At 68.8% G+C, this 222,827-nt stretch carries 217 protein-coding genes, 5 tRNA genes, 6 pseudogenes and 2 riboswitches (1 of these 230 running past the window's edge); of the genes and pseudogenes, 118 read left to right on the top strand and 110 right to left on the bottom strand.

The window, feature by feature from the left end; genetic code table 11:
* The 3 genes from JOF29_RS24885 to JOF29_RS24895 all read left to right on the top strand — a co-directional run.
* Nucleotides 1-1,480 carry the 3' portion of a protease-associated domain-containing protein gene (locus JOF29_RS24885; RefSeq protein ID WP_209696875.1) on the top strand. 218 nt of this gene lie to the left of the window's left edge, so the window shows 1,480 of its 1,698 coding nt (coding positions 219-1,698); its start codon lies off the left edge, out of view; its stop codon occupies nt 1,478-1,480.
* 124 nt (nt 1,481-1,604) lie between these two features.
* Nucleotides 1,605-1,811 carry a hypothetical protein gene (locus tag JOF29_RS24890; RefSeq protein ID WP_209696876.1) on the top strand — a complete coding sequence of 69 codons (207 nt, stop codon included), beginning with the start codon at nt 1,605-1,607 and terminating at the stop codon, nt 1,809-1,811.
* 1 nt (nt 1,812) lies between these two features.
* Complete coding sequence (locus JOF29_RS24895; RefSeq protein WP_209696877.1) at nt 1,813-2,361, top strand: dihydrofolate reductase family protein; 549 nt, start codon at nt 1,813-1,815, stop codon at nt 2,359-2,361.
* On the opposite strand, the gene JOF29_RS24900 is transcribed toward JOF29_RS24895, so the two are convergent.
* A complete protein-coding gene (locus JOF29_RS24900; RefSeq protein WP_209696878.1) occupies nt 2,358-3,371 on the bottom strand; it encodes a GTP pyrophosphokinase in 1,014 nt (337 codons plus the stop codon). The two genes, JOF29_RS24895 and JOF29_RS24900, sit on opposite strands and share 4 nt — an antisense overlap.
* Before the next feature lie 150 nt (nt 3,372-3,521).
* Here JOF29_RS24900 and JOF29_RS24905 point away from each other — a divergent pair, with 150 nt between their 5' ends.
* Nucleotides 3,522-4,715 carry an ATP-binding protein gene (locus JOF29_RS24905; protein ID WP_209696879.1) on the top strand — a complete coding sequence of 398 codons (1,194 nt, stop codon included), beginning with the start codon at nt 3,522-3,524 and terminating at the stop codon, nt 4,713-4,715.
* Between the two features lie 109 nt (nt 4,716-4,824).
* On the opposite strand, the gene JOF29_RS24910 is transcribed toward JOF29_RS24905, so the two are convergent.
* Together JOF29_RS24910 and JOF29_RS24915 are read right to left on the bottom strand one after the other, a co-directional pair.
* Nucleotides 4,825-5,682, bottom strand: coding sequence for a DUF3037 domain-containing protein (locus JOF29_RS24910; protein ID WP_209696880.1), 858 nt, complete (start codon nt 5,680-5,682; stop codon nt 4,825-4,827).
* An 11-nt stretch (nt 5,683-5,693) separates the two neighbouring features.
* On the bottom strand, nt 5,694-6,572 hold the full coding sequence (locus tag JOF29_RS24915; protein WP_307863659.1) for a HipA family kinase: 879 nt from the start codon (nt 6,570-6,572) through the stop codon (nt 5,694-5,696).
* A 153-nt stretch (nt 6,573-6,725) separates the two neighbouring features.
* On the opposite strand from JOF29_RS24915, the gene JOF29_RS24920 reads away from it, so the two are divergent.
* The 4 genes from JOF29_RS24920 to JOF29_RS24935 all read left to right on the top strand — a co-directional run bounded on the left by JOF29_RS24920 (nt 6,726) and on the right by JOF29_RS24935 (nt 10,530).
* Nucleotides 6,726-7,577: a DUF3152 domain-containing protein gene (locus JOF29_RS24920; protein ID WP_307863660.1), complete on the top strand. Its 852-nt coding sequence runs from the start codon at nt 6,726-6,728 to the stop codon at nt 7,575-7,577.
* A gap of 34 nt (nt 7,578-7,611) precedes the next feature.
* Nucleotides 7,612-8,418 (top strand): chromosomal replication initiator protein DnaA, encoded by an 807-nt coding sequence (locus tag JOF29_RS24925; RefSeq protein ID WP_209696882.1) that lies wholly within the window; start codon nt 7,612-7,614, stop codon nt 8,416-8,418.
* Nucleotides 8,415-9,071: an alpha/beta fold hydrolase gene (locus JOF29_RS24930; RefSeq protein WP_209696883.1), complete on the top strand. Its 657-nt coding sequence runs from the start codon at nt 8,415-8,417 to the stop codon at nt 9,069-9,071. The genes JOF29_RS24925 and JOF29_RS24930 overlap by 4 nt, the downstream gene beginning before the upstream one ends.
* Nucleotides 9,072-9,092: 21 nt before the next feature.
* A riboswitch (TPP riboswitch) is annotated at nt 9,093-9,209 on the top strand.
* Complete coding sequence (locus JOF29_RS24935; protein ID WP_209696884.1) at nt 9,205-10,530, top strand: purine-cytosine permease family protein; 1,326 nt, start codon at nt 9,205-9,207, stop codon at nt 10,528-10,530. (Overlaps the previous riboswitch by 5 nt.)
* Here JOF29_RS24935 and JOF29_RS24940 read toward each other — a convergent pair.
* Nucleotides 10,527-11,231 (bottom strand): flavodoxin family protein, encoded by a 705-nt coding sequence (locus tag JOF29_RS24940; RefSeq protein WP_209696885.1) that lies wholly within the window; start codon nt 11,229-11,231, stop codon nt 10,527-10,529. The genes JOF29_RS24935 and JOF29_RS24940 overlap by 4 nt on opposite strands.
* Before the next feature lie 99 nt (nt 11,232-11,330).
* On the opposite strand from JOF29_RS24940, the gene JOF29_RS24945 reads away from it, so the two are divergent.
* Nucleotides 11,331-12,014 (top strand): class I SAM-dependent methyltransferase, encoded by a 684-nt coding sequence (locus JOF29_RS24945; protein WP_209696886.1) that lies wholly within the window; start codon nt 11,331-11,333, stop codon nt 12,012-12,014.
* Nucleotides 12,015-12,102: 88 nt separating this feature from the next.
* Here JOF29_RS24945 and JOF29_RS45525 read toward each other — a convergent pair whose 3' ends face one another.
* The 3 genes and pseudogenes from JOF29_RS45525 to JOF29_RS24955 form a co-directional block, all read right to left on the bottom strand.
* Nucleotides 12,103-12,216 (bottom strand): MGMT family protein, encoded by a 114-nt coding sequence (locus JOF29_RS45525; protein ID WP_307863661.1) that lies wholly within the window; start codon nt 12,214-12,216, stop codon nt 12,103-12,105.
* Between the two features lie 211 nt (nt 12,217-12,427).
* Nucleotides 12,428-12,670 (bottom strand): annotated as a pseudogene (locus JOF29_RS46055) (methylated-DNA--[protein]-cysteine S-methyltransferase); the annotation flags it as partial.
* Nucleotides 12,663-13,145, bottom strand: coding sequence for an RNA polymerase sigma factor (locus tag JOF29_RS24955; protein WP_209696887.1), 483 nt, complete (start codon nt 13,143-13,145; stop codon nt 12,663-12,665). The gene JOF29_RS24955 and the pseudogene JOF29_RS46055, both read right to left, overlap by 8 nt.
* A gap of 93 nt (nt 13,146-13,238) precedes the next feature.
* On the opposite strand from JOF29_RS24955, the gene JOF29_RS46060 reads away from it, so the two are divergent.
* From JOF29_RS46060 to JOF29_RS24980, 6 genes are all read left to right on the top strand, one after another.
* Nucleotides 13,239-13,310: a putative leader peptide gene (locus tag JOF29_RS46060; protein WP_350281628.1), complete on the top strand. Its 72-nt coding sequence runs from the start codon at nt 13,239-13,241 to the stop codon at nt 13,308-13,310.
* A 67-nt stretch (nt 13,311-13,377) separates the two neighbouring features.
* A complete protein-coding gene (locus JOF29_RS24960) occupies nt 13,378-13,935 on the top strand; it encodes a flavin reductase family protein (protein ID WP_209696888.1) in 558 nt (185 codons plus the stop codon).
* On the top strand, nt 13,925-14,971 hold the full coding sequence (locus JOF29_RS24965; protein ID WP_209696889.1) for an ABC transporter substrate-binding protein: 1,047 nt from the start codon (nt 13,925-13,927) through the stop codon (nt 14,969-14,971). The genes JOF29_RS24960 and JOF29_RS24965 overlap by 11 nt, the downstream gene beginning before the upstream one ends.
* On the top strand, nt 14,968-15,804 hold the full coding sequence (locus JOF29_RS24970; RefSeq protein WP_209696890.1) for an ABC transporter permease: 837 nt from the start codon (nt 14,968-14,970) through the stop codon (nt 15,802-15,804). Before JOF29_RS24965 ends, JOF29_RS24970 begins: the two co-directional genes overlap by 4 nt.
* Nucleotides 15,780-16,490 (top strand): ABC transporter ATP-binding protein, encoded by a 711-nt coding sequence (locus JOF29_RS24975; RefSeq protein ID WP_209696891.1) that lies wholly within the window; start codon nt 15,780-15,782, stop codon nt 16,488-16,490. Before JOF29_RS24970 ends, JOF29_RS24975 begins: the two co-directional genes overlap by 25 nt.
* A complete protein-coding gene (locus JOF29_RS24980) occupies nt 16,487-17,824 on the top strand; it encodes an LLM class flavin-dependent oxidoreductase (RefSeq protein WP_209696892.1) in 1,338 nt (445 codons plus the stop codon). The genes JOF29_RS24975 and JOF29_RS24980 overlap by 4 nt, the downstream gene beginning before the upstream one ends.
* Nucleotides 17,825-17,870: 46 nt before the next feature.
* Here JOF29_RS24980 and JOF29_RS24985 read toward each other — a convergent pair whose 3' ends face one another.
* The gene (locus JOF29_RS24985) at nt 17,871-18,389 is read right to left on the bottom strand and encodes a zinc-binding dehydrogenase (RefSeq protein WP_307863663.1); all 519 of its coding nucleotides are present in this window, start codon (nt 18,387-18,389) and stop codon (nt 17,871-17,873) included.
* Nucleotides 18,390-18,422: 33 nt separating this feature from the next.
* Between JOF29_RS24985 and JOF29_RS24990 the strand changes: the two genes are divergently transcribed.
* From JOF29_RS24990 to JOF29_RS25000, 3 genes are all read left to right on the top strand, one after another.
* Complete coding sequence (locus tag JOF29_RS24990) at nt 18,423-19,202, top strand: glycerophosphodiester phosphodiesterase (RefSeq protein ID WP_209696893.1); 780 nt, start codon at nt 18,423-18,425, stop codon at nt 19,200-19,202.
* A gap of 242 nt (nt 19,203-19,444) precedes the next feature.
* Nucleotides 19,445-19,861 carry an ATP-binding protein gene (locus tag JOF29_RS24995; RefSeq protein ID WP_209696894.1) on the top strand — a complete coding sequence of 139 codons (417 nt, stop codon included), beginning with the start codon at nt 19,445-19,447 and terminating at the stop codon, nt 19,859-19,861.
* Nucleotides 19,862-19,934: 73 nt separating this feature from the next.
* Nucleotides 19,935-20,906, top strand: a complete 972-nt coding sequence (locus JOF29_RS25000) for a DUF5926 family protein (RefSeq protein WP_209696895.1) — start codon at nt 19,935-19,937, stop codon at nt 20,904-20,906.
* Nucleotides 20,907-21,150: 244 nt separating this feature from the next.
* Here the strand turns inward: JOF29_RS25000 and JOF29_RS25005 are convergent, their stop codons facing one another.
* Together JOF29_RS25005 and JOF29_RS25010 are read right to left on the bottom strand one after the other, a co-directional pair.
* Nucleotides 21,151-22,350 (bottom strand): arginine deiminase, encoded by a 1,200-nt coding sequence (locus tag JOF29_RS25005; protein WP_209696896.1) that lies wholly within the window; start codon nt 22,348-22,350, stop codon nt 21,151-21,153.
* 74 nt (nt 22,351-22,424) lie between these two features.
* Nucleotides 22,425-23,015 (bottom strand): dihydrofolate reductase family protein, encoded by a 591-nt coding sequence (locus tag JOF29_RS25010; protein ID WP_209696897.1) that lies wholly within the window; start codon nt 23,013-23,015, stop codon nt 22,425-22,427.
* Between the two features lie 185 nt (nt 23,016-23,200).
* On the opposite strand from JOF29_RS25010, the gene JOF29_RS25015 reads away from it, so the two are divergent.
* Nucleotides 23,201-24,019, top strand: a complete 819-nt coding sequence (locus JOF29_RS25015) for a glycosyltransferase (RefSeq protein WP_307863664.1) — start codon at nt 23,201-23,203, stop codon at nt 24,017-24,019.
* Entirely contained in the window at nt 24,016-25,563 is a 1,548-nt protein-coding gene (gene mptB / locus JOF29_RS25020) for a polyprenol phosphomannose-dependent alpha 1,6 mannosyltransferase MptB (protein ID WP_209696898.1), read from the top strand. Before JOF29_RS25015 ends, mptB begins: the two co-directional genes overlap by 4 nt.
* Here mptB and larC read toward each other — a convergent pair.
* Both larC and larB read right to left on the bottom strand, forming a co-directional pair.
* Complete coding sequence (larC, locus tag JOF29_RS25025; RefSeq protein ID WP_209696899.1) at nt 25,560-26,858, bottom strand: nickel pincer cofactor biosynthesis protein LarC; 1,299 nt, start codon at nt 26,856-26,858, stop codon at nt 25,560-25,562. The two genes, mptB and larC, sit on opposite strands and share 4 nt — an antisense overlap.
* Nucleotides 26,858-27,574, bottom strand: coding sequence for a nickel pincer cofactor biosynthesis protein LarB (gene larB / locus JOF29_RS25030; protein ID WP_209696900.1), 717 nt, complete (start codon nt 27,572-27,574; stop codon nt 26,858-26,860). Before larB ends, larC begins: the two co-directional genes overlap by 1 nt.
* Before the next feature lie 113 nt (nt 27,575-27,687).
* On the opposite strand from larB, the gene JOF29_RS25035 reads away from it, so the two are divergent.
* Nucleotides 27,688-28,173, top strand: a complete 486-nt coding sequence (locus JOF29_RS25035) for a DUF4446 family protein (RefSeq protein ID WP_209696901.1) — start codon at nt 27,688-27,690, stop codon at nt 28,171-28,173.
* Between the two features lie 6 nt (nt 28,174-28,179).
* On the opposite strand, the gene JOF29_RS25040 is transcribed toward JOF29_RS25035, so the two are convergent.
* Nucleotides 28,180-29,778, bottom strand: coding sequence for a bifunctional phosphatase PAP2/diacylglycerol kinase family protein (locus JOF29_RS25040; RefSeq protein WP_209696902.1), 1,599 nt, complete (start codon nt 29,776-29,778; stop codon nt 28,180-28,182).
* 94 nt (nt 29,779-29,872) lie between these two features.
* On the opposite strand from JOF29_RS25040, the gene serS reads away from it, so the two are divergent.
* Nucleotides 29,873-31,147: a serine--tRNA ligase gene (gene serS, locus JOF29_RS25045; RefSeq protein WP_209696903.1), complete on the top strand. Its 1,275-nt coding sequence runs from the start codon at nt 29,873-29,875 to the stop codon at nt 31,145-31,147.
* Nucleotides 31,144-31,932, top strand: coding sequence for an HAD family hydrolase (locus JOF29_RS25050; RefSeq protein WP_209696904.1), 789 nt, complete (start codon nt 31,144-31,146; stop codon nt 31,930-31,932). Before serS ends, JOF29_RS25050 begins: the two co-directional genes overlap by 4 nt.
* Before the next feature lie 194 nt (nt 31,933-32,126).
* On the opposite strand, the gene JOF29_RS25055 is transcribed toward JOF29_RS25050, so the two are convergent.
* Entirely contained in the window at nt 32,127-32,630 is a 504-nt protein-coding gene (locus JOF29_RS25055; RefSeq protein WP_245359436.1) for a WhiB family transcriptional regulator, read from the bottom strand.
* Between the two features lie 622 nt (nt 32,631-33,252).
* On the opposite strand from JOF29_RS25055, the gene JOF29_RS25060 reads away from it, so the two are divergent.
* Nucleotides 33,253-34,062 (top strand): HAD family hydrolase, encoded by an 810-nt coding sequence (locus JOF29_RS25060; RefSeq protein ID WP_307863665.1) that lies wholly within the window; start codon nt 33,253-33,255, stop codon nt 34,060-34,062.
* Nucleotides 34,063-34,067: 5 nt separating this feature from the next.
* On the opposite strand, the gene JOF29_RS25065 is transcribed toward JOF29_RS25060, so the two are convergent.
* The 5 genes and pseudogenes from JOF29_RS25065 to JOF29_RS25080 form a co-directional block, all read right to left on the bottom strand.
* Nucleotides 34,068-34,670 (bottom strand): bacterial proteasome activator family protein, encoded by a 603-nt coding sequence (locus JOF29_RS25065; RefSeq protein ID WP_209696906.1) that lies wholly within the window; start codon nt 34,668-34,670, stop codon nt 34,068-34,070.
* A 20-nt stretch (nt 34,671-34,690) separates the two neighbouring features.
* Nucleotides 34,691-35,221, bottom strand: coding sequence for a CGNR zinc finger domain-containing protein (locus JOF29_RS25070; RefSeq protein WP_209696907.1), 531 nt, complete (start codon nt 35,219-35,221; stop codon nt 34,691-34,693).
* Between the two features lie 245 nt (nt 35,222-35,466).
* Nucleotides 35,467-35,847, bottom strand: a complete 381-nt coding sequence (locus JOF29_RS25075) for a hypothetical protein (protein ID WP_245359438.1) — start codon at nt 35,845-35,847, stop codon at nt 35,467-35,469.
* A 76-nt stretch (nt 35,848-35,923) separates the two neighbouring features.
* Nucleotides 35,924-36,040, bottom strand: a pseudogene (locus JOF29_RS43530) (PadR family transcriptional regulator); the annotation flags it as partial.
* 34 nt (nt 36,041-36,074) lie between these two features.
* The gene (locus JOF29_RS25080; RefSeq protein WP_209696908.1) at nt 36,075-36,647 is read right to left on the bottom strand and encodes a TetR/AcrR family transcriptional regulator; all 573 of its coding nucleotides are present in this window, start codon (nt 36,645-36,647) and stop codon (nt 36,075-36,077) included.
* A gap of 73 nt (nt 36,648-36,720) precedes the next feature.
* Between JOF29_RS25080 and JOF29_RS25085 the strand changes: the two genes are divergently transcribed.
* Nucleotides 36,721-37,137 carry a VOC family protein gene (locus JOF29_RS25085; RefSeq protein WP_209696909.1) on the top strand — a complete coding sequence of 139 codons (417 nt, stop codon included), beginning with the start codon at nt 36,721-36,723 and terminating at the stop codon, nt 37,135-37,137.
* On the opposite strand, the gene JOF29_RS25090 is transcribed toward JOF29_RS25085, so the two are convergent.
* From JOF29_RS25090 to JOF29_RS25105, 4 genes are all read right to left on the bottom strand, one after another.
* Complete coding sequence (locus JOF29_RS25090; RefSeq protein WP_209696910.1) at nt 37,127-38,104, bottom strand: NAD(P)H-quinone oxidoreductase; 978 nt, start codon at nt 38,102-38,104, stop codon at nt 37,127-37,129. The genes JOF29_RS25085 and JOF29_RS25090 overlap by 11 nt on opposite strands.
* A gap of 16 nt (nt 38,105-38,120) precedes the next feature.
* A complete protein-coding gene (locus tag JOF29_RS25095; RefSeq protein WP_209696911.1) occupies nt 38,121-38,981 on the bottom strand; it encodes a phosphotransferase family protein in 861 nt (286 codons plus the stop codon).
* A gap of 33 nt (nt 38,982-39,014) precedes the next feature.
* Nucleotides 39,015-39,554 (bottom strand): molybdenum cofactor guanylyltransferase, encoded by a 540-nt coding sequence (gene mobA / locus JOF29_RS25100; RefSeq protein ID WP_209696912.1) that lies wholly within the window; start codon nt 39,552-39,554, stop codon nt 39,015-39,017.
* A 62-nt stretch (nt 39,555-39,616) separates the two neighbouring features.
* Complete coding sequence (locus JOF29_RS25105) at nt 39,617-40,042, bottom strand: MerR family transcriptional regulator (protein ID WP_209696913.1); 426 nt, start codon at nt 40,040-40,042, stop codon at nt 39,617-39,619.
* Nucleotides 40,043-40,081: 39 nt separating this feature from the next.
* On the opposite strand from JOF29_RS25105, the gene JOF29_RS25110 reads away from it, so the two are divergent.
* The 4 genes from JOF29_RS25110 to JOF29_RS43535 all read left to right on the top strand — a co-directional run bounded on the left by JOF29_RS25110 (nt 40,082) and on the right by JOF29_RS43535 (nt 42,944).
* On the top strand, nt 40,082-40,873 hold the full coding sequence (locus tag JOF29_RS25110) for a carbon-nitrogen hydrolase family protein (protein ID WP_209696914.1): 792 nt from the start codon (nt 40,082-40,084) through the stop codon (nt 40,871-40,873).
* A gap of 55 nt (nt 40,874-40,928) precedes the next feature.
* The gene (gene cobC / locus JOF29_RS25115; RefSeq protein WP_307863668.1) at nt 40,929-41,957 is read left to right on the top strand and encodes an Rv2231c family histidinol phosphate aminotransferase CobC; all 1,029 of its coding nucleotides are present in this window, start codon (nt 40,929-40,931) and stop codon (nt 41,955-41,957) included.
* A 121-nt stretch (nt 41,958-42,078) separates the two neighbouring features.
* The gene (locus JOF29_RS25120; RefSeq protein ID WP_209696915.1) at nt 42,079-42,807 is read left to right on the top strand and encodes a hypothetical protein; all 729 of its coding nucleotides are present in this window, start codon (nt 42,079-42,081) and stop codon (nt 42,805-42,807) included.
* The gene (locus JOF29_RS43535) at nt 42,804-42,944 is read left to right on the top strand and encodes a hypothetical protein (protein WP_245359440.1); all 141 of its coding nucleotides are present in this window, start codon (nt 42,804-42,806) and stop codon (nt 42,942-42,944) included. The genes JOF29_RS25120 and JOF29_RS43535 overlap by 4 nt, the downstream gene beginning before the upstream one ends.
* Here JOF29_RS43535 and JOF29_RS45530 read toward each other — a convergent pair.
* Nucleotides 42,941-43,063, bottom strand: a complete 123-nt coding sequence (locus JOF29_RS45530) for a hypothetical protein (RefSeq protein WP_307863669.1) — start codon at nt 43,061-43,063, stop codon at nt 42,941-42,943. The genes JOF29_RS43535 and JOF29_RS45530 overlap by 4 nt on opposite strands.
* A gap of 3 nt (nt 43,064-43,066) precedes the next feature.
* On the opposite strand from JOF29_RS45530, the gene JOF29_RS43540 reads away from it, so the two are divergent.
* Nucleotides 43,067-43,207, top strand: coding sequence for a hypothetical protein (locus tag JOF29_RS43540; protein WP_307863670.1), 141 nt, complete (start codon nt 43,067-43,069; stop codon nt 43,205-43,207).
* 48 nt (nt 43,208-43,255) lie between these two features.
* Here JOF29_RS43540 and JOF29_RS25130 read toward each other — a convergent pair whose 3' ends face one another.
* The 4 genes from JOF29_RS25130 to JOF29_RS25145 form a co-directional block, all read right to left on the bottom strand.
* Nucleotides 43,256-43,504, bottom strand: a complete 249-nt coding sequence (locus JOF29_RS25130; RefSeq protein ID WP_209696916.1) for a hypothetical protein — start codon at nt 43,502-43,504, stop codon at nt 43,256-43,258.
* A gap of 19 nt (nt 43,505-43,523) precedes the next feature.
* A complete protein-coding gene (locus tag JOF29_RS25135; protein ID WP_209696917.1) occupies nt 43,524-44,123 on the bottom strand; it encodes a gamma carbonic anhydrase family protein in 600 nt (199 codons plus the stop codon).
* 231 nt (nt 44,124-44,354) lie between these two features.
* Nucleotides 44,355-45,572, bottom strand: coding sequence for an MFS transporter (locus JOF29_RS25140; RefSeq protein ID WP_209696918.1), 1,218 nt, complete (start codon nt 45,570-45,572; stop codon nt 44,355-44,357).
* Nucleotides 45,573-45,647: 75 nt separating this feature from the next.
* Nucleotides 45,648-46,886 (bottom strand): MFS transporter, encoded by a 1,239-nt coding sequence (locus JOF29_RS25145; protein WP_209696919.1) that lies wholly within the window; start codon nt 46,884-46,886, stop codon nt 45,648-45,650.
* Between the two features lie 252 nt (nt 46,887-47,138).
* On the opposite strand from JOF29_RS25145, the gene JOF29_RS25150 reads away from it, so the two are divergent.
* Nucleotides 47,139-47,227, top strand: a tRNA-Ser gene (locus JOF29_RS25150).
* 463 nt (nt 47,228-47,690) lie between these two features.
* A complete protein-coding gene (locus JOF29_RS25155; RefSeq protein ID WP_209696920.1) occupies nt 47,691-48,782 on the top strand; it encodes a DUF3644 domain-containing protein in 1,092 nt (363 codons plus the stop codon).
* A gap of 91 nt (nt 48,783-48,873) precedes the next feature.
* On the opposite strand, the gene JOF29_RS25160 is transcribed toward JOF29_RS25155, so the two are convergent.
* Nucleotides 48,874-49,065, bottom strand: coding sequence for a hypothetical protein (locus JOF29_RS25160; protein ID WP_209696921.1), 192 nt, complete (start codon nt 49,063-49,065; stop codon nt 48,874-48,876).
* A complete protein-coding gene (locus tag JOF29_RS25165) occupies nt 49,065-49,238 on the bottom strand; it encodes a hypothetical protein (protein WP_209696922.1) in 174 nt (57 codons plus the stop codon). The genes JOF29_RS25160 and JOF29_RS25165 overlap by 1 nt, the downstream gene beginning before the upstream one ends.
* Nucleotides 49,239-49,318: 80 nt before the next feature.
* Between JOF29_RS25165 and JOF29_RS25170 the strand changes: the two genes are divergently transcribed.
* Nucleotides 49,319-50,497, top strand: a complete 1,179-nt coding sequence (locus JOF29_RS25170; protein ID WP_307863672.1) for a helix-turn-helix domain-containing protein — start codon at nt 49,319-49,321, stop codon at nt 50,495-50,497.
* Nucleotides 50,498-50,797: 300 nt separating this feature from the next.
* Here JOF29_RS25170 and JOF29_RS25175 read toward each other — a convergent pair whose 3' ends face one another.
* Nucleotides 50,798-51,208: a hypothetical protein gene (locus tag JOF29_RS25175; protein WP_209696923.1), complete on the bottom strand. Its 411-nt coding sequence runs from the start codon at nt 51,206-51,208 to the stop codon at nt 50,798-50,800.
* Nucleotides 51,209-51,471: 263 nt separating this feature from the next.
* On the opposite strand from JOF29_RS25175, the gene JOF29_RS25180 reads away from it, so the two are divergent.
* Nucleotides 51,472-51,555, top strand: a tRNA-Ser gene (locus JOF29_RS25180).
* A gap of 4 nt (nt 51,556-51,559) precedes the next feature.
* Here the strand turns inward: JOF29_RS25180 and JOF29_RS25185 are convergent.
* The gene (locus JOF29_RS25185; RefSeq protein WP_209696924.1) at nt 51,560-52,288 is read right to left on the bottom strand and encodes a DinB family protein; all 729 of its coding nucleotides are present in this window, start codon (nt 52,286-52,288) and stop codon (nt 51,560-51,562) included.
* A 103-nt stretch (nt 52,289-52,391) separates the two neighbouring features.
* Here JOF29_RS25185 and JOF29_RS25190 point away from each other — a divergent pair.
* From JOF29_RS25190 to JOF29_RS25195, 3 genes and pseudogenes are all read left to right on the top strand, one after another.
* Nucleotides 52,392-52,823, top strand: a pseudogene (locus JOF29_RS25190) (acyltransferase domain-containing protein); the annotation flags it as partial.
* Nucleotides 52,824-52,849: 26 nt separating this feature from the next.
* Nucleotides 52,850-53,197, top strand: a complete 348-nt coding sequence (locus JOF29_RS46065) for a hypothetical protein (protein WP_372446352.1) — start codon at nt 52,850-52,852, stop codon at nt 53,195-53,197.
* Nucleotides 53,188-53,949: an alpha/beta fold hydrolase gene (locus JOF29_RS25195; RefSeq protein ID WP_209696926.1), complete on the top strand. Its 762-nt coding sequence runs from the start codon at nt 53,188-53,190 to the stop codon at nt 53,947-53,949. The genes JOF29_RS46065 and JOF29_RS25195 overlap by 10 nt, the downstream gene beginning before the upstream one ends.
* Here JOF29_RS25195 and trpD read toward each other — a convergent pair.
* Entirely contained in the window at nt 53,946-54,992 is a 1,047-nt protein-coding gene (gene trpD, locus JOF29_RS25200; RefSeq protein ID WP_209696927.1) for an anthranilate phosphoribosyltransferase, read from the bottom strand. The two genes, JOF29_RS25195 and trpD, sit on opposite strands and share 4 nt — an antisense overlap.
* 204 nt (nt 54,993-55,196) lie before the next feature.
* Between trpD and JOF29_RS25205 the strand changes: the two genes are divergently transcribed.
* Nucleotides 55,197-56,075 carry a sigma-70 family RNA polymerase sigma factor gene (locus tag JOF29_RS25205; RefSeq protein ID WP_209696928.1) on the top strand — a complete coding sequence of 293 codons (879 nt, stop codon included), beginning with the start codon at nt 55,197-55,199 and terminating at the stop codon, nt 56,073-56,075.
* On the opposite strand, the gene JOF29_RS25210 is transcribed toward JOF29_RS25205, so the two are convergent.
* Complete coding sequence (locus JOF29_RS25210) at nt 56,056-56,799, bottom strand: phosphotransferase family protein (RefSeq protein ID WP_209696929.1); 744 nt, start codon at nt 56,797-56,799, stop codon at nt 56,056-56,058. The genes JOF29_RS25205 and JOF29_RS25210 overlap by 20 nt on opposite strands.
* An 89-nt stretch (nt 56,800-56,888) precedes the next feature.
* Here JOF29_RS25210 and JOF29_RS25215 point away from each other — a divergent pair, with 89 nt between their 5' ends.
* Nucleotides 56,889-58,157, top strand: coding sequence for an FAD-binding oxidoreductase (locus JOF29_RS25215; RefSeq protein ID WP_209696930.1), 1,269 nt, complete (start codon nt 56,889-56,891; stop codon nt 58,155-58,157).
* 4 nt (nt 58,158-58,161) lie between these two features.
* Here the strand turns inward: JOF29_RS25215 and JOF29_RS25220 are convergent, their stop codons facing one another.
* Nucleotides 58,162-59,064, bottom strand: a complete 903-nt coding sequence (locus JOF29_RS25220) for a VldE C-terminal domain-containing protein (RefSeq protein WP_307863674.1) — start codon at nt 59,062-59,064, stop codon at nt 58,162-58,164.
* A 271-nt stretch (nt 59,065-59,335) separates the two neighbouring features.
* Between JOF29_RS25220 and JOF29_RS25225 the strand changes: the two genes are divergently transcribed.
* The gene (locus JOF29_RS25225; protein WP_209696932.1) at nt 59,336-59,557 is read left to right on the top strand and encodes a Clp protease/crotonase-like domain-containing protein; all 222 of its coding nucleotides are present in this window, start codon (nt 59,336-59,338) and stop codon (nt 59,555-59,557) included.
* Here the strand turns inward: JOF29_RS25225 and JOF29_RS25230 are convergent.
* The 3 genes from JOF29_RS25230 to JOF29_RS25240 all read right to left on the bottom strand — a co-directional run bounded on the left by JOF29_RS25230 (nt 59,528) and on the right by JOF29_RS25240 (nt 61,554).
* The gene (locus tag JOF29_RS25230; protein WP_209696933.1) at nt 59,528-59,887 is read right to left on the bottom strand and encodes a YciI family protein; all 360 of its coding nucleotides are present in this window, start codon (nt 59,885-59,887) and stop codon (nt 59,528-59,530) included. The genes JOF29_RS25225 and JOF29_RS25230 overlap by 30 nt on opposite strands.
* A gap of 69 nt (nt 59,888-59,956) precedes the next feature.
* A complete protein-coding gene (locus JOF29_RS25235; protein WP_209696934.1) occupies nt 59,957-60,112 on the bottom strand; it encodes a DUF6131 family protein in 156 nt (51 codons plus the stop codon).
* Nucleotides 60,094-61,554, bottom strand: coding sequence for an MFS transporter (locus tag JOF29_RS25240; protein ID WP_209696935.1), 1,461 nt, complete (start codon nt 61,552-61,554; stop codon nt 60,094-60,096). The genes JOF29_RS25235 and JOF29_RS25240 overlap by 19 nt, the downstream gene beginning before the upstream one ends.
* A gap of 180 nt (nt 61,555-61,734) precedes the next feature.
* Here JOF29_RS25240 and JOF29_RS25245 point away from each other — a divergent pair, with 180 nt between their 5' ends.
* Genes JOF29_RS25245 through JOF29_RS25255 form a run of 3 tightly spaced genes read left to right on the top strand, consistent with a single transcriptional unit; the run spans nt 61,735 to nt 63,956 of the window.
* Nucleotides 61,735-62,088 carry a YciI family protein gene (locus JOF29_RS25245; RefSeq protein ID WP_245360319.1) on the top strand — a complete coding sequence of 118 codons (354 nt, stop codon included), beginning with the start codon at nt 61,735-61,737 and terminating at the stop codon, nt 62,086-62,088.
* Nucleotides 62,085-63,311, top strand: coding sequence for an RNA polymerase sigma factor (locus tag JOF29_RS25250; protein ID WP_209696937.1), 1,227 nt, complete (start codon nt 62,085-62,087; stop codon nt 63,309-63,311). Before JOF29_RS25245 ends, JOF29_RS25250 begins: the two co-directional genes overlap by 4 nt.
* Before the next feature lie 12 nt (nt 63,312-63,323).
* Nucleotides 63,324-63,956, top strand: a complete 633-nt coding sequence (locus JOF29_RS25255; RefSeq protein ID WP_209696938.1) for a hypothetical protein — start codon at nt 63,324-63,326, stop codon at nt 63,954-63,956.
* Here the strand turns inward: JOF29_RS25255 and JOF29_RS25260 are convergent.
* The 6 genes from JOF29_RS25260 to JOF29_RS25285 all read right to left on the bottom strand — a co-directional run bounded on the left by JOF29_RS25260 (nt 63,937) and on the right by JOF29_RS25285 (nt 70,715).
* On the bottom strand, nt 63,937-64,467 hold the full coding sequence (locus JOF29_RS25260) for a GNAT family N-acetyltransferase (RefSeq protein WP_209696939.1): 531 nt from the start codon (nt 64,465-64,467) through the stop codon (nt 63,937-63,939). The genes JOF29_RS25255 and JOF29_RS25260 overlap by 20 nt on opposite strands.
* Before the next feature lie 124 nt (nt 64,468-64,591).
* Nucleotides 64,592-66,601 carry an HNH endonuclease signature motif containing protein gene (locus JOF29_RS25265; RefSeq protein WP_209696940.1) on the bottom strand — a complete coding sequence of 670 codons (2,010 nt, stop codon included), beginning with the start codon at nt 66,599-66,601 and terminating at the stop codon, nt 64,592-64,594.
* Between the two features lie 136 nt (nt 66,602-66,737).
* Nucleotides 66,738-67,289, bottom strand: coding sequence for a DUF4240 domain-containing protein (locus JOF29_RS25270; RefSeq protein WP_209696941.1), 552 nt, complete (start codon nt 67,287-67,289; stop codon nt 66,738-66,740).
* Between the two features lie 54 nt (nt 67,290-67,343).
* On the bottom strand, nt 67,344-68,819 hold the full coding sequence (locus JOF29_RS25275; protein WP_209696942.1) for a hypothetical protein: 1,476 nt from the start codon (nt 68,817-68,819) through the stop codon (nt 67,344-67,346).
* Nucleotides 68,820-68,946: 127 nt separating this feature from the next.
* The gene (locus tag JOF29_RS25280) at nt 68,947-69,891 is read right to left on the bottom strand and encodes an aldo/keto reductase (protein ID WP_209696943.1); all 945 of its coding nucleotides are present in this window, start codon (nt 69,889-69,891) and stop codon (nt 68,947-68,949) included.
* A 29-nt stretch (nt 69,892-69,920) separates the two neighbouring features.
* A complete protein-coding gene (locus JOF29_RS25285) occupies nt 69,921-70,715 on the bottom strand; it encodes an alpha/beta fold hydrolase (protein WP_209696944.1) in 795 nt (264 codons plus the stop codon).
* A 77-nt stretch (nt 70,716-70,792) separates the two neighbouring features.
* On the opposite strand from JOF29_RS25285, the gene JOF29_RS25290 reads away from it, so the two are divergent.
* Nucleotides 70,793-71,440, top strand: a complete 648-nt coding sequence (locus JOF29_RS25290; RefSeq protein WP_209696945.1) for a TetR/AcrR family transcriptional regulator — start codon at nt 70,793-70,795, stop codon at nt 71,438-71,440.
* On the opposite strand, the gene JOF29_RS25295 is transcribed toward JOF29_RS25290, so the two are convergent.
* A complete protein-coding gene (locus JOF29_RS25295; protein ID WP_307863675.1) occupies nt 71,420-72,490 on the bottom strand; it encodes a LacI family DNA-binding transcriptional regulator in 1,071 nt (356 codons plus the stop codon). The genes JOF29_RS25290 and JOF29_RS25295 overlap by 21 nt on opposite strands.
* 202 nt (nt 72,491-72,692) lie before the next feature.
* Here JOF29_RS25295 and JOF29_RS25300 point away from each other — a divergent pair, with 202 nt between their 5' ends.
* The 7 genes from JOF29_RS25300 (at nt 72,693) to JOF29_RS25330 (ending at nt 79,838) form a co-directional block, all read left to right on the top strand.
* A complete protein-coding gene (locus JOF29_RS25300) occupies nt 72,693-73,025 on the top strand; it encodes an L-rhamnose mutarotase (protein ID WP_209696946.1) in 333 nt (110 codons plus the stop codon).
* Nucleotides 73,022-74,185: an L-rhamnose isomerase gene (gene rhaI / locus JOF29_RS25305; RefSeq protein WP_209696947.1), complete on the top strand. Its 1,164-nt coding sequence runs from the start codon at nt 73,022-73,024 to the stop codon at nt 74,183-74,185. The genes JOF29_RS25300 and rhaI overlap by 4 nt, the downstream gene beginning before the upstream one ends.
* The gene (locus JOF29_RS25310; protein WP_209696948.1) at nt 74,186-76,228 is read left to right on the top strand and encodes a bifunctional aldolase/short-chain dehydrogenase; all 2,043 of its coding nucleotides are present in this window, start codon (nt 74,186-74,188) and stop codon (nt 76,226-76,228) included.
* A 10-nt stretch (nt 76,229-76,238) separates the two neighbouring features.
* Nucleotides 76,239-77,663, top strand: coding sequence for an L-fucose/L-arabinose isomerase family protein (locus tag JOF29_RS25315; RefSeq protein WP_209696949.1), 1,425 nt, complete (start codon nt 76,239-76,241; stop codon nt 77,661-77,663).
* On the top strand, nt 77,660-79,084 hold the full coding sequence (locus JOF29_RS25320) for a rhamnulokinase (RefSeq protein ID WP_307863676.1): 1,425 nt from the start codon (nt 77,660-77,662) through the stop codon (nt 79,082-79,084). The genes JOF29_RS25315 and JOF29_RS25320 overlap by 4 nt, the downstream gene beginning before the upstream one ends.
* A gap of 5 nt (nt 79,085-79,089) precedes the next feature.
* Nucleotides 79,090-79,332 (top strand): helix-turn-helix domain-containing protein, encoded by a 243-nt coding sequence (locus tag JOF29_RS25325; RefSeq protein ID WP_209696950.1) that lies wholly within the window; start codon nt 79,090-79,092, stop codon nt 79,330-79,332.
* Nucleotides 79,333-79,394: 62 nt separating this feature from the next.
* Nucleotides 79,395-79,838 carry a hypothetical protein gene (locus JOF29_RS25330; RefSeq protein ID WP_209696951.1) on the top strand — a complete coding sequence of 148 codons (444 nt, stop codon included), beginning with the start codon at nt 79,395-79,397 and terminating at the stop codon, nt 79,836-79,838.
* Here the strand turns inward: JOF29_RS25330 and ilvA are convergent.
* Complete coding sequence (ilvA, locus tag JOF29_RS25335) at nt 79,835-81,106, bottom strand: threonine ammonia-lyase IlvA (protein WP_209696952.1); 1,272 nt, start codon at nt 81,104-81,106, stop codon at nt 79,835-79,837. The genes JOF29_RS25330 and ilvA overlap by 4 nt on opposite strands.
* Nucleotides 81,107-81,338: 232 nt before the next feature.
* Between ilvA and JOF29_RS25340 the strand changes: the two genes are divergently transcribed.
* Entirely contained in the window at nt 81,339-82,220 is an 882-nt protein-coding gene (locus JOF29_RS25340; protein WP_209696953.1) for a hypothetical protein, read from the top strand.
* 212 nt (nt 82,221-82,432) lie between these two features.
* Here the strand turns inward: JOF29_RS25340 and JOF29_RS25345 are convergent, their stop codons facing one another.
* Nucleotides 82,433-83,647 (bottom strand): IS4 family transposase, encoded by a 1,215-nt coding sequence (locus JOF29_RS25345; RefSeq protein ID WP_209696954.1) that lies wholly within the window; start codon nt 83,645-83,647, stop codon nt 82,433-82,435.
* Between the two features lie 202 nt (nt 83,648-83,849).
* On the opposite strand from JOF29_RS25345, the gene JOF29_RS25350 reads away from it, so the two are divergent.
* The gene (locus JOF29_RS25350) at nt 83,850-84,431 is read left to right on the top strand and encodes a class I SAM-dependent methyltransferase (RefSeq protein WP_209696955.1); all 582 of its coding nucleotides are present in this window, start codon (nt 83,850-83,852) and stop codon (nt 84,429-84,431) included.
* A 75-nt stretch (nt 84,432-84,506) separates the two neighbouring features.
* On the opposite strand, the gene JOF29_RS25355 is transcribed toward JOF29_RS25350, so the two are convergent.
* From JOF29_RS25355 to JOF29_RS25370, 4 genes are all read right to left on the bottom strand, one after another.
* Nucleotides 84,507-85,844, bottom strand: coding sequence for an acetylxylan esterase (locus tag JOF29_RS25355; RefSeq protein WP_209696956.1), 1,338 nt, complete (start codon nt 85,842-85,844; stop codon nt 84,507-84,509).
* Nucleotides 85,845-85,848: 4 nt separating this feature from the next.
* Nucleotides 85,849-86,307, bottom strand: a complete 459-nt coding sequence (locus tag JOF29_RS25360; protein ID WP_209696957.1) for a hypothetical protein — start codon at nt 86,305-86,307, stop codon at nt 85,849-85,851.
* A gap of 34 nt (nt 86,308-86,341) precedes the next feature.
* Nucleotides 86,342-87,313: a hypothetical protein gene (locus JOF29_RS25365; RefSeq protein WP_209696958.1), complete on the bottom strand. Its 972-nt coding sequence runs from the start codon at nt 87,311-87,313 to the stop codon at nt 86,342-86,344.
* A 75-nt stretch (nt 87,314-87,388) separates the two neighbouring features.
* Entirely contained in the window at nt 87,389-88,816 is a 1,428-nt protein-coding gene (locus JOF29_RS25370; protein ID WP_307863678.1) for an LCP family protein, read from the bottom strand.
* A 425-nt stretch (nt 88,817-89,241) separates the two neighbouring features.
* On the opposite strand from JOF29_RS25370, the gene JOF29_RS25375 reads away from it, so the two are divergent.
* Nucleotides 89,242-89,331 (top strand) — tRNA-Ser (locus tag JOF29_RS25375).
* A 126-nt stretch (nt 89,332-89,457) separates the two neighbouring features.
* Here JOF29_RS25375 and JOF29_RS25380 read toward each other — a convergent pair.
* Nucleotides 89,458-90,321, bottom strand: coding sequence for an LLM class flavin-dependent oxidoreductase (locus tag JOF29_RS25380; protein ID WP_209696960.1), 864 nt, complete (start codon nt 90,319-90,321; stop codon nt 89,458-89,460).
* Between the two features lie 11 nt (nt 90,322-90,332).
* Nucleotides 90,333-90,746: a PPOX class F420-dependent oxidoreductase gene (locus JOF29_RS25385; RefSeq protein WP_209696961.1), complete on the bottom strand. Its 414-nt coding sequence runs from the start codon at nt 90,744-90,746 to the stop codon at nt 90,333-90,335.
* Between the two features lie 29 nt (nt 90,747-90,775).
* Here JOF29_RS25385 and JOF29_RS25390 point away from each other — a divergent pair, with 29 nt between their 5' ends.
* Entirely contained in the window at nt 90,776-91,414 is a 639-nt protein-coding gene (locus JOF29_RS25390; protein ID WP_245359442.1) for a phosphoribosyltransferase, read from the top strand.
* Between the two features lie 61 nt (nt 91,415-91,475).
* Here JOF29_RS25390 and JOF29_RS25395 read toward each other — a convergent pair whose 3' ends face one another.
* From JOF29_RS25395 to JOF29_RS43545, 4 genes are all read right to left on the bottom strand, one after another.
* Nucleotides 91,476-93,398, bottom strand: a complete 1,923-nt coding sequence (locus JOF29_RS25395) for a phosphoenolpyruvate carboxykinase (GTP) (protein WP_209696963.1) — start codon at nt 93,396-93,398, stop codon at nt 91,476-91,478.
* A gap of 327 nt (nt 93,399-93,725) precedes the next feature.
* A complete protein-coding gene (locus JOF29_RS25400; protein WP_209696964.1) occupies nt 93,726-94,958 on the bottom strand; it encodes a hypothetical protein in 1,233 nt (410 codons plus the stop codon).
* Nucleotides 94,955-95,545 (bottom strand): hypothetical protein, encoded by a 591-nt coding sequence (locus JOF29_RS25405; protein WP_245359444.1) that lies wholly within the window; start codon nt 95,543-95,545, stop codon nt 94,955-94,957. Before JOF29_RS25405 ends, JOF29_RS25400 begins: the two co-directional genes overlap by 4 nt.
* A gap of 545 nt (nt 95,546-96,090) precedes the next feature.
* Entirely contained in the window at nt 96,091-96,438 is a 348-nt protein-coding gene (locus JOF29_RS43545) for a hypothetical protein (RefSeq protein ID WP_245359446.1), read from the bottom strand.
* A 121-nt stretch (nt 96,439-96,559) separates the two neighbouring features.
* Between JOF29_RS43545 and JOF29_RS25415 the strand changes: the two genes are divergently transcribed.
* Nucleotides 96,560-96,632: transfer RNA gene (locus tag JOF29_RS25415), tRNA-Arg, on the top strand.
* 242 nt (nt 96,633-96,874) lie between these two features.
* Here the strand turns inward: JOF29_RS25415 and JOF29_RS46070 are convergent.
* From JOF29_RS46070 to JOF29_RS25450, 6 genes and pseudogenes are all read right to left on the bottom strand, one after another.
* Nucleotides 96,875-97,054 (bottom strand): annotated as a pseudogene (locus JOF29_RS46070) (tyrosine-type recombinase/integrase); the annotation flags it as partial.
* The gene (locus tag JOF29_RS25425) at nt 96,991-98,127 is read right to left on the bottom strand and encodes a site-specific integrase (protein WP_209696966.1); all 1,137 of its coding nucleotides are present in this window, start codon (nt 98,125-98,127) and stop codon (nt 96,991-96,993) included. The pseudogene JOF29_RS46070 and the gene JOF29_RS25425, both read right to left, overlap by 64 nt.
* Nucleotides 98,127-98,312, bottom strand: a complete 186-nt coding sequence (locus JOF29_RS25430; protein ID WP_209696967.1) for a helix-turn-helix domain-containing protein — start codon at nt 98,310-98,312, stop codon at nt 98,127-98,129. The genes JOF29_RS25425 and JOF29_RS25430 overlap by 1 nt, the downstream gene beginning before the upstream one ends.
* Before the next feature lie 18 nt (nt 98,313-98,330).
* Nucleotides 98,331-99,914: pseudogene (locus tag JOF29_RS45535) on the bottom strand (replication initiator).
* 58 nt (nt 99,915-99,972) lie between these two features.
* A complete protein-coding gene (locus tag JOF29_RS25445) occupies nt 99,973-100,371 on the bottom strand; it encodes a WhiB family transcriptional regulator (protein WP_307863680.1) in 399 nt (132 codons plus the stop codon).
* Nucleotides 100,368-100,979 (bottom strand): hypothetical protein, encoded by a 612-nt coding sequence (locus tag JOF29_RS25450; RefSeq protein ID WP_209696970.1) that lies wholly within the window; start codon nt 100,977-100,979, stop codon nt 100,368-100,370. Before JOF29_RS25450 ends, JOF29_RS25445 begins: the two co-directional genes overlap by 4 nt.
* Before the next feature lie 184 nt (nt 100,980-101,163).
* On the opposite strand from JOF29_RS25450, the gene JOF29_RS25455 reads away from it, so the two are divergent.
* From JOF29_RS25455 to cutA, 3 genes are all read left to right on the top strand, one after another.
* On the top strand, nt 101,164-101,505 hold the full coding sequence (locus JOF29_RS25455) for a GNAT family N-acetyltransferase (protein ID WP_245359448.1): 342 nt from the start codon (nt 101,164-101,166) through the stop codon (nt 101,503-101,505).
* Nucleotides 101,506-101,731: 226 nt separating this feature from the next.
* Complete coding sequence (locus JOF29_RS25460) at nt 101,732-103,843, top strand: hypothetical protein (protein ID WP_209696971.1); 2,112 nt, start codon at nt 101,732-101,734, stop codon at nt 103,841-103,843.
* A 96-nt stretch (nt 103,844-103,939) separates the two neighbouring features.
* Entirely contained in the window at nt 103,940-104,260 is a 321-nt protein-coding gene (gene cutA / locus JOF29_RS25465) for a divalent-cation tolerance protein CutA (protein WP_209696972.1), read from the top strand.
* Here cutA and JOF29_RS25470 read toward each other — a convergent pair.
* Nucleotides 104,257-105,045: an NsdA family TPR-like regulatory protein gene (locus JOF29_RS25470; RefSeq protein ID WP_209696973.1), complete on the bottom strand. Its 789-nt coding sequence runs from the start codon at nt 105,043-105,045 to the stop codon at nt 104,257-104,259. The two genes, cutA and JOF29_RS25470, sit on opposite strands and share 4 nt — an antisense overlap.
* Before the next feature lie 1,438 nt (nt 105,046-106,483).
* Here JOF29_RS25470 and JOF29_RS25475 point away from each other — a divergent pair.
* The gene (locus JOF29_RS25475; protein ID WP_209696974.1) at nt 106,484-107,122 is read left to right on the top strand and encodes a hypothetical protein; all 639 of its coding nucleotides are present in this window, start codon (nt 106,484-106,486) and stop codon (nt 107,120-107,122) included.
* 337 nt (nt 107,123-107,459) lie between these two features.
* Here JOF29_RS25475 and JOF29_RS25480 read toward each other — a convergent pair whose 3' ends face one another.
* From JOF29_RS25480 to JOF29_RS25490, 3 genes are all read right to left on the bottom strand, one after another.
* Complete coding sequence (locus tag JOF29_RS25480) at nt 107,460-108,086, bottom strand: hypothetical protein (RefSeq protein ID WP_209696975.1); 627 nt, start codon at nt 108,084-108,086, stop codon at nt 107,460-107,462.
* 1,451 nt (nt 108,087-109,537) lie between these two features.
* Nucleotides 109,538-110,347, bottom strand: coding sequence for a hypothetical protein (locus JOF29_RS25485; protein WP_209696976.1), 810 nt, complete (start codon nt 110,345-110,347; stop codon nt 109,538-109,540).
* Between the two features lie 460 nt (nt 110,348-110,807).
* Nucleotides 110,808-111,242, bottom strand: a complete 435-nt coding sequence (locus tag JOF29_RS25490; RefSeq protein WP_209696977.1) for a VOC family protein — start codon at nt 111,240-111,242, stop codon at nt 110,808-110,810.
* 82 nt (nt 111,243-111,324) lie between these two features.
* On the opposite strand from JOF29_RS25490, the gene JOF29_RS25495 reads away from it, so the two are divergent.
* The 3 genes from JOF29_RS25495 (at nt 111,325) to JOF29_RS25505 (ending at nt 114,056) form a co-directional block, all read left to right on the top strand.
* On the top strand, nt 111,325-112,098 hold the full coding sequence (locus tag JOF29_RS25495; protein WP_209696978.1) for a phosphotransferase enzyme family protein: 774 nt from the start codon (nt 111,325-111,327) through the stop codon (nt 112,096-112,098).
* A gap of 84 nt (nt 112,099-112,182) precedes the next feature.
* Entirely contained in the window at nt 112,183-112,779 is a 597-nt protein-coding gene (locus JOF29_RS25500) for a class I SAM-dependent methyltransferase (protein ID WP_245359451.1), read from the top strand.
* 44 nt (nt 112,780-112,823) lie between these two features.
* Nucleotides 112,824-114,056: a DUF6652 family protein gene (locus JOF29_RS25505; RefSeq protein WP_209696980.1), complete on the top strand. Its 1,233-nt coding sequence runs from the start codon at nt 112,824-112,826 to the stop codon at nt 114,054-114,056.
* A gap of 8 nt (nt 114,057-114,064) precedes the next feature.
* Here JOF29_RS25505 and JOF29_RS25510 read toward each other — a convergent pair whose 3' ends face one another.
* Genes JOF29_RS25510 through JOF29_RS25520 form a run of 3 tightly spaced genes read right to left on the bottom strand, consistent with a single transcriptional unit; the run spans nt 114,065 to nt 115,622 of the window.
* Nucleotides 114,065-114,721, bottom strand: a complete 657-nt coding sequence (locus JOF29_RS25510) for a nucleotidyltransferase domain-containing protein (protein WP_209696981.1) — start codon at nt 114,719-114,721, stop codon at nt 114,065-114,067.
* Nucleotides 114,718-115,278 carry a histidine phosphatase family protein gene (locus JOF29_RS25515; RefSeq protein WP_209696982.1) on the bottom strand — a complete coding sequence of 187 codons (561 nt, stop codon included), beginning with the start codon at nt 115,276-115,278 and terminating at the stop codon, nt 114,718-114,720. Before JOF29_RS25515 ends, JOF29_RS25510 begins: the two co-directional genes overlap by 4 nt.
* Nucleotides 115,278-115,622 (bottom strand): ClpX C4-type zinc finger protein, encoded by a 345-nt coding sequence (locus JOF29_RS25520; protein ID WP_209696983.1) that lies wholly within the window; start codon nt 115,620-115,622, stop codon nt 115,278-115,280. The genes JOF29_RS25515 and JOF29_RS25520 overlap by 1 nt, the downstream gene beginning before the upstream one ends.
* 200 nt (nt 115,623-115,822) lie before the next feature.
* Here JOF29_RS25520 and JOF29_RS25525 point away from each other — a divergent pair, with 200 nt between their 5' ends.
* The 3 genes from JOF29_RS25525 to JOF29_RS25535 all read left to right on the top strand — a co-directional run bounded on the left by JOF29_RS25525 (nt 115,823) and on the right by JOF29_RS25535 (nt 117,252).
* Nucleotides 115,823-116,245, top strand: coding sequence for a hypothetical protein (locus JOF29_RS25525; RefSeq protein WP_209696984.1), 423 nt, complete (start codon nt 115,823-115,825; stop codon nt 116,243-116,245).
* A complete protein-coding gene (locus tag JOF29_RS25530) occupies nt 116,245-116,754 on the top strand; it encodes an AAA family ATPase (protein WP_209696985.1) in 510 nt (169 codons plus the stop codon). The genes JOF29_RS25525 and JOF29_RS25530 overlap by 1 nt, the downstream gene beginning before the upstream one ends.
* Nucleotides 116,755-116,877: 123 nt before the next feature.
* Nucleotides 116,878-117,252 carry a hypothetical protein gene (locus JOF29_RS25535; protein ID WP_209696986.1) on the top strand — a complete coding sequence of 125 codons (375 nt, stop codon included), beginning with the start codon at nt 116,878-116,880 and terminating at the stop codon, nt 117,250-117,252.
* Nucleotides 117,253-117,348: 96 nt separating this feature from the next.
* Here the strand turns inward: JOF29_RS25535 and JOF29_RS25540 are convergent, their stop codons facing one another.
* The gene (locus JOF29_RS25540; RefSeq protein WP_209696987.1) at nt 117,349-118,062 is read right to left on the bottom strand and encodes a phosphotransferase; all 714 of its coding nucleotides are present in this window, start codon (nt 118,060-118,062) and stop codon (nt 117,349-117,351) included.
* A 20-nt stretch (nt 118,063-118,082) separates the two neighbouring features.
* On the opposite strand from JOF29_RS25540, the gene JOF29_RS25545 reads away from it, so the two are divergent.
* The gene (locus JOF29_RS25545; protein WP_209696988.1) at nt 118,083-118,925 is read left to right on the top strand and encodes a DUF72 domain-containing protein; all 843 of its coding nucleotides are present in this window, start codon (nt 118,083-118,085) and stop codon (nt 118,923-118,925) included.
* Between the two features lie 118 nt (nt 118,926-119,043).
* Here JOF29_RS25545 and JOF29_RS25550 read toward each other — a convergent pair whose 3' ends face one another.
* The 3 genes from JOF29_RS25550 to JOF29_RS25560 all read right to left on the bottom strand — a co-directional run bounded on the left by JOF29_RS25550 (nt 119,044) and on the right by JOF29_RS25560 (nt 121,040).
* Nucleotides 119,044-119,535: a methylated-DNA--[protein]-cysteine S-methyltransferase gene (locus tag JOF29_RS25550; protein WP_209696989.1), complete on the bottom strand. Its 492-nt coding sequence runs from the start codon at nt 119,533-119,535 to the stop codon at nt 119,044-119,046.
* 36 nt (nt 119,536-119,571) lie between these two features.
* Nucleotides 119,572-120,405, bottom strand: coding sequence for a carbon-nitrogen hydrolase family protein (locus tag JOF29_RS25555; protein ID WP_209696990.1), 834 nt, complete (start codon nt 120,403-120,405; stop codon nt 119,572-119,574).
* A 311-nt stretch (nt 120,406-120,716) separates the two neighbouring features.
* Entirely contained in the window at nt 120,717-121,040 is a 324-nt protein-coding gene (locus tag JOF29_RS25560; protein ID WP_209696991.1) for a hypothetical protein, read from the bottom strand.
* A 90-nt stretch (nt 121,041-121,130) separates the two neighbouring features.
* On the opposite strand from JOF29_RS25560, the gene fgd reads away from it, so the two are divergent.
* Nucleotides 121,131-122,135, top strand: coding sequence for a glucose-6-phosphate dehydrogenase (coenzyme-F420) (fgd, locus tag JOF29_RS25565; RefSeq protein ID WP_209696992.1), 1,005 nt, complete (start codon nt 121,131-121,133; stop codon nt 122,133-122,135).
* Nucleotides 122,136-122,145: 10 nt separating this feature from the next.
* Nucleotides 122,146-122,727 (top strand): GNAT family N-acetyltransferase, encoded by a 582-nt coding sequence (locus JOF29_RS25570; RefSeq protein WP_209696993.1) that lies wholly within the window; start codon nt 122,146-122,148, stop codon nt 122,725-122,727.
* Between the two features lie 30 nt (nt 122,728-122,757).
* Here JOF29_RS25570 and JOF29_RS25575 read toward each other — a convergent pair whose 3' ends face one another.
* Nucleotides 122,758-123,519, bottom strand: a complete 762-nt coding sequence (locus tag JOF29_RS25575) for an IclR family transcriptional regulator (RefSeq protein WP_209696994.1) — start codon at nt 123,517-123,519, stop codon at nt 122,758-122,760.
* A gap of 113 nt (nt 123,520-123,632) precedes the next feature.
* Here JOF29_RS25575 and JOF29_RS25580 point away from each other — a divergent pair, with 113 nt between their 5' ends.
* The 8 genes from JOF29_RS25580 (at nt 123,633) to JOF29_RS25615 (ending at nt 129,517) form a co-directional block, all read left to right on the top strand.
* The gene (locus tag JOF29_RS25580; RefSeq protein ID WP_307863684.1) at nt 123,633-124,787 is read left to right on the top strand and encodes a DUF6986 family protein; all 1,155 of its coding nucleotides are present in this window, start codon (nt 123,633-123,635) and stop codon (nt 124,785-124,787) included.
* Nucleotides 124,788-124,796: 9 nt separating this feature from the next.
* The gene (locus JOF29_RS25585) at nt 124,797-125,036 is read left to right on the top strand and encodes a thiamine-binding protein (protein WP_209696995.1); all 240 of its coding nucleotides are present in this window, start codon (nt 124,797-124,799) and stop codon (nt 125,034-125,036) included.
* On the top strand, nt 125,029-125,451 hold the full coding sequence (locus JOF29_RS25590) for a helix-turn-helix domain-containing protein (RefSeq protein ID WP_209696996.1): 423 nt from the start codon (nt 125,029-125,031) through the stop codon (nt 125,449-125,451). Before JOF29_RS25585 ends, JOF29_RS25590 begins: the two co-directional genes overlap by 8 nt.
* Nucleotides 125,452-125,539: 88 nt before the next feature.
* Nucleotides 125,540-126,031, top strand: coding sequence for a 2-oxo-4-hydroxy-4-carboxy-5-ureidoimidazoline decarboxylase (uraD, locus tag JOF29_RS25595; protein WP_209696997.1), 492 nt, complete (start codon nt 125,540-125,542; stop codon nt 126,029-126,031).
* Nucleotides 126,028-126,342, top strand: a complete 315-nt coding sequence (gene uraH, locus JOF29_RS25600; RefSeq protein WP_209696998.1) for a hydroxyisourate hydrolase — start codon at nt 126,028-126,030, stop codon at nt 126,340-126,342. Before uraD (JOF29_RS25595) ends, uraH begins: the two co-directional genes overlap by 4 nt.
* A 5-nt stretch (nt 126,343-126,347) precedes the next feature.
* On the top strand, nt 126,348-127,253 hold the full coding sequence (gene pucL / locus JOF29_RS25605; RefSeq protein WP_209696999.1) for a factor-independent urate hydroxylase: 906 nt from the start codon (nt 126,348-126,350) through the stop codon (nt 127,251-127,253).
* The gene (locus JOF29_RS25610) at nt 127,253-128,590 is read left to right on the top strand and encodes an 8-oxoguanine deaminase (RefSeq protein WP_209697000.1); all 1,338 of its coding nucleotides are present in this window, start codon (nt 127,253-127,255) and stop codon (nt 128,588-128,590) included. Before pucL ends, JOF29_RS25610 begins: the two co-directional genes overlap by 1 nt.
* 108 nt (nt 128,591-128,698) lie before the next feature.
* Complete coding sequence (locus JOF29_RS25615) at nt 128,699-129,517, top strand: type IV toxin-antitoxin system AbiEi family antitoxin domain-containing protein (protein ID WP_209697001.1); 819 nt, start codon at nt 128,699-128,701, stop codon at nt 129,515-129,517.
* On the opposite strand, the gene guaD is transcribed toward JOF29_RS25615, so the two are convergent.
* The 6 genes from guaD to JOF29_RS25645 form a co-directional block, all read right to left on the bottom strand.
* On the bottom strand, nt 129,518-130,795 hold the full coding sequence (gene guaD, locus JOF29_RS25620; protein ID WP_209697002.1) for a guanine deaminase: 1,278 nt from the start codon (nt 130,793-130,795) through the stop codon (nt 129,518-129,520).
* The gene (gene xdhC, locus JOF29_RS25625; protein WP_209697003.1) at nt 130,792-131,745 is read right to left on the bottom strand and encodes a xanthine dehydrogenase accessory protein XdhC; all 954 of its coding nucleotides are present in this window, start codon (nt 131,743-131,745) and stop codon (nt 130,792-130,794) included. Before xdhC ends, guaD begins: the two co-directional genes overlap by 4 nt.
* Nucleotides 131,733-134,060: a xanthine dehydrogenase molybdopterin binding subunit gene (xdhB, locus tag JOF29_RS25630; RefSeq protein WP_209697004.1), complete on the bottom strand. Its 2,328-nt coding sequence runs from the start codon at nt 134,058-134,060 to the stop codon at nt 131,733-131,735. The genes xdhC and xdhB overlap by 13 nt, the downstream gene beginning before the upstream one ends.
* Nucleotides 134,057-135,493, bottom strand: coding sequence for a xanthine dehydrogenase small subunit (locus tag JOF29_RS25635; protein ID WP_209697005.1), 1,437 nt, complete (start codon nt 135,491-135,493; stop codon nt 134,057-134,059). Before JOF29_RS25635 ends, xdhB begins: the two co-directional genes overlap by 4 nt.
* Nucleotides 135,490-137,403: a 2-oxo-4-hydroxy-4-carboxy-5-ureidoimidazoline decarboxylase gene (gene uraD, locus JOF29_RS25640; protein WP_209697006.1), complete on the bottom strand. Its 1,914-nt coding sequence runs from the start codon at nt 137,401-137,403 to the stop codon at nt 135,490-135,492. The genes JOF29_RS25635 and uraD (JOF29_RS25640) overlap by 4 nt, the downstream gene beginning before the upstream one ends.
* A gap of 142 nt (nt 137,404-137,545) precedes the next feature.
* Complete coding sequence (locus JOF29_RS25645) at nt 137,546-139,081, bottom strand: PucR family transcriptional regulator (protein WP_209697007.1); 1,536 nt, start codon at nt 139,079-139,081, stop codon at nt 137,546-137,548.
* A 141-nt stretch (nt 139,082-139,222) separates the two neighbouring features.
* Between JOF29_RS25645 and JOF29_RS25650 the strand changes: the two genes are divergently transcribed.
* From JOF29_RS25650 to JOF29_RS25675, 6 genes are read left to right on the top strand one after another with little or no spacing between them, the layout of a single operon-like run.
* Complete coding sequence (locus JOF29_RS25650) at nt 139,223-140,035, top strand: hydroxypyruvate isomerase family protein (RefSeq protein ID WP_209697008.1); 813 nt, start codon at nt 139,223-139,225, stop codon at nt 140,033-140,035.
* An 18-nt stretch (nt 140,036-140,053) separates the two neighbouring features.
* A complete protein-coding gene (locus JOF29_RS25655) occupies nt 140,054-140,938 on the top strand; it encodes a 2-hydroxy-3-oxopropionate reductase (protein ID WP_209697009.1) in 885 nt (294 codons plus the stop codon).
* A complete protein-coding gene (gene gcl / locus JOF29_RS25660; RefSeq protein ID WP_245359453.1) occupies nt 140,938-142,707 on the top strand; it encodes a glyoxylate carboligase in 1,770 nt (589 codons plus the stop codon). Before JOF29_RS25655 ends, gcl begins: the two co-directional genes overlap by 1 nt.
* A complete protein-coding gene (locus JOF29_RS25665) occupies nt 142,707-144,074 on the top strand; it encodes a glycerate kinase (protein ID WP_209697010.1) in 1,368 nt (455 codons plus the stop codon). Before gcl ends, JOF29_RS25665 begins: the two co-directional genes overlap by 1 nt.
* Nucleotides 144,071-145,411, top strand: coding sequence for an allantoinase AllB (gene allB / locus JOF29_RS25670; RefSeq protein ID WP_209697011.1), 1,341 nt, complete (start codon nt 144,071-144,073; stop codon nt 145,409-145,411). Before JOF29_RS25665 ends, allB begins: the two co-directional genes overlap by 4 nt.
* Complete coding sequence (locus tag JOF29_RS25675) at nt 145,408-146,223, top strand: bifunctional allantoicase/(S)-ureidoglycine aminohydrolase (protein WP_209697012.1); 816 nt, start codon at nt 145,408-145,410, stop codon at nt 146,221-146,223. The genes allB and JOF29_RS25675 overlap by 4 nt, the downstream gene beginning before the upstream one ends.
* Nucleotides 146,224-146,306: 83 nt before the next feature.
* On the opposite strand, the gene JOF29_RS25680 is transcribed toward JOF29_RS25675, so the two are convergent.
* The gene (locus JOF29_RS25680) at nt 146,307-146,846 is read right to left on the bottom strand and encodes a GNAT family N-acetyltransferase (protein ID WP_209697013.1); all 540 of its coding nucleotides are present in this window, start codon (nt 146,844-146,846) and stop codon (nt 146,307-146,309) included.
* A 78-nt stretch (nt 146,847-146,924) separates the two neighbouring features.
* On the opposite strand from JOF29_RS25680, the gene JOF29_RS25685 reads away from it, so the two are divergent.
* A complete protein-coding gene (locus tag JOF29_RS25685) occupies nt 146,925-147,692 on the top strand; it encodes an SDR family NAD(P)-dependent oxidoreductase (RefSeq protein WP_209697014.1) in 768 nt (255 codons plus the stop codon).
* 312 nt (nt 147,693-148,004) lie between these two features.
* A complete protein-coding gene (locus JOF29_RS25690; protein WP_209697015.1) occupies nt 148,005-149,699 on the top strand; it encodes an ABC transporter ATP-binding protein in 1,695 nt (564 codons plus the stop codon).
* Here the strand turns inward: JOF29_RS25690 and JOF29_RS25695 are convergent.
* Together JOF29_RS25695 and JOF29_RS25700 are read right to left on the bottom strand one after the other, a co-directional pair.
* Nucleotides 149,626-150,402: an ABC transporter permease gene (locus JOF29_RS25695; RefSeq protein WP_209699998.1), complete on the bottom strand. Its 777-nt coding sequence runs from the start codon at nt 150,400-150,402 to the stop codon at nt 149,626-149,628. The two genes, JOF29_RS25690 and JOF29_RS25695, sit on opposite strands and share 74 nt — an antisense overlap.
* Nucleotides 150,402-151,349, bottom strand: coding sequence for an ATP-binding cassette domain-containing protein (locus tag JOF29_RS25700; protein ID WP_307863686.1), 948 nt, complete (start codon nt 151,347-151,349; stop codon nt 150,402-150,404). Before JOF29_RS25700 ends, JOF29_RS25695 begins: the two co-directional genes overlap by 1 nt.
* A gap of 107 nt (nt 151,350-151,456) precedes the next feature.
* Here JOF29_RS25700 and JOF29_RS25705 point away from each other — a divergent pair, with 107 nt between their 5' ends.
* Nucleotides 151,457-152,224, top strand: coding sequence for a TetR/AcrR family transcriptional regulator (locus tag JOF29_RS25705; RefSeq protein ID WP_209697017.1), 768 nt, complete (start codon nt 151,457-151,459; stop codon nt 152,222-152,224).
* A 91-nt stretch (nt 152,225-152,315) separates the two neighbouring features.
* Here the strand turns inward: JOF29_RS25705 and JOF29_RS25710 are convergent, their stop codons facing one another.
* From JOF29_RS25710 to JOF29_RS25730, 5 genes are all read right to left on the bottom strand, one after another.
* Nucleotides 152,316-152,918 carry an FMN reductase gene (locus tag JOF29_RS25710; protein ID WP_209697018.1) on the bottom strand — a complete coding sequence of 201 codons (603 nt, stop codon included), beginning with the start codon at nt 152,916-152,918 and terminating at the stop codon, nt 152,316-152,318.
* Nucleotides 152,915-154,027: an LLM class flavin-dependent oxidoreductase gene (locus JOF29_RS25715; RefSeq protein ID WP_209697019.1), complete on the bottom strand. Its 1,113-nt coding sequence runs from the start codon at nt 154,025-154,027 to the stop codon at nt 152,915-152,917. The genes JOF29_RS25710 and JOF29_RS25715 overlap by 4 nt, the downstream gene beginning before the upstream one ends.
* Nucleotides 154,028-154,199: 172 nt before the next feature.
* Nucleotides 154,200-154,544, bottom strand: coding sequence for a tetratricopeptide repeat protein (locus tag JOF29_RS25720; RefSeq protein WP_209697020.1), 345 nt, complete (start codon nt 154,542-154,544; stop codon nt 154,200-154,202).
* Between the two features lie 39 nt (nt 154,545-154,583).
* Nucleotides 154,584-155,459: an aldo/keto reductase gene (locus tag JOF29_RS25725; RefSeq protein WP_209697021.1), complete on the bottom strand. Its 876-nt coding sequence runs from the start codon at nt 155,457-155,459 to the stop codon at nt 154,584-154,586.
* Nucleotides 155,460-155,534: 75 nt separating this feature from the next.
* Complete coding sequence (locus JOF29_RS25730) at nt 155,535-156,374, bottom strand: helix-turn-helix transcriptional regulator (RefSeq protein ID WP_209697022.1); 840 nt, start codon at nt 156,372-156,374, stop codon at nt 155,535-155,537.
* Between the two features lie 86 nt (nt 156,375-156,460).
* On the opposite strand from JOF29_RS25730, the gene JOF29_RS25735 reads away from it, so the two are divergent.
* Together JOF29_RS25735 and JOF29_RS25740 are read left to right on the top strand one after the other, a co-directional pair.
* A complete protein-coding gene (locus JOF29_RS25735) occupies nt 156,461-157,207 on the top strand; it encodes an SDR family NAD(P)-dependent oxidoreductase (protein WP_209697023.1) in 747 nt (248 codons plus the stop codon).
* Nucleotides 157,208-157,383: 176 nt separating this feature from the next.
* Complete coding sequence (locus tag JOF29_RS25740; RefSeq protein ID WP_209697024.1) at nt 157,384-157,866, top strand: GNAT family N-acetyltransferase; 483 nt, start codon at nt 157,384-157,386, stop codon at nt 157,864-157,866.
* Here the strand turns inward: JOF29_RS25740 and JOF29_RS25745 are convergent.
* The 7 genes from JOF29_RS25745 to JOF29_RS25775 all read right to left on the bottom strand — a co-directional run bounded on the left by JOF29_RS25745 (nt 157,847) and on the right by JOF29_RS25775 (nt 166,449).
* Entirely contained in the window at nt 157,847-158,920 is a 1,074-nt protein-coding gene (locus JOF29_RS25745) for a hypothetical protein (protein ID WP_209697025.1), read from the bottom strand. The two genes, JOF29_RS25740 and JOF29_RS25745, sit on opposite strands and share 20 nt — an antisense overlap.
* Before the next feature lie 291 nt (nt 158,921-159,211).
* The gene (locus tag JOF29_RS25750) at nt 159,212-160,651 is read right to left on the bottom strand and encodes a diguanylate cyclase domain-containing protein (protein WP_209697026.1); all 1,440 of its coding nucleotides are present in this window, start codon (nt 160,649-160,651) and stop codon (nt 159,212-159,214) included.
* 83 nt (nt 160,652-160,734) lie between these two features.
* Nucleotides 160,735-161,490, bottom strand: a complete 756-nt coding sequence (locus JOF29_RS25755; protein ID WP_209697027.1) for a sugar phosphate isomerase/epimerase family protein — start codon at nt 161,488-161,490, stop codon at nt 160,735-160,737.
* 14 nt (nt 161,491-161,504) lie between these two features.
* Nucleotides 161,505-162,320, bottom strand: a complete 816-nt coding sequence (locus JOF29_RS25760; protein ID WP_209697028.1) for a sugar phosphate isomerase/epimerase family protein — start codon at nt 162,318-162,320, stop codon at nt 161,505-161,507.
* Nucleotides 162,317-163,564, bottom strand: coding sequence for a dihydrodipicolinate synthase family protein (locus tag JOF29_RS25765; RefSeq protein WP_209697029.1), 1,248 nt, complete (start codon nt 163,562-163,564; stop codon nt 162,317-162,319). Before JOF29_RS25765 ends, JOF29_RS25760 begins: the two co-directional genes overlap by 4 nt.
* A complete protein-coding gene (locus tag JOF29_RS25770; protein ID WP_209697030.1) occupies nt 163,564-164,724 on the bottom strand; it encodes a Gfo/Idh/MocA family protein in 1,161 nt (386 codons plus the stop codon). The genes JOF29_RS25765 and JOF29_RS25770 overlap by 1 nt, the downstream gene beginning before the upstream one ends.
* A gap of 255 nt (nt 164,725-164,979) precedes the next feature.
* Nucleotides 164,980-166,449, bottom strand: a complete 1,470-nt coding sequence (locus JOF29_RS25775) for an FGGY family carbohydrate kinase (RefSeq protein ID WP_209697031.1) — start codon at nt 166,447-166,449, stop codon at nt 164,980-164,982.
* Nucleotides 166,450-166,556: 107 nt separating this feature from the next.
* Here JOF29_RS25775 and JOF29_RS25780 point away from each other — a divergent pair, with 107 nt between their 5' ends.
* From JOF29_RS25780 to JOF29_RS25810, 7 genes are read left to right on the top strand one after another with little or no spacing between them, the layout of a single operon-like run.
* Entirely contained in the window at nt 166,557-167,450 is an 894-nt protein-coding gene (locus JOF29_RS25780) for a nucleoside hydrolase (RefSeq protein ID WP_209697032.1), read from the top strand.
* Nucleotides 167,447-168,736 carry an ABC transporter substrate-binding protein gene (locus JOF29_RS25785; RefSeq protein WP_209697033.1) on the top strand — a complete coding sequence of 430 codons (1,290 nt, stop codon included), beginning with the start codon at nt 167,447-167,449 and terminating at the stop codon, nt 168,734-168,736. Before JOF29_RS25780 ends, JOF29_RS25785 begins: the two co-directional genes overlap by 4 nt.
* A 4-nt stretch (nt 168,737-168,740) precedes the next feature.
* The gene (locus JOF29_RS25790; RefSeq protein ID WP_209697034.1) at nt 168,741-169,631 is read left to right on the top strand and encodes a carbohydrate ABC transporter permease; all 891 of its coding nucleotides are present in this window, start codon (nt 168,741-168,743) and stop codon (nt 169,629-169,631) included.
* The gene (locus tag JOF29_RS25795) at nt 169,628-170,518 is read left to right on the top strand and encodes a carbohydrate ABC transporter permease (RefSeq protein ID WP_209697035.1); all 891 of its coding nucleotides are present in this window, start codon (nt 169,628-169,630) and stop codon (nt 170,516-170,518) included. The genes JOF29_RS25790 and JOF29_RS25795 overlap by 4 nt, the downstream gene beginning before the upstream one ends.
* 18 nt (nt 170,519-170,536) lie before the next feature.
* Complete coding sequence (locus tag JOF29_RS25800) at nt 170,537-171,532, top strand: sugar phosphate isomerase/epimerase family protein (protein WP_209697036.1); 996 nt, start codon at nt 170,537-170,539, stop codon at nt 171,530-171,532.
* Complete coding sequence (locus JOF29_RS25805) at nt 171,529-172,428, top strand: transketolase (RefSeq protein WP_209697037.1); 900 nt, start codon at nt 171,529-171,531, stop codon at nt 172,426-172,428. Before JOF29_RS25800 ends, JOF29_RS25805 begins: the two co-directional genes overlap by 4 nt.
* Nucleotides 172,425-173,384 (top strand): transketolase family protein, encoded by a 960-nt coding sequence (locus JOF29_RS25810; protein ID WP_209697038.1) that lies wholly within the window; start codon nt 172,425-172,427, stop codon nt 173,382-173,384. The genes JOF29_RS25805 and JOF29_RS25810 overlap by 4 nt, the downstream gene beginning before the upstream one ends.
* Before the next feature lie 58 nt (nt 173,385-173,442).
* Here JOF29_RS25810 and ribB read toward each other — a convergent pair whose 3' ends face one another.
* Nucleotides 173,443-174,060 carry a 3,4-dihydroxy-2-butanone-4-phosphate synthase gene (gene ribB, locus JOF29_RS25815; RefSeq protein ID WP_209697039.1) on the bottom strand — a complete coding sequence of 206 codons (618 nt, stop codon included), beginning with the start codon at nt 174,058-174,060 and terminating at the stop codon, nt 173,443-173,445.
* Between the two features lie 84 nt (nt 174,061-174,144).
* A riboswitch (FMN riboswitch) is annotated at nt 174,145-174,278 on the bottom strand.
* Between the two features lie 47 nt (nt 174,279-174,325).
* Here ribB and JOF29_RS25820 point away from each other — a divergent pair.
* Genes JOF29_RS25820 through JOF29_RS25830 form a run of 3 tightly spaced genes read left to right on the top strand, consistent with a single transcriptional unit; the run spans nt 174,326 to nt 178,196 of the window.
* On the top strand, nt 174,326-175,855 hold the full coding sequence (locus JOF29_RS25820) for a glycoside hydrolase family 140 protein (protein ID WP_209697040.1): 1,530 nt from the start codon (nt 174,326-174,328) through the stop codon (nt 175,853-175,855).
* 30 nt (nt 175,856-175,885) lie between these two features.
* Nucleotides 175,886-176,863: a sugar-binding transcriptional regulator gene (locus tag JOF29_RS25825; protein ID WP_209697041.1), complete on the top strand. Its 978-nt coding sequence runs from the start codon at nt 175,886-175,888 to the stop codon at nt 176,861-176,863.
* Nucleotides 176,853-178,196 (top strand): threonine/serine exporter family protein, encoded by a 1,344-nt coding sequence (locus JOF29_RS25830; RefSeq protein ID WP_209697042.1) that lies wholly within the window; start codon nt 176,853-176,855, stop codon nt 178,194-178,196. The genes JOF29_RS25825 and JOF29_RS25830 overlap by 11 nt, the downstream gene beginning before the upstream one ends.
* On the opposite strand, the gene JOF29_RS25835 is transcribed toward JOF29_RS25830, so the two are convergent.
* On the bottom strand, nt 178,193-179,338 hold the full coding sequence (locus tag JOF29_RS25835) for a sialidase family protein (protein ID WP_209697043.1): 1,146 nt from the start codon (nt 179,336-179,338) through the stop codon (nt 178,193-178,195). The two genes, JOF29_RS25830 and JOF29_RS25835, sit on opposite strands and share 4 nt — an antisense overlap.
* On the bottom strand, nt 179,335-180,861 hold the full coding sequence (locus JOF29_RS25840) for a DUF5005 domain-containing protein (protein ID WP_209697044.1): 1,527 nt from the start codon (nt 180,859-180,861) through the stop codon (nt 179,335-179,337). The genes JOF29_RS25835 and JOF29_RS25840 overlap by 4 nt, the downstream gene beginning before the upstream one ends.
* A gap of 256 nt (nt 180,862-181,117) precedes the next feature.
* Here JOF29_RS25840 and JOF29_RS25845 point away from each other — a divergent pair, with 256 nt between their 5' ends.
* From JOF29_RS25845 to JOF29_RS25855, 3 genes are read left to right on the top strand one after another with little or no spacing between them, the layout of a single operon-like run.
* The gene (locus tag JOF29_RS25845) at nt 181,118-181,516 is read left to right on the top strand and encodes a cyclic nucleotide-binding domain-containing protein (protein WP_209697045.1); all 399 of its coding nucleotides are present in this window, start codon (nt 181,118-181,120) and stop codon (nt 181,514-181,516) included.
* Nucleotides 181,506-182,486: an adenylate/guanylate cyclase domain-containing protein gene (locus tag JOF29_RS25850; RefSeq protein WP_307863688.1), complete on the top strand. Its 981-nt coding sequence runs from the start codon at nt 181,506-181,508 to the stop codon at nt 182,484-182,486. The genes JOF29_RS25845 and JOF29_RS25850 overlap by 11 nt, the downstream gene beginning before the upstream one ends.
* A 15-nt stretch (nt 182,487-182,501) precedes the next feature.
* Nucleotides 182,502-183,224, top strand: a complete 723-nt coding sequence (locus JOF29_RS25855; protein ID WP_209697047.1) for a GNAT family N-acetyltransferase — start codon at nt 182,502-182,504, stop codon at nt 183,222-183,224.
* On the opposite strand, the gene JOF29_RS25860 is transcribed toward JOF29_RS25855, so the two are convergent.
* Nucleotides 183,214-184,452: an HAAS signaling domain-containing protein gene (locus JOF29_RS25860; protein ID WP_209697048.1), complete on the bottom strand. Its 1,239-nt coding sequence runs from the start codon at nt 184,450-184,452 to the stop codon at nt 183,214-183,216. The two genes, JOF29_RS25855 and JOF29_RS25860, sit on opposite strands and share 11 nt — an antisense overlap.
* Complete coding sequence (locus JOF29_RS25865; protein ID WP_209697049.1) at nt 184,449-184,778, bottom strand: PadR family transcriptional regulator; 330 nt, start codon at nt 184,776-184,778, stop codon at nt 184,449-184,451. The genes JOF29_RS25860 and JOF29_RS25865 overlap by 4 nt, the downstream gene beginning before the upstream one ends.
* A 113-nt stretch (nt 184,779-184,891) precedes the next feature.
* Between JOF29_RS25865 and JOF29_RS25870 the strand changes: the two genes are divergently transcribed.
* Nucleotides 184,892-185,818 (top strand): helix-turn-helix domain-containing protein, encoded by a 927-nt coding sequence (locus JOF29_RS25870; RefSeq protein ID WP_209697050.1) that lies wholly within the window; start codon nt 184,892-184,894, stop codon nt 185,816-185,818.
* 104 nt (nt 185,819-185,922) lie between these two features.
* Here the strand turns inward: JOF29_RS25870 and JOF29_RS25875 are convergent, their stop codons facing one another.
* Together JOF29_RS25875 and JOF29_RS25880 are read right to left on the bottom strand one after the other, a co-directional pair.
* The gene (locus JOF29_RS25875) at nt 185,923-186,792 is read right to left on the bottom strand and encodes a hypothetical protein (RefSeq protein ID WP_209697051.1); all 870 of its coding nucleotides are present in this window, start codon (nt 186,790-186,792) and stop codon (nt 185,923-185,925) included.
* A gap of 158 nt (nt 186,793-186,950) precedes the next feature.
* Nucleotides 186,951-188,882 carry a Xaa-Pro dipeptidyl-peptidase gene (locus tag JOF29_RS25880; RefSeq protein WP_209697052.1) on the bottom strand — a complete coding sequence of 644 codons (1,932 nt, stop codon included), beginning with the start codon at nt 188,880-188,882 and terminating at the stop codon, nt 186,951-186,953.
* Between the two features lie 153 nt (nt 188,883-189,035).
* Between JOF29_RS25880 and JOF29_RS25885 the strand changes: the two genes are divergently transcribed.
* Nucleotides 189,036-190,055 carry a LacI family DNA-binding transcriptional regulator gene (locus JOF29_RS25885; protein WP_209697053.1) on the top strand — a complete coding sequence of 340 codons (1,020 nt, stop codon included), beginning with the start codon at nt 189,036-189,038 and terminating at the stop codon, nt 190,053-190,055.
* Nucleotides 190,052-190,955: pseudogene (locus JOF29_RS25890) on the top strand (1,4-dihydroxy-2-naphthoyl-CoA synthase). The gene JOF29_RS25885 and the pseudogene JOF29_RS25890 overlap by 4 nt, the downstream one beginning before the upstream one ends.
* On the opposite strand, the gene JOF29_RS45540 reads toward JOF29_RS25890, so the two are convergent.
* Nucleotides 190,952-191,899 carry a ricin-type beta-trefoil lectin domain protein gene (locus JOF29_RS45540; RefSeq protein WP_209697054.1) on the bottom strand — a complete coding sequence of 316 codons (948 nt, stop codon included), beginning with the start codon at nt 191,897-191,899 and terminating at the stop codon, nt 190,952-190,954. The pseudogene JOF29_RS25890 and the gene JOF29_RS45540 sit on opposite strands and share 4 nt — an antisense overlap.
* 225 nt (nt 191,900-192,124) lie before the next feature.
* On the opposite strand from JOF29_RS45540, the gene JOF29_RS25900 reads away from it, so the two are divergent.
* Genes JOF29_RS25900 through JOF29_RS25910 form a run of 3 tightly spaced genes read left to right on the top strand, consistent with a single transcriptional unit; the run spans nt 192,125 to nt 198,161 of the window.
* Entirely contained in the window at nt 192,125-192,658 is a 534-nt protein-coding gene (locus JOF29_RS25900; RefSeq protein WP_209697055.1) for a sigma-70 family RNA polymerase sigma factor, read from the top strand.
* Entirely contained in the window at nt 192,655-193,692 is a 1,038-nt protein-coding gene (locus tag JOF29_RS25905; protein ID WP_209697056.1) for a hypothetical protein, read from the top strand. The genes JOF29_RS25900 and JOF29_RS25905 overlap by 4 nt, the downstream gene beginning before the upstream one ends.
* The gene (locus JOF29_RS25910; RefSeq protein ID WP_209697057.1) at nt 193,683-198,161 is read left to right on the top strand and encodes an FtsK/SpoIIIE domain-containing protein; all 4,479 of its coding nucleotides are present in this window, start codon (nt 193,683-193,685) and stop codon (nt 198,159-198,161) included. The genes JOF29_RS25905 and JOF29_RS25910 overlap by 10 nt, the downstream gene beginning before the upstream one ends.
* 60 nt (nt 198,162-198,221) lie before the next feature.
* Here JOF29_RS25910 and JOF29_RS25915 read toward each other — a convergent pair whose 3' ends face one another.
* Both JOF29_RS25915 and JOF29_RS25920 read right to left on the bottom strand, forming a co-directional pair.
* A complete protein-coding gene (locus JOF29_RS25915; RefSeq protein ID WP_209697058.1) occupies nt 198,222-198,542 on the bottom strand; it encodes a hypothetical protein in 321 nt (106 codons plus the stop codon).
* A gap of 34 nt (nt 198,543-198,576) precedes the next feature.
* Entirely contained in the window at nt 198,577-199,401 is an 825-nt protein-coding gene (locus JOF29_RS25920) for a hypothetical protein (protein WP_209697059.1), read from the bottom strand.
* A gap of 134 nt (nt 199,402-199,535) precedes the next feature.
* Between JOF29_RS25920 and JOF29_RS25925 the strand changes: the two genes are divergently transcribed.
* A complete protein-coding gene (locus JOF29_RS25925) occupies nt 199,536-208,571 on the top strand; it encodes an actin cross-linking domain-containing toxin (protein ID WP_209697060.1) in 9,036 nt (3,011 codons plus the stop codon).
* Nucleotides 208,568-211,066: a right-handed parallel beta-helix repeat-containing protein gene (locus JOF29_RS25930; protein ID WP_209697061.1), complete on the top strand. Its 2,499-nt coding sequence runs from the start codon at nt 208,568-208,570 to the stop codon at nt 211,064-211,066. The genes JOF29_RS25925 and JOF29_RS25930 overlap by 4 nt, the downstream gene beginning before the upstream one ends.
* 1 nt (nt 211,067) lies before the next feature.
* Here the strand turns inward: JOF29_RS25930 and upp are convergent, their stop codons facing one another.
* A complete protein-coding gene (gene upp / locus JOF29_RS25935; RefSeq protein ID WP_209697062.1) occupies nt 211,068-211,709 on the bottom strand; it encodes a uracil phosphoribosyltransferase in 642 nt (213 codons plus the stop codon).
* A 225-nt stretch (nt 211,710-211,934) separates the two neighbouring features.
* On the opposite strand from upp, the gene JOF29_RS25940 reads away from it, so the two are divergent.
* From JOF29_RS25940 to JOF29_RS25965, 6 genes are all read left to right on the top strand, one after another.
* The gene (locus tag JOF29_RS25940; RefSeq protein WP_209697063.1) at nt 211,935-212,096 is read left to right on the top strand and encodes a hypothetical protein; all 162 of its coding nucleotides are present in this window, start codon (nt 211,935-211,937) and stop codon (nt 212,094-212,096) included.
* A 139-nt stretch (nt 212,097-212,235) separates the two neighbouring features.
* Entirely contained in the window at nt 212,236-212,718 is a 483-nt protein-coding gene (locus JOF29_RS25945) for a tRNA adenosine deaminase-associated protein (protein WP_209697064.1), read from the top strand.
* 31 nt (nt 212,719-212,749) lie between these two features.
* Nucleotides 212,750-213,178, top strand: coding sequence for a nucleoside deaminase (locus JOF29_RS25950; RefSeq protein WP_209699999.1), 429 nt, complete (start codon nt 212,750-212,752; stop codon nt 213,176-213,178).
* 13 nt (nt 213,179-213,191) lie between these two features.
* A tRNA-Ser gene (locus JOF29_RS25955) sits at nt 213,192-213,282 on the top strand.
* A 110-nt stretch (nt 213,283-213,392) separates the two neighbouring features.
* A complete protein-coding gene (locus JOF29_RS25960; protein ID WP_209697065.1) occupies nt 213,393-214,904 on the top strand; it encodes a potassium/proton antiporter in 1,512 nt (503 codons plus the stop codon).
* Between the two features lie 95 nt (nt 214,905-214,999).
* Nucleotides 215,000-216,214, top strand: a complete 1,215-nt coding sequence (locus JOF29_RS25965; protein ID WP_209696954.1) for an IS4 family transposase — start codon at nt 215,000-215,002, stop codon at nt 216,212-216,214.
* Nucleotides 216,215-216,426: 212 nt separating this feature from the next.
* Here JOF29_RS25965 and JOF29_RS25970 read toward each other — a convergent pair whose 3' ends face one another.
* Nucleotides 216,427-216,990, bottom strand: a complete 564-nt coding sequence (locus JOF29_RS25970) for a LytR C-terminal domain-containing protein (protein ID WP_209697066.1) — start codon at nt 216,988-216,990, stop codon at nt 216,427-216,429.
* Between the two features lie 32 nt (nt 216,991-217,022).
* Complete coding sequence (locus JOF29_RS25975; protein WP_209697067.1) at nt 217,023-217,316, bottom strand: type II toxin-antitoxin system VapB family antitoxin; 294 nt, start codon at nt 217,314-217,316, stop codon at nt 217,023-217,025.
* A gap of 180 nt (nt 217,317-217,496) precedes the next feature.
* Here JOF29_RS25975 and JOF29_RS25980 point away from each other — a divergent pair, with 180 nt between their 5' ends.
* The 3 genes from JOF29_RS25980 to JOF29_RS25990 all read left to right on the top strand — a co-directional run bounded on the left by JOF29_RS25980 (nt 217,497) and on the right by JOF29_RS25990 (nt 221,064).
* A complete protein-coding gene (locus tag JOF29_RS25980; protein ID WP_209697068.1) occupies nt 217,497-219,035 on the top strand; it encodes a helicase HerA-like domain-containing protein in 1,539 nt (512 codons plus the stop codon).
* Nucleotides 219,036-219,186: 151 nt separating this feature from the next.
* On the top strand, nt 219,187-220,518 hold the full coding sequence (locus JOF29_RS25985) for a GGDEF domain-containing protein (protein WP_209697069.1): 1,332 nt from the start codon (nt 219,187-219,189) through the stop codon (nt 220,516-220,518).
* A gap of 21 nt (nt 220,519-220,539) precedes the next feature.
* Nucleotides 220,540-221,064 (top strand): SigE family RNA polymerase sigma factor, encoded by a 525-nt coding sequence (locus tag JOF29_RS25990; RefSeq protein ID WP_209697070.1) that lies wholly within the window; start codon nt 220,540-220,542, stop codon nt 221,062-221,064.
* 455 nt (nt 221,065-221,519) lie between these two features.
* Here JOF29_RS25990 and JOF29_RS25995 read toward each other — a convergent pair whose 3' ends face one another.
* Nucleotides 221,520-222,047 carry a hypothetical protein gene (locus JOF29_RS25995; RefSeq protein WP_209697071.1) on the bottom strand — a complete coding sequence of 176 codons (528 nt, stop codon included), beginning with the start codon at nt 222,045-222,047 and terminating at the stop codon, nt 221,520-221,522.
* Nucleotides 222,048-222,827 lie beyond the last annotated feature (780 nt).

Consider the following 222,827-nt stretch of genomic DNA (forward strand, 5'->3'; position numbering starts at 1 on the left):
GTTCAACGCGGCCGGTCCGCACCTCGACGGAACCTGGAAGAAGCTGCCGCTGGTCGACGTCGGGTGGTCGGTGGAGCCGGAGGAACTGGCCAAGGTCCGCGGCAAGCTCGTCCTGATGTCCTTCACCTGGGGGCACGGCGGCACCGAGTGCGTGCTGTCGGGCGACGATGTCGCGAAACTGAAGGCGGCCGGGGCGATCGGCGTACTCCAGGAGTCCGGCTCGTGCGAGCTCTACCCGGGCCGGCTCGAAACCGATGCCCTGCCGGTCGCGGGTGTCGACAGCACCGAAGGAGCCAAGCTGCGGGCCCTCCTGGCGAAGGGCCGTGTCACCGTCACGCTGGTCGGTGTGCCGGACTCGCCGGTGGTTCGCCACGTGTCCGAGACGCTGGACAACTACCCGCAGTCGCTGGCGCTCCGGGTACACGACCGCGACATGGCCCGGATCCGTACCAGTTACACCCCGGAGTGGCAGCTCGGTGTGTACGGCGGCAAGGAGGACGTCGGCCAGCGCCGGGCCGCGGACGCGGCGCACACCTTGTTCACTTGGCCGAACTACCTGAACAAGTACCCGCAGACCAGGGAGGAGCTGTTCGGTCCGATCACACCGGGTGCGCAGTGGATCCGGTCCGCGGGCGTCGACGCGAACCTGATCTCGGTCGAGGAACGCCGGACCATCCTGCGGCCCGGCCGGATGCCGGACGAGCGATGGCTCGGTGCCCCGCGCAGTATCGGCCCGTCCGATGTCCCGCCGTCCGCGACGAACCTCACCCACATGGGATTCTGCAGTGCGTGCCGGGACGGCGACCGGCTGGTCGTCGTGCCGCAGTACGCGAATCCGGACCCGCTCGTGGTGCCGTCGTTCGGCGTGATCGGGGCACAGGCCAAGCTGTACGCCGGCGATCGGGAGATCCCCGGCACGACGTACCACGGTGCCTTCCCGGCATTCACACTGCCCGCCGCCGAGGGACGGTACAAGCTGATCCTCGACACCGATCTGACGTCGGCGGCGATGGCCGGCTACGACCTCTACAAGTACAGCGCAAAGGTGCACTCGGAGTGGACCTTCGGGTCGCAGCACGTCGGTACGCCGGACACCGGCAACACGACCTGCTACCAGGCCTGGGCGGAACCGGCCGCGAAGCTGGCCTGTGCACCGCAGCAACTCCTCTACCTGCGGTACTCGGCGCCGACGGACTCGACGAACAAGGTCGGGCACGGTGTGGTTCCGCTGCAGCTCAAGCCGTACTACGAACGCACCGCGAAGCCGCAGACCGCGACGTTCAAGTCGGTCAAGGTCAGCGCGAGCTATGACGGTGGCAAGAGCTGGCGGCCGGTCGCGGGCGTGAGCTTCGGCAGTGCGTACCAGGGTCTGCTGCTTCCGCCGCGTGGAACGAAGACCGTCTCGCTCCGGGTGGACGCGGTCGACCAGAACGGAAACACGGTGTCGCAGACCATCGTCGACGCCTTCGGCGTTCGCTGAGACCTCCTGCCGGCGTCTTGCCACGTTGCAGCCTCGACGAGGGCAGGGGCGGCTGATGGGAGATCGGTGGAGGCGTTGAGTCGCGGGCGGCGGCTGCTGGTGCTCGCCGTCCTCCGGGTGGCTGGTGGGCCACCGCGGTCCGCGCGTACCGCTGGTGGTCGCCGGGACCATGCTGACCGTCTCGGGGCTGATCTTGTCCCAACTGAGCACAACCACGGCCACACTGCACCTGCTTGCGGCCTACCTCGCGTCCCTGGGCGTCGCTGTCGCCGGCACCGTCCTGACCGCGGACGCGCTTGTCAAAGATCCCGGTGCGGCTCCGACCAGGTGACATGACAGAGAACAAGATCGTGGTGTCGGTGCAGGCGTCGCTGGACGGCCGAGTGGCTGCGGAAGGCGGCGCGCTCGACTGGCTGCAGGTGAAGGACGAGCTACACGCGCACTTCGTCGACGTCCATCGGACCGCGGGGATGTTCGTGTACGGGCGGAACACGTACGACGGCATGGCGGCGTACTGGCCGACCGCCGAAGGCGCCCCGTTCCTGGTGGAGTACGGCAAGGTCTGGACGGCAATGCCGAAGCTGGTGTTCTCCCGGACGCTGGAGTCGGCGGGCTGGAACACGACCGTGGTCCGCGACCTCGCCGTGTTGGAGGAGTACCGCAGGACCGCTGACGGCGACCTCTACGTGATCGGCAGCCCGCAGCTCATGACCGCGCTGGCCGAGCGGGACCTGGTGGACGCGTACCAGATCTACGTGCACCCGGTGGCGCTAGGACACGGACCGTCGATCCTCGAGGGCTTGCCGGCACGGCAGGGCCTGACGCTGACGGGTGCGCGGACCTTCGACGGGAACGTGGTCAAGCTGGAGTACACCCGCTAGCTCTCGATCAGCCCGGCGCGGGTCAGGGCTTTGAGGCGGCCGCGGAGGATCTTCTGGCGGCGCTCTTCCTCCGGGAACAGGTCCAGGTAGGCGGGACCCTTGGCGGCGAGGAGGTCGTCGTCGAGGCGGCGTACGGTGCCGGCTGGGGCGCGGTGGGTCATGGCTGCCTGTACGGCCGCGCTGTCGATGCCTCCGAGCAGATCCGTGAGTTGCTCTTCGGTCGTGACACCCAGGCGGTGCAGGACGCCGAGGATCCAGGAGTAGTGCGTGGTCTTCGCGTGCGGCGCGTCCGGGTAGCGGCGGTTCAGGTACGTCGTAAGCGTGGCGGTCGTGAGGTCGACCGGGGCCTTGTCCGACGCGGTCGCGGCCAGCTCGCGGTACAGCCGGTCGATCTCGGTGAACTCGTTGTCGGCCAGCTCCATCAGCGCCGCCGCCAGCAGGAACCTCCGGTCGAACTCGGGCTTGCGCTCCGGCGGGATGTCCAGCTTGTACCGGATGTCGTGCTCGAACTCGGCCCACGCGTGCTGAACCGCCGTACGCACCTGGATCTCCATCACCAGGTTCTTCAGTACGGCGTACTCCGGCAGTTCGCGGCGGTGCTCGTTCAGCCGGACCAGGTAGTGCTTGCTGGCGTACCCGAAGACGCCCTGCGCCCGGGTGTGCGCGCCCATGTCGGTGTGCTCGACGATCTCGAACTCTTCCTCGATCACCTCGCAGACCCGGTCCACCGCCTCCACCAGGAACGTGATCACCCGAGCCGCGACCAGGTCGGTGATCTGGTTCAGCGGGTCGTCGTACTTCGGCCGGCCGGGATCGTCCGGACGCGGCTTCGACGCCTTCACGAGGAACGACTCCGGGTCCTTCGCCCGGGCCGTCGCGCTCAGGTAGTTGATGCCTTCCTCTTCGCCGATCAGCTCGTTGATCAGCGCCTCGAGCTTGCGCGCACCGCCGACGTACTGCTGATGTACCCGCTCGTACAACGCCCCTGCCTGCGGAGCCCACTCCACCATGGCCGGAACCCTAGTGGTCCCAGCGAGAATCGTGGTGTCTATCGGAATCTAGTCATTTCACTAGAAAGTCGTAGACAGTCCGAGCGACACGCTCTGGTCGTTGATCGGTCAATCTACGGAAATCGCTAGACGGCCTCATACAGTGAAAGCATGGATCCGATCCGGAATCCCTATGCGCCCGGCGCCGGTCAGCGGCCGCCTGAGCTGGCCGGACGCGACACCGAGGTGCGGCAGTTCGAGGTGGTGCTCGAACGGGTCGCCGCAGGCAGGCCGGAGCGGAGCCTGGTGCTCAGCGGACTCCGGGGCGTGGGCAAGACGGTGCTGCTCAACACGCTCCGTTCGCAGGCGATCAAGCGCGCCTGGGGTACCGGGAAGATCGAGGCCCGCCCGGACCAGAGCATCCGGCTGCCGATCGCGCAGGCGCTGCACACCGCGATGCGCGAGCTCGGCCACCGGCACCGCGACGACGAGAAGGTCGACCAGTTCAGCGCCGTACTGAAGGCCTTTGCCCTGCGTACGGCGGCCAACGACCGGAAGGGGATCCGCTGGCACCCGCCGGTCGACGTGGCCGCGGCGAAGGGCCGGGCGGACTCCGGTGACCTGGAGATGGACCTGATCGAGCTGTTCACCGACGCCGCGGACCTGGCCGGCGACCTGACCGTCGGGGTCGGGTTGTTCATCGACGAGATGCAGGACATCAGCACCGACGACCTGTCCGCGCTGTGCGCCGCCTGCCACGAGATCTCGCAGCAGAGCGCCGCGCTGGTCGTCGTCGGCGCCGGCCTCCCGCACCTGCCCGCCGTACTGTCCGCCAGCAAGTCGTACTCCGAGCGCCTCTTCCGCTACATCCGCGTCGACCGCCTGGCCCGGGACGCGTGCGACCGCGCGCTGATGCTCCCGGCGGAGAGCGAGGGCGTGCAGTACGACGAGGAGGCCCTCGACGAGCTGTACGCGCAGACCGACGGTTACCCGTACTTCGTCCAGGCGTTCGCGCACTCCACCTGGGACCACGCCCCGACCTCCCCGATCACGATCAAGGACGTCGCCGTCGCCGCCCCCGAGGCCTCGGCCGAGCTGACCGTCGGCTTCTTCGGCTCCCGCTACGAACGCGCCACCCCCGCCGAACGCGAGTACATGCGCGCCATGGCCGAGCTGGGCATCGGCGTCGACGACGGCTCGGTCCCCACCTCCGAGGTCGCCTCCACCCTCAACCGCAAACCCCAGTCCCTCTCCCCGGCCCGCGACGGCCTGATCAAGAAAGGCCTCGTCTTCTCCGCCGAACGCGGCACCGTCGCCTTCACCGTCCCCCACTTCGGAAAATTCCTCCGCACCCGAACGGCTTAAGAACTGTGGTGGTGCGGGAGGCGGAGCACCCAGCGCCAGTTCGACCGTTGGGCTTGTGCCCGTGGCTCGGACGACTGCGGTGAGGGGAGCCGGTGGGCGACGAAGCCGCCTACGTTGCTTGCAGCAGGCGCTCGGCCTCGTCGACGATGGCTTCCGAGTCCGACGACGAAATGACCTGGACGCCGAGACGTCGCCAGCCATCCTTCGCGACCTCGAACTGCTCCTCCCCTGCGGATGTGTCCGGAGGAGTGAACACCGCGTTGATTTCGACAGACTTCGGAATCTGCACTCCGGACTGGCCGCGTCTTGCTACGAGACGGCCGCCGTCTGCCCGGAGCAGCCCCAGGAGGTAGTTCCAAGCCTGGATGTTTGTCTGCAGACGCCGCGTGTCCTTCACGTCGAATGCCCAGACCTGCGACATCTGATGGACATGCCGGTTCGTCACCGCGAAATCTATGCTTGTGTCCTGTGATCCGACGGCAGCGATCCCGGACTTGGCGAGGTGTTGCACAAGCTCGGGGCGCACTTCGAATGCGTGCCGCAACCTGTTCACGACCTTGACTCGAGAGCGGTGACCCACCTCGGTGTCGGTGTCGACGATCATCAGATCGTAGGCGAGGTTCGCCGCCTCTTCGGCCGAGTTCGCCAGGACCGGTCGGGCCTCTGAAAGCTGAACAATGTTGTTCATCCGGACGCGAAGGTCCTCGACATCCCCCTTGCGCAATGGCATGAGGTCAGAAGGCACCAAAGACTCGACCGCCGAGAGACGAACGCTGATGGCCTCTTCGATCCGCCTCATGAACGCGTGGGTCATGGCCGCAGATCCACCCAGTCGGGAAGCGCGCCCGAGATTACCGACCCGGCGAAATGACCAGTCTTCGTTCCGTCCGGCGATGACGGCGATATTGACGAACTCGCCGCGAATCGCGTCGGGCACGTAACGTATGACCCAGTAGTCGTAGCGCACGTGGCCCCCTTTCACGGGCGATCTCCAACTGCATCCCGAAGCCTCTGAGCTACCAGGGCCCGGCGTCCATGAACGAACTTGGCTAGTGTATGCAGTGCCTCGTCCGCAACTCCCCACTCTAGCGGCACTTGGCCCATGACCTCACCCAGGTTGGCGCACGACAGACCTTCCACGAGGTTCGCCGCCGTTCGGAGCGCCTCAGTGTTGAGTGCTGCAGCGTCGATGTTCTGCGGCCACGGCCACGGTTGGTCGGCGCGCCCCGCCAAGTGACTCGGCGTCCAGTCGCCTTCCAGGCTGTCGAACCACAGGCCATGGTCAATCGACCAGACCTGGTCATGCTCGGCCAGGTGGTAGAGGAGTTGCAAGTCGCTGCCGAGGCACAGATCCCAGAGCGCGAGGTAGAAGGCGAAGCGGGTCGCATTGCCATCTCGGCCAACCCGTGTGATCTCCGTGTGCTCCTCAACATCAGGGAGTAGCTCTGACCCGAAGTAGACGCCAGCCGGTAGCCGTGAACCATCTACGTGCTGGTCGCAGACCAGCGCCTCGTCGACCTCGACTAGTGCGGTTGGCCGCACAGGTGCGGCGATACGCGTTCCGAGTCGCCCGACGACCAACTCGTGCACCAATGACAGGTTCCCGTGCGGATTGCCAGGCCACTTCGTCCAATAGCGCCGGCCTCGAGTGGTGACCGCAAGAACCGGTTTCGCCCCAGTCGATGCTGTCGCGAGAATGAGCTGTGCCGATTCTTGGGCTGGACCACGGGTAGAACCCCTTGAGTGCGCGCGTAAACGCCTCGCCGGACCACGCGCCCTTGTCGGTCGCCACGCATGCTCCCTGTTCGACGTCGCTTTAGGGGGTCGGACCCGCTCCGGAATGGCCGGCCGGATCAACGTGGAGCGTAGACCTCTGTCTGACAGATACGAAGTTCATTCGGCGTTCGATGTGGCAGAGCGACTTCAGCCCTGCCAAGCACTACGTGCAGCGCTCAGCCCTTCACCTGGCCGCACTTTTGGAACGACGGATTTGCTGGGTAGGGTCTTGGCGTGACCACCCGGCGGCGCGGCCAGCAGGCGGATATGTCTCCGGGGCGTGGGGGCCGGCACAGTCGACGGAAGTCGCACAAGGGGCAGTGGCTGGTGGTCACGGCGCTTGCGGTGGTGGCGACGGTGGTCGTGGCGAATCCGGAGGTGGCTCACCGCAACAGCCTTGCGGCGCAGGCGGTTGCGGGAGTCAACGAGGTCGCCGAGGAAGCCCCGGCGGTCTCGGTCACTCCCGAACCGGTCCCCACGCCGACGCAGAAGTTCACCACGCCGTCGCGGCCGGCGCCGACGTTGACGCGTAAGCCGAAGAGCTCGAAGCCGAACGTGTCCGTGTCGAGCGGGAAGCTCGCCGTGGTGCCCGGGATCAGCAAGGCGAACGGTGTGCGGGACAAGCTCACGTATCGCGTAGAGATCGAGCAGGGCGTCACGGTCAACGGCGCCGCGGTGGCCACTGCGATCCACCAGACGCTGACGGATCCGCGTGGCTGGCAGGCGCTGCACCCGGTGAGCTTCGAGCGCACCGACAAGCCGGACGCCGACCTGCGCATCATCCTCGCGACGCCGTCGCTGACCGACAAGCTGTGCCTCCCACTCGACACCGGCGGCGAGGTCTCCTGCCGGGTCGAGGACCGCGTCGTACTGAACGCGAAGCGGTGGATCTATGCGATCCCGGCGTACGACGGCAACGTCGAGGTGTACCGCAGCTACCTGGTGAACCACGAGGTTGGCCACGCACTCGGCCACGGGCACTCGACGTGCACCACCCCGAAGACCCCCGCACCGGTGATGATGCAGCAGACCAAGGGCCTGGCCGGCTGCCTGCCGAACGCCTGGCCGACGGTCAAGGCGACCTGAGAGACTGGGTACGACGGACGGGAGGGAGCAGCCGATGTCGTCACAGGACTTCCCGACGTACGGCCGGGACAACGAGCCCGACAAGCAGCAGCCGCCCGGTGAGGACCACCACTACGCTCCGCCCACGCCGTACGGCGGCGGCTCGTACGGACCTGGTCATCCGGTGCCGGAGGAGCAGTTCCCTTATGCGCCGCCTCAGCCGTACGGGACACAGCCACCGCCCGAGACCAACCCGTCGTACGTCCAGCCCCCGGCCTACCGCCCCGGCGCACCGTACGGCCCTCCGGCCGACCCGCAGCCGCACGAGCTCCCGACGTACGGGCGGGCCCAGGCACGCGATCCACGGGTCTCCCGCGTGCTCGGGCTGGCGGCGTTCATCGCCACGATCTACGGCCTGCTCGTCCTGACCGTCCAACGGGTAGCGCTCCGCGAGATTTCGCAGGCGCCGGGCTCTCCGCTCAACCACCCGCTCCGCACCGACGTACTGGACGCGATCGGCCAACTGCTGCTCGTGGTCGTCGGAGCCGCCGCACTCGTGATGTGGGTCCGCGACCTCCTGGCCCGCCGGAAGGCCGGCACCAGCCCGAAGCCGCCTGAGCTGGTCGGCCTGCTGCTCGTGGCGGTGTCCGCGATCCCGATCCTGGTCTGGCTGGTCATCGTGCTGTCCACCGGCCTCGGGGGCAACGACGGTGCGGTCCACCGGCTGCCCACGGCGTACGGCTGGGGTGGGTTCGGTCTGCTGTTCCTGGCTGCCGGACTCTTCCTCGGGTACCGCGAGCTGCGCCCCGACGTACCGAACCCGGTCGTCAAGGCGCCTCCGGCCAAGGCTCCCTGGGAATGAGCGCACCAGTCGTCCTCGTACCCGGTCTGGGCCTCGGCCCCGAGTCGTACGCACGGACAGTCGAACACCTGACCGCGCAGTACCACGTGGTCAGTCTTCCCGGGTACGGCGAACCCGCGGGTGCCCGTGAGGACCTGCACCCGCGTGCGCTCGCGGTCGCGCTGGCGGACAAGATCCGCGCGCGGGCGGTCCTCGTAGGCCACTCGGCCAGCTGCCAGATCGTCGTCGAGACCGCGGTCCGCTACCCGGAGCTCGTCCACGCTCTCGTCCTCGTCGCGCCGACCGGCGACGTGCGGATGTCGAGCTGGGTCGACCGGGCCGTCCGGCTCGTCGGATCGGCCATCCCGGACGCACCGAAGCTGGTTCGGATCAGCCCGCAGTACGCCCGGACGACGCTGCCGTCGATCGCCCGGGCCGGCGAGGCGTCGCGGCACCACGATCTGGCAGCGGTCATGTCCCAGGTCCGGGCGCCCGTGGTCCTCGTCCGCGGCAGGTACGACCTGGTGTGTACGACGGAGTGGGTCGAACGGCTCGCCGAGCTCAGCCACGGCGAGGCCCGCACGCTGGACACCGGCTCCCACATGCCGGTCGTGACCAACGGCCCGGAGCTCGCCGCTCTCATAGAACGAGCAGCCGCCCTTCCCGAAACCTAGTGTCGAGTTAGACTCAGCAGCACAAACCTATGCGGGAGCTCGCACCGAGAAGCGCGGGCTGAGAGGGCGACAGCTGGGTCGCCGACCGCCTGAACCTGACCGGGTAATGCCGGCGTAGGGAGTGGGGTCACTTATGACCGATACAACTGTTCGTCCTGCGGATCGGGTCGAGGCGCCGCTCGTCCTGACCACCGACACTCCGCGAACGCTCGGGTTCTTCCCGCAGTTCACGCTCTGGGCAAACCTCGGCATCTCCCTGTTCGGACCGGTGACCGGTGCGCTGGTGGCGGCGTACACCGGGTCACTGGCCCAGGGGCTGCTCGCGATCGTCGTGGGCTGTGGGCTCGGCGCGCTCGTGCTCGGGGGCTCGGCCGTGTTCGGCTCGCACACCGGTGCACCCGCGATGGTGGCGCTGCGGGGAATCTTCGGGCGGCGCGGGTCGGTGGCGCCGACGGTGCTGAACATCGCGCAGAACATCGGCTGGGCGACGATGGAGATCATCGTGATCTCGCAGGCCGCGGTCGCGGTGACGGGTCCGAGCTGGCGCTGGCTGTTCGTCCTGCTGGCCGGTCTGATCGCCACGTCGATGGCGGTTCGTCCGCTCGGCAGTGTGAAGCTGCTCCGGAAGTTCATGGTCTGGCTGGTGCTGATCGCCTCGGCGTACCTCTTCGTCCAGGTGCTCACCAAGCCGGTGCACGCGCTGCCGCAGGACAACGTCTACGGCTTCTGGCCCGCGGTCGACCTGGCCGCCGCCGGCGTGGTGTCGTTCGCCCCGCTAGCCGCTGACTACACCCGGCACTCGCGCACGAACAAGGCGGCCTTCAGCAGCTCCGCCCTCGGCTACGGTCTGGCGGCGATCATCTACTACGCGCTGGGCGTGTTCGCGGTGGCGACGCTGCAGACGAACACCGACGACGTGATCACCGCGCTCGTGACCCTCCCGGCCGGCGCGATCGCACTGTTCGTCCTGCTGGTGGACGAGGTGGACGAGGCGTACGCGAACGTCTACTCGACGACGATGTCGTTGCACAACCTGATCGGCCACATCGACCGCCGGTGGATCTCGGTCGCCATCGGAGTCGTTGCCACCGGCATCGCGATGTTCATCAACCTGGGCAACTACACGCAGTTCCTGTACCTGATCGGCTCGGTCTTCATCCCGCTGTTCGCGGTCGCGATCGCGGACTTCTTCCTGGTCAGCAGGATGCGGTGGGACGTGTCGAGTACGGCGAGGTTCCGCTGGCAGCCGGCCGTCGCCTGGCTGATCGGCTTCGTCGCGTACCAGCTGGTGAACCCGGGCACGGTGGCCGGCTGGTCGCCGTTCTGGACACGCGTCCAGCAGGCCGTCTTCAACCACCACCCGGTCCCCGGCTGGCTCGGCGCGACGTACACCTCGATCCTGGTCTCGATGGCCGCCGCGGTGCTCCTCGGCCGGATCGCCCGCCGGCCGGCCGCCTAGCGGTACTCGGGGTTTTCGAAGTCGAAGCGGCAGCCGGCGTCCCACTCGGAGCGCTGGTTGCCGTGCGCCGGGATCCCGCCGGCGTCCTTGAGGATCCTTGCCAGGTGCAACAAGTTCCAGGTCATGAAGGTGGTGTTCCGGTTGGTGAAGTCGTTGTCCGGACCGCCGGATCCTTCGTCCAGGTACGACGGCCCCGGACCGGCCTCGCCGATCCATCCGGCGTCGGCCTGCGGCGGCACCGTGTATCCGAGGTGCTGCAGCGAGTAGAGGATGTTCATCGCGCAGTGCTTCACGCCGTCCTCGTTCCCGGTGATCAGGCAGCCGCCGACGCGACCGTAGTACGCGTACTGGCCGTGGTCGTTGAGGATCGACGAGTTGCCGTACAGGCGCTCGATCACCTGCTTGGTGACCGAGCTGTTGTCACCCAGCCAGATCGGCCCGGCGATCACCAGGATGTCGGCGGCCATCACCTTCGCCTGGATCGACGGCCAGGCGTCCGTCGCCCACCCGTGCTCGGTCATGTCCGGCCAGACCCCGGTGGCGATGTCGTGGTCCACGGCACGGATCACCTCGGTCGCGACGCCCTGCTTGTCCAGGATCCGCCTGCTGACCTCCAGCAGGCCCTCGGTGTTGCTGCGTTCCGGTGACCGTTTCAGCGTGCAGTTGATGAAGAGCGCACTCAAATCGTCGTAGTTCGTCACGGTCCTCAGTGTGCGTCCCGACCGGGTGGACAGCTATTACGGGACGCTTTCCACACCCGCGACTGGCACTGAACCGTGTGGACCGAGATACTGACGCCCATGCTGAACTCCGCATTGCGCAGCCGGGCCGAGTACGCGGAACTAGGGGCCGACGGGCTGGCCGCGCGTACGACGCCCGAGCGGGACGCGGCGATCGTCAAGGCGGTCGAGGAACTGCTGGTCGGCCGGGAAACCGTGCTGGACCTGTGCTGCGGGTACGGCCGGATCGCGCTGCCGCTGCGGCGCGCCGGCAAGGTCGTCCGCGCGCTGGACATCTCGCCGAACCTGGTCGATGCCGGTCGCGCGCAGGCTGTCGGCGAGGAGCTCGCGATCGACTGGGCGATCGGTTCGATGACCGACCTGCCGTACCGGTGGGACTCGTTCGACGCGGTGATCTGCCTGTGGACGGCGTTCCACGAGTTGTTCGCCGAGGACGAGCAGATCTCCACCATCTGCGAGATCTCCCGGGTGCTGAAGCCGGGCGGGGTCGCGGTCATCGAAGGTCCGGTGTGGGGACCTGCGACCGCGGGTGAGATCGCGAACGGGATGCGCCAGGGGCCCGAGCACCGGATCGTCACCACCGAGCACGACGACGACCGCAGCAGCGTGCACTTCATCCACGACGAGATCAGCTACGGCCGCCTCTGCGCGGCCGCCGGTATCGACGACTACAAGGTCTACAAGCGCGACTGGGGCGGTCGCCGGCGACTCATTCTGGAGATTCACGCACCAGCAGCTAATTGACGTGTCAAAGAAGCAGATCCCCACTCCACACTGGGGATCTGCTCCTTGTCCAGCGAGTCTAAATCCATTCCGGACAACTCCGGAAATGTCAGCTTTTTGCTTCCAGATTCAGCAGGAACCGTTTCGCGTCAAGGCCGCCCGCGTAGCCGGTGAGTGCGCCGTTCGCGCCGATCACCCGATGACACGGCAGGACGACGCACACCGGGTTCGCGCCCAGCGCCGTACCGACCGCGCGGGGCCGCCTTCGGCTTGTCGATGCCGACGGCAACAGCGCCGTACGTCGTGGTCCGCCCGTAGCTGGTGTGCTCCGGAAGGTCCTCCAGTACCAGCCGCTGGAACGGCGACGCGAGCACCAGATCGACGTCCAGGTCGAACGTGTGCCGCCGCCCGTCGAGGTACTCGTCGAGCTGCCGCCGTACGTCGTCCAGCGGTCGCGGCTGCCGCAGTACCCGCGGGGACACCGACCGGGCGAGCCGGGCGGTGATCGTCTCCTCGTCGCCGAACGAGCTCGCGACGACCTTCCCGTACGCGACCGCGAGCAGCATCGTGCCGATCGGCGTGTCGTGCAGCGTGTAGGCGACGTCGGCGTCCGGGAAGACGGGTGGTTTCGGGTCGGGGGTGTTCAGCCGGGTGAGCCGGCTCTCGAGATCAGTCATCGTGTACTCCGAGTTTCGTGCGCAAGGTCGCCAGCGCGTCGCTGACCAGTCGGCGCGACGCGGCGGGCGTGGTGTCCAGAGCGGCGGCCACACCGTGGTGGTCCAGGTCGCCGACGTACTTCAGCGTGATCGCGAAGCGTTGCCGCTCCGGCAGTTGGTTCACCGCCCGCCAGAGGTCCGGGTCCGGCCACGCGGCGGCCTCCGGGCCGTCGACCGCGACCGGCGGCGCCTCCTCCAGCGGGCGCTGCGGTGTCCGCGCCCGGTGTACGTCGGTCGCGCACCGGGCGGTGATGGTGAGCAGCCAGCTGCGCAGGTTCTTCGCCGACTTCAGCGTCGGGTACGCCGCGTACGCCTTCTCCCAGGCGCGCTGCGCGACGTCGTCGCCGTCCTGACCGGCCATCGCCCGCGCCAGCCGGGCGACGTCCCGCCAGTGCTCGTCGACCAGCGCCTGGAACGGCGGCAACCCCGTAGTCATCACGCCAGTAGAACGCACGCACGGTCCGGCGTGTGAGTCCGGATCACGAGATTGTCTAGTTGACCAGTAGACAATGATGCGAAGATAGCTGACATGACGACGACCCACCTCACCCGCCGTCGCGTCATCGACCTGCTGCGGACGGCAAGCGCCACCTGTCGCTGACGCGCCATCCCGTCATTCCCGGCGAGCTCCGCCATACCTCCTGTATCGCCCTTCCCGAGGGAGAGACATGTCTGTGCCTGAACCGCACGCTGCCTTGCACCGTCCTGCCCTGTCCGTCGTGCCCGACCGCGCCGAGGAACGGATCGTGGACGCCGACGTCTACAAGTCCGTCTTCCGCCGGCACGCCGCCGGCGTCGTGGTGATCACCGCGGACGCCGGCCACGGACCGGTCGGCTTCACCGCCACGTCGCTGGTGTCCGTGAGCCTGCTGCCGCCGCTGGTCTCGTTCGCGATCGCCTCCAGCGCGTCCAGCTGGCCGACCGTGAGTACGGCGACCAGCCTGGTGATCAACTTCCTGTCCGCCGACCAGCACGCGATCGCGGGCCGGTTCGCGACCAGCGGGATCGACCGGTTCGCCGAGCCGACCCGCTGGTCCCGGCTGGCCACCGGCGAACCCGCCCTCGACGACGCCCCGAGCCTCCTGCGCGCGCAGGTCGAGCACTGTTTCGCGGTCGGCGACCACTACCTGGTCGTCGCCCGCCTCGCCACCCACACCGAACGCCGTGAGCACGAGTCGCTGCTCTACCACGACGGCAACTACGCGAAAGCCCACCATGTCCAGTAAACGCCTCCTGACCATTCTCGCCCTCCTCGCCGTCGCGGTCACCGGCTGCAGCGCGAAGGCCGACGCCGGCGGCGCCGCGAAGCTGTCGCTCGACGCCGCGCTCCCGACCACGATCCCGGACGGCACCAAGATCGTCGTCGGCGATCCCGCCACCGAGGTCGCGCTGAAGTTGTCCGGCCAGTACGACAAGGTGTCCAAGTACGTGCAGTTCGCGAACCTCAGCGGCGGTCCGCAGACCACCGAGGCGTTCCGGGCACACGCGCTCGACCTCGGGTCGGTCGCCGAGATCCCGTCGATCAACGCGACCTGGACCGGTCTGCACGTGAAGATCGTCGCCTCCAAGTTCCGGCTGGACCCGATCGCCCACCCGATCTACAAGCTCGGCATCGCGCCGGGGGTGTCGGTGAAGACGCTCGGCGACCTGCGCGGGAAGAAGATCGCGTACAGCCCGGGGCAGGCGCAGGGCGCACTGATCCTGAAGGTGCTGAAGAAGGCCGGGCTGACCAAGGAGGACGTGAAGCTGGTCGAGCTGCCCAGCACGGGTGACGTCTACGTGCAGGCACTCGCCGGCAAGCAGGTCGATGTCGCCCCGATCGGCGGCGTCCAGATCAAGCGGTACCTGGCGAAGTACGGCAAGGACGGTGGCGCCGTGATCGACCACGGTCTGCGGGACGACGCCGGTCACCTCTACGGCCCGGTCGAGTCGCTCGAGGATCCCGGGAAGGCGGCCGCGATCCGCGCGTACGTCGCTGCCTGGGGCGTCGCGCAGGACTGGATCGACAAGCACCCCAAGGAGTGGATCGAGGGGTACTACGTGAAGGACCAGGGGCTCAGCGCGGCGGACGGCCAGTGGCTGGTCGACAACGCCGGGCACCCGGACATCCCGGCCGACTGGAGCGCCGCGATCCAGCGCCAGCAGCAGACCATCGAACTGCTCGCCAAGGAGACCGGCAACCCGGTGATCCAGGCGAAGGACCTGTTCGACCTGCGGTTCCAGACCGTCGCTGCCGACGCGATCAAGGCAGGTGCCAAATGAGCGCGACCACCCTGCCCGGGCTCCGTACCCGGGCCGCCGCGAGCCCCGTCGTACGGCGCCGTCGGCTCGGACCGGGTAGGCCGATCAGGTTCGGCGCCGCGATCGGTCCGGTACTCCTGCTGGTGATCTGGAGCGTCGGGTCCGCCGCTGGTTGGATCGACCAACGGATCCTGTCCGCGCCGTGGACCGTGGTGAGCACGGCCGGCGAACTGATCTCCGACGGCCGCCTGCAGTCGAACCTGTGGACGTCCGCCCAGCGGGCCCTGCTCGGACTCGCGCTCGGCATCGTGCTGGGCGTCGTACTGGCGCTGATCTCCGGCCTGTCCCGGATCGGCGAGGCGGTGCTCGACGGCCCGATCCAGATCAAGCGGGCGATCCCGTCGCTGGCGTTGCTGCCGCTGCTGATCCTCTGGCTCGGGATCGGCGAGTCGATGAAGGTCGTCACCATCCTGCTCGGGGTGTTCGTGCCGATCTACCTCCACACCCACAACGGCCTCCGCACGATCGACAGCCGGTACGTCGAACTCGCGCAGACCGTCGGGCTCTCGCAGTGGCAGTTCATCCGCCGCGTCGTACTCCCGGGTGCGCTGCCCGGCTTCCTGCTCGGACTGCGGTTCGCGGTCACCGGCGCCTGGCTGTCGCTCGTCGTCGTCGAGCAGATCAACTCCACCAGCGGTATCGGCTACATGATGGAGCTGGCCCGCACGTACGGGCAGACCGACATCATCATCGTCGGCCTGGTCGTGTACGGCGTCCTGGGTCTGCTCTCCGACGGGGTCGTCCGCCTGATCCAGAGGAGGGCCCTGTCATGGCGACGCACACTGGCCTCCTGACCGTCCAGGTCCGTGATCTCGTCCGCCGGTACGACGAGCGCGCGGTACTGGACGGGCTGGACCTTGACATCGAGCCCGGCGAGTTCGTGGCGCTGCTGGGGAAGAGCGGGTCCGGGAAGAGCACGCTGTTGCGGGCGCTGGCCGGGCTCGACTACGACGTCGACGGATCCGGTGAGCTCGTCGTCCCTGCCAACGTGTCGGTGGTCTTCCAGGACTCGCGGTTGTTGCCGTGGGCAAGAGTTCTCGACAACGTCGTACTCGGACTGGGCGGGGCCGAGGAGCGCGGTCGCCGGAGCCTGGACGAGGTCGGGCTCGCCGGTCGCGAGAAGGCCTGGCCGAACGAGTTGTCCGGTGGTGAGCAGCAGCGGGTCGCGCTGGCCCGGTCGCTGGTCCGCGAGCCCCAGCTCTTGCTCGCCGACGAGCCGTTCGGGGCGCTGGACGCGTTGACCCGGTTGAAGATGCACGCGCTGCTGCGGAAGCTGTGCGCCGCGCACCAACCCGCAGTGCTGCTGGTGACGCACGACGTCGACGAGGCGATCGTGCTGGCCGACCGGGTGATCGTGCTCGACGCCGGCCGGATCGTCGCCGAGGAGACGATCACGCTGACCGGGTCGCGGAGCGCGGCGGATCCGGAATTCGCCGCGGTCCGCTCGCGGCTTCTCGACGCTTTGGGGGTCTCGGTATGAGCAAGCAGTTGCACCTGAACGCGTTCCTGATGAGCACCGGGCACCACGAGGCGTCCTGGCGGCTGCCGGAGAGCGACCCGTTCGCGAACACGTCGGTCGAGCACTACCAGAAGCTGGCGCAGCTCGCCGAGCGCGGTCTCTTCGACTCGATCTTCTTCGCGGACTCGCCGGTGCTGTTCGGGGACGTGGGTCGGCGGCCGGCCGGGTCGCTGGAGCCGACCGTGCTGCTGACCGCGATCGCGGCCGTGACATCGCGGATCGGGCTGATCGCGACCGCGTCCACGACGTACAACGAGCCGTACAACCTGGCCCGGCGGTTCGCCAGCGTCGACCACGTGAGCGGCGGGCGGGCCGGGTGGAACGTCGTCACCACGGCCGGTCCCGAGGCGGCGCTGAACTTCAACCTCAGCGATCAGCCGTCGCACGCGGAGCGGTACGAGCGGGCCGCCGAGTTCCTGGAGGTCGCGTACCAGCTGTGGGACTCGTGGCAGGACGACGCGGCGGTCGCGGACAAGTCCGAGGGCGTCTGGGCCGTGCAGGAGCGCGTCGTACCGATCGACCACAGCGGACGGCACTTCCAGGTCCGCGGGCCGCTCAACCTGCCGCGGTCGCCGCAAGGGCATCCGTTGATCGTGCAGGCCGGGTCGTCGGAGGACGGCAAGGGGCTGGCCGCGCGGTACGCCGAGGCGGTGTTCACCGCGCAGCAGACGCTGGAGGACGCGCAGGACTTCTACCAGGACCTCAAGGGGCGGGCGGTCGCGCTCGGGCGGGACCCGTCGACGATCAAGATCCTGCCCGGGATCGTGCCGGTGATCGGGTCCACGGTCGAGGAGGCGCAGCGGCTGGAGCACCAGCTGGACTCGCTGATCCGGCCCGAGTACGCCCGGCTGCAACTGGCGCGGACGCTCCGGGTCTCGCCGGAGGACCTGCCGCTCGACCAGCAGCTGCCCGCCGACCTCCCGGACGAGGACGAGATCGAGGGCGCGAAGAGCCGGTACACGCTGATCGTCACGCTCGCCCGCCGCGAGAACCTGACGGTCCGCGAGCTGATCGGCCGGCTCGGCGGCGGGCGTGGGCACCGGACGTTCACCGGTACGCCGGAGCAGGTCGCGGACGCGATCCAGCACTGGTTCGAGGCGGGCGCGGCGGACGGGTTCAACGTGATGCCGCCGGTGCTCCCGTCCGGGCTCACGACGTTTGTCGACGAGGTGATCCCGATCCTGCAGGCGCGCGGCCTGTTCCGCACGTCGTACACCGGCACGACCTTGCGCGACCACTACGGCCTCCCACGCCCCGCGGGCCGCACGCCGTCGCTGCAGGAGGCGACCGCCTGATCCGCTGGTGCTGGGCCCGTCAGGTGGCCGGCCCAGCATCAGCCCATCACTCCACCTGTACGACCAGCTTTCCGACGGCCTTGCCGTCCTGCATGATGCGGTGCGCCTCGCCGATCTCGTCCATCGTGAAGACACGGTCGATCCGGATCGGGAGCTTGCCGGCCGCGACCAGGTCGACGTACCGCTGGAACGTCTCGGCGGGCAGGTCCGAACTCTCGCCGCCGTACGCGGTCAGCCGGACGCCGTTCGGAAGGTAGTCCATCGGGTAGAAGTCGGGGATCGTCCAGGTATCGCTGAGCATTCCGGTGAAACACACAGTCCCGCGGACGGCCGTCGCTTTGAGGGTGTCCGGGAGAACATTCGTGCCGACCAGTTCAAGTGCCGTGTGCACCCCGTCCGGGAGAATGGCCCGGACCTTTTCCGCGACGTTGCCGTCGTCAACGATCGGGTGATCGACGCCGACGACGACCACCTGCTGCCCCGGTGCGAACTCGCCGCCGGGTGCCAGGTCGACGGTGCCGGCCGCCTCGATCCCGGAGATCAGCGGGAACCAGGCATTGGTCACCCATGATGGCCGACCCTGTGAAAGAGTTTCTCCATGCGGAAGAACCCGCGCGTTGTCGCCCACCGCGGAGCCAGTGCGGTTGACCCGGAACACACGCTCGCGGCGTACCGCAGGGCCATCGAGGTCGGCGCGGACGGCCTCGAGTGTGACGTCCGGCTGACCGCGGACGGGCACCTGGTCTGCGTCCACGACCGGCGGATCGAACGTACGTCGAACGGCACCGGCGTGGTGTCCAGGATGAGCCTCGCGGAGCTGGAGCGGTACGACTGGGGCTCCTGGAAGAACGGGGACGACCGGCAGCCGGTCCTCACCCTCGAGACGCTGCTCGCGACCGTCCGGGACGCCGGGCGGCCGGTCGAGCTCGCGGTCGAGACCAAGCACCCGACCCGGTACGCCGGCCTCGTCGAACGCCGCCTGGTCGAGGCCCTGGACCGCTTCGGCTGGGCGCACCAGCGGCTCGGAACGGAGTCGCCGGTCCGGGTGATGAGCTTCTCCTGGCTCTCGCTCCGCCGGATGCGCGCCCTGGCCCCCGGCCTGCGCACCGTCCTGCTGATGGACCGGATCCCGCTGCGCTTCCGCGACGGCACCCTCCCGGCCGGCGTTTCGTACGCCGGACCGAGCCTGGCGATCGTCACCGCGAACCCGGAGTACGTCGACCGCGCGCACAAACACGGGCATCAGGTGCACGTCTGGACCGTGAACGCCGAGAACGACGTCCGGCAGTGCCGCGACATCGGCGTCGACGCGGTGATCAGCGACCGCCCGGACATGGCGCTGCGAGTACTGGGGGAAGAAGTAGGACGTCGCCCCTGACCTGCGGGTTTGTGACACGCCGGGACGGAATTGTGTGGCTTGCGTCACGCCGGTCTGGATACGTAGCGGGGTGAATGCGGGCGGTTATTGCAACGTTCAATTCCGTCGATTTCGTTACGGTTTCCGGGGGTTTAGGCGGGACTCCGCAGAGGGCTATGTAACGGAATACCTGCGGGTGTTTTCGGGGCCGGGTTCGTGGGCAGAACTCCCAGTGGCTGAACCGATCATCGAGGAGACCCTGCTTGTCCTCTGCGACCCTGCCCGCCGACGTCAGCGTCGTGGACGTCGTACTGCCGCACGAAGTGTCCGCGGTAGCGGACGCCCGGCGCCGTCTTGGCGCCTACCTGAAGCGCTACCGGGTCGCCCGCACCGCCTCCGACGACGCCCAGCTCGTTCTCTCCGAGCTGCTCTCGAACGCGATCCGGTACGCCCCGCCACTGCCCACCGGCGACGTCCGCGCCGCCTGGTGGATCGACGCGGCCGGCATCCACGTGGAGGTCACCGACGGCCGCGGTGACACCGAGCCGCAGCGCATCACCGACCCGCACCCCGAATCCATCGGCGGCCGCGGCCTGGCGATCGTCGACGTACTGACCACCGGCTGGGACGTCCGGACCGCCGCCACCCACCGCACCGTGCACGCCACCATCCCCAACTGACCGGCCCGGCGCCCAGTGCCGGGCGTTCGGTCGGTTGGCTCTGGGGTGGTGTGGGCTGTAAGACTGCGGGGTTATGGGAAAGAAGTCGCGGCAGCGCGCGCAGAACACGACTCCGACCGTCACGCTCGACCCGGCCGACCTGGTGGACGTCGGCCCGCGGGAACCGTGCCCGTGCGGCTCGGGTAAGCGGTTCAAGCAGTGCCACGGCAAGGACCGCGCACAGGCGGCGGACGCGTTCGTGGTCCGGCCGTTCGAGGGGCTGCCGTCGGAGTGTGACCTGATCGCGTTCCGCGAGATCGTCCCGTCCGGCAGCGTGCAGGTCGAGCTGGCCGGCGACAACGCCGGCAAGGTGGTGAACCTGGTGACGCTGCTCCCGATGGCGATGCCGGGTCTGGTCCGCGACGACGAGACGATCTGGATCGGCCTGCAGACGCACGCCTCCTCCGGAGACCCGAGCCGCGACCTCGGGCACGCGATCACCGCCGCACTCCGCACCGAGCCGGGCAACCCGATCCAGCTCGGCGACCTGATGAAGGACGGCCCGCGGCTGCAGGACCTGATCGACACCGGCAAGCCGCTCGACATCAAGGTCCACGAAGGCTTCGACTACTGGGTCGGCGAGAACGTCGAGGACCCGACCGGCGAGGTCGCAGCCGGCCTCGAGCGCGCGAACGCCGCCGCTGCTCCGACGGTACGGCTGGAGTCGGTCGAGGCGGCGTACTGGACCCAGATCGGCGACCGCATCTACCTCCGCTGGGTCATGCCGCACACCGAGGACACCCTCCTCGACGCCCTGGCCCGCCTGCATGCCGCGGGCTCCTCGGCGCTGGTCGACGGCAGCCGCCTGATCGGCTCCTTCCGCGCGCTCGGCGTACTGGCCCCGGTCTGGGAGCTGCCGGCCGGCACCGGAGCCGCCGACGTGGAGAAGCCCGCCGCGGACTTCGCCACCGCCCTGGAGAAGGCACTGGCGACCGAGGCCCCGCTGACCACCGAAGAGCGGGCCGCCAAGGCCGGTCTGGCGAGCCGCCAACTGACCATCCGCTGACCCGCCCCGGGAAGCGAGAACGCCCACCTCAGCTGGTGCTGAGGTGGGCGTTCTGCTGTCTTGCAATGGTCTAGGCCATGATCGTTCAAATTGGCCCAGAAACGTGGACGGCCCAAGTCCTGCTGACGGGGGAGCAACAGGGCCTGGGCCTAGGCATGAAGATTACCCAGGATGCCCGCCCGCCACAAGCCCCGATTTCACTCCGCGTGTCGCAGGCCTCACGCCAGCCCGCAGCCGGGTCGGGTCAGGCGGTGAGTGGGGCGCGGAGTACCGGGCAGGACATGCAGCGGGGGCCGCCGCGGCCGGAGCCCAGTTCGGAGCCGGAGATGCGGAGGACCTCGATGCCGGACTCTTCGAGGCGGGCGTTCGTCTCGACGGTGCGTTCGTACGCGATGCAGACCCGCGGGGCGACCGCGAGGGTGTTGTTCCCGTCGTCCCACTGTTCGCGTTCGGCGGTGACGGGGTCCAGGCCGGTGTCGATGCGGCGCAGGGTGTCGATGCCGAGCGCCTTCGCGGCGGCGACCAGGAACGGTTCGGGGGTGGCGATGTGGAGCTGCTCGCCGTCGGTGGTGACCGCGAGCGCGCGCATCTCCTCCGCCATGTTCGGGTACATCAGCACGGCGTCGGTGTCGACCATCGTGCAGACGGTGTCGAGGTGCATCGTCGCCCGCTGCTGCGCGATCGGTACGGCGAGCACGGTGTGCGCCAGGTCCTTCGCGAACACCCGCCGCGCCAGCCGCTCCACGCCGGCCGGCGTCGTCCGCTCCCCGACCCCGACGGCGAGTACGCCGGGGCCGAGCGCGAGGACGTCTCCGCCCTCGAGGTGCTCCAACTGGTGGTCGTACACCTTGTCGGCGCCCGCGAACCGCGGGTGGAACGTGTAGATCAGCTCGGTCAGCTGGGTCTCGCGGATCCGGGCCGGCATCGCCAGCGAGGTGACCGCGACCGAGTCCCGGATCCAGACGCTCGAGTCGCGGGTGAAGAGCAGGTTCGGCAGCGGGTCGATGAGGAAGTCCTCGTGCGCCAGGAGCGACGTGACCAACCCGCCCGCATGCACCTCGTCGTTGCGTACGCCGGCCATCAGCGCCTCGGCCAGCGCGGCCGGATCGAGGTCGCCGAGGGACGCCCGCAGGTAGTCGCGGAGCGTGTCGCCGAGCCGCAGGTCCTCGGTCGCGCCCACGACCGCCTGGGCGCGGGCTTCAGGGTCGTCGAGGGACTCCGTGAGCAGCTCGCCGAGGTACAGCACCTCGACGTCGCGGTCGCGGAGGGCCTGGGCGAAGGCGTCGTGCTCGTCCTGCGCCCGGCCGACCCACGGGATGCCGTCGAACAGCAGCTTGTCGTTGTTCCGCGGCGTGAGGCGCCGCAGCTCGTTGCCGGGCCGGTGCAGCATCACCGTTCGCAGCCGGCCGACCTCACTGTCGACGCCGTACGTCCTGTCAGCCATCCGTCCGCCCTTCGGTCGCGGTCTACCGACCACGCTACGACCATCCCGCTAATCTGTCTGATTGTCCGACAATATCAGTCACGTACGCGGTCGTAGAACAGGCAGAGGGCGCCCGACTCGGTGGGGGTCGAGGCGGCCAGCTTCCAGGACGTGGCCGGGAGGCCGTCCTCGAACAGGCGGGCGCCGCCGCCGACCAGCTCGGGGGCGAGGGTGATGCTGAGGCGGTCGATCTCGTCGGCGGCGAGCAGCGCGCGGATCACGCTGGAGCTGGCCAGCACGATGATGTCGCCGCCGTCCTGGGCGCGGAGTCGCTTGACCACGTCCGCCGGTTCGCCGTCCGCGATCCGGGAGTTCTGCCACGGGGCCTCGGTCAGGGTTGTGGAGAAGACGACCTTCTCGGTCTCGTTCAGCCAGCGGGAGAACGTGCGGTCCTGCGGAGCGGCGTTCTCGTCGTCGGCGACCGACGGCCAGAAGCTGCCGAAGCCCTCGTAGTTCTTCCGGCCGAGCAGGGCGGTGGTGGCCGGTCCGGTAACCCGGAGCATGTGCTCGCGGGCGCCCTCGGTGATCGCGTGCGGCACGATCCAGCTCATGTCGTAGTCGCCGCCGGCACCGTTGGTGCGGCCGTCGAGCGAGAGTGAGAAGTTGGCAACCACGGTGCGGGTCATGTCGGTACCTCTTCCGGTTCGGTTCTGCTGATGTCTCACATCCTGCTGCCGTCGCCCCGGCGGAACATCTGCCAGCTGGCCGATATCGCCCGCGCGCCCGGCCGATCGTTCGAAAGAACGAGATCTCCACAGGTGGCCGATACTGAGGAGATCGATCGCCTGCCGAGGAACTAGGCTGCGGTGCTGTGCCCGGTGATGCTGTGCTCGAAAAGCCCGACGAAACGCCCGACGACAAGGAACCGTTCGAGCGTGCTGTCGCCTGCGTGATTCCGGCGAAGGACGAGGCCGGCCGGATCGCGGCGACCGTCGACGCGGTGCACAAGATCATCGGCGTCGACCTGGTCGTGGTCGTCGACGACGGCTCCACGGACCGGACGGCCGAGGTGGCCGAGCAGGCCGGCGCCGTCGTCGTACGGCACGAGCGGAACCGTGGGAAGGCCGCGGCGATGGAGACCGGCGCGGCGGCTGTCGCCGAGCGCGACGGGGCCCGCCCGCGGCACCTGCTGTTCCTGGACGCCGACCTGACCGAGACCGCGGCCGCGGCCGGACCGTTGATCGAGCCGGTGCAGACGGGCCGTGCGGACATGACCATCGGGACGCTGCCGGCACAGGTCCGTGCCGACGGGTCCAAGGCCGGCGGACACGGGTTCGTCGTCCGCCTCGCGCGGGCCGGGATCCGGGAGGCGACGGGCTGGGCGCCCGAGCAGCCGTTGTCCGGGCAGCGCTGTCTGACCCGCGCAGCGTTCGACTCCGCCGTACCGCTGGCCGCCGGGTTCGGGGTCGAGACCGCGCTGACGATCGATCTCGGGCGGAAGGGCTTCCGGATCGTGGAGGTGCCGATCGAGGTCCGGCACCGCGCGACCGGGACCGATCTGCGCGGGCAGCTGCACCGCGCGAAGCAGTACCTGCACGTCCGGCGTGCGCTCGCCGCTCGCAGTGCGCTGCCCGCGGACGGTGGTGGACCGTCGCTGCGCAGCCTGTTCCCGCGGAAGTCCGCGCAATGAGCACCGACCTCGAGCTCGGACAGAAGTACGGCCGCCGCGCTGTCGCCCTCTACCTCGCGTGTACGGCGCTGATCGTCGCGGTCGGACTGCTCGGTCCGTCCGTCGTGGTGCTGACGCTGACCAACCGGCACCCGTGGCTCCCGTCGTACTGGTTCGACGCCAAGCCGAACGACTGGCTCGTGTCGGTGATGATCTACGTCGCGATCCTGCTCGGCGGGTACGGCGTCTACCTTGCCACCAAGGCGCTACGGCACGGCTGGGCGCCGCGCGTCGACCGGTTGATTGCCTTGGGCATCGGTACGACGGCGGCCGTCACACTGGTCCCGCCGATGGCGTCCGGTGACGTGCTGATCTACGCGGCGTACGGGCGGATCATGGCGCTCGGCGGCGATCCGTACACGGCCTCCCCCGCGGACACCATCCGGCTCGGGTACGACCCGGTGATCACCGCGACCGAGCGGCCGTGGCAGGGCGCGCGCAGCGTGTACGGGCCGATCGCGACCTGGATACAGTGGCTGTCCTCGCTGATCGGCGGCGACTCCGCGCAGCTCACCGTGTGGATGCTGCAGGTGTCGGTCGCGATCAGCCTGGTCGTCACCGGTCTGCTGCTGGTCAAGCTGGTCGGCAAGGACCTGCCGGCCAAACGACGCGTGATCATGCTCAGCCTGGCGAACCCGCTGCTCCTGTGGGCGGTGCTGGCCGGCGCGCACAACGACTCGATCGCGGTGATGTTCGCGGTGGTCGCGCTGGTGCTGTTCCGCCGGCACGTGTTCCTGGCCGGCCTGATGCTCGGCGTCGCGGGCTGTACCAAGCTGTCGATCGGCCTGGTCGGCATCGCGATGCTCTGGGCGCTGCGGGCCGACCGGCGCAAGTGCCTGTACTTCTGCGGCGGCGGCGCGATCGCCATGGGCGGGCTGTACGCGATCGTCGGCCTGCAGGCGTTCCAGCAGGCGCGGTCGCAGACGTCGTTCATCTCCACCGGTACGCCGCACAAGGTGCTGCTGAGCCTCTTCGGCCTGTTCCTGCCGAACGGTCTGGTCCGGACGGTCATCGCGATCCTGGCCTGGGTCGGGCTGGTCGTGGTCGCGATCCTGCTGTCGCAGGTCTTCCCGAAGTCGTTGGTGCCGCAAACACATCCCGACGACCCGACCCCGGCCGCGATCCGGTACACCGCGATCTACGCGATCCCCTGGTCGCTGACCGCGATGTACTCGCTGCCCTGGTACGACGTGATCGCCTGGGCCGCACTGGCCGCGGTCGCCGCGTCGAAGGTCGACGGGTTGATGGTCGTCCGGACGACGATGCTCGCGATCGCGTACGTGCCCGGCCGGGACCCGCACGCCAGGCAGGTCGCCGCCAGCCTGTCGGACTCGCTGGAGTTCTTCAGCTCGCGGCTCCGCGACACCCTCTGCCCCGCGATCGAGCTGGCCGTGCTGATCGGCCTGATCCTCTGGGCCCGCCGCAACGGCGCCCAGTGGTGGCCGTACGACTGGCCCCGCCGCAAACAGAAACCCGTGCCGCAGAAAACCGCCGAGGTCAGTTAGCTCCAGAGGGACTCGGCGGCGGCGATGGCGCGGGCCAGGACCAGTTTCACCGGCTGGTTCAGTTCGGTGGCGGCCGCGACGACGTCGTCGTACTCGGGCTGCACGTTGACCACCTGGCCGTCGTACCGGGCGATCTTCACGCTGATCGGGTGGCCGTCGAGCTTGATCGTGCTGAACTCGCGGTCGGCGGCGTGCTTGCGGATCGGATACTCGCGGAGGCCGATCGCGGAGGTCTCGGTGAGGACGACCCGGCGTACGGCGTCGGCGTTCGTGCTGGTGACGAGGACCGAGAGGGTGTGCGCGGGGCGGCCCTTCTTCATCAGGATCGGGGTCAGCCACGCGTCGGCGGCGCCCGCGGTGAGCAGCTTCGCGAGGACCTGCGGCCACAGGCGGGGGTCGAGGTCGTCGACGTTCGTCTCGTAGACGAGCTCGGTCGCCGGGCGGTCGGTGGAGTCGCCGATGATCACCCGCAGGATGTTCGGTACCTCGACCGGGTCGCGCCCGCCGGCGCCGACGCCGGTCGCGGTGACGCGCATCGGCGGCATCGGCCCGTACTCGTCGGCCAGGGTGGCGAGGAGTGCGGCGCCGGTCGGGGTGGTCATCTCGTACGGCGCGGTGCCGCCGAGGACCGGGGCGCCCGCCTCGGAAACGAGGTGCAGTACGGCGGGGCCCGGGATCGGGATGCCGCCGTGCTGACCGCGGACCTGCTTGCCGCTGCCGAGCGCGATCGGCGACACCACGACTCGATCCAGCCCGAGGCTCACGGCGGCAGCCGCGACACCCACGATGTCCGCGATCGCATCCAGCGCGCCGACCTCGTGGAAGTGCACGGTGTCCGGCTCCACCCCGTGCGCCGCCGCCTCCGCCCGAGCCAGCCGCCCGAACGTATCCAGCGCCCGAGCCCGCACAGATTCGTCGAGCGCAGCCCGCTCCAACAACCGCCGCACATCCGCCCAAGCCCGAGTCGGCCCGGAGTGCGGGTGGTGAGAGGACGTGCCGCCCTCGTGACCACCATCCTCGCCATGCCCGTGTCCGTGCCCGTGCCCGTGCCCGTGCCCATGACCGTGGCCTGCGTCTGGGATGTTCTCCGGGTGCGGCGTGCCGTTCACCTCGACCGTGGCTTTGGTGGCGGCGATCTGGTGGCGCGAGGTGCCTGCGACCGTCACCGACAACGAGGGGTCGACGGCGGCGACCGCCGCGTTCACGGACGCCAGGTCGGCCCCGGCCGAGATCAGAGCGCCGAGGAGCATGTCGCCGGAAGCGCCGGCGGAGCAGTCGAGCCAGGCGGTGCGCATCAGGCCTCCTTGGTTTCGCGGGGGCTGGACTGCCGGGCGACCCGAGCGGCGAACACGCCGGCCCCGAACCCGTTGTCGATGTTCACGACGGTCACGCCGGGCGCGCACGAGTTCAGCATCCCGAGGAGCGCCGCGAGCCCGCCGAACGAAGCGCCGTACCCGACCGACGTCGGCACCGCCACCAGCGGTACGCCGACCAGCCCGCCGACGACGCTCGGCAGCGCGCCCTCCATCCCGGCGACCACGATCAGGCAGTCCGCCTCCGCGAGCCGCTCGCGGACCCCGAGGATCCGGTGCAGCCCGGCCACGCCGACGTCCGTGATCACGTCCACCCCGGCCCCGAACACCCGGGCCGTCGTCGCCGCCTCGGCCGCGACCGGCGCATCCGACGTACCGGCCGCCACGACCGCCACCGTCCCGTGGGACGCCGGCGGCTCGCCGAGGATCGCCGTACGCCCGACCGGGTCGACCACCGCCTCCGGCAGCGCGGCCGTCACCGCCGCCTGCGCCTCGTCCGTCAACCGGGTCGCCAGGACGGCGTGACCGGGGTGGGTGGCGTGCAGGGTACGGAGCAGTTCCACGACCTGAGACGGCGTCTTGCCCGCGCCGTACACCACCTCGGCGTCGCCGGTGCGCTCCAGCCGGTCGGTGTCGAGCCGGGCGTACCCGAGGTCGTGAACGCCCGGTTGTGGGCCCTGATCAGGCAAATGTGTCACGCCGCGAATCTACGTTGCCGCGGCCCGACGTACCGCATCCGTCCCGAACCACGCACGCTGTGCGATCACCTGAACACTCAGGCAGCACATGCGATGCCTTAGGCTCTAGTCCCGTGTCTTCGACGTTAGCCGGTGCCTTCGGGGTCGCCGCCCTCTTTGTGGCGGTGCTTGCCCTGGTTTTCGCGATCCAGGCTCTCCGGGCCCGGACGGGCCCGGCTGCGCAGACAACATCCGGTACGCCGCCCGAACCGGAGCCGCAGCCCGCGCAGCCGGAGGCCAGACCCGGCACCGTGAAGTCGGAGCTCCGCAGGCTCGGCAAGGACCTCGAAGTCACCCGTGGCGAGCTGAAGGAGACCCTGCAGCATCTGGTCGTCGTGCGGTACGACGCGTTCGGCGACACCGGCGGCAAGCTCTCCTGGTCGATGGCACTGCTCGACGACCACGGCGACGGCGTCGTCCTCACGTCGATCAACAGCCGCGCCGACGCCCGCACGTACGCGAAGGAGATCAAGGCCTTCGCCAGCGAGTCGAAGCTCTCCCCCGAAGAGGAAGAAGCCATCGACACCCTCCGCAAGGAAGCCGGCCCAACGGTCGACTGACAGGACCTACCGCCGCTTGGGGACGCGGGCGGTCAGCGCGCCCGGTTCGATCTCGGTGACCAGGTAGCGGCCGGGACCGATCGGGTCGCCGTCGAGCTGGCGCTGGACGTCGACGGCGGCGTGGATCTCGACCTTGCGGCCGGTGAAGCGCTCGAGGTACCTGTCGGTGCGCTTGGTGCGGGTCATCATCCCCCACAGGACGATCGGCCACTGGGTCACCCGCCGCGGCGCGATCACCACGACGTCGAGCAGGCCGTCGTCGGGGCGGGCGTCGGGCAGCAGCGGGATGTTCGCCTGCAGCATGCCGACGTTCCCGACCACCACGGTGCGGACCCGGCGCTCGATCGGCTCGGCGTCGTCGATGGTGATCTGCACCCGCACCGACGGGTGGTTCACGTTCTTCGCGGCCGACACCAGGTACGCCGTCCACCCGATCTGCTTCTTCAGGTGCGGCGGCGCGTCGGACATGATCGCGGCGTCCAGCCCGAGCCCGGCCATCACCGCGAACCGGTCGTTGTCCAGCTCGTCGCCGTGCACCGCGACCAGGTCGATCCGGCGGTCGCGGCCCTCGAGGATCCGCTCCAGCGCGTCGTCCAGGTCGAGCGGAATGTGCAGGTTGCGGGCCAGCAGGTTCCCGGTACCGGCCGGGATCACGCCGACCGGGATCCCGGTGTGCGCGAGCGCCGAGCAGACCACCCGGACGGTACCGTCGCCGCCGGCCACCAGCACCAGGTCCGACTGGTTCTCGATCGCCTGCTTCGCCATCGCGTTGCCGGCGTCGTCCTCGCGGGTCTCCAGCCACAGCGGGTCGTCGTACCCGCGGACCTCGAGCGCCCGCGTCACCTTCCGGCGGAACGCGACGCCGTCGCCGACCTTGATCGGGTTCACGATGACGGCCGCCCGCGGCGGGGCCGTCGTACCGTCGCCCTCCGACGCCGTATGCCGCCTGCGCCGCCGCCGCAGCCCGGGCCGGAGACCGAAGCCGATCGACGTCGCGGTCAGGAGCGCCAGCCCGAGCGCCCAGCCGCCGAGCACGTCGGACACGTAGTGCACGTCCAGCGCGATCCGGTCCGCGGACACGATCCACACCACCGCGATCACCGGCAGCAGCACCAGCAGCCGGAACCGCCGCCGCCAGCCGCGCACCGACGGCAGCACGACGCCGAGCGCCCCGGCCATCACGAACGCGGCCGTCGCATGACCGGAGACGTACGAGAACCCGGTCGTCTCGACCAGCATCCCGGCCGGCCGCTCGCGCGCGAAGACCGCCTTCACGACCTGGACGAGTACCAGCTCCGCGACCGCGGACGTGAGCAGCCAGATCGTCAGCAGCCGCGCCCGCCGGCGCCACAGGTACGCCGCGACGATCGCGATCACCGCCCGGGTCGTCCACGGCACAGCCACCGCGCCGATGAACTGCCAGACGTCGACCAGCCCCTCGTGCGCGGCGCCGTACGCGGAGGCGCGCGCCGCGACCGACTGGTCCCACCGGGCGAGCGGAGGCCAGTGCCCGAACACGAGCACCGTGAGCACCGTGAACGGCACCACACCCAGCGCCACCGTGAGCACACGGCCGGCCGCAGTACTGGGTGGGTGGTGGTTCATGGCCTGCTCAGATCCCCCCTCGGTGGTGACTGTTGCCAGCCCATCATCCCGAATAGACTTCGCCGCTTCAGACACGCCCCGATACCCTCAGGGTGTGATTGACGCGAAACTGCTCCGTGAGACCCCTGATGTCGTGCGCGCCGCCCTGACCAAGCGCGGCGAGAGTACGGACGTGGTCGACCAGATTCTGGTCGCCGACAGTGCGCGTCGATCGTCCATCTCCGCCTTCGAGGCGCTCCGGGCCGAGCAGAAGGCGCTCGGAAAGCAGGTCGCCCAGGCCAAGGGTGACGAGCGGGCCGCGCTGCTGGAGCGCACCAAGACGCTGGCCGCCGAGGTGAAGGCCAACGAGGCCGCCGCGAACGAGGCCGGCAGCCGCTACGACGCGCTGGCCGCCGCGCTGCCGAACCTGGTCTCCGACGAGGCCCCGGTGGGCGGCGAGGACGACTTCGTCGTGGTGGAGGAGGTCGGCAAGCCGCGCGACTTCGCCGCCGAGGGGTTCGAGCCCCGCGACCACCTCGCGCTGGGCGAGCTGCTCGGCGCGATCGACATGGAGCGCGGCGCGAAGATCAGCGGCTCGCGGTTCTACTTCCTCAAGGGCGCCGGGATGCTGCTGCAGCTCGGCATGCTGCAACTGGCCGTCCAGCAGGCGGTGGAGAACGGCTTCACCCCGATGATCACGCCGACGCTGGTCAAGCCCGAGGTGATGGGCGGCACCGGGTACCTGACGGCGCACGACGACGTCTACCGGCTCGAGGACCCCGAGCTGTACCTGACCGGTACGTCGGAGGTCGCGCTGGCCGGGTACCACATGGACGAGATCCTCGACCTGACCAACGGCCCGATCCGGTACGCCGGCTGGTCGTCCTGCTACCGGAAGGAAGCCGGGTCGCACGGGAAGGACACCCGCGGGATCATCCGCGTCCACCAGTTCGACAAGGTCGAGATGTTCTCCTACTGCAGGCTCGAGGACGCCGCCGCCGAGCACCTGCGGCTGCTGGCCTGGGAGAAGGAGATGCTCGACAAGATGGAGCTGAGCTACCGGGTGATCGACACCGCCACGGGTGACCTCGGCGTCTCGGCGTACCGGAAGTTCGACTGCGAGGCGTGGGTGCCGACGCAGGGCCGGTACCGCGAGCTGACCTCGACGTCGAACTGCACGGACTTCCAGGCCCGCCGGCTGAACATCCGGCACCGGGACGCCGACGGGAAGACGCAGCCGGTCGCGACGCTGAACGGCACGCTGGCCACCACCCGCTGGATCGTCGCGATCCTGGAGACGCACCAGCTGGCCGACGGCTCGGTCCGGGTCCCGACCGCACTGCAGCCGTACGTCGGCGGTCGTGAGGTTCTCGAGCCGGTCGCTCGATGACGGGACAGCCGACAGTAGTTGCCCTGGACATCGACGGCACGCTGATCGACCACGACGACGCGATGTCGCCCGCGGTCCTCGACGCGGTTCGGCGGGCCGCCGCGCAGGTGCCCGTCGTACTGGCCACCGGTCGCGCCTGGTCGACGACCAAGCCGATCGCCGAGCGGCTGGGGCTGCCGGCCGGCGGATTCGTTGTCTGTAGCAACGGTGCGCGGACGCTGCGGTACCCGGACGGTGCGGTCGTCGACGAGCGGACCTTCGACCCGTCGACGGTGATCGCGTCGGTGCGCAGGTACGCGCCGAACGCGCGGATGGCGGTCGAGGACAGCGACGGCAGCTATCTGGTCACCGAGCCGTTCCCGGACGGTGATCTCGGTGTGGGTGCGCGGTTCCGGGTGGTGGGTGACGACGAGCTCGCACCGCAACCCGTGACCAGGCTGATCATCCGCGACCCGGAGCAGTCCGAGAGCGACTTCGTCCAGCTGGCGGAACGGCTCGGCCTGCACGGGGTCAGCTACTTCGTCGGCTGGACCGCATGGCTCGACATCGCACCGGAGGGTGTGGACAAGTCGACGGGCCTCAAGGTCGCGCTCGCGCAGCTCGACCTGGATCCGTCCGGCCTGCTGGCGATCGGCGACGGCCGCAACGACATCGAGATGCTGACGTACGCCGCTGTCGGCGTCGCGATGGGATCCGCGCCCGAAGAGGTCAAGCTGGCCGCCGACGAGGTCACCAAGTCGGTCCAGGACGACGGCGTCGCCGCCGTACTCAACCGCTGGTTCTGAGTCAAGCACTTTCGGTCACAACCGAATTCCTTGACAGTTGACAAGAAAAGGCCCGGAAATCCTGCGTGTGCAGGATTTCCGGGCCTTTCCACGCCTCAACTTCATTCTTCTCTCTTCTTTCGTCTTGTCTTCGAACCCAGGACGAAAGAAGAAGGAAGCGGTTACCGATAGTCCGCTGGCGGGCCGAGTATCGGTCAGGCGACTCGCGTGCTACCCCGGCGCGGCTGGTGCTGCTCGACGACGGTGTCGAACGCGTCCAGCACCGCGGTGACCTGCGGCCGGGGCCGCGGGGTCTTGGCCGCCGGGCTCTGACCGCGGCGGGCGCGCCGCAGGTGCCGCTTCACCGTCGACAGCGAGCATCCGAGCCGCATCGCCAGCGACTCCAGGCTGTCGTTGGGGTACTGGGTGCGCAGCCGCAGGACTTCTTCGTGGCTCACCGGCCGGCGCGTCCCCCGCGCGCCGGCAAGCTGGTCGAAGTCATCGGCCTGCACCTCGACGTTGAGCAGGTTCCGGATCGAACGCCGTTGTGCGGCAGTGGTTCCGGCGACGAAACCGCTCACGTCGTGCTCCGCGACCGCGCTGTACAGGCAGTCGGTGAAGAGCGGGCAGGAGGCGCACAGCGCCTTCGCTTCGCGGACGAGTTGGTCGTACCGCTCGCGGGTACGGCGGGTTGCGGATGCAGGTGGCGGCTCTTCCATCAGACGGTGCTGAAAGACATCGGTCCGGGCGATACAGCCGGTCGTTGCCCCTTCCCTGTTGGAAGATGTGTCGACAGCCGCTCGAGAGCTACTGCCCCCCGGCCCCGCTAGGTTGGCGCTGTTGACGGTCATCAAGGCTCCCCAAGTATCAAGACCCGAGTGAACGAACGGTGAACGACGTTCGCTCGCACGGCTCCACTAGCCGGTGGACCCGCACTTTGTTGCCGGCCCACCCTGTCGTCCCGGGCGTGGGACGCACCGATCCATAACTCTTGACGTCACTGCCGCGGTTTTGGTTGCAGCCAATTCCGCAACAGTTCTTCGACGCTTGTGTGTACTTCCGGAGGTGGGGCGGCATCAGTCGCGCTGATCCAGAACACGCATACGACGCGGCCGAACAGCCCCCGGTTCCCCACCAGACCTCCGCATGAAATCACGCGCCAACCGTGCGATGCAGGGGAACTTGCTGCCTTTGCAGCATCCTGCCGTAACGGTCTGATGACGTTGTCAAAAGCTCAATCAGAAAAGTCAAAAAGGCCTCAATCCGGGCTCCAACCGCTTGCGCCCGGCCTACTCGGAAGGGTAGTGCGGGATCGGGTCGCGCGACGTTACGGTTGGGCCTGTGACGGCTTCGCAGTACCCCCGCCTGATAGCCACCGATCTCGACGGAACGCTCGTTCGCAGTGACGGAACGGTGTCCGAGCGCACCCGCGCCGCAGTGCTCGCGGCCCAGACCGCCGGAAGTGTTTTCGTGATGGTCACCGCCCGGCCACCCCGGTGGCTGCACGACCTCTCGTACCTGGTCGGCGAGCACGGTGTCGCGATTGTTGCCAACGGCGCCATTCTGTACGACGTCCTGCACCGCAAGGCGATCCGGACCCGGTTGATCGACCCGGCCGTCGGGCTCGAGGTCGCGCAGGCAATCCGGGCCGCGATTCCCGGCGTACAGTTCGCCATCGAGCGACCGAACCGCTACGGACAGGAACCGGTCTACCTGAATCGCTGGCCGAAACCCGACGACACGTTGGTCGCGAGCGTCGAGGAACTGCTTGCGGAGCCGGCCGCAAAACTGTTGGTGCGGCATCCGGGTCTGCCTTCCGACGACCTGCTCGCACTGGTGAATCCGTTGGTCGGCCAACGAGTGACCGCCAGCCACAGCGGAGGTCACGGTTTGGTGGAGATTTCCGCCACCGGCGTCTCGAAGGCCGCGATGCTCGCCGATTTCGCCGCCACGCAAGGGATCTCGGCTGCTGAGACGATCGCCTTCGGCGACTCGGTCAACGATCTGCCGATGCTCGCCTGGGCCGGTACCTCGTACGGCGTCGCGAACGCGCACCCCGAAGTACTCGCGGTCGTCGACCGCACTGCCCCGTCGAACGACGAGGACGGCGTCGCCGCCGTCCTCGAAGAGTTCTTCCAGCCTTTGAAATAAGGGGGCTACAGGTACATCCCGCCGCTGCCCGGGCCGTCGGAGTTGCCGGCCTGCGGTGCATCGGGGAACTGTCCGTCGGGGGGCAGCTGTTGCCCGCCGGGGAGCGCCCGGCGCATCTGTTCCAGCTGCTGCCGCGCGGCCATCTGCTGCGCGAACAACGCCGTCTGGATGCCGTGGAACAGGCCCTCGAGCCAGCCCACCAGCTGCGCCTGCGCGATCCGCAGCTCGGCGTCGGTGGGGGTGCTGTCGTCGGTGAAGTCGAGGCTGAGCCGCTCCAGCTCCTCGACCAGTTCCGGCGCGAGACCGCTCTCCAGCTCCTTGATCGACGCCTTGTGGATCGACCGCAGCCGCGCCCGGGAGGCCTCGTCGAGCGGTGCCGACTTCACCTCTTCCAGCAGCTGCCGGATCATGTTGGCGACCCGCATCACCTTGGCCGGCTGCTCCACCAGCTCGGTCACCGAACGCGGCTCGTCGTCGTGCTCGTCGTGGTCGGAGCGCGGCGGTCCCTCGACGGCCATGCCGTCCGGCCCGACGATCAGCACCTTGCCGTCTTCGGTCCGCGCCCCGGCCATCGGAATTCCCTGGCCTTCGCTGCTGCTCTCGCTCATCTCCCCATCCTAGGTCGAGCTCAACTTGTCCGGGCGCGGTGCCTGCGTACGGCGTCGCGGTTGGCGCAGGCGGGACTGCAGTAGCGCTGGCGGCCGGTACGGGACAGGTCGGCGTACACGTTGCCGCAGCCGGCTGTTGCGCAACGGCCGAGCCGGGTGATGCCCCGTCCTGCCAGGTGCAGCGCCGTACCGGTGCTGATCAGTGTCGCGACCAGCCGTCCGACCGGGACATGGTCCGGCCGGTAGTGCACGTGCCAGCCGTCGCCGGCGTGGTTGGTGAGCCGTGGATGCTCGGTGTACTTCGCGAGCATCGCGTTCATCAGGTCGACGCGAGTCTGCTCGTCGGCGGCGTCCACGACCTGCAGCCATTCGTCGAGCGCCGTACGGACGGCGGCCAGATCCGCGGCGGTCACCTGCCGATCGCGCACCAGGCGGCTCTCGACCCCGCTCTCCTCGCAGCGCTCGGCCAGCTCCTTCGGCGTGTTCGCCGGCCGGGTGACGAGGTTCACCGCCAGCAGCACGGCGTCGGCGCCGTAAGGGTTGAGATGCATAATGCCATTACATCACGATGGTTCCATGACAGATACTCACCGGCATCGCTGGAGCGTGGCCTCCAGCCATCAGGTCAGCGAAGGGCTGGTGGTGTACCAGCGGTGTGCCTGTGGCCAATGGCGCATCACGAGCACACCGCCCTACCCCGTCGCCTACCCCGAGGTCGCGCTAGTCGATACGGCTGACCATCGGTAGCCGGGACCGCGTGAGCAGCCGGCGCAGGTTAGACCGCGCATGTCGAGAATCACGAGCGGGTCTCCTGCTCCTCCGGTACGGCGTACGTCTGCGGCACGGCCCGTGGTGTGCCGCGGTGGCGTAAGAGCATCGCCTCGCAGTGGTCGAGCCAGCGGATCTCGGCCTCGGCGCCGAAGATCATCGACTCGATCACGAGCTGCCAGGAGATCTCCGCCTCGGTGCTGTTCCGCTTGAGCCGGGTCAGCTCCTGCAGGGACTGCATCGTCGACATCCGCTGGTGCTGGACCACGGCGCTGACGTCCACGCCCGGGACCGCGAGGGCGAGCGCGAGCTTGATCGCCAGCTCGTCGCGCGGCCGCGACTCCCGGGCCACCGGCGTCGCGAACCACTTCGCCAGCTCGGTCCGGCCGGCGTCGGTGATCTCGTACATCGACCGTCCGTCGCCCTCGCTGGAGGCGGCCCCGGACCAGTCCGTCGCGCTCGAGGCGGGTGAGCGTGGTGTAGACCTGCCCGATGTTCAGCGGCCAGGTCGCCCCGGTGGCGGCTTCGAACTCGCCGCGGAGCTGATAGCCGTACTTCGGCTCGTCCTGGAGCAGTGCCAGCAATCCATGCTTGATCGACATAGATACCGAGTATGCATACCGGGTATGCGAGTCGTCAATCCTTTCGGTTCAGGCGGCGCACCAGGCGCTCGGTGATCGCGGTCACGTCGTACGGGCGGCCGGTGCCCGGGGTCAGCTGGTCGAGCATCAGGCCGTCGATCGCGAAATGCAGCAGCCGGATCTCCTCGGCGCCGCCCGGCAGGCCGGCGTGCGCGTTGAACGCGACGTCCGCGTCGAAGCCCTGCCGGAGCGTGCGGGACAGGATCTCGCGAAGGCCGGGACGGCGGGCCGCTTCGAGGCGGAGCTCGAACAGGGCGAGCGTGAGCTCGGGGCGCGCGAGCAGGCGCTCGACGATGTAGTGCACGTAGTCGATCGCGAGGTCCATCCCCGGCTCGCGGTTCGCCAGCGGCTCGAGGATGGCCTCGTCGGGAGCCAGGCGTTCGAAGATCCGCTCGCCGAGGGCGCCGAGCAGTGCGTCGCGGGACTTGAAGTAGTTGGACGCCGTACCGGCAGGGAGCCCGGCGGCGGCGTCGACGGCGCGATGGGTGAGGCCACGCGCGCCCTCGGCGGCGAGCACGTCCAGGCCGGCGTCGGCGAGTTGGGTACGGCGTTCCGGGTTCCGGGGCATGTTGACAGAGTAGCAGGAGTTCCACTACAACTGTCGTACACAACAACGACAGCTGTAGTACTTAGGAGAACGTATGCAACCCGCAGCATTCGGCGCGACTGTGGTCACCGACCGGCCCGCGGACGTCGCCGCCTTCTACACGCAGTACCTCGACCTGCAGGTCGGGATCGATCTCGGCTGGTTCGTCACGGTGCGCCGCGGGACGGCGGACTGGGAGCTCGCGATCGTGGAGCGCGGGCACCCCACGATCCCGGCGGCCGTGTCGGCCCTGACCGAGACCACGAACGTCTTCGGCTTCGTCGTCGACGACGCCGACAAGGTCGCCAACGCCCTCCGCGAAGGCGGCGTACACCTGGAAGGCGAACCCGTGACGGAGCCCTTCGGCCAACGCCACTTCTTCGTCCGCGACCCGGCCGGCACCTGGATCGACGTCATCCAACTCGTAGCACCCGACCCGGAGTGGGTCGCAGCCAACCTGCCTACAGAGTGAGGAGGACCTTGCCGAGCTGGGTGGACTGTTCGAGGGTCTCGTGCGCCTTCGCGACCTCGGCGAGCGGGAACGTGGAGTGCACGATCGGGCGGACCTTCTGCGCCGCGATCAGCGGCCAGACGTGGCCGACGACCTCGGCGATGATCCGGCCCTTGTCCTCGACCGACCGGAATCGCAGGCCGGTCGCGATCACCGACCCGCGGCGGCTCATCAGCCGGCCGAGGTCCAGCTCGCCGGTGGCGCCGCCCTGCATCCCGATCACCACCAGCCGCCCGTCGTACGCGAGCGTCTTGACGTTGTCGGCCAGGTACTTCGCGCCCATGATGTCGAGGATCACGTCGGCGCCTGCGCCCTTGGTGGCCTCGTTGACCACGGACGCCCACTCGGCTTCCTTGTAATTGATCGCGACGTCCGCACCGAGCCGGGTGCAGAACTCCATCTTCTCCTTGTTGCCGACCGTGGTCAGCACCCGCGCACCGTGCGCGACGCCGAGCTGGATCGCCATCGTCCCGATCCCCGACGAGCCGCCGTGCACGAGCAGCGTCTCGCCGGCCTTCAGGTGCGCGGTCATGAAGACGTTGGACCAGACGGTCGCCACGACCTCGGGCAGCGCGGCGGCGCTGACCAGGTCGAGACCGTCCGGCACCGGCATCACCTGCGGTGCGGGAACGACGACCTTCTCGGCGTACCCGCCGCCGGCCAGCAGTGCGCAGCACTCGTCACCGACCGACCAGCCCTCGACTTCGGCGCCGACCGCGGCGATCCGGCCGGACACCTCGAGGCCGATCGTGCCGGGGGCGCCGGGCGGCGGTGGGTAGAAGCCCTGGCGCTGCAGCAGGTCGGCGCGGTTCACGCCGGCGGCCACGACGTCGATGACGACCTCGTCGACCGCCGGTTCCGGGTCCGGGATCTCGCCGATCCCGAGCACGTCGATTCCGCCGGCTCCATCACACACGACAGCTCGCATGCAGCCCAACCTACCCTCAGGTCGCGACCAGCCTCTCCAGGTCCTGCGCGATGCTGTCGAGGTAAGTGGTCTCGCCTATCGACTTGAACCAGTCCCATAGTTCGAGCGAGTGGTAGAGCCGGTAGAGGTCGATCCGGTCCTGCGCTACGGCGCCGTACCCGTCGTACAGACCGGCGAGTTTGTCGGCGTTGCCGTGTGCGGAGTACTGGATCGTCTTCGCGAGGTCGACGAGCGGGTCGGCGGCGATCGCGTTCTCCACGTCGATGAAGCCGGTGATCCGCCAGGTCGCCGGGTCCACGAGGATGTTGCCTTCGTGGAAGTCGTTGTGGCAGAGGACAGCTGCCTTGTTGTCCGCGAGCAGGCGCTGGTGGTCCTCGACGTGCTGCGCGATCTTCGCGTGCAGCTGCGGAGTGCCGCCAAGTTCCTCGAATTCCTTCAGCTTCTTCGTGAACTGCCGGCGCATGTACTGGTCGTTGTCCGGCAGCGGGTCGAGGATCCGGTCGGTCAGGTAGCCGTACTCCGGTTGCCCGACGCGATGGATCTTATGGAGCAGTTCGCCCAGCTGTGCGTACGTCGTACGCCAGTCGACTGGTTCTGTTTGCGAGAGCGGTACACCGTCGAGTTTGCTGAGGATCGTGACGCCGTCGCCGACGTGCAGCACCCTCGGGACCTGCCCGCCGACCTCGGGCTCGAGCATGCCGTAGACGTGGACTTCCTTGGCTTGCTTCCAGCGCCATTCCGGCGCGTAGACCTTCACGATGACGGGGGCGTCCGCGGTCTGCACCTCGTACACAGTGCTCAGTTGGCCGCCGGTGCGTTCGGTTGTGGCACCGGCCTTGACGTGGAGTGCGTCCTCGACCAGTTGCGCGACATCCATGGAGTTGAACCTATGGGCCCCGTCCAGCGGTTTTCAGTCGTCCAGGTCGGCCCAGGTGTCGACGTCGTCGCCGGCACGCGCCGGCTCGGTCCAGGCGAGGTCGAGGGTGGCGAGAGTACGCCGTACCGACTTGTCCCGGGGGTCGCCTACCTGTGCGATCGCGGCGGCCAATGCGGTACGGCGGTACGCCGTGGCGAGCTGCTGCTCCTGACCGGAGGTGTCACGCAGCCCGAACCCGTCGTGCTCCCCCAGCCCGTCGACGAGCCTCTTGACGTCGTCCGCCGTGATCCACGGCAGATCACAACTCACCACCACAACAACCGGCGCCACGCCGTACGCCAACCCAGCAGCCAACCCAGCCACTGGCCCACCAGCCGGCGGCTCCTCCACAGTCCAGCCGACCTCCCGGCAGGCGCTACGCACCGGCCCCACCACCACGGTCGACGCAGCCGCTTCCGTGGCCCTCAACACCCGATCCAGCAACGACACCCCGTCCAGCACGAGCAGCGCCTTGTCCACACCCCCGAACCGCGTAGACCCACCCCCCGCCAGCACCACCGCATCAAACTCCACCCCCGCAGTCTCCCACCCGTACCGCAAGGAGCAGGGGCCCACGCAGGCCCCGCTCCTTGTGCTCAGTCGTGGGGGAGCAGTGACTGACGCGCCTTGTGCATGCGTTCGCGCTCCTCGGGCGTCAGCGCCCTCATCGCCTGCTGTCGTCTCGCGTCCCTCGCCTCGCGCTCTTCGGGCGTGAGGCTCTCCGTCAGCCGCCGGCGGGTCTCCGCCATCGCCTGGAATTCCTCGTGGGTCAGTGTGCGGTTCATAGCTGTCGTCACCTCGATGAGTGTTTGAGCGGACGGGTCATGGGCCCGTTCGAGCCCGTCCAGCACCTCGAACAACTTGTCCCGGACCTGCCCTGCGGCCGCGAGCTGCTCCTCGACCACCCCGAGCTGTGTACGGATCAGCGCTCGCGGATCCGTCAGCTCGCCGTCGAGCACCTGCCCGACCTCCGCCAGCGACAACCCGAACCTACGCAGCGCGACGGTAGGTCCTGACGTCACGTGAGGTTCAAGCCGCGCGTCGTGCGGCACCATGGAGAGATGAGGATCGCCGTGGTGCAGACCGCCAGCAGCTACGACAAGGCCGCCAACCGGGACCTGGTCACCCGTCTGGTCGCGGAGGCCGCCCAGGGCCGACCGGACCTCGTCGTACTGCCGGAAGCGATGATGTCGGACTTCGCCGTCGAAGGAGAGTCGGTAGCGGGCGCGGCCGAGTCCCTGGACGGAGAGTTCGTCGCAACGCTCCGAAAGGCCGCCGTCGAGCACAACGTGGCCGTCGTCGCGGGCATGTTCGAGCTCAGCTGCGACCAGCACCGTCCGTACAACACCCTGCTCGCGGTGGGCGCCGACGGCGTACTACTGGGCGCTTACCGCAAGATCCACCTGTACGACGCCTTCGGGTACAAGGAGTCCGACCAGCTCACCGCAGGCGACGTAGCGCCGGTAGTGGTCCAGGTCGCCGACCACCAGCTAGGCCTCATGACCTGCTACGACCTACGGTTCCCAGAACTGTCCCGTGCGCTCGTAGACGCCGGTGCCGAGGTCCTGGTCGTTCCGGCCGCGTGGGTCCGTGGACCGCTCAAAGAACACCACTGGACCACCCTGCTCACAGCACGGGCTGTCGAGAACACCTGCTACGTCGCAGCGGCCGCACAGAACGGCAAGAAGTACTGCGGCCTCAGCCAGGTCGTAGACCCACAGGGCATCGCCCTGGCGTCAGTAGGCGAGTCGGACGGACACGCGTACGCCGAGATCACCGCCGAGCGCCTGGCCGACGTACGCAAGCGCAACCCGTCCCTGCAGAACCGCCGCTACTCCGTCACGCCTCGTTGACCAGTGCGCGGACCGCCTGGTCCGGAAAACCCGCTGACGCGTTAACCTCCTGAGCGTGCTGGATGGGTTTGATCTGGAACATCACGGCGATCTCGAGGTCGGCGAGGGGCTCGTCGACCTCGCCGTCAACGTCCGCGCGGGCACTCCGCCGCCCTGGCTGCTGGCCGCGATCACCACGAGCCTGACCGACCTGGCGGCGTACCCACGACCGACCGCCGCGGTCAATGCGGTCGCCGGGCGGCACGAGGTGGCGCCTGATCGGGTCCTGCTGACCGCAGGTGCGGCGGAGGCGTTCGTGCTGATCGCGCGGGCGTTCCGGCCGCGGCATCCGGTGGTCGTTCATCCGCAGTTCACCGAGCCGGAGACGGCGCTGCGGTCGTCCGGGCACCTGGTCGATCGGGTGATCCTGCGGCCGGAGGACGGGTTCGTGCTGGACCCGTCCGCCGTACCGCGCGACGCCGATCTGGTTGTCATCGGCAACCCGACCAACCCGACCTCGGTACTGCATCGCGCCGACGACCTGCGCGAGCTCGCGCGGCCCGACCGGATCCTGGTCGTCGACGAGGCGTTCATGGACGCCGTACCCGGTGAGCCCGAGTCGCTCGCCGGCGCGTCGATCCCGGGGCTGGTGGTGGTCCGGAGCCTGACGAAGACGTGGGGGCTGGCCGGGCTGCGGATCGGATACGTCCTCGCGCATTCGAGCCTGATCGAACAGCTGGCCGCCGTACAGCCGCACTGGCCGGTGTCCACTCCTGCACTTGCGGCGGCGATTGCCTGCAGCAACGAGCGTTCCGTTGCCGAGGCAGCGCAGGCGGCGGTCGACATCGAGCGGCAACGTGTCCATTTGGTTGACAGTCTCGGTACGGTTCCGGGCGTTTCGATGTACGGCGTACCGCGGGCGCCGTTCGTGCTGGTGCACGTGCCGGGTGCTGCGGAAGTGCGGGAATCCCTTCGTGCACAGGGTTTTGCGGTCCGGCGTGGCGACACCTTTCCGGGGTTGGGGCCGGACTGGTTGCGGATCGCGGTCCGACCGGAAGATGTCACCGACGGATTTGTGAAGGTTCTGTCGGATCTGGTGCGGTGAATCGAGTTGGCGCTGTAACGCGGCGGGGGGTTTAGCTGACGTCCACTTTGCGCACAAGATGGCCAGGTGCCCGTTCGTATCTCTGGGCAACTTTCTGGCCGTTCGCGAAGGGAGCAGCACAATGGGTCTCAACGACGACGAGATGAACACCTCCTCCGGAGGCGACAACCAGGGCGGATACGGAGGCCCGGGCGGCGGCTCGAACGACGGCGAGCGCTCGGAAGGCGGGTACGGCCAGGGCTCCTCCGGTGAGTCCGCCTCGCCCGGCGGCGGCTACGGCGGCTCGTCCGAGGGCGACTCCGGCTCCCGCGGCGACCGCGATGACTCGGGCTCGGGTGGCGGCGGTTACGGCGGCGGTGGTGACTCCGGCTCCCGCGACGGCGGAGGTGACTCGGGCTCCGGTGGCGAGTCGGGCTCCGGCGGTGGTGGGGGTTACGGCGGTGGCGGTGACTCCGGCTCCCGCGACGGCGGAGGTGACTCGGGCTCCGGCGGCGACCGCGGCGAGTCGGGCTCGGGTGGCGGTGGCTACGGCGGCGGTGGTGACTCCGGCGGTGGTGGTGACCGCGGTGACTCCGGCTCCGGCGGTGGTGGTGGTTACGGCGGTGGCGGTGACTCCGGCTCCCGCGACGGCGGAGGTGACTCGGGCTCCGGCGGCGACCGCGGCGAGTCGGGCTCCGGTGGAGGAGACGGCGGCGGCTACGGATCTGGCGGTGACAACGAGTCGACCGGCGGCGGCTACGGCGAACGGTCTGGCGAACGGTCTGGCGGCGGTTCGGGGTCTGGTGGCCCGGACAACGGCGCCGATGGTGGCGCAGACGGCGGCGACGGCGGGAACTCCGGAAGCTGGTGAGTACGGTGCCGGAGGCCGGGCCGTTGCGAGCTGAGCGCCCGGCACTCCGGCCCTGTGTAGCAGGCGACCTCGACGAGTTCGCCAACTCCTTCAGCACCGCGCCGCAGGCGATGTCGTTGGACGTGTACTGGGGCTAGCGGGCGCTACGTTCCCACGGTCCGACCTCCCCGCGCCGTACGACGCCCTGTTCAGCCTCGACGCGCTGGACGAACATCCCGCGGAGTCGCAGGGCTTCTCCGCGCACTACGACGTACATGACGTGTTCGTACTGCAGGTCGCGGGCGAGAAGCACTTGACCGTGCACGAGCCCGTGTACGTCGACCCACTCAGCAACCAGCCGTGGACCGACCAAACACGTGCTGTCCAGACCTCGTCCCACCAGCGCGTGCCGTCGAACTGACGACTCAGTACGACCAGGGGTGTCGTCGTACCCGATCTCCTCCGTCGATCAGGTGCGTTCGTCCCGCCCGTAAAGGCCGCGCAGCACTTCGCCCGCGCCGCCGGTCATTCGCTTGCCATCGGCAACTTCCTCCCACAGACCGTCGAGCAGCAGCTCTCCGTGCACCGCTGGCGGATCCTCCTCGCATCCGCCAACGGCCGGATCGCCGTAGACGTCTCGGCCCAGCTCGACACGGTCGACGCCCGTCTGACCTGCGCAGGTTCCTCTCCTGCTCAGCTCCGCCGGCTCGGCCTGCACAGCTTGACCGCCACCTGATTCAGTCCCGATCCAGCACGCGATCCGTGACGTGCACGCCGTAGTACTCCGACTGACGCGCCATGACCTCGCGCATCGACGTACCGCGTAGCACGCCGTACACCGTGCCGGGGAAGTCCAGTTCGCGTTGGACCTGCCACAGCTCCTCATGCCGTTCTGGGGAGAAGAGCTGCGCCGGATCGCCGGCCGCGATCCATCCGATCGGGAGGACCGCGCCTGCTGCCAGTCGCGAGTTCACGTGCAGCACGCTGTTGATCCGGAGCTCCGCGCCTGCGCCGGCGACGGAACCAGGGAACAACGCAGCGCCCGTGGCGATGAAGACTTCGTCCTCGACCGTGGCGCCGTTCACGTGTGCATGGGGACCTACCAGGACCGCGTCGCCGATCACTGCGGGATGGTCCGCCCGGCCGCGCACCAGGGCGTTCTCCATCACCACACTGTTCTCGCCGAGCCGGATCTCGCCGTTCTCCGCCGTCAGCACCGCACCGTGCAGGACCCTGCTGCCCTCGCCGAGGACGACGGCGCCGCAGAGCACGGCCGATGGAGCGACGTACGCGGATGCTGGCACGACCGGTCGACGGCCGCGGTGTTCCATCAACATCTGTCGGTGTCCTCTCGTAACCTGAACCTCCTCAACGTGTACCCGAATGGTGTGCGGACTCTCCACTGCCCGGGTCCTCACAACCCGGGCGGCGGTGTCCTCCGGCCGTCCACATCGAGGTGGGAGGCTCGGTCCGTCGGACGATCCGGGGTGGAGAACCGCGAACTGAGTCAATATTAGAACAGATGTTCGATCAGATGCAACGCATCCTGACAGGTCAGGAAACGCTGTTCAGATCCGCCCGGCACTGAGCCGCGGAGCGACCCGCGCGAGCACGTAGATCGTCAGGCTCGCCACCAGCGCCAGGCCCGCGAGCGCGACCCACGGCAGCTCGTGATGCACCTCGAAGAGCTGCGCGAAGAAGCCCGGCGCCAGCACGCTCGAGAACGTGAACGAGTACTGCCAGTACGACAGGTACTTGCCCCGTCCGACCTCCGGCGAGATGGCAGCGGACAGCGCGTTGTTGGTCGCCGCATGCAGTACGTCGGCGAACGCGTAGCAGGCCGTGGCCAGCACCAGCGCCGGTACGACCCACCCGCCGGGGATGTGTACCTGCAGCGCCATCAGCACGGCCCAGGCGGCGTACGTGATCCCAGCAACCACCATGACGTTCGTACGGCGCCGCCGCTCGGTGTGGCGTACTACGAGCGTCTGGCCGGTCGCCAGCACGACAGAAGTAGCAGCGATCAGTACGCCGACCAGCCACTTCGGCACCGTGAGCGCTTCGGTGACGTACACCGGCATGCCGACGCCGAGCATCATTGTGCAGAGCGCCAGCAACGTGTTGGCGCCGATCAGCACCAGGAACGTCCGGTCCTTCCGCAAGAGCGGTGCGGGGCCGCTGTCCCGCGCGGTGCGCTCGTGGTGCGACGGGTGCAGGCGCAGGAGCAGTAGACCGGCCAGATAGAAGCTGACAGCGTTCACGGCCATCGCAACGAGGAACGGTCCGGTGCCGCCGATCGCCAGCAGCCAGCCGGCGGCCAGCGCGCCGATGGCCAGGCCACCGGCCTGCATCATCCCGCCCAGCCCGAACCACTTGTCCCGCTCGCCCTCGTCGGCGACGTCCGCGAGCAGGCTGAAGATGGCCGACCAGAACACCCGCTGCCCGGTGGACATCACCAGCGCGCACAGGAACAGCAGCCAGATCGACCGTCCCAAGAAGAAGCCGGTGAACGCCAGACCCTGTGCGAACTGCGCGGCCACCACGATGTTCCGCGGACCGACCCGGTCGACGATCACCCCGACCGCGGCCGGCGCCGCGATCGAGAACAGCGTCGCGACGGTCAGCACCACGCCGGCCGTCCCGAGTGGGATGTCCGCGACCTTGTTGAAGTACAGGAGCAGAAGCGGGCCTGCGCAGCCGCCGCCGAACGAGTCGATCGCCAGACCGGCCAGCAGCGGTACCCGGCCGCGTACGTTCGGGAGGCCGAGTGACGCGGCTGCGGGCATGGCGAAGCGCTCCCATCGGGTCATCTCGGCGGCTGGCGAACACTAGCAAGCGTTCGGCAGCCCTTCCAGCCGATTTCACTCCGTAGCGGGCACCCGCCGTACCGCAACGTGCCGCAGCGGATGCCACGCCACCACTGTCGTCACCACCATCGCCACGAAGGCGATCGCGAACGGTGCGGCCAGACCGAACCGCTGCGCCAGTACGCCGCCCAGCGCGGAGCCGACCGCAGCACCGCCCACGGACGCCAGGAGGTACACGCTGTTGACCCTGCCCATCAGCTGGTCCGGTGTGGCCAGTTGACGCGTTGTAGTCGACACAATGCCCCACACCGCCGCGTGGACGCCGAACACCGCCATGGTCGCGCCGGCTACCCACGGGTTCCTGGTGAGCGCCAAGATGAGGTGGATGGCCGTCTCGATGACCAGCCCGACGCGGAGCAGTGTCACCGGGCCGACCCGTGGCTCCAGGAAGTGGTACGCCGGCATACCGAGCACACCGCCCACCGCGCCGACCGACACGAGCAGACCGAACTGGGTGTCGGTCAACCCGAGCCGCTCGCGAGCGAACAGCACCCAGGTCGCGAAGGCCGCACAGAACGTGATGTTCATGACCAGAATCGACAGGGCCAATGTCCGTACGCCGGAGTGCTGCCAGAGCCATCGGACACCTTCACGTACTTCGTCCCACAGCGCCGCACGCGTAGCAGGGTCAGGCAGCAGCGGCCGTACGGCGACTCGGGCTACAAGGGCCGCGGCCGCTGCAAAGGTGACCGCGTCGAAGACCAGCGGGATTCCAGCACCCGCAGCGAACAGCAACGCACCGAGCGGCGGCCCACCGAGCTGCTGGAGCACAGTGCCGCTGGCGAACAGCCGTGAGTTGGCCGCACCGAGGTGTTCCTTCGGTACGGCGCTGACGAGCAGTGCGCCGGAGGCGTTGTCTGCAAGGGTTTCTGCCGTACCTAGAAGGAACAGGCCAGCGTAGACCGCCCAGAGCGGTGCGGTGTGGAACAGTACTGCGGCACCGAGCGCGGCCAGCACCAGTGCGCGAAAGGTGTCAGCAGCAACGATCATCAGGCGCCGGTCGAGCCGATCGACCAGCACGCCGCTGAACAGGGCGAACAGCAGCCACGGCAACTGCTGGACGAACGCTGCGGCTCCAACAGCAACCGGTTGGGTGGTGATCGAGGCGACCAGCAACGGCCCGGCGGCGAGCATGGCGCCGTCGCCGAGATTCGAGATGATCGAGGCCGGGAAGATCTTGCGGAAGTCGGCTCCGAGCTCGGCCGGAACGACGTACGCGCCAAGGGAACGCATCTGAACTCCTGAGGGCATGACGGAACGACAGGACACCGGCTCTCCAGCCGGCGGTCCGCCCGGTCAGCTGCGTCAGCGCACCGACCGGACGATGTGTGCCATGTCCTCGAACGACGTAGACATTGCTCCCACCTCCGTCCGTACCCGCGACGACCCCGCCGCTGCGCACACCGTACCGGCGCCTCCCCGCCCCCGCACTCCGATTCTCCCCACCCGCCCTGCGCTATCCTCGACGTTCGGCGGAAACGCCACGGAGGGCTCGCATAGTGGCCGAGTGCGCTGGTCTTGAAAACCGGTATGGCGGGTGACCGTCATCGTGGGTTCGAATCCCACGCCCTCCGCGAAATCCAGCCCAGAACCGGGCGCTGACCTGGGGAAACGCGCTCAGCATCTGGTCAGGGACCTGTCCGGCCGTGAGTGGCTGTGTCCGGCTGGCACCGGCAATGTGCGGCAGTCTGTGCCCGTACTGTGCCCGCGATGAAGGAGGCTCATCGGGACCTCTCACGTCGGCTGCTAGAGCGCCTGGGGACCGATCGCCGGGCCAACCCACCATGTTTCAGCCGTCCTGGTCCCGTCAGGGCTGAAACACAGGGGCTGGGACTGGTGGGACACCGGCTGTCGGCCGCTGTCCCAGACATTTCCGCAGGTCCAGGCGGGTTCTGGGACAGTGGGACACCTGGGACACCGGCAGTTCCATTGCTCGATGGCTCACGGCCCCGGGCGGGGCGGGCCCGCCGATTCGCCGGGAATGAATGGATCGCAGGGTCTAGACAAGTCCAGCACGAGCGGTTTCTATCGTCTGGTATGGCCCCTCGCCCGCGCTGGTATCACCAACTCCAAGCATCCAAGACCGAAGCCACACTTGCCGTCGACCTGTACAACCGGTCCGGAACGGAACGCCAACTTGAGGCGTTCATCGTGCACATGACCATGGCGTGGCTAAAGCTCCTACAGGCGAAGATCGAACGTGATGGCGAGGATCTTTATATCAGAAACCAGCGAGGCCAACGGCAACGCAGCGCGGACGGCGATTGGATCCACAAGCCGCTAGCGATGTTGCTTGCTGATGAATTTTCGGACAATGATCCCCGTCGGGTCAATCTAGAGTTCTTCGTCGGCTTGAGGAACCGTATTGAGCACCGTTATGAGCGCGATATCGCCGCGCTTGTCGCTGGGAGGACTCAAGCATTTCTGCTGAACTATGAGCATACTCTCGTCGAGAATTTCGGTGTAGAGCAGTCACTAAGTGAGAACCTGAGATTCCCGCTGTTCTTATCGTCTATCACCGATGACGCCGCCGAGGCGCTGAAAGTATTGCGAAAACGAGTCCCGAAAGGAGTGCTCGAGTGGGTGCAAGACTTCGATGCGAGTCTAGAGCCGTCACTCAACGATGATCAACGGTTTGACTTCCGGATCTATCTGGTTCCGCATACAGGCCCGAAGACGGAGGCTGACGCCGCGATGACGTTCGTACGAATGGATGACTTAACGGACGATCAGCGGGGCAAGTTGGATGAAGTGCAAACGATTATCCGTGAGAAACAGGTGCCCGTTTCGAGCCTTGGAACTCTTCGGCCAGCCGAAGTGGTCGGACGTGTGCAGGGGCAGATTCCGTGGGTTTTCAGTATGGCGCACCACACTGCGGCGTGGCGGTTCTTTAGGGTCAGGCCACGGAGTGATGCCGAAAATAAAGAGCAAACGAAGTCGGACTTTTGCCGCTGGAATAGCACCTGGAGGCAATACGAATATACGGAGGCGTGGGTTGCATATCTGGTTCGGAAGCTGACTAGCGAGCGTACCTACAAAGAGGTCATGGGTGTTACCCAGAATTCCGACGCTGAAGACACGTCGGAGGACGTGAAGGGCCAAGCTGCGCAACTGGAGGCCCCGGCATAGCGAGGCACAGGCTTTGGCAGCTGTTTCAAGGGTGGAGCGGTCAGGTCGGCAAGGCGGGGGAATCACGGTCTTACATGCCGACCTGACCGGCTTAGGCCAGCTCTCTACGGATCTCGGCGGCAAGTTCCCGCACGTCATCGCGGGTGATCATCGAGCCGCATCGCATGGATAAGAGCCGATCAACATAGGCGGCCGCGATCCAAATGCCGCCATCAAACCCTTCGTCGTAGCCGCGTCGCCAGGGGGAGTGCCGGTCGAACAGGCGGCGCACCTGTCGGCGCATCAGCGGTCCAGCCACTCCGCTCCGGTCTCGTCTCGGTGGTAGCCCTGGTGGTGGCCGAGGATGCAGCTCCGGCCGGTTGTAGGGTTCTCGCCGTCACAGTCGATGTCCTGCGCGGCGCGCAGGATGGGCCATCCTGCGGCGTCGCGCTCCAGTCCCCGCGTCGTGTCGGTCATGTTCGGAGCATGGCCGATGCGGTACCCGGATTCGATGATTCCCGCGTATCCCTCGGCATCGGGAGACAGGGATACAGAGCGTGGGTGACACTGGGGTTATGTCGTTCGGGAGCCGCCTACGGGAGTACCGCGACCATCGCGGGTGGTCGCTTGGTGATCTGGCACGAGCAACGCACTTCAGCCGGTCCTACCTATCGAACATTGAGAACGGCCGAAAGCCTGCGACTGACGACATTGCGCGGGCGTGTGACGCTGCTCTGCGAGCGAAGGGCGAGCTGATCGCTGCAGCGCGCCAGGATGCGACTGCGAAGCTCAGTCAGACGCCCTGGCAGACGGCCGAGCTGGTCTCAAAATTGCAGTCATCGGATACAACGCCGAACACGATCGAGGCGCTTCATTCGACCGTTGAGGAGTTGTGCTGTCAGTACAACCGGCGTGACGCCCTAGAACTCCGTCAGGAGGCCCATGAGTGGCTTCAGTACGTCGGCAGCCTGCTACGCCGTCCTGTGGGTCTCAGGGCACATACAGACTTGCTGGTGGCCGGCGGTTGGCTCGCGCTGCTCGCGGGGTGTGTTGAGTACGACCTCGGCATGGGCACAGCCTCAGAATCCACGCGGGTAGCGGCCGCTCAGCTCGGGGCGGAGGCAGGTCATCCGGAGATTGTTGGGTGGGGCCACGAGATGACTGCGTGGTTCGCTCTGACGCAAGGACGGTTCCGGCAGGCTGTTGACGCATCGCGGCGCGGGCAGGCGGTTGCTCAGGGCACCAGTGTCCAAGTGCAGCTCCTTGCTCAGGAGGCCAAGGCGCGGGCACGCCTCGGCGAGTCGGGACTATCGACGCTGCTTGAGTCGGGCCGTGATCTGCTTGCAGAACTGCCGTATCCGGATCGCCCGGACAACCACTTCAAGGTCGATCCGGCAAAGTGGGACTACTACTCGATGGACATCCACCGCATGGCGCGTGACGACGCGCAGGCAAGCGAATACGCAAACACTGTCATCAACGACAACATCGCGCCGAACGGCACCGAGCTAAGCCCAATGCGGATCTCCGAGTGCAGGCTTACGCTGGCGTTCGTCGCCGGGCGTCAGGGTGACCTAGACCAAGCCATCGGTCTCGGTGTCCAAGGATTGAAGGACGGCAGACAGAGTAAGGTGCACCTGCGGATGGTTGCGACTGAGCTAGACCAGGAGTTGCGGGGCAGGTTTCCCGGCGAAGAGATGGTGGCTGTTCTGGAGGATGCACTCCGGGTGGTATGAGTGAACAGCCCAAACCGGCCGCGTTTAGTCGGGTACTCCCAACTCGACCCGCACAGCGGCCCTGCCAGGTTTCGGCCTTCTCAGCAAGATCTTCGTCCGCGCCCTCGAACACGGAGCGAGCCCGGTCGAAGTTGGCGTATAAGGCGCTCGACTGACTCTGTTCTGTGGTTTCGCCTGGAACGGTGACTGGGGGTCTGATCCCATCCAATGCCGACTTGCCCATTTCGGGATGATCGACAATATCGATTACTACGTCCCCATATTCCATAATGGCGCTGAGTAGGATGTCAAGATCCAGAATTATGTCATGCGCGCTCTGCCGGGTAGCATTGGTTGAAAGCAGGGCGCATTTTTTTCCAACTGATCTTCAAGTTCCTCGTCTGCAGCCTCTATTTGAAATATGGCGGTCGCGATCTCTTCCGGATTCGTGGTGAGCGAGAGTCTAAAAGAGTTCTTGGAAATTGCCTGGTAAGCGGCTGACGCGCGCTGATACGCATCCAGGCGCCGTTCGCGCCACTCGAACAAGTCTCGCTGCTCTCGCTCCCTAGCCCGCGCCTCTCGGCTGTCGCCCAACTGCAGGTTAAGCCGCTCGATCTCGGCACTTTGCTTCCGTTGATCGGCGGCCGCATCCCGGCGCCCCTGAAGCCATGCGCCCACTTGGCCGGCCGCTAGCCCGACTCCACCGGTGACGATGATTGCCCACGGGTCCATCAGGCTTGCCTCGACTCCGCGAGCGCACAGCGTTGACGTGCTGCTGAGGGTCTATGCCAAGTTCCTAGATGGGCAAGAGGAGGTGGCACGCAAGCGCGTGGAAGCCGCCCTGAGCGCCTGACCGTCACCGATCTGACCGGCTCGTCTCATCGACCTGAGGCGAGCCGGTCGCTGCGTTGTGGGGCCAAAATCGGTGCCCTGTGCCCGCATGGTGCCCGCGCGGTTCCGCTGACGTGCACTGCGCCGGAGTTTGCCCAGGTCAGGAGCCACTTCCACTCTGCAAGCCTTCCGGCCTTGAAAACCGGTATGGCGGGTGACCGTCATCGTGGGTTCGAATCCCACGCCCTCCGCTCAGATTGTGGGTTTCTTGCCGGTGGCGATGGTGTCGAGGTCGCGGGTGGCGAAGCGGTAGTGCTCCCATTCCTCTCCGAGGATCACGTGGAGGCACGAGCGGGTGGTTTCGGGGCGCGGGCCGTGGGGATTGGTGCGTGGGGTGTCGAGGTCGGGCGGGGTGATGGTGGCGAGGAAGTCGCGGACCATGGCGACCCGGTCGGCGCGGGCCTTCAGGACCTCGGCGTACGGCGGCGTGTCGGCAGGGGTGTCGCCGTACCTGACGCCCAAAGGGTGGAGGTCGTCGCGTTCGAGGACGGCGCGGCCCAGCCAGAGGTCGGTGGCCTGGACGAGGTGTCGCTGGGTCTGGGCGAACGACCACTCGCCGCCGACCGACATGTCGACGGTGCCGTCGGGCATGCTCGCGGCGCGGTCGCGTGCCTTCGACCAGGCCCGCTCGACGGCGGCCCACGCGGAGCGGAGCCCGTCGAGGTCCTCGGCGTGGCGCTCGGACCGGCCCGGGAAGCGGCGGTCCAGCTCGGCCTGGACGTACGGCGCGACCTCGACGCCGTTGATCATCAGGCTGGCCCCGGCCTCGGCGAGCCACGGCGCGTCGATGTCCGTGCCGCCGATGTCGACGCCGCGCATCACCACGTCGGTCAGGTCGCACTCGACGAACCGTGCCCCCTTCAGGTTCGCCTCCGCGAACTCCGCCCCTCGCAAGTCGTCGGACTGCCCGAACTTCGTCATTCCTGCTCCTTCGCTAGCCGTCGCGGTGAGCCTAGCCGTGACCTGTGACACAAAAGTCGTGCGCTGACGCCCCGGCCCGTGGTGGGCTCGACGTATGGATGCGATGACTGCAGCGAAACGTGTCGGCTTCAAGGACCCCGAGCGGTTCAAGGGCCTGGGCACAGGACCCGAACCACCCGGCAACGCCGAGGAGTTGATGGCGTACTGCGGTGTCACCCCGGCTGACCGTCGCGAGATGCTGGCGGCGCGGCCGGACCCGGAGCGGGAGCCGGAGTGGTGGGCGGTCACGGGTGCGCTGGCTGCGGAGGTCGAGCGTGATCTGGGGCTCGCCGTACCGTCCGTAGGCTTCAGCAGCTGGCCGTCCGTACCGGCTGACGCCTCGCCGACGGGGCTGTTCGCTCCAGCCTGGGCGTTGCTGGCGAGCCTGCCCGGGCTGCGCGAGCTCCACGCGCAACGCGGCGTGCCCGAGTCGGTGACCGTGGCGACGGTGTCCGCGCTGGGCGGAGTGATGGGGACGCACCGCCACATCCACGGGCGCCCGGGCGTCGGGCTGATGCCGCTGTGGAGTACTTCGGACGCTGGTACCCGGAAGAGCCGTTGGCCGGTATCGTCTGCTACTCCTGGCTGCTGGATCCACAGCTGGCGGAGTACCTGCGTCCTGACTCCAACATCATCCGCTTCCAGAACCGGTTCGACCTGCTGCCGTACCTGCCGCAAGAGGACCCCGCTGAGGGAGACCGTGAGCTGATGCGCCTCGGTCTGCACCTCCCGGGACCTCCTGGCCCGTTCACCGAGCAGGACCTCGCGGCTGTTCCTCAAGACACCACCCTGCAGCGGGCGTTCGTCGAACACCTACGCGCCGGTCGTCACTGGCACGGGCGTACAGGCATGCTTAAGGCATGGAGCTGACGATCCCGGTTGGGCAGGACACGGTCTGGACCGAGCACCTGGCCGGTGACGGCGTACCGATCGTGCTGTTGCACCCTGGCGTCGGAGACTCCCGCGTCTGGGACCTCGTGCTGCCTGGACTCGACGGCCGCCGCGTCCTTCGGTACGACGTACGCGGGTACGGGCGATCGCCCCTGCCGACGACGGAGTTCTCGCTGCTGAAGGACCTGGAGACTGTGCTGGACCAGCTGGAGCTACAGCAAGTCCTGCTCGTCGGCTGCTCGATGGGCGGCGGTAATGCGCTCAGCTACGCACTGGCCCACCCGGAACGGGTGCACGGGCTGGTGCTGTTGTGTCCGGGCGTACCTGGCTTCCCCTGGCCCGACGAGCCCGAGCTGGATGCGCGGTACGACGTACTCGCAGCAGAGCAGGACGTGGACGGTCTTGTGAAGCTAGGACTGCGTGAGTGGGCAAGAGCAGGCTCTGACGACGCCGTGGTTGCTCAGCTGCGTGCTGCCATTCCAGCGTGGTTCGACCAAGACGACTACCTGCAGGAGGACCCGGCCGTCTACGACCGGCTGCACGAGATCCAGGCTCCGTCGGTCGTCATGGTCGGCGACAAGGACCGTCCGATCCTCGCAGCCGTGGCCGGCGGTACGGCCGCGCGGATCCCCGGCTGCGAGTTCATCTGGATGCCTGGTGTCGACCACTTCCCGAGCCTTCGCGAGCCGCAGCTGGTGACCGACACCATCCTCCGGCTCGCCGGCGACTAGGGCACCGGACAGGACAGGTACTGGCTGGTCCAGCGATCCAGTACCTCGGCCGCTCGACCAGTGTCCACAGCCTCCCGGCACCACTCGAAACAGTCCGTCATCTGCTCAAGACCTGACTCCAACGACAGGGTCGCCAACGCGGCAGCAGCATTCAGCAGTACGACGTCCCGCACCGGTCCACGCTCTCCGTCGACCAGCCCGCGCAGCAACCGCGCGTTGAAAGCTGCATCGCCACCACGTAGTTCTGCGAGCGAGGACGGCCGTAGCCCGAGCGAACGCGGGTCGAAGACCACCTCCGAAGCAGACCCGTCATGTACTACCCACAGCCGCGAGTAGCCAGTGGTGGTGAGCTTGTCCAACCCGTCGTCACCTCTCGCGACCAGTGCTGACTTGCCCTGTGCAGCAAGGGCTTCTGCGAGCACTGGGAGCATCCGTGCGTTAGCGACTCCCACGAGCTGGTGCTGAGGGTCAGCAGGGTTCAGCAACGGTGCCAGCACGTTGAGCGCCGTGGGGACGGCCAGCTCGCGTCGTACGACGGCGGCCGCACGGAGCGCCGGGTTGAACCGTGGCGCGAACAGGTAGGTCAGGCCGACGTCAGCAGCCACCTGGGCCGCCGCAGCGGGCGACAGGTCGAGTGGGACGCCAAGGTACTCCACCAGGTCGCCAGAGCCGGCGGCTGAGGACGAGGCGGCGCGGCCGCCGTGCTTGACGACGGTGACACCGGTAGCGGCAACCACCACTGCGGCCATCGTGGAGATGTTGGCTGCGCCGGTACGGTCGCCGCCGGTACCGACGATGTCCACGAACGGTCCGTGGATCCGCACAGGCGTCGCATGCGAACGCAGTGCCGCTGCCAGGCCGTTGAGTTCGTCCGCGGTCTCGCCCTTGGCGCGCAAAGCGATCAGGAACCCGGAGATCTGCGCCGGGGACGCCTCGCCCAGCACCAGTTGGTCCATGGCCCAGCTCGTGTCCGCAGCCGACAGGTCGGAGCCGGCCAGGAGCGCGGAGATCAGACCGGACCACGTCCGGAGCGTTGCTGCCATCGGCATTCCTCAGGGTGCAGGGCCGCCCGCGAGGAGAACATGACAACGGCCGCCTCGCAGGAGACGGCCGGGTGGGTACGCGCGGGATCAGGCCGTCTGGTCGACGGCCCACCACATACCTGCGCGCTGGAACATGTCCCTGACTCTACCCTGGCTGTCACATCGTCGTGGGCTGGTCCGTCAGGGCTCTGAGGAGGGCAGTTAGTGGACGAGCACGAGCAGTTGGCGCTGCGGTTCGAGGAGAACCGCGGGCACCTGCGGGCAGTTGCTTACCGGATGCTCGGGTCGCTGGCGGAAGCAGAGGACGCCGTACAGGAGGCCTGGCTGCGGCTGAGCCGGACCGACGTGAGTGATGTCGGCAACCTGGGCGGCTGGCTGACCACGGTGGTGTCGCGGGTGTGCCTGGACATGTTGCGCAGCCGCAAGTCGCGGCGAGAGGACGCGCTGGAGACGTACGTCGCGGACCCGGTACTGAGTGAGCTGGGGCCGGAGGACGAGGCGGTTCAGGCGGACGCGATCGGGCTGGCGTTGCTCGTCGTACTGGAGACGCTGTCGCCGGCCGAGCGGCTGGCGTTCGTGCTGCACGACATGTTCGGGGTCGGGTTCGACGACATCGCGACGATTGTGGACAAGTCGCCGGCCGCGACCCGTCAGCTGGCCAGCCGCGCGCGGCGGCGGGTCCAGGGTGCACCGGCGAGCGACGGTGACCTGAACCGGCAGCGGGCGATCGTCGAGGCGTTCATGGCCGCGTCGCGGGGCGGGGACTTCGAGGCGCTGCTGCAGCTGCTCGACCCGGAGGTGCTGCTGCGTGCGGACGCGGGTGCGGCGAGTGCGCAGTACGCCGGACCGGCCGTGTCGAAGCTGGTGCGTGGGGCGAAGGCGGTTGTCGAGCAGGCGCTCATGTTCAGCCGGATGGGACCGTATCTGCAGGTGGCGCTGGTCAACGGGACGCCTGGGCTGCTCACTGTGGTCAACGGGCGGCTGATGGGTGTCATGGCGGTGACCGTCACGGACGGGTTGATCACCGAGCTGGACATCCTGGCGGATGTGGAGCGGCTGGAGGCTATTCCGCTGCCAGCCTGAGTACGCGGCGGGCCTGGGCTTCTGCGGTGCCACGTGGGTTCCGGTCGGCGCTGGGGCCTCCTGGGGCGATCAGCATCAGCCAGAAGCCGGACCAGAGCAGACGTGCTGCGTTGAAGCGGCGCAGGTCCGGTGCGAAGCGTCGTACCAGTGGGGTGGGGTCCGTAGTTCGCCAGGAAAGGTGCTCGACGAGGTTGGCGAGCTCCACCGTGCGGTCTCCGCGACCGGAGTCCTCGAAGTCGATGATGCGGATCCGGCTGCCGTCCCAGAGGTAGTTGGTGAGGTTGGGGTCGCCATGGGCCACCACGGGGTCCGGTAGGTCTGTCAGGTCTGGTGGTTGGTTGTCGAGCCAGGCGGTGGCGGCTTGTGCGATAACACCTTCGCTGGCGGTGAGGGTGGTCAGGCCGGTACGGGTGCGCTCGACCAGGGCTGTTAGGCCGATTGGGTCGAGGAGGTCGGCCGGGGCTGACCAGAGGGCCTCGAGGGCGTTGCCCAGCGCTGTGAGTTGGGTGGGAGTCAGCGGGGCGCTGAGGGGGTGGCCTGAGGTTCGGGTCATCTGTAACCACGGGGTGTGGTCGTGGGAGGACGCGAGCGGGGTGGGGGTCAGGTCGGGGGTTGCTTGGGAGAGGAGGGTGAGGGCTGTCCACTCGCGGGTGGGTTCGCCGCGGGACCAGGACGTGTAGTGCTTGGTGGCGGTGGTGTCGGTGAGTTCGATGGTGTGGGTCATCGAGAAAGAAGTTTGCCGGGTGTGTCGATACCGGGCGATCCCCTTCGACGTATGGGCAGTAGCGGATACGGCGCGAGGGAGTGGACCGGATGTCTACGCAGGCAGTGGTGGCGGGTACGCGGGATGTGGTGGCGGGGCTGTTGGGGGCGGGGTTCAACGGTGCCGTCCGGCTGCCGGGTGAGGCGGAGTACGACGAGCAACGGCGGTCGGTGATTCCGTCGGTGGATTCGCGTCCGCTCCTGATCGCCGAGGCGTACGGGCGGACCGACGTCCAGGCGGCGGTGCGGACCGCTCGGGAGTACGGCGTACCGATCGCGGTGCAGGCGACCGGGCACGGGACGCGGGTGCCGGCGGACGGCGGGATCCTGCTGAAGACGACGCCGATGACGACGGTGCTGATCGACCCGGAGCGGCGGATCGCCAAGGTCGCGCCGGGTGCGCGGTGGGGCGCGGTGCTCGACGCCGCCCGGCAGTTCGGGCTCGCGCCGTTGTCCGGCTCGCACCGGGACGTCGGTGTCACCGGGTACACGCTCGGCGGCGGCGTCGGGTGGCTGGCCCGCAAGTACGGGTTCGCGGCCGACAGCGTCATCCGCGCCGAACTCGTGACCGCCGACGGCCGCCTGGTCACCGCGAGCGCCGAGCACCACCCGGACCTGTTCTGGGCGATCCGCGGCGGCACCGGCAACTTCGGCGTGGTCACCTCGCTGGAGTTCCGCCTGTACCCGGTCCGCGAGGTGCACGCCGGCATCGTGTATTACGGCATCGACCGCGCCGCCGCGATCCTCCGCCGGTACCGCGACTGGACCGCGACGATCCCCAACGACCTGAGCACCGCGGTCGTCCTCACCCGCGTCCCCGGCACCGAGCAGCGGGCCGTCGCGATCAAGGTCCTGTACGCCGGACCCGCCGAGCTCGCCGAACACCTGCTGAAGCCGCTCTTCGCAACCGCCGGGCCGCGTCTGGCGGGAGAGCTCGGAACCATCGAGTACGCCGACGCCGCGATGGGCGGCACACCCGCGCGGCACCTGGACTTCCTGGACACGCTGACCGACGAGGTGATCGACATCGTCGCCGAACTCGAGGACGCGACGGTCGAGGTACGGCACTGGGGCGGCGCGATGGCGCATCCCGGGCCGGGCGCCGGACCTGTCGGGCACCGCGCGGCGGCGTACTCGCTGATCATCGACCGCGAGGTCGCCGACCTATCGTGCTCGGGCCGTACGTTCGTGAACTTCCTCGGAGACCCGAGCCGCGCGGACACGGCGTACGACCCGAAGGACCTGCGGCGGCTGCGTGAGGTGAAACGGGCCTACGACCCGTCGAACCTGTTCCACCTCAACGCGAACATCCGCCCCTGAGGGATCAGACCGTACCGGTGTTGCCGTAGACGGAGACGTGGACGTGGTCCATGTGGTTCGCGGTCGGGCTGCCGCGGTCCGGCATCGCGCGCCAGCCCTCGCTGCTGCGCTGCACGGTCCAGATGTGCTGCTCCCAGATGAGCTGGCTGACGCCGAGCTTCTGGTAGTTCGCCTTCAGCCAGTCGGCGATCTGCTGGCCCTCCGACGCGCTGTTGATCATGATGTCCACCGCGTGGCCGGTCGCGTGCTCGGAGCCGGTGTCTCCGGCCCGCAGACCGCCGTACGTGCTGATGTCGGGATACATCGCGCAGATCGCCCGGTGCACCCGGATCGCGTCCGGGGTCAGCCCCTGCTCCATGGCGGAGCCGGACTTGCAGGCGGCCTGGGAGATCGCACCGACGACCTGCGCGACCGGCTTCGTGGCGGACAGGTACTGCGACTTCACCCAGCTGGACTTGCCGCCGCTGACGACCTCGGAGTACAGCCCGTCGACCTTGCCGGTGACCGAGACCTTGGTGCCCTTCGGCAGCACGTCCAGCAGGAGGCCGGTGAGCGGCAGCGACCAGAGGTTCACGTCGGTGGTGGTGTACTTCGTGCCGGAGATCGTCGGCGGCGCCGTCACGTCTTGGCTGGCGCGGGTCTTCGCGGCGGTCGGCTTCGGGATCGGCGCCTGCTTCTTCAGGTGCTTGGCCGTCGGGCTCGACGTCGGCTTCGGCGTACTCGGTGTCGCCGTGGTGGTCGGGTTGATCGGCGGGCGCAGGGCGTCCCGGCTGACCTTGGCGTCGCGCGACAGCTGCAGGGACGAGCTGGCGATCGACGGGTCGAGCTGGACGTGCTGGCTGGGGAACGCCACCGCCGAACCGGTGGCCACCATCGCCACCGCCGCGCCGGGGATCGCAACCTTCACAATGCCGGGCTGGAGCACCTTCGGACGCGATTGACGGTGCCGCGCCTGACTATGTCGACCTGCCACTGGAGACCCAATCTGCCGAGACCAAAACGTTATCGACCGGAGGAGTCAAGCACACATCGCCACGCGGGTTCGAATCGACCCGGAGTCTTAACGCATTGCGAACATCCACAGGCTGACCCCCGCCGTGACCTGACCGCTATCCGGAAGTAACCCGTTCGAGATCAAACGCTTGGTGGTCAGAACCGGGTTGGGGTTGACTGCGCTGGTGGGATTTCGGGTCGAGAGTTTCGCGGCGACGTTGGTGTCGCGGTCGCAGCTGACGATCCGCTCGGCCAAGGAGTCGGTCAACGCGCTGCTCGCCGGCCAGGACGCCGATCAGGCAGCGGTACGGCGGTATCGCGAGACGATCGCGTCCGGTGAGCTCGCGGAAGGCATCGACGCCTTCACGCAGAAGCGTTCACCGGAGTGCGTCTGGCATTCCCGTTGAGATCAGCGTGCCGCGGAGCTCGACCCGGTCACCGACCGCTGCCGAGACCTGCGACGCGATCGACTGCGCGCGAGCGTCGTCGGCGTCGATCAGGAAGAACCCGGCCAGCTGCTCCTTCGCCTCGCCGAACGGCCCGTCGGTGACCACCTGCCGGCCGTCCCGGAGCTGGACGATCCGCCCCTGCTCCGGCGGCACCAGCCCTTCCGAACTGATCAGCTCACCGGAGCTCGCCAGCTCCTGCTCGAGCGCGATCAGCCGCTTGAGTGCCGCCTCGTCCTCGGCGGTCCACTCCCGGTCGACGCTCCGGAAGATCATCACGACGTACTTCATGAGATCACCGTAACCACCCGCACCGACAGAACCCCGCGGACGGTCCGCGGGGTCCTGTGCTCGTTCCGATCAGTACCAGTGGCGCCTGCCGCCGATCAGGCGGCCGGTAGAACCGACGACCCAGAGCGCGGCTCCGATCACGAGCAGGATGATGCCGACGGTCCACAGGATCGAGATGTGCAGCAGGAACCCTAGGAGCAACAGAATCAGTCCGAGGACGAGCATGATGCCTCCTTTCTCGGGGGCCGCCGCGCGGACGTGGCGGCCACGGACCTCCGGTGCCCACTCCCCGGGCCGTGAACCTCCAACAGTTGTTTGACCAGCAGGCATCCGGTGATCCCGATCGCGATGAACACCCACACGGTCGCGAACGCGATCCGGTAGCCGTGGGTGAGCGCGACCGGCGTGGATCCCGACGTACCGGTGGTGGCGACGGCGGACACCACGGCGATGCCGACCGCACCGCCGATCTGGAAGCTTGCGTTCTGCAACCCGGACGCGATGCCGGCGTCCTCGCCCGCCACGTCGCTGAGGGACGCGATCGAGCCGGCGACCGAGCCGGCACCCAGCCCGGCGCCGAAGATCGTGAGACCCCAGAACGCCAACTCGAAGTACCCGGACGTCACGGTGAGCCTGGTCATCAGCGTCGTACCGACTCCTGCGGCCAGGAGCGACACGAACGCGACCCTGCGTGGGCCGACGCGTGTGACGAGGTGCTGGCCGACCATGGACCCGCCTACCGCGGTAGCTGCGAGTACTGCGGACATGAGGCCGTAGCGAACCGCTGACACACCAAGAGCGAGCTGGGCGTACTGCGTGTAGACGAAGTTCAGGCCGAACGCCGCCAGGCCCCAGCTGATCGTGATGAGGTTCCCACCAACCAGTGCGCGCGAGTGGAAGATCCTTAGCGGTACGAGCGGTGCAGCCGACCGCTTCTCGACGAAAACGAACAGCACGAACAGGAGGCCGGACACCAGCACCAAGAGCACCGTCCGGAGCACAGACGACGCAGGGGCCTGGATGACGGCGTACACGAGCACAATGAGCCCAGCCGTGACCGTTGCTGCACCAGCTACGTCAAACCCGCGGCGGCCCGATCCACGGCTGTCCTGCAGCAGTAGCGGCGCCAGTAGGACGACCATTACGCACACGGGCACGTTGATGAAGAAGATCCACTGCCAGCCGAGCCCGTCCGTCACAGGGCCTCCGATGAGCGAGCCCGCCGTACCTCCCACGCCACTGGTCGCGCCCCAGATCCCCAGCGCCTTGTTGCGATCCGGACCCGACGGGAAGGTGGTCATCACGATCGACAACGCACTAGGAGCCAGTACGGCGGCCGCAGCACCCTGTAGCCCGCGGGCGAGCACCAGTGCGTCACCGCTCCACGCGAACCCGCACAGCAGAGAGGACCCGGCGAACAGCAGCAGCCCGGTCATGAACACGCGCCGCCGCCCGAGCAGGTCGGAGATCCGCCCGCCGAGCAGCAGGAGTCCGCCGAACATCAGCGCGTACCCGCTCGGCACCCACTGCACGCCTCCGATCGAGAACGCCAGTTCCCGCTCGATCGACGGGATCGCGACCAGCACGATCGACGCGTCCAGGATGATCATGAACCCGGTCAGACACAGCAACGCGAGCGCGAGCCAGCGCTTCGATTCCGGCACCATCAGTCATCTCCAGTACGGCGGGACACCCCGGCTGAGCGTCACTCGCCAGGGACGTCGGCGCCGACCTGCTGTACTTCGACATATCGCAACTGTCGAAGTACGGCCTCCCTGCTTCGACGTACCTGGTGACTGGAGGTCACAGCGGCCTCCGCTGGGGACAGGATGGTGTCTGTGAAGTACATGCTGCTGATCTACAGCAACGCCGAGAGCTGGGAAGGCCTGTCCGCCGAGCAGCGCGAGGGCTTGGTGCAGGCGCACGAGTCGTTGGCGCAGGAGCTGACCGAGCAGGGCCTGCTGGTCAGTGCGGCCGGTCTGGCGGACCCGATCACGACACGGACTGTACGGGTGGTCGACGAGACCGCGACCACCACGGACGGGCCGTACGCGGAGGCCAAGGAGCACCTGGCCGGGTTCTACCTGGTGGAGTGCGACGACATAGACCAGGCGATCGGGTACGCCGCCCGGCTACCTGACGCGGAGTACATGGCCGTGGAGGTGCGGCCGGTGATGGACATGTCCGGGCTGGAGATGTGACGAACTTCGAGCTGCTGCTGCGGGAACAGGCGCCGCAGGTGCTGAGTGCGCTCGTCCGGCACTACGGCCACTTCGACCTCGCTGAGGAGGCCGTACAGGAGGCCTTGCTCGCGGCTGCTCAGCAGTGGCCGGAGGAGGGCGTACCGGACAACCCGCGCGGCTGGTTGATCCGGGTCGGGTCGCGGCGGCTCACCGACCTGCTCCGCAGCGAGTCGGCGCGCCGGCGGCGGGAGGAGAACGCGGCGCAGCTCGCCGCGCCGGAGGAGTTCGTTGCCTCGGGCCCCGAGATCGACGACCCGGGCGGGCGGGACGACACGCTGACGCTGCTGTTCCTCTGCTGCCATCCGGCGTTGTCGGCCGCATCGCAGATCGCGCTGACGCTGCGGGCCGTCGGCGGTCTCAGCACGGCGCAGATCGCGGCGGCGTTCCTGGTGCCGGAGTCGACCATGGCGCAGCGGATCAGCCGGGCGAAGCGGAGCATCAAGCAGGCCGGCAGTACGTTCGAGATGCCCCCGGAGGCGGAGCGCGACGAGCGGATGGGCGCCGTACTGCACGTCCTCTACCTGATCTTCAACGAGGGCTACACGGCGTCGTCCGGTACGTCGCTGCACAGTGCGGAGCTCACGGCGGAGGCGATCCGGCTGGTGCGCGGCGTACGGAAGCTGCGGCCGGACGACGGTGAGGTGGCAGGGCTGCTGGCGTTGATGCTGCTCACCGACGCGCGGCGGGCAGCCCGTACCGGTACCGACGGAGCCCTGATCCCGCTTGCCGAGCAGGACCGGTCGAAGTGGGACCGTGCCGCCGTCGTCGAGGGTGAGGCTCTGGTGAGTGATGCGTTGTCCCGGACGCAGCTGGGGCCGTACCAGGTACAAGCGGCGATTGCTGCGGTACATGACACCGCAGAGCGCGCGGACGCGACGGACTGGCGCCAGATCGTCGCGCTGTACGACGTACTCGAGCAGTTGGTCGACAACCCGATGGTGAAGCTCAACCACGCGGTAGCGGTCGGTATGGCGGTCGGCCCGCAGGAGGGGCTCGCCGTACTCGAGCCTCTTGCCTCGGACGACCGCATGAACCACCGGCTGGAAGCAGTACGCGCACACCTGCTGGAGATGTCCGGTGACCTGGCTGCTGCGCGGGAGAGCTACCTGTTGGCGGCACGGCGCACGACGAGTGTGCCGGAGCGGCACTACTTGCAGTCGAAAGCGGACCGCCTGGCGTGAGATGTTGGACCGGTGGATCTCACCAGGGCCTCACTCCTCCGGGAGATGTTGAGTGGCACCGAGTTGGGTAACCGGACCACGGAGTTCGGCTACGCGCTCCGGCGGTTCACCACGAGACGTAGCGGGCTGATGCTGTTCGGGCCGGTCGACGAGGAGCCGTGGCACCTCACCGCCCACTTGGACGACGAGCTGCGCATGGCCGGTGTTGAGGACATGCGGCCGTCATTGGTTCGCTGGGCGCCGCCGTCGGATGCTCCACCGCACCTGGCGATCGGGCTGGACCGGCTGCGCGACGCCGGTCGTGGCGAGTCGTTGCTGGTGGTTGCCGAGGACGCTCCCGCCGACACGTTGCTGGAGCGCATCAGCGACGTCCGGAAACGCGGTACGACGATCTTCAGCATCGGCAACGGTGACGAGGAGTTGACGTCGCTCAGCCACGAGGTGCTCGTACCTGAGCTGCTGGTGCCGGACGGGTTCGGGTGGTCCACTCGTGAGATCGAGCCGGAGAACCCCATGATCGACGAGGGCTTCGAGACCGCCCAGCACCTGGTCAGCCTCGCGGCTGCCGACGACGAGGCCGGCCAGTCCGGTTGGCGCCGCCGCCTACGCAACGCCATCGAGCGCCTCAGCGGCGAGCCGGCGTAGCTCGACGTTCGAAGATGAGCTCCAGGCCGTCTTCCTCATCCCACTGTTCACCGTTCTGGACGAATCCGAAGCCGGCAATGGTGGCGAGCGATGCCTGGTTGGTGGGGCTGATCGTGGCCCGCACGGTCTGGACCAGGGGTTCGGCGGCGGCGCGTTCCAGGAGCGCGGTCACGATCGACCTGGCGTGACCCTGCCGCCGGTACGGCGGGTCGACCGTGTAGCCGATCTCCACCATGCCGGCCTCGTCCGGTGGACCGTGGAAACCGGCATACCCGACGACGACCCCGTCGACCACGGCGAGCTTGACGAGCCACCCGAAGGTGCTGGGATCCCGGGTCAACTGGTCGAGGCGGTACTGCCAGAGCCACTTCGCCCGGTCAGTGAGGAACTCCTCGCCGAGTGGGAATCCGAGCTCGGCCTCTGCCGCTGGGCGGTCGTCGCCCAGCAACGCGCTCAGTGCGGTACCGGTCATCTCGACGAAGCGGACCGCTGGAGAGGAGACAATTGCCATAGCCCCATCTTCACCTCCAGCCCCTCCGCGGACGACCCATTAACTGCCGGGGGGCCGGCGGTCATCGCGTCGTCCGCTCCAACGAACTTGGCCACGGTGCGCACCAAATCGGGCCCCAGCCAGGTCAGAAGGGTGGCGGTTCGGCTCTGGCCGGGGGCTCGCCTGTGGGTGGTGCGGCGGTGGGTGGTGGTGCGGCGGTGGGTGGTGCGGCGGGGGGCGCGATGGGTCCGCGCGCGGGTGGGACCGTGGTGTAGCGGTGGCCGGTCGGCGCAGTGAGGGTCACGGAGCCATCGGGGTGGGCGATGGTCTTCCAGCCCCAGGCTTTCGTGTCCTTGATGACGTGGTGATATTCGCAGTACGGGACCAGGCCGGTCAGATGGGTCTGCCTGGTTTGGGCGAAGGGCGTCGTGTGGTCGCGGTCGCATTCGCGGGAGGCGCGGTTGCAGCCGGGCCAGGCGCAGACGGGGTGCCGAGCGAGGAGGGTTTCGGTGACGGCGGCGCCGGGGTCGTGGCGTGTAGTGGAGGCGTCGAGGACGGTGCCGTTGGTGGGGTCGGTGAGCAGGCGTCGCCAGGTGCCGGCGGTGGCGACGCGGCGGGCCATGGCGGACGGGATCGGGCCGTAGCCGGTGAGCTCGCAGGGGTCGTCGTCCATGCCGAGCAGGGTGGTGATCGGGATCATGACTTCGATGTGTGGGCGTCGCCGGTGCCGGTCGGGTAGGCGCCGCCCGAGCCAGTCCAGGCCGTTGTACAGCATGTGCTCGAACAGGTCGGCCATGACGTCGGCGCGCCGCTGAGGCGCGAGCCGCTCATCCTGCACAGACCCAGCTCTACCCGGTCCAGCAGACTTACTCGGCCCGGTCGTCTCAGCCGATCCAGCAGACTTTCCAGGCCCGGCTGGCTCCGCCGGGTGAGCGGTGTCGGCAGTGTTGCGGCTGGTGGGCATCGCGGTGGCAGGTTGATCGGCGCTGGGTGCGTCTGAGTGAGCCTCGGCGGCGGACGTGCCGGTGCTGGTGGCTTGGATGGGTGTGCTGGACCTGGCGACGGTAGGCCCCGGACGGTCAGCGCGCATGCCACGTTCACCACCCAGGCCAAAGCTCGGGGTGGTGCCCGGGGTGCTCGGGGCGCCGGGGATCGGTACGGGGGTGCTGCGTTTGGCGAGGTCGGCCATGGCTTGGATGACGATCCACATTTGCTGGATTTTGTCGGCGGTGTGCACGATCCACAGCCCGGCCATGCCGTCGGCGAGGGGGATGATCTTGCAGGTGCGGTCGGTGGTGGCGGCGTGGTGGCGGTCGGTGTGTTCGTGGGTGGTGTGTTTGGCGACCTGGCGGCGCAGGGAGGCGTTCAGGTTCTGGTGGGTTTGGCCGGGGGCGCGTTTTAGGACGTGGGTTTCGACGGCTTGGGCTGCGGTGGGTGGCAGGGTGCGGGTGGCTTCGGAGATGGCGAGGGCTTTGGAGAACGTGAGTGCTCCGCAGCGCAGGGCGGTGTGGGTGGCGGTGAGGGTGCTGGTGAGGTGCAGGGCGGTGTCGATGTGTCTGGCGGCGGTGGTGGTGGACAGGTGCAGGGCGGCGGCGATCTCGGCGGCCCAGGAGCGTTCGGGGTCGATGGGGCGGCCGGCGGGGTCGAGCTGGGTTGGGCGGGGGATCTCGGTGGCCTGGGTTTTGCGTTGCCGGACGAAGCAGGCCTGCGCGCCGGTCCTGATCGAGGCGGCCCAGGCTTCCATCCGGGCTGCGGCTTTCATTGCCTCGATCAGCGCGATCGGGGACTCGCATTGCGGGCGTAGCTGTTCCAGGGCGGCGGCCAGTTCGGCGCCGGGTGGCAGGAACACCCAGGCCGGTGCCTTCAACCGCAGCATCGCGCGTTCGGCCTCGTCCTGGTCGACTCCGGCCCACTCCTCCCAGTCCAGCCGGTCGACCCGCGACATCGGCGGCAGGTCGTCGTACAGGTCCTCCTCGGACAGGTACCGCGGCACACACGAACCATCAACGTCATACAGATCGTCGAGATCGTACGAATCATCCGGCGGAACCAGCTCATCGGGAGGAACTGGCAGTACGACGTATCCAGCGGACGGCGCGCAGGGATCGCCTGGCGTGGGAACGCCGAGGTCCGGGTGGTCCGCCGTCGAGATCATGCGCCTATATTAGAACAAATGTTCGACCATGCCAAACTTGAAATGGAGTCCTGGTGGAGGCTTTGGCGTTGCGGGGCGGGGTTTTCCGCCTCTCCGGTTGCCGTAGGCAACAGTGCGGCGGCGGGTCCGGCCGAGGTCAGGCGTTGAGGTACAGGGCCGCGAGGCGCGGGAGGCGGGTCTCGAGCTCGTCCCCGTCGTCGAAGTCGATCTCTTCGCCCGCCGGAACATCCGGCGTGTCCGGTGCCTCGGCGTCGACGGCCTTCCAGTACGCCGCCTCGTCGCCGGTCAGGTTCTTGTACGCGTGACTTCCGACGTGCAGCATCCCTTCGCCGTCGAAGCCCTCGAACCCTTCCGGCCGGTCCTCGTCGACCACGTCGGCGAGCGAGTCCGGCTCCGCGAGCGCGGCGTCCCACACCTCTCGCCCCTGCGCGATCAACCAGCCCCGGAACGAGTCGAACCCGTCCTCCGAAGCACCCGCGTTGATCAGGTGCGCCGCCGCCCACAGGTCCCACCGGAACGACTCGACCTGCAACCGCGCAAGCTCGGTCCCGAACCCGACGATCACCTCGCCGCGCGCTGCACCCAGCACCTTGGTCAACGCATCCGCAACGCCGTCCGGATCAGCCACCGTGTCATCCACCGAGGCACGCGCATCCTCGACCAGACCCCAGAACCTGTCCTTGTCCACCCCCAAACCATCTCACCGACCCCGGGTCCAACGGGAGGGTGAAAGCGATGATCTTCAGCTGGAAGTCTCGGGTTCAACTGGCCGGTGCGCGATGACCGCCGGTGCCGGCTGACCAAGGATCGCGGAGTCCGCCGGCCCGTCGTGGTTGCTCTCCGCGACTGGCGCGGTCCAGTCGTCAGCTCCAGGCCTTGGCTGCTCGCCTTCGGCCCCGTCCTGCGACGACAGCGCAGTCGACGTCAGCGCCGAGCGTTCGTCCGGCTGCTCCGGGGTTTCACGCAGCCTCGGCGGTGCCGCCGTCCAAGCTCGCAGGTCCTGCACGATGTCGCCGTAGAAGGTGTCGATCGCGTTCTCCACCGAGTCGATGAACGATCCACGGCCACGCCCGCGCTTGCTCCCGAGGGGCGAACCGAGCGCGATCCGGAACGACCGCAGTTCCTTCTTCGGATCCTCGATCAGCAGGGCCGGCTGATCACGGACAGCGCGCAGAAGCTCCGCCGTACCTGGGCCACGGCCGTGCATCACGAACGCCTCGAGCCTGGTCGAGTCCGGCGCGTGCCGTAGCTGCCGGAGCAGCCAGTTGACGCGCGTCGTGGCGCGGCCGTCCCGTGGTGCTGCGATGTCGACGTGGCAGGTGACCATGCCCGCTCGGAGGTCAGCCGTGACCACCAGTTGCCCGACGGCGTTCGGGATGTTGATGGCTCCCTGCAAGATCCCTTGCGTGCTCATCGACTGGACGAGTGCCTGCGATCGCAGCGCGGGATCGGCAAGCTCCTTCCGGGCCAGCGCCGGCGTGACATCGTCACCAAGTTTCCGGCCGAGCTGCAGACTGACGTATCTCAGCAGCGCGTCGAACCGGCCGGCTACCTCGGGAGCACATTTGTCACCCGGACGGAGTGTGCCGGAGGCAACTGCTTCCCGGGTGGCCACCCACGACGGCCCCATGTCGTCGAATTGCAAGGCCCCGGAGCGCGGGTGCTCGAGGTAGCGAATCAGCTCGCCGAGGATCCACGCCTGGTCGGGGTCGGCGACGCCTCGGTGTTCCTTCTGCAGGACGGCTTCCGCCAGGATCATCGACCAGGACCAGTGGTACAGCGCGACCCGCTTCAGCTTGCGTTTGTCGACCTTGGTCGGGTGCATGCCGGCGATGGCTGGGATCTCGTTCGAGATCGTGACGACCGCGTCGAAGCCCTGTTCGCGAGCAATGTCGAGGTAGGCCTCGAGTTGCTCGGCGTCGAGCGCGTTGACCCCGGTCTTCACCTCGACGAGTGCCGTCCACTCCTTCTGCCCGCGGCGTGCCCTGAGCACGCCGTCCGGGTAGAGCCGTCGCTCTCCGAGCTGGAACGGCACCTCGATGTAGGTCTCCAGCTGACCGGCCGGCGCGCCCAACGGCTGGGTCAAGACCCGGCCGAACTCGCGCACCGATGACATCACCGCAAGGAGCGCCGAGGTCGCCCGACGCTCCTGCTCGTCGGCGCCGTTGATCCCGGATGTCGGTATCAGGCGTGCCTGATGCCAGCTTTCCTCTGCCATCTGCTGTCCCCCACGGGCTTCGTCCCGGCAGACCCCCCATAGGCCCGCATCACCGTGAACACCCGTCGAATCCGGGACCTTACGCCTTTCGTCACGCTACGTGAAGGGGCGGGTCGGGATCTGGTCTTTACCAGACGTCGTCGAGTTGTTGGCGGTGTTCTGTTGTGAGGTTCAGCTGGGTGCCGGTGAGGGCGGTGGTGAGGTAGGCGGGTTTGCTGATGCCGACAATGGGGGTGATGGGTGGCGTGCCGCCGGTGAGCCACGCGAGGACTACTGCTGAGGGCGTGGTGTTGAGGGAGGCGGCTACGTCGGTGAGGGCCTCCAGGCGGCGGGTGGTGCCGGGGTGGGTGAAGGCGGGGTCGAGGGGGCGGTCGGGGCGGTTCTCGTAGGTGCCGGACATCAGGGGGCTGTACGCGAACAGCTGCTGGTCCGGGTTGGTCTCCGCGTAGTCCAGGACCTCGTCGGTGATCCAGCCGAAGCGGTGGTCGTGGGCGTGGTCGCGGACGAACGGGCGTGGCTGCAGGTACGAGTAGCGCAGCTGTAGGGCGGTCGGGCCCATGACGCCTTGCTCCTGCGCCAGACCGCGCATCCGCTCGACCCTCCAGAGGGCATAGTTCGACAGGCCGATGCGGCCGATGGTGCCGTTCTTGGCGTGCTTGCCGAACGCCGCAACGGTCTCCTCCAGCGGTGTGGACCGGTCGTCGCGGTGTGCCCAGTACAGGTCGATGTGGTCGACACCCAGCCGCCGCAGCGAGGTCTCGAGCGCCGTGTCGATCGCCTTGGCGCTCAGGCCTTCCGAGTGCTCCGGGTAGCTGCCGGGCCAGAGCGGCTCGCACCCGACCTTCGTTGCCAGCTTGATCCGGTCCCGTACGCCGGGACGCTGCGCCAGCCACCGTCCGAGCAGTTCCTCGCTCTGGCCACCCTGTCCGCTCGGGTGCTGCCAGAACGCGTAGCAGTTCGCGGTGTCGATCCACTCCCCGCCCGCGTCCACAAAGGCATCCAGCAACCGGAACGAGGTCTCCTCGTCGATCCGCGTCCCGTACTCCATCGCACCCAGCGCAAGATTCGCCATGCGCCAGATCCAACAAGCTAGAGCGCTGTCTAGGTCAAGTCCCGCAGTACTGCCGCCACGGTCGACGCCTCGGTCGAGTGGTTCTCACCGGGGACCGCCCGCAACGTCGCGTCAGGCAGGTGCGCGGCGACCGCCTGCGCGCCGGCGGACAGCGTCGGCCAGGTCTTGTCGCCGTACAGCACCAGCACCGGCACCTTGACGTCCGCCCAGCGGTCCGGAGGCAGCGGGTTGCCGGACATCGTGCTGCCCATGATGCGCCCGTCGTACGCGATCGTGTGCGCGATCTCCTCCAACGGGGCCCAGTACGGCGACTGCTTCATCCCGGCGACCGCCTCCGCGGGCATCCCGAGGGCCGCGGTCATGAACAGCTCGGCGGCCTTGTCCCGGCGTCCCGCGGCGACGAACGCGTCCAGCTGCTCGACGTAGTCCGACGGTAGCGGCGGCCGTACGTCGTCCACGACGACCGGCGGCTCGAACAGCACCAGCCCCGCGACCGGCAGCCCCGCCGCCGCGGCATCGAGCGCGAGCAGGCATCCCGAGGACCAGCCGAACAGGATGGCCGGCTGGCCGGCGTCCTCGATCAGCGCGGCGATGTCCTCGATCTCGCGCTGGATCGCGTACGGCGCGGTGTCGGTGCTCTGGCCGCGCCCGCGCCGGTCGTACACGTACGTCCGGAACCCGTCGCTCAGCAGCTGCCCGACCTCGGCGTTGAGCGGGTTCACGGCTCGGTGCGCGGTCGCGCCGTCGATCAGGATCAGCGGCCGGCCGGCGCCGTACGCGTCGAAGCCGATCGTGGTGCCGTCGGCCGATGTCACGGTGCTCATGGTGTTCTCCCCACCTCTACGGAAACTAGACCGTACAGTACTCGTCAGAGAACTGGACTGTCTAGTATGATTTCCGGATGGAGTCAGAGACCGAAGGCCGGACGCCCCGCAAACGCCGCGCGATCCTGGCCGCCGCGACCGAGGTGTTCCTCCAGCACGGCTACCTCGGCGCGAGCATGGACGAGGTCGCGGCCAAGGCCGGCGTCTCCAAACAGACGGTCTACAAGCAGTTCGAGAACAAGGAGCGCTTGTTCGCCGAGATCGTCCTCGGCACCAGCGACCAGCTGATGGACGGTCTCCTGCAGGCGTACGTCGACACGCTCGACGGCGCGGCCGACGCTCGGGAAGCTCTGCAGGCGCTGGCACACCGCCTGCTGCAGAGCCTTACCGCCGACAACGTGCTGCAGCTCCGGCGGCTGGTGATCGCCGAGGCGGACCGGTTCCCCGAGGTGTGCGGCGCGTGGTTCGACAGCGGCTTCGACAAGTCCCTCGACGCGTTGGGTCAGGCGCTGACCAGGTTGAGCGACCGCGGTCTGCTCCGCGAGCTCGAGGACCCGACGCTGGCGGCGTACCAGTTCGCCGGGCTGGTCATGTACAAGCCGATGAACCGCGCGATGTTCGCAGGCACCCGGCAGCGCGTCGACAACAGTGAGCTGCAGAAGCTCGCCGACCAGGCGGCCGACGTCTTCCTCGCGGCGTACGGGTCAGAGCGTCCCGCGCGTTGACGTCCGCACGACCAGCTCCGGCGTGAACGTGACCCGCTGGTGCTCGTGGTCCGGGTTCGACGACTCGTCCAGCAGGAGCTCCGCCGCGGTCCGGCCGAGCAGTTGACGCGGTTGCCGCACCGACGTCAGCGGTACGGCGGCGGCCTCGGCGAACTCGATGTCGTCGTACCCGACGATCGCGAGGTCCTCCGGGACGCGCAGCCCGAGGCTCACGCACTGTTGCAGCAAACCCAGCGCCAGCAGGTCGTTCGCGCAGAACGCGGCTGTCGGCCGACGGTCCGCGGGAAGCCCGGCAAGTCGTTGCCCAGCGCCCCTGCCTTCGGCCACCGTGAGCGCGCCGGTGGTCAGTTCGATCAGGTCGGTGATCGGCTTCCCGGCGGTCCGCAGCGCGCGCCGGGCGCCGTCGCGCCGGTCGACGACCTGACCGAGCGTGTTCGGCCCGCCGACGTACGCGATCCGTTCGTGCCCGAGCTCGAGCAGGTGCGAGATCGCCAGCTCGCCGCCGAGTACGTCGTTCACCGCGACCGAGCAGTGCGTGGCCTCGTCAAGGGTCCGGTCCACGACCACCACCGGTGTGCCGCGGGAGGGTAGTTCGCGGAGCCGGGACGAGTGCTGGTCGATCGGCGTGATCAGGATGCCCTGGACGCGCTGCTGCTCGAGCAGGTCCAGGTACGCCGCCTCGCGGTCGGCATCCTCGCTGCTGGTGCACAGGAACACCGAGAGCCCGGCCGCCTGGGCCGCCTCCTCGACGCCCTTCGCGACGTCGGTGAAGAAGGGGTTGCCGGCGTCGAGCATCAGGTACGCGAGGATCCGGCTCGATCCGGCCCGGAGCTGGCGGGCCGACTCGTTCCGGACGAAACCGAGCGAGGCCATCGCGGCCTCGACCTTGGCGCGGGTCAGCGGGCTGACCACCTCGGGGCGGTTCAGCACGTTCGACACGGTGCCCAGCGAGACCCCGGCGGCCGCGGCGACCGCCTTCACGCCGGCCGCGTGCGGCTTCGGGGCGGGCCGCCGGCGGGTACGTTCGGGCAGCGCTTCCGCATCGTCCACGGACCGCGACCTCCCTCCGCACTTGAAACGTGTTAGCTGCCGAAGGATACCCGGTTTCCCCCGAATGTCCGCCTTGCCGGTCCGGGATCGGACGTAAAAGCTGGGCAGGCCCTTGACGCCCACCCGTACGCCCGCTTAGCGTCATCACACCTTCTTGAAACCTTTCATCGACCGCCCACCCGCCCAGAGCACAGGTGCCGCCGTGAATCGTTACTGCTTCTGCCTGCAGGTCCGGCCCGACCGGCTCGACGAGTACGTCGACCGGCATCGCAATGTCTGGCCGGACATGCAGGCCGCGCTGCGCGAGTCCGGCTGGCACAACTACTCGCTGTTCCTCCGCGACGACGGCCTACTGGTCGGGTACGTCGAGTCCGCGGACCTGGAGGCGGCGCAGCAGGCGATGGCGGCCACCGAGGTGAACGCCCGCTGGCAGGCGCAGATGACCGACTTCTTCCAGGGCATCGACGGCCGACCGCCGGACGAGTCCTTCCTGCTGCTGCCCGAGATCTTCCATCTGAAGGGGACTGACTCATGACACCCGATGCCGCGAAGGACGCGCTGAGCCGCCAGGAGATCGAGCTGCCCTCGTGGGCGTTCGGGAACTCCGGCACCCGGTTCAAGGTCTTCACCCAGCCCGGCGTACCGCGGTCGCCGGAGGAGAAGATCGCCGACGCGGCCGTCGTCCACAAGTACACCGGTGTCGCGCCGAGCGTCGCGCTGCACATCCCCTGGGACAAGGTCGACGACTACGCGGCGCTGTCGGCGTACGCGAAGGAGCAGGGCGTCCGGCTCGGGGCGATCAACAGCAACGTCTTCCAGGACGACGACTACAAGCTCGGCAGCGTGACGAACCCGGACCCGGCGGTCCGGCGGAAGGCCACCGACCACCTGCTCGAGTGCGTCGGCATCATGGACCAGACCGGGTCGCGGGACCTGAAGCTGTGGTTCTCCGACGGCACCAACTACCCGGGCCAGGACGACATCCAGGACCGTCAGGACCGGCTCGCGACCGCGCTTCGTGAGGTCTACGAGCGGTTGGGTGACGACCAGCGGATGCTGCTCGAGTACAAGCTGTTCGAGCCGGCCTTCTACACCACGGACGTGCCGGACTGGGGTACGTCGTACGCGCACTGTCTCGAGCTGGGGCCGAAGGCAACGGTCTGTATCGACACCGGGCACCACGCGCCGGGGACGAACATCGAGTTCATCGTGGCGTTCCTGCTGCGCACCAAGAAGCTCGGCGCGTTCGACTTCAACAGCCGGTTCTACGCCGACGACGACCTGATGGTCGGGGCCGCGGACCCGTTCCAGCTGTTCCGGATCATGAACGAGATCGTCCGCGGCGAGGCGCTCGACCCAGCCGCCGGCATCGCGTTCATGCTCGACCAGTGCCACAACATCGAGGAGAAGATCCCCGCGATCATCCGCTCGGTGATGAACGTGCAGGAGGCCACCGCGAAGGCGCTGCTGGTCGACCGCGACGTACTGCGGAAGGCCCAGCAGGACGGCGACGTACTGGGTGCGAACGCCGCGCTGATGGACGCGTACAACACCGACGTGCGGCCGTTGCTCGCGGAACTGCGCGAGTCGCAGGGCCTGGATGCCGACCCGGTCGCGGCGTACAAGCGCAGCGGGTACTTCGAGCAGATCACCAAGGACCGCGCCGACGGTCAGCAAGCCGGATGGGGAGCATAAGTGAGCGACACCCCTAGCGTCACAGCCGAGCTCGTTGCGCGTAGCAACCGACTGGGTGCCGATCCACGCAACACCAACTACGCCGGCGGGAACACGTCGGCGAAGGGTACGGCGACCGACCCGGTCACCCAGCAGCCCGTCGACCTGCTCTGGGTGAAGGGATCCGGTGGCGATCTGGGCACGCTCACCGCGGCAGGCCTGGCTGTGCTCAGGCTCGATCGGTTGAACTCGCTGGTCGACGTCTACCCAGGCGTCGACCGTGAGGACGAGATGGTCGCCGCGTTCGACTACTGCCTGCACGGCAAGGGCGGCGCGGCGCCGTCGATCGACACCGCGATGCACGGGCTCGTCGACGCGCCGCACGTCGACCACCTGCACCCGGACTCCGGGATCGCGCTGGCGACCGCGGCGGACGGCGAGAAGCTGACCGCGGAGTGCTTCGGCGACCGCGTGGTGTGGGTACCGTGGCGACGCCCCGGGTTCCAGCTCGGCCTGGACATCGCGGCCGTCAAACGCGAGAACCCCCAGGCCATCGGCTGCATCCTCGGCGGTCACGGCATCACCGCGTGGGGCGACACCTCCGAGGAGTGCGAGGCGAACTCGCTCGACATCATCCGGACGGCGGAACGCTTCCTCGCCGAGCGCGGAAAGCCCGAGCCCTTCGGTGCTGTCGTCGACGGCTTCGAGGCGCTCCCGGTCGACGAACGCCGGGCCCGGGCCGCCGCGCTCGCTCCGGTGATCCGCGGTCTCGCGTCGACGGACAAGCCGCAGGTCGGCCACTTCAACGACTCAGACGTGGTGCTGGAGTTCACCGCCCGGGAGCGGCTGGCTGAGCTGTCCGCGCTGGGCACCTCGTGCCCCGACCACTTCCTCCGGACGAAGGTCCGGCCGCTGGTCCTGGACCTCCCGCCGACCGCCCCGCTCGACGAGGCCGTGAGCCGTCTCCGCGAGCTGCACGAGCAGTACCGCGAGGACTACGCGGCGTACTACAACCGGCATGCCGAGGCCGACAGCCCGGCGATGCGTGGGGCCGATCCGGCGATCGTGCTGGTGCCGGGCGTCGGGATGTTCTCCTTCGGGAAGGACAAGCAGACCGCCCGCGTCGCCGGTGAGTTCTACCTGAACGCGATCAACGTGATGCGCGGCGCCGAGGCGGTGTCGACGTACGCGCCGATCGACGAGCGGGAGAAGTTCCGGATCGAGTACTGGGCGCTCGAAGAGGCGAAGCTGCAGCGGATGCCGAAGCCGAAGCCACTGGCGACCCGGGTGGCGTTCGTCACCGGCGGCGGGTCGGGGATCGGTAAGGCGATCGCGCACCGGCTGGCGGCCGAGGGTGCCTGCGTCGTCGTCGCGGACCTCGACCAGGCGGCGGCCGAGGCGGTCGCGAAGGAGCTCGGCTCGACCGACGTGGCCGTCGCGGTGGCCGCGGACGTGTCGTCGGCGGAGGCGGTCGAGGCCGCGCTGCGGGAGGCCGTCCTCGCCTTCGGTGGCGTCGATCTGATCGTCAACAACGCCGGCCTGTCGATTTCGAAGTCGTTGCTGGAGACAACGGAACGCGACTGGGACCTGCAGCACGACGTGATGGCCAAGGGCTCGTTCCTGGTGTCGCGGGCCGCCACGAAGGTGCTGATCGAGCAGGGGCTGGGCGGCGACATCGTCTACATCTCCAGCAAGAACTCGGTGTTCGCCGGCCCGAACAACGTCGCGTACGGCGCCGCCAAGGCGGACCAGGCGCACCAGGTCCGGCTGCTCGCGGCCGAGCTCGGCGAACACGGCATCCGGGTGAACGGCGTGAACCCCGACGGCGTCGTTCGCGGCTCCGGGATCTTCGCCGGCGGCTGGGGTGCGAAGCGGGCCGCGGTGTACGGCGTACCGGAGGAAGAGCTTGGTGCGTACTACGCCCAGCGGACGCTGCTCAAGCGCGAGGTGCTGCCGGAGAACGTCGCGGCCGCGGTGTTCGCCCTGACCGGCGGGGAGCTCACGCACACGACCGGTCTGCACGTGCCTGTCGACGCCGGCGTGGCTGCCGCGTTCCTGCGTTAGGAGCTGTCGGATGACCGCGCTGGAGCGGATCACGTCCCGCCGGACCAGGATCGGTCTGGTGGCGGGTGGGCTGGGCGCGTACTGGCCGCAGTTCCCCGACCTGCTGCCCCAGTTGCAGGCGTCGGCGCGGCGGGTGTCCGAGCGGTTCGCGGCGCTCGACTGCGAGGTGGTCGACGCCGGGTTCATCTCCGACGCACAGGAGGGCGCCGTCGCCGCCGAGAAGTTGCGGGCGGCCGACTGCGACCTGATCGTCGGGTTCCTCACGACGTACATGACGGCGTCGATGCTGGTGCCGGTCGCGCAGCGCAGCGGCGCACCGGTGCTGTTGCTGAACCTGCAGCCGACCGAGGCGATGGACCACGCGTCGTTCGACACCGGCGCGTGGCTGGCGTACTGCGGGGCGTGTCCGCTGCCCGAGATGGCGAACGCGTTCGAGCGCTGCGGGATCGACTTCCGCTCGGTGTCCGGGTACCTGGAGGACGAGCGGGCCTGGACGCGGATCGACCGGTGGATCAGGGCGGCCGGCGTACGGGCGGCGTTGCGGCACGGGCGGCACGGTCTGCTCGGGCATGTGTACCCGGGGATGATGGACGTGATCACCGATCCGACGCTGGTGTCCGCGCAGCTCGGCGGGCATGTCGAGGTGCTGGAGATCGACGACCTCCGGGTGCGGGCCGAGAAGGTCACCGACGCCGAGACGACCCAGCGGATGGAGCTGGCGCGGGAGATCTTCACGCTCGACGACTCGGTGCAGCTCGAGGACTTCCGGTGGGGCGCCACCGTTTCGGTCGCGCTGGATCGGCTGGTCGAGGACTTCGCCCTTGATTCGCTGGCCTACTACCACCGTGGACTCGATGGCGAGGCCCACGAACGGGTCGCGGCCGGGATGATCCTCGGCGCCTCGTTGCTGACGGCAAGGGGGGTGCCGGCCGCGGGTGAGTACGAGTTGCGCACGTCGCTCGCGATGCTGGTGATGGACAAGCTCGGCGCCGGCGGATCGTTCACCGAGCTACAGGCGCTGAACTTCGACGACAACGTGGTCGAGATGGGCCACGACGGGCCGGCGCATCTCGCGATCTCGGCGCGGAAACCGTTGCTGCGGGGGCTCGGCGTCTACCACGGCAAGCGCGGGTGGGGCGTGTCGGTGGAGTTCGACGTACAGCCCGGGCCGGTGACGGTGTGCGGGTTGGGGCAGCGGCGGGACGGGACGTTCACGCTGATCGCCTCCGAAGGCACCGTCGTACCGGGGCCGTTGCTGCAGATCGGGAACACCACGTCGCGGGTGGACTTCGGGTGCGATCCGGGCGAGTGGACCGACGCGTGGTCGGCGTCCGGGGTGGCGCATCACTGGGCCCTCGGGACCGGGCATCGTGCTGCCGATCTGACTGCCGTCGCCGACCTGTTGAAGCTCGACCTCACGGTGGTATCGCCGTGAAGCGGGTCGGGGCTGTCGATCTCGGGGCGTCGAGCGGCCGGGTGATGCTCGGCGAGGTCGGCCCTGAGGTGCTGCAGCTGCGCGAGCTGAACCGCTTCTGGAACGGGCCGGTCCGCGTCCACGGCACACTGCACTGGGACATCCTGCACCTGTACCGCTCGATCCTGGACGGCCTGCGGCTGGCCGGGCCGATCGACAGCATCGGCATCGATGCCTGGGCCGTCGACTACGGGCTGCTCGACGCGGACGGCCGCCTGCTCGGCAACCCCGTCCACTACCGCGACTCCCGCACCGACGGGGTGATGGAGCGGGTGCTCGCCGAGGTGCCGGCCGCCGACCTGTACGCCGTGACCGGTCTGCAGCAGCTGCCTTTCAACACCATCTACCAACTGACCGCCGAGCCCGCGACCGGTGCCGCCGCGGGCAGTCTCCTGATGATCCCGGATCTGCTGGGCTACTGGCTCACCGGCGAGCTGGGTGCCGAGCGTACGAACGCCTCGACGACGCAGTTGTACGACGTACGTGCCCGGGCTTGGAGTGATGCACTGATCACCCGGCTGGGACTGCCCCGTCGGATCTTTCCCCGGTTGCGTGAGCCGGGGGACGTGATCGGGAACGTGGTGCCGGACGAGACCGGGTTGGCCCCGGGCATTCCGGTGATTGCGGTGGGCTCGCATGACACTGCCTCGGCCGTGGTCGCCGTACCGGCGTCTGGGGAGCGGTTTGCGTACATCTCGTCGGGGACCTGGTCGCTGGTCGGGCTCGAGCTCGACGCGCCGGTACTGACCGACGAAGCGCGGGACGCGAACTTCACCAACGAGGGTGGGGTCGACGGGCGGATCCGGTTCCTGCGGAACGTGATGGGGCTGTGGATCCTGCAGGAATGCCGACGGATCTGGGGCGACGACCTCGACGACCTGCTCCGGGCCGCCGCCGAAGCTCCGCCGTTCGCGGTGCTGATCGACCCCGACGCCCCCGAGTTCCTTGCCCCTGGCAACATGCCGGCGCGGCTCGACGAACAGTGTGTGCGGACCGGGCAGGAGCCGCCGCGGACCCGGGGTGCCGCGGTCCGATGCATCCTGGAGAGCCTGGCCCTCGCGTACCGCCGTACCCTCCACTCCGCGCAGAACGTCGCCGACCGCGACGTCGACGTACTGCACGTGATCGGCGGCGGCTCCCAGAACGAGCTGCTCTGCCAGCTGACTGCCGACGCGTGCGGCGTACCGGTCCTCGCCGGGCCGGTCGAGGCGTCCGCGCTCGGCAACGTACTCGTCCAGGCTCGCGCCCTCGGCGAGCCCCTCCCGGACCTGGACGCGATGCGCGCCCTGGTCCGGTCCACCCATTCTCTGCGGCGCTACGACCCGCAGGGCAAACCGGCCGACTGGGACGCCGCCGAGTCCCGGGTCTTCGGAACCAGGTGATCAGCATGACCGTCCTCCCCCAGGAACTTCGACCGGTGGCGCGCCGGATGCCGCCGCGCGAGATCAGCCACGACGACCTCCAACTACTCCGGCTGCTCGCCACCGGGCTACCGGTCGACGGCGTCGCCCGGCGCCTCGACCTGTCCGAGCGCACCGTCCGCCGCCGGACCCGGCTGATCTGCGACCGCCTCGGCTTCAGCACCGCCATCGAAGCCATCGTCTGGGCCGCCCGCCGCGGCCTCGTCTGAGAGGTGTCAGGCGACGACGACCCGGGTACCGGTGGTTCTGATCATCGAGCCGAGGAGGACCGATGAACGGAATGACCATCGTCTGGATCGTCGTCGCCGTGGCGGTGCTGGTGATCCTGGCCGCCCTGGTGGCCGGCGCCGCGTCGCGGAGATCTGAGCGCCGGGCCGAGCGGGAGGCGCACGAACACGAGGAGCAGGCCCGCGCCAGCGCGGCGCAGGCGGAGAAGCAGAGTGCGGTTGCCGACGAGGTGGACGCCCGGGCGCGCAAGGCGCAGGCGGACGCCGACGAGCAGACGGCCAAGGCGCGGCGGCTGGCAGCCGGTGCGAGCGAACGCCGGGACGCCGCCGAGCAGGCGCGCGCGGTGTCGGAGGAGCACCGCGCGCAGACCCAGAACCTCTGGCCCGACGACGGGTCCAGGAACCGCGAGGGACAGCCGGTCGACCCGAGCTGGGACGACGGCACGCACCCGCACGACCCGCGGCACGGGCGGCATTCGAAGCACTAGATCAGGTACCTGAACTCGGGGGAGTTCGGGTTGATGCGTTCGATGTCGAGTGGGGCGGCCTCCATCCGGGTGAGCAGGCCGGGGAGGTCGTCCCGGGTGCTGATCTCGATGCCGACCAGGGCGACGCCGGTCTCCCGGTTGTTGCGTTTCACGTACTCGAACAGCGTGATGTCGTCGTCCGGCCCGAGGATCTCGTCGAGGAACGTCCGCAGTGCGCCCGGCTCCTGCGGGAACGTCACCAGGAAGTAGTGCTTCAGCCCTTCGTACACGAGCGATCGCTCGAGGATCTCGCCGTACCGGCTGACGTCGTTGTTCCCGCCGGACAGCAGGCAGACCACAGTCTCTCCGGGCCGTACGTCGAGACCGTTGCCCAGGGCACTTGTCGACAAAGCGCCCGCGGGCTCCGCGATCAACCCGTCGGTCTGGTACAGCGCGAGCATCTCCGAGCAGACGAGGCCCTCGGGCACCGACAGCAGCTCGACGCCGGCGTGCTGCACGAGCGGGAGCGTGACGTCGCCGACGCGGCGGACGGCGGCCCCGTCCACGAAGCTGTCCAGGTGCGGCAGTGTCACCGGCGTACCGGCCTCGAACGCGGCCGCCATACTCGCCGCACCAGCCGGCTCGACCCCGATGATGCGTACGCCGGGATGCCGGTCCTTGATCCACGTTGCAACCCCTGCAACGAGACCGCCGCCGCCGACCGGAACCACGAGTACGTCGGGCGCGTGGCCGAGCTGCTCGACCAGCTCGACGGCGACGGTCCCCTGTCCTGCAACGGTTCTCGGGTCGTCGAAGGCCGGCACCATCGTCGCGCCGCTCGCCGTACCGTCCGCGAGCGCGGCGGCGGCCGCGTCGTCGTACGTGTCGCCGGTGACGATCACCTGGATCTGCTTGCCGCCCAGTGCGGCGATCCGGTCCCGCTTCTGCCGCGGCGTCGTCCGCGGTACGTACACCTTGCCCTGGACGCCGAGGATGTGGCACGAATACGCCAGCCCCTGACCGTGGTTGCCGGCGCTCGCGCACACGACCCCGGCCGCCTTCGCCGTGTCGCCGAGCTGCGCGATCAGGTTGTAGGCTCCGCGCAGCTTGTAGGAGCGGCCGATCTGCAGGTCCTCGCGTTTCAGCCAGACCTCGGCGCCGGTGCGCTCGGACAGGCGCAGATTGCGTTGTAACGGGGTCCGGACGGCGACGCCGTCCAAGCGCTTGATCGCGGCCTCGATCGCGTCGGCGTCAACCGTCGATCGAGCGACTGAACTGCTGCCCTGCATGACGTTCCTTCCCGTGCATTTGCACGATCTTCGCCGATTCGCTCGCTGCCCAAGACGATCCGCGTCCAGAGTCCGGACCACGGGATTCCTTTTGCGTTTCAGACTCTTGCACCATGCGTGAAACGGCTCTTCACGGGGCAGTCTAGTTTTCATACGCTCACTCGGTGTAACGGCCAGGCCCCTGGATCGGATGAGCCGGGTAAAGCGGGTCAGTGAGGACTGGAGGGCACAGATGGGACTGATTCCGTTCAGTCTGTGGGGAGACGCCCTGTGGTGTGGTCAGGAGGTCGTGCGGGAAGCCCCGCACGAGCAGGCGATCCGTAGCCTGTTCCCGGACCCCATCCCGGCGCGTGGCGCAGATCTGGACACCGAGGCGGACCTCGTCCCGGAACCGTACAACCGTTTCGATCCGCGGTCGGTCGCGGTCCGGGTCGAGGGCAAGGTGGTCGGCTATCTGCCGCGGGACGACGCACACCGGTACCACCCGGTGCTGTCGGAGCTGATCGCACAGGGCCTGCAACCGCGGGTGCCTTGTCACCTGTGGGTCAGCGAATGGACTCCGGCCAACTGGGACGGGGTCGACTGGGAGCGCAAGGGCACCCAGAGCACGGAGTTCCATGCCAGCGTCGCGATCGCCCTCGGGCAGCCGCACATGCTGGTGCCGGTGAACCTGCCCCCGCCAGGCAGCTTTCACCTGCTACCGCCCGGGAGCGGCATCGTGGTCCCGGGCAGCGAGGTCCATCCCGACGTACTGGCACCGTTCTTCCGTCCGGAGGGCGAGTGCTGGGCGTACGCCACCATCCACGCGATCGAGGAGGAGGACGGCATCCAGGACCGGCACCGGATCGTGGTCGAGATCCGGCTCGACGACGAACCCGTCGGCCGGCTCAGCCCGCGACTGAGTACCGAGTTCCTGCCGGCGATCCACTACCTCGCCGACATGCGTGCCGAGACCGCCGCCCGGGTGACCGTGCGCGGCGACCGTTCCGCATCGGAGGTGATCCTGTACGCGGCACGGAGTCACGACCTGCCGGCCACCTGGCCGGACGGCCTGGCCCGCTCCCCAGTCGCTTCCCCCCAATGGCACTACTGGGCAACAAAAGAGGCCAACTAGGCGCAATACTGTTCAGTTAGTGTGGCATCACGGCGTAGTTCGGTGGTTGTTGTGGTTGCGGCCAGTTGATGTGGTGGGCGCGTTTGACGTGCCATTTGACGTATTTGCGTTTGATGACGCGGGGCGCGGAGCGTCGTCGTCGGGTGGGGTTGAGCCGGCGGATTAGGCGGCGCAGGAAGTCCGGCCAGCCGGGGCTGTCGCGGCCGTGCTGGTCAGGGGGAAAATGCGCCCGGGTGGGCGAGGGTCTGGCGGGTGATCCTGAGCGCGGCAACGAAACTGACCCGGTCCGGATCGTGCCCGGCATGGGTTGCGGCCTCGGCCATCAGGGAGCGGATCGCGTAGTGACAGCACAGGTGGCCCCAGATCTCTTGGAGGACCAGGTCGGGCGACTTGCTGCGCAGCACGGTGCGTGGTCCGCGCTGATGGGTCTTCAGTTCATCGAAGGTCAGCTCGATCTCCCACCGCTGGGCATACGCCGCGGCGAGATCGGTCGCACTCACCTCGTCGGGGTCGGTCAAGGTGGTGAAGAGCCTGTAGGCGGTGGGGTTGTCCCGGCCGTCATCGATGGTGTAATCGATGACCCGGACCAGCATCGGCTCCTCGCGCCGCGCCGCGGCCGTGTGCGACTGACGCAGGTGGGCCAGCCAGGAGCCGTCGGGAAGATCCTCAACGTGGATCGGCTTGGGCCCGGACTTATCGGTGCGGATCCGCCACAACAGGTCGGCGCCGGCCGCGATCGCCTTGCGCCACAAGGCGTAGGAGAAGAAGCCGCGGTCGGCGGTCAGCACCATCCCCGGCACCAGCCTGTCCAGGAGCCGTTCGGCCAAAGCGGCCTCGGACTCGGGGTAGGTGCCGATCTCGGCTGCGAAGACCGCGTGGGTGCCGCACTCGGCCAACGCGACCACCCGGGCCTGAGGGAACGCCGCCCGCTCGCCCTTGTCGACCCCCGGACGGCCGAAGTGCTCGTGATTGGCGCGCGTGTCAGCGACGTCCAGACACATCCCGTCGATCGCGACCAGACGCCGCCCGGCCAGCCACACCCCCGGCGTCGTGTCCGTCCCGACCGGTCTGGCGACCCGCTCGAAAAGCGCCGCCAACGGCTCAGCACCCAACCGCGCCCGGGCCTGGAAGATCGCGGACTTGCTCGGCGGGCTAAAGGTCTCGGTCCAGCCCGATACCCACGACAGCCCATCGGTCAACTGCGCGAGCACGTCCTCGTAGGAACCCTCGGAATACAGCGCCATCCCGATCGAGAAATAGGCCATCACCCGCGCAGGCAGCGAACGATGCCGCTGCTCGGTCCGGCCGACCTCGGCGATCACCTCATCGACCAGCGCCGGCGGGAACACCCGCGTCAGCACACCGACAGAGACCAGATCCGACAGACGCCGCCCGGTCTCCGGCTTCTTCCATCCACCACGTGGCATGCCACCAAACTACACCACTGTGATCTTAACTGAACGGTATTGCAACTAGGCGGCTGCGCAGTACTGACCATGCCTCACCAGGCCGGTACTGCGGAGCTACTTCTCCAACGTGCAGCTCGTCGCCAACCAGGCGCTGCTGGACGGTGCGTGACATAGGTTGGCGCTATGGCGAACCTACGGGCACTGCGCGAGGACTAGGTGGATGGGCGAACGGTGGAACCACAACATCCACTACCACCCGCGGATCCTCCACGCCGTCCCGTACGGCGCTGAGCGGGCGCTCGACATCGGCTGTGGCGAGGGCATGCTCACCCGCGCGCTGCGCGACGTCGTGCCGGAGGTCACCGGGATCGACCTCGACACGCCCAGTCTGGAGCTGGCCCGCGGGTACGGCGATGACATCGAGTACCTGCACGGCGACTTCCTCGAGTACCCGCTCGAGCAGTACGACGTGATCGCGTCCGTCGCCACGCTCCACCACGTCGACGCCCGCACCGGGCTGCTCCGGATGTGTGACCTGCTCCGGCCGGGTGGGGTCATGGTGGTTGTCGGCGTTGCGCGGGCGGTCCTTCCGCGCGACCTGCCGTACGAGCTGGCCGGCGTCGCCGCGAACTGGGCACACCGCGCGGTCAAGAGCTACTGGCAACACCCGTCGCCCGTCGTGTGGCCCCCGCCGGTCACCTTCGCGGAGATGCGCGCGCTGACAGGCGAGCTGCTCCCGGGCGCGACGTACCGTCGGCATCTTCTGTTCCGCTACTCGATCACCTGGAAGAAGCCCACATGATCATCGTCCCGGACAGCGACCTGCTCACCCGCGCCGTCCGCACCTTCCTGAACACCGACCCCGGCCCCGACTACCTCAAAACCCCAGGCACGCTGGTGTTCGTGGCCACCACCGGCGCCCGCAACACCTCTGCCCGCGACCTCTACACCTCGCTGGGCGGTGGGCTCGCCACCCAAGGGGCGACCGAGAACTACTGGTTCCGGCTCTGAGCTCAGATCCGTGGACGTTCGGCCGTATGGGCAGCCGAGGTGTGCGCGACGCGGGGAGTCGAGCCGCTTGCTGGCAGGCTCCATTTGGTGGGTTAACCTGCGCGTTGGCCCGTTCGCCGGTGGTATGCAGGGGGTGAAGGGACAAGCTCAGGGGTGAACCTCTGAGATCGCGGGTGGTTCGGCGCCCTCGCCGCTGGAGTGCCGGTTGCCGGCCGGGGCGGCGCGGACACTTCCACGGATTCAGGTCAGAGCTTCGCGCCGATGAGTGGTAGATGTCGTCGTGGGCGCCCGGCAGGTCGTCGTGGCCGAAGTCGGGGTACGTGCGGACCTCCTTCGGCGACTGGATCTTGTTGTACGCCGCGAACTGCGTCGACGGCGGGCAGGTCTGGTCCTCGAGGCCCACGAACAGCGTCACCTCCGCGCGGATCCGCGGCGCCAGGTTCTGTACGTCGATGTATCCGAGGGTCGTGAACACCTCCTCCTGGCGGAGGTGCCGCGGGTCGCGCTTGCGGAACCAGGTGACGATCTCGTCGTACGGCGCGGTCTCGAGGTTCAGGTCCCAGGTCCGCTGGTAGTCGCACAGGAACGGGAAGACGGACGCGGTGTACTTGATCGTCGGCGTCAGCGCGGCCGCGACCAGCGACAGCCCGCCGCCCTGGCTCCAGCCGGTCGTCGCGATCCGTGCAGCGTCGACGTCTGGCAGGCCGCCGATGAGGTCGGCCAGCCGCCGCGTGTCCAGGAAGACGTGCTTGTACAGCAGCCCGTCCGGGCCGTCGTCCAGCCCGTGCACCAGGTGGTTGTGCAGCGAGAAGCTGTTCGGCGTCTGCGACGACGTACGGAAACCGACCTGCTCGCGGACGTCGAGCGCCGCGACCGTGAACCCGCGGGCGGCGTACGGCAGCAGGTCGACCCACTTCGGCTGCTCGCCGCCGTACCCGTGGAACAGCAGCACGGCCGGCCCGGTCGGCTCGGCCGGGCGCACCACCTTCGCGTGCACGCGGTACCCACCGGTGCCGTTGAAGTACAGGTGCTGAGCGACGCCGGTCGTCAGCGGGAAGTCGTCGGCGTCGACGAACTCGGCGTCCGGCGCGACCTCGTCGAGGGACACCAGCGCCTTGTCCCAGAACGCGTCGAAGTCCGCGGGCCGCGGGTTCGTGCCCTGGTAGGTCAGGAGTTCGTCGTACGACAGCTCGAAGGAAAGCACCGGATCATTCTGCGCCGCCGGCGTCCTCCGGGGCAGTGCCGTCCCAGATGGTGTACCCGTGCGCGGCGTTCAGCTTGTCCCGCAGCACGATCTCCAGCGTGCCGACCTGCTTCGGGGCCAGCCAGGAGACCGGCAGCAGGATCGGCTGATCGGCGTGCTTGGTGCGCAGCACGATCGCCTCGCCGTGCGTGGTCTCGACCCGGCCGACCTCGGTGATGTCGGTCCAGGCCGTCCGGACACCGCGGACGTCGATCTCGTGGTCCCGCAGCTGCGCGACCTTCGGCGGCCGGGCCAGGATCCACAGCCCGGCGAGCGCGATCAGCCCGCCGAGCGTGACGAACACCGACACCGCGACGGACGGCAGGCCGAACGCCCAGAGCAGGGCGGCCACCCCGAGAATGATCAACCCGGCAGCCAGGATCCCGAGGAATCGTCCCGCCCGCATCCGGTACGTCGTCCGCATCGCCACAGGATCTCATCCGCTCCGGGCAGCCGGATCAGAAGGCGTCGGTCTCGGACGACGGCGCGTTGCCGAGCGGGGACTTGGTCAGGCTGACCGTCCACCCGTACTGGCCGTCGAAGACGTCGTCGAACTTCTGGTAGGCGCAGTTCTCGGTGAACCGGTGGTTCTTCGCGTCCCAGTTCGTCCCGGACTTGAAGTAGACGTAGTAGTTCTGGTTCCGGACTCCGTTCAGCGTCGCGCTCTTGTTGGCCCGCACGTAGATCGAGGCCTGCGGATTCCGCGGACTGCTGGTGGCGACGACCACCACCACGTCGTCACCGGAGTTGTTGATCGTGAGGCGCCCCGAACCACGCGACCCCGATCGCTGGAAGACGTCACCGTTCTCGCCGCGGCCGCCGATCACCGCCGGCGCGGACGGCTTGGCGGGTACCGACAGCGCGCCGAACTTCACGCCCTTGCCGATCGACTGCTGCACGCTCTGCGCCAGCCCCGCGAACGCGGTCCGGATCCCGGACTTCGCCTCGTACAGCCGCACGTCGGTCGCCTTCGGCAGCCCGCAGCCGGTCTTCGTGTCCCCTGCCTTGCTCAGCTCCGTGGCCACGTCCCCGGCGTACGCGTCGAAGGCATCCAGCACGGCGGGATGCGCGCTCACCAGGCCGCTCGGCGGCGTGATCTTCGCCAGCTCGCTGCGCTCGATCACCACCGAGGCCGCGAGCTGCTTGCGACTCGCATCGAACGCCGTCACCGACTGCGCGTTCATCACCCGCACGACGGACGGTTTCAGGACCTTCTCGACGTTCGCCAACGCACGCTGGTACATCGGCACCGAGAGCGCGACCGCGCTCGGCGCCGGCTTCGGTGACGGGGCCGCCGACGTGGGCGGCGGTGCGCTGCTGCTGGTCGTCGATCCGGACGAAGGCACGGCTCCGCTGTCCGGCTTACTGCTGCTGCAACCCGCACTCGCGAGGACCGCGATCCCGAGCACGACAACCAACGAACGCCTCACTGTCACCCCCAGGTGTGACCATTTTTCATTTTGGTCCAATACTTCCCCTGGAGGGGTTCACGGCGGCGGTTCGTCTCAGTTTCCGGTGCCGGTTTCGTTCGGGTTGTACGCGCACGCGTCGCTCAGGTTCTGCGCCGTACCCGGAGTGGGGGTGGTCTTGCCCGGGGTCGGCTTCTTCGTGGCGCCGCTGGTCGGCTTCGTCGGCTTCGCGGTCGGCGTCGTCGCGACCGGGTTCAGCGACTTCTGGATGATCTGCTGCATCGCCGCGTAGTCCGGGTTCTTGCCGGTCGGGAAGTTCTTGTCCTTGTTCAGGTCGATGCTGGTGACCTTGGCGCTCTTCACCTTCAGCGCGAGCTGGACGAACGCTCCCAGGATGTCCCCCGGGATGTCGGTGCGCAGCAGTTGCTTGCCGGCATTCGCGATCTCCGTGTAGCTGGTCACCAGGGCCTGCGGGTTCGCGCTGTTCACCAGCGCGTGGATCGTGCAGCGCTGCCGCTCCTGCCGCGACGGGTCACTCAGCCCGTACCGGCCGCGGGCGAACCACAGCGCGTGATACCCGTCGAGCTTCCGGTTCGCGCCGGGCTCGATGTAGCTGCTCGGCAACTTGTGCCCGTTCGTACCAGGACCCTGGCCGTAGTCGCCGCCGATCGGGACCCGGTAGTTGACGTTCACGGTGATCCCACCGAGCGCGTCGATGATCTGCCGGAAGCCGGCCAGGTTGACCTGCATGTAGTAGCTGATGTCCAGGCCGAGCGCCGCGCTCGCGGCCAGCTTGACCGCGTCCGCGCCCTCGTTGTCGGTCGCGCCGAGGACCCCCGGGTACTTCTTCGGGATGTTGTCGTACATCGCGTCCAGGTAGTACTCCGGCTGCTCGACGTTGCCGAGGCTCGGGTCCCAGAAGCCGTCCGGGAACACCTTGTGCAGCGGCGAGCCCGCCGGGAACGGCATCCGCATCCAGTTCCGGCTGAGCGAGATCAGCGCGGTGTTACCGGTCTTGGTGTCGATGCTGGCCACGATCACCGTGTCGGTCCGGACGCCGGTCCGGCCGATGCCGTCGTCGGCACCGAGCAGCAGCAGGTTCAGCCGCGGGATCTTCTCCCACGGGTCCTTCGCGTTCGTCACCTTCGGCCGGGTCGCGCTCTTCGAGTTGCCCTCGGACTGGAACACGCTGCCGACCAGGTCGCGCTGCGCCATCACGGTCTGCGCCGCGACGGTCGTCGGTACGGCGATCGCGAAGCACAGCAGCCCGACCACCATCGAGCCCGCCAGCCGGCCGGTGTAGGTCATGCTGACCGGGCGGATCAGCTTGTGCGACGCGATCACGACCCAGATCCAGCAGGCGCCCAGCACGACGACCGCGCAGGTCGCGATCAGCAGCTGCCGCGGAGACACCGCGAGCGCGAGCACCGAGTCGCGGTGCGCGAGACCGACGTACACGGCGATCAGCAGCAGCCCGACGCTGATCGTGAGGACGAACGCGCCGAGCTTCTTCCGGCCGCCCACCAACAGTCCGGCCCCGGGGACCAGAGCGCTGAGCAGCGTCAGCCCGATCGCCTTCGATGCTGTCCGGGCACGATGAGAGCGAGGCCGGGATCGGCCGGCACGAGGTGCCGCCCTCCGGCCGGCTGCGCGAGTACTCCGCGACATAGCTCCGTTCCCTGATCGACGACGTCACGACCTCCCCGTCGGCCGCCGGAGCGACCCACGGTACTTCAGACGCCCACGACACCGGTTTGGTTGGGTGCTGCTGGCGACCCCCGTCGATGCTCGCCAGCGTACACATGCACCGGGCGACACACCCAAGCTCCCGCTGCGACGCGCGCCCACGGCGGAGGTACCGCGAGCCCAGCTCGAGCCCATTTTGGCAACCGACGGGTGGAGCCGATAGTCTTGGCCGTCGTCGCGTCCCCGGCTGGGGACTCGTCGGAGGAGGCGTCGCCTAGTCCGGTCGATGGCGCCCGCCTGCTAAGCGGGTTGAGGGTAATCCCCTCTCGCGGGTTCAAATCCCGCCGCCTCCGCTCTGGGAGCTCTTTGCCTGCAGAAAGCGCAGGCAGGGAGCTCCGGCTTTTTTCTGGGGGTGCGACCCCGAGGCCCCGCCCGGAGGGGCTCCGCCCCCCGGACCCCCGGGTGGGTGCGTGGCTGGGTTAGTTGGTCGGCTGCTTCTTGGCTTCTGCTATGAGTTCTACTGTGCGTGGGGTCATCGGGTCTGGGGAGATGATCAGGTGGTCGACGCCCAGGTTCTGGTACGCCGTGATCGCCTTCGGCAGGTCCGTTACCGGGATTGCCTGGGGGTTCGGGTCGGTGGAGGGTTGGTCGGGGTCGCGGGCGATGATGCCGACGGTGCGGGTGATGGTGTCGCGGTTTGCGGTCTCCAGGGCCTCGTCCAGGGTTTGCAGGCGGTCCTTGAGCTTGTCGGAGGGGGTGCCGTACCAGGCTGTGTTCCAGGCGTCGGCCCACTGGGCGATCAGCTTCATCATGCGTGGGCGGTGGCCGGCGACCAGGATCGGGATGCGGTGTGGTGGGGCGGGGTCGAGGTTCGCGTCGCGGACCTTGTAGTAGGTGCCGTCGTAGCTGACGGTCTCGCCGCGGATCAGGCGGGCGACGATCTCCAGCCATTCGGCGAACCGGCCGACCCGGTGGTCGGTCGGGAGTCCGAAGGCCTCGTACTCCGGGTCGTGCCAGCCGGCGCCGACGCCGAGCGTCAGCCGGCCGCCGGACACCTCGTCCAGCGTGGCCGCCATCTTCGCCGTCAGCCCGGGATCGCGGAACGATGCGCAGAGCACCATGTTGCCCAGCTCGACCCGCTCGGTGACCGCCGCGACCGCGGTCAGCAGCGTCCAGCTGTCGTGCATCCCGAAGACCTGTCCCTCCCCGTCCCGGTAGAGGAAGTGGTCCGCGATCCAGACCGAGTCCAGCCCGCCCTGCTCGGCCGCCTCGGCGACCGCGCGGACGTCCTGCCAGCCCGGCATCCCGCCACCCGGCCCGTCGCCGGCACCGAGCGGAAGCATCACTCCGACCTTCATGCCCACGGCCCGACGCCACCGATCTTCTCGACGCTGATGTGCGTGAGGTACCCGGGCGGCGGCTCGGTGCCCGGCAGGAACTCCGCGTCCGGCCCGATGTAGGTCTTGGCGAGTCGCCGCAGTACGTCGACAGCTCCGCCCTCGGTGATCCGCGCCGTACCCGTGATCACGAGATACTCGGCCAGGCCCATCTCGTTGCGGACGTCGGTCTCCAGCGTCAGCGCGACCCGGCCGTCGCGGCGGATGTTCTTCACCTTGCGGTTGTTCGGGACGTGCGCGGCGATGATCTCGTCGCCGTCCAGGCCGACCCAGATCACCGAGACCTGCGGGCTGCCGTCGGGGTTGATGGTCGCCAGATGCCCGAGGGCGTTCGACTCGAGTACAGCTCGCGCGCTGTCAGGGATTCGCATGCGGTCAACGTACGTGGATCATGGACCGTATGAGGAGGCCGTACCCGGATCGGGCGGCCGCGGGTCGCGCCCTCGCCGACGAGCTCCGCCCGGTCGCCGGATCCGTCCTGGTGCTCGGGCTGGCGCGCGGCGGGGTACCCGTCGCGGCCCCGGTCGCGGACGCCCTGAGCGCTGAGCTCGACGTGCTCGTCGTCCGCAAGCTCGGCCTGCCGGGGCAGCCGGAGCTCGCGATGGGCGCGATCGCAGGCACGGAACTGGTCCGCAACGAGTCGGTGCCGGTCGATCCGGAAACCCTGGAGACGGTACGCCGGAGCGAGGCCGTGGAGCTGCGCCGGCGTGAGCAGGTGTACCGCGCTGACCGGCCGCCGATCGAGGTCCGGGATCGCGTGGTGATCCTGGTCGACGACGGCCTCGCGACCGGGTCGACGATGCGCGCGGCGGTGGAAGCGGTACGGCGGAACGGTCCGGCGCGGGTGATCGTCGCCGTACCCGTGGGCGGCGCGGCCACCTGCCGCCTGCTCTCGCGGGTGGCGGACCAGGTGGTGTGCGCGTGGATCCCGCAGTACTTCAGCGCGGTCGGGCAGGCGTACCGGGACTTCTCGCCGGTCGGGGACGACGAGGTACGCCGGGTGCTCGCGGAGAGCACAGCGCAGCGCCCCGGCGGGTGAGCCAGGGCGCCGCGCGGTGTCAGCCGGCCGTCGGCTTCCGACACGACGGCCGGTGCTGGTGTCAGCCCAGACGGGCCTTCAGATTGTCCAGCTCGACCTTCAACGACGCCGGGACGGTGTCGCCGAGCTTCGCGAACCACTCCTCGATCAGCGGGAGCTCGGCCTTCCATTCGTCGGCGTCGACGTTCAGCGCGATCTCCAGGTCGTGGGCGGTCAGGTCGAGTCCCGCGACGTCGAGCGCGCCCGCGGCCGGCACCCGGCCGATGGGCGTCTCGACCGCGTCGGCCTGACCCTCGATCCGCTCGATGACCCACTTCAGCACCCGGCTGTTCTCACCGAAGCCCGGCCAGACGAACTTGCCGGCCTCGTCCTTGCGGAACCAGTTCACGTAGAAGATCTTCGGCAGCTGCGCCGCGTCGTGCTGCTTGCCGACGGTCAGCCAGTGGTCGAAGTACTGCCCCGCGTCGTACCCGAGGAACGGCAGCATCGCCATCGGGTCCCGCCGTACGACGCCCACCTGGCCGACGGCCGCCGCGGTCGTCTCCGAGGACAGCGTCGCGCCCATGAACACGCCGTGCGCCCAGTCCCGCGACTCGGTCACCAGCGGCACGGTGGTCGCCCGGCGGCCGCCGAAGATGATCGCGGAGATCGGTACGCCGTTCGGGTCGTCGTACTCGTCGGCGAGGATCGGGCACTGCGTGATCGGCGTGCAGAACCGGCTGTTCGGGTGGCTGGACAGCTCGCCGTTGTCCGGCGTCCACTCGCGGCCCTTCCAGTCGGTCAGGTGGTCCGGCGGGGTCGGCGAGTAGCCCTCCCACCAGACGTCGCCGTCGTCGGTGAGCGCGACGTTCGTGAAGACCGAGTTGCCCTTCTCGATCGTGCGCATCGCGTTCGGGTTCGTCTTCCAGCCGGTGCCGGGGGCAACGCCGAAGAGCCCGAACTCCGGGTTCACGGCGTACAGCCGGCCGTCCTTGCCGAACCGCATCCAGGCGATGTCGTCGCCGAGCGTCTCGACCTCCCAGCCTTCCAGCGTCGGGTCGAGCATCGCCAGGTTGGTCTTGCCGCAGGCGCTCGGGAACGCGGCCGCGACGTAGTGCACCTTCTTCTCCGGCGAGATCAGCTTCAGGATCAGCATGTGCTCGGCCAGCCAGCCCTCGTCGCGGGCCATCGCGGACGCGATCCGCAGCGAGTAGCACTTCTTGCCGAGCAACGAGTTGCCGCCGTACCCGGAGCCGTACGACCAGATCGCCCGCTCCTCGGGGAACTGGACGATGTACTTCTCGTCGTTGCACGGCCACGGCACGTCCTGCTGCCCCGGCTCGAGCGGCGCACCGACGGAGTGCAGGCAGGGGACGTACGGGGCGTCGGTGCCCATCTTCTCGAGTACGTCGGCCCCGCTGCGGCACATGATCCGCATCGACGCGACGACGTACGCCGAGTCGGTGATCTCGACGCCGAACATCGGCTTCTCCGCGGTCAGCGGGCCCATGCAGAACGGGACGACGTACATCGTCCGGCCGCGCATCGCCCCGCGGTACAGGCCGGTCAGCGTCGTCTTCATCTCGGCCGGCGCGACCCAGTTGTTGGTCGGACCCGCGTCCTTCTCGTCGACCGAGCAGATGAACGTGCGCTGCTCGACCCGAGCGACGTCCGACGGGTCGGTGCGGACCCAGAACGAGTTCGGCTTCTTCTCGTCGTTCAGCCGGACCATGGTGCCGGCCGCGATCAGTTCGTTCGTCAGCTTGGCGTACTCCGCGTCCGACCCGTCGACCCAGTGGATCCGGTCGGGCTGCGTGAGGGCGGCGACCTCGGCCACCCAGGCCAGCAGGCCGGCGTGCTGCGTCGGGGCGCCGGTCAGGTCGTACTGCCCGTCGTTCTGCCCGTCGTTCTGCCCGTCGTTCTGTCCGTCGGTCGCCGGGAGGGGGGCGGTGGCGTCGGCTCGGTGGTCGGCTTTGGTACGGGTCGGATTGGCGATCGTCGTCATTCGCGGCTCATTCCCTCTCGGCTGCCGGGCCCGGCGACGTACCGGCCGCTCGACGCTGAGTGGCGGGTACGGCGTCCGGCCGCCGGGGTCTCCGGCGGTTCGGTGCAGCTGGCTGGCGGTGTGATCTGTCGCATACCAGTTGTCGCAGTGGATACATACCAGTGTGCAAGTGGTTTTAACGGTACGCGACTCGATGCGGGTCTGAGAACCGGCTGGAAGTGAACCCGGTCACAAAGTTTCGGCGACAATCGCTTTCCGGTGCCGCTTGTGAAAATGAGAACGGCCCGCGCTGTTCGCGCGGGCCGTTCCAGCAGATTTTCCGGTACGTCAGCTGGTCTGCCGCCAGATGTCGTTGACCAGCCGCTGCACGTCCGGCGCCTCGGCGGCCTGGCCGTAGGCCATCACCCCGACCAGCCACCACTGACCGCCGCTCTGGAACGCGTGCGTCATCGTGATCGTGTACGGCGTCGCGGTCGACACCGACAGCCAGGTCCGCGCGTCCTTCGCGGTGGCAGGCGCGGTCGTCCTGTAGATCTTCGCCCACTGCCCGTCGAACGCCGGCCGGTCGGCCAGGCACTTCGCCAGTGTCGCGCACGGGTGCAGCGCGAACTGCGCGCGCATCGAGTTCTTCAGACCGCCGGGGTCGTACGCCGTCGCGGTCACCACCCGCCGCAGGATCAGCTGCGACGACTCCCCGAGGAAGTCCACCTGCGGCGGCCGCGGCCAGCCGAACCCGAACGGGAGCTCGGCGTTCGTGACCACCTGTACGTCGGCACCGGCCGGGTAGGTCGCGCCAAAGACGCCGGCCGCGCCGTCCGGGCGCTTGTACGCCGCGGTCGTCGGCCGGTGGATCGGCGGGATCAGCACCCGCGTCGGGTACGGCTCCGGGCTGACTGCGGGCGCCGCACCCGCGGCATCGGTCGGCTTGTCCTTGACCGCGCTGCCGATCGCGGTACCGACCGAGTACGCGACCGTGAACACGATCAGCACCACGACGGCGACCACGGCGTACACCCACGGGCCGATCTTGCGCCGGTACTGCCGGGCGATCTCGACCCTGGACGGTTGCGGCGACTCGTCCGCGGGCTGCTGCTGCTGCTGTGCCTCGGCCGGGCGGTCGACGTACGACGGGATGCTGTTGGTCGGTGTTTGTGTGGGCGGGGTGGCTTGTGTGGGCGGGGTGGCGCCGTACCGGCTGAGCTGTTCGCGGACCGCGCGCAGCGACTCCTCGTCGTTCCCGACGATCCCGTCCAGCGGGTCGATGAGTCGCTCGGCGCCGGTCTGGCCCGGGATCAGCTGGGTGATCGCGTACGGGCGGTCGGCGTTGAAGCTGGCGGCCCAGAGCGGGGTCTCCTGCTGGCCGGGTACCAGCGCGGCGTCGCGGCTCGCGCCCGCCAGCCGGTCGACGACGGTCTGGTTCCGGGCGCCGGCCTCGCTCAGGACGAGCGCGACGATCTCCATCCCGGTGAACGTCCGCCCGTGCCACAGCTCGGCCAGCGGATGCTGGAGGATCCGCTGGTCCAGTTGGTAGCCGGGGATCTCCGGTGTGCTGTTGCTCACTTGCTCTCCCAGATGGCGCGGTCCGCGAGCGCCAGCGCCGCCAGCTGGGCGGAGTCCCCGTCGATCGGGTTGGCCGTGTACTCCACCAGTACGACGATGTCGGCGTGCTGGACGAGCACGTGGACGTTCCACGACTCGCCCGCCAGGCCGCTCTCGGCCCGGGCGACCTTGGTCGGGTACGGACGGTCCTTGTCGTACGACTTGAGCGGTGAACGGGTGAACGTCCGCTTCGCCACCTGGTCCGGCGTGAACGGCTGGTTGCCCGCGCCGGCGTCCTGACCGCCGTACGCCGTGATCGTGACCCGCACGCTCGCCGACGTGTACGCCCGCACCTTCGCGCGCGAACTGCCCGCCTGGCAGGTGATCGCCGACGTACCGCCCTGGATCATCGTCACCGGCCCGGACGATGCCTTCGGCAACAGGCTCGACACGTCGCCGATCTTCGCGCAGAGGTCCTTCGCCGGCGTCCGCGGCGGCGCGATGTCCGCCTGCGTCACCGGCTCCCCGACCGCGAACCCGACCCCGCCGCCGACCAGCGCGGCCACACCGCACCCGATCGCCGTACCCCGCACCAGCCGACTAGCCATGCCCGCGACCTTAACCACGCGGAGGTCCTCCCTCACCGCTCGAACACCCCGCGTTAGACGAACGTCACCGAACCCCGGTTCCGTTCCGTGTCTGGTTCCGTGTCCGTGAACAACTAATGGCGCCTGTGGACAAGCAATAACCTGTCCCCAGCCACCAGGAGTTGTTCCCGTCCCCCGGTCCAACACACCACAAACCACGCCAGATGCACCCGCCGGTCCTTGCCCCAGCCCGACGCACTGCGAGCCATCAGCCCAGGACCGTCCGCACCGAGCCACCACGCCGAGCCGCGCACCGAGCCACCGGACCGAGCCACCGGACCGAGCGCCGCACCGAGCGCCGCACCCAGCCGCCGGGCTTTCCGCCTGCGCGACGCGCTGCCGTCAGCCGAGGAGGGTCTGGACGGAGCCGCCGGATTCGGCGAGCTTGGCGCCGAGGCCGTTGAGCGCCTCGCCGACCGTGGCGAGGATGCCGGACAGATCCTGGGGGTTCCCGGCCAGGCTCTCGACCTCGGTCGCGACCCCGCCGATCTGCCCGCTGCCCTCGTTCAGCTTCTTCGCCGCCGCGTCACCGATCCCCGGAACCTTGTCCAGCTCACCCGCGAGCCCGCCAGCATCCCCGCCGCGTCGTGCAGCCGGTCCTTGGCCGCGTTCATCGTCCCCGCGCTCCCGCTCAGCGCCTGCCGCGCACCACCCTCCCCGTCCTCCCCGACCAGCGCCCCCGCTGCCTTGGCCGCCTGCTCCCCAGCCTCCGCCAGCCCCGCCCCGATCGTCTTCGGCAACTCCGGCAGCTTCCCGATGTGCCCCACCGCATCGTCCGGCAACCCCCGCACCAGATTCAGCACCTTCTGGAAGTCGTCCGGGTTCTCCATCACGAACCCGACCGCCTTCTTCACGTCCCCCAGATCCCGCCCACCGAACAACCCCTCAAGTCCCCTGCGCGGATCGTAGAACCCCCTCCCGAGGCCGATTGGCAAACATCCGCCCCCTCCATGTATCGTTACTCGACGTTGTCCAGCGCTCGTAGCTCAACGGATAGAGCATCTGACTACGGATCAGAAGGTTGGGGGTTCGAATCCCTCCGAGCGCGCAAATCGAAAGCCCAGGCAGACACTCTCTGACCTGGGCTTTTGTGTTTCCCGGGACATGCCAGAAGGGCGGCCCAAGTGCTCGGCCACCCTTCCGTACCCCCACGCGTACCCCAACGTCACTCTTCGTCGTGCTCCCCGAACAGGAAGCCGAGTCTGTCGACGGCATCCCCGTCACGTCCTCGGCCACGTCGACGTAGATGACCTTGGCGACGGTCGGCGAGCTGTGCCCGAGCACGTCTTGGATGTTCTCCAGCGGAACGCCTTGGCTGTAGAGCAGCGATGCGCACGAGTGCCGCAGGTCGTGGAACCGGATACGTCGGACGCCGGCCTTTTCGCAGAGCCGATCAAAGTGACGGTTCATGTTCCGCGGCTCGATCGGGTTCCGATCATGGTCGAGAACACGTAGCCGCCGTCTTGCCATGAGTTGCCCGCCTGCGCCTGCGCCTGCGCCGCGCGGTGAACCCGCAGTGCAGATACGAGCGGCTTAGGTACGGCGATGAGACGGGTGCTCCCGTCCGTCTTGACGTCGCCGAGCTTGAGCGCGCCGTCGACCCGGTGGAGGGCCTGGTTGACGCGGATCAGGTCGTTGTCCAAGTCCACATCTGACCAGCCGAGGCCCAGCGCCTCACCACGGCGAAGGCCGAGCGACAGAGCTACGGCGTACAGAGCGTTGAGCCGGTCCTCACGGATGAACTCCAGGAACTTGGTTGCCTTGGCGCGACTCCATGCCTTGAACTTCGGCCGGTACTTGTGGTTGAGCCGGATCTTCTTGGCGATGTTTTCCGTCAGGATCTCGTCCTCGGACACCGCGTCTTGGAGGACCGCTCGTAGCAGGCGGTGGAGGTACCGCACCGTGCCGTCTGAGACGGTCGACCGGCAGCAAACCTGCGGGACGAGAGCGCAGCACCGAGCACCCACGATGGCCTTGGCGTTCTTCCGAGCTGGCCGGCCTTCTCGCTTCTTCCGCTCGACTGCTGCTCGCTCCTCCCGAGCTTTCTCCTTGCCCTGGGCGCAGCACTGACAGACCTGCTGGAGCTGGAACAGGCCGCGCCGTACGTCGTTCGGCCGGAGGGTAGTCAGCTTCTTTTTGCCGAACAGCGGGATCAGGTACTTCGTGATGAGCCACTTGTAGCTAGCAAAGGTCGTGTCGCGGACCCGATGCCGTGCGTGCTCCTCCAACCAGTAGTCCAGGTATTCAGCCACGGTCTGCGTGCTGGAAGCCACGCGCTTGCCCGACATCGTGTCGGCTTGCAGCTTGGTCAGCTTCTGGTGGACCTCCTCCCAGGTCTTGCCGTAGACGCTCTTACGCACCTCGCGGCCATCCGTCGTGATCACGTAGGCGCGACCTTCGTACAGCCCGTTGGGACGCTGCCGGATGTTGCCCTCACCGTTGACGTTCCGCTTAGTCGTCTTCGGCTTGCTCTTCGGCTGGGTCTTCCGCGGCTTCTTCGGCTCCTCAGGCTCGTCCGGCTCGATGAATGCGAGTGTCGTCATCAGGCAGCGTCCTCGATCAGGCCGGCGACGTACGAACGGATCGACTCGAGCGGAAACCGTCGACCGTTGCGGACCTTGACGCTGGTCAGCTCGCGCTCCTTGATCAGCCGGTAGACGGTCCACCGGGAAACGGTCAGGTGCTCGGCCGCTTCCTCGACCTTGAGCAGTCGCGAATCGTCTTGCATGGCTTGCTCCCCAGATAGCTAGGCCGCGGATGCGGCGGATGAGTTATCAGTTGCCGAATTGCTGTCGGCGGGTGATCTGGCGCGCTGTTTGGCTTGCTCGTACTGCGTGCGCCATCGGATGCGGGTGGCGATGGCCTCCGCGAGGACTTCTTTGTGTGTCGGGATGCGACGGGGACCGCGTTCTTCGCCCGGCCGGATGGGTTGCCAGATGAACCGAGGTGCTTCGGTGTCGTCGGTGTGAGTGGCTAGCTCGTTCTGGTCTTCCATCTCGACGCCGGCGGCCGCGAGGGTTTGGCGGATGACCTCGGCCCGGTCGGCGCGGTGCTTGGTCAGTGTCTTGCCGGTCCATTGGCGCGAGACGAGGACCCGGCGACCGCCGAGGCCGAGGTGTTCACGGTCGTGCGCCTTCGAGGGGCATTCGCCCGGTACGACGTGACCGTCTGCATCCTTGGGGGTCACGCCGTACCGGAGCCAGTTGGCGCACTCCGATGAGCAGGGCAGGACGCGGACGTGGGCGTGCAGCTTGTTCATGTGGGCGAGCTGGGCCGGGTGGAGTTCGTCCCGGTCGTCGCCGTACGTCTCGCCAATCGCCTTACCGAGGTACTTGGTCAGGCAGCCGACAGCCTTGCCGACCTTGGCATCAGAGTCAGCGATGATGCCTTGGTAGTCGATCTGCGAGCCCAGCCGTACGACGTGCGCAGGCTGGGCAGCCGGATCGGCGTCAAGATCGTCCAAAGCCTGTTCCCAGTTAGGGAGCAGAGCGCCGGTCGATGGGTCCACGAAAGCGTCGGCCATCTCGTCCCAGACAGGCATGTCCGGGTTTGAGGCGCAGCCGTAGACGGGCCTCCGATGGCTCGGCCATCACACTTGGTGATACGTCGCTTTGGCGACCTCGCGAACCGTGTCACGGGCGACGGTGCCACGGACAGCGGCGTGCAGATGCGGAGCCAAGCGCTTCTGTGGCTCGACTACAGCGAAGTACTGCGCCTTGTACCCGGCGCGCCGTCGAAGGTTCTGCATGAGGCGGTCGACCAGCTTCGGGAAATGCAAGGCGTCAAGCGCGGCTCGGCGGTAGTTGTACGTGTCGGGGTCGACCGGTGTCGACAGCAACGGCGAGGTCCGGCCATGGACCACACCGCACTCACACGGCACTATGCCTTTGCCCTGCACATGGCGCGGTAGCCGATGCGTCGCGCCGTAAGAGCCAAGCGTGAGCGTGATGAACATCGATGGCCGGTAGGTCTTGCCGTTCGGAGCTGTGAACGTCGCCCCAACAGTGCGCTTGTCCATCTCGACCTTGGGTAGGTCGGCGGCGTCCTGACGTCGACGGGTCGACCTGACTCGGCGGGTGGACTCGGTGTCATCAGCCGCGGATTCGTCCTCGTCCTGTACGTCGTCCATATCCGCCGGCGGTTCGGGTTCGGTGTCGCGGTGCCAGCCCTCGCGGCACTGCTGCATGCGGAGACGACGGTTCGCCTCGGCGCAGGGAGGGCACTTGCTGACCAGCGTCGAACCGCACGACACCCCGACCACTCGGTCGGTGCCGGTCTGTGTGTCGAACACCCTGTTGAGCACCGGGCGTACGCAGACGCCGTTGGTCACGGCCAGGTCCGGACAACGTCCAGCGGGAACCGGTCGAGGGTGGTCTGTGCGGTGGGGTTCATGCCGTAGTCCTCCACAGTGCTGCCGGGCCGTCGAGGACTACGCTCAGAGCGCGGTCAACATCGGTGCCAAAGGCAATCTCTTCGCGAATCGCGTCACGCTCGTCTTCTGTCGTACGGCCCCATACGCCGTGTTCGTCGGCGACGATGGCAGCAGCCAGGCAGGACCGGACGACGGGGCAGAAGGCGCAGAGCTTCTTGGGGTCTGTCGTACGACGAACGCCACGCCTGGTCTCGTCTTCGGGGTAGAAGTCGTCGGTGTCGAGGTAGCCGGCGCAGTACGCCTTGTCCTGCCAACGAACGTCGATCCGCTGCACGAGCGACGCCCGCGATTTCCTGGACAGTCCCGGAACCAATGGGAGCACGAGCTGACCAGGGACCTGCCGTCGCGCCGTCACGCTGCTACTCCTTCCGGGGTCGAGATGCGTTCGGTAGCGCCGATGAGGTCCGGCGCGTAGGTGTTGGCGAGGTCGGCAATGTCTTCGTCGGTGATGTGGGAGAACCTGACTCGAATGGGCTCGGTCTCGCCGTCGACGGCGACATATCCGATGCCTGGCAGGGTTTCGGGGATCTTGTCGCAGCGTGCTCCACGTTCGCGGGCAGCTTCGGCGAGGACGAGGCGAACTTGCTCGGCCTCGGCCATCCGCAGCGCCAGCCGGGTCGGGAAGAGGTCGCGGAACGGAAGTACTTCCTTACGCGGGTCTTGCAGCGCTCCCACTACGGTGATGCCAACTGCGCGGCCCTGGGACAGCAGCAGCGAGAACGCCTTGGCAATCCGCTTCTTCATCGCCGGGTCCGTGACGTATGCCGTCAGCGAGGCCAGCTCATCCGCGATCAGGACAACGAACGGCTCATCCCGGCTCGGCTTGAGAAGGCGGGAGAAGCCGCGCAGCTTGCCCTGTCGCCGACGCATGATCGACACCAGATCTTCAAGCAGGGTTGCGAATGCCTCCTCATACTCGGCGTCATCTACGAACTCGGCGACATGCGCGCCTACCTCGCCCAAGGGGATGCCGAAGCATGATCATCGAACGCGCCGACGCCGACGACCTGGGCGTCATTCTGGCCCTACGCACCGAGGCCAGCGAATAGCTCGCCCAACGCGGCATCGATCAATGGGCCGTCGCGTGGCCCAACCCTGAGGAGCAAAACCGTCGCATCCTCGCCAGCATCGAGGCCGGCGAACCTGGATGATCCGCGACGAGAACGAAGCCACCATGGCAACCGTTGCCCTAGACACCTTCTCGGACCCGCGCCTGTGGACTCCCGAGGAACAGGCCGACCCGGCGATGTACATGCACCGCCTCATCGTCCGCCGCAAGCATGCCGGCCTAGGAAGCGAAATCATGGACTGGGCCTGTCACCGAGCCCACCGCCTCGGCCAACACTGGCTCCGGATCGACGTGTGGACCGACAACACCGGGCTCCACGACTACTACCTCCGCAACGGCTTCAAGCACGTCCGCACGCTCGATCTCCACGACTACCCGTCGGGAGCGCTGTTCCAGCGCACAACTGATTCGCATGGCTGAGCTACGCGTCCTCGTGTGACGCATTCGCTTGAATGAATCTCTAGAGCGACCTTCGCAAGACATGCGGCTAAGAGCGTTGGTGAATCCGGTCCGGCGTCCTATGGTTACGCACATGCCATCGCCCCGCCTTACTCTCGCGCTTGAGCAGCTCACTGCAGGTGACTGGCAGGTATTCGAGAGATTCGCAGCAGAATACCTCTCAGTTGAGTTCCCGAGCCTGCGAACCATGGCGACGATGAGTGGCGATCGTGGGCGCGACGGCGAGTTGTACATACCCGATGAGGAACCCGAGGTTGCTGTTCAGTACTCGGTCACGCAAGACTGGACGGCCAAGATTCGGGCGACAGTCAGGCGGATCTCTGAAACGATGCCCGGTGTGCGACGCCTGGTGTATGCAACCAATCAGGATATTGGCGCAAAGGCTGATGACCTGCGCACCGAGCTCCGAATCGGACACGGCATTCATCTCGACATTAATGATCGCTCCTGGTTCACCGAGCGAGAGTTGTCGCATCCACAAAGACAGGCTGCGGCGGAGGAATTATCGCAGAAGTTCGTTGATCCTCTGCTTAGTCGGAGAGGGATCGAGGCGGTCGTCGCTCCAAGTCTCGAGCGGCACGACGCTAAGCTTGCGCTGCTGCATTTGACGTTAGATAACGAAGACAAGGCAACCGGTAAGGGGCTGACAAAGAGCTGCTTTGAGTCACTAGTACTTGCGCAGTTGCACGACACCGATACCGACAATCGCCTTAAGGCTTCAGAAATCGAAGATGCTGTGGTCGGTCTTCTTGGTGCTGGCAATCCAACCCAAGTGCGCGCGCTCGTGCGTAGTGCTCTCAATCGACTGTCTGCAAAGCAAGGCCCTGTTAATCATCATCGTTCCACAGATGATTATTGCTTGTCGCATGCTGAGAACCTGCAACTTCGGCAGAATGTGTCTCAGTTCATCCTCGATGAACAGAGCCTTGAAGGTGAAATTCAAGCCGCCATCTCTGAAGCCATTCCGGACATCGAGGTCGGCGGTCAGTATGCGCTGCAGGCAGCTAAGGACCTCCGGTATGCGATCGAGAATGTACTCGTGCGGCGGGGTGAGGGGTTCGCGAGTGCGGTTGCGACGGGTGAGGTTCAGCAGATTGAGGCCGACGAGATATTCTCAGCAGCCTCTGATGCGAAGGCCGACTCGCTCACGAGGTTGACGAAAGGGCAGACGGTTGAGATTGTTTGTCAGGTCCTCGATCAACCGTCGGAATCGACTCAGAGGCATCTCCGTCGGCTAGCAGACGCATACACCCTGTTTGCATTTCTCCGCGAGACGCCAGATGTACAGAAAGTCGTCGTAAAGATGTTCTCGGATGGAGATCTCTGGTTAGACACCACAGTGATCCTTCCGTTGTTGGCAGAGACTCTGCTGCTGGACCGTCAGGCGCGTCATTACACGGTGCTTCTGCGAGCCGCGCTAGATGCGGGTTTGAGGCTTTATGTAACCGATGGAGTTATTGAAGAAGTAGAGCGGCACATCAATAAATGCCTTAGCTTTTCCAGAATTGGCGCAGCTGACTGGAGATCGGCGTCAGTCCCATTCCTCTATTCGGTGTACGCATCGACCGGCCGCTCTAGGCTAGAGTTTGCCAGCTGGTTGAATGAGTTCCGTGGTCAAGTTCGGCCGATGGATGACGTCCGGGATCTTCTGAGAGAGGATTTCGGCATACGGCATCGAAATCTGACCGATCTTTCTGACGGTGCGCCGTTGGAGCTTCGGGCCGCAGTTCAAGAAATCTGGAACGAGGTTCACGAGAAGCGCCGGGCTAACGATCGCGAGGAGATCGATGCGACAACAAGGCAGCGTCTTGTCGCGCACGATGTTGAGAACTGTGTAGGCGTGATGCAGCTTCGACGTCAAGAGCCCGCCTCCCCTATGGGTTACAGGTCCTGGTGGGTCACGTTAGACCGAACTGCTTTCTCCCTGGCGAAAGAATTGACTTCACGTCTCGGCCCCGATGCACCCAGGTCGCCAGCCTTGAGCCCCGACTTCCTCACGGAATTTCTGCGGCTCGGCCCGCTCCGGAGTCAGATCGAGAAGGATATGCGAGACAGTCTTCCGTTGCTGACGGACATCTCTCGGAGCGAGCGTCTCCCGAAGGATCTCGTGGCGCTGGCGGATCGGGTGCGCGCCGAATGCGCTGGCTGGCCGGAGAGACAGATTCGTCGTGAGGTTCGAGATGCTCTGGATACAGCCCGGCTTCAGATCGGATCGGAGGCCCGGGGAGGCCTCAAGAAGGTCGAGGAGAGGCTGATCCAGAGGATCAGTGCACAGCGAGAACCTAGCGACTCGCTGTAGGTCGACGTGGTGGTTGAAGCCGGTCCGCGGCACAACATGGAGGTGTTCCACTCAACGCCCGGCTGTGGCTCCGAAGCACGACCTAGACTCGTGGGCATGTCTGGCTACTTGCAGGTCTCGACAGCAACAGCGACGCGTGATGAGGCGGTCCAGCTCGCGGGCTCGGCGGTCAGCGCCGGCCTTGCGGCGGGAGCACAGGTTGTCGGTCCGGTCATTTCGGTCTTCTGGCACGAGGGCCGGTACGGAGAAGGCGAAGAGTGGCAGGTGCTGCTGAAGACGACGGAGCGCCGATACTCCGAGCTTGAGGCCTACTTACTGGACAACCATTCGTGGGGCAATCCCGAGGTGAGCGCGGTGCCGATCACGGCGGGCTCTGCCGGATACCTGGAGTGGCTGGATCGGACGACGAAGGGCTAGCCGCGGGCGCGCTCGAGCACAGCCGCCACCTCGGGACCGCCGTAGCGGGACAACCGACTGAGGACACCGCGCAGGCGCTCGCCCGGACGAACAGAGCCGACGCCGGACGCGAGGTCGATTGCGTGCTCGGTGACGTATGCAGCCCGCTCAGGATCGTCGGCGTCCATGAGCGCGTGAGCAAGCCACGTACTGTAGAGCGCCTTGTCGCGGGAGTGCGTGTCGTCGTATCGCGAAAGGGCGTCGTCCAGCAGAGGGACCGCGCAGGCTGGTCGGCGAAGTTCCGTGTAGCAGCGGCCGGCCATGATGTCGATCTCCAGCGGATCAACCCAGAACACCCAGTCCGGCTCGGGGAAGTGCGACGGCTCGCTAATTGCGTTTGCGGCCGCATCGAGCGCACGTGCCGTCGCGGATACCTGTCCACTCACGGCGTAGGTCCAGGCAAGGCGTTCGTGCAAGAGTGCGCGAACTCGGGGCGTCGCCTTGACGCCCGCGATGCGCGTCGACTCGGCGGCCGTCCGGGTATCCGCCTTTTCGTAGGCCATGAACGCCAGGGAGTTGCCTTCCAGGCCGGGATCGCCAGACTCCTTGGCTGCCGACAGCGCCGCCTTGTAGTGCCGCCGTGATTCGACGTACCGGCCCGCGTCGAATGCCGCCCAACCGGCCATCTGTGCCTGCTCGGCGAACACGCCGGTCAGCGCTCGGGCCGTCGTGCTGCTGTAGCTGGCGGTCTTGATCAGCTTCTCCGTTGCCGCCATCTCGCTCGTGTAGACCTCGTAGGTGTCCATGCCGCCGAGGTGGTATCGAGTCGTCGCAGGCGGGCTGTCCGCTGCCGGAGCTGACGAATCTGGGTGGCGCCGATCTGGCTGCCCATCCGTGCCCGAGCCAGGGGCGCGAGTGCTAGCGCCGTGGCCAGACCGGCGAAGGCTCGCCGATCTACCGCGTCGGAGCCGATGTCCGCACAAAGCAGGTCGTCGAACTGCTCATCAGACAGGTGAAGAGCCCGTGCCAGTTGAGGGCGAACCCACGCTTGTGGCTCGGTTCGGTACCAGTGGCAGAAGGGGCTGACACATCAATGGTCGAGTCGACGGCAGGCAATGGCGTCGAATGGGCGGGGGACAGCGATCAGCCCAGGAGGCAAAGTGAACTCGGATGGCCGGAACTCAGGAGCGCGCCGGCCGACCCGTGCGAAGGTCACAACCCAACAACCAAGCGCCTGTGTCGATTGGGCTACCACCAGGGCTACCACCGCGACGACACCGGAGCGGAGTGGCTAGATGACTAGGCGAAGGAACACCCGGGACCGGCAGTTACGCCGGTGGGCCTCGCGGGTCGTCGCCCTGGATCGTCGCAACGGCGTTTACTTCAACGGCTACGACCCGCGCCACGTTGGCCAGCTCCTTCCCTGGTGCGTTGAGGCGTACCTGGCCCGCAGCCCGATCGCACCTCGCATGTCGACTCAGAACTACCGCCGATTGGAGTGGCGGCTCGCCCAGCCTCGGCACCGCAATACCCACTGAGCGGCGGGGCTGGCGTGCTGACCCCTGCATCCGCGTCCGTCCCGCTCACCACCAAGCGACCCCGGCTGACCTCCTAACAGCCGGGGTCACTGTCTTATCAACAGGTTCATGGGTATCGCCACGCCACGAGCTGAACACGCCATCACAGCTCTGTTCACAAAGTTGGCGCTCGCGCCGTCAGCCGCTAAAGATGAGTGTGTGACGCGGCTACCCATCCTCGAAAGCACGGTCAAGCAGCTCTACGGCACTGCCACAGTCTGCGCCCACCCGGACTGCGACGAACCGTTACTCAGATCAGTAGACGATTTCGACGTGCCCGTCTTGAACTCCCGCATCGCGCATATCTGTGCGGCCTCAGCGTTAGGTCCTCGCTACAACGAAACCATGGACGACGAGGAGCGCAGAAGGTTCGACAATCTGCTGCTCCTATGCCTTCCCCACGCTGAGGAAGTGGATCTCAAAGCGCTCGCAGACCGCTACCCAGTTGAGACCCTTCGCGGATGGAAGGCCGTCCAACTTCAGGCGGCTCCAGCCACACCGCCCGAGCTGCCGGAAGGCATGCTCGAACGCGCGGTGCTCCTATCCATGGGAGACGTTCTGATGGATTTCCGTGAAGCAACGATCGATCTCGGCGGCAAGGCGGCGACGGCACCCGGAGCGGGTGGCTCGGGTGGTGGGGCCATAGGACCGGGCGCTAGAGGAGGCGATGGAGGGCCCCGGCGGCGACCACCACACCTTCGCCGTGACTGGCTTGGAGGTTCTAGGGGAGGTTCCCATCGAGATCGGTCGGGGAGGTCGTTTCGGGGTCGACGGCCTGCCCGGCGAAGCCGCAGGGCACTCGCGCTTTGGCGCTGTCGTCGTACCCGGCGGTGGCCGTAAGAAGCACTCGCCTTTCCCCGAGGCTCTCAATGACATCGTCACCACTTCGGTCTCATCAGCTCTCTTCGCCAACTACGCCGAGATCAACAACGGTCTCAGCCACCTCATCGGCGCTGGCTGGACCTCGTATGACGTCGTCGAGCTTCCCGGCCCCTTCCGCAGCGCACTGTTGGTCTGGGTCGACGTGTCATGGGCCGGTATCGAGCCTGAAACCGAGATTCCTATCGAGGTGATCGCCGAGTTGATCACCCCCAGCAAGACGGCGACATTCAGTGAGACGGCCACCATGATCATCACTCCGACCGAACGCGACGGGTTCCACAGGGCGGCGTTCCCGTTCCCCGTAGCTGGCACCCTTCACGATGCCGGTCTGCACGTGCTCGATGTGTCGTGCAACACCGGGGCACGCCTTGGCCAGTACCTCAACGTCGGCATCAAACCCTCACCCGAACAGCCGACTTCGTGACTCTGCCGGATTGACCTCTTATGGATCAAGGCGCGCCGCAAGCGGCGCGCAGCGCGGCCCGGGCTTACGACCTCCGGCCGACGCCCTCCACCGCGCGCACCGTCTGCGGGCATACCGATCCTCCAAGAGCCCTTCCGGTCAGCTGGCCACAAAGTCGATCGTTTCGGCGCAGGTCCGGCGGTTTGGCCCCGTCCCCCTGGTCGCTCGATTGTCCGGTCAGACCGCCGCGTATCAAGAGCGCCTACGGCGTCCCTGCGGGATCGGGCACGCCCGACTCCTGACACACGACGTTCTGCCCTGGGTTGGCGGCTATCAGGGGGATGGGGCAGGTGTGGCGTTACGCGCTGAGGGACTGCCAGAGGGCGCCGTACGCAAGGGCCTCGCTCTTGAGGTAGTCATCCAGTCCGGCGCGGAGCTTGGGAGTCGGCTTCCACTCCTTGCCGCGGCGGGTTTCGAGGATGACAGGGGTGCCCTTGACGTTCAGGTGCGGCATGGCGAACTGAAGCAGGCGCAACATCGCGTCGGCCTGGAACCGGGTCAGCTCCGGCACCTTGTAGTACGCCTTGACGACATCGACATGACCGTCCTTCCGGATCAGAGCAAAGTCCGGGTTGATCTTGACGGTCACGTTCGGCTGAATCCACTCCCAGCGGTCGACGTCGAGGATCTTCGCCGTCTGAGCGCGCTGCACGTACTTCCCGACGTTGTCGCCGATCTCCTTGAAGTGGTCGACAGCGCGTGGCCGAGCGTTCATGACGGCACGGTCGATCGGCGCCGTGCCGGTGCGGAACCGGATCGCCTCCTGGATCGCCAGGCTCATCGGACGATAGAAGTCCCGGCCGGGGTTGTAGTCCTCGCTGAACTGGGTCACCTGTGCCCGGACGAGAGAGATCCGCTTGTTTCCTCCGGGTGCGACGAGGTAGTCGCTGAAGGTGGCCATCGCGACCACCGGTGCGTTCGCCATGTGGCGAGCTCCGCTCTACTCAGACGGAGCCATCACGTGTCAAGGGGCACAAATGCGTGTCATGCACCCTCAGTGGAGCTATGGTTTAGGCGACTAAACCGTGGTTCTTTAACCACAGCCCCGGCGTGACGGCCCTACCACGGCCTCGTGCCGGGGTTTTTCGTCGGTATGACTGTACGCGGCGGACTGGACACAACGGTGGTAACGACCCGGAGACGTCCGGCGTGTCGCGCGGACGAACGCTTTCCGACCATGAGATTGGGCGCGGCGACTGAACGCCGGCTCGCCGGCCGGACCCTCGGAGTCACTCCAGCCCCACGTATTCCGTACCCCAGCCGTACCCCAACGGCTCCAAACGAACTGATCCCTTGCGCTATCTTTGGCACGGTGGCCCAGCGGGAAGCGCGTCTGCCCTCCGGTGATGCAGGCTCCTACGGATCAGAAGGTTGGGGGTTCGAATCCCTCCGAGCGCGCAAATCCGAGCGCGCAAACAAACCCCAGGTCACGAGGTGGATGACCTGGGGTTTCACTTTGTCCGGGGTTGTCGTGCTAACACGGCACCGCCGCTGACGGGTCTCGTTCGTCGTCCTGGTCTTCGTCGGCGTGCGCCGGTACACCCGCGACCAGAAGCAAGGTCGTGTGCACGTGCCTCAGATCGTGCAGCCCGAGCATGGGGCAACGGGATCTCTGGAGCATCCTCGTCGTCGGCAGGCTCGTTGTAGGACCTCAGCTCGCCGGACGCGGATCACTCTCATTCCGTCTATCGCCTGACGCCGTCCCAGTGGGCTGGGCATCAAACGGCAGCATGGAATGCTTGAGGGATCTTTGGCTCTCGAAGGGTGTCCATGTCCAGCGTGCCGGTTGCTCGCCCGAAGATCGTTTGTCTGTGCGGTTCCCTGCGCTTCAGCAGGGAGTTTGCGACCGAGCGCACGCGCTTGACGCTCGATCTGGTGATCGTCCTGGCTCCGGAGGCCACCGAGGCGCCGGTGCTGGACCCTTTGCTCGTGCGGGGCCTTGGGCGAGCTGCACCTCCGCAGGATCGACCTCGCAGATGAGGTACGAATCGTGAACCCGGGTGGCTATATCGGGGAGGCCACCCGCCGCGAGATCGCGTACGCCAACGCATTAGGCAAGCCCATCACGTACTTCCACGAACTGGCGCTGAGGGACAGTCGGCTTCGCTGACCCGAGCGGCGGTACATCACCCAGCGTCGCGGATCTGCTGGCGGATCACGCCCTCCCGCCGATCCCACTTGCCGAATTTGGCTCCTTATGGATCACGGCGCGCCTTCGACGCGCGGCGCGGACGTGCGCATTGCGGCCTCCGGCGAGGGCCTCACGACTCCGGGATGACGGGTCGATTTGGCCTGCTAGGTCCTCACACGCGCGGTGGTGGCGCAAACCAAAAGCCCAGGCAGACGTCCTCTGGCCTGGGCTTTTGTGGTTCCCGGCTAGGTGATTGCGGTCAGGTAGTTGAGGGGGATTTCGGCGCGGGCTCGGAGTTCGGTGGGGTCGGCGTACGGGATGAGGCGTAGCCAGGAGATGAGGCGGTGTACGTCGACGAGTGGCTCCGTGGCGATGAGGTCTTGGCGGAGTACGGCGGGGTCGACGTCCAGGTGGTTGTGCCAGATCGTCAGGTAGGTGGTGAGTAGGTCGGCGTGGTCTGCGCGGGAGAGTGGGGCGCGGGTCCATTCGGTGACTGAGTCGAGGAAGCCGTGCAGGGTGACGAACGGGTGGGCCCGGAGGGTGTTGCCGAAGTCGAAGAAGCGCGGGCGGAGCACACCGGTCGAGCGGTCGGCGAAGATGTTGGCGGGGTACACGTCGTTCAGCTCCAGGTCCAGCGGTACGAGATGGCTGATAGACGCCGTACGTCGATCCAGAGCGTCGGCCGCCTGCTCGACGCGGGCGAGCGAGTCGATGCGCAGTGGATGTGTTGCCGGCAGCGCGGACCACTCGCGCGCGACGGCACGTACCCGGTCGCCGGCTGTGGTGGGGGCGAGTTCGATCAGCCCGGGATACGCGTCGAGGCGACCGAGGAGGGCGCACTGCAGCCGGGCGAGGGCGCGGACCACCGTGCGCCGCGTCGCCTGATCCGCAACGTCCCCGTGGGTGAGCGTCGTGCCCTGATCATCCGTGAGCAGCCGACCGCGTTCCCGATCCACCGCGAGCGGCAGGACCACGTACTCCGGCGCAACCTCCGCCATCGCCGCCACCAGCCCGGCCTCGAACCGATGGCCCGGATTGTTCTCCTTCAACCACACGAGTCCCTCGCCGGTCGGATAACACCGCACCACAGACCAGAACCGCGCCCGATAGGTCACCGCCTCCCCAACAACCCGCCGCCCATGTGCAGCCAGCCGGCTCCCAACCCACGCGTCAACCTCCCGCTCCCACGCCACCGACCCCCAACGCCTAACCCACTGCCCTCCCGCATCCGGCCCCAACGGCCGCGCCAACGGCACACAACGCAACATCCCGCGACCTTAGTGCGCGAGTCGCTCGGATCAGCTTCGTTCGCGGGGCGTCGGCCGATCCCGACGTACGGCCGAATCTCGAGCGCTCTGTACGTCGGGACGCGCTGCGGACTGGTGATTCGCCAACAGGCGTTCGGCCCGGACTGTCGGCAGGTGGATCTCACGGTCGGTGTCGTTCCCGTCGAGGACGAACTCGAGTGCGTCTTCGTCTGTGTAGTAACGTCGAAGGGCAGGCCGAGCGCGGGCATCAGTCCAGGCAGAAGTCGTTGCCCTCGACATCGTTCATCCAGATGCAGGACTCGTTCTCCTCGTCGGCGCGCTGGAGCAGTACCTCGACGGCGCCGAGCGCGACCAGGCGATCCCGTTCGGCCTCGAGGGCGGCGAGCCGCTCGGCGCCGACCATCCCGGTGCCCACGCGTACGTCGAGATGTACGCGGTTCTTCACGACCTTGCCCTCAGGCACGCGCTGGAAGAACAGCCGCGGACCTTCGCCGGTCGGGTCGGTGCAGGCGAACCAGCTGCCGGCTTGGTCCGCCGGCAGCGTGCGGTTGTACTCGTCCCACGACGCGAACCCCTCCGGCGGCTCCGGTGCGACGTACCCGAGCACCTCGCACCAGAACCGCGCGACCCGCTCCGGGTCCGCGCAGTCGAAGGTGATCTGGACGTTCCTGACCGTTGTCACCGGACCACGGTAAAGGTGCCGTCGGCCGCGGGTCCACCGTAAATCCGTACCGCCGTCGCGACCGGCACGCCATCATGGCGGGATGGACGTCGAGGAAGAGCTGACCGGCGGGAACGTCGCCGACCGCGTCGTCCGGATCGGGGCGACCGTGCGGAAGCCGGCGCTCGCGCACACCGCCGGCGTCGAGGCGGTCCTCGCGCACCTGGACGGCAAGGCCTTCGCGCTGGACGGCAAGGCCTTCGCGCCGCGGACGCTCGGGCGGGACGACCAGGGACGGCACGTGCTCGAGTACATCCCGGGAACGCTGGCGGACACACTTCCGCCGTTCTCCGTCGACGAACTACGCCGCCTCGGCCGGCTGATCCGCGAACTCCACGACGCGATGGCGACGTTCGACCCGCCGGCGGACGCGGCCTGGCATCCCGTCGTACCGGACCCGGCCGGCGGCGACCTGATCTGCCACGGCGACCTCGCCCCGTGGAACCTGGTCTGCGGCGACGACCGCTGGACCTTCATCGACTGGGACAACGCCGGTCCTTCGACGCGGCTGTGGGATCTCGGGTACGCCGCCCAAACGCTCGTACCGCTGCTGCCGACCGGCGACGTCACGGTCGACGCCCCGCCATTGCGCGCGTTCGTGGACGGGTACGGGCTGGACCACGAGGAGCGTCTTGCGTTCCCGGCTCAGCTGGCGGCCCGGACGCGCGGTTCGTACGAACTCCTGGTCCGCGGCCACGAAACCGGCGAGGAACCGTGGGCGACGCACTACGCGAACGGTCACGCGGACTTCTGGGGACCGGCCGCGGAGTACTCCGCACTCCACCACGACGCCTGGGTAGATGCTCTGATCCACTAATACCAGTGGTCTACTCAACAGACCAATGGTATGACTGGTCCTGCCGTCAGGTCGGCATCAGGAACTCACTCGCAAAGGAGCCTGATGAGCACCCTGGACCCCAACAGCAGCCCGAGGGCCGACGGGAGCGCCGGCGACGCGGACTACGGCCGGATCGGCGAGGGCTACACGTCGTACCGGCAGCCCGAACCGGAGTTCGAGGCCGCGATCCGCGCCGCCCTCGGCCCCGCCTGGACGATCCTGAACATCGGCGCCGGCGCCGGTTCGTACGAGCCGCGCGACCTCGACGTGACCGCGGTCGAACCGTCCGCGAAAATGCGCGCCCAGCGCCCGGCGGACCGAGTCGCGGCGATCGACGGCACCGCCGAGAACCTCCCGTTCGCCGACGACACCTTCGACGCCGCGATGGCCACGTTCACCGTGCACCAGTGGTCCGACCTGGGTGCCGGGCTGGTCGAAGTACGCCGGGTCACCCGCGGCCCGGTCGTCGTACTGACGTGTGACCCGAGCGGCTGCTCGACCCCGGCGCGCGGAAGGCGAACTCGGCCTGGAGCTTCGTCGCGCCCGAGGTCCACGAACGGTTCGAAACCACGCTCGCCAACGATCTGTCCAGCGGCGCTTGGGACACGAAGTACGGGCAACTCCGCATCCAGGAACACTTCCGCGGCGCACTGGTCCTGATCGTCTCACCGGGCTGACCTGCTCGACCGCAACAATGGACCGCGATGGCGAAGATGCTGAGCGGGATACTCGCCGCGGGCGCGGTTCTGATGGCGCTCGTTGCCCTCGGCATCGGGTTGCACTGGCCGTACCGGATCGACGGGCCTGGCGCGCTGTCGGCGGCGTTCAGCGCGTTCAGCGGGTGGCTGGTGATCTATCTGGTCGGGGCGATCCTTGTTGTCGTCGATGCGGTCCGGCTGGCGCGGCGGCGCGATCTCGACGCGCTGCAGCGATCCGCGAACCTGGTCAAGCTCGTCGCCGTTCCGTTCTTCGTGCTGAACTTCGTCGCGTTCGCCGAATCGGTCCTGGTCGTCGGTTCCGGTGACGGCGATCACCTCGGCATCGACGGGCTCCTGCTGGCGCTGCTGGTCGTCTTCCTGACGTACGTCGCGATGCTGCCGACGTCGGCGTACGGCGTCGCTGTCCTGGTACTGCTCCGCAAGGACGGCCGGATCGGGCGGACGTTCTTCGGCGTGAACATGCTGCTGCACGTCCTGTTCGTGGTGGATGTGCTCAGCTCGATCGTGGTGGTCGAGGTCGCCCGCTCCATCCTCGGCCGTCGCCCGCCGGCGCGGTCACGGAACCTGTTGCCCGGCGTACTCGCCACCGGCTCGGCGGTTGCGCTGGTCTGGCTCGCCCTCGTCGCGACCTTCGCGGTGCTCCATTACGACGAGTACCCGACTCTGCCGAGGGGTTTCCTGATGAGCTGCATCTGGTTGCTCGGGTACGGCGTGTTCGTGGAGTTCCTGCTGCTCGTCGTGGTGCCCGTCGTACCGCTGGTCACGTTCCGCGCGGCGGTCCGCCTCTTCGTGCAGAGCGACACCGAAACCCTCGCCCGAACCGCCCGCACCGTGAAGCTCGTGATGATCCCGCTCTTCCTCCAGAACTTCATCCTGTGTGCGGCCGTCGTCTACGCCGTGACGATCCTCCCGATCGCCCTCACCGGCGGCAGAATCGGCCCGAGCACCGGCACCGCCGTCGCCTTCATCGGCGCGTTCACCCTCACCGGCCTGATCCCCGCAGTCATCGGCACCTACCTGATGCTGCTCCCCACCTCGATCTACAGCATCACCTATCTCACCCTGCGCCTCCGCCACCACACCATCACCCCCAGGTCCTACCTCCTCCACACCCTCCTGCAACTCCTCTTCGTCACCGACATCATCAGCACCGTCGCCCTAACCCAAAAACCTCAACCCAGGGGCTCCGGCCAGGCGGTCGCCGGCAGCAACTCATGAAGCGGAACCTAGCCGTCGAGGAGGTCGAGGTACGCGCGTGCTGCCGCGAGACTGGTCGGGTTTCCGTGGGAGTTGAGTAGTTGCCGGAGCGCGGCCAGTTGGGCAGGGCGGTCGGTGGTTGGGGGGCCGCCGAGGAACTGGATCGTATGCGTCGCGTCGGGGGAGTGGCGGGCGATCTGCTTGGCGGCGATCGGGATGAGGGCTATTCGCATCGCGTGTTGCTCGGCGGGGGTCTTCGGGGTGGCGGGCTCGCGTTCGCCGGCGTTCAGGTATGTCGTGAACGTGGCCGTCGTGCGGCGGATTGGGCGGTGCTCGAACAGGAGCGTGCTGTCGGACGGCCAGCTCGCGTGGGACACCGGGTGCACGTGCCAGTCGACCCACAGCGGGAGACCGTCCACGACGTACTGCGCGCTGATCGCTCGCGTCCCGGCCGGTCCGTTGTGGCGGGCGTCGATCGCGAAGGTTCGGCCGGCGCTCGGGAGTGCGACCGAGTCGAGGTGTGAGTCGTCGACCACGACGAGTAGGTCGACGTCGCTCCATTCGTCCGCGCGTCCGGCGCCGAGTGAGCCGACGAGGGCTGCGCCGATGACCGCCGCGTCTGCCCGGAGCGCGGCGGTCGTCGCGCGAAGCCAGCGGTCGCGGAGATCTACCAGTGGGCTGGTCATCGCGGGAGAAACACCTCGTCGTTCGGTTGGTCGGCGGCCGTGAGGTCGAACGGGTGTACGCCGCAGTGCTCGATGCCGCGGGTGCCGGTGAGGGTTTCGATCACGACGCTGTGGCAGACGGCGATGAACGGTGCGCCGGTGGCGTGGCGGCGGAGGGCGCCGAGGGCTCGGCGGCGGACGGAAGCATGGGGTTCCCAGGCGCGGGACTCGCCCGGCGGCCAGGTGCCGTTGTGTTTGGCGCAATCGTCGATGGCGGCAAGTGCCTGGGAGGATCGCCAGGTGAGGGTGTTGTCCGGGAGCCATTCGCGCAGGTCGACGTCGACGGCGGTGAGCGGGAGCTGGGTCTCGGCGGCGATCAGCGCGGCGGTCTGGAGTGCGCGCGTCATCGGCGACGCGATGATCCGCGCGGCGCCGCAGCCACGCAGTCGGCGGCCGGCCTCTTGCGCCTGCTGTACACCCAGCGCGGACAGCGGTGCGAAGTCCCGGGCAGGGCCCCACCAGCCTTCCTCGTCCAGCTGAGTGCCGTCGGCCTCGCCGTGCCGTACGAGCAGGATCATCACTCCTCCCCGGAGTACCGTTCCCAGGCCGACTGCCTGCTGACGCCGAGCGCCTCGCCGATCCGCGCCCAGGTCACCGACCGCGAACGCAACCGGAGCACCCGATCCTGTACGGCGGCCTCGACCTGACCGCGGGACGCGTCGAGGCGCGCCATGTCCGCCAGCAGCTCCTCGTCGGTCTTCCCGTCCAACGGCGGGAACGACGGCAGCGGCTGGTCGCTCATCACGCGTTCGCACAGCTCGACGCACTCGTTGCAGATGAACACTCCCGGCCCCGCGATCAGGTGCTGTACGTCGTCCCGCACCTTCCCGCAGAACGAGCAGCGCAACACGTTGTCCGACATCTCGACCTCCTCGGTCTGTCAGGTAATGCCTGACAAGGTTCTGTCAGGGTAGGCCTGACAAACCGCCGAGGTCAATCAGTCCGTGCAATCAAATACGCCCGTTGCGTGGTCTCCCCCTCTCCCGGCTCGCGAACCGTCGTCGACCAGGTACGGAAGCCGGCCGCGTGCAGCAGCCCGGCGATCCGTGCAGAATCCCTGGTGTGCCGGCGTACGTGCGATACCAAAGCCCCGTCCCCGACCGCCGCGGCCGCCGGATCGGCATCTTCGGCCTCGTCAACATGCTCGCGAACCGCGGCTACCTGACCGCCGACGAGGAGCACTTCCGCCGCACGACGAACGACTGGTACGACGCCACCTACACGAACCCGTCCACCGTCGACCCCACCATCTACAAGCACCACCCGCACGCCGCCTCCTGGTTCAAGCCCACCGCGACCCACCTCTTCGAACCTATCCCCGGCTACCTGAAGATCCTCGCCACCCACAACCTCCCCTGCGACCGCTACACCTCCACCACCCCCGGCCGAGTCCTGTACGAGGACGCCCACCAACTCGTCGTCGTCCCACCCCCCGCCCCCACCGCCCCGCCCACAATCCTGTGGCTCCGTCCCAAGGCGGACTGATGCCCCTCGTCTACGTGACCGGCTCGTCCGGAGTCGGGAAGACCTCCGTCGGCGCCGAGCTGCGACGGCTGGGGTACGTCGTGTACGACGTCGACGTGGATCGGCTGGCTCGGTGGTTCGACAACGCGTCGGGGGCTGAGGTGGTGATGCCGGCGGACCGGGATGACGGGTGGTTCGCGGGGAACTCCTATCGGCTGCCGCCCGAGACGCTGCGGGGGCTCGCGAACGGTGCTGGTACGACGTTCGTCTGTGGGACCGTCGGGAACGACGGCGAGATCTGGGACCTGTTCGACACCGTGATCAGCCTGAGCGTCGACGCTGCGACGCTCGAACGGCGGCTCGTCACGCGTGGTGCCTTCGGGTCGAGTGAAGCGGAGCTGCAGCGGGTCCTCGAGTGGCACGCGAACGTTGACATCGACAACGCGACGTACGGCGCGGTTCTGGTTGACGCCAGTGGATCGCCGCCTGAGGTCGTCTCTCGTGTTCTCGGTGTGTTGAATTCCGGGTAGTGGAGGACGTCGGGCGTACAGCGCTGCCGGGGGTGGTGGAGATTCACGAGTGGCGGTGGATTTGCGTCCGTTGGACGGCTGGCGGGGATGAACTGACGCCGTGGATCACTTACCGTAATGCTCATGGCGTTTGCGGCGAAGGGGAGTAAGGCCGAGTCGTTCCTTACCGTGGTGGTGGGTGGTGGGGCGGCGTTCGGGCTGATCATGCTCACGTCGCGGGCGTGGAAGGCGTGTCATGTCGTCATCGGCGGGAAGCTGCCGAACGGGCTGACGTTGCTGTTCCTCGGGGTGCCGATCGCGTTGATCGTCAACCTGGTGCTGTTCACCGTCGTCTTCCGGTACGCCGGGAAGGCGTTCCTGTTCTCGCTGTTCGCCGCCTGTGTCGCGCTCGCGATCGCCGACCTCGCGCTGTTCTCCTGGCAGGGCACCCCGGCCGGATCCCCCGGCACCTGCCCGGGCAACGTGCCGCCATGGTGGCCGAAGGGGCTCCCGACCTGACCCGGATCTCCAGGCCATCACAATGACGCCGCCGCGGCGCCGGCCACGCTTGGGCGCGGGCATTCGCCGCAATTGGGATGGCCTGGCGATCCGGGGTCAGCGTGCGGGCAGCAGGCTGAAGAACGGATGTCCCACGTTCGCGTCGCCCCAGTCGAAGAAGGTGTACCGCCCGGCGCCCGCCACCAGGATCTGCCCGTCATGCAGATCCGCGTGATCCAGCGAATCCGGTACGCCGATCGCCCGCAACTCCTCGCACCACCCGACCAGCCGTGGCCGGAACTCCCGCAACCGCCGAGCATCCGCCCCGCTCACACAAGCCGCGACCGCCGCGTCGAAGACCCCCGGCAAGGCCGGCACCCGAGCATCCGGTACGCCGAGCCGCAACAGCTCGTCCACCCGCTCCACGAGCCCTCGCTGCAGGTCGGCGTACTGCGTCAACGCCTCCGTCCACTCCTGCGGCCCGGGCGGCAGGCTCCTCAGCAGCTCGCCACCCGACGGCATCAGGGACCACCCGCGCGCGGCGTCCACGGCGTACGGCGTGAGCACGTGGTCCGGCGTCCACCGCGACAACGCCTCGCCCAGCCCCGCCTCGAACGCTGCCCCGGGCGCGCCCGCCTTGAACCACACCGGAGCCGCCGCCTCGACCCGGACGATCACCGACCACGGCCGTACCCGGACCCGCCGCGCGCCGAGTTCCCGCACCCCTGTCCTCGCCAGCTCGGCGTCCAGCCAGCCGATGGCCTCCAAGCGCCAGGCCGGATCGTCCCAGGGAGTCCGCGCCTCCGGATACGCACCGCGGTCGATCTGCATGACGGGACCATAATCGAGGGATGACACACTGGCCGGACTCGCCGTACCGAGTGGGGATCTCGGGCTGGCGCTACCCGCCGTGGCGCAAGACGTACTACCCGGACGGGCTCCCGCAGCGCGCCGAGCTCGAGTACGCCTCCGCCCGGCTGAACTCGATCGAGCTCAACGGCTCGTTCTACGCGTTGCAGCGCCCCGAGTCGTACCGGCGCTGGTACGACGAGACGCCCGCCGGGTTCGTGTTCGCCGTCAAGGGTCCGCGGTTCGTCACGCACCTCAAGCGACTCGCCGACGTGGACGCCCCGCTGGCGAACTTCTTCGCGTCCGGAATTCTTGCGCTGGGCAACAAACTCGGCCCGGTGCTCTGGCAGCTCCCGCCCAACTTCCAGTACGACGCCGCACGGTGCGCGGACTTCTTCGCGCAGTTGCCGCGCACAACGGTCGCCGCGGCCGAGGTCGCGAAGGGTCACGACGAACGGATGGACGGTCGCGCGCTGCCCGAACCGCGCGTCGACCAGCCGCTGCGGTACGCGATCGAAGTACGGCACGAGAGCTTCAAGACCGACGCGTTCGTCGAGTTGGCCCGCGAGCACGACATCGCGGTGGTCTGCGCGGATACGGCCGGCAAGTGGCCGATGTTCGACGACGTCACGGCGGACTTCGCGTACGTCCGGTTGCACGGGGCGGACGAGCTGTACGTGAGCGGGTACGACGACAAATCGCTCGACCGCTGGGCGCGGAAGGTCCGCTCCTGGAAGTGCGACACCTACGTGTACTTCGACAACGACGCCAAGGTGCACGCGCCGTACGACGCGGAACACCTCGCTCAGCGCCTCGGAATCAGTTCGGCGGCCGCCGAACTGTGACGGGGCGCGCGAGCGCGCTCACGTCCGCCGCGGACCTCGCACCGTTCACCGCGGAGGACGTCTCACCGCGGCGGACGTCCGCGAGGCCGAGCAGCGGCTGACGGGTCGGCGACCTCGCCTAGAACAGCCGGGCGCCGACCGGTTCCTCCAGGTCCAGGAGGAACTGCTTCCGCGTGAGGCCGCCGGCGTACCCGGTGAGCGATCCGTTCCTGCCGATCACCCGATGGCACGGGACGACGATCGACACCGGGTTCTGCCCGACGGCCTTCCCGACCGCCTGCGCCGGCTCCCCGAGCAGCTCGGCGATCTCGCCGTACGTCGTGGTCTCGCCGTACGGGATCTCCTCGAGCACCGCCCACACCCGGCGCTGAAACGCGTCCCCCTCCATCCGGACCGGCAGGTCGAACGACACCCGCCGCCCGTCGAAGTACTCCTCCAGCTGCCCGACGACGACCACGATGAGCGGGTCGGTCGACTCGACCCGCTCACCCAGCGTCTCCGCAGACGGCTTCACCCAGTGGTGCGGAAAGTAGATCCCGACCAGGTCCGTCTCCGACACCACCACCGTCAGCTCCCCGATCCGGGTGCTGACCACCGCATGCCTGTTCATGCAGATAGAACGCGTCAGCACCCGAACCTGTGAGGCCTACGAGCTGACGCGCTCGCGGGTACGGCTGCGGAAGTCGCGCCCGATCCTGGTGAGTTCGTCGGCGTGCAGCTCAGCGATCGCGACCGACGGCGTACCGTCCTCCGCGCACTGCGCCAGCCACTGGCCGCGGGGCCCGGCCACACCGGACGTCAGGCCGCCGTCCGGGTTGCCGGCGGTCGCCGCGAGGCTGACCCAGCATGTGTTGTTCGCGGCCGCTCCGCGAACCTGCACGTCGATGTGGTCGTTCCGGCCGGTGGCGCTGGCGTACGACACCAGTACGACGTCCGTCCCGAGCCGGTCGTACTCCGTGAACAGCTCCGGGAACAGCACGTCCAACCCGAGCGCGAGGCCGAAGCGGACTCCGTCCACCTCGAACGTCACAGGCTCCTTGCCGGTGGAGTACATCCAGGTGACCTTCGTGGTCGACAGCATGCGCTCGTCGTACCGGGCGACGACCTTTCCCTGATCGGACACGACGTAGATGCTGTTGTACGGACGTGCGTCGGGCACCTGGTGGACCGACGGGATCACGGTCCAGATGCCGAGCTCGCGGGAGAGACCGGCGATCTGGTCGAGTTCGTCCCGCAGGGCCGTCCAGTCGGCCTTCGTCCAGTCGGACGGGCCGATCTCGTCCGGGCCGAGCTCGGACATCACCCGCTTGCTCGGGAAGCAGATCGCTCCCTCGGTGAAGTGCACGATCCGCGCGCCCGCCTTGGCGGTTTCCCGCATCAGGGTGCGGACCTCGTCGCCGCTCTGCCGGAGCAGGGCGGCGTCGGTGGGGTCTTCACGGACCGTCGACTGGGTCACGGCGATCCGTACGATTTCCGGCATGTCTGGTTCTCCTTGTGGAGTCGGACGGAAGTGCCGGAGGGCAGACGTGTAGGACTCGCCGGTTTTCGCGGCGCGGGCACGGACCCGCTGCTTGAAGTTCCTGTGCGCTGTCATCTGGCCTTCCACGCACTCGCACGCGATCCCCCAGCGATCCGTCCGAGGCGGGTGACCAGGACGAGCGGCCCGAGACAGGAAGTCCCTTTGCCTTCTCGGTGTGACCAGGCTGGGGCCGGTCGACGAAGGTGAGGCGCGGGCCGCGCCGGACCCACATCCTCTCCGAGGCCGGTCGCCGGAGTCAATCAGGACACGGATCAACGCCGCAGTACGTCGTCCGCGGCGTCCATCGCCACCCCGACCAGCTCCGGGTTGAGGTCGACGACGGTGTTCCCGTCGGCGTCCAGTTTGCCGCTCTCGGTGATCGACAGGCCGATCAGCGCGAGCGCCCCGGCACGGTGCCGTTGCAGCCGGACGTACGTGTCCTCGGCCGGGTTCGGAGTGGTCGTGTCGTCATGCTCCCAGGCGGCGACGGCCCGCTCGGCGAGCGCTGCGGGTACGGTCACCCGGATCGCGGGCAGCCCGGCCGCGCGGAACGTCGTACCGATCAGACCGAGCACTCGTGCGTCATTCGCGTACACGTTCTGGATGGTAGAGGTCACGGGCGGCATAAAGTCGGACCTGGGCGCGGTTGTTTCCGGAGTACGCGCAGACGACGTTGGGAGCAGAGGGTGAGCATTCGGGTCGGGTACAAGGCCTCGGCGGAGCAGTTCGGGCCGCGGGATCTGGTGGAGTACTCCGTGCGGGCCGAGCAGCTGGGACTCGACAGCGTGACCGTGTCGGACCACTTCCTGCCGTGGCGGCACGAGGGCGGGCATGCGCCGTTCGCGCTCGCCTGGCTCGCGGCGGTCGGTGAGCGCACCGAGCGGGTGCAGCTGGGTACGTCGGTGCTGACGCCGACGTTCCGGTACAACCCGGCGGTGATCGCGCAGGCGTTCGCGACCCTCGGGATGCTGTACCCGGGGCGGGTGATGCTCGGTGTCGGTACCGGCGAGGCGCTGAACGAGATCGCGGTGTCAGGGCGGGAGTGGCCCGAGTTCAAGGAGCGGTTCGCCCGGCTGCGGGAGGCGGTGCAGCTGATCCGGGATCTGTGGACGAAGGACGGTGTGAGCTCCGAGGGGCCGTACTACAAGACCGTCGACGCGTTCATCTACGACCGTCCGGAGACCCCGCTGAAGGTGTACGTCGCGGCGGGTGGGCCGCTGGTGGCGAAGTACGCCGGGCGCGCCGGTGACGGGTTCATCGCGACGTCCGGCAAGGGCATGGAGCTGTACACGGACAAGCTGATCCCCGCCGTGAAGGAGGGCGCGGAGAAGGCCGGGAAGAAGTTCGAGGACCTGGACCGGATGCTCGAGGTCAAGGTGTCGTACGACCGGGACCCGGCGGCCGCGCTGGAGAACACCCGGTTCTGGGCGCCGTTGTCGCTGACGCCGGAGCAGAAGCACAGCGTGACGAGCGCGACCGAGATGGAGCGGCTCGCCGACGAGCTGCCGATCGAGCAGGTCGCGAAGCGCTGGATCGTGGCGTCGGACGCCGACGAGGTCGTGAAGCAGTTCCAGCCGTACGTCGACGCGGGCTTCAACCACTTCGTCGTCCACGGTCCGGGCAACGATCAGGAGCGGTTCCTGACCCAGTTCACCGAAGACGTGCTTCCGTTGCTGCGCAAACTTGGCTGACAATCACCAGGTGGGTGCTTACGAGATCGTCCAGGACAGCGACCCGCGGTGCGCCGAGCTGGAAGCGGCCGGGTACCGCGTGGTCGCCGAGTCCTGGGCGGTCCGGCTGTTCGACCCGGACCGGGAGCTGCTGGAGTCGGCGGTACGGCGAGCGACCGTCGGCGGGCTGAGCGTCCGTGAGCTGGGGCCGGAGTCGGCGTCGGCGCTGCACACGCTCGAGTCGACGAACCAGCCCGACTACCCCGACACACCCGCGACGCATCATCACGTCGGAGAGCTGGAGGACGTACGGGCGCTCTGGCCGGAGCACCGCGTCTTCGGCGCCCTCGACGGCAGCCGCCTGGTCGGCGCCACGGTGATCCGCGAGCACAAGGGCTTCGGCGACACCGCCTTCACCTCGGTGCTGGCGCCGTACCGCCGCCGAGGCGTGGGCCAGGCGGTCAAGGCCGCCTCGATCCTCGCGTTCCTCGACATCGGCATCACCCGCTTCAGCACCGGCGGCGCAGCCACGAACCAGGCCAGCCTCCAGGCCAACCAGTCCCTCGGCTACGTCCTCACCGAACACTGGCGCACGTACGCCCCGACCCCGTGAGGTCCTCACACGGCGAACTGCACCGCCTGGCTAGTGGAGGTCCTCGGAGAGGGACTTGGCGGCTTGGGTGAGGAGGGGGACGGCTCGTTCGACGAGGGGTTCGGTCATGCGGCCGGCGGGGCCGGAGATCGAGATGGCCAGGTGGGACGGCGCGTCGGGGACCGCGACGGCGACGCAGCGGACGCCCAGCTCCTGTTCGCCCTCGTCCATCGCGTAGCCGTGGGCCTCGGCCTGGTGGAGTTGCGCGGTGAAGGCGTCCGCTGTGGTGATCGTGTTGTCGGTGTGCTTCGGCATGCCGGTACGGTGCAGGAGCTCGCGGACCTCGGAGTCCGGGAACTGGGCGAGGATCGCCTTGCCGACCGCGGTGCAGTGCGGCAGCACCCGGCGGCCGACCTCGGTGAACATCCGCATCGAGTGCCGCGACGGCACCTGTGCGAGATACACGATCTGGTCGCCGTCGAGCATCGCCATGTTCGCGGACTCGCCGAGCTCGTCGACGAGCCGCGCGAGGTGCGGGCGGGCGAACACACTGAGCATGTGCGACGAACTCTCACCGAGCCGGATCAGCTTCGGCCCGAGCACGTACTGCCGGGACGGCTCCTGCCGCAGGTACCCGAGGTCGACGAGCGTGCGGACCAGCCGGTGGATCGTCGGCAGCGGCAGCCCGGAGGCGGCCGCGAGCTGCGACAGGCCCATCATGCCGCCGGCGTCGGCCATCGTCTCCAGCAGCCCGAAGGCGCGCTCGATCGACTGCACGCTGCCGGTCCGGCCCTTGCCGTTCGTCTCCGCCATGTCCTCCACCTTTCCGGATCATGGAAGTTTAGCGCCAGATCCTGGAAGCTCGGACCCTTGTGCCTTCCACAAGGTAGATATTAGTCTCCACAATACGGAAAAAGGAGGCCGGAGTGGATGATCTGATGACCGAGCTCGACCGTCGGCTGGCGGCCGCGGACGCGGCACTGACCGCCGACTACCGCGGTGACCGCGGGGTCCGGCAACCCGTCCACACCGTCTACGTCCCGGCCGACCGGTACGGCGAACAGACGGTCGCGGACTGGGGTGCGCAGGCACGCAAGGCCCTCGAAGAGCACCCGGAGTTCGTGAAGGTGCTGGACCTGCCGGACGACGTGTACGACCGCGTCCGCGGCAAGCTCGAACGCGAGCCGGTCGAGGACCTCCGGATCGACTTCGAGGACGGCTACGGCAACCGCCCCGACGAGGAGGAGGACGCGGCCGCGATCGCCGCGGCCCGGATCGCCCCGCAGTCGCCGTACTACGGTCTCCGGATCAAGTCCCTCGAGGCGCCGACCCGCCGCCGCGGCATCCGGACCCTCGACCTGTTCCTCGAGAACCTCGGCGGAAACCGCGACGGCTTCGTCATCACGCTCCCGAAGGTGACGTCGGTCGAACAGGTCGAGGCGATGGTCTACGCGCTCGAGACCCTGGAGGCCAAGCACGACCTCCAGCCGTTGCCGTTCGAGATCCAGGTCGAGACCCCGCAGGCGATCCTGGGCTCCGACGGTACGGCGCTGATCGCCCGGATGCTGAAGGCCGGCGGCTCGCGCGTCACCGGTCTGCACTACGGCACCTACGACTACTCGGCCTCGCTCGGCGTCGCTGCGGCGTACCAGAGCATGGAGCATCCGGTCGCGGATCACGCGAAGGACGTCATGCAGCTCGCCGCGGCCGGTACCGGCGTGTTCGTATCCGATGGGTCGACCAACGTTCTCCCGGTCGGCGACGCGATCCACGACGCGTGGCGCCTGCACTTCCGGCTGGTACGCCGTTCGCTCGCGCGCGGCATCTACCAGGGCTGGGACATGCACCCGGCGCAGCTCCCGACCCGGTTCGCGGCGACGTACCTGTTCTACCGCGAAGGCTTCGACCAGGCCGCGCTCCGGCTGCGCGCGTACCTCGGCCACGGCGAGTCCGGGTACCTCGACGAGCCCGCCACTGCGGTTGCCCTCGCCGGTTTCGTACTGCGCGGGATCGAGTGCGGCGCGATCGACACAACCGAGTTCGACACCACAGGCCTCGCGAAACTGGCTCGGCGAGCTTAGCCTCGCGACATGCGACTGGTTGCGGAGTTCACCACGGAGCCCTTCGATGTGGAGGGGCCGCCGCCCGCGCACGCCACCGAGGCGCTGCGGGCGGCGGAGGCGGCCGGGCTCGACTGTGAGTTCGGCCCGCTCGGCACGCAGGTCAGCGGGGAGCAGGACCTGCTGCTGCCCGCGCTGCCGAAAGTGCTCGAGGCCGCGTTCGCGGGCGGCGCGAGCCAGGTGACGTTGCAGGTACGGCGCGATGCCTGAAAAGCACCCGCTCGTCGAGGCGATCACGCCGCTGGTCGAACGGCTGAACGCCGAGCTCGTCGACCCTGACGACGCGCGCGCGGACGACGTACCGCTGGAATGGGACGGCGAGCCGGTGATCGCCGTCCGGCTACCGCCCAAGCCCGCCGGCAAGGCGCCCGAGAAAGGGTCCGAAACGGCCTCCGAGAAGGCTCCCGGGAGAGCGGCGGAGGGTGGAGTGCAGGGCCTGCTGGCCGACGTCGCCGCGGAGCTCGGCGGCCCGTTGCGCGACCTCTCCCGGCACGACAAGCAGCAGGCTGTGCGGTTGCTGGAGTCCCGCGGTGCCTTCGAGTACCGGAAGTCGGCGGAGATCGTGGCCGAGGCGCTCGGCGTCACGCGCTTCACCGTCTACAACTATCTGAACCGCTCCCGCTGAATTTCAACAAACTGTTGACGACGGCCTCCGTGGATGTCACGCTCTCGTCATACGGAAAGTTGATTTCGGGATTCGAGAAGGTGTGATCGTGGACCTGGAGGAGTTCAACTCCACTCCGACCGACCGCTTGCGGCCGGCACTGACGGCCTGCTGCGACGTACCGCGGTGGGTCGACGCGATCCTCGCCAAGCGGCCGTACGGCGAGGTCGCCGCCCTGACCGCGGTCGCCGACCAGGTACTGCGGGAGCTCGACGACGACGAGGTCGACCGGGCCTTGCAGGCGCATCCGCGGATCGGCGACCGCCCGCAGGGCGCGAGTGCCGAGGCGGCCTGGTCGCGGTCCGAGCAGTCGGGAGTCGGCGACGACGCCGGCCGCCGCCGAGAGCTTGCCGAAGGCAACCGTCAGTACGAGGACCGGTTCGGCCGGGTGTTCCTGATCTGCGCCACCGGGTTGTCGGCGGGGCAGATGCTGAGCAGCCTGCAGACCCGGCTCACGCACGACGACGCGACCGAGGCGGCAGTTGTCCACGAGGAGCTGCGCAAAATCGCGCTGCTCCGGTTGAGCAAGGTGGTCTCATGAGCTCTTTGTCGACACACGTCCTCGATACCGCGCTGGGGCGACCGGCCCAGGGCGTCCCGGTGCAGCTGTACGCCGGTGACGCCGTACGGGCGACCGGAACGACCGACGCGGACGGGCGGATCATGCTGGCGCCGGCCCTCGGCCCTGGGACGTACCGCCTCCGATTCGACGTCACGACGTACGCCGAGCGCACCGGCCAGGACATCTTCTTTCCCGAGGTCTCCGTGACCTTCACGGTCGCCGACGAGCGGCACTACCACGTCCCGTTGCTGCTCAGCCCGTTCGCGTTTTCCACCTACCGAGGGAGCTGACCGAGATGGCCATCCACCTGGGCACCAACCAGTACGGCAAAGCCGAGAACCGTGTCGTCCGGATCTACCGGGACACGCCTCGCCACCAGATCCGCGACCTGAACGTGTCGACCGCGCTCCGTGGCGACTTCGCGGCCGCGCACACCACCGGCGACCAGGCCGGCGTACTGCCGACCGACACCCAGAAGAACACGGCGTTCGCGTTCGCCAAGGAGAAGGGCGTCGGCGCGATCGAGGACTACGCACTGACCCTCGGCGATCGGTTCCTGGAGGCGTCGGCGGCCGCGTCGGGCGCCCGGATCGAGGTCGAGGAGTACGCCTGGGAGCGGATCCTCGTCGACGGGCAGGAGCACGACCACTCGTTCGTCCGGACCGGTGGCGGGGTACGGAACGCGGTCGTCAACATCGACGGCCGCGGCGCGGACCGGAAGGCGTACGTGGTCTCCGGGATCAGCGATCTCGTCGTACTGAAGTCCACCGGGTCGGAGTTCCACGGGTTCCTGAAGGACGAGTACACGACGCTGCCGGAGACGAACGACCGGATCCTCGCGACCTCGCTGGTCGCGCGCTGGCGGTACGACCACACAGAGGTCGACTGGGACAAGTCGTACGACGAGATCAAGGGGCTGCTGCTCTCGCGGTTCGCGACGATTCACAGTCTGGCGTTGCAGCAGACCCTGTACGGCATGGGATCCGCCGTACTCGAAGAGCATCCGGAGGTCGCCGAGATCAAGTTCTCGGCGCCGAACAAGCACCACTTCCTGGTCGACCTCGCGCCGTTCGGTGTCGAGAACCCCGGTGAGGTGTTCATCGCCGCGGACCGCCCGTACGGCCTGATCGAGGCGTCCGTGACCCGCGACGACGCCAGCGACGCCGGCAGTGCGTGGGTCAACATCGCCGGCTTCTGCTGATGCCGCGGATCGTGATCGAGGGCGCCTACGTGGCGACCCTCGATCCGGCCCGGCGCGAGTTCGCCGGGCATGTGGTTGCCGAGGGCAATCGCCTGGTGGCGGTCGGGCCCGGGCCGGCTCCGGCGTACGACGATGCCCGGGTGGTCGACGGGCGTGGCTGTCTGGTCACGCCGGGATTCGTGAACACGCACCAGCATCTGTATCAGTGGGTGACCCGCGGGCTGGCCGCGGACGCGACGCTCTTCGAATGGCTGACCACGCTGTACCCGGTCTGGGCCCGGATCACCGAGGAGACCGTGTACGTCGCCGCCCGGGCGGCGCTGGCGCAGCTCGCGTTGACCGGATGTACGACGGTCGCCGATCATCACTACGTCTTCCCGGGCGGGGATCTGCTCGCGGCGGAGATCGCAGCGGCTGCGGAGATCGGGCTGCGCTTCCATCCCGCGCGCGGGTCGATGGATCGCGGTCAGAAGGACGGCGGGTTGCCGCCGGACTCGGTGGTCGAGGACCGGGACACGATCCTCGCCGCGACCGAGGACGCGATCGACCGTTGGCACGACCCATCACCTGGCTCGATGCTGCAGATCGTGGTGGCGCCGTGCTCCCCGTTCAGCGTCAGCGGGGAGCTGATGCGCGAATCGGCCGAGCTCGCCCGGCGCCGCGGCGTACGGCTGCACACGCATCTCGCGGAGACGACGGACGAGACGTCGTGGTGCCGGGAGACGTACGGGTGCACGCCGCTCGAGTACGCCGACCGCCTCGGCTGGACCGGGCCGGACGTGTGGTTCGCGCACGGGATCCACTTCGACGACGCGGAGATCAAGCACCTCGGCGGTACCGGTACGGGCGTCGCCCACTGCCCGAGCTCGAACGCCCGCCTGGGCGCCGGCATCGCCCGCGCCGCCGACCTCCGCGCCGCCGGATCGCCGGTAGGCCTGGGTGTGGACGGTGCCGCCAGCAACGAATCCGGCAGCCTCGTCGAGGAACTCCGCCACGCCCTCCTCTTCGCCCGAGCCCGCGGCGGCCCCCAGGCCCTCACCGTCCGAGCCGCCCTCGAAATGGCCACGTTGGACGGAGCCCGCATCCTGGGCCGCTCCGACGACATCGGCTCCCTCGAACCAGGCAAGCAAGCAGACCTAGCCGTCTGGGACCTCGCCGGCCTCCCCCACGCCGGCATCCCCGACCCACTAGCAGCCCTGGCCCTCTCCACACCCCCGCCGCTAGCACTGCTCCTCGCGAACGGCCGCCCCGTCGTGGAACACGCCGTACTCCAAACCGCCGACGTACCCACCCTGGCCGCAGAGGTAGCCCGCACCCAGGCCGCGCTCTGCCGATAGGCCGCGGGGACTGGTGATAGGCGATGCGCTATCGCCAGCCCTCAGGGGTTATCCACAGCTGTGAGATTGCCGGCTCGGACGGTGTGGGGCGAGTGCATGTTCTTGGGCATGAACAGGAGATTGGAAGTGGTTGCGGCGGGGCGCGGCGGGTGGTTCACCCGGCCGGACGCGCTGGCCGCGGGGTACAGCGACAGTCAGATTCGGCAGCGGGTGCGGACGGGGCAGTGGATCAGGATGGGGTTCAACTCGTACGTCGACCCGCGCGGCTGGCAAGCCGACGAGCCCCCGTGGGATCGTGCCGTCCGGCTGCATCGGCTGACGGTGCGGATGGCGCGGGAGCGGCTCGGCGACGTGGTGGTCAGTCATCAGTCGGCGGCGATGCTCCACGGGCTGCCGGTCTGGGGCGCCGACCTGACGAAGGCGCACTTCACGCGCCTGGGGTCCGGGCAGTCGCGCGTCGGCCGGAGCATCCAGGTGCATCGGGGTGCGATCGCTGCCGACGAGGTCGTGGAGCTCGAGGGTCTGGAGCTCACGAGATGCGAGCGCGCGATCGTCGAGACGGCTTGCACGACGTCGTACGAGGTCGGCGTCGTCCTGGCTGACGCCGCGCTCAGGATGCGGTTGACGACCCGCGACAGACTTGCGGCCGTCGTACGGCGGCATCGGCACTGGCGTGGTCTACCGGCCGCGTACACCGCAGTGCAGTTTGCGGACGGGCTGAGCGAGTCGGTCGGCGAATCGCGTCTCCGCGTGCTGATGGCGAACCACGGCCTGCCGAAGCCCGAGCCGCAGGTCGTGATCCGCATCAACTGGCCCGACCTCGACGTACCCCACGACACCGCCGCCCGCCTCTGGCGAGCGATGTCGGTATACGCGAAGGGGACTGGCGATAAGCAATTGCCTATCGCCAGTCCCCGGCGGGGGTGATCAGTGGAGGAGGTCGCCGTTGATCCAGACGGCTTGGATGTCGGTGGGGGTGCCTAGGGTGAAGATTCGGGCGAGGGCTTCTTCGGTGTCGTCGGCGTGGGTGATGGCGACCGCCAGCGGGGAACCCTCGGCGGGGCGGAGGAGTTGGGCGTCGAAGTAGTGGCCTACGGAGAGGTGACCGACCTGCGGGAGGTCCAGGGCCTCGGCGCCGGCGGTGGTCGCCAGGTAGAGGAGATGGGCTGCCGTCAGCGGGCGGCCGTGGTCGCCCAGGAGTTGCTGGCAGAAGTACGCCTGGAGACCCTCCTTCAACAGGGAGAAGCCGGTGCCGGCGCCTACGTCCGACCCGAGCGCCACGCGTACGCCGTACTGCAGGTGTCGCGTCAGCGGGAACAGGCCGCTCCCGAGCGCCGCGTTGCTCGTCGGGCAGTGTGCGACCGTGGCGCCGCTGGTCGCGAGGGTTTTGAGTTCGACGTCCGTCGGGTGCACGTTGTGGGCGAGCACGGTACGGCGGTCCACCAGGCCGTGCCGGTCGTACGTCGTCACGTAGTCGCTGCCCCCGAACAGGTCGGCGACCGTCGCGATCTCGGCCTCGTTCTCGTTCACGTGCGAGGTGAACAGGGCGCCGGGGATCGCCTCCATGAGTTCGCGGCAGGTGGCGAGCAGGTCGTCGGTGCAGGACAGCGAGAAGCGCGGCGTGACGGCGTACCGGTTGCGGCCGACGCCGTGCCAGCGGTTCGCGAGGGCGAGCGATTCGGCGTACGCGCGGACCGGGGTGGTGAGCAGCTCCGGCCGGAGCAGCCGGTCGCTGAGGACCAGGCCGGAGGTGATCCGCAGCCCGACCTGCGAGGCGGCGTTGAACAGCGCGTCGACAGCGTCGGCGTAGTGCGCGCCGAAGACCAGGGCGGACGTCGTACCGGCAGCTGCCAGGCCGCGGACGAACTCGTTCGCGACGCCGGTCGCGTAGCCGACGTCGGCCATCCGCGCCTCCTCGGGGAGGGCGTAGCGGTCGAGCCACTCCAGGAGCGGCAGGCCGAGGCCGCCGACCGCGCGGATCTGCGGGAAGTGCACGTGGGTGTCGACGAACCCGGGGAGTACGACGCCGTCGCGGAGATCCACGACCTGCTCGGCGGGGTGCGCCTCGCGGATCTCCAGGTACGGGCCGCGGGCAACGATCAGCCCGTTCTCGACGAGCAGGCCGGCGTCGCTGTCGACCCGCAGCCGGGCGCCCGTGAACGGGTTCTCCGGGGTGTCGATGAACGTGCCACGGTAGAGAGTCATGCTGTTGCCTTACGCTGAGCCGAGGCGGGGCGACGCTCGGCAGATCGAGCCGGCACGGGAAGCCGCGCGGCAGACTGCGCCGAAGCGGCGTGCGCCCCGGCAGTCGATGTCGAGGCAGCAGCTGCCTCGCCGGTGGTCTGTTGTGGTGCTCGTTCGGTGGTGAAGCGTTCGAGGAGCCAGGCGGCGGTGCTGACGGCGATCACGGCCGGTTCCTTGCCGGTGACGGTCGGGATGCCGATCGGGGTGGTGATGCGGGCGATCGCCTCGGGTGGGTTGCCGTCGTCGGCGAGTTTGCGCTGGAAGCGGGTCCACTTGGCGCTCGACCCGATCAGCCCGATGGTGGCGAGCTGGTCGTTCCGGATGGCGGCGTCGCAGAGCGCGGCGTCCTCGGCGTGGTCGTGGGTCATGATCACGACGTGCGTACCGGGCGGCAGCTCGCCGACGACCAGCTCGGGGAGTACGGGGACGTTGTGGACGTGGACCTGCGCGACCGCGTCGTCCAGCACGCCGAGCCGTCCGGTCGTCAGCTGGTCGGCGCGGGAGTCGACGAGATGCAGCTCGATGTCGTGCCGCGCGAGGATCCGCGCCAGCTCGAGCCCCACGTGCCCGACCCCGAAGATCGCGACCGACGGCACCACCGGCAACGGCTCCAGCAACAACTGCACCTCACCACCACAACACTGAACTCCGTGCTGGTACGGCGCTTTGTCGGACAACGCCGCGGTCAGCACCTCGGGACTGCCGATGCCCTGAGCAATCATCTCCCGCGAACGCTCCACCGCCAGCGCCTCGAGGTTTCCGCCGCCGACAGTCGCCCAGACGTTGTCAGCAGCAACAACCATCTTCGCGCCGGCCTCGCGCGGAGCGTGTCCACGAACCGACAGCACGGTCACGAGAACCCCGGCCTCCCGCCGAGCACGCAGCCGTTGAACGGCTTTCACCCACTCCATGAGGTCCCTCCTCGCGCCCGTTCGACCGCCCAATAGACCGCCTCGGGTGTAGCTGGGGACGGCAGGTCGACGCTCGTGCCCGGCGGGCCGAAGGCGGCTGCCGCCTGGCGCAGGGCTTCGCGGACGGAGAAGGCAAGCATGAGTGGGGGTTCGCCGACGGCCTTCGAGCCGTAGACGGCGCCTTCCTCGTGGGCCTTCTCCAGGAGCGTGACGTTGAAGACTTCCGGCATCTCGGAGAAGCTCGGCAGCTTGTACGTCGACGCCGCCTGCGTGGAGAGGCGGCCGGTCTTCGAATCCCAGCGGAGGTCCTCCAGCGTCAACCACCCGGCGCCCTGGACGAAACCGCCCTCGATCTGGCCGATGTCGATCAGTGGGCTGAGGCTGTCGCCGACATCGTGGACGATGTCGACCCGGCGCAGCGTGTACGCCCCGGTGAATCCGTCGACCTCGACCTCCGACGCCGCGACGCCGTACGCGAAGTACTTGAACGGCTCGCCGCGCATCGCGTTCGCGTCCCAGTGCAACCCCTCGGTCCGGTAGAACCCGGCCGCCCACAGCTGCACCCGCTGGTGATACGCGAGGTTGACCAGCTCGTTCCAGCCCACGCCGTCCCCGGAGAGTCCACGGACGACACCGTCGACGAACCGCACGTCGTGCGGGCTGATCCCGAGCTTCCCGCCGGCGACCTGCGCCAACCGCTCGCGGATCTGCTCGCACGCGTTCTTGATCGCCGCGCCGTTCAGGTCGGCGCCGGACGACGCCGCGGTCGCGGACGTGTTCGGTACCTTGTCGGTCCGGGTCGGCGCCAGCCGGACCCGTTCCAGCGGTACGCCGAGCGTGGTCGCCGCGACCTGCAGCATCTTCGTGTGCAGGCCCTGCCCCATCTCGGTACCGCCGTGGTTGATCAGCACGGACCCGTCCTTGTAGACGTGCACCAGCGCACCGGCCTGGTTGAACGCCGTCAGGTTGAACGAGATCCCGAACTTCACCGGCGTCATCGCCAACCCACGCTTCAGGTACGGATGCGCGGCGTTGAACTCCGCGATCTCCAGAACCCGCTGGTCCACATCACCAAGCGACTGCACCTGCGACCAGCAGGACTCGAGCCGGTCCGCGTGCCGCACCGGCTGCCCGTACGGCGTCGAGTCGCCCGGCTGGTAGAAGTTCCGCCGCCGCAGGTCCAGGGCGTCGTACCCGAGCAGCGGGGCGCACCGTCCGAGGATGTCCTCGATCACCAGCATCCCCTGCGGCCCGCCGAACCCGCGGAACGCGGTCTGCGACGTCTTGTTGGTCTTCGCGATCTGCCCGTCCACGCGGACGTGCGGGATCTCGTACGCGTTGTCGATGTGGCACATCGCCCGCGCCAGCACCGGCTCCGACAGGTCGAGGCTCCACCCGCCGTCGGCGGTGATCGTCGCGTCCAGTGCGACCAATCGACCGTCGTCCGAGAAGCCAACGGTCCAGGCCGAGTGGAACCCGTGCCGCTTGCCCGACATCGTCATGTCCTGCGTCCGGTTCAGCCGCAACCGCACCGGCCGTCCCGTCAGCGTGGCGCCGAGCGCCGCGATCGCCGCGAACCCGTGCGGCTGCATCTCCTTGCCGCCGAATCCGCCGCCCATCCGCAGGCACTGCACGGTCACCGAATGACTGGCCAGCCCGAGCACATGCGCGACGATCTCCTGCGTCTCCGACGGATGCTGCGTACTCGACTGCACGAAGATCTGCCCGTACTCGTCGACCAACGCCAACGCCGCATGTGTCTCCAGGTAGAAGTGCTCCTGCCCGGCGAACTCGAACTCACCACTGAATACGTGTGCAGCCTCGCCGAGCGCACCGGTCACGTCGCCGCGCTCCAGGTGCCGCCCGATGCCCTGGAAGCTCCCCGCCGCGATCGCCTCGCGGACGCTCACCAGCGACGGCAGCGGCTCGTACTCGACCTCGACAGCCGTCGCCCCGAGCCGCGCGGCCTCCAGCGTCTCCGCGAGTACCCAACACACCGCGTGCCCGTTGAACATCACCTCGTCCGGGAAGAGCGGCTCGTCGTGCTTCACGCCCGCGTCGTTGACCCCCGGTACGTCGTCTCCGGTCAGCACCCGGACGACGCCCGGTACGTCGTACGCCGGCTTCACCCGCAGCGCCGTCACCCGCGCGTGTGCATGCGGGGACTGCACCGGGAACGCGTGCAGTACGTCGCGGGTGCGCATCACCAGATCGTCCGTGTACAAGGCGGTTCCGGTCACGTGCAGCGCGGCGCTCTCGTGCGGCAGTGGTACGCCGACCACCGCGGCGGCCGGTCGTTCGGACAGCGAGCTCATGCGCTCACCTCCTGGTGGTAGAAGCGCAGTAGCGATTGGCCGAGCATCGCGGAGCGGTACGACGAGCTCGCCCGGTGGTCGTCCATCGGCGTACCCTCACCCGCCATCACCGCGGCGGCCGTCCGGACGGTCGTTTCGTTCCACGGCAGACCGATGAGCGCTGCTTCGGTCGCGCTCGCACGCAACGGGGTCGCGGCGACGCCGCCCAATCCGATCTTCGCGTCCTGAACGGTGCCGTCGGCAACGGTCAGGGCGTACCCGATCGCGACGCTGGAGATGTCGTCGAAGCGCCGCTTGGCGATCTTGTGAAAAGCAGTAACCGGTGCCAAAGGCAACGGAACCACGATCGTCTTGATCAGCTCGTCAGGCGCCTTCACAGTCTGCCGGTAACCGGTGAAGTACTCGGCCAACCGCACCACTCGCTCCCCGCGCCCCGACGCCAGAACCAGCGTGGCATCCAGTGCCAGGAGTGCGGGTGGTGTATCTCCGATCGGTGATCCGGTCCCCAGGTTCCCGCCGATCGTCGCCCCGTTCCGGATCAACCGCGACGCGAACTGCGGAAACAGCTGGGCGAGCAACGGCACCCGCCCGTCCAACCGCCGCTCGATCTCCGTCAGCGTCAACGCCGCCCCGAGCCGTACCTCGCCGGACCCGAAACTGAACTCCCGCAACTCCTCCAGCCGGTCGATCGCGATCGTCAACGGCGGCCGCGACCCGAAGATGTTCACCTGTACGCCGAGGTCGGTCGAACCGGCCACCACCACCGCATCGTCCCGCTCACGCAGTACGGCGAGTGCGTGGTCCAGCGACGCCGGGCGGATGAACTCGCCCTCCGGGGAGACCATCCCGGTGGTGGCGGGCGCGGGCGGCGCCGATTCCCGCCGTACGGCGAGCGCGTCGTCGTCGGCCGGCTCGTCCAGCGCATATGCAGCATCCCGGATCGGCCGATACCCCGTACACCGGCACAAGTTCCCGCTCAACGAGTGCAGGTCGAACCCGTTCGCCCCGTGCTCATGATCACCCTCACCACACGCGCGGCCGGGGCGGTAGTACTCCGCCGCCATGCTGCAGATGAAGCCCGGGGTGCAGTAGCCGCACTGGGAGCCGCCGCGGACCGCCATCTCCTTCTGCACCGGGTGCAGGTCGGCGGCGGACCCCAGCCCCTCGGAGGTGATGACTTCCTGACCGTCCAGTGAGGCGACCGGGAGCAGGCACGCGTTGACGGCGATCCACTCGGTGGCGGTCGTCGTACCAGGGCGGGCGACCAGCACCGAGCAGGCGCCGCACTCGCCCTCGGCGCAGCCCTCCTTGGCGCCGGTCAGGCCGCGGTTGCGGAGCCAGTCGAGGACCGTGGTGTGAACGGAGATGTCGCCCAGAGGGGTGACCTCTCCGTTCACGGTCAGGGCGGGAGTACGCAGGGCTTGGGTGGTCATCTGTTGCTGCTCCATCGGGTGCGGGCGCTGTGGATCGGGTTGGCGTCGGACACGAAGTCGTCGAACCGGTAGCCGGCGATCTTCGCGATCTCGAGCAGGGCGGCCGCGTGCTCCTGGTTCTCGCAGTTCCCGAGCCGTTCGCGGCCCTGCTCGAGGATCCGTTCGTACGACTCGGCGTCCCGCACCGAGATCACCAGCGGGAACCCGAACCGTTCCTCGTACGCCGACGTGATCGCGGTCAGCTCGTCCCGCTCGGGATCGCCGAGGAACGTCAGCCCCTTGTCGGACTGGTCGCGCAGCGAGGCTTCGCCGCTCAACCCGTCGGCGACGAACTGCGACCCGAGCTGCGGGTACGCCTGGATCAGCTCCACCTGCTCGTCGCGGGACCCGGAGAACAAGGCCTCCTGGAACGACCGCCGCAGCGCGTGCGTGTCGGCGTACGGGCGCATCTCCCAGGCCCGCTCGACGGCCCAGCGCGGTCCCTGGAACAGCTCGCCGAACGTGTCCACGAACTCCGCCTGCGTCATCGTGTTCACCTGGTCCAGCCGGACCGTGTCGCCGGGCTGCCCGGCGACCGCCGGGCCGAAGTTCTTGCCGACGTGGTGGAACAGGATGTTCAGGAAGATCGCGGTCAGGCTGCCGAGCGTGATGCCGCTGCCGAAGATGATCTGGGCCCAGTGCGGCACCGCCTGCGCGACCTGCGGCTGGGCGGTCACGTACATCGCCAGCCCGACGCTGGTCGCGACGATCACCACGTTCCGGTGGTCGTGGAAGTCGACCTTCGCCAGCGTCTGGAACCCGACCACCGCCACCGTCGCGAACATCGCCAGCGCCGCGCCGCCGAGCACCGGATGCGGTACGCCGGCCACGATCGCGCCGGCCTTCGGCAGCAGCCCGATCAGGATCATGATCGCCCCGGCGGTGGCGACCACCCAGCGGCTGCGGATCCGGGTCAGCCGGACCAGGCCGACGTTCTCCGCGAAGCAGGTGTACGGGAACGAGTTGAAGACGCCGCCGATCGTGGTCGCCAGTCCGTCGGCGCGCAGCGCCCGGGCGATGTCGTCGCGGCTGATCCGCTTCTCGACGATCTCACCGGTCGCGAACACGTCACCGGTGGTCTCGACCGCGGTGATCAGCATGACCACGACCATCGAGATGATCGCCGCGACCGAGAACTTCGGCCAGCCGAAGTAGAACGGCTGCGTGACGCCGACCCAGGCCGCGTCGTGGACGGCGCCGAAGTGCGCGTCGCCGAACGCCCAGGCCACCAGCGTGCCGGCGACCAGCCCGACCAGTACGGCGATGGTCGCCATGAACCCCTTGAACACGCGCTGGATCAGCACGATCAGCGCCAGCGTGCCGAGTGCGTACACCATGTTCTTGCCGCTGGTCGGTGCCGCCGTCGGTCCCGCCCCGCCGACGGCGTCCCCGGCCGCGACCGGCAGCAGCGCCAGACCGATGATCGTGATCACCGAGCCGGTCACCACTGGCGGGAAGAACCGGATCAGCTTGCTGAAGTACGGCGCGATGAAGAACGTGGCCAGCCCGGCGACCAGGACGGCGCCGTAGATCACCAGCAGACCGTTGGTGCCGCCACCGGCCGCGAGCCCGATCGCGATCATCGGCGAGACCGCCGTGAACGTGACGCCCTGCAGCAGCGGCAGCCGGACGCCGACCTTCCAGAACCCGACGGACTGGATGATCGAGGCGATCCCGCAGGTGAAGAGGTCCGCGTTGATCAGGTGGATCAGCTGTTGCGTGTTCAGCCCGATCGCGCTGGCGAGCAGGATCGGTACGATCACCGCCCCGGCGTAGAACGCCAGCACGTGCTGCGTGCCGTACACCGCGAGCTTGCCAGGGGGTAGCACCTGGTCGACTGGGTGGCGGCTGGGCCGCAGGTTTGCCTTCATCGGGGACACGCTCCTCGGGCTGCGTGGGGCGGCAGGGGATTTGACCTGCACCCGAGCATCTGCTCAGCAGCCGGTGGATTGCACCCGGTGAACCTCTGAAGATGAACGCCCGGAGAACGCTCTGTTTTGTGTGATCACACAACTACAGCGATTTGAGGGCGAGGAACACGTCCACCCGGTCCTCGAGGGTCGACAGATCGCGTCCGGTCAGTTGCTCAACGCGTTCGATCCGGTAGCGAACGGTGTTGACGTGCAGGTGCAGCGACTCCGCCGTACGCGTCCACGAACACGAGCAGGCGAGGAAGGCCTGCAGCGTCATGAGCAGGTCCGCATGGGTACGTCGGTCGTGGTCGAGGACCGCCCCGAGGACGCGGTTCGTGTACGTACGCCGTACGTCGTCGGGCAGCGTGGCGAGCAGGAGGATGTGTGAGGCGACCTCGTCCGACGTGACGACCGAGACCGGTGCGCGGGCCGCGCCGGCCGCACGCTGGGCGAACCGGGCCTCCTCGAGCGCGCCGGCGAGCGCGTCGATCGACGTCTCGCCGCTGATCCCGACCGCGAGATGTGCCCGATTCAGCCCTGGAGCGAGCCGCCCGAAGGCGCGCCGGAGGTGCTCCGGGAGCTCCGGCGTGAAGGGCAGGAAGGCGACCAGCAGCCCGTCCCGGCCGGGCGCGACGACGGCCGGACCGACCGTCAGCGCGACATCCTCCAGCAACGTCAGCGCGACCTCGGCAGGACCGTCGTCGCGGAGGCCGGCGACCGCGACGACCAGCGGGCGCTCCGAGTGCGCACCCGCCTGGCGCAGGCGCGCGGCGACCTCGGCCTGGGCGGCACCGGACTCGACGAGGGCGAGGGCGTCGGCGACCAGCGGCCGGAGCGCGCGCCGTCCCTCGTCGCGGCGGGCGCGGTCCAGCGCGGCGATCGCGCAGAGTTCGTGCACCGCCTCGACGTGATCGCGGGTCCAGGTGGTGTAGTCGCCGTCGATCACCAGGAACCAGGCGGTCAACCGGTTGCCGAACCCCGATCCGATCGGGAACAGGCTGTACGGCGTCACCTCGGGCGCGGCCGCCACCGCGGGCATCCGGTCGGTGGCCAGGAATCGCCGGGTCACCGCGTCGACCGTCTCGGCGTCGAGCTCGCTCGGCCCGGGCACGACGTGCCGCCCGGTCGCGGTCAGCACCCGGCAGTCGTGCCCGATCTCGGCGGAGATCCGCGCCGCGAGCTCGTCGAGGCTGCGCCCGGCGGCGATCGACGACAGCAGTTGCCGCTGGCGGACCAGGCTCGCCGACAACCGTGCCCCGGTCTCGGCCGATCCCGCCGCCGCGGCGTACTCGGTGATGTCCGCGAACGCGATCTCGACCGGTACCTCGATCAGCGTCACCTCGTGCCGCCGGCACGCCTCGATCAGATCGGCTGGCACGTCCCCCAACTGCGCCTTCCCGGCCAGGATCGTGGTGGCGCCGCGGCCCGCCATCGAGGCGACGAACACCTCGCTGTCCATCGGCCGCCGCCGCCAGACCAACCCGGTGAGGACCACTTCCCCACCGTTCAGGTACCGCCCGGGATCCAGCAGATCGGTCGTCACCAGCCGCCCGATCGGCCGATCCAGTACGCCGCCCGCGGAGTACAGCAGCCGCAACCCGAGCTCGGGCGCGTCCAGCAGTTCGGTGAGCAGCACGGCAAACCTCCTTTAGAGGAACGTACAACGCGCGCGTACGCGGGGGACAGCCCTCGCAGACGCTTGACGCCCAGGGTTCCTCGACTTATGGTCATTTCGCAGAACAGAAATCAAGTTCCACAATGCGGAAAGTTGGACGGGATGAGTCACCAGTTGCGGTACACGGTGAACTGTTCGTTGCTGTTCACCGAGCGGCCCCTTCTCGAGCGGCCCGCGGCCGCCCGGCGGGCCGGGTTCAGCGCGGTGGAGTTCTGGTGGCCGTTCGTCGAGGCCGTCCCGCCGGACCGCCAGGTCGACGCGTTCGTCACCGCGGTCACCGACGCCGGCGTCCAGCTGACCGGCCTGAACTTCTTCGCCGGCGACATGCCGGGCGGCGACCGCGGACTGGTGTCCTGGCCGAAGCGGTCCGGCGAGTTCCGCGACAACATCGACGTCGCGGTCGGCATCGGCGAGCGCCTCGGTACCCAGGGCTTCAACGCGCTGTACGGCAACCGGGTGGACGGCGCGACCGAGCAGGAGCAGGACGACGTCGCGGTCGAGAACCTCCGACTGGCCGCACAGGCCGCCGCGCGGATCGGCGCCACCGTCCTGGTCGAGCCGGTCAGCGGCGCACCGCGGTACCCGCTGAAGCTCGCCGCCGACGCCCTCGGCGTGATCGACCGCGTGCAGGCCGGGTACGACGTACCGAACCTCGGGCTGCTCGCGGACCTGTACCACCTCGCGGTCAACGGCGACGACGTCGACCGGGTGATCGCCGAGCACACCGACCGGGTCGCGCACGTGCAGATCGCCGACAACCCGGGCCGCAACGAGCCCGGTACCGGCACGCTCCCGCTCGACCACCAGCTCAGCGCCCTGGAAGCCGGAGGTTACGCCGGCTGGGTCGGGCTCGAGTACAAGCCGTCCACCACCTCGGAAACAAGCTTCGGCTGGCTGCCGTTCGAGCGCCGCTGACATCCCCTAGGAGACGAAATGACGAACATCGCCTTCATCGGCCTCGGCATCATGGGTAACCCGATGGCCGTCCACCTCGCCAACGCCGGGCACACCGTGGCCGGCGTGGACCACAGCCCGGAGCGCGCCGCCGCGCTGATCGAGGCCGGCGGCCGGGCCGCCGGCTCGATCGCCGACGCGGTCAAGGGCGCCGACGTGATCTGCGTGATGGTGCCGGACTCGCCGGACGTCCAGGACGTCCTCGAAGGCGAGAACGGCGTCTTCCAGAACGCAGACACCGGCGCGCTCATCATCGACTTCTCCAGCATCCGCCCGGACGTCACCCAGCAGCTCGCCGAGCAGGCCCGCGCGCTCGGCTTCCGGCTGCTCGACGCCCCGGTCTCCGGCGGCGAGGCCGGCGCGAAGAACGCCGCGCTCTCGATCATGGTCGGCGGCGAGGCGGACGACTTCGCGCAGGCCAAGCCGGTGTTCGACGCGGTCGGCAAGACCGTCGTGCACGTCGGCCCGAGCGGCTCCGGCCAGACCGTGAAGGCGGCCAACCAGCTGATCGTCGCCGCGAACATCCAGGCGGTCGCCGAGGCGGTCGTCTTCCTGGAGGCGTACGGCGTCGACACGAAGGCTGCCCTCGAGGTCCTGGGCGGCGGCCTGGCCGGCTCGACCGTCCTCAACCAGAAGAAGGAGAACATGCTGTCGCGCTCCTTCGAGCCCGGGTTCCGGATCGACCTGCACCACAAGGACATGGGCATCGTCACCGCGGCCGCCCGCGAGGCCGGCGTCGTCGTACCGCTGGGTGCCCTGGTGGCGCAGCTGGTCGCGTCCGCCCGCGCGAACGGCGACGGCAAACTCGACCACTCCGCGCTGCTCCGTGGTGTGGAGCGGCTGTCCGGGAAGGACGTCAACTGATGGCTCGCATGCGGGCGGTGGATGCCGCCGTACTGATCCTGGAGAAGGAAGGCTCGACACAGGCCTTCGGGCTGCCGGGGGCCGCGATCAACCCGTTCTACAGCGCGATCCGCGCGCACGGCGGCATCAAGCACGTGCTCGCCCGGCACGTCGAGGCCGCGTCGCACATGGCCGAGGGGTACACCCGGGCTCGTGCGGGCAACATCGGCATCTGCATCGGTACGTCGGGGCCTGCCGGTACAGACATGATCACCGGCCTGTACTCCGCGTCCGCGGACTCGATCCCGATCCTGTGCATCACCGGGCAGGCGCCGGTCGCGAAGCTGCACAAGGAGGACTTCCAGGCCGTCGACATCTCCGCGATCGCCAAGCCGGTCGCGAAGTGGGCGGTCACGGTGATGGAGGCCGCGCAGGTCCCGGGCACCTTCCAGAAGGCGTTCCAGGTGATGCGCGAAGGCCGTCCGGGCCCGGTGCTGATCGACCTGCCGATCGACGTCCAGCTGACCGAGATCGAGTTCGACATCGACACGTACGAGCCGCTTCCGGTCTCGCGTCCCGCGGCCACCCGGGCGCAGGCGGAGAAGGTGCTCGACCTGCTGAGCGCCGCCGAGCACCCGCTGATCGTCGCGGGCGGCGGCATCATCAACGCGGACGCGGCGGAGCTGCTGGTCTCCTTCGCCGAGCTCACCGGCGTTCCCGTCGTACCGACGTTGATGGGCTGGGGTGCGATCGCGGACGACCATCCGCTGAGCGCGGGCATGGTCGGGCTGCAGACCTCGCACCGGTACGGGAACGCGACGCTGCTGGCGTCCGACCTGGTCCTCGGGATCGGCAACCGGTGGGCGAACCGGCACACCGGCGGGCTGGATGTGTATCGCGGGGAGCGGAAGTTCATCCACGTGGACATCGAGCCGACCCAGATCGGGCGGGTGTTCGCGCCGGACTACGGCGTGGTGTCGGACGCGCGCGCCGCGCTGGAGGTCTTCGTCGAGGTCGCCCGCGAGCGCGCCGGATCGTTGCCGGACCGTACGGCGTGGGCCGCGGAGTGCCGGGAGCGGAAGACCACGCTGCAGCGGAAGACGCACTTCGACGCGGTGCCGATCAAGCCGCAGCGGGTGTACGAGGAGATGAACCGCGCGTTCGGGCCGGACGTCCGGTACGTGTCGACCATCGGGCTGTCGCAGATCCAGGCGGCGCAGATGCTGCACGTGTACCGGCCGCGGCACTGGATCAACGCCGGGCAGGCCGGGCCGCTCGGCTGGACCGTGCCGGCCACGCTGGGAGTTGCTGTCGCGGATCCGGAGAGCACGGTCGTGGCGCTGTCGGGTGACTACGACTTCCAGTTCCTGATCGAGGAGCTGGCGGTCGGCGCGCAGTTCAACATCCCGTACATCCACGTCGTGGTGAACAACTCGTACCTCGGCCTGATCCGCCAGGCGCAGCGGAACTTCGACATGGACTACTGCGTGCAGCTGTCCTTCGAGAACATCAACAGCCCGGAGGTCGCGGGGTACGGCGTCGACCACGTCAAGGTCGTCGAAGGCCTCGGCTGCAAGGCGTTGCGGGTGTCCGAGCCGGACGGGATCCTGCCGGCCCTCGAGCAGGCGAAGAAGCTGATGGTCGAGCACCGGGTCCCGGTCGTCGTCGAGGTCATCCTCGAGCGGGTCACGAACGTGTCGATGGGCGTCGAGATCGACAACGTCATCGAGTTCGAGGACCTGGCGATCGCACCGGAGGACGCGCCCACAGCACTCGCATTGCTGGACTGATGGGCACCGCGTCGTTCGAGGGGTTCGGCCTCCGGATCGTGGTCGCCTCGGACAAGTTCAAGGGAACGCTGACCAGCGCGGAGGTCGCGGAGGCGGTCGGCACCGGGGTACGACGAGTCTGCCCCGACGCCACCGTGATTCCGGTCCCGGTCGCCGACGGCGGCGACGGCACCCTGTCCGCCGCCGTCGCCGCCGGCTACACCCTGGTCCCGATTACCGCCTCCGGCCCCACGGGCGAGCCGGTCCTTTCCGGTTACGCCAGGCTGGGCAACACCGCCGTAGTAGAACTGGCCGACGTCTCGGGCCTGGTCCACCTCCCCGGCGGTACACCGGCTCCGCTCACGGCAACGTCGTACGGCACGGGCGAACTGATCTCCGCGGCCATCGACGCGGGCTGCACCCGCATCATCCTGGGCATCGGCGGCAGCGCCTCCACCGACGGCGGCCAAGGCCTGATCCAGGCGCTCGCTCGCCGGCCGGATCGGCTTTCCGGAAACAATTCGGCGCTCCGCGACGAAAAACTTCCGAAGATCGGCGCCGGCCCGCCCTCACCACCCGCCGCCGGGGGTGGTCCGGCCTCGTCGGCCGCCGCTTCGGGTGCCGCGGCCTCCTCCCCCGCCGCAGGCGGGGTGCTCGGCCTGGCGGCGCTTCGGCGCCGCTTGCGTGGGGTGAAGCTGGTTGTTGCTTGTGATGTGGACAATCCGTTGACCGGACCTCGGGGTGCGGCTGCTGTGTACGGGCCGCAGAAGGGTGCTACTCCGGCGCAGGTGGCCGAGTTGGATGCACGTCTCGGGAAATGGGCTGATCTCGTGGCCCGGGCGACCGGGGCGGACCTGCGGGACACCCCGGGGGCCGGCGCCGCTGGTGGGGTCGGGTTTGCGGCGATTGCCCTGCTCGGTGCTGAGCTGAGGCCCGGGATCGACCTGATCCTGGAGATGGTGCGGTTCAGCGAACAGCTCGCCGGTGCGGACCTGGTGGTCACCGGCGAAGGCGCGCTGGACGAACAAACCCTGCACGGCAAGGCCGTCGCCGGAGTAGCGGCAGCCGCTCGCGCCGGCGGCGGGCCAACCGTGGGCCGACCAACCGTGGGCCGACCAACCGTGGGCCGACCAACCGTGGGCCGACCGGCCGTGGGCCGAGTCGCCGCGGGCGCTGGAGGTGTTCCGGTGGTGGCGGTTTGCGGGGTCAATCGGCTGTCTCCTGAGCAACTCCGGGGGATCGGGGTCGCGGCCGCCTATGCGTTGACCGATGTGGAGCCGGATGTCCAGCGGTGTATCGCCGAACCGCGCCCGCTCCTCGAAGAGCTCGGGGAACGGATCGCGGTGGAGCACCTTACGATGACACGAACGGAGAGAGGCATCGCATGAGTCTTCTGGATCTCGTGATACGGGCCCGTCGGGTGGTGCGTGGCGGGGGTGAGCAGGCGGCCGCGGTCGGGGTTCGGGACGGGCGGATCGTTGCGATCTCGCCGTACGACGCCGAGCTCGACGCCGCGACCGAGCTCCGGCTCGCCGACGACGAGGTACTGCTGCCGGGGCTCGTCGACTCCCACGTGCACGTGAACGACCCGGGCCGGACCGACTGGGAGGGCTTCACCTCCGCGACCAAGGCCGCGGCGGCCGGCGGTGTCACGACGATCGTCGACATGCCGCTGAACAGCATCCCGCCGACCTGTGACGTCCCGGCGCTGACGCTCAAACGGAAGACTGCCGAGACCCAGGCGTACGTCGACGTCGGCTTCTGGGGCGGCGCGATCCCGGGCAACGTCCCCGACCTGCGCCCGCTGCACGACGCCGGCGTTTTCGGGTACAAGTGCTTCCTGCTGCACTCCGGCGTCGACGAGTTCCCGCCGCTCGACACCGCCCAACTGGCGGCCGCGATGCGCGAGATCGCAGGCTTCGACGGCCTGCTGATCGTGCACGCCGAGGACGCGCACCGCATCGACGAGGCGAGCCAACCCGACGGCGCCAGCTACGAAGCCTTCCTCAACTCCCGCCCCCGTACTGCGGAGAACGACGCGGTGCAGCACGTCATCGACCTCGCCCGCGAGACCGGCTGCCGCGTACACATCCTGCACGTCTCCAGCGCCGAGGTCCTCCCGCTGCTCGCGAAGGCCCGCGCCGACGGCGTCCGGATCAGCGCGGAGACCTGCCCGCACTACCTCAGCTTCGACGCGGAGGACATCCCGGACGGCGCCACGCAGTACAAGTGCTGCCCGCCGATCCGCGAGGCCGCGAACCGCGAGCTGCTCTGGGACGGCCTCAGAGACGGCACCATCGACCAGATCGTGTCCGACCACTCGCCGTCCACGATCGACCTCAAGCACCTGGACACCGGCGACTTCGGCACCGCGTGGGGCGGCATCGCGTCCCTCCAGCTCGGCCTGTCCGCGATCTGGACCGAGGCCCGCCGCCGCGGCTTCACGCTGCCGGACGTGATCCGCTGGATGGCCGAGGCGCCCGCGGCCCAGACCGGGCTGCGGACGAAGGGCCGGATCGAGGTCGGGTACGACGCCGACCTCTGCGTGCTCGCCCCCGACGAGACCTTCACCGTCGACGCGCACCAGCTCCAGCACAAGAACGCCATCACGCCGTACGACGGCCGCACGCTGACCGGCGTCGTCCGGAGCACCTGGCTGTCCGGCGTACCCGTCGACCTCGCCGCCGACCCGCGCGGCCGCCTGCTGACCCGAGGAGAACGATGACCTTCTATGCCCCGAAGGGCGGACTGCCCGCGCAGACCGACCTGACCACCGACCGCGCGGTCTTCACCGAGGCGTACGCCGTCCTGCCGCGCGGGACGATGCGGGACATCACCACCAGCCGCCTGCCGTTCTGGGACGACACCCGGCTGTGGGTGATCGCGCGGCCGCTGTCCGGGTTCGCGGAGACGTTCTCGCAGTACATCGTCGAGGTCGCGCCGGGTGGCGGCAGCGACAGGCCGGAGACCGACCCGGCCGCCGAGGACGTGCTGTTCGTTGTCTCGGGCAACATTGCGCTGACGGTGGCGGGCGAGAAGCACACGCTGACCTCCGGTGGGTACGCGTACCTCCCGCCGGGCGGCGACTGGACCGTGCGGAACACGAGTGACGCGAACGCGACCTTCCACCTGGTGCGGAAGGCGTACGAGCGGGTCGAGGGGATCGACGTACCGCCGGCGCTGGTCACCAACGAGGCGGACGTCGAGGGCCGCGAGATGCCGGACACGGACGGTGCCTGGCAGACGCAGCGGTTCGTGGACCCGGACGACGTACGGCACGACATGCACGTGAACATCGTGACGTTCCAGCCGGGCGGGGTGATCCCGTTCCCGGAGACGCACGTGATGGAGCACGGCCTGTACGTGCTGGAGGGCAAGGCGATCTACCTCCTGAACAAGGACTGGGTCGAAGTCCAGGAGGGCGACTTCATGTGGCTCCGCGCCTTCTGCCCCCAGGCCTGCTACGCCGGCGGCCCCGGCCGCTTCCGCTACCTCCTCTACAAGGACGTCAACCGCCACCCGAAACTCACCCTCTGAGCTGGACGTGCACGCAGGCACAACCCCACGAAACGTCGCGGTACGCCGGTAGCGACCGGGGTTCTGCCTGCGTGCAGGCCCACCTAGCCGACGATGCGGACCGGGCGCTGGGGTGGGTCCAGGGGGTCGGTGAGTAGGCGGGCGTGCCGTTCGACGTCGTAGCGGGTGCCGTCGAAGGCGAGGCGCTGGCGTTCGACCCCCTCGGAGAGGAAGCCGGCGCGGGCCGCCACCGCGCAGGACGCCGGGTTGCCGAGCTGGTGACCCAGCTCGAGGCGGTACAGCCCGGCCTCGTGGTGCGCCCAGTTCGCGAGGGCGCGGAGGGCGTCGCGGGCGACTCCGTGGCCGCGGACGTCGGAGAGGGTCCAGTACCAGGTCCAGCCGACCCGGTGCCGGTCGATGTTCGTCACCGCCACGCACCCGATCGGGTGGTCGTCCGCGTCCGCGACGGCGTACACATGCCCGTTGTCGAGGTCCGCGACCCGGCCGATCCAGTCGACCGCGGACGCCCGGTCCACGATGCCGCCCTGATCCACCATCGCCGGATCGTCGTGCGCCGCCGCCAACCGCAACGCATCACCAGTCCGCCACCGCCGGAGCCCGAGCTCCCCGAGCGCGTATCCCATCCATCGAAAATACTCCCGCTCCGCCTCCGCCCACCTCCCGTCCGGCGCGTTCGGGCCGGACGGGAGAGGATAGGGCGTATGGGATATCTGGATTTCAGGGATCAGGTTGTGGTGGTGACCGGGGCCAGTAGCGGGATCGGGGCCGCGGCGGCGGTGGGGTTCGCGGAGAGCGGGGCGACGCTCGGGTTGCACTACCACCGGAACTCCGACGGCGCGAAGCACACCGTCGGCGCGGTACAGACGGCGGGCGGTACGGCGTCGTTGCATCAGGCGGATCTCGCCGACCCGAAGGCGGCGGACGCGTTCGTCGACGAGGTGCTCGCGCAGCACGGGCGGATCGACGTACTCGTGAACAACGCCGGCGATCTCGTCCACCGGTCCCCGATCGCCGAAGTACCGGACGAGGAGTTCCACCGGATCCTGGACGTCAACCTGACCTCGGTGTTCGCGCTCAGCCGGCGGATCGTGCCGGTGTTCAAGGAGCAGGGCGGCGGGTCGATCATCAACGTGACATCGATCGCCGGGCGGACCGGTGGCGCCGGTGGTTCGGTGGTCTATGCCACCTCGAAGGGCGCGGTCAGTACCTTCACCCGCGGTCTGGCGAAGGAGCTCGCGCCGGACGGGATCCGGGTGAACGCGATCGCGCCAGGTGTGATCAAGACGCCGTTCCACGACCGGCACACCGCCGACGCGCAGATGCAGGCGATGCTCGCGACCATCCCGATGGCCCGCACCGGTACGCCGCACGAGTGCGTCGGGACGATCCTGTTCCTCGCGTCCGAGCGGATGGCGTCGTACGTCACCGGCCAGATCATCGAGATCAACGGTGGCCAACTGACGCCCTAGGCAACTATCGGGGGGCCAACGGTTGTGGTTCGGAGGGTTTTGCCAGAAAGGACTGATGGTTCAGCCAGGCTGGCTGGCTAACTTCGGGGTTGTCGCAAGCAGTTGACCGCGGCAACAACCAACGAAGGAGAATCTCATGAGCCTCAAGAAGCTGGCCCCGCTCCCGAAGAAGCACCAGGCCCCGAAGCCAGGTGCCTGCCACCAGAAGCCGGCCAAGAAGGCGCCGCGCCGCCGGCCGATCGCACGCTAGTTCCCGACGATGGGGCCTGCAGTTTCCGCAGGCCCCATCGGCGTGTCCGACGGGAGGCGGCGATGACGATCCGGCAGGCGTTCGGGCGGTTCTGGCCGCTGACGCGAGGTGACCGGCGATGGTACGTCCTGGTGTGTTGCTGTGTGATCGTGGCGGCGGTCTGCGAGACGGTCGCGATCCTGCTGTTCGGCAACCTGACGGATCACGCGCTGCAGCAGGGTTCGCTGCGCGCGTTCTGGCATCCGGCGAGCGCGTGGCTGGCGGTCGCGGTCGTCGGCGCGATCATCGGGTACCTCGGGAACTCACTGGCGTTCTGGAGCGGTGAGCGGTTCGTACGGCGCCTGCGTGCGCACGTGTTCGGGCACGTCCAGGAGCTGCCGCCGGACTTCTTTCAGCGGTACCGGCGCGGGGATCTGGTCGAGCGGTTGAGCGGTGACGTCGAGGCGATCGAGCAGTTGGTGGTGTCCTCGACGATCGGGGTGCTGTCGGCGGTGTTCCGCGTCGTACTGTTCGCGGCCGCGGCGTTCTGGTTGCGGTGGGACCTCGCGCTGGTGACGTTCGTACTGGCGCCGTTGCTGTGGTTGGCGGCGAAGGTGTTCTCGGGGCCGATCCGGCGCTTCGCGCGTTCCGAGCGGATCGCGGACGGCGCGATCACGTCCGTACTGGAGGAGTCGCTCGGTACGATCGAGCTGACGCAGGCGTACAACCGGTCACCGGCCGAGGAGCAGCGGCTGGATCGCGAGGCGGTCGCGTGGATGCGGGCGTCGGTGAGCGGCGCGCGGCGGAGCGAGCTGTACGAGCAGGTCGTCGAGGTGCTGGAAACCCTGTGTGTGCTCGGGGTGATCGGCCTCGGGGTCTGGGAGATCTCGCACGGGCGGATGACGCTCGGCGCGTTACTGTCGTTCACGGCGTTCCTCGGGTATCTGTACCCACCGCTGCGCAGTCTCGGCGAGCTCAACCTGACCGCGACCGCCGCCACCGCCGCGACCGAGCGGCTCGACGAACTGCTGTCCGCCGAGCCGACGGTCACGGACCCCGAGCACCCGGTCGAGCTCGCGACGGTGCACGGGCGGGTCGAGTTCGACCGGGTCGGGTTCCGCTACCGGGACGTCGACGTGCTGGAGGACTTCGGGCTGACCGTGGAGCCCGGCGAGTTCGTCGTACTCACGGGACCGAGCGGGATCGGCAAGTCCACGATCGCGAAGCTGCTGCTCCGCTTCCACGATCCGACCGCCGGCGAGATCCGGCTGGACGGCGTACCGCTCACCTCCCTGCAGGTACGCCGCCTGCGCGAGAGCATCACGCTGCTCCCGCAACAGACGCACGTCCTAGCAGGCACGATCCGCGCCAACATCACGTACGGCCGCCCCGGCGCCACCCCCGCCGAGATCCTCGCCGCCGCCCGCTCCGCCAACGCCCACGACTTCATCACCGCCCTCCCCGAGGGCTACGACACCCCACTGACCCCGTCCTCCCCCACCCTCTCCGGCGGCCAACTGAAACGCCTGACCCTGGCCAGAGCCCTACTCCGCAACACCCCAATCCTCGTCCTGGACGAGCCAACCACCGGCCTGGACGCCCCCACAGCCCATCAACTCATCCAATCCCTACCTCCCAACCGCACCACAATCCTCATAACCCACGACCACTCCCTCACCCAGTACGCCGACCGGGTCGTCGACCTCAGCGGGACAACGTACGGAAGCGATGCGCCGAGAGCGGCAGGAAGACTGCTGTCAGCAGCAAGGGAGCTATGACGGCGGCGAGGCCTGCGTGGGAGCCGATCCAGGTTGCGGTGGTGGAGGGGTCGGGGTTGCCGAACAGGTTCCGCGCCGCGGTGGCCGTGGCGGACAGCGGGTTCCATTGGGCGATGGTGCCCAGCCAGGGTGGCATCGTGGAGGTTGCCACGAAGGTGCTGGAGAGGAAGCCGATCGGCCAGACGAGGACCTGGACCATCGTCACGCTCTGGGCGTTCTTCACGGAGAGGCCGATGAAGATGCCTACCCACAGCAGGGCGAAGCGGAGGAGGAGCAGCAGGCCGAACGCCGCCAGCGCTGACGGGAGACCTTGGTGCCAGCGCCAGCCGAGGGCGAGTCCGGTCGCGACCAGCACCGCCAGCGTGACCACCGAGTCGAGCAGGTCAGCGATGCACCGTCCGAGCACCACCGCCGCCGAACTCATCGGCAGCGACCGGAATCGATCCGTCACCCCCTTCGACACATCCGTCGCGACGGCCGTCATCGTGCCCTCCAGCCCGAAGAGCATCGCCAGCGCGAAGATGCCGGGCACCAGCAACTCGTAGTACGACGCGTCCAACGCCATCGCCCCGCCGAGCAACCCGCCGAACAACAGCAGCATCAGCACCGGGAAGAACCAAGTGAACACCACCAGCCCGGGCTGCATCCGCCAGTGCAGGAACGTCCGCCGCGCGATCGTCCAACTGTCCGCGAGTACCCACATCACGCCGCCACCTCCGCCCCGGTCAGGTGCAGGAAGACCTCGTCCAGCGTCGGCCTCCGCAACGTGATGTCCTCCGGTTCGATCTTTGCCTCGTACAACGAGTTCGCCATCACCACCAGCGCTTTCGTACGATCCTTCACCGGGATGCTGATCCGTACGTCGGTCACCTGCACCTCCCCGTCCGCCAGCGGCGCGGCCAGCTCCACGACCCGCCGTACCTCGGCCGGATCCGCGAGCACCAGCTCGAGCCGGTCCGACCCGAGCTGTGTCTTCAACTCGTCCGGCGTGCCCTCGGCGACCACCTGTCCCGCCTTCAGCATCGAGATCCGGTTCGCCAGCTGATCCGCCTCCTCCAGGTACTGCGTCGTCAGCAACACCGTCGTACCGCCGTCGACGAGCTGCCGTACGGCGTTCCACACCTCGATCCGCCCGGCCGGGTCGAGCCCGGTCGTCGGCTCGTCCACGAACAGCACCCGCGGCGCCACGATCAGGCTCGCCGCGAGGTCGAGCCGGCGCCGCATCCCGCCGGAGTACTTGCTCACCGCCTGCCCGGCCGCCTCGGTCAGGCTGAACCGCTCGAGCAGCTCGTCCGCCCGGGCCTTCGCGTTCCGGAGATGGTTCAGCCGGCCGAACATCACCAGGTTCTGCCGCCCGGTGAGTACCTCGTCCACGGCGGCGTACTGCCCGACCAGGCCGATCCGCCGCCGTACCTCCGCTCCCTGTCGGCGGACGTCGTACCCGGCGATCCTCGCCGTACCGGAATCCATCTCGAGCAGCGTGGACAGGATCCGCACCGCTGTCGTCTTGCCGGCGCCATTCGGGCCGAGCAGCCCGGTCACGGTGCCGGCCGTGACCTCCAGGTCGAAGCCGTTCAGCCCCGCACCCTCCGTGCCGCCGCGGTAGTTCTTCCGTACGCCGGCCGCCTCGATCACTCGCTCCGTCGTCACTTCCCACCTCTCTGCGTCGCTTCCGCCCGTTGAGCCGTAGAGTGTACCGTACATTGTACGGCTCAGGTACGATTCCTCCAACGACGAGCGTGGGAGGAAGGTTCCGGGTGGCGGGAAGAAAGGCGGCGGCGCCCGATCCGGTGCGCAGTCTGGCGCTGCTCTGGGGCAGCCACACCAAGCCCGGCCGGTCCGGCCTGACGGTCCGCGCGATCGTCGGCGCGGCGATCGAGCTCGCGGACGTCTCCGGGCTGGACGCGCTCTCGATGCGGATGGTCGCCGACCGGCTGAAGGTCGGCACGATGTCGCTCTACACGCACGTCCCCGGCAAGGGCGAGCTGACCGACCTGATGTTCGATCAGGCGTACGGCGACCTGTACGACGACGACGACGACGAACCCACCCGGCAACCCGGCGGCTGGCGCGGCGCCCTTGAATTCATCGCCCGCCGAAACTGGGACGTCCTCACCGCCCACCCCTGGATCCACGACGTCCCCACGATGCGCACAGCCCTGGGCCCGAACATCACCCGCAAGTACGAGATCGAACTCCGCCCCCTCGACGGCCTGGGCCTCACCGACGTCGAGATGGACTCCGCCCTGACCCTCGTCCTCACCCACGTCCAAGGCACCGCCCGAGCCGGCGCCGAACAACTCCGCACCCAACGAGACTCCGGCCTCACCGACCAGGAATGGTGGCGCCAAATCTCCCCGACCCTGACCGCGGTGATGTCCGGCACCAACTTCCCGCTGGCCGGCCGGGTAGGCACGGCCGTCGGCGAACACTTCCAGTCCGCCCTCGACCCGGCCCACGCCCTGAACTTCGGCCTGGCCCGGATCCTGGACGGGATCGCCCTGCTCATCGACGAGCGGGCCTGAGGATCTCCAGGCCATCACAATCACGTCGGGTGCGGACAACTCCCGCTCACGGGCGGCCGTGGCCATCGATTGTGATGGCCTGGCGGTCCGCTTATCCGTTCAGCAGGTCCTCGAAGGGCGTTGGGTTTTCGAAGGGGTCTGCGTGGGTGGGGGTTTCGTGGTGGAGGGCGGCGACTAGTTCGGCGGCGGCTTGGGTGATGCGGGGGCGGAGGGTGGCGGCGTTCGGGCCCCAGTCGGTGGAGGCGGCGTAGACGGCGGTGGGGACGGGGAGGGCCTTCAGGTAGGCGAAGAGGGGGCGGAGGGCGAACTCGAGGACCAGGGAGTGGCGTTCGGTGCCGCCGGTCGCGGCGAGGAGGACGGGCTTGCCGGCCAGGGCCTGGTCGTCGAGTACGTCGAAGAACATCTTGAAGAGGCCGGAGTACGACGCGCTGAAGGTCGGGCTGACCACGATCAGCGCGTCGGCCGCGGCGACCGTGTCCAGGACCTCCCGGAGCTTCGCAGGTGGGAAGCCGGTCAGCAGGTTGTCGGTCAGTTCGTGGGCGTGATCGCGTACTTCGATCAGGTCGACCCGTGACCCGATGCCGCGGCCGGACAGCTCGTCCCGGACCGCCTCCGCCAGCTGGTCGGCGAGCAGCCGGGACGACGACGGCGTCGTCAGCCCGGCCGTCACGACGGCGATGCTCTTGTCCTTCATCGGGCCGGCTCCTCGATCGTCTCCAGGTCGTGCGCCCGCTCGGCCGCGGCCTTCAGCGAGGCATGCGTCGGGGCGTCCGGAACGTGGGCCGGCTTCAGCGCCGCGAACTCCTTCCGCAGTACCGGAACGACCTCCTCGCCGAGGATGTCCAGCTGCTCCAGCACGGTCTTCAACGGCAACCCGGCGTGGTCGATCAGGAACAGCTGCCGCTGGTAGTCCCCGAAGTGCTCCCGGAACGACAGCGTCCGCTCGATCACCTGCTGCGGGCTCCCGACCGTCAGCGGCGTCTCCCGGCTGAAGTCCTCCAGCGTCGGCCCGTGCCCGTACACCGGCGCGTTGTCGAAGTACGGCCGGAACTCGCGGACCGCCTCCTGCGAGTTCTTCCGCATGAAGATCTGCCCGCCGAGCCCGACGATCGCCTGGTCCGCGGCGCCGTGCCCGTAGTGCTCGAAGCGCTGCCGGTACAGCTGGATCATCCGCGTGGTGTGCGAGATCGGCCAGAAGATGTTGTTGTGGAAGAACCCGTCCCCGTAGTACGCCGCCTGCTCGGCGATCTCCGGCGACCGGATCGACCCGTGCCAGACGAACGGCGGTACGTCGTCCAGCGGCCGCGGCGTCGCGGTGAACCCCTGCAACGGCGTACGGAACTTGCCTTCCCAATCGACGACGTCCTCGCGCCAGAGCCGGCGAAGCAGCGCGTAGTTCTCGACGGCGAGGGCGATCCCGTTCCGGATGTCCTGCCCGAACCACGGGTACACCGGCCCGGTGTTGCCGCGGCCCATCATCAGGTCCACCCGGCCGTCGGCCAGGTGCTGCAGCATCGCGTAGTCCTCGGCGATCTTCACCGGGTCGTTGGTGGTGATCAGGGTCGTCGAGGTGGACAGGATGATCTTCGAGGTCTGCGCCGCGATGAACCCCAGCTGAGTCGTCGGCGAGGACGGCACGAACGGCGGGTTGTGGTGCTCACCCTGCGCGAACACGTCCAGCCCGACCTCTTCCGCCTTGAGCGCGATCCGCACCATCGCCTTGATCCGCTCACCCTCGGACAGCGTGGTCCCAGTGGTCGGGTCCTCGGTCACGTCCCCGACGCTGAAAACGCCGAACTGCATCGGTCCTCCTCGGCTAGGTAGTTCACTATTAAACTACCAGAACATCGGTCCGGCCTGCGACATTCCGCGGACCCCAGCCACTCAGCAAACAGCAACGCCGACCCCGGGCCGCGCTCAGGCGCGGCGGGATCGGCGTTGTAACAGCAGGTTGATGAGTGGTGGCGGTCCGCCGTCAGAGCGACTGCGACATGAGCAACTCGTCGTCGCCGGTGAGGGCGGCGGCGATCCGGCGGTGTTTGCCGGCCTCGTCCGGGCGGGACTGCCGTTCGAGCGTTCGGGCCATCATCAAATGCGCGTAGTACTCGGTGGGCTCGCGTTCGATGACCGCGAGGAGCTGCTCCTCGGCGGGCTTGAGCAGGGCGGCGTGGTAGTACGCCCGCGCCAGCAGCAGCCGGGTGCCGACGTCGTCGGGCGTCTCGTCGACCACCGGCTGCAGCGCGCGGATCGCGCCGCGGTAATTACGCTCCTCGAAGTACTGCTGTCCGAGGCCGTAGCTGAGTGCGCGCATGTCTTCCATGCGCTGCTCAACACCGACGGAGCAGCGGATATGCCCAGGTCAGGCGGCATCCAGGGCGGCCACCTGCGCCGGCGTGAGCTCCAGATCGATCGCGGCGTACGAGTCGCGGATCGTCTCCGGGCGGCTCGAGCCCGGGATCGGGATGACGTGCGGCGACTTCGCGAGCATCCAGGCCAGCGTCAGGCGCTGGGGCGAGACGCCGAGCTCCGCGGCCAGGGTGTGGAAGGCCGGGTGCAACGCGGCGAGGTCGCCGGCCCGGGAGATGCCGCCCAGCGGGGACCACGGGAGGAACGCGATGCCGAGCGAGTCGCACAGGTCGAGTTCCGGCTCGCTGGAGCGGAACGCGGGCGAGAACTGGTTCTGCACCGACACCAGCCGGCCGCCGAGGATCTCCTGGGCCTGGCGGATCTGGGCCGGGTTCGCGTTCGAGATGCCGGCCATCCGGATCTTGCCGGCGTCGAGCAGGTCGCGGATCGCGCCGATCGAGTCCTCGTACGGCGTCTTCGGGTCCGGGCGGTGGAACTGGTACAGCCCGATCGCCTCCACCCCGAGCCGCTTCAGCGACGCCTCGGCCGCGGCGGCCAGGTACTTCGGGGAGCCGTCCTGTGTCCAGCTCCCGTCGCCGGGCCGCAGATGGCCGCCCTTGGTGGCGACCAGCACGTTCGACGTGTCGCCGCCGTACGACGCCAGCGCCTTGGCGATCAGGGTCTCGTTGTGGCCGTCGTCGGTCGCGGTCAGGTGGTACGCGTCGGCGGTGTCGATCAGCGTGATCCCGGCGTCCAGCGCGGCGTGGATGGTCGCGATCGACCGGGCCTCGTCGGGCCGGCCCTCGATCGACATCGGCATCGCGCCGAGCCCGATCGCGGAGACCTCGACGTCGCCGATCCGGCGGGTCTTGTTCGTGTCAGCTGCCATACGTCCAACCTCCCGCGCGGTCGCCGACAATTCCAACAGGAATATCCGCACACAGTGAGCAGTGTGATTGCTTAATCAGCCCGGTACGTCGAGCCGCTGCGTGCCGACGACCGACAGCAGCCGGAGTGCTTCCTCCGACGGCGAGCCGGGCGTCGCGGTGTAGATGATCACCTGCTGGTCGCAGTCCGGGATCGCGAGCGCGTCACAGTTCACCGTCACGAGACCGACGAGCGGATGCTGGAACGACTTGCACAGCGTCGGCTCGCCCGCGATCTCGTGCGCCTCCCACAGCGCGGTGAACTCGGCGCTCTCCGACAGGTCGGCGATCAGCTCCCGCAGCTCCGGGTCGTCCGGGTACCGCGCCGCGACCGCCCGCAGGTGATTCACCGAGCTCCGGGCGAAGCGTGCGCCGTCCACCACGGAGTACACATGCTTGTCGCCGCCGAGGAACGCGCGCCGCAGCAGGTTCCGCTCGGCGCGTGAGCGGACCGAGAAGTCCTCCATCAACGCGGTCGCCAGGTGGTTCCAGGCGATCACCTCGCAGTACGCCGACAGCACGACCGCCGCCGCGTTCGGCAGCCGGTCGAGCAGATCGAGGATGCTCTGCCGTACTGCGCGCGGCGGTCCGGCCGGCCGCACCGGCGGTACTCCCGCGAGGTGGTGCAGATGGTTGCGCTCGGCATCGTTCAGCCGCAGCGCCCGGCACAGCCCGGCCAGGACCTCCGCGGACGGATGCGGTGCCCGTGCCTGCTCCAGCCGGGTGTAGTACTCCGTGGAGATGTACGCGAGCTGCGCAACCTCTTCCCGGCGGAGTCCCGGCGTACGGCGTCGGCGACCGGCCGGCAGGCCGACGTCCGCCGGGGCGACCCGCTCCCGCCGGCTGCGCAGGAATGCCCCGAGCTCCGCCTTGTCCACGCCCTCCAGTGTGCCCGCTCGCCGAGCGTTAACCAGGTACAACCGATGCCTGGTTACCGGTCCGCGGGCAGCCAAGGCTCGAAGGCATGAACAAACTTCTCGACAACAAGGTCATCTTCATCCTCGGCGCCGGACGCGGGATCGGCGCGGCCGCCGCCCGGCTGTTCGTCGCCGAGGGCGCGCAGGTGATGCTCGCCGCCCGCACCGAGTCCGAGATCGCCGCCGTCGCCAAGGAACTCGACGCCCGGTACGTCGTCTGCGACCTGGCCGACCCGGACGCGATCAGCGCCGCCGTGGACCGGACGGTGGCGGAGTACGGCCGCCTGGACGCCGCGTTCAACAACGGCGCAGTCGGCCAGCAACCCGGCCCGATGGACGGGCTCAGCCGGCAGGAGTTCGACCAGGTGTACGCCGTGAACCTCCGCGGCGTCTGGTCCGCGATGGTCGCCGAGGTCACCGCGATCCGCGCCACCAGCGGCCACGGGAGCATCGTCAACACCTCGAGCGTCGGCAGCTTCGCGGGCAACCCGGCGCTTCCGGCGTACGGCGCGCTGAAGCGGGCCGTGAACAGCCTGACGGAGTCCGCCGCGATCACGTACGCCGCTGAGAACATCCGGGTGAACGCGATCGCGCCTGGCACCACGCTGACCGAGATGCTGCAGGACTGGGACCGCGCGCAACCCGGCGTGATCGACGCGCTGATCGCCCAGGCCCCGATCGGCCGCGGCGCCGACCCCGCCGAGGTCGCCGAAGCCGCCGCCTGGCTGCTCAGCGATCGCGCCTCGTACGTCACCGGCGCCGTACTCCGCGTGGACGGCGGCCTCGGGGTGTGAGCTGACGTGATGCCTTGGCGAGCAACCGCCCGGAGAACTGGGAGCCGGACCGCAGTGACGTCTCGGACCTGTCGACCGGGAGCTCGGGCGGATCGACTCCGCCGAGCCCATCCGCCGGACGCTCTCGAAGGTGCCGGGCGGCGACGCGGTCTGACCGGCGCGGCAGGATAGGGCGCATGCAGATCGACGAGCGGATCCGCCGGGCGCGCCCGGACGACGTACCGGCGCTGGTGGAGTTGGTGTACGCGCTGGCCGAGTACGAGCGGGCGCCGGAGGAGTGCCACCTGACCGAGGACCAGCTCCGGACCGCGCTCTTCGGCGACCAGCCGGCCGCCTTCTGCCACGTCGCGGAACACGAGGGCCAGGTCGTCGGCTGCGCGATCTGGTTCCTCAGCTTCTCCACGTGGCGCGGCGTACACGGCATCTACCTCGAGGACCTGTTCGTCCGCCCGGAAACCCGCGGCACCGGCCTCGGCAAGGCGCTCCTCACCGCCCTCGCCCAGGAATGCGTCCGCAACAACTACGAACGCCTCGAGTGGTCCGTCCTCAACTGGAACACCCCCGCCATCGACTTCTACAAGTCCCTCGGCGCCAAACCCCAGGACGAGTGGACCGTCTACCGCCTAACCGACAAAGCCCTCACAAACCTGGGCGCGTAAGAAACCGCCGCCGCAGCTCGGCGAGCAGCTGGTGCTTGTCGGCGAACGGCGTGGTCGCGACCCAGACGGTCTCGACCGCTGCCTGGAACGAGTCATCGTTGAACGTGGCTGTCACCAGCGTGACGGTGTTGTCGAAGGCGTCCCGCCCGGCGAACCATCCGTAAGCCTGGAGCACGAGCGCGCGGGTCGTGGGTGCCGCCGGCTCGTCGGGGCGTCGAGGGCCGTTGAGTGTCTCGAACCAGTCGGCGCCACGGTCCATCCGGTCGAGTACGGCGGCGACCCGTTCCTTGCCGCCGTACCCGGCCTCCTCGCACGCGCGGCGCGCCGCCCAGCGGGCGATCGAGCGCAAGGTCTGTGGATCGGTCTGCTCGAGCAGGTCCACCAAGGAGCGGTCCAGCGCGCACAGCTCGCGGGCGTATGCGGTGCTCTCGAGGCGTTCGGTGGGGAGGGTTCCGCCCCAGGCGGCCTTGTGTTCGGCGAGGCGTTGTTCCTCGGCCTGGTGGGCTTGCTCCCGTTTCCGTTCGGCCAGTTCCGCCGGTGTCGGGAACTCGCGGGCCGACTTGTGCCAGTACGCCGCCTGCCGACTCGTCTGCTTCACGACACGCTCGGGCGCCGGCCGGGCCGGCCAGAACTGCAGGAGGTACCGGTCGGGCGACGACTCGCCGTCCATCGGTGGGCCGGACTGGTGGCCGGCGTCCATTCCCCATCCGGAGTACCGCACCCGATAGTCCAGCCCCGGTTCGAGGTCGAGCGCCCATGACCCGCCACCACCCCAACTGACCAGCTGAGCGGCTCCGATCGGACGGTACGCCGCCTCGACGACGTCCTCCGCGTCGTACTCCACCGGCGGCATCGTGTCGTGGACCTCGACGGTGAACCCGACCTCCCGGGTGTGCAGTCCGGTGATCAGGAACAACGTCCCTGGCACCGCTGCCCCGCACAGCCCGTTCCGCTGCCCGGCGAAGCACTCAACGAGGTCAGCCCAGTCCGCCCCGCTCTCCACGTAGATCTGTGCATAGGCGACCCGCGCCGGACCGCTCATCACTGTGCGCATCTCATTCCCCCATCAGCCGTTGACCGTTTCCTACATGCCAAAAGGTGCAAACGGGGCGTACTGGATCAAATGCCCCTAGCTCTGGATTCTGACGGCGCTGGTGGCCGCGGCGGTCGTCGCATTTGCGACCTCGACGGAGACCCGGCGGCGGCCGCGTCGGTCTTCCAACAGATCGGAGGTGGGCCCACACCGGTCCCGTGGGCCTACCTCCCCGGCGACTTCGCCGAGAACTTCCGGACTGCTCACGACGGGGTGCTCACCCTGAGGCCGCGGCCCTCGACCTGAACACTGCTACGAGCGGCTTTTCTTCGCGAGGTACATCGCCTGGTCGGCCTCGTGCAGGAGTGTGTCGAGGTCGCTGGTGGTGGGCGTGATCGGGACGGTGCCGACGCTGGTGGTGACTTGGATGTCGATGTTCGGCAGCGGCCGGCTGACTGCGTCCTCGAGGCGGGTGATGAGCGTGTTGAGGTCGTCGCCGGTGATGTCCTCGGCGAGTACGGCGAACTCGTCGCCGCCGAGCCGCGCCACGGTGTCGCCGTGCCGGACCGCCGTACTGAGCCGGGTGGCGATCTCGCGCAGCGCGTGGTCGCCGGCCTCGTGCCCGTAGCTGTCGTTGACCAGCTTGAAATGGTTGAGGTCGCAGAACAGCAGCGCGCCGGGGCGGCCGGTGAACCGGGTCTGCTCCAGCACCTTCACGAACCGCTGCTGCAGGAGCCGCCGGTTCGGCAGGCCGGTGAGCGGGTCGTGCGCGGCGTGATGCCGGAGCTTGCGCTCGGCGTCCTTGCGGGCGGTGACGTCGTCGATCTGCACCAGCAGGATCCGCGGCTGCCCGGCGCCCTGCTCGACGATCGCCGCCGTACCGCCGAGCCAGATCGCGTTCCCGGTCGGCTGCGTGAAGACCCGCTCGAACCGGTACGTACCGTTGCTGGCGGCAACTTCCTCGAGCTCGGTCCGGGTCTGTTCCGGCTCGTCGTCGCGCAGGAAGCTGACCAGCCGCATGCCGACCAACTGGTCAGCGGTGTAGCCGGTGATCCGGCAGAAGGCGTCGTTCACCCGCAGGATCCGGCCCAGGTCCGGCCCGTCGAACGCGATCGTGGCCATCCCGTTCCCGGCGCCCTCGAAGACCAGCCGGAAGGTCGCCTCGCTGGCCTCCAGCCGGGTCTTCTCGGCGAGCAGCTGATCGGTCAGCCGGGCCTTGTCGATCGCGACTCCCGCCTGGGTCGCGAAGATCTCCAGCAGCTCCCGGTGGATCGGCCCCGGCCGCCGCTGGTCCTCGGGCAGGTCGACCGAGAGCATCCCGACCAGCTCGCCCTCGGACGAGTACAGCGGCGCGAACAGCGCGTCCAGCGGGTGCCAGGCGTCGGGCGCGTCGGACACCGGTACGTCGGGCACCCAGCCGGTCACCTCGCCCTCCGGCAGCCGCTCGTGCGGCACGAACCGGAGCTTGCCCCAGACGTCCGCGATCGCGAACTCCGCGTCGAACAGGTCCGCCGCGCTCACCCGGCCGAGGAGCGCGGCCCGGGCCTCCGGGGACCCGGCTACCGCGATCACCTCGAACTTGCCGTCCGGGTAGCGCAGATTCAGCACGGCGATGCCGAAACCGAGCCCGTCCACGACACCGTCGACGACAGCCTGCAACGTCTCGGCAAGGCTGCGCCCGGCGCCCATCCGCGCACTCACCTCGTACAAGCGCCGGACGGCGGACAGCCGGACCGCGGGCTCGTTCTGCACTTGTCGAGAATAGGCCGATTTCACCCGCGGTGAGCAGCCGTATCCACAGCTGACCCGGTTAAGCGTTTGTTGTCACAGGCGTTTCAGTACCGAAGCTCGGTCAGACCCCGGTAGCTGCGCTCAGCCGACTGCCAGGCGTCCGTGGGCTTGTCGTGCTCGACCAGGTACTGCTCGACGCCTCCGGACTCCGCGTGCGCGAACATCGCGCCGAAGTCCAGCTTGCCGGCGCCGACGTCCTCCCACGAACCGTCCGCAGCCATGTCCTTCACGTGCAGCGCCGGGAACCGGCCCGGGTGCTCCTGGAACAGCTTCGCCGGGTCGTGCCCGCCGTCCACCGCCCAGTACAGGTCCAGCTCGAACCCGAGCAGCTCCGGGTCGACGTCCAGCAGGATGTCGTACAGCACCCGACCGTCGGCCTCGTCGAAGTCGTGACCGTGGTTGTGGAACAGCAGCTTCAGCCCGGCGTCCCGGGCCGCCTTACCGGCCTCGACGAACGCGGCCGCCGCGGTCTTGAAACCCTCCACCGAGTGCAGCTCGGAAGGGATCGACGGTACGACGGCCCACTGCCCGCCGAGCGTTCGTACGTCGGCCAGCGCACCGGCCCAGTCGTCGCTCAGCCGTGCGTACCCGACGTGCTCGAGCACGATCGCGAGCCCGGCGTCGTCCGCGAACCCGCGGATCTCGGCCGCACTGTGCTCGAACCGCCCACTCACCCCCACCGTGCGATACCCGATCCCGGCGAGCCGCTTCAGCGTCCCCGGATAGTCCTGGGCCAGTACGTCTCGCATCGTGTAGAGGTGCATCCCGATACCGTCGGCGGGAATGGTCCGGTCAGTCATACGTGCAACTCCTTCTAGAGGACGTGTTCCTGGTACCTCGCGTACGCCAGGTCGAAAACGTCCTGACCCGGCGCGTCCCACAGTTGCTGGTTGAAGATCTCGACCTCGATCGGGCCGTCGTACCCGGCCGCGTCGCAGGCCGCGCGCAGCCGGCGCAGCTCGATCACGCCGTCGCCCATCATGCCCCGGCCGAGCAAGGTGTCCGCCGGCAGCGGTACCACCCAGTCGCTGACCTGGTACGACGCGATCCGGGCGCCGGCCCGCGCGATCTGCCGGTAGACGTCCGCGTCCCACCACAGGTGGTACGCGTCCACGATCACGCCGACCTGCTCGACCGGGAACTGCTCGGCCAGATCGAGCGCGCCGCCGAGCGAAGACACCACGCAGCGGTCCGAGCAGAACATCGGGTGCAGGGCCTCGACCGCGAGCGTGACCCCGCGTTCGGCGGCGTACGGCGCCAGCTCGGCGAGCCCGTCGCGGACCATCCCGCGGGCGCCGTCGAGGTCCCGCGATCCCGGCGGCAGGCCGCCGCTGACGAGCACGAGGACCGACGTACCGATGGTCGCGGCCTCGTCGATCGCGCGCCGGTTGTCCTCGATCTTCGCCTGCCGCTCGGCGGCGTCGGTCGAGGTGAGGAAGCCGCTGCGGCACAGCGAGGAGACCTTCAGGCCGGCGTCGGCGACCAGCTTCGCCGCCTTGTCGACGCCGTACTCCTGGATCGGCTCGCGCCACAGCCCGATCCACTCCAGCCCGGCCGCGGCGCTCGCCCCGACGACGTCTTCGAGCGGCCAGTACTTCGTGGTCGCCTGGTTGAGGCTGTACCGGTTCATGCGTCGACCCCGCTGACCCGCAGCAGCTGCCGGAACCGGTCGACGGCGAGCTCCGGATTCGTCAGTACGCCGGCCTGATCCGCGAGCCGGAACGTGTCCGCCAGATGCGGCAACGACCGTCCCGTCTGGAGCCCGCCCACCATCGTGAACCCCGGCTGGAACCCGTTCAGCCAGGCGAGGAACGCGATGCCCGTCTTGTAGTAGTACGTGGGCGCGGAGAAGATCTGCCGGGCGAGCGGAACCGTGGGGGCGAACACGCGCTCGTAGGTCTCCAGATCGCCGGAGTCCAGGGCGCTCAGCGCGGCTGCTGCTGCCGGGGCGATCGCTGCGAAGATGCCCAGGAGTGCGTCGCTGTGCCGCTCGCCGTCCCCGCGGATCAGCTCCGGGTAGTTGAAGTCGTCACCCGTGTACAGCCGCACGCCGCCGGGCAGACTGTTGCGCAGAGCAACTTCTTTGTCCGCATCGAGCAACGAGATCTTGATCCCGTCGACCTTTTCCACGTTGTCGTTGATCAGCTCCACGACGGATGCGGCAGCCGCGTCGAACGATCCGCTGCCCCAGTACCCTTCCAGCGCCGGGTCGAACATCGGGCCGAGCCAGTGCAGGATCACCGGCTTGGTGGACTGGGTGAGCAGGCGGTCGTACACCTTGCGGTAGTCGTCCGGTGATTCGGCCGCCGCGCACAACGCCCGGCTGGCCATCATGATCGGCTGTGCGCCGACGTCCTCGGCGACGGCAAGCTGCTCCTCGTAGGCAGCGATGACCGCATCGAGCGAGTAGGCCCCACCGGAGCCGGAGCCGGAGCCGGAGCCGGACCCGGACCCGGAGCTGGACCCGGAGCCGGAGCCGGAGCCGGAGCCGGAGCCGGAGGCTGGCCGGCCTGTGGTGGGGAGCTGGTCCGTGCCAACGCCGACGGCGATCCGGCCGTCCGGAGCTTCAGCCGCCGAGCGGCGGATCAGTTCCTGGGTGGCCTTCCAGTCGAGGCCCATCCCGCGCTGCGCGGTGTCCATCGCCTCCGCGACCGACAACCCCAGCGACCACAGATGCCGCCGGAACTCCAGCGTGTGCTCCCAGTCCACCACCGCCGGCGCCCCCGGCGAGTTGTCCCCCAACGGATCCGCGACCACATGAGCCGCCGCAAACGCCAACCGCGACCGCGCCGGCGCATAGATGCCCTGAGTAACCGGTTCGCCGGTCAGCTGGTAGGTCTGCAACCCACCATCGGCAGGCAGCTTCAGTTGCATCAGTTCGCCTTCAGGTCGAGGGCGGGGACCTCGAGTTTGCGGCCCTCGTGCCAGGACTTGAGGCCGAGTTCGGCGAGTTGGACGCCCTTGGCGGCTTCGACGAAGTCCCAGCTGAAGGGTGCGTCGTCGACCACGTGGCGCAGGAACATCTCCCACTGGACCTTGAAGCCGTTGTCCATCGGTTCGTTGTCCGGCACCGTCGCCCACTGGTCGCGGAACTTCTCGGTGGCCGGGATGTCCGGGTTCCAGACCGGCTTCGGCGTCGCCGAGCGGTGCTGGGCGCGGCAGTTCCGCAGGCCGGCGACCGCGGACCCCTCGGTCCCGTCGACGTGGAACTCGACGAGCTCGTCCCGGAACACCCGGGTCGCCCACGACGAGTTCAGCTGCGCGACGATCCCGCCCTCCAGTTCGAACACGCCGTACGCCGCATCGTCCGCGGTCGCGGCGTACTCGTTGCCGCTCTCGTCGACCCGGGTCGGGATGTGCGTCGCGCCCTGGCAGTACACCGACTTGACCTCGCCGAACGTCTGGTCGAGCACGTACCGCCAGTGGCAGAACATGTCCAGGATGATGCCGCCGCCCTCTTCGGACTTGTAGTTCCAGGACGGCCGCTGCGCCTCCTGCCAGTCGCCCTCGAAGACCCAGTACCCGAACTCGCCGCGCACCGACAGGATCCGGCCGAAGAACCCGCCGTCGACCAGCCGCTTCAGCTTCCGCAGGCCGGGCAGCGACAGCTTGTCCATCACCACGCCGTTCTTCAGCCCGGACCCGACGACCAGCTTGGCCAGGTCGACGGCCGCGTCCAGGCTCTCCGCGATCGGCTTCTCGCAGTAGATCGCCTTGCCGGCCTCGACCGCGGCGCGGACGCCCTTCTCGCGCAGCTGGGTGAGCTGGGAGTCGAAGTAGATCTCGACGTCCGGCTCGGCCAGCGCCTCGGCGAGGTCGGTGGTCCAGCGCTCCAGCCCGTACTGCTCGGCGATCTGCCGCAGCTTCAGCTCGTTCCGGCCGACCAGGATCGGCTCCGGGATGATCATCGTGCCGTCCGCGGCCGGCAGCCCGCCCTGCTCGCGGATCGCCACGACGGAACGCTCGAGGTGCTGGCGCAGGCCCATCCGGCCGGTGACGCCGTTCATCACGATGCCGATGCGTCGCTCGTTCACAGTCTTGCCTCTCGCGTCCGGCCCTTCACGCTCGGAAAGGGCTTTCCAAGATTCTGACCGCAACCATAGGTGGGCGTAAAGGCCCAGTCAACCTGTTCCGGAAAGCGATCTCCAGCCGCGCATTTTCGTGGGTGGGCGTCCGAGATGCCGGGTTTACGCCCATGATCCGGGTCGCAAAGCCTGCAGCTCAGACGTCAACCCATCAGAGGTGGGGGTCCGCTCGGCGCGGTTGTGGTCAGGCAGGGCTGCTGTGGATCAAGCGGGTCTGACGCGTACGGCGGCCACCGCCGCGGCCCACTCGTCCCGGCGCCGGGCGCGATCAGCCGCGACGGGTTCGAAGGTGCGGAACGTTCGTCGCGCGGCCCAGGGCGTCCTCGAGCCACTGCCGCGAGACGACACCGAGGTCGATCTCGTAGTGTGCGCGTCGAGGGTGGACCAGGCCAGTTCGGCCACGCCGAGGGCGGAGATCTCCGGTACGTCGGCAGCCTCGACCGGGCGGCCGAGCAGATCCGCCTGGGTCTGCATGAGCAGGTCCGAGACTGTGGCGCCGCCGTCGGCGCGCAGGGTGGTGAGTCCGCCGGGAATCGTGTCGGTGATGTCGCAGATCTGGTGCGCGACCGCGTCGACGGCGGCGCGCGCGATGTGGGCGCGGGTGGTGGAGCTGCTCATCCCGGTCAGCGCGGCGCGGGCCTCCCGGTCCCAGTGCGGTGCGCCGAGCCCGGCGAAGGCCGGTACCAGTACGACGCCGTCGGCTGCCGGGACGGTCGCTGCGAGGTGCATCAGCGCACCGACGTCCGGGAGGCCGAGCAGGTCGGCGGTCCAGGCGAGCGCGGCGCCGGAGGAGACGATGTTGCCTTCCAGTGCGTAGCCGGGCCGGTCGGTCAGCCAGGCGAGGGTGCAGCCGTCCGGCGCGAAGTCCGTGATCGGTGTCATCACCGACGATCCGGTGCCGTACGTCGCTTTGACCATGCCGGCCAGCGTGCAGCCCTGGCCGTACATCGCGGCGTGCGAGTCGGCCAGCACCGCGACGATCGGGATGCCGTCGGGTAGTCCTGGCACGTCCTTCGTATGCCCGAAGCCCGCGTCCGACCGCCGTACCTCTGGAAGTGCCGCCCGTGGGATCCCGAATGCGTCCAGTAGTTCTGCTGACCAGTCCAAGGCTGTCAGGTCGTACAGCAGGGTGCGGGATGCGTTGCCGGCCTCGGTCAGGTGCTCCCGGCAACCGGTCAGCCGATGGATCAGCCAGGAGTCGACGGTGCCGACGTACGCGTCGGAGCGGTCGAGCAACCACCGCATCTTGGGGGCGGAGAACATCGCGTCGACGCGGAGCCCGGTACGCCGACGTACCAGCTCGTCGACCGCGACAGGTAGTTGGGCACACCAACTACTGGTCCGCGCGTCCTGCCATCCCAGCACTGGACCGACGGGATTCCCGGAGTGATCCCACCCCACCACGGACTCGCGTTGCGTGGACAACGCAATCCCCACGACCTCAACCCCACCGCCCGCCGCACCCCCGCCGCCAGCGGCGGCGTTCAGGCAGGTGGTTGTTGCTTTCAGGACGCTCAGCCAGATGTTTTCGGCGTCCTGTTCTACCCAGCCCGGGTGCGGGGTGGAGATCCCGACGGGGTGCGAACCGGTGGCGAGGACCGTGCCGTCGGCGGTGACCAGGGCGGCTTTCGAGTTGGTTGTGCCCTGGTCGACCGCGAGTACCGCCTGGACCATCGGCCCTCCAAGTTTCAACTGAGGTCTTGACGGGACTCTAGCGCCGTGGCGACACTCAAGGCGACAGCTTATGCACTACTGAATATCTAGTCAGAGATGAGGTCAGGGTGAAGCCGAGTAGACGCCGGGTGATCATCAACACCGATGCAAAGAACGAGGCCGACGACCAGTTCGCGATCGTGCACGGACTGTTGTCGCCGACCTTCGACGTCCGCGGGCTGATTCCCGCGCACTTCGGCACCCGCCGGTCGGACCGCAGCATGGAGGAGTCCCGCAAGGAGATCGACCTGCTGCTGGACCTGATGGACCTGACCGGCAAGGTCACCGTCGCGAACGGTGCGACCACCGGCATCCCGGACGAGCAGACCCCACTCGACTCGCCCGGCGCGCAGCTGATCATCGAGGAGTCCAAGCTGGCCTCGCAGGACGACCCGCTGTTCGTGTCGTTCCTCGGTCCGCTCACCGACCTGGCGTCGGCGATCCTGCTCGACCCGGAGCTCGTGCACCGGGACGTTGTCGTGATCTGGATCGGCGGCCGCGGTTACCGCGGCTACGGCACCTACCCGGGGATCGAGTTCAACCTGTCCAACGACATCCACGCGGCGAACGTGGTGTTCGGCTCCGGGATGACCGTCTGGCAGGTGCCGAGCGACGTGTATACGAAGGTCTCGGTGAGCTACGCCGAGCTCGAGGAGAAGATCGGCGACGCCGGCCCGCTCGGGAAGTACCTGATCGAGCAGTTGGTCGAGTGGAACGCGACGTACCACGGGGAGCCGATCGAGTCGCGGTCGCTCGGGGACTCGCCCGCGATCGCGCTGATGCTCTATCCCCGGAGTGGGGACATGCGGGTCCAGCCCGCGCCGCGGTTCGGCGTCGACGGCTGGTACCTGCCCGGGACCGACAACCCCATCCACGTCTGCGAGCAGGTCGACGTCCGGTTCCTGCTGGAGGACATGTTCGCCAAGATCCGCCGCTTCGCCCGTACAAGGAGCACATCATGAACAGCTTCAGCCGCCGGGGGTTCCTCGGTCTCACGTCCGCCGCCGCACTCGGCGCCGGTCTGTCCGCCTGCACCGGCGGTGGTACGTCGACCGGCGGGGGAGCCACGCAGTCGGCGTCGAACGACCTGCGCCTGTTCACCTACGAGGGTGACGAGACCATCGGCCTGCTGAAGGCGCAGATCAAGAAGTTCGACGCGCAGAACGGCACCACCACGACGGTGGACAGCCTGCCGGGCTCGGGGGCCGCGGTCTACCCGGACAAGCTGCGGACGGAGCTGCTCGGTGGCAAGGGCCCGGACATCTGGCGGATCTGGGGCGGTCAGATCGGCAGTCCGTTCGCGAAGGCGAAGCAGGCCCTCGACCTGACGCCGTACTACTCCAAGTACGGCTGGGACTCGAAGATCAACACCGCGGCGATCGGTGGGATGACGTTCGACGGCGTGAAGTCCGGGGTGCCGTTCGTGTCCCTCGGGATCGGTGCCTGGTACAACAAGTCGCTGTTCGCCAAGGCCGGTGTGAGTGCAGCGCCGACGACGTACGCCGAACTCGAGGCCGTGAACGACAAACTGGTGGCTGTCGGTGTCACACCCTGCGGGCTCGGTGGGAAGTACGGCTGGGACATCATGCGGCTGTTCGAGTACCTGCTCGAGCACACCGCCGGACCTGCGCTGCACGACAAGCTGCTGACCGGTGCCGAGAGCTGGGACCGGCCCGAGGTGGTCGAGGCGTTCACGTTGTTCAAGAAGTGGCAGGACAAGAAGTGGTTGCCGCAGGGCGCCCTCGGCCTCGACCCTGCCGACATCGAGCCCGGGTACGTCCAGGGCAAGACGGCGTACACGATCACCGGGCCGTGGACCGAGGCGGCCGCGATCCTGAACGCGAAGAAGAGCCCGTCCGCGTTCGGCAACTTCGAGCTGCCGACCGGCCAGAAGCCCGCGCGGCACTCGGGCTTCGTCGAGGGCTACATGATCAACGCCAAGACCGGTAACGCCGACAAGGCCGCCGCGCTGCTCGACTTCATCGTGCAGCCCGCGACCCAGAAGGCGATGCAGATCAGCGCGTCGACGGTCAAGGGCGCCGAGCCGGATCCGAAGGCGCTGCCGTTGTCGGCCGAGTGGTCGCAGAAGTACGGCAGCAACCCGTTCTACACGATCCAGGACCAGGCGTTCCCGAAGAAGCAGGCCGACCAGTACTTCAGCGTGCAGAGCGATCTGCTGCAGGGATCGGTGGCACCGGACGCGGCGAAGAAGATGCAGGACATCGTCTCCGCGTGGGCGAAGAGCTGAGCGCATGGCCGGCACAGTCGCACTCAAACGCGGTGGCCGTTGGTCGCCCTGGTTGTTCGCCATCCCCGCCCTGGGGGTGTACGTCGCGTTCCTGGTGTACCCGGCGTTGTCGTCGTTGTGGTTCAGCCTGACCAACTGGGACGGGCTGAGCGCGTCGTACAAGTTCGTTGGCCTGAGCAACTACTTCAAGCTGCCGCACGACCCGGTCGTGGTGACCGCGGTCAAGAACAACCTGATCTGGACCGTGGTCACGATCGCGGTCCCGACCGCGATCGGCCTGCTGCTGGCAATCGCGCTGAACGGGAAGGTCCGCGGCAAGCCGATCCTCCGGCTGGTCTTCTACACGCCGGCCGTGCTGCCGCTGGTGTCGATCGCGAGTATCTGGGGCTGGCTCTACAACCCGCAGTACGGCGCGATCAACTCGGCGCTGCGGGCGATCGGGCTGGACGGGCTGGCGCAGGCGTGGCTCGGGCAGGACTCGACCGCGCTGTGGGCGGTGATGGTGCCGGCCATCTGGCTGCGTACCGGCTTTCCGATGCTGCTCTACCTGGCCGCGCTGCAGGGCATCCCGAACGAGCTGTACGAGGCCGCGACCGTCGACGGCGCGACGAAATGGCAGCAGTTCTGGCACATCACGATGCCCAGCCTGCGACCCGCGCACTACATCGTGCTGGCGCTGTCGCTGATCGACTCGTTCAAGGTCTTCGACCTGATCTACGCGATGACGTACGGCGGCCCCGGTACGTCGACCCAGGTGATGGGGACCTGGATGTACTTCAACGTGTTCCAGTACTACCAGGCCGGCTACGGCACCGCGATCGCCGTGGTCATCACGCTGGTGGCCATCGCAGTAGGCATCCCCTACGTCCGCTCCCAGACCAGGGAGGCCTCATGACCCTCACAGTCCAAGCCCCGGTGGACCTGCCGCTGGAAACCACCCGATCGGACAGTCCTGGGCCCAAGGGGCGCCGAGGTCTGGTGATGACGCTGGTGCTGGCGGTGATAGCCCTCTTCTGGATCTCACCACTCGCGCTCCTGGTGATCACCGCCGTACGTCCGCTGTCCGACTTCATCGGCAACGGCCCGCTGTCCTGGCCCGCGGACTTCACCTGGAAGAACTTCTCCGACGCGTGGGGCATCGGCAACTTCGCCACCACGTACCGCAACAGCGCGATCCTCGCGATCATCAAGGTCCCGCTCGGTGTGCTGGTGTCGGCGATGCTCGGCTTCGCGCTGGCCAAACTCCGGATGAAGTTCCGCCGGACCGTGATGTTCACGGTGTTCCTCGGGCTGACCATCCCGATCTACATCACGATCGTCCCGGTCTTCATCATGATGCGCTCGGCCGGTATGACCGACAGCATCTTCGGGCTGATCGGGCCGTACCTGGCGTTCGGCATCCCGTTCGAGGTGCTGGTCCTGCAGTCGTTCTTCCGGCAGATCCCGGACGAGATCATCGAGGCCGCGAAGGTGGACGGCGCCGGCGACTGGCGGGTGTTCTTCACGATGATCCTGCCGCTGTCGGTGCCGGCCCTGGTCACGGTCGCGATCCTGGACGCGGTCGCCACCTGGAACGAGTTCCTGTTCGCGCTGATCCTGCTGAACTCCGACGCGCACAAGACCATCCCGGTCGGCCTGCTGAACTTCCAGGGCCAGTTCGCCAACAACAACACCGGCCTCGCGGCAGGCATCCTGATCGCCGTGGTCCCGATCCTGATCGCCTACACCCTGCTGCAGCGCTGGATCGTCGGCGGACTGACCGCCGGCTCACTCAAGGGTTGATCACCTATGGAGGAGAACATGACTGACATGCCGGTCTTCGGAGCGGGCATCTGGCACTTCGCGACGTACAAGGACCGCTACGCGACGGACGGGTACGGCGACCCGGTCGGCCTGCTCGAGCAGATCGACCGCGCCGGCGCCGTCGGCGACCTGTCCGTCGTCGACCTGAACTGGCCGTTCGCCGGGTACGACGGGACGCTCGACGACGTGAAGGCCGCACTGCAGCGGAACAACCTGAAGGCGATCGCGATCACGCCGGAGATCTACACGAAGGACTTCGTCAAGGGATCGTTCACCAACCCGGACCCCGCCGTACGCAAGCAGGCTCTGGAGCTGTTGCACCAGGCAACCGAACTGGCGAAGGACCTTGGCTGCTCGTACGTGAAGCTGTGGCCGGGCCAGGACGGCTGGGACTACCCGTTCCAGGTGAACTACCACGACATCTGGAACCTGGCCCTGGACGGGCTGAAGGAGCTGGTGTCGGCGCACCCCGACATCAACTTCGTGATCGAGTACAAGCCGCGCGAGCCGCGGGTGAAGATCATCTTCCCGAACGTCGCCCGGACCCTGCTCGGCATCGAGAAGATCGGCCTGCCGAACCTGGGCATCCTGCTCGACTTCGGGCACTCGCTGTACGGCCTGGAGACGCCCGCCGACGCGGCGCAGCTGGCGATCGACTACGGCCGGCTGTTCGCGATCGACGTGAACGACAACCTGCGCGGCTGGGACGACGACATGGTGGTCGGCTCGGTGCACCTGGTGGAGACGTTCGAGTTCTTCCACACGCTGCGGAAGAACAACTGGGACGGTGTCTGGCAGCTCGACCAGTTCCCGTTCCGCGAGGACAGCGTGCAGGCCGCGAAGCAGGCGATCACCTTCCTGAAGGCGATCCACCGCGCGCTCGACGTACTCGACGACGACGCGCTGGCGGCCGCCCAGGCGTCGCACGACGCCCTCGCGGCGCAGAAGCTGATCCAGAAGGTCCTGCTGAGTTCGATGGCGGAGATCGTATGACGCTGACAGCCGAGCATGCGACGCTGCCGGTGCTCGGGCGGCTGCCGATCCACAGCAGTCGCGCCGAGCAGATCGGGCACATCGCCGAGGCCGCCAAGCAGATCCGGATCCAGGACCTCAAGCTCGTCCACCACGCCGGCGCCGGGCACATCGGCGGCGACTTCTCCGCGATCGACATCCTGGCCACGCTGTACGGCGCCGTGCTCGACATCTCGCCGGACACCGTGAACGACCCCGAGCGGGACCGCTTCATCCTGAGCAAGGGCCATGTCGCGGGCGCGCTCTACACCACGCTGGCCGCGTTCGGGTTCCTGCCGGTCGAGGAGCTCGCGACGTTCCTCAAGCCGCTGTCCGCCCTGAACGGGCACCCGAACCGGAACAAGGTGGCCGGCGTCGAGGCGAACACAGGCCCGCTCGGACACGGCCTGCCGATCGCCGTCGGGCATGCCCTGTCGGCGAAGCTCGACGTCTCACTGCGGCGTACGTACGTCCTCGCCGGGGACGGCGAGCTGCAGGAAGGCTCGAACTGGGAGGCGATGATGGCGGCCTCGCAGTACCAGCTGGACCGGCTGACCGTGATCGTCGACCGGAACCGGCTGCAGCAGGGCGCGACCACCAAGGAGACGAACGACCTCGACCCGCTGCCGGAGAAGGCGGCCGCGTTCGGGTTCGCGGTCGTCGAGGTGAACGGGCACGACCACGGCGAGCTGCTCGACGTACTGTCCGCGGTCCCGTTCCGGCCGGGCAAGCCGACGTTCGTGATCGCGCACACGCACAAGGGGCACCCGATCTCGTTCATGAGCAACAACGTCGCCTGGCACCACCGGGTGCCGGACGCCGCCGAGTTCCAGCAGGCGTTGCGGGAGCTCGAGAGTCCCCGGAGGGAGCTGGTATGACACTCGTCGAGACGCCTTCGATCGCGGATCAGCCGCGCTACGACTGCCGGGACGCGTACGTCGAGACGCTCGCCCAACTGGCCGAGGCCGATCACCGGATCGTTGGTGTCGTCAACGACTCGGTCGGATCCAGCAAGCTGAACAGCTTCCGGAAGGCGTTCCCGGACCGGCTGATCAACGTCGGGATCGCCGAGCAGGACATGGTCGGCGTCGCGTCCGGGCTGGCCAACGGCGGCCGGATCCCGTTCGTGTCGGCGGCGTCCTGCTTCCTCACCGGCCGCGCGCTGGAGCAGATCAAGGCCGACGTCGCGTACTCGAACACCAACGTCAAGCTCTGCGGGATGAGCCCCGGGGTCGCGTACGGCGAACTCGGGCCGACACACCACTCGATCGAGGACATCGCCTGGCTGCGGGCGATCGCCGGGATCAGGATCATCGTCCCGGCGGACCCGATCGAGACCGCGGCCGCGCTCCGCTGGGCGGCTGCGTCGGAAGGGCCGGTGTTCATCCGGGTCAGCCGGATGAGCGTGCCGAAGGTGTACTCCGAGGACTACACCTTCGAGCTCGGCAAGGCGATCACGGTCCGCGAGGGCAACGACGTGACCGTGATCAGCAACGGGACCGTGCTGTGGCGTGCGCTGGCCGCCGCCGAACTGCTCGCCGCGGAGGGGATCTCGGCGCGGGTGCTGTCGATGCCGACGGTGAAGCCGCTCGATACCGACGCCGTGGTCGCGGCTGCACGGGAGACGGCCGGCATCGTGACCGCCGAGGAGGCGGTGTCCAGCGGCGGTCTCGGCGGTGCGGTCGCCGAGACCGTCGTACAGCATCATCCGGCCCGGGTGACGATCCTCGGGATCCCCGAGTTCGCCCCCACGGGATCGGCCGGCTACCTCCTGGACCGCTACGGCCTGTCCCCCGAGGGCATCGCCACCGCCGCCCGCAAACTCCTCCACTAATCCCTTACGTCCGAAGATCTGTGGTCGACAACCCACAGATCTTCGGACGCAACGAGGGTCAGGCGTCGAGGTGGGTGATGAGGTCGCGGATGGAGATGAGGGCGAAGTCGTGGGTGGTGGCGAAGGTGCGGAGGTCGGTGCCGGTCATCAGTGTGCCGTCGTCGTTCATGAGCTCGCCGATCACGCCGACCGGTGGGAGGCCGGCCAGCCGGACGAGCTCGACAGTGGCCTCGGTATGACCGGGCCGCTGCCGGACCCCGCCGTCGACGGCGCGCAACGGCAGGATGTGACCGGGCCGGATCAGGTCCGTGCGCTGCGCCGCGGGATCGGCCAGGACCCGGACGGTCCGCGCCCGGTCCGCGGCGGAGATGCCGGTACCGACACCGGTCGCCGCGTCCACGGAGACGGTGTACGCCGTCCGCAGGCTGTCCTGGTTGTCCGGGACCATCAGCGGGAGTTCGAGCCGGTCCAGGATCTCGGACGTGGTGGGTGCGCAGACGTATCCGCTGGTGTGGCGGACGAGCAGGGCCATCAGTTCGGGAGTGGCGAGGCTCGCGGCGAAGGTCAGGTCGCCTTCGTTCTCACGATCCTCGTCGTCGACGACCACGACGGGTCGTCCGCTCGCGATCTCCGCGACGGCGCGTTGGATGGTGTCAAGGCTGGTGAGGGTGTTCACGGTCGCTGTCCTCTCGGCAGTGTGATCACCAGCACTCCGGGGCAACGACAAGCCTCACGACCCGTTGTCGGGGACGTGCGGCTGCCACGTGCATCTTCCCATCCGGACTTTCACCGTCGGTCCCGGAGTTCCACCAGGTCAACCGCTCCTTCTTGCGAAGTCACGGGTCGCGGACTGTCACCGCCGGCTCGGAATTTCACCGACCCCAGAGCACGTGTGGTTCTTACCTCATCAGCTTAACGGCAACCAGCACCTCAGGAGTGTCATGTCCATCTCATCCGTCTGGCGACAGCTCGAACTACCCGCCACCTCCGACTGGGTCGACTTCGAACACGAAACCGGCCGCACCCTCCGCCGTCCCACGTTCTACGACGGGAGTGCGGCGGGAGGGGACGGGAGTGCGGCGGGAGGGGACGGCGGTGCGGTGGGAGCGGCCGACGCCGTGGTGCGGAAGGTTCGGTTTGCGGCGCCGGTGGCTGGTCGGTGGCGGTGGGTGAGCGGCGCGGAGTCGGGCGAGTTCGACGTCCGACCCGCGGCTGTGGATGAGGGGAACCCGTTCTATGCGCATGGGTTCTGGCGGATGTCACCCGGCGGGCGCAGTCTCGTGCACGCCGACGGGACGCCGGCGGTGCTGGTGGCGGACACCGCATGGGCGCTGCCCTGGCGTGCGACTCCCGACCAGGTACGCGAGTACGCCGCCGACCGCCGGTCCAAAGGGTTCAACGCGGTCTTGCTGATGACGGTGCAACCGGACATGCGGGCGGTTGGTCCGCGCGACCGCACCCAGGACGAAGGATTCGCCGTCGGCTTCGAGGACCTTCCGGACGGGCACCTCAACCAGCTGAACGTCGAGTACTTCCAGTACCTCGACGAGCTGCTCAGGATCCTCGTCGACCACGGCCTCGTCCCGGTGTTGCAGCCCGTCTTCCAGGGCTTCGGGTGGAAGGGCCTGGACGTCGCCGGGACGGTGGTGCCGGCGGACGAGTACGCGAAGTACTGCCGGTACCTCGTCGCGAGGTACGGCGCTCAGCCGGCGATCTACCTGGTCGGCGCGGACGGGGCCGGCACCGAGCTGCAGATCGCAGCGGGTGGGGCGGAGGTGCACGCATTGGACTGCTACCAGCAGCCGACCGGCATCCACTACCGCCCGCACATCCGTCCAGCCGCCCACCAGGACGCCGACTGGCTCGACTTCCAGTGGTGCCAGACCGGCCACACCGGCGAACACGTCCCGGAGCGAGTCGCCGACATGTGGCGCAACCACCCGGTCAAGGCCGTCGCGAACGGCGAGCCGACGTACGAGCACACCGGCCGGACCGGCGTGGCCGAGGGCTGGTGGCAGGGTCACGAGGCGTGGAGCAACCTGTGCGCGGGCGGCACGATGGGCGTCGTCTACGGCGCCGGCAGCCTGTGGCAGTGGCGGCTGCACCCGGACGAGCCAGGCCATTCCGAGTACTTCCTCGCCCCCGGAGCGGGCTGGCGGGAGGCGATCGGCTTCGAGGGTTCGACGTACGTCGGGATGCTCGGCAAGATCCTGAGCGGACTCCCGACCACCGACATGACGCCGGACTGGACCCGTGTCATCTCCGGCCGGGCGTTGAGTACGGCGGACGGCGGCCTGATCGTGTACCGAGAGAACGGCGGCCAGGTGATGGTGTTCGACGAGACCGTGCCGCTGAGCTACACGATCGTCGATCCGCGGGACGGCTCGGTGGTCGCGACCGGGAAACGGGACACGCCGGACAGTCCATTGCCTGACGCTGGTGGCGCGCCGAGGGTCTACATCTGCTTATAGTCCAGTTTGATCGTTGTGAGAGGGGTGTCGGTGAACAGCAACCGCGCGGTGCGCCGGCCGGGACTGGACGAGCTGCGGCTGCTGGCGAAGGTGGCCCGGATGTACCACGAGAAGGGCATCCGGCAACCGCAGATCGCCGCCGAGCTGAACCTGTCCCAGGCGCGGGTCTCCCGGATGCTCAAGCAGGCCGTCGAGGTCGGCATCGTGCACACCGTGGTGACCATGCCGAGCGGCGTGCACAGCGACCTCGAGGACGAGCTGCAGGGCCGGTACGGGCTGCGCGACGCGGTCGTCGTGGACACGATCGGCGTCGGTGACGAGGTGCTGCCCGCGCTCGGCTCGGGCGCGGCGGCGTACCTGGACATGACGCTCACCGGCGGGCACGTGGTCGGGATCTCGTCCTGGAGCGAGACGCTGATCTCCGCCGTCGACCGGATGCCGCGCAAGAGCGTGCCGGTGGTGGACAAGGTGGTGCAGATCGTCGGCGGTCTGGGTGACGCCGCGGTACAGATGCAGGCCACCCGACTGACCGCGCGGTTCGCCGAGCTGACCGGCGGGATGCCGGTCTACCTGCCGGCCCCCGGCCTGGTCGGGACGCCCGCCGTCCGCCGGGCGATGATGAACGACGTGTCGGTCCGGGACGTTCTGGGCACCTGGGGACAGCTCACCGACGCCCTGGTCGGGATCGGCAGCCTCGAGCCCTCGCCGCTGCTGCAACGCAGTGGGAACGCGGTCGCGGAGGCCGACCAGGACGAGCTGCGCCGGCTCGGTGCCGTCGGGGACGTGTGTTTCCGGTTCTTCGACGAAGAGGGGAAGCTGGTGCGCTCGACGTTCGACCAACGGGTGATCGGGGTGACCGCGAAGGAGCTGCTGGCGGTGCCGCGCCGGATCGGTGTGGCCGGCGGCGAGCGCAAGTACTCTGCGATCCGCGCCGCCCTGCTCGGCGGCTGGGTGAACATCCTGATCACCGACCTCGCGATGGCGCACAGACTTCTCGATGGAGCCTGACGAGCAGCGGGAGGTCTACGCCACCATCGACCTGGCGTTGCGGGTCGGTGAGGTGCTGCTGTCCAGCGGCGCCGGTACGGCGGACGCGACCGCGACGATCCTCGGCGTCGCCGCGGCCGGCGGCCTGCGCGGGTGCGAGGTCGACATCACCTTCACCTCGATGGCCGTCTCGTACCAGGAGGCACCGGACGTCGCGCCCGAGACCCACATCCGGCTGGTCCGGTACCGGTCGCAGGACTTCTCCCGGCTGACCGACGTCGACCGGCTGGTACGGCGGTTCGCGCGCGGCGACCTTAACCGCGAGGAGGCGTCCCGCGAGCTGGCCCGGCTGACGTCCGCGGGACCGCCGTACCCGCGGTGGAGTGCGGTGCTCGCGTGGGGCGTGATGGCCGGCGGCGCGACGCTGCTGCTCGGCGGCGGCTGGCTGATCACGCTGGTGGCGGTGCTGACCGCGATCGTCATCGAGGTGAACAACCGCTGGTTCAACCGGCAGCGGCTGCCCGCGTTCTACCAGCAGGTGGCCGGGGCGTTCGTCGCGACCGCGGTCGCGCTGGTGCTGTACGCCGTCCACGCGCCGGTCAAACCGTCGCTGGTCGTTGCCGCGGGCATCATCATGCTGCTGGCCGGGATCGCCCTCACCGGTGCTGTCCAGGACGCGATCACCGGGTACTACGTGACCGCGGCGGCCCGGAGCCTCGAGGCGATGCTGCTCACCGGCGGGATCATCGCGGGTGTCTCCCTCGGACTCGCGCTCGGCGTCCGGTTCGGGCTCAGCGTCGGGGTCGAGGCGCAGACGATCCAGCTGGCGAACCTGCCGTTGATGGTGATCTCCGGCGCGGTGATGGCGGTCGCGTTCGCGTTCGCGTCGTACGCACCGCTGCGCGCGCTGCTGCCGATCGCGGTCATGGGCGCGCTCGGGTCGCTGGTGTTCACGCTGATGAGCCGCGCCGAGTTCGGTCCGGCGTGGTCGACGGCGGTCGCGGCGTTCGTGGTCGGGATCGGCAGCTACTCGCTCGGCCGCCGCACCGGCGTACCGCCGCTGGTCGTGGTGGTGTCCGGCTCGATCCCGCTGCTGCCCGGCCTCACCATCTACCGCGGCCTGTACGAGCTGATGGCGCGCAGCAACATCTTCGGCATCGTCAGCCTGGCCACCGCGGTGGCCATCGGCGTCGCGCTGGCCTCCGGGCTGATCCTCGGCGAGTACGTCGCCCAGCCGATCCGCCGCGAGGCCCGCCGCCTGGAGGACCGCCTGGCCGGCCCCCGCCTGGTGGGCCCGCGCCGCCCGGTCCGCCGCCGTACGAAACGCCCTCGCCGGCGACGCCGCGCGGGCTAGCTCGGCCGGCCTCGTTTGCCGATCGGGCCGGTCGCGAAGTACGTCTTGCAGGCCGGGCCGTCGTAGTCGGTCGCGAGCTCCAGGACGCTGGTGCCGTCGGGTGAGACGACCAGCGGGGAGCTGTAGTTCGGGCAGTAGTTGTTGTACGGGTTGTTGACCGCGACCGGTGCGGGCAGCTCGTACCAGTCGCCGTTCGCGGTCCCGACGTTGGCGAAGATCGCCCGTCCGTTGTCGGCGGCCACCGAGCCGTCGGCGTTCTGGAGGATCTGGCCGATCAGGAGCAGCTTGCCGTTCGGTGCCAAGGCGATGGTCGGGGCGTGGGTGAAGTACTTGCCGTCGACGGTCCGCACCCGGGAACCGAGGTCGGAGGCTGCGCCCCAGTGCCAGCCGTCCTTCGACCGGCGGGTGTACGCGGCGCAGTCGTACTGGCCGCCGAGACCGCAGATCTCGTACGACATCACGTACGTCCCGCCCGGCAGCCGTCGTACGATCGGCATGCCGGGCCGGTGCCCGAAGGCCGGGCTGGAGACGGTCGCGGTCGGGTCGGTCCAGGTGACGCCGTCGGTACTGCGGACCTCCATCAGCTTCTGGCTGTGCGCCGGATCGGTCTCGTCGGAGTAGTGGCACACGAGGTGACCGTCCGCGGCCACGGAGAACTCGGGTTCCCAGAGTCCTTTGGTGCTCGTTGTCGTCGCGCAGTTGGACAGGTAGCTCCACGTGCGGCCGACGTCGTTGCTCTTCCAGATCCGCAGCGCCATGGGCCGTGCCGACTGACCGACCGAGGCGGCCCAGAGCAGCGTGCCGGCCGGGAGCCCGCCGATCGCTCGCGGTAGCTCGAACAGGGTCGCGCAGCACAGTCCTCGACCTGCGGAAGCCTGCGGATCGGCGATCGTGCCGACCTGACGGAAGCTCTTACCGCTGTCGGTGCTCTCGTAGATCGCACCGATGCCGTCCGCGTTGCCGACGAAGGTCACCACGCTCGCGAGGATCCTCCCGTTGGCCGCGCCACTGTGTTCGAGTCGGATGGCTCGTGGGTACAGGCCGGTGTCGTTACGCAACAGCTGCCCAGTGGCCGCGTTAGCCGTCGTGGGGATCGCCAGCACGCTTGCGATCAGTGCCAGGACCAGCACGATCCGCCTCATCGGATCTCCTCCAGGACCACGTCGTCGAGTTGCAGCCAGACGTCCTGGCTGTGCCCGAAGAAGCCGGCGTACAGCTGGATCAGCGATTCCCGGCCGGAGTCGAAGTCGACGCTGACCTGCGTGTACTGCGGATGTGCGCCGCCGGTCTGCTGCGCGATCGTCCGGCCGCGCAGGGTCCGGACGCCGAGCATCGTCTCGGAGTTGTTCTCGGCGGTGCGGACCCAGGCGGACAGCCGGTACCGGTGATTGGGGCGCACGGCGACCGTCTGCTGGAGCTGATGCGTTCCGATCGAGTCGCGGACGAACGCGTTGTTGGTGCCGCTGTGCCCGAGGTTGCTGCGGTCGATGCCACCGGTGCCGCTCAGCTGCCAGGGCGCGGACGGCGTACCGCTGGTCTGCGCCTCGAAGCCGGGATCGCTGACCAGGTTGGTCGTCCGGCCGTCGTCGGTGAGCTTGGTGTGCATCAGGAACACGTTGTACGGATCCCATTGCGCCATCGTGAAGTACAGGTCAGGACCCTGCGACCACGGATGCATGAAGGATCCGTACAGCCCGGGGTAATCGGTGCCTTTGACAACGACCTGCTCGCCGCTCCACGGGCCGGTGAGGTCGGTGGCCGAGCGCAGCACGATCGAGGCGCGGTGCTCGTCGAGGTACATCATCAGCCACTTGCCGGTGTACGCGTTCCACTGCACTGAGACCTCGCCGATCGGACCGGCCGCGATCGGTACGGCGGCGCTCTCCTGCGGGGACCACGTCCGCCCGTCCCAGTAGCGCCACGCCTTCTTCTGCAGCACCTGCTGCTCGGGGACCCTGGCGAGGTGCGCGCTGCCGAAGCGGCCGTTCGGCGTACCGATCATGTAGACGTAGCCCTTGTCCTTGGCCAGCGCCGTCATCTGGAAGTTGTCGTCCCAGGCCTTGGTGTTCTGCCAGCGGGCGCCCGGGTCCTTGGTCCAGGTCTCGCCGTTGTCGTCGGAGTACGCGAAGCCGGAGTAGTTCGTGAACCAGCTGCCGGGCGGACCCCAGTAGTTGACCGACATGTACTGCACGTACTGGCGTTTCCCGACCGAGATGCCCGCGGTCGGGATCACCGTGTGCTCGTCGCGGTCGATCTTCTTGCAGGGCAGGAACTCCTTGGCATGCCCCGGCCGGTCCTCGGCGGCCGAGTCGAACGACATCCCGTCGCTCAGGGTGTGGTCCGTACTGCGGAGCAGCAGGTTGCACCGCCAGTCGATCGTGGCCTGGTCGCCGGCGCCGCCGCCCGGCCCGGTCCAGCCGCTGCCGTAGCTGTCGCCGAACGCGGTCAGGATCTCGCCGGACCCGTTGTCCCAGAGGATGCCGAGGTCGGTCGCCTTCAACCCGAACCGCGCCTCGGTGTCGTTGATCGACTGCGGCCCGGTGAGCTTCGCGACCCGGTCGACCGGCGACGGTACGGCCGCGGCCTGCGCCGGAGTCGCCCGGTCCGCTGGCACCAGCGATGCCGCGATCAGAGCAGGGACGACAAGCAACCATCGCTTCCGCATCAGGGTCTCCTCAGGCGGACGGAACTACAGAAGAAATCGATTTCCCCGGACCCTAATCCCCACCCCGCCCCCGGTCAACGGCTCGCCGAATCCATCTTTGTGCACCCACCGACCAGGCGGGCGCCCGAAAAATGATCGGTGGGTGCACAAAGTGCTGATGGGCGGCGGTTGGGGTGGGGGCGTCGAGCCGTTAGAGTTACTGACTGGAAACATCGTTGGGTGCGCCCGACGAGGTACGCCGACTAGGAGGATCGACGTGGCATTTGGTAGGACGTCCCCGCGGGACCTGCCGTTGTTCGCGGATCTGTCCGGACGCGACATCAGGGAGATCTTCCGCGCCGGCGAGGAGGTCTCGGTGCCGGCCGGCTGGTCGCTGATCCTGGAGCAGACGCCGCCGGACGCGGCGTACCTGATCCTGAGCGGCACCGCCGCGGTCCGCGAGAAGGGCGAGGAGATCGCCGAGCTCGGGCCGGGTGACATCGCCGGGGAGGTCGCGGTCCGGAAGAACACGTTGCGGACGGCAACCGTCACGGCGAAGTCGCGGCTGCAGCTGCTGCACTTCACCCGAGAGAAGTTCGACGACCTGACCCGGCGGCTGCCCGCGTTCCGGGACGCCATCGACGCCACCATTGCCGAGCGTCGCGGTGGCTCCTGAACCTGATCTCGCCGGAGTGCAGCGCGAGTTCGAGCGCACCCTGCTCGGCGGCGAGCGGAAGTTCACCCGCGTCCAGGTGTCCGAGCGGGCCGGGATCTCCACCGAGCGCGCCGAGCGGATGTGGCATGCGCTCGGGTTCGCGACCGTGCCGGACGACGAGGTGGCGTTCACCGACGACGACGTCGAAGCGCTGCGGCTGGTCGCGGCCCTCGAGGACGACGGGTTCATCGAGCCCGAGATGGAGTCGTCGCTGGCTCGCAAACTCGGGCAGACCCAGTCCCGGCTGGCGTCCTGGCAGTCGGCGATGTTCCTGGAGTTCCTCGGCGGGTCAAAGCTGTCCCCGGAGGAGTCCATCGAGGTGGCCGGCCTGTTGCTGCCCGCGATGGAGCGGCTGCAGACGTACGTCTGGCGCCGGCACCTGGCCGCGGCCGCAGGACGTGCGGTGGCCGGGTCGGACGAGCTCGCGCGCGGCGTCCGCGCGGTCGGGTTCGCGGACATCGTCAGCTACACGCGTCTCACCCGGCGGCTGACCGAGGCCGAGCTCGGGGAGCTGATCGAGCGCTTCGAGGGTACGGCGGCCGACGTCGTCGCGCTGAACGGCGGCCGCGTGATCAAGTCGATCGGCGACGAGGTCCTGTTCGTCACCGACACTGCCGCGCAGGGCGCCGCGGTCGCGCTGGCGCTGCAGGACGCGGTGAGCGCGGACCCGGACCTGCCCGAGCTGCGGATCGGTCTCGCGTACGGCACGATCCTGATCCGGCTCGGCGACGTGTACGGCGAGGTCGTCAACCTGGCCGCCCGGCTCACCACGGAGTGCAAGCCCGGCCGGGTCCTCGCCGATCGTGAACTCGCCGCCGCCCTGGACGGCCACCCGGCGTACACCATCCACCGCCTGCGCCGGGTCGCGGTCCGCGGCTACCGGCACCTCGTCCCGTACGCCATCCAGCGTGCGGACGGGCCCCCGGCATGACATACGGTTTGGTCTGTGCGTGAGATCAGGACGCCGGCCGCGCTGAAGCTGGCGAGTGGGGACGACTCGATCGTCGGATGGGCTGCCCAGGGATTCGGTCCCGGAGTACGGGCGTGGACCGCGGGATCCGCGGTGGTTGTCGCGTCACCGGACGTGTCGAAGCATGACCGGCTCACGGTCGTCGGGCCGGTGTCGGAGGCGGTCCGGTTGGCGGCCGTCGTACTGACCGAGGTCGGGCCGTCGTTCCGGCCGTTCGGCGACGAGGAGCTGATTCGCGAGCTGGCCGAACACGTGCCGGGGCTGGAGTTCTCGGCCGCGTTCGGCTGGATGGACGCGGACCGGGTGCCGGACGTCACGACGACCGCTGCCTGGCTGGACGGGGACGCCGGCGTGGAGACGTTGCTGGACGCGGCGTCGCCGTCGTCGTACGCGTGGCCAGGGCATCCCGCCGTACGGCGCTGGGCCGCGGTGACCGGTGACGACGGTGAACTGCTGAGTGTCGCGGCGGACGCGTGGAGTGCGCCCGGCGTCGGGTTCCTGGCCGGGGTCGCGACGCATCCTGTTGCCCGGGGCAAGGGATTGTCCGGGCAGGTGTGCGGGTTCGTGACCGCCGAGCTGGTGAAGCGCCACGGGCGGGTCGCGTTGATGGTGGACGGCGACAACGCCGCCGCGATCGCGGTGTACGAGCGGCTCGGATACAGCTACCGCCGGGTGGCGGCGGCCGGACCTAGCGCGTAGGTTTCACCGTCGGCGTGGGGCCAGGCTTCGGCGTGGGGACGGGCTTCGGCGTGGGGACGGGCTTCGGCGTGGGGACGGGCTTCGGCGTGGTGCCCGGCTTCGGGGTCGGTGCGGGCGGGGTGAACGGGGCCTTCGTGGTGTCCTTGCAGTTCTTCGAGTCCGTGACGACGCCGTTCTCGTCCGGCACGATCACCGCCTGCGGGAACTGGTTGCTCGTACTCCCGCGCTGCCCCGGCTCGTAGGATTCCGCGCAGTCCTGCCGGTTCAGCTCGATCGGGTTGCCGTCCTGGTCGTACATCCGGACCTCGACCTGCTTGCCCTGGGCATCGAACGGGTAGAGGTTCGTGACCGGCGTACCGTCCAGCCGCAGGCCGCTCACCGGCGGGCTGTACCCCGTCGCGCTGCCGCCGTGGCGCAGGTTGTAGTTGTTGAGGAATCCGAACGAGGTGCCCATGTACGCCGCCGCGAGGAAGGCCGGCACCGCGATCGCGGCGACCACGTTGAGCGGCACGACGTACCACAGCCAGCGGCTGTCCATCTGCGTCCGCCGGCCGATCCAGATCGACACGCCGGCACCCGCCAGCGCCCCGACCACGGTCACCGCCGGCGCACCGAACAGCGCGAAGAACCCGCCGGCGCCGATCATGCCGCGGGCGACCCACCAGATCGGCTGGCCGATGGTCAGCAGCTCGTGCCGGATGTTCGGCGGGATCTGGTCGACCCAGCCGCGGATCGCGCTCGCGCCGCGGGTGCCCTGCGGGGTGTCCAGGACCACCCGCGGGTCGTTCCCCCGCAACGCCACCACGCCGAGGAACGCCGCCACGAACAGGACGCCGAACCCGAGCAGCCCGAAGAACGACGTCTCCCGCCGCGACCACGCGAAGATCGCGACCGCGATGAAGAACGGGCCGACGGTGGCCGCGATCACGCCCCAGCGCAGGGCGTTCCCGCCGGCGGCCAGGCGTTCCTTGTGGCTCTGCCCGGCCGGCCCGGTCCGAGTCGGGTATCCGGCCGCGGTGCGCAGCTCGTCGGCGTACTGGCGCGGCGTACCGAGGCGGTCCTGCAGCTGGCCGATCGTCGGCTCGGCACCGAACTCGCCGACGACCTCGCTGAGGTGGCCGCTGACGTCCTGCAGCACGTCCTCCAGCTCGACCGGCGGCAGGTCGCTGAGCTCGGACCGTACCTGCGTCAGGTAGATCGCCGCTGCTCCGGTCAGGGTGCTGTTCACGCGGCCTCCTTCTGCAGCAGCAGCACCGACATCGTGCCGGCGAAGTGGTTCCAGGTCTCGGTGGAACGGGCCAGCAGCTCACGGCCGGTCTTGTTCAGCCCGTAGTACTTCCGGTGCGGGCCTTCTTCACTCGGTTGCACGTACGACGTCAGCGCGCCCGCCTGGAACAGCCGCCGGAGCGTGCCGTACACGGAGGCGTCCGCGACATCCTCGAGGCCCGCGGCCCGCAACCGGCGCAGTACGTCGTACCCGTAGCCGTCCGCGTCCCGCAGTACGGCGAGAACTGCGAGATCCAGTACGCCCTTGAGTAGCTGGCTGGTGTCCATCGCGACCTCCTCGGTGTTCCGCGGAGGAGACTACTACACACAACGGAGTACTCCGCTAACCAGCGCAATTTCGATCAAGTCGGAGCGCGCCCGGTGGGGGCACAGTGGTGGGCATGGCGGATGTGTTCGAGGAGTTCGTGGCGGTGGTCGCGGCCGGGATGAGCGGGCCGGACGACCAGGTGGACGGGGCCGCGCTGGCCGGGCGGGTGCATCTGTCGCGGTTCCACTTCGACCGGGTGATCGGTGCGGTGGCGGGGGAGTCGCCGTTCGCGTTCCGGCGGCGCGTGCTCTTGGAGCGGGCGGCGTACCGGCTGCTGGCCGAGCCCGTTGCCGTGCTCGATGTCGCCGTCGAGGCCGGGTACGGGTCGAACGAGGCGTTCACGCGCGCGTTCGCCCGGGCGTACGGGATGCCGCCGCGGGAGTGGCGGCGGGAAGCGTCGCGGGTGTTCTTCCTCGCGGCGCCCAGCGGAGTGCATTTCCAGCCACCGGCCGGACTTCGGCTGCCGGCCCGTCGAAAGGTGAGAGGGATGGACGTACTTGTCCGGATGGTCGAGCACCACGTGTGGCTGACCGGTGAACTGATCGAACGCGGCGCCCGCCTGGACGCCGCCACCCTCGACCGCCCGATCGAGCTGTCCGTCGAGGGCATCGACGACGACATCTCGATCCGCTATCTGCTGGACCGCCTGGTCTGGCAGGAGGAGATGTGGCTGGCCTCCGTCGAGGACCGCCCGTTCCAGGTCCCCGAATGCGGCCGCCAGGTCGTCACCCCGATCCCCGAACTCCGCACCCGGCACGCCGAAGCCGGCGCCCGCTTCGTCGCCCTGATCACCGACCTCAACGAAACCGGCCGCTTCGACGAAAGCTTCGTAGACACCACCTGCAACCCCCCAAGAGCCTTCACGTACGGCGGCATGGTCGCCCACGTCCTAACCTTCGCCGCCCACCGCAGATCCCTACTCGTCGGGGCCTTCCACACCGCCGGCATAACCGACCTGTCCTTCGGCGACCCAATGCACTTCGTAGCCGAAAGCAACTAATCCCCCGAGTCGTGGGAAATGGCTGCGAAATGGGCGGATTGTCGACCTAGATCCACGACTCGGCGCGGTGGTGCCGAGCCAATCGCCACGAGTCGGCGGAGTTGTCAGGCGGCGAGGAGGGGGTGGTGGCGGGCGTAGAGGTCTTGGGAGATGCGGGCGACGACCGTTTGGGGGATCTGGAAGAGGTCGTGGGCGGTGATGACGCGGACCAGCCAGCCTTCGCGTTCCATGTTCTCTCGCCGGCGGATGTCCTGCCGCCATTGGTGGGCATCCACGAGATGGTGCTGCCCGTCGTACTCGATCCCGAACTTGATCTCGGGGTAGCTCAGGTCCGGTTGCGCCAGCCAGCCGCCCGCGGGGTCGCTGACGACGTAGCCGACCTGCGGTTCGGGAAGTCCGCTCAGGACCAGGAGCAGCCGTAGGCGCGACTCCATGGGTGAGTCCACGCCGCGCCGGACGAGGGCGGCCGCCTCGCGGGCCAGCCGGACGCCTCGTACGCCGATGGCCGCGGTCGTCAAGTCGATCAGGCGCTCGGGCTCGAGGTCGGTTCGCCGTACCAGGGAGTCTCCTGCAGTGACGAGCCCGGTGAGATCGTGGTACGGCGCCAGGTCGAGGAACGTACGGTCGGGCGGAGTGAGCGGCAGGCCTTCCCGCAGTACTCGGTCGAGGTGTTGTACTTCGTGAACGCGCAGGCCGTCCACCCGTGGCAGGACCCGATGAGGATCGCGCTCGACGGTCAGATGCACGACGCCGTCGTCGGTCGGGCGGTCGTCGGCGGTCCAGAGGCCGAACGCCGTGTGGTGACTGACGACTGCGCCGGGCGTCAACGCCAACGCGGCCTCGGCCCGCAACCGGGGCGTGACCGCCACCTGCGCCTCGACGTACGTGGACCCCAGAACGCGTCGATACCGCGGACCCCGCAACACGCCCCGCGAGATCCCCGCACCCCGCGCCTGTGCCACCGTCACCAACATCCCCCCATTCTCCCCACTCCCCCCACCCCAAGCTCAGACTTATCCACAACCCACCGACTCGTGGCGATTGGCTGATACCCACGATCGCGAGTCGTGGATTCGGGTTCCCGGAACCGGCGTGTCGTCAGCCGAAATCCACGACTCGGCGGAGGGGAGGGTCAGTTCTTGGGGTCGTGGAGGTTGGGGCGTTGGGTGGGGGTGGTGATTTGGACGGTGATTGGCTGGGGGGTGGTGGGGGCGGTGATCTTTCCGCCGGTTACTGGGATGTTTAGTTTGGTGGCTGCGAGGTCGATGTTGATGGTGGCGCCGGTGTCGTTGGGGGTGGTCCACTCGGTGTCGGACAAGGTGATTGCGAGGCCTAGTACGTGGCCCTTGGGGATGATTTCGTCTTGGGCTCGGAGGGGGACGTTGACCGTGGTCCAGGTGCCGGGCTTCAGGGGAGTCGGGTTGGACAGCGACTTGCTGTGGGCGGCGTCGATCCAGCCGCGGCTGACGATGCCGTGATCGCCCTGGGTGGTGAGCTTCTGCACGGTGAAGTAGCAGCTGTCGTCGTAGTCCGTGCTCTCGCCCTCGCAGGTGCTCTGGTCGGTACGGCGGATCCCGGAGTACCGCTGGCCGGCGCCGTACTCGATCAGGCGGGCTGTCACCGGCGTGGTCGCCGAGTCGGACATCATCCGCAGCGTGACCGACGGCGTACCGCTGATCCGCAGCGGGGCGGCCAGCGGGGCGGACAGGAACATCTGCCGGCCTGCGATCACCTGCGACGGATCCGCGACGATGTTGTCCTCGGTCAGGTCCGGGTCGTCCGTGATCGTGACAGTACCCTTGCCTGCGGCACCTAGTTTGCCGGCTGCGACCGGCACCGACATCGGCCGGTTCACGGCCGGCCAGGTCTTGTAGTCGCGCCACACGTCCGGCGTCGTCTCGACCGAGACCATGGGCTCCTTCAGCACGCCGTTCTGCAGGCCCTGCAGCCAGTAGTCGAACCACTTGTGCAGCTCGTCCACCCACGCGTCGCGCCGGAACTCGAACGGGTCCACGTGGTCCTCGAGCCCGAGCCACAGCTTCCGCGGAACGTTGTTGCGGGCCAGCGCCGACCACCACTGCGAGAAGTGGTTGGTCTGCACGTTGTAGTCGCTGAGCCCGTGGGTCATGAAGACCGACGCCTTCACCTTCGACGCGTTCTTGGTGTAGTCGCGCGCCGCCCAGAACGACGTGTAGTCGCCGGTGTCGTCATCGTCGCTGTCGCCGAGCTGACCGCGGACTTCGTCGCACGCCGGGCTGTCGTGGCCGACGTACCCGCCGAGCCAGGGCATGTAGTCGTCCGAGTACGGTACGCCGCCGGAGCGGGTGTAGTCGTACCACGAGGAGATCGCCGAGATCGGCACGATCGTCTTCAGGCCCTTGACCCCGGTCGCGGCGACGCCGTTCGCGAGCGTGCCGTCGTACGACTTCCCGATCATCCCGACCGCGCCGGTGGTCCAGGTCGCCTTCACCGGTTGCCCGTCGGCGGTGTGCGCGGTGTTGCGGCCGTTCAGCCAGTCGATCACGTCGACCACGGACTGGATCTCGTTCGGGCCGCCGACGTCGCCGCAGCCGGTGGAGCGGCCGGTGCCGAGCACGTCCACGCCGAGCATCGCGTACCCGCGGGGCACGAAGTAGTTGTCGTAGAACAACGGCATCTTCTGGATCACGCCGTTGGCGTCGTACGTCTTCTTCTCGTTCTCGTTCCCGCGGCCGCAGCAGGTGTAGTACGGCGAGGCGTCCATGATGACCGGGATCTTCGCGCCGGTGAGCGCCGGTTCGCTGGGCCGGACGATGTCCACCGCGATCACGTCGTTCTTGCCGTCGGAGTCGGTGTCCATCGTGGTGTCGACGTACACCGACTCGCGGATCGCGTCGGAGTAGTCGTAGACCGGCTGCGTGCTCTTGGTGCGCGCGTCGACCTGCTGCGGCACACTGGGTGCTGCGGGGGCCGGCGTACCGGGTCCGTCCGGGAGCGGCGCAGCCATCGCGGGACCGGTGAGGGTCGTCAGGCTGAGCACGGCGGACGAGACCAGGATCGTCACCCTGGCGCGGACGGTCCTCATGGCTGGGAAGGCTAGTCACTCGGGCGCCGCAACGCCAGGTTCTGACGGGATTGGCAGCGACCTGCCCGATACTCAGCGTGAGAACGGGCTGGTTCGGTAGGGTGACCGCCACCGCCCCCGGGGGGACGCAAGGAAGGGCAGAAAGGCTAGGCCATGAATCTTCGAGCACCGGTGACACTGCTGGACGTGGCGCAGCGTGCGGGCGTGTCGGTCGCGACCGCCTCCCGCGTGCTGAACGGCGGGGACCGCATCCCCCGTCCGGAACTGCAGGAACGGGTCAAGGCCGCGGCCGACGAGCTCGGCTACACACCGAACGCGCAGGCCCAGGCGCTGGCCAAGTCGTCCACCAACCTGGTCGGCATCCTGGTGCACGACATCGAGGACCCGTACTTCGCCGCGATCGCGAACGGCGTGATGCGGGCCGCGGACGAGCGCAACCTGCTGGTGATGATGGCCAGCACGTTCCGCGACTCCGACCGCGAGATCGCCTACCTGTCGTCGTTGCGGGCGCAGCGGGCGCGGGCCGCAGTGATGATCGGTAGCCGCCGTACGGACGCCGAGAGCCTGGCGCGGACCGCGACCGAGGTGGAGAGTTTCCTCAACTCCGGCGCGGGTCTGGCGCTGGTCAGCCAGTCCGGGATGCCCGCGCACACCGTCGAGCCGGACAACCGTTCCGGGTCGGCGGACCTGGCCCGCGCACTGGCCGGGCTCGGCTACCGGAAGTTCGCCGTACTGGGCGGTCCGGAAACCCTCGCCACCGCACGCGATCGGCGCGACGGGTTCGTGGCCGGCCTGGCCGAAGCAGGGCTGGAAGCAGTCGCGGTCGAGACCGGTGACTTCACCCGGGACGGCGGGTACGCCGCCGCCGGGCAACTGCTCGACCGGCACGCCGACGTCGACTGCCTGTTCGCGGTGAACGACGTGATGGCGGTCGGCGCGATGTCGGCGTTGCGCGCGCGGGGTGTCGACGTACCGGGGAAGCTCGGGGTCGCCGGGTTCGACGACATCGCGACGCTGCGGGACGTCTGGCCGGGGCTGACGACCGTTCGGCTGCCGCTGGAGCAGATGGGCCGCCGGGCGCTCGAGCTGGCGATCGAGGGTGGCGAGGCGACGACCGAGACCTTCAAGGCGGAAGTCGTCCTGCGGGAGAGCACGGCTATTCTCCGGGGGTGACTGTCTCCGAGATCTTCGACCCGTCGGCCTGGAAGCAGGTGGACGGCTTCGAGCTGACCGACATCACCTATCACCGCGCGGTCGACGCCGGTGTGGTGCGGATCGCGTTCGACCGGCCCGAGGTGCGGAACGCGTTCCGCCCGCAGACCGTGGACGAGCTGTACCGGGTGCTGGACCACGCGCGGATGTCGTCGGACGTCGGTTGTGTGCTGCTGACCGGCAACGGCCCGTCGCCGAAGGACGGCGGCTGGGCGTTCTGCTCCGGCGGCGACCAGCGGATCCGCGGCAAGGACGGGTACAAGTACGCCGAGGGGACGACGGCGGACAGCATCGACCCGGCGCGGGCCGGCCGGCTGCACATCCTCGAAGTACAACGGCTGATCCGTTTCATGCCGAAGGTCGTGATCTGCGTCGTACCGGGCTGGGGCCGCGGGCGGCGGGCACAGCCTGCATGTGGTCGCGGACCTGACGCTCGCGTCCGCGGAGCATGCGCGGTTCAAGCAGACCGACGCGGACGTGGCGTCGTTCGACGGCGGGTTCGGGTCGGCGTACCTGGCCCGGCAGGTCGGGCAGAAGTTCGCCCGGGAGATCTTCTTCCTCGGCAACGAGTACTCCGCCGAGGACGCGTACCGGATGGGCATGGTGAACAAGGTCGTCCCGCACGCCGAGCTGGAGACGGTGGCGCTCGAGTGGGGCAGGAAGATCTGCGCGAAGTCGCCGACCGCGCAGCGGATGCTGAAGTACGCGTTCAACCAGATCGACGACGGGCTGGTCGGGCAGCAGCTGTTCGCCGGTGAGGCGACCCGGCTCGCCTACGGCACCGACGAGGCCGCCGAAGGCCGCGACTCGTTCCTGCAGAAGCGCCCGGCCGACTGGTCACCCTATCCCTACGCCTTCTAGGGTTTGTGCCACTTCTGGTTGACACTGCCGCTGCAGCCGCGCAGCGTCAACCGGCCGCCGTTGCCCGGGGCATCGGCCGTGACGCACTTGCCGGCGCTCGGGTTGACCAGCTCGTGGTTGTTGCTTAGGGCAAACTTCTGCGCCCAGCCGCCGTTGCAGTTGACCAGCTGCACCTGAGTGCCGTCCGCGGTCGACGCCCAGGCGAGGTCCATGCACAGGCCCATCGAACGCACCGTGCCGTCGGGCTGGAAGACCCATTGCTGGTTGGCGGCGGTGCTGCCGCAATCCCAGACCTGCAAGGGTGTTCCGTCGTGGCCGATGCCGTCGGCGGCATTCGGTACGTCGATGCAGCGGTTGCTCTGGTCGCTCTTCAGCGCGATCGGCGCGGCGGCCGCAGCCGGCGGCTTCCCGGTGTTCGAGTCGCTGGTCCGCGCGGGCGGCTTCGCTGTGACTGTCGTCGTCGCGGTCGTCGTTGCAGTGGTCGTCGCTGTGGTCCGAGCGGTCGCGGTCTTCGTAGCGGTCGCCGTGACGGTCGCGGTCGGCGGCGTACCGGCCAGCGGGGGTTTGGCGGTGACCGTGGTCGGCGGCAGCGTGACGGTGACGCCCGGCATGATCACGGTCTTCACGACCTGCTGCGGGTCGCCCTTGACCGTCGTCGTCTTCGTCGGACCGGCCACCTGCTCCGGCGCCGGCGTGACGGTCACCGTCGGTGTCACGGTCGGCCGGCTCTGCGGTACGTAGGCGACGTCGGTGGTGTACGCCGGCCCGGAACCGCCGCCGGTGATCGACGAGGCGCCGATTGCGATCCCGCCGATCAGCGCGGCGACCACCGCGGTCGTCGACCAGGCGCGCCGGCCGGGCAGCCGGGTGATCCTGGGCAGCGCTGGGCGGCTGGCGAAGGTGTCCGAGAAACGGGACGAAGCGGGGGATCGGCGTGACCGCACGTCGGGCTCCTGAGTTCTGGGGCGGAAGGGCGAAGGCGTGTCTGGTGCTGAGGATCACCCGGCCACCGGCCCGGCGTCAAACGTTGCGCAAAAAGGTGACTGTGATCACTGCATGAGATCAGATTGTTGCTGAGTGTTCATCCATTGGCGTTGCCATGAGAGCGTTCTCAACCTATTTTGAGCCGAGCCAGGTTCTCCGCTGCCGCATCGCCCCGAGGGAGACCCATGATCGACGAGCGCGCCTGCCGGACCACCGTCATGGAGCTCTGTCTGGCGGAGCGGGAGAGCCTTCGCCGCTACGTCGCCAGCATTCTCGGCCGGGACAGCCACGCCGTCGAGGACGTGGTGCAGGAGACGCTGCTGCGCGCGTGGCAGCAGGCCGACCGGATCGAGTGGCAGGACCGGCCGGTCCGGATGTGGCTGTTCCGGGTCGCCCGGAACCTGGTCGTCGACCACCACCGGCGCGCCGGTCGCGCCGTACCGATGGGGCTCGGTGCGACCGAGCTCGCGGAACCGGACAGCCAGCCGGATCCGGCCGAGCAGGTGATCGACCGGCGGGTGCTGGTCGAGATCCTGCAGCGGCTGTCGCCCGCGCATCGCGAGGTGGTCGCCCGCGTGCACCTGCTCGGTCACGCCGGTGAGGAGGTCGCGGCGGTGCTCGGCGTACCGGTCGGCACGGTGAAGTCGCGGGCGCACAACGCGGTCCGGCAGCTCCGCGCGGAACTCGCCCGCACCGACTGGGCCGGAGTCGCCGCATGACGGCGATGGGCGGTGGCGGCGGCATCCGCGGATACCTCGGGTACGCCGGGCTGGTCCTGTTCGCCCTTGTCCTGCTGAATCTTCTGGTCCGTCGGCTCGGCGGCTGGCGGAAACTGCTCGGCTGGATCGCCCGCCAGCTCCGCGGCACCGTCGCTGCGTTCACCGAGCCGATCGCGGCCCGCCGCCGGTACCGTCGCCGGCTCCGGATGCTGGTCCAGGTACTGCGTGACAGTCGGGGCTGGGACCAGGCCGAGAGCGCGATGATCGCGGCCGCGGGTATCAGCCCAGGGATGGCGCCGTACGCCGTCGCGCTGGCCAAGCGCCGGATCGGCGTACTGCTGGCCGGCGCGTCCGACCTGGAACCGCCGGCGCCGTGGAGCGCGGATCCGCAGGACCCGCGGCTGTGGTGGATCGACCGGGCCGCGCTGCCGGAGAACGGCTCGGTCCGGGAGATGCCGCTGCTGGTCTGCGTCGGCACCGACAGCACCGGCGGGTACGTGATCATGCTCGACCTGCTCTCCGGACCGCGGACGTTGTCGGTGTACGGCGTGGACCGGACCGCCCGCGCGGTGGTCCAGGCGATGGCCGCGCAGCTCGACGTACGGCTGCCGGTCGGGGCGATCGAAGTTGCCGAGGGCATCCATTCGCGGCATGACGGGATGCCGCTCGAGGAGGCCGCGCGGCGGCTGGGAGCCTGGTTCGTCGTCGGCGCCGGACCGTTGGCCGGGCCGTTGCAGGCCGGCCGCCGGATGCTCACCCTCGGCGTCGCGCGCGGCAGCAGCCGGTTGCTGGAGGCGTTGCCGGACCAGACGTTGCGGCTGCACGGCGGGGCGACCTGGCTGCGGGTCGATCCGTTGCCGTTGGCAAAGGCTGTTGCGCGGTCGATCCGGCGGCTGCCACCGCACGAGTTCGAGAGCGGCGTGCCGTTCAGCCCGGAGGCGGCGCCGGCCGACGAGCTGAGCGACCTGGACGTGCCGGCCGGATCGGTCGGGGTGTCCGCGGTGCCGGACGGGAAGGCGGCCTCGTGGAGCTGAACCTGACCACGGTCGACTCGCGCTCCGGATCCCGCGCCGACCGGCTGGTGAGGATTCCCCGCGGCCTGTCGGTCGGCGGTCTCGCGGACGGCCTCGGTAAACCCGGTACGACGTTGTTCCTCGGCCGCCGGCGCCTCGACCCGGCGGATCCGCTGGCCAGGTCGGGTGTCCGCGAAGGCGGTGTGATCGGGTACGGCGGGCCTGTCGACGTACCGGATCTGCTGCAGGGCACACCGCCCGGGCACGCGCCGATCGTGGTCGAGTTGCACGCCGTCTCCGGGCCGCAGGCCGGGCGGGTGTGGCGGGTCGGGCCGGGCAGTCACGAGATCGGGTCGGACCCGCAGTGCGCGATCCGCCTGGACGGGACCGCCGTACCCGACCGCGGTCTGTGGGTGACGGTCGGGCCGGCCGGGGACGCGTTCTGGCATCGGACCGAGGAGGTGGCCGGCGATGTCGTCAGCCGCCGGATCGGTCCGCCGGAGGACGATGCGGCGACCAGCGCGATCCGGGTGAACGACCCGGAGACCGCGCACGAACCCGTTCCGCTGGTGGCCGAGGACGTGCCGGTCGGCGACGTCCGGGAGTGGCCGCCGGACGAGGACCTCGCGGTCGGGTCGGTGCTGTTGCGGTGCAGTGGAGCGCTGGAGCCGCCGGCCGCCGTACGGCTGGCCGACGACGGGTTCACGCTCGACTACAACCGGCCGCCGCGGCTCGCACCGCATCTGGACGACGAGAAGGTCCGGCTGCCGCCGCCGCCCGCGCCACCGCAGAAGCGCCCGTTCCCGTGGCCGGTCGTGCTCGCCCCGGTGGTCCTCGGTCTGGTCATGGTCGGCCTCTTCAACTCGTACTACTTCCTGGTCTTCACGCTGCTCAGCCCGCTGATGATGGGGATGAACTTCTTCACCAGCCGGAAGACCAACCGGGCCGACCACATCGAGGCCCGGCGCAAGTACTTCGCCCGCAAGGCCGCGCTCGAGGAGGAGATCTCCACCGCGGTCACCCGGGAACGCCTGATCCGCAACCTGACCGCGCCGGACCCGGTGCGGATCGCCCAGCTCGCGACCCGCCCGGGCACCAGGCTGTGGGAACGCCGTCGCAGCGACCCGGACTACCTGCTGCTGCGCGTCGGTACCGCCGACCAGCCGTCGCTGAAGGAGCTCGACGACCAGGGCCGGGAGGAGAACCACCGCACGATCCGCTGGACGATCCCGGACGCGCCGATCTGCATCCCGCTGCGCGGGCACGGCGTCGTCGGGATCGCCGGGGCACCCCTGACCACGCGGGCGCTGGCCCGCTGGCTGACGATCCAGGCCGCCGTACTGCATTCGCCGCAGGCGCTGCGGATCGTCGTCCTGGCCGAGGCGGACAACGCGCAGGACTGGGACTGGGTCCGGTGGCTGCCGCACCTGCGGCCGGACAAAGCGCCCGCCGCGGTCCTGATCGCGAACGACGACGCGACCACTGCGGCGCGGATCGGCGAACTGGTGTCGCAGGTGCAGGGCCGGCATCGGAAGGCGACGGCCTCGAGTACGCCGGAGCCGATCGACACCGAGATCGTGGTGATCGCGGACGGATCTCGGCGGCTGCGCGACGTACCGGGATTCGTACAGGTCCTGACCGACGGACCCGCGGTCGGGGTGTATGCGGTCTGCCTGGACAAGGACGAGCGGCTGCTGCCGCAGGAGTGCAGCGCGGTGGTCGCGGCCGGCGAGGAGACGCTGACGGTACGTCGGCCCGGGCTGCCCGATCAGCGGGCCGTTCGTGCGGACCTCGTGTCGCCGGAGTGGTGCGAACAGATTGCCCGCGCGCTGGCGCCGGTCCGCGACATCAGCCCGGACCACGACGCGGGCCTGCCGAAGCTGGTGAAGCTGCTCGACGAGCTGGAGCTGGAGCCGCCGACGCCGGAGGCGCTAGTGACGCGCTGGACCCGTCGCCCGGCGAGTACGTCGTTCGTGCTCGGCACCGACTTCGACGGGAAGTTCGTCGTCGATCTGGTGGCCGACGGCCCCCATGGCCTGATCGCCGGTACGACGGGTTCCGGCAAGTCGGAGCTGTTGCAGACGCTGGTGGCGTCGCTGGCGGTCGCGAACCGGCCGGACGAGCTGACGTTCGTACTCGTCGACTACAAGGGCGGCAGCGCGTTCAAGGAATGCGCCGGGCTGCCGCACACGCTCGGCATGGTGACGGACCTGGATGCGCACCTGGTCGAGCGGGTACTGGAGTCGCTGGACGCCGAGCTGCGTCGCCGCGAGCGGATCCTGGCGAACGCCGACGCGAAGGACCTCCCGGACTACCAGGCGAAGCGGGCGGTCGATCCGGAGCTGGCGCGGTTGCCACGGCTGCTGCTGGTGATCGACGAGTTCGCCGCGATGGTGCGGGAGATCCCGGACTTCGTCCCGGGCCTGATCGGGATCGCGCAACGCGGCCGTTCGTTGGGCATCCACCTGATCCTTGCGACCCAGCGACCGGCCGGGGTGGTGACCGCGGACATCCGCGCGAACACGAACCTGCGGATCGCGCTCCGGGTCACCGACCAGTCCGAGAGCCAGGACGTCGTGGACGTCAACGAGGCGGCGTCGATCAGTACGGGGATCCCGGGCCGGGCGCTGATCCGGCGCGGCCCACGGCTGGCCGACCTGTTCCAGACCGCCTGGGTCGGCGCGGAGCGCGTCGACGACGCGGAGCCGGCCGGCCCGGTCGATCCGAAGGGCGTGCAGGTCACCGAGCTGCCGTGGTCCGACCTCGGGCGTGCGGTCGACCGGGACGCCGTACCGGAACCCGAGGACGACGCGGCGAACGGGCTCGCGGCGACGGATCTGCAGGTGCTGGTCGAGGCGATCCGTGCGGCCGCGGGCGAGTTGCCGGACTTCGTCGTACCGCCGAAGCCGTGGCAGCCGGCGCTGGAGCCGCAGATCCTGCTCGAGGCGCTGCCGGAGACCGAGCGCCAGATGTTCGTACCGTACGCACTGGAGGACATCCCGGCGCTGCAGCAGCGGCGGGTGGCCGGGATCGACTTCGAGACGTTCGGGCACCTGTACGTGATCGGAGCGCCGCGGTCCGGAAGGACCCAGGCGCTGCGGACGATGGCCGGGTCGGCGGCGAAGCATCTCAGCGTCGCGGACGTACACATCTACGGCATCGACGCGGCCGGAGGTGGGCTCGCGCCGCTGGAGACGCTGCCGCACTGCGGCGCGATCGTCTCGCGCCACGACATGGAACGGATGGCGCGGCTGCTGCGGAAGCTCAACCAGGAACTGAGCGAACGGCAGGAGCTGGCCGGGAAGCACAACGCGACCGGCCTGAACGAGCTTCGCAAGGTACTGCCGAGGTCGGAGCGTCCGGCGCATGTGCTGGTCTTCATCGACGGCTGGGACGCGCTGTCGGTGCTGCTCGACGACCATGACCACGGCCAGCTGCTGCAGGACGTGATGCGGTTGCTGCGCGAGGGTGGCGGGCTCGGGATCCATCTGATCGCCACGTCCGAGCGCTCGCTGCTCGGTGGCCGGCTGGCCTCGCACAACGACCACAAGCTGCTGCTCCGGCAGGCGGACCGCACGGACTACCAGGCCGCGGGCCTGCGGCTGGCGAAGGTTCCGTCGATGGTGATGCCGGGCCGGGGCTGGCACGTACTGACCGCGACCGAGACGCAGGTCGCCGTACTCGCGGCCGGTGGTGGATCCGAGCAGGTGGACGCGATCAAGGCGATCGCGGCCGGGGCCGTCCAACGAGACGCCAAGGTGCCGGCCGCCCGGCGGCCGTTCAAGGTCGCGGAACTGCCGTCGTCGGTGGAGTTCGCGCAGGCCTTCGAACGGGTACCGGCGACGGACCGGCGGCCGCAGTGGGGCCTGATCGGCCTCGGCGGCGACGAGGGCGGTGCGATCGGCGTCGACCTGGCCGGCGTCGGTTCGTCGTACGCCGTCCTCGGACCGCCCGGCTCCGGCCGCAGCAACGCGCTGTCCTGCCTGGCGGTGTCGCTGCTGGCCGGCGGGTCGTCGTTGATCGTGATCACGCCCCGCGAGTCCCCGCTGCGGATGCTTGCGCGGCACCCGAACGTCGTACTGATGAGCCAGGCGGACCCGGCCGAGGACGTACTGCGGAGCACGCTCGACCAGGTCCCCGGACCGAAGGTGGTCGTGATCGACGACGCGGACCTGGTGATGACGGCGGCCGCGGACAAGGTGCTGAAGGACATCGTGGTGTCCGGCCGTGACCACGGTACGGCGGTGGTCTTCGGCGCCACGACGGACGGCTTCCAGTCCGGCATGAGCGGCTGGGCGTCGGCCGCCCGCCGGGCCCGTCGCGGGTTGTTGCTCGAGGCCCGTTCGCTCTCCGAGGGCGACCTGATCGGTGTCCGGGTCGGCCCGAACATCATCCGCGCCACCCCACGCCCTGGCCGCGCCTGGACCACCGGTCCGGCGTCGCAGCCGCTGGCGGTGCAGGTCCCGCTGACCGTCCTGCTTCCGGCCTGACTTTGAGCACCCACCAACCGTTTCTCCTGCTCCGAAACGGTTGGTGGGCTCTCAAAGAAGCTACTTCGCCTGGTTCAGGCTGTTGCTGATGCCCTGGTCGAACTCCTCGGCGTTCTTCTTGATGCTGTTGAACATGTCCGAGAAGTCCTGGATGCCCTTGACCGCGGCCTTCAGGCTGGTGTCGAAGTTGTTGTACGTGTTCCGGATGACCTCGCTGGACTGCTTGAAGACCATGCCGTCGTCCACCAGGGTGTTCACCCGCGTGCGCAGGTTCTCGATCATCGGGGAGATCTGGTCATGGGCGTTGGTCATCAGGGTGGTGACCTCGACGATCTTGCCGTAGTCGAGGTTGATGCCGTCGTACGCCATCGCTGCGCTCACTTTCTGGTTGGACGAAGCTGGAAATCTGTGCGGGTCAGGCGGACGGGGCGACGTAGCTGTCGTCCTGGGCCGGGGTGTTGGCCGCGACGCTGTCCGGCGTCTCGACCCACTCGGCCGGCGAGCCGTCCGCCTTGTTCGGGCCGCGGGTGAACTCGCTCCAGGTGCCGTCGCTGTTGGTGGTCTTCATCGTGCCGCTGCCGTCGGTCTTCAGCTGGGTGTCGTTGTGCACCGTGCTGCCGTCCGGGTAGTCGGAGTCGGTGATGATGTGGTGCCGGTCGTCGCCGTACGTCGTCACCGAGTGGTACGTCTTGCCGTCGTACGTGACCGTGGTCTCCTCGCGGGTCACGTTGCCCTTGTCGTCGACGTCGAGATGCGTGTGCACGTTGCCGCGGTCGGTGGTGATGGTCTGGTCGAGCGGTGGGTGGTCGCCGGGGTTCGTGGCACTGCAGAAGTCCGGCTGGTCCGCGACCGGTCCGGTGCACTGGTCCTTGTGGGCCTGGTAGTAGTCCCACTGCGACTTGTCCCGGTAGTAGTTCGACAGCGCGAGGTTGCTGTTGGTCGCGTTCATCCCCTGCGAGATCTCGGAGTCGAACTGCAGGAACGCCTCGCCGACCGATCCGAACGAGTTCGCGAGCTCCTTCAGGCCCTTCTCGGCCTTGGTCATCGTGCCTTCGGCGTTGTCGTGCAGGCTGGTGATCGCCGACGCGATCACGCTGCTGCCCAGGACGCTCCCGTCGTCGTACGCCAGCGTGCTGAACAGGCTGTCGTCGAGCGTCGGTTTGATGTTCGACGCGAGTTCTTCCAGGTTCGTCTTGGCGTCGTTGAGCAGGTTGTAGTCCATCTTGAGTCGATCCGGCACAACCCCTCCTCGGCGTCGGTTGGTTTCGTACTGACCACGCCGCAGTACGGCTCCGGGTTCATTTCGATCTGAACCCGGGCGGGTGCTCCGGCGTGGTCAGTACGGAGGCACCGGATCAAGCTGGGAGGGGACGCATGCCACGGCCGAGCGACTGGGACGCCATCGGGCTCGGCGGTGACCCGACGCCCGGCGATCCGGACCAGATCGGTCAGCTGGCCGAGGTACTGCAGAAGCTCGGCGGCAAGGCGCGGGAGATCTTCACCGCGATCGAGTCCGTGATGAACACCAACAACGACAGCGTGTTCGTCGGCCAGACGGCGGACGCGCTGCGCGGCAAGGTGGACAAGCGGTTACGCGGGCACGTCGAGGACGTGGCGAACGCGTTCGAGACCTCGGCGCAGGCGCTCCGGGACTGGCGCGGCGTGGTCGAGGAACAGCAGCGCAAGGCCGACGCGGCGCTGTCCGCCGGCCGCGGGCTGGCCGCGGACGACCCGGACCGCGACACCCAGAAGGGCATCGCCGAGCAGGCCGGCCGGGACCAGTCGGACGCGGCCTCGACGTACGCGGGGAAGATCAACGGGGTCTCGGACATCTCGCTGCCGATCTCCGCGTGCGAGGCGTTCTGGGAGGCGTTCAAGTGGCTGGCGATCATCCTGATCATCCCGGCGCTGATCTTCGGCGGCCCGATCGCGTTGCTCGCGCTCGGCGTCAACCTGGCGCTGTTCATCAAGACGATCGTCGACGTCGCCAACGGTGACGCCACCTTCCTGGACCTGTTCCTGGCCGGCCTCGGGCTGATCGCGCCGACCACCAAGGCGCTGCCGATCTTCAGCATCCTGAAGGGGATCGCGAAGGGCATCGGGGCCGGCGTCAAGGGCATCGTGAACACCTTCAAGACCGTGTTCAGCAAGGACTTCCTGTTCAACGGCCTGATCGCCGGGCTGAAGGCGATGCCGGTGCTGGCCACGATCGCGATCAAGGAGACCGGGCTGTTCGTGGTGTCGAACATCCGGAACTTCGCGATCACCACCGGCAACTTCGTCGGCAACTTCGACAAGCTCGCGGTGAACGCGTTCACCGCCTTCAAGACCGGGATCACCACGTTCCGGCCGGGCGCGATCCTGACCGGCTTCAAGTCGGCGTGGAACGGCGTGGTCGGCTCGAAGTTCGGGCAGTTCGTCAGCGCGCACTTCGGCGGGCTGCAGTGGACCCGGATGATCCTGCCGGTCGCGGCGGACGAGATCCGGGCGTTCAAGGCGCTCGGGATGAGCGACTTCAAGGCGTTCACCCAGGCGCTGAAGGTCGGGCTGGTCGGCCGCGGCGTGTTCGCCCAGCACATCTTCGGGCTGCCCACGGTGAGCGCGATCGGCCGCGGTATCGGGGCGATCCCGATCGAGACCGGCGGCGTCGGGAAGACCAGCTTCCTGCAGCAGCTGGTCAAGCCGGACCTCCGGATCCCCTCGGTGCACATCAACAGCATCGGCCTGGCGACCACGGACGGGTTCAAAGGCGGTCAGGTCTTCACAGCGATCGACGAGCTGCACCTGGCGCCGATGCAGAACATTGGCAGCACCAACATCGGGGTCAGTGTGCACACGCCGACCTCGGTCACCACCGGCGGCGTCCACATCCCGGCCACCGCCGGTACGCCGAGCACCGTCAACGTGCTCACCAACATCCCGTCGCCGCACATCGGCACCCCGTCGGTGAACGGCTCCAACGGCATCAACGGCCTGGTCAACGGGCTGCACGAGGGCCAGATCGGTACGCCGGTGCTCAACGGTGTGAACCACGCCATCCCGACGCCGGTGAACGGGTCCACGATCGGGCACCTGAACGGCACCCATGTCGCGCAGCCGGTGAACGTGAACGTCGGTTCGCTGCACATCGCCTCGCCGGGCTCGACGAGTATCAGCGACCTGGTCGGCTCCGGGCTCCGGAACAACCCGCCGACGATCTCGTCGCACTTCGCGAACACGATCGGCGAAGGCACCTCGCACGGCTTCCAGGCGAACCACATCCGGCTGTCGATCGACGAGATCGTGAACCTGCCGACGCCGTCCGCACACGGCAGCACGCACGCGGTCAGCCCGCCCACCGTGGACCGGGTGAATGCCGCGCTGGACCTGCTCACCGGCGGTCCGGCGAGCCTCAAGGTCGGTACGCAGGGCAACCTGCACGTCGACACCCCGACGGTCGGCGGCATCCAGAACGTCGCCCCGCCGCCCGCGGCTCACGTCCAGCCCGTCGGCGTTCCGAAGTCCGACGTACCGATTCAGACCGCCACGAACGTCAACGGTCACTCCTTCACCCCGGGGAGGACGGAGATCCCGCTGCACGGGTTGCCCGATCATCCCGGGGTCGTGGTGAAGGTGGAGCGGTTCGAGGGCGGCGTCACCCAGTTCAACCTGCACGGCGGCGGGCCGAACGGGCGGCTGGACCCGCTCGGAGGCGGCCACGTCCGGTTCACCGACACCTCGTCCGGCGTCACCACCCGGTTCGACAGCAACGGGATCGTCGTGGACCACGGCGTACGGCTGACCAAGGCCGACGGGATGCCGCGGATCGACGACCGGGTGCTGATCAAGCAGCCGGACGGCCAGTTCCACGTCACCAGCCTGGACGGGAAGGTCGTCCCGGAACACCTCACCGTGCGGCAGCTCGACACCGGCGGCGTGCAGATCCACGGCAAGGACGGCACCAGCTGGCACTACACGGCGAACGGCAAGCTCGAAGGGCAGAACCTCACATCCTCGTGGAACGGCGACGTCGCCGGGAAGGCGGGGGTGTTCCACAAGGTCGACGACCTCGACACGGGGGCACACCTGCTGCCGGGGACCGCGAAGCCGGAGTTCGGTACGACGGTCCCGGTACGGCCGGTGGGGTTGTCGGAGTCGGCGTTCAACCGGCTGGCGACGACCTTCGACGACGCGGGGCTGCGACAGTTCCAGGGCATGGGCGACGTGGTGAGCCGGAGTACGACCGGTGTCGACGGGCTGTCCCGGACGATTCACGTCAGCAAGCCGGGATTCGCCGACGAGCTGACGATCACGGTACTGCGGAACCCGCAGGCGGACTCGGTCCGGGTGATCGGGACCGCGGACGGCGTGAACACGTTCGACAAGACCTGGAGCGGGTCGCAGTTCGCGAACCTGACGGCAGACCAGTTCCACGCGCTTCCGAAACCCGCGCAGTGGGACCTGGCCGCCGGCGTCGGGAAGGGCAAGCAGCTCGATGCCGCCTGGGAGCAGGACCTGGCGGCGAAGGCGGCGGTGTTCCGGGTCGCGGGCGACACCGACGCGATCGTGAACGCGAAGATGGCGGACTTCGGACGGGTGCAGCAGGCGCAGGCGAAGGTCGACGCCGCACTCGAAGACGTCGCTGTGCACGGACTCCGGGGTGACGGGCCGTCGAGCGGGCTGTCGGTCGGCGAGCAGGTACGCCTCGACCTGCGCACCGCCCAGGCGGAGCTGTCGTCGGCCAAGACGGCCTTCGAAACGAAGTACGGCCTGCAGGTCGCCGACCTCCAGTCCCACCTCAACACCCTCACCACCCAGTCCCTCAAAGACCGCCCCCGCCTCCTCGGCGGCCACAACGGCCACACCACCCCCGACCCCCAACCCCCGATCACCCCACCCCCCGCCCCGACCCACCCAACCCCGGGCACAACCAGCCACACGGCTCCGCCGCCCCCGCCACCACCTGCCGTGGGGCACGCCGTACCGCCCCCGCCACCACCTGCCGCGGGGCACGTCGTACCGCGGCCGTCTGCCGGGGGCGGGCACACCGTGCCGGTTCGGGTGCAGCGGGTGGGGGCTCCGGAGTTTCGGAAGGAGTTCGAGTCTGCCTCGTTCGGCAGTGAGAGTGAGCTCGGTGGGTTTGTGGTCGCGATGCCGGAGGGGGCCAACCGGACGTTCGCGTTCGTCCGGGAGACGGGTAGTAACGACCCGCTGGTGATGGTCACCAAGGACATGAGCAACGGCTCGTACCACAACCCGGCCGGGCTCGAGCACGTGAACCGCGGCAACTGGCAGACCCACACCGTCGAGCTGGTCAGCTACCCGGCGAAGGTCGGCGACCACGCCGGTATCGCCCTCCGCGACGACGCCACCCAGTTCCTCCTGGACGTCTTCAAGGGCCGCATCACCGCCCAGAACCATCACGCGATGGAGGGCGTCACCAGCCTCGACGGCCGCTTCGAGCTGGTGATCACCAACGACCGCCACCTCCTTGCCGGGGGCAACGGTATGAGCCTGGACGGCCCGGCCTCGGTGAAGATGCCGCCGACCGGCCAGCAGATCACCGTCGGAGTGAAGGCCTCGGACTTCGGCAGCACCGCCGCCCAGGATCTCCGGCTGCTGGACGACAACCCGTGGTACAAGCCCGAGTTCGGCAACGACGACGGCCTGCAGGCGGTCATGCACTCGCTCGACGACCCCGAGGGAGTCAAGAGCGCGTACACCTACCTCAAGTCGATCATCAGCTTCACCGCCCGCCAGGTGGACAAGCACGGCCTGCCGATCGGCGAGTACGGCGGCCGCCTGCCGTACCGCGGTCTGACCGACCCGGCGGTGAAGAACGACTGGAAGGTGCTGCCCCGGACCCGGCCGAACATCGTCCTGGAGTCGCTGTCCGACGCTGACCGGCTCGCCACCCTGAAGCTGATCCGCGACCTCCCGCCGGCCGGCGACGCCGAGATCTGGAAGGAGACCCGGCTGTACCTGCTGAACGGCGGCGAGGTGGCCGGCCACGGCATCAACAACGCCACGATCGGCGGCGAGAAGGCCCTGCTCTTCGAGTTCCGGACGGTCCCGGACGGCCTGAAGCACCTGGTCCCGGCGCAGAAGATCCAGACCGCCGAGGTGACCGACATTCTGGCCGGCCTCGGCGACCGCCGCGGCCCGGTCGTCCGGCAACTGCCCGACGTCCTCAAGCGCCCGGAGAACCGCGACGACTTCGCCGCCTGGTTCACCGACCTGAAGCCGAACCTGGCCGGCCGCCCGCCCGAGAAGCTGGTCGACTTCGCCAGCGCGACGCAGCGCGCCGAGTGGCTGATGACGCACCGCCGGGAGACCTGGCAGGGCATCACCCAGGAACCGGTCGTCGTCAACATGGTGCACACCGCGCCCCCGCCCCAGCGGGTGATCACCGGGCAGGGCGGCGATCTCCGGATCGTCGGGCCGCGCGGACAGATGCAGCGGTACGGCGCCGACGGCACGCACCTCGGCCACGGCACGTTGCTGAACGACCCGTTCCGGCTGCAGCCGCACCTGTTCGCCGAGGTCGACGGCAACGGTGCGTGGCGGGCAGTCGACCTGCAGGGCACATCGTTGCCGCACGCAACAGTCGACCAGCTGCCGAACGGGCAGTTCCGGGTCGCGGACACGGCGACCGGCGACGTCCGGTGGCACGGCCAGGACGGTCTGCACCGCGGTTCGGGCTTCCAGGTCGCGGATCCCGCGCACAACGGCCGCGTGTTCGTCTACGACCGGCCGGGCCACGGACCGGTACTGGTGGACAACGCCGGCGCCCAGCTGCCCGGCACGATCACCAGGTTCGAGGGCGGCCTCCGGATCACCGAGGCGAACGGGATCGCCCGTACCTTCGACGACGCCGGGAACTACCTCGACCGGCGGATCCCGCTCGGCGGCCCGAACGCCCAGCAGATCGTGATCCACGACGTCAACGGCCACCTCACGCTGCACGACCCAGCCGGCGCCGGCCGGACCGTCGAGCACGTCCAAGGCGGCTACCGGGTCGTTGACGGCGGCAACTATCACGTGTACGACGGCAACGGCGCGGTCCAGGCGCACGGCCACCCGGTCAACCTGCCCGGCGAGACCGGCTTCCTGGAGATCGCCGGCAACACCGCGCACCCCCTGGACGTCAACTACCAGCCGATCCAGGGCCGTACCGCCACGGTCAACGCGGCGGCCGGCGAGATCACGGTCACCCGGGCGGGCGGCCACGACGTCTTCGACCTGCAGGGCGGCGTACTGCGGGAGGTGACCGACCTCGACGGCCACGGGCTCGGCGTCGGCGGTACGCGGGTCACCCGCGACCAGAACGGCGTGGTCACCTGGACCGATCGCAACGGCGTCGCGGTGCCGACCCCGCACCGGATCACGATCGACCAGCACGGCGGAGTACGGCTGGAGGTCAACGTCCCGGGCAGCCCACGGAACGGCGAGTTCCACGCCTTCTCCCGCGAGGGACACCTGACCGAACAGGGCTTCCCGGTGGTCCGCAACGGCCGTCCGACCGAGTTCACGTACGTCGTGAACCGCACCGACAACACCTGGCGGCGGGTGGACTCCGCGAACCTCGACGGCACCGGGAACTTCCAGCACGGCACGGTCGACATCGCCGGCCTCGGCAACGGCCGGATCCGCCTGCAGGGCTCGACGGCCAAACAGGTCGAGGTCTTCGAACGTCGCTGGCTGCCGGACGGCACGATCCTGGACAGCTTCCGCAAGACCGACACCCTCGGCTACGGGTACTTCGACCGCCGCACGACCTGGGCGACGTACGACGCCAACGGTGCGCTGACCGACTGGGGCAAGCGGCACGTCAGCACCGGCGGCTCGGCGTGGCGCGACTACGACCACCACGGGAACGCGGTACGCGACTACCAGCAAGGGCTGCAGAAGTACGCGAACCCGATCGCCGAGCAGCCGACCCCGCTGGGCAAGGCCGACAAGGAGATCACCGGCCACGTGCTGGCGATCAAGGACGGCCGGAACTGGACCTGGCACCGCTACGACGCGGACGGCGTACACATCGCGGAGGGCAACCGGACGCTGGAGGCGATCGGCGAGGGCTGGACCGACACCGTCAAGGTGATGGAGAACGGCAACGAGGTCACCCGGGTCGCGCAGCAGAAATGGGGCACCTGGCACGGTCCGGACCCGGCCCGGCAGTACCAGGAGTTCAGGCTCACGGCCGGCGACGGTCACCCGATCCGGTCGGGTGAGTTCGAGGTCCAGTCGCCGCAGCTGAAGTCGGTCGGCAAGGGCGAGCTGCTGGACAGCGGGGCGCTGCTGAAGACGGTCCGGCAGGGCGACCAGCGGCCGCCGGTGTGGGTCCGGAAGAACTTCCTCGACAACCCGCCGACAACCGGCAGCGTCGCGCACATCTCCGGCGACGACCGGTTCCAGATCTTCCGCTGGAACACCTCCGGCGACGGCATCGCCGGCGAACGCGGCATCCGGTACGTCGGTACCGACGAGTCGGTCGTCGACGTGAACCTGAACGGCGAGTTCGTCCGCTCGAAGGGCAAGCTGCACGACGGGACCGAGCTGAAGGTCGGCGACCAGGCCACCGCGCCGGGCACCGCGCACCCGAACTCGACCACCCCGTGGACCGCGGGGGACCTGAACGGCTGGCGGGTGTTCGACGACAACAACGGCTGGCAGGACGTCGCGGAGGTCGACGGGCTGCAGGGCTGGACCGTGGTCCGGGAGAGCGGTCCGGGCGGTGTGGTCCGCGAGTACCCGCGCCCGGCCGACCGCAACATCTGGGTGCAGCGGGACGCCCACGGCAACCTCGTCGGCAGCTCCCACCAGACCCCGGCGCCGGTCGGCGGGAACCACCGGTACGTCGTCGCGAACGGAGCCGCCGACTCCGCGCACTGGCGGTGGCAGGAGCTCGACCACAACGGAGTACCGATCCCTGGCCGGCAGGGCGACCGGTTCCACTTCAAGGGCTCGACGGACGAGCGGATCAGCTGGGACAACTCGTTCCGGGACTTCCACGGCGGCAACCTGGTCCGGGACCGGCACATGCTCGACGAACGGCGCTTCATCGAGGCGTGGCAGGACGGCAACCAGTGGAAGGTCGCGGAGTTCGACAAGACCGGCGCAGAGGTGGCCGGAACGCCCCGGCTGGACCGGCAGTGGCGCGCCGCGGACGGTACCTGGCAGCAGAACTGGACCGCCGGCTCGCAGCACTTCCGTGACAGCCTGCCGCAGAACGGGCAGGTTCCGCCGCAGCTCGTCCGCGAGACGCCGACACACATCGGCGACGGGCGGCCGGTCCGGGTCCGCGAGTACACGCTGGACAACGGGCGGACGGATCTGCGGCAGTGGAAGGAGTTCGACGTCGACAAGGTCGTCCGGGAGCGGGTGAAGTCCGGCGACAACTACCTCGAGACCGACAAGATCCACGGGCAGTGGAAGCTGTACGACGAGCACGGCAACGTCATCGGGGAGCGGTCCGACAACGGGCTGGTGTTCGAGCTGCGGGACGGGCGGCTGACGCTGACCGGCAACGAGTTCGACTTCCGCGGTGCGATGACGGAGTACCGCGGCTGGAACACCCGGATCGGGGACGCGCAACGGCAGCCGTGGCTGATGCAGTCCGACTGGACGCTGGCCGACAAGACGCTGACGCCGGGCGGGAACGGGTTCCGGGAGGCGAACTACGCGCCGTTCTCGCGGCTGCTCACCCAGAAGGTGCTGCTGCAGGTCGGTACCGAGTTCTTCCTGGACTACGCGGCCAGCCTGATGATCGCGGGGATCGTCGCGGACGCGCAGAACAAGCCGTTCACCGGGAACGACGCGTTGAAGGCGCTGATGAACGCGGCCGTCGGCGCGACGCTGAAGTCGGTCGCCGGCGCGGCGCTCACCGAGACGAAGCTCGGCGGCTCGCTGCGGAACCTGAAGCAGAGCATGGGCAACGTCGACGGCGGCAAGTTCGTCACCAAGCGGCCGAACAACAACGACGCCACCTGGGGTGTGGAGTGGGCCGGCAACACCAGCCCGATCCGCTGGCGCGGCGGCCTCTTCGACTACAGCCTGAACATGATGCTGCTGCCGATCACCGGCTTCGTGAACGGCACCATGAACGCGGCGATCTTCGGCGTCCCGAACGCCGACGGCAAGACCGTCAAGCTGTCCGGCTGGGAGGCGGTCGGCGAGGGCGGCATCGCGGTGCTGACCGGGTACGCGATCGGCAACAGCCTCGGCCTGGCGAAGCTGATCGGCGGCAACTTCGCGATCGGCCGGTTCTACCAGAAGAGCGGACTCGGCGAGATCGTACTGACGATGCCGCTGCGGCTGTTCGAGAAGGGCATCGGCGGGACGTTCCTGACCCCGGCGATCCGGGCCTCGATCGACCCGTCGTGGTATCAAGTTCCGCTGAAACTTCCTCCGGTCGAAGGAGCCCCGTGACGAACCGCTACGTGACCCCGCGCGGCCGGGGCGGCTACCGCCGGATCACCGACGCGCTGCGGGCCGCCGCGCCCGGTGACGTGATCGTGGTGAGCTCCGGCTCGTACGCCGAGGCGCTCCGGCTGGATCGCTCGATCGCGATCGTTGCCGAAGGCACCGTCGAGCTGGTCGGCGTACCCGGGGAGCCGGCGGTGGTCGCCGAGGGACTGGAGTGTTCGCTGCGCGGGCTGGTGATCCGGTCCGCGGGCGGTGACGCCCCGGCCGTTGGCGTGGCGCCCGGTGCCGGGTTGCTGCTCGACGACTGCACGGTGACCGGTGGCAGGATCCATGCCCGGGGCAACGAAAGCGCGGCGGGCTCCTCGGATCTGACCGGGTACGGCGTGACCACGCTGATGCTGCGTGGATCGCGGATCGAGAAGGGCCGGCTGGCGGCGCTGCACCTGTCCGGCCGGGTCCGCGCGAAGGTCGAGGACTCGGTGATCGACACGATCGACGGGATCGGCGTGGTGCTGTCCGGCAACGCGTTCCTGGACGCGTCCCGGCTGCGGTTGACCGCGACCTCCGGGTACGGGTTCCGGCTCCGCGGGGCGAGTCGGCTGGAGGCCACCGACGGCGTGGTCCGGCAGACCGGGATGGCCGGCGTACTGCTGGAGGACGCGTCGACGGCGGCGCTCACCGACGTACGGATCGAGCACGCCGGCGGGCCGGGGATTCACGCGGCCGGTACGGCGAAGGTGCAGCTGACGGACTGCCGCGTGCGGAACGCGCGGGCGAGCGGTCTGGTCGCGCAGGACCAGTCCGACCTGGTGGCGGCCGACTGCGCGGTCGCGGACGCAGGCGCGAACGCCTTGCTGGCTTCGGATTCCGCGACCGCGACGCTGACCGGCAGCCGGTTCGACCGGTCGGTGTACAGCGCCGTCCACCTGACCGGTACGGCGGTGGTGCGGCTGACGGACTGCGCGGTGCGCGAGGGAGCCGAGCACGGCCTGCACGCGACCGCGTCGTCGCGGGTCGAGCTGACCCGGTGCGGTGTCACCGACGTCGGGATGACCGGCTTGTCGGTCGTCGACGGGGCGACCGTGGAGGCCGTGGACTGCCGGGTCAGCGGCGGCGGTACCGGCGTACATCTGGAGTCGAGTGCGGCGACCGGGTTCCGCGCGTCGTCGGTGAGCGGGACGGTCGGCACCGCGATCGAGCTGGCGGGCGCGGGGCTGGCGACGGTGGACGCCGTCCGGGTCAGCGGGTCGAAGGCGGCCGGGATCGTCGTCGGTACGGGAGCCGCGGCCGAGGTCTCCGGGTCTGCGATCGAGGACTGCGGCGGGTCCGGGCTCGTGGTGTGGGCGTCGGCGTCGCCCGCCGTCCGGGGGCTGAGGGTCTCGGGAGTGGCGAAGAACGGGATCTATCTCGCGGAGAACGCGGCCGGGACGTACGCCGACTGCGACGTGAACGGGACGAAGTACCCGGCGCTGCATCTGGGCAAGGCGGCGGCGCCGGTGTTCCAGCATCTGCGGATCCGGGACTGCGTGGACGCGGTGGGGCAGGAGGACGGCGCGCATCCGACGTTCGAGGACTGCACGGTGGACGGCGTACCGCTGGCTCCTGCGACGCCGGCGGTCGCTGCCGTGGGTGTCCCTGAGGTCGTGGTGACCGCGGGCCTTGCCGAGAGCATGCCGCCGGACGACGAGACGCTGGAGGACGTGCTCGCGGAGCTGGACGAGCAGATCGGCCTGGACCGGGTGAAGCGCGACGTCCAGTCGATGGTGAAGCTCATGCAGACGGTCCGGATGCGGCAGGAGGCCGGGCTGCCGGCGCCGCCGTTGTCGCGGCACCTGGTGTTCGCGGGCAATCCCGGCACCGGCAAGACGACCGTCGCCCGGCTGTACGGGCGGGTGCTGAAGGCGCTCGGGCTGCTCCGGAAGGGCCATCTGGTCGAGGTCGACCGGACGGCGCTGGTCGGCGAGTACGTCGGTCACACCGGGCCGAAGACGACCGCAGCGGTGAACCAGGCGCTCGGCGGGGTGCTGTTCATCGACGAGGCGTACTCGCTGTCACCCGTTGGCATCGGCAACGACTTCGGCGCGGAAGCCATTGCCACGCTGGTGAAACTGATGGAGGACCACCGCGACGACCTGGTGGTGATCGTCGCCGGCTACGTGAACGACATGGGCCGCTTCATCGGCTCCAACCCCGGCCTGTCGTCCCGCTTCACCCGCACCCTGAGGTTCGAGGACTACACCGCGGCCGAGCTCGTCGCGATCGTCGAACACCAGGCCCGCGGCCACCAGTACGAGGTCACCACCGACGCCCGGAGCGCCCTCTCCGACCTCTTCGAGCGAATGCCCCGCGGCGAAGCCTTCGGCAACGGCCGCTCGGCCCGCCAGATCTTCCAGACCATGACCGAACGCCAGGCCCACCGCCTCTCCGAACTGACCACCCCAACCCCCGCCCAACTCGTCTCGCTCGAGTCGGGCGACATACCCACAACATTCGAGTGAGTTACTGGGCGACGCCGTACAGGCGGTCGCCGGCGTCGCCGAGGCCGGGGACGATGTAGCCCTTTTCGTTCAGGTGGGAGTCCATGCCGGCGATGACGAGGTTGCAGGGTACGTCGAGGTGGGTCAGCTCCCGCTCCACGCGTTCGACGCCTTCGGGGGCGGCGAGCAGGCAGATGGCGGTGATGTGGTCGGCGCCGCGGTCGACGAGGAACTGGATGGCCGCGGCGAGGGTGCCGCCGGTGGCGAGCATCGGGTCCAGGACGTAGCACTGGCGGCCGGACAGGTCCTCGGGGAGGCGCTCGGCGTACGTCGACGCGGTCAGCGTCTCCTCGTTGCGCACCATGCCGAGGAAGCCGACCTCGGCGGTCGGCAGCAGCCGGGTCATGCCCTCGAGCATGCCGAGACCGGCGCGCAGGATCGGCACCACGAGCGGCTTCGGGGCGGCGAGCTTCACGCCCTGCGCCTCCGCGACCGGGGTGCGGACGGTGACCGGACCGGTACGCACGTCCCGGGTCGCCTCGTAGGCGAGCAGCGTGACGAGTTCCTCGGTCAGCCGGCGGAACGTGGGTGAGTCCGTCTGTTCGTCGCGCAGCGCGGTGAGCTTGTGGGCGACGAGCGGGTGGTCCACGACGAGGATCTGCATAAGGCCGAACGGTACCGTCGGCGATTCGGAGCGGGGAAGCGCGCCCGCTGTCACACTGGAAACCGCATTGGATTCTGCCCTGTTCGCCCGCCAGGGAGTGTGCCCGATGGCAGTACACATGCCACGACTCCGTCGCGCCGGGTCATGGGGCTGTTGCTCCCGGCCTTCCCTCGTCGCTCCGGTCGCTGCGCTCCCTCCGCTCCTCAGTCCAGGCCGGGAGGCCCCATGACCGAGAAGACGCCCGAGCAGCTCGACCGTCTGCGGCGCCGCGCGGCGTTCCTCCGGGAGCGGGACGAGGCGCGGGCGCTGCGCGACCGGATCGCACCCCGGCGCGCCCGGGCTCGGCAACTGCGTGAGGCGATGCTGTGGGCGACGTACCACCATTGACCGGGAGGGCGGACCGCCAGGCCATCACAATCGGGCCGGGCGGGCCGGCGCGCGCGGGAGTGGGCGGAAGAGACGCAATTGTGATGGCCTGGGGATCCGGAACCTCCCACAGGCCGCCGGACTCTGCGACGATGAGCGGGTGTCAGATACGGCTACGGACCTGGATTTCGCGGTCGCTGCCTACACCGAGGACGGGCATTGGACCGTCACCCCGCTGGTACTGCGAGGTGAGCTCGACCTGGCCACGCTGGTCTCCGCGCTCCGCCGGTTCCCGGGTGACGCGGGGGTGCTCGGGCTGGTGTCGGTCGACGAGGACTTCTTCGTCCTGGTCCGGGTCCAGGCCGGGCGTGCCCGGCTGCTGATCTCCGACGTCACCGCGGCGACCGAGTGGCCGCTGGCCCGGCAGATCGTGGACGAGCTGGACATCCCGCTGGCCGACGACGACGACGAGCAGGTGCCGGCCGGTGACCTGGCGATCATCGCCGACCTCGGGATGACCGCGATGGACCTCGGCGCGCTCTGCGACGACGTCGACCTCTACCCGGAGGAGATGCTCGAGGAGATCGCCGAGGCGCTCGGGTTCGGGGACCAGTTCCACGACGCGGTCGAGGCCGTTGGCTAGCCCACTGCTGCGGCGCGAGTGGTCGCGGTTGATGGGGCTCGCGCTCGAGGAGGGCGAGCGGGCGCTGCCCGACGTACCGATCGGTGCGCTGGTGGTGACCGAGGACGGCGAGATCATCGGGCGCGGGCACAACGAGCGCGAGGCGACCGGCGACCCGACGGCGCATGCCGAGGTACTGGCGATCCGGGAGGCGGCCCGGCACGTCGGGGAGTGGCGGCTGACCGGCTGCACGCTGATCGTGACGCTGGAGCCGTGCACGATGTGCGCCGGGGCGATCGTGCTGTCCCGGCTGGAGCGGCTGGTCTTCGCCGCGTACGACGAGAAGGCGGGCGCGGTCGGGTCGTTGTGGGACGTCGTACGGGACCGGCGGCTGAACCACCGCCCCGAGGTGGTGGGCGGTGTGATGGCCGACGTGGCCGGTGCCCGGCTCCGCGATTTCTTCATCGGCCACAGACCTTGATATTGTCCTCGGCGGTGGCGTGTCCGAGCGGCCGAAGGAGCGCGCCTCGAAAGCGCGTGACGGGCAACCCCCGTCCGAGGGTTCAAATCCCTCCGCCACCGCCAAACCGCCCTTCGGGGCGGTAGTTAGCCGGAGACCCTGATGCTGTGTGATGCGTCAGGGTTTTCGTCTCTCTGGACCTGACTCGGGACCCGACGCTCGACGAGAGGCCCCCATGGACGTAGCTGAGCTCGACCGGATCCTTCTCGGGAGCGCTGCTGTCCTGCTGGTGGCCGTGGTCGCGGTCCGGCTGTCCGCGCGGCTCGGGCTCCCGTCGCTGCTGATCTACCTCGGCATGGGGCTGGTGCTCGGCGAGTCGGGGCCTGGGCACATCCATTTCGAGAACGCGCAGCTCGCGCACGCGCTCGGGTTCGCGGCGCTGGTCGTGATCCTCACCGAGGGCGGCCTGACCACCCGATGGAACGAAGTACGGCCGGTGATGCCGCTCGGGCTGGTGCTGGCGACGGTCGGGGTCGCAGTCAGTGTCGGCGTGGTCGCCTGTGTGGCGCACTTCGTCCTCGGGCTGAGCTGGCAGCTGTCCGTGCTGCTCGGGGCGGTGACGTCGCCGACGGACGCGGCGGCCGTGTTCTCGGTCCTCCGCCGGGTGCCGGTCCGGCCGCGGCTACGCGGTGCGCTGGAGGCGGAGTCCGGTCTGAACGACGCCCCGACCGTGTTGCTGGTCACACTCGTCAGCACCGGCGAGGTCGGTGAGAAGGGCCTGCTCTGGTTCGCCGGCCTCGTCCTGTACGAGCTGGTCGTGGGAGCGCTCTTCGGGTTCCTGATCGGCTGGGTGAGCGTCCGCCTGATCCGGCGGATGGCGCTCGGGTCGGCCGGGCTCTATCCGCTCGCGGTGCTCGCGGTGGCGTTCATCTCGTACGCCGGGGGCTCCGTCCTGCTGCACGTGTCCGGATTCGCGGCTGTCTACGTGACGTCGCTGGTGCTCGGACGCGCGGAGTTGCCGCACCGGATGGCGACCCGGTCGTTCGTCGACGGGATCGCCTGGCTGGCGCAGATCGGGCTGTTCGTGATGCTCGGGCTGCTGGCGTCGCCAGGGGCCTTCGGGTGGAACGACCTACTCGTCGCGCTGGTGATCGGGATCGCGGTGACGGTCGTCGGGCGGTTCGCGTCGGTGGCGATCTCCGCGGCGCCGTTCCGGTTGCCGTGGGCGGAGCGGACGTTCATCTCGTGGGCGGGGCTGCGGGGCGCCGTACCGATCGTGCTGGCCACCATCCCGTTGTCCGAGGGCGTGCCGCAGGCGGCGCGGATCTTCGACGTCGTCTTCGTACTCGTGCTGGTCTTCACGCTGCTGCAGGGGCCGTCGCTGCCGTGGCTGGCGAAGCGGTTGAACGTCCTCGACGAGAACGCCGCGCACGAGGTGGACATCGACGTGGCGCCGCTGGAGTCGCTCGGCGCGGACATGCTGCAGGTACACGTCCCGAGCGAGTCGCGGCTCGCCGGCGTCGAGATCGGCGAGCTGCGGCTCCCGCCGGGCGTGTCGGTCTCGCTGGTGATCCGCGTCGACCAGGCGTTCGTCCCGGACCGCCGTACCGTGCTCCGGGCCGGAGACTCACTGCTGATCGTCACCCCCAGCCCGGTTCGCGAGCAGGCCGTACGCCGGCTCCGCGCCGTCTCCCGGGCCGGCCGCCTGGCCGGCTGGTTCGGCGAGCGCGGCCGCGAACAGCATTAGGTGGTGTCTGGTAATTCCCCGCCTACTGCGGGGCACTCGGCACCACCTAATTCCAATACCGTTCAGTTAAGATCACAGTGGTGTAGTTTGGGGGCATGCCACGTGGTGGATGGAAGAAGCCGGAGACCGGGCGGCGTCTGTCGGATCTGGTCTCTGTCGGTGTGCTGACGCGGGTGTTCCCGCCGGCGCTGGTCGATGAGGTGATCGCCGAGGTCGGCCGGACCGAGCAGCGGCATCGTTCGCTGCCTGCGCGGGTGATGGCCTATTTCTCGATCGGGATGGCGCTGTATTCCGAGGGTTCCTACGAGGACGTGCTCGCGCAGTTGACCGATGGGCTGTCGTGGGTATCGGGCTGGACCGAGACCTTTAGCCCGCCGAGCAAGTCCGCGATCTTCCAGGCCCGGGCGCGGTTGGGTGCTGAGCCGTTGGCGGCGCTTTTCGAGCGGGTCGCCAGACCGGTCGGGACGGACACGACGCCGGGGGTGTGGCTGGCCGGGCGGCGTCTGGTCGCGATCGACGGGATGTGTCTGGACGTCGCTGACACGCGCGCCAATCACGAGCACTTCGGCCGTCCGGGGGTCGACAAGGGCGAGCGGGCGGCGTTCCCTCAGGCCCGGGTGGTCGCGTTGGCCGAGTGCGGCACCCACGCGGTCTTCGCAGCCGAGATCGGCACCTACCCCGAGTCCGAGGCCGCTTTGGCCGAACGGCTCCTGGACAGGCTGGTGCCGGGGATGGTGCTGACCGCCGACCGCGGCTTCTTCTCCTACGCCTTGTGGCGCAAGGCGATCGCGGCCGGCGCCGACCTGTTGTGGCGGATCCGCACCGATAAGTCCGGGCCCAAGCCGATCCACGTTGAGGATCTTCCCGACGGCTCCTGGCTGGCCCACCTGCGTCAGTCGCACACGGCCGCGGCGCGGCGCGAGGAGCCGATGCTGGTCCGGGTCATCGATTACACCATCGATGACGGCCGGGACAACCCCACCGCCTACAGGCTCTTCACCACCTTGACCGACCCCGACGAGGTGAGTGCGACCGATCTCGCCGCGGCGTATGCCCAGCGGTGGGAGATCGAGCTGACCTTCGATGAACTGAAGACCCATCAGCGCGGACCACGCACCGTGCTGCGCAGCAAGTCGCCCGACCTGGTCCTCCAAGAGATCTGGGGCCACCTGTGCTGTCACTACGCGATCCGCTCCCTGATGGCCGAGGCCGCAACCCATGCCGGGCACGATCCGGACCGGGTCAGTTTCGTTGCCGCGCTCAGGATCACCCGCCAGACCCTCGCCCACCCGGGCGCATTTTCCCCCTGACCAGCACGGCCGCGACAGCCCCGGCTGGCCGGACTTCCTGCGCCGCCTAATCCGCCGGCTCAACCCCACCCGACGACGACGCTCCGCGCCCCGCGTCATCAAACGCAAATACGTCAAATGGCACGTCAAACGCGCCCACCACATCAACTGGCCGCAACCACAACAACCACCGAACTACGCCGTGATGCCACACTAACTGAACGGTATTGCACCTAATTCGGGTTCTGCCCCGAGGGGATCGGCTGTGGGGTGTGGACGACCGGGAGGCAGACCGTCGTACCGGCCTTGACCGCGACCGACGGGATGCCTTTGATCTTCACCGAGCCGAAGCCGGCGCCGATCACCAGGTCGACGCTGTGGTCGGTGCGTCCGTCGGCGATCATCTGGGCCTTCTGGTTCAGCTGACCCGCGACCAGCAGCATCTCGGGCGCGTTGGCCGCAGTGCCGCGCAGCGCCACCACGTCGACCTTGTTGCCCTTGGGCTCGTTGGACACCTTGCTGACGCTGAACCCGCGCTTCTTCAGCGCGTCCGACACCCGGCCGGCCGAGCCCGCGCGAGCGCCGCCGTTGTAGACGTTCAGCACCACTTGCGTGGGCAGCAGCCGGTTGTTGGTGAGCTTCTGCTCGGTGCAGGTCGGGCCGGCGCTGGAGCTCATCAGCGACTTCCAGCCCCACCAGCCGCCACCGGCCAGTATTCCGAGCAGGATCACCATGGTGATCGGCGTACGCCACCGGATCCGCGAGTGCGGTCTCGGTTGCGGATGGATCGCTGTCATCTGCTCCACCCCCCGTGAGCGGCAGCCATAGGTCAGTCCACTACCAGTACCCGTGCGTGCAGGACCTGACGCTGCTGCAGCGCGGCACGCAGCGCGCGGTGCAGACCGTCCTCGAGATACATGTCGCCCTTCCACTCCACGACGTGCGCGAACAGGTCGCCGTAGAAAGTCGAGTCCTCGTCCAGCAGTGCGGTCAGGTCCAAAGTGCCCTTGGTCGTGACGAGTTCGTCCAGCCGTACCTGCCGTGGTGGCAGAGCGGACCAGTCCTTGGGCCGCAGCCCATGGTCCGGGTACGGCCGATCGTCCCCGACGCGCTTGAAGATCACCCCCCGGAGTCTAGCCGGGGATCAGGTCCCGCGAGGAGGTCATGAATGTCACCGGAACAGTCCACAGCCGTTTTTCAACCTTTTGGAGGAGTACGGCGTCCCGCGCTGACATCGGAGGACGCCGGGTATGCCCTAGCATTCGAGCGGGTTATTTCCGTCAACCGGGGAAGGCACGCTGAGATGGCCGAGAAAGCCGACGTCGTCGACACCGTCAAGCAGGGATACGCGTTCGAGGGAGCGGCCCTCGAGCTGGGTTCGCTGCTGGTCGACGGCGAGCCGAAACCGGAGGCGGTCGTCCGGATTCCGCTGGGGATGATGAACCGGCACGGCCTGGTCGCGGGTGCCACCGGTACCGGCAAGACGAAGACCCTGCAGCTGATGGCCGAGCAGCTGTCGGCGGCCGGCGTCGCCGTGTTCGCGGCCGACGTGAAGGGCGACCTGTCCGGCATCTCGCAGCCGGGGACCGGCGGCGACAAGCTGCTGGCCCGGACCAAGGCGATCGGCCAGGAGTGGACTGCGACCGGCTTCCCGACCGAGTTCTACGCGCTCGGCGGGCAGGGGACCGGCATCCCGATCCGGGCAACGATCACGTCGTTCGGGCCGGTGCTGCTGTCCAAGGTGCTCGGGCTGAACGACGTACAGGAATCCTCGCTCGGGCTGATCTTCCACTACGCCGACAAGGCCGGCCTGACACTGCTCGACCTGAAGGACCTGCGGTCGGTCATCCAGCACCTCACCTCGGACGAGGGCAAGGCGGACCTGAAGGATCTCGGCGGGCTGTCCGCGGCCACCGCGGGCGTCATCCTGCGGGCGTTGATCGGGTTCGCCGACCAGGGCGCCGAGGCGTTCTTCGGCGAGCCGGAGTTCGACACCGCGGACCTGCTGCAGCAGCGCGACGGCAAGGGCGTCATCTCGCTGCTCGAGCTGCCCAACCTGCAGGACCGGCCGGCGCTGTTCTCCACCTTCCTGATGTGGCTGCTCGCCGACCTGTTCCACGACCTGCCCGAGGTCGGCGACGTGGACAAGCCGAAGCTGGTGTTCTTCTTCGACGAGGCGCACCTGTTGTTCAACGACGCCTCGAAGGCGTTCCTGGACTCGATCGCGCAGACCGTCCGGCTGATCCGGTCGAAGGGCGTCGGTGTGTTCTTCGTGACCCAGACCCCGAAGGACGTGCCGGACGCGGTGCTGGCGCAGCTCGGCTCCCGGGTACAGCACCAGCTCCGGGCGCACACGCCGAACGACGCGAAGGCGCTGAAGGCGACCGTGTCGACGTTCCCGAGTTCGTCGTACGACCTGGGCGAGGTGCTCACCCAGCTCGGGATCGGCGAGGCGATCGTGACCGTCATGAACGAGTCCGGTGCACCGACGCCGGTCGCGTGGACCCGGCTGCGGGCGCCGCAGTCGCTGATGGCGCCGGCGACGGCGGAGCAGCTGACGGCCGCGGTGCAGGCCTCGCCGAACAACGCGAAGTACTCCGAGAGCGTCGACCGCGAGTCGGCGTACGAGATCCTCGCGGCGAAGGTCCAGGCAGGCGCGGCGCAGGCCGAGGCCGAGCAGCGGGAGCAGGCCAAGCAGGAGGAGGCGCCGCGGCCGCGCGCCCAGAAGCAGGAGAAGTCGATGGTCGAACAGGTGATCGGCTCGACCGCCTTCAAACAGTTCGCCCGCACCGCCGGTCGCGAGATCGTCCGAGGCCTCTTCGGCGCAGCCCGCAAACGCTGACCCTTTCCCTGCCCTGCAAGGGAAAATCTGCGGTCGGTTGTTGATCAAACGACTGAATCTCGACGTGCCGGCGATCGTTCTCAACTCGTCATCCACAGCCGCGCCGACAGCGATTGGGCCTGAGCGCCCAGCCGTCGTACCGTGTGAGGTGATGGTTGCACAGAGTAGGCAGGCGATCCGGTCCTGGGCGCTCTGGACCCTGACGGTCCCGGCGTTCCTGCTGGTCGTGCTCGTAGACCTCGGCGCGATCGGGTACGGCGTACACGCGTTCACCGAGCGCCCGAGCTGGCGCGGGCTGGACGTCGTGTTCGCGCTCACCGTGTCCGCGCTGATCGCGGTCGAGGGCGCCCGCCGGGTGGAGAGCCGCCGGCGCCGCGGCGGAGCGCTGCACAAGGACCTCGCCCCGGCCTGGATGATCGCCGCGGCCGTCGTACTGCACCCGGCGCTGGCGATCCTGGTCGTCGTACTGCTGCGGATCTGGTGGCGGATCCGGGCCGGCAAATGCATTCCGTACCGCTGGGCCTTCTCGACCGCGGTGTGCGTCCTCGCCGTCGGGGCCGCCCACGCGGTGTTCGTCTCCGCGCGGCACCTGACCGGCAGCGGCGACCTCGGCCTGGTCGTCTCGATGGCCGCCGGCGCCTTCGCGTACGTCGTCACCGACACCCTGCTCTGCGGCCTGGCGATCTCGCTGATCATCCCGGGCAGCAACCGGCGGGAGACCGTCGGCGGGCTCGACGACCTGTGCACCGACGCCACCGCGGCCACGCTCGGCTGCCTGCTCGCGGCGGCCTGCCTGATCACGCCGTGGTTCGCGTTCGTCGCGATCCCGATCACGCTGACTGCACAGCGCGCGCTGCTCCTCGGCCAACTGGAGACCGAGGCGCAGACCGACCCGAAGACCAGCCTGACCCGGGTCGACTGGTGGCGCCGGCGGACCGAGCAGATGCTGCGCACCTCGCGGAACCAGCACGAGCCGATGGCCGTGCTGCTGATCGACATCGACCACTTCAAGCACGTGAACGACCGGCACGGCCACCTGGTCGGCGACGAGGCGCTGCGGGCGGTCGCGACCATCCTGCGGAGCGCGATCCGGGCCAAGGACGTGATCGGCCGGTTCGGCGGCGAGGAGTTCGTGATCGCGCTGCCGGACACCGGGATCGACGAGGCCACCGTGACCGCGGACCGGCTGCGGAACGCGGTCGCCAACAGTCCGCTGGCCGCGATGTGCGCCGGCGTACTGGATGATCCGGACCTGGACCCGGACACCTTCCGTCTGACCGTCAGCATCGGGGTCGCGGTGTATCCGGACGACGGGGCGACCGTCGACGACCTGCTGCTGCGCGCCGACCGGGCGATGTACGCCGCCAAGGCCGCCGGGCGGAACCGGGTCCGGCTGGCCGCGGACACCGTCCCGCTGCACCATCTCACCCAATTCCCGGAACAGACAGAACCTTTGGCTCCTGCCCAGCGTCCTGTGAGGTGAGGACGGCAGGACGGAGTGCGCATGGCGGCAACGGGGAGTCGTGACGACGACTTCACGGCATTCGTGCTGGCCAGATCCGCGCGGTTGGTGCACTTCGCGCGGATGCTCTGCGGCGACGCCGGACTCGCGGAGGACCTGGTACAGACCGCGCTCGAGAAGACGTACCTGCGGTGGGACCGGATCGAGATGGCCGACCCGTTCGGGTACGTGCGGCAGGCCGTGGTCAACCAGCACCTGTCGTGGGTACGGCGACGTCCGTGGCGGGAGCGGCCGAGCGGTGACGCGGCGGAACTCGACCTGTTCCTGGAGGCGGAGGCCGACCCGAGCGGCGGCGTCAACCGACGGATCGCGGTCCGGGCCGCCCTCGCCACGCTGAGCCGCCGCGAGCGCGCGGTCGTCGTACTGCGGTACGTCGAAGACCTGACCGAACGGGAGACCGCGGCGACCCTCGGGGTGGCGATCGGAACAGTGAAGAGCGCCAACGCCCGAGCCCTGGTCAAACTACGAACCGCGCCGGAACTGAGTGGTGTGGGAGAGCGCACATGAGCAACGAACTGCGATGCGGTGTGGCGCCGGCCCGACGCGGGGTCCTGCGCGGGGAGCGCATGAGCGACGAGTTGCCGGGTGATGTGGGGCGGTGCCGATGTGAGGTGCTGCGTGGGTCGTGTGGGGTGCGCATGGGCGACGAGTTGCCGGGTGATGTGGGGCGGTGCCGATGCGAGGTGCTGCGTGGGTCGTGTGGGGTGCGCACGGGCGACGAGTTGCCGGGTGATGTGGGGCGGTGCCGACCCGGGGTGATTCGCGAGTCGCGGGGGGTGTGCATGGCGACGAGTTGCGGTGTCGTGTGGGGTGGTGCCGGCGTGGGGTGCTGCGTGGGTTGTGTGTGGGCGATGGGTTGCGGGGCTCTGGGCGTGGGGTGCTGCGTGAGGCGTGTGGTGTGGGGGTGTGGGGATGAGTGACAGGCTGGTTGAGGAGGAGCTTCGGGATGCGTTGGCGCCGGATCACTCGATCGCGCCGCTCGATCCGTCGCAGGTGATCGCGGGGGCGCGGCGGCGGAGAGTTCGGGGGCGGGCGACGGCTGCTGCGGCGGCTTCGGTTGCTGTTGCCGGGGTCGTCGTGCTGGGGGGTGTGGTCGGCCACGGGTTCCTGCGTGGCGACGTACCGCAGCCCGCGAACCCGCCGTCGACTGCGCCCGCGCGACCGACCACCCCGACACCGACCACCCCGACACCGACCACCCCGACACCGACCCCCACGCGTCCGCCGGCCACGCCTGCGCCGACGCCGACCGTACAGCCGACAGCACCACCGTCGATCCGCCCGACCGGCGCACCTACCGCGACCCGGACCGACTCCTCGCCGACGCGCCTCCCGACTCCAACACCGACCGGGGCGCCGACGGGACCACCGACCGGGGCGGTGACTCCAACCGGGAGGACGACTGAAACGCCGACGAGGGTGGCGACCACCATGCCGAGCATGAACACGCCGCCGGCGCCGACCGGCCGCACTCCAGTACGCCGTGCCACGCCGACAGTCCCGCCGACCCGTACGCCGAACTAGACCCCGCAGGGTCTGCACCAGAACCATTTCCCCCACCGACTGCGTCCTTCAGCCCGACCGAACATCACATAGGTGCGGAGGGCAACAATGAACGAGGCAGGCCGGAAGCGGCGAACGACCCGAATCCTGCTCGGCGGACTCGCCGCCGCGGCGGTGGTCGGCGTCGCAGTCGCAGGTACGGCGATGGCGCGCAGCTACAACTCCAACGCCGACGCGGTGGTCCAGGGCGGTCCCGCAGCCACCCCAGCCCAACCAACCGCCAGCCCGACCGAGGCCACCCGCTCCCCATCCGCCCGCCCCGTCCCCACCCCCACCTGCTGGTCAACCCGAGCAGTTCCCTCGGCAACCACCTCACCCACCGACGAGCCAACCCCCACCGCAGCAACCCCAACCCGCCGAGCGGCGCCGACACCCACGGCAACCCCAGCCCGCCGAGCGGCGCCGACACCCACGGCGGCAACCCCAGCCCGCACCCGCGCCGCCACCCCACCACCGACCGCCGCGCCAACCCGCCGAGCAACCCCCAGCGTCTCCCCGACGCCGAGCCCGACCCGTCGAGCGGTGGCCCCCACTGTTCCTCCGACGGTGAGCCCGACCCGCCGCCCGGTGCCCACTGCGACGCAGCCTCCCACCGCGAGCCCGCGCCACCTGGGCGCGACTCCGACGCAACCGCCGCGCGTACGCCCCACCCGCGGAACGGTGCCCACAGCAACGGTCTCCCCGACCGCAGTGCCGAGCCTGCGGCA

This window comes from Kribbella aluminosa (genome assembly GCF_017876295.1).
GTDB classification, from domain to species: Bacteria; Actinomycetota; Actinomycetes; order Propionibacteriales; family Kribbellaceae; genus Kribbella; species Kribbella aluminosa.

Excerpts from the sequence above, each read along its gene's own strand:
- JOF29_RS24895 (WP_209696877.1), top strand. The coding sequence starts at position 1,813 with ATGACAGAGAACAAGATCGTGGTGTCGGTGCAGGCGTCGCTGGACGGC.
- JOF29_RS24900 (WP_209696878.1), bottom strand. The coding sequence starts at position 3,371 with ATGGTGGAGTGGGCTCCGCAGGCAGGGGCGTTGTACGAGCGGGTACAT.
- JOF29_RS24905 (WP_209696879.1), top strand. The coding sequence starts at position 3,522 with ATGGATCCGATCCGGAATCCCTATGCGCCCGGCGCCGGTCAGCGGCCG.
- JOF29_RS24925 (WP_209696882.1), top strand. The coding sequence starts at position 7,612 with ATGTCGTCACAGGACTTCCCGACGTACGGCCGGGACAACGAGCCCGAC.
- JOF29_RS24930 (WP_209696883.1), top strand. The coding sequence starts at position 8,415 with ATGAGCGCACCAGTCGTCCTCGTACCCGGTCTGGGCCTCGGCCCCGAG.
- JOF29_RS24935 (WP_209696884.1), top strand. The coding sequence starts at position 9,205 with ATGACCGATACAACTGTTCGTCCTGCGGATCGGGTCGAGGCGCCGCTC.
- JOF29_RS24945 (WP_209696886.1), top strand. The coding sequence starts at position 11,331 with ATGCTGAACTCCGCATTGCGCAGCCGGGCCGAGTACGCGGAACTAGGG.
- JOF29_RS24955 (WP_209696887.1), bottom strand. The coding sequence starts at position 13,145 with ATGACTACGGGGTTGCCGCCGTTCCAGGCGCTGGTCGACGAGCACTGG.
- JOF29_RS24960 (WP_209696888.1), top strand. The coding sequence starts at position 13,378 with ATGTCTGTGCCTGAACCGCACGCTGCCTTGCACCGTCCTGCCCTGTCC.
- JOF29_RS24965 (WP_209696889.1), top strand. The coding sequence starts at position 13,925 with ATGTCCAGTAAACGCCTCCTGACCATTCTCGCCCTCCTCGCCGTCGCG.
- JOF29_RS24970 (WP_209696890.1), top strand. The coding sequence starts at position 14,968 with ATGAGCGCGACCACCCTGCCCGGGCTCCGTACCCGGGCCGCCGCGAGC.
- JOF29_RS24975 (WP_209696891.1), top strand. The coding sequence starts at position 15,780 with ATGGCGACGCACACTGGCCTCCTGACCGTCCAGGTCCGTGATCTCGTC.
- JOF29_RS24980 (WP_209696892.1), top strand. The coding sequence starts at position 16,487 with ATGAGCAAGCAGTTGCACCTGAACGCGTTCCTGATGAGCACCGGGCAC.
- JOF29_RS24990 (WP_209696893.1), top strand. The coding sequence starts at position 18,423 with ATGCGGAAGAACCCGCGCGTTGTCGCCCACCGCGGAGCCAGTGCGGTT.
- JOF29_RS25000 (WP_209696895.1), top strand. The coding sequence starts at position 19,935 with ATGGGAAAGAAGTCGCGGCAGCGCGCGCAGAACACGACTCCGACCGTC.
- JOF29_RS25005 (WP_209696896.1), bottom strand. The coding sequence starts at position 22,350 with ATGGCTGACAGGACGTACGGCGTCGACAGTGAGGTCGGCCGGCTGCGA.
- JOF29_RS25010 (WP_209696897.1), bottom strand. The coding sequence starts at position 23,015 with ATGACCCGCACCGTGGTTGCCAACTTCTCACTCTCGCTCGACGGCCGC.
- mptB (WP_209696898.1), top strand. The coding sequence starts at position 24,016 with ATGAGCACCGACCTCGAGCTCGGACAGAAGTACGGCCGCCGCGCTGTC.
- larC (WP_209696899.1), bottom strand. The coding sequence starts at position 26,858 with ATGCGCACCGCCTGGCTCGACTGCTCCGCCGGCGCTTCCGGCGACATG.
- JOF29_RS25040 (WP_209696902.1), bottom strand. The coding sequence starts at position 29,778 with ATGAACCACCACCCACCCAGTACTGCGGCCGGCCGTGTGCTCACGGTG.
- JOF29_RS25050 (WP_209696904.1), top strand. The coding sequence starts at position 31,144 with ATGACGGGACAGCCGACAGTAGTTGCCCTGGACATCGACGGCACGCTG.
- JOF29_RS25055 (WP_245359436.1), bottom strand. The coding sequence starts at position 32,630 with ATGGAAGAGCCGCCACCTGCATCCGCAACCCGCCGTACCCGCGAGCGG.
- JOF29_RS25065 (WP_209696906.1), bottom strand. The coding sequence starts at position 34,670 with ATGAGCGAGAGCAGCAGCGAAGGCCAGGGAATTCCGATGGCCGGGGCG.
- JOF29_RS25070 (WP_209696907.1), bottom strand. The coding sequence starts at position 35,221 with ATGCATCTCAACCCTTACGGCGCCGACGCCGTGCTGCTGGCGGTGAAC.
- JOF29_RS25075 (WP_245359438.1), bottom strand. The coding sequence starts at position 35,847 with ATGTACGAGATCACCGACGCCGGCCGGACCGAGCTGGCGAAGTGGTTC.
- JOF29_RS25080 (WP_209696908.1), bottom strand. The coding sequence starts at position 36,647 with ATGCCCCGGAACCCGGAACGCCGTACCCAACTCGCCGACGCCGGCCTG.
- JOF29_RS25085 (WP_209696909.1), top strand. The coding sequence starts at position 36,721 with ATGCAACCCGCAGCATTCGGCGCGACTGTGGTCACCGACCGGCCCGCG.
- JOF29_RS25090 (WP_209696910.1), bottom strand. The coding sequence starts at position 38,104 with ATGCGAGCTGTCGTGTGTGATGGAGCCGGCGGAATCGACGTGCTCGGG.
- JOF29_RS25095 (WP_209696911.1), bottom strand. The coding sequence starts at position 38,981 with ATGGATGTCGCGCAACTGGTCGAGGACGCACTCCACGTCAAGGCCGGT.
- JOF29_RS25110 (WP_209696914.1), top strand. The coding sequence starts at position 40,082 with ATGAGGATCGCCGTGGTGCAGACCGCCAGCAGCTACGACAAGGCCGCC.
- JOF29_RS25120 (WP_209696915.1), top strand. The coding sequence starts at position 42,079 with ATGGGTCTCAACGACGACGAGATGAACACCTCCTCCGGAGGCGACAAC.
- JOF29_RS45530 (WP_307863669.1), bottom strand. The coding sequence starts at position 43,063 with ATGTACGTCGTAGTGCGCGGAGAAGCCCTGCGACTCCGCGGGATGTTC.
- JOF29_RS25135 (WP_209696917.1), bottom strand. The coding sequence starts at position 44,123 with ATGTTGATGGAACACCGCGGCCGTCGACCGGTCGTGCCAGCATCCGCG.
- JOF29_RS25140 (WP_209696918.1), bottom strand. The coding sequence starts at position 45,572 with ATGCCCGCAGCCGCGTCACTCGGCCTCCCGAACGTACGCGGCCGGGTA.
- JOF29_RS25145 (WP_209696919.1), bottom strand. The coding sequence starts at position 46,886 with ATGCGTTCCCTTGGCGCGTACGTCGTTCCGGCCGAGCTCGGAGCCGAC.
- JOF29_RS25155 (WP_209696920.1), top strand. The coding sequence starts at position 47,691 with ATGGCCCCTCGCCCGCGCTGGTATCACCAACTCCAAGCATCCAAGACC.
- JOF29_RS25160 (WP_209696921.1), bottom strand. The coding sequence starts at position 49,065 with ATGCGCCGACAGGTGCGCCGCCTGTTCGACCGGCACTCCCCCTGGCGA.
- JOF29_RS25165 (WP_209696922.1), bottom strand. The coding sequence starts at position 49,238 with ATGACCGACACGACGCGGGGACTGGAGCGCGACGCCGCAGGATGGCCC.
- JOF29_RS25175 (WP_209696923.1), bottom strand. The coding sequence starts at position 51,208 with ATGGACCCGTGGGCAATCATCGTCACCGGTGGAGTCGGGCTAGCGGCC.
- JOF29_RS25185 (WP_209696924.1), bottom strand. The coding sequence starts at position 52,288 with ATGACGAAGTTCGGGCAGTCCGACGACTTGCGAGGGGCGGAGTTCGCG.
- JOF29_RS25195 (WP_209696926.1), top strand. The coding sequence starts at position 53,188 with ATGGAGCTGACGATCCCGGTTGGGCAGGACACGGTCTGGACCGAGCAC.
- trpD (WP_209696927.1), bottom strand. The coding sequence starts at position 54,992 with ATGGCAGCAACGCTCCGGACGTGGTCCGGTCTGATCTCCGCGCTCCTG.
- JOF29_RS25210 (WP_209696929.1), bottom strand. The coding sequence starts at position 56,799 with ATGACCCACACCATCGAACTCACCGACACCACCGCCACCAAGCACTAC.
- JOF29_RS25215 (WP_209696930.1), top strand. The coding sequence starts at position 56,889 with ATGTCTACGCAGGCAGTGGTGGCGGGTACGCGGGATGTGGTGGCGGGG.
- JOF29_RS25230 (WP_209696933.1), bottom strand. The coding sequence starts at position 59,887 with ATGAAGTACGTCGTGATGATCTTCCGGAGCGTCGACCGGGAGTGGACC.
- JOF29_RS25235 (WP_209696934.1), bottom strand. The coding sequence starts at position 60,112 with ATGCTCGTCCTCGGACTGATTCTGTTGCTCCTAGGGTTCCTGCTGCAC.
- JOF29_RS25240 (WP_209696935.1), bottom strand. The coding sequence starts at position 61,554 with ATGGTGCCGGAATCGAAGCGCTGGCTCGCGCTCGCGTTGCTGTGTCTG.
- JOF29_RS25245 (WP_245360319.1), top strand. The coding sequence starts at position 61,735 with ATGCTGCTGATCTACAGCAACGCCGAGAGCTGGGAAGGCCTGTCCGCC.
- JOF29_RS25260 (WP_209696939.1), bottom strand. The coding sequence starts at position 64,467 with ATGGCAATTGTCTCCTCTCCAGCGGTCCGCTTCGTCGAGATGACCGGT.
- JOF29_RS25265 (WP_209696940.1), bottom strand. The coding sequence starts at position 66,601 with ATGATCTCGACGGCGGACCACCCGGACCTCGGCGTTCCCACGCCAGGC.
- JOF29_RS25275 (WP_209696942.1), bottom strand. The coding sequence starts at position 68,819 with ATGGCAGAGGAAAGCTGGCATCAGGCACGCCTGATACCGACATCCGGG.
- JOF29_RS25280 (WP_209696943.1), bottom strand. The coding sequence starts at position 69,891 with ATGGCGAATCTTGCGCTGGGTGCGATGGAGTACGGGACGCGGATCGAC.
- JOF29_RS25285 (WP_209696944.1), bottom strand. The coding sequence starts at position 70,715 with ATGAGCACCGTGACATCGGCCGACGGCACCACGATCGGCTTCGACGCG.
- JOF29_RS25290 (WP_209696945.1), top strand. The coding sequence starts at position 70,793 with ATGGAGTCAGAGACCGAAGGCCGGACGCCCCGCAAACGCCGCGCGATC.
- rhaI (WP_209696947.1), top strand. The coding sequence starts at position 73,022 with ATGACACCCGATGCCGCGAAGGACGCGCTGAGCCGCCAGGAGATCGAG.
- JOF29_RS25315 (WP_209696949.1), top strand. The coding sequence starts at position 76,239 with ATGACCGCGCTGGAGCGGATCACGTCCCGCCGGACCAGGATCGGTCTG.
- JOF29_RS25325 (WP_209696950.1), top strand. The coding sequence starts at position 79,090 with ATGACCGTCCTCCCCCAGGAACTTCGACCGGTGGCGCGCCGGATGCCG.
- JOF29_RS25330 (WP_209696951.1), top strand. The coding sequence starts at position 79,395 with ATGAACGGAATGACCATCGTCTGGATCGTCGTCGCCGTGGCGGTGCTG.
- ilvA (WP_209696952.1), bottom strand. The coding sequence starts at position 81,106 with ATGCAGGGCAGCAGTTCAGTCGCTCGATCGACGGTTGACGCCGACGCG.
- JOF29_RS25340 (WP_209696953.1), top strand. The coding sequence starts at position 81,339 with ATGGGACTGATTCCGTTCAGTCTGTGGGGAGACGCCCTGTGGTGTGGT.
- JOF29_RS25345 (WP_209696954.1), bottom strand. The coding sequence starts at position 83,647 with ATGCCACGTGGTGGATGGAAGAAGCCGGAGACCGGGCGGCGTCTGTCG.
- JOF29_RS25350 (WP_209696955.1), top strand. The coding sequence starts at position 83,850 with ATGGGCGAACGGTGGAACCACAACATCCACTACCACCCGCGGATCCTC.
- JOF29_RS25360 (WP_209696957.1), bottom strand. The coding sequence starts at position 86,307 with ATGCGGACGACGTACCGGATGCGGGCGGGACGATTCCTCGGGATCCTG.
- JOF29_RS25380 (WP_209696960.1), bottom strand. The coding sequence starts at position 90,321 with ATGCTTCCGCTCGGTGCCGGCGACGGGCCGGGTGGCGGGATGCCGGGC.
- JOF29_RS25385 (WP_209696961.1), bottom strand. The coding sequence starts at position 90,746 with ATGCGAATCCCTGACAGCGCGCGAGCTGTACTCGAGTCGAACGCCCTC.
- JOF29_RS25390 (WP_245359442.1), top strand. The coding sequence starts at position 90,776 with ATGAGGAGGCCGTACCCGGATCGGGCGGCCGCGGGTCGCGCCCTCGCC.
- JOF29_RS25395 (WP_209696963.1), bottom strand. The coding sequence starts at position 93,398 with ATGACGACGATCGCCAATCCGACCCGTACCAAAGCCGACCACCGAGCC.
- JOF29_RS25405 (WP_245359444.1), bottom strand. The coding sequence starts at position 95,545 with ATGGCTAGTCGGCTGGTGCGGGGTACGGCGATCGGGTGCGGTGTGGCC.
- JOF29_RS25425 (WP_209696966.1), bottom strand. The coding sequence starts at position 98,127 with ATGACGACACTCGCATTCATCGAGCCGGACGAGCCTGAGGAGCCGAAG.
- JOF29_RS25430 (WP_209696967.1), bottom strand. The coding sequence starts at position 98,312 with ATGCAAGACGATTCGCGACTGCTCAAGGTCGAGGAAGCGGCCGAGCAC.
- JOF29_RS25455 (WP_245359448.1), top strand. The coding sequence starts at position 101,164 with ATGATCCGCGACGAGAACGAAGCCACCATGGCAACCGTTGCCCTAGAC.
- JOF29_RS25460 (WP_209696971.1), top strand. The coding sequence starts at position 101,732 with ATGGCGACGATGAGTGGCGATCGTGGGCGCGACGGCGAGTTGTACATA.
- cutA (WP_209696972.1), top strand. The coding sequence starts at position 103,940 with ATGTCTGGCTACTTGCAGGTCTCGACAGCAACAGCGACGCGTGATGAG.
- JOF29_RS25470 (WP_209696973.1), bottom strand. The coding sequence starts at position 105,045 with ATGGACACCTACGAGGTCTACACGAGCGAGATGGCGGCAACGGAGAAG.
- JOF29_RS25475 (WP_209696974.1), top strand. The coding sequence starts at position 106,484 with ATGGAGGGCCCCGGCGGCGACCACCACACCTTCGCCGTGACTGGCTTG.
- JOF29_RS25480 (WP_209696975.1), bottom strand. The coding sequence starts at position 108,086 with ATGGCGAACGCACCGGTGGTCGCGATGGCCACCTTCAGCGACTACCTC.
- JOF29_RS25495 (WP_209696978.1), top strand. The coding sequence starts at position 111,325 with ATGGACGTCGAGGAAGAGCTGACCGGCGGGAACGTCGCCGACCGCGTC.
- JOF29_RS25500 (WP_245359451.1), top strand. The coding sequence starts at position 112,183 with ATGAGCACCCTGGACCCCAACAGCAGCCCGAGGGCCGACGGGAGCGCC.
- JOF29_RS25505 (WP_209696980.1), top strand. The coding sequence starts at position 112,824 with ATGGCGAAGATGCTGAGCGGGATACTCGCCGCGGGCGCGGTTCTGATG.
- JOF29_RS25510 (WP_209696981.1), bottom strand. The coding sequence starts at position 114,721 with ATGACCAGCCCACTGGTAGATCTCCGCGACCGCTGGCTTCGCGCGACG.
- JOF29_RS25515 (WP_209696982.1), bottom strand. The coding sequence starts at position 115,278 with ATGATCCTGCTCGTACGGCACGGCGAGGCCGACGGCACTCAGCTGGAC.
- JOF29_RS25520 (WP_209696983.1), bottom strand. The coding sequence starts at position 115,622 with ATGTCGGACAACGTGTTGCGCTGCTCGTTCTGCGGGAAGGTGCGGGAC.
- JOF29_RS25530 (WP_209696985.1), top strand. The coding sequence starts at position 116,245 with ATGCCCCTCGTCTACGTGACCGGCTCGTCCGGAGTCGGGAAGACCTCC.
- JOF29_RS25535 (WP_209696986.1), top strand. The coding sequence starts at position 116,878 with ATGGCGTTTGCGGCGAAGGGGAGTAAGGCCGAGTCGTTCCTTACCGTG.
- JOF29_RS25540 (WP_209696987.1), bottom strand. The coding sequence starts at position 118,062 with ATGCAGATCGACCGCGGTGCGTATCCGGAGGCGCGGACTCCCTGGGAC.
- JOF29_RS25545 (WP_209696988.1), top strand. The coding sequence starts at position 118,083 with ATGACACACTGGCCGGACTCGCCGTACCGAGTGGGGATCTCGGGCTGG.
- JOF29_RS25550 (WP_209696989.1), bottom strand. The coding sequence starts at position 119,535 with ATGAACAGGCATGCGGTGGTCAGCACCCGGATCGGGGAGCTGACGGTG.
- JOF29_RS25555 (WP_209696990.1), bottom strand. The coding sequence starts at position 120,405 with ATGCCGGAAATCGTACGGATCGCCGTGACCCAGTCGACGGTCCGTGAA.
- JOF29_RS25575 (WP_209696994.1), bottom strand. The coding sequence starts at position 123,519 with ATGGCGGAGACGAACGGCAAGGGCCGGACCGGCAGCGTGCAGTCGATC.
- JOF29_RS25585 (WP_209696995.1), top strand. The coding sequence starts at position 124,797 with ATGCGACTGGTTGCGGAGTTCACCACGGAGCCCTTCGATGTGGAGGGG.
- JOF29_RS25590 (WP_209696996.1), top strand. The coding sequence starts at position 125,029 with ATGCCTGAAAAGCACCCGCTCGTCGAGGCGATCACGCCGCTGGTCGAA.
- uraH (WP_209696998.1), top strand. The coding sequence starts at position 126,028 with ATGAGCTCTTTGTCGACACACGTCCTCGATACCGCGCTGGGGCGACCG.
- pucL (WP_209696999.1), top strand. The coding sequence starts at position 126,348 with ATGGCCATCCACCTGGGCACCAACCAGTACGGCAAAGCCGAGAACCGT.
- JOF29_RS25610 (WP_209697000.1), top strand. The coding sequence starts at position 127,253 with ATGCCGCGGATCGTGATCGAGGGCGCCTACGTGGCGACCCTCGATCCG.
- JOF29_RS25615 (WP_209697001.1), top strand. The coding sequence starts at position 128,699 with ATGAACAGGAGATTGGAAGTGGTTGCGGCGGGGCGCGGCGGGTGGTTC.
- guaD (WP_209697002.1), bottom strand. The coding sequence starts at position 130,795 with ATGACTCTCTACCGTGGCACGTTCATCGACACCCCGGAGAACCCGTTC.
- xdhC (WP_209697003.1), bottom strand. The coding sequence starts at position 131,745 with ATGGAGTGGGTGAAAGCCGTTCAACGGCTGCGTGCTCGGCGGGAGGCC.
- xdhB (WP_209697004.1), bottom strand. The coding sequence starts at position 134,060 with ATGAGCTCGCTGTCCGAACGACCGGCCGCCGCGGTGGTCGGCGTACCA.
- JOF29_RS25635 (WP_209697005.1), bottom strand. The coding sequence starts at position 135,493 with ATGACCACCCAAGCCCTGCGTACTCCCGCCCTGACCGTGAACGGAGAG.
- uraD (WP_209697006.1), bottom strand. The coding sequence starts at position 137,403 with ATGAAGGCAAACCTGCGGCCCAGCCGCCACCCAGTCGACCAGGTGCTA.
- JOF29_RS25650 (WP_209697008.1), top strand. The coding sequence starts at position 139,223 with ATGAGTCACCAGTTGCGGTACACGGTGAACTGTTCGTTGCTGTTCACC.
- JOF29_RS25655 (WP_209697009.1), top strand. The coding sequence starts at position 140,054 with ATGACGAACATCGCCTTCATCGGCCTCGGCATCATGGGTAACCCGATG.
- gcl (WP_245359453.1), top strand. The coding sequence starts at position 140,938 with ATGGCTCGCATGCGGGCGGTGGATGCCGCCGTACTGATCCTGGAGAAG.
- JOF29_RS25665 (WP_209697010.1), top strand. The coding sequence starts at position 142,707 with ATGGGCACCGCGTCGTTCGAGGGGTTCGGCCTCCGGATCGTGGTCGCC.
- allB (WP_209697011.1), top strand. The coding sequence starts at position 144,071 with ATGAGTCTTCTGGATCTCGTGATACGGGCCCGTCGGGTGGTGCGTGGC.
- JOF29_RS25675 (WP_209697012.1), top strand. The coding sequence starts at position 145,408 with ATGACCTTCTATGCCCCGAAGGGCGGACTGCCCGCGCAGACCGACCTG.
- JOF29_RS25680 (WP_209697013.1), bottom strand. The coding sequence starts at position 146,846 with ATGGGATACGCGCTCGGGGAGCTCGGGCTCCGGCGGTGGCGGACTGGT.
- JOF29_RS25685 (WP_209697014.1), top strand. The coding sequence starts at position 146,925 with ATGGGATATCTGGATTTCAGGGATCAGGTTGTGGTGGTGACCGGGGCC.
- JOF29_RS25690 (WP_209697015.1), top strand. The coding sequence starts at position 148,005 with ATGACGATCCGGCAGGCGTTCGGGCGGTTCTGGCCGCTGACGCGAGGT.
- JOF29_RS25695 (WP_209699998.1), bottom strand. The coding sequence starts at position 150,402 with ATGTGGGTACTCGCGGACAGTTGGACGATCGCGCGGCGGACGTTCCTG.
- JOF29_RS25710 (WP_209697018.1), bottom strand. The coding sequence starts at position 152,918 with ATGAAGGACAAGAGCATCGCCGTCGTGACGGCCGGGCTGACGACGCCG.
- JOF29_RS25715 (WP_209697019.1), bottom strand. The coding sequence starts at position 154,027 with ATGCAGTTCGGCGTTTTCAGCGTCGGGGACGTGACCGAGGACCCGACC.
- JOF29_RS25720 (WP_209697020.1), bottom strand. The coding sequence starts at position 154,544 with ATGGAAGACATGCGCGCACTCAGCTACGGCCTCGGACAGCAGTACTTC.
- JOF29_RS25725 (WP_209697021.1), bottom strand. The coding sequence starts at position 155,459 with ATGGCAGCTGACACGAACAAGACCCGCCGGATCGGCGACGTCGAGGTC.
- JOF29_RS25735 (WP_209697023.1), top strand. The coding sequence starts at position 156,461 with ATGAACAAACTTCTCGACAACAAGGTCATCTTCATCCTCGGCGCCGGA.
- JOF29_RS25740 (WP_209697024.1), top strand. The coding sequence starts at position 157,384 with ATGCAGATCGACGAGCGGATCCGCCGGGCGCGCCCGGACGACGTACCG.
- JOF29_RS25745 (WP_209697025.1), bottom strand. The coding sequence starts at position 158,920 with ATGCGCACAGTGATGAGCGGTCCGGCGCGGGTCGCCTATGCACAGATC.
- JOF29_RS25755 (WP_209697027.1), bottom strand. The coding sequence starts at position 161,490 with ATGACTGACCGGACCATTCCCGCCGACGGTATCGGGATGCACCTCTAC.
- JOF29_RS25760 (WP_209697028.1), bottom strand. The coding sequence starts at position 162,320 with ATGAACCGGTACAGCCTCAACCAGGCGACCACGAAGTACTGGCCGCTC.
- JOF29_RS25765 (WP_209697029.1), bottom strand. The coding sequence starts at position 163,564 with ATGCAACTGAAGCTGCCTGCCGATGGTGGGTTGCAGACCTACCAGCTG.
- JOF29_RS25775 (WP_209697031.1), bottom strand. The coding sequence starts at position 166,449 with ATGGTCCAGGCGGTACTCGCGGTCGACCAGGGCACAACCAACTCGAAA.
- JOF29_RS25785 (WP_209697033.1), top strand. The coding sequence starts at position 167,447 with ATGAACAGCTTCAGCCGCCGGGGGTTCCTCGGTCTCACGTCCGCCGCC.
- JOF29_RS25790 (WP_209697034.1), top strand. The coding sequence starts at position 168,741 with ATGGCCGGCACAGTCGCACTCAAACGCGGTGGCCGTTGGTCGCCCTGG.
- JOF29_RS25795 (WP_209697035.1), top strand. The coding sequence starts at position 169,628 with ATGACCCTCACAGTCCAAGCCCCGGTGGACCTGCCGCTGGAAACCACC.
- JOF29_RS25800 (WP_209697036.1), top strand. The coding sequence starts at position 170,537 with ATGACTGACATGCCGGTCTTCGGAGCGGGCATCTGGCACTTCGCGACG.
- JOF29_RS25805 (WP_209697037.1), top strand. The coding sequence starts at position 171,529 with ATGACGCTGACAGCCGAGCATGCGACGCTGCCGGTGCTCGGGCGGCTG.
- JOF29_RS25810 (WP_209697038.1), top strand. The coding sequence starts at position 172,425 with ATGACACTCGTCGAGACGCCTTCGATCGCGGATCAGCCGCGCTACGAC.
- JOF29_RS25820 (WP_209697040.1), top strand. The coding sequence starts at position 174,326 with ATGTCCATCTCATCCGTCTGGCGACAGCTCGAACTACCCGCCACCTCC.
- JOF29_RS25830 (WP_209697042.1), top strand. The coding sequence starts at position 176,853 with ATGGAGCCTGACGAGCAGCGGGAGGTCTACGCCACCATCGACCTGGCG.
- JOF29_RS25835 (WP_209697043.1), bottom strand. The coding sequence starts at position 179,338 with ATGAGGCGGATCGTGCTGGTCCTGGCACTGATCGCAAGCGTGCTGGCG.
- JOF29_RS25840 (WP_209697044.1), bottom strand. The coding sequence starts at position 180,861 with ATGCGGAAGCGATGGTTGCTTGTCGTCCCTGCTCTGATCGCGGCATCG.
- JOF29_RS25865 (WP_209697049.1), bottom strand. The coding sequence starts at position 184,778 with ATGGACACCAGCCAGCTACTCAAGGGCGTACTGGATCTCGCAGTTCTC.
- JOF29_RS25870 (WP_209697050.1), top strand. The coding sequence starts at position 184,892 with ATGGCGGATGTGTTCGAGGAGTTCGTGGCGGTGGTCGCGGCCGGGATG.
- JOF29_RS25875 (WP_209697051.1), bottom strand. The coding sequence starts at position 186,792 with ATGTTGGTGACGGTGGCACAGGCGCGGGGTGCGGGGATCTCGCGGGGC.
- JOF29_RS25880 (WP_209697052.1), bottom strand. The coding sequence starts at position 188,882 with ATGAGGACCGTCCGCGCCAGGGTGACGATCCTGGTCTCGTCCGCCGTG.
- JOF29_RS25885 (WP_209697053.1), top strand. The coding sequence starts at position 189,036 with ATGAATCTTCGAGCACCGGTGACACTGCTGGACGTGGCGCAGCGTGCG.
- JOF29_RS25900 (WP_209697055.1), top strand. The coding sequence starts at position 192,125 with ATGATCGACGAGCGCGCCTGCCGGACCACCGTCATGGAGCTCTGTCTG.
- JOF29_RS25905 (WP_209697056.1), top strand. The coding sequence starts at position 192,655 with ATGACGGCGATGGGCGGTGGCGGCGGCATCCGCGGATACCTCGGGTAC.
- JOF29_RS25925 (WP_209697060.1), top strand. The coding sequence starts at position 199,536 with ATGCCACGGCCGAGCGACTGGGACGCCATCGGGCTCGGCGGTGACCCG.
- upp (WP_209697062.1), bottom strand. The coding sequence starts at position 211,709 with ATGCAGATCCTCGTCGTGGACCACCCGCTCGTCGCCCACAAGCTCACC.
- JOF29_RS25940 (WP_209697063.1), top strand. The coding sequence starts at position 211,935 with ATGACCGAGAAGACGCCCGAGCAGCTCGACCGTCTGCGGCGCCGCGCG.
- JOF29_RS25950 (WP_209699999.1), top strand. The coding sequence starts at position 212,750 with ATGGGGCTCGCGCTCGAGGAGGGCGAGCGGGCGCTGCCCGACGTACCG.
- JOF29_RS25960 (WP_209697065.1), top strand. The coding sequence starts at position 213,393 with ATGGACGTAGCTGAGCTCGACCGGATCCTTCTCGGGAGCGCTGCTGTC.
- JOF29_RS25965 (WP_209696954.1), top strand. The coding sequence starts at position 215,000 with ATGCCACGTGGTGGATGGAAGAAGCCGGAGACCGGGCGGCGTCTGTCG.
- JOF29_RS25970 (WP_209697066.1), bottom strand. The coding sequence starts at position 216,990 with ATGACAGCGATCCATCCGCAACCGAGACCGCACTCGCGGATCCGGTGG.
- JOF29_RS25980 (WP_209697068.1), top strand. The coding sequence starts at position 217,497 with ATGGCCGAGAAAGCCGACGTCGTCGACACCGTCAAGCAGGGATACGCG.
- JOF29_RS25985 (WP_209697069.1), top strand. The coding sequence starts at position 219,187 with ATGGTTGCACAGAGTAGGCAGGCGATCCGGTCCTGGGCGCTCTGGACC.
- JOF29_RS25990 (WP_209697070.1), top strand. The coding sequence starts at position 220,540 with ATGGCGGCAACGGGGAGTCGTGACGACGACTTCACGGCATTCGTGCTG.